239 protein-coding genes, 3 tRNA genes and 1 other RNA gene (1 of these 243 only partly in view) are annotated in these 215,414 nt (G+C 62.7%); 85 read left to right on the top strand and 158 right to left on the bottom strand.

What is annotated here, in order from left to right:
* The first annotated feature begins 120 nt into the window (after positions 1-120).
* The 3 genes from AC1Q6Z_RS03340 (at position 121) to AC1Q6Z_RS03330 (ending at position 691) form a co-directional block, all read left to right on the top strand.
* Positions 121-197 (top strand) — tRNA-Arg (locus AC1Q6Z_RS03340).
* A 75-nt stretch (positions 198-272) separates the two neighbouring features.
* The gene (locus AC1Q6Z_RS03335; RefSeq protein WP_492646734.1) at positions 273-512 is read left to right on the top strand and encodes a hypothetical protein; all 240 of its coding nucleotides are present in this window, start codon (positions 273-275) and stop codon (positions 510-512) included.
* Between the two features lie 8 nt (positions 513-520).
* Entirely contained in the window at positions 521-691 is a 171-nt protein-coding gene (locus tag AC1Q6Z_RS03330; RefSeq protein ID WP_492646733.1) for a hypothetical protein, read from the top strand.
* 144 nt (positions 692-835) lie between these two features.
* Here AC1Q6Z_RS03330 and AC1Q6Z_RS03325 read toward each other — a convergent pair whose 3' ends face one another.
* Positions 836-1,081: a response regulator gene (locus tag AC1Q6Z_RS03325; RefSeq protein ID WP_492646732.1), complete on the bottom strand. Its 246-nt coding sequence runs from the start codon at positions 1,079-1,081 to the stop codon at positions 836-838.
* Between the two features lie 405 nt (positions 1,082-1,486).
* On the opposite strand from AC1Q6Z_RS03325, the gene AC1Q6Z_RS03320 reads away from it, so the two are divergent.
* Positions 1,487-1,861, top strand: coding sequence for an agenet domain-containing protein (locus AC1Q6Z_RS03320; protein WP_492646731.1), 375 nt, complete (start codon positions 1,487-1,489; stop codon positions 1,859-1,861).
* On the opposite strand, the gene AC1Q6Z_RS03315 is transcribed toward AC1Q6Z_RS03320, so the two are convergent.
* Positions 1,858-2,079 (bottom strand): hypothetical protein, encoded by a 222-nt coding sequence (locus tag AC1Q6Z_RS03315; protein WP_492646730.1) that lies wholly within the window; start codon positions 2,077-2,079, stop codon positions 1,858-1,860. The two genes, AC1Q6Z_RS03320 and AC1Q6Z_RS03315, sit on opposite strands and share 4 nt — an antisense overlap.
* A 280-nt stretch (positions 2,080-2,359) precedes the next feature.
* Between AC1Q6Z_RS03315 and AC1Q6Z_RS03310 the strand changes: the two genes are divergently transcribed.
* Both AC1Q6Z_RS03310 and AC1Q6Z_RS03305 read left to right on the top strand, forming a co-directional pair.
* Positions 2,360-2,719: a nuclear transport factor 2 family protein gene (locus tag AC1Q6Z_RS03310; protein WP_492646729.1), complete on the top strand. Its 360-nt coding sequence runs from the start codon at positions 2,360-2,362 to the stop codon at positions 2,717-2,719.
* 734 nt (positions 2,720-3,453) lie between these two features.
* Complete coding sequence (locus tag AC1Q6Z_RS03305) at positions 3,454-3,696, top strand: hypothetical protein (protein WP_492646728.1); 243 nt, start codon at positions 3,454-3,456, stop codon at positions 3,694-3,696.
* Positions 3,697-4,312: 616 nt separating this feature from the next.
* Here AC1Q6Z_RS03305 and AC1Q6Z_RS03300 read toward each other — a convergent pair.
* Together AC1Q6Z_RS03300 and AC1Q6Z_RS03295 are read right to left on the bottom strand one after the other, a co-directional pair.
* Positions 4,313-4,753: a GNAT family N-acetyltransferase gene (locus AC1Q6Z_RS03300; protein WP_492646727.1), complete on the bottom strand. Its 441-nt coding sequence runs from the start codon at positions 4,751-4,753 to the stop codon at positions 4,313-4,315.
* A 526-nt stretch (positions 4,754-5,279) separates the two neighbouring features.
* Positions 5,280-6,206, bottom strand: coding sequence for an NmrA/HSCARG family protein (locus tag AC1Q6Z_RS03295; RefSeq protein WP_492646726.1), 927 nt, complete (start codon positions 6,204-6,206; stop codon positions 5,280-5,282).
* A 141-nt stretch (positions 6,207-6,347) separates the two neighbouring features.
* On the opposite strand from AC1Q6Z_RS03295, the gene AC1Q6Z_RS03290 reads away from it, so the two are divergent.
* From AC1Q6Z_RS03290 to AC1Q6Z_RS03240, 11 genes are all read left to right on the top strand, one after another.
* Positions 6,348-6,959: a TetR/AcrR family transcriptional regulator gene (locus AC1Q6Z_RS03290; RefSeq protein WP_492646725.1), complete on the top strand. Its 612-nt coding sequence runs from the start codon at positions 6,348-6,350 to the stop codon at positions 6,957-6,959.
* 504 nt (positions 6,960-7,463) lie between these two features.
* Complete coding sequence (locus AC1Q6Z_RS03285) at positions 7,464-7,685, top strand: dehydrogenase (RefSeq protein WP_492646724.1); 222 nt, start codon at positions 7,464-7,466, stop codon at positions 7,683-7,685.
* 1 nt (position 7,686) lies between these two features.
* Entirely contained in the window at positions 7,687-8,415 is a 729-nt protein-coding gene (locus AC1Q6Z_RS03280; RefSeq protein ID WP_492646723.1) for an ImuA family protein, read from the top strand.
* Positions 8,416-8,456: 41 nt separating this feature from the next.
* On the top strand, positions 8,457-8,654 hold the full coding sequence (locus AC1Q6Z_RS03275; RefSeq protein ID WP_492646722.1) for a hypothetical protein: 198 nt from the start codon (positions 8,457-8,459) through the stop codon (positions 8,652-8,654).
* A 70-nt stretch (positions 8,655-8,724) separates the two neighbouring features.
* The gene (locus tag AC1Q6Z_RS03270; RefSeq protein WP_492646721.1) at positions 8,725-9,090 is read left to right on the top strand and encodes a hypothetical protein; all 366 of its coding nucleotides are present in this window, start codon (positions 8,725-8,727) and stop codon (positions 9,088-9,090) included.
* 9 nt (positions 9,091-9,099) lie between these two features.
* Positions 9,100-9,771 carry an SOS response-associated peptidase gene (locus AC1Q6Z_RS03265; RefSeq protein ID WP_492646720.1) on the top strand — a complete coding sequence of 224 codons (672 nt, stop codon included), beginning with the start codon at positions 9,100-9,102 and terminating at the stop codon, positions 9,769-9,771.
* A gap of 105 nt (positions 9,772-9,876) precedes the next feature.
* The gene (locus AC1Q6Z_RS03260) at positions 9,877-10,185 is read left to right on the top strand and encodes a hypothetical protein (RefSeq protein ID WP_492646719.1); all 309 of its coding nucleotides are present in this window, start codon (positions 9,877-9,879) and stop codon (positions 10,183-10,185) included.
* A 248-nt stretch (positions 10,186-10,433) separates the two neighbouring features.
* Positions 10,434-10,799 carry a hypothetical protein gene (locus tag AC1Q6Z_RS03255; protein WP_256118282.1) on the top strand — a complete coding sequence of 122 codons (366 nt, stop codon included), beginning with the start codon at positions 10,434-10,436 and terminating at the stop codon, positions 10,797-10,799.
* Between the two features lie 26 nt (positions 10,800-10,825).
* Positions 10,826-10,987, top strand: coding sequence for a hypothetical protein (locus AC1Q6Z_RS03250; RefSeq protein WP_492646718.1), 162 nt, complete (start codon positions 10,826-10,828; stop codon positions 10,985-10,987).
* 268 nt (positions 10,988-11,255) lie between these two features.
* Positions 11,256-11,477, top strand: a complete 222-nt coding sequence (locus tag AC1Q6Z_RS03245; RefSeq protein ID WP_439618286.1) for a hypothetical protein — start codon at positions 11,256-11,258, stop codon at positions 11,475-11,477.
* A gap of 217 nt (positions 11,478-11,694) precedes the next feature.
* A complete protein-coding gene (locus tag AC1Q6Z_RS03240; protein ID WP_492646717.1) occupies positions 11,695-12,003 on the top strand; it encodes an ArsR/SmtB family transcription factor in 309 nt (102 codons plus the stop codon).
* A 17-nt stretch (positions 12,004-12,020) separates the two neighbouring features.
* Here the strand turns inward: AC1Q6Z_RS03240 and AC1Q6Z_RS03235 are convergent, their stop codons facing one another.
* A complete protein-coding gene (locus AC1Q6Z_RS03235) occupies positions 12,021-12,194 on the bottom strand; it encodes a hypothetical protein (protein WP_492646716.1) in 174 nt (57 codons plus the stop codon).
* Between the two features lie 775 nt (positions 12,195-12,969).
* On the opposite strand from AC1Q6Z_RS03235, the gene AC1Q6Z_RS03230 reads away from it, so the two are divergent.
* From AC1Q6Z_RS03230 to AC1Q6Z_RS03215, 4 genes are all read left to right on the top strand, one after another.
* Positions 12,970-13,341 (top strand): hypothetical protein, encoded by a 372-nt coding sequence (locus AC1Q6Z_RS03230; RefSeq protein WP_492646715.1) that lies wholly within the window; start codon positions 12,970-12,972, stop codon positions 13,339-13,341.
* 175 nt (positions 13,342-13,516) lie between these two features.
* Complete coding sequence (locus tag AC1Q6Z_RS03225; RefSeq protein ID WP_439618289.1) at positions 13,517-13,819, top strand: DUF982 domain-containing protein; 303 nt, start codon at positions 13,517-13,519, stop codon at positions 13,817-13,819.
* Between the two features lie 689 nt (positions 13,820-14,508).
* Positions 14,509-14,676, top strand: coding sequence for a hypothetical protein (locus AC1Q6Z_RS03220; RefSeq protein WP_492646714.1), 168 nt, complete (start codon positions 14,509-14,511; stop codon positions 14,674-14,676).
* Positions 14,677-14,778: 102 nt separating this feature from the next.
* Entirely contained in the window at positions 14,779-15,027 is a 249-nt protein-coding gene (locus tag AC1Q6Z_RS03215) for a DUF982 domain-containing protein (protein ID WP_492646713.1), read from the top strand.
* Between the two features lie 42 nt (positions 15,028-15,069).
* Here the strand turns inward: AC1Q6Z_RS03215 and AC1Q6Z_RS03210 are convergent, their stop codons facing one another.
* From AC1Q6Z_RS03210 to AC1Q6Z_RS03180, 7 genes are all read right to left on the bottom strand, one after another.
* Positions 15,070-16,209, bottom strand: a complete 1,140-nt coding sequence (locus AC1Q6Z_RS03210; RefSeq protein ID WP_492646712.1) for a hypothetical protein — start codon at positions 16,207-16,209, stop codon at positions 15,070-15,072.
* Positions 16,206-16,700: a DUF4365 domain-containing protein gene (locus tag AC1Q6Z_RS03205; protein WP_492646711.1), complete on the bottom strand. Its 495-nt coding sequence runs from the start codon at positions 16,698-16,700 to the stop codon at positions 16,206-16,208. The genes AC1Q6Z_RS03210 and AC1Q6Z_RS03205 overlap by 4 nt, the downstream gene beginning before the upstream one ends.
* Positions 16,701-16,851: 151 nt before the next feature.
* Entirely contained in the window at positions 16,852-17,205 is a 354-nt protein-coding gene (locus AC1Q6Z_RS03200; RefSeq protein ID WP_492646710.1) for a hypothetical protein, read from the bottom strand.
* Entirely contained in the window at positions 17,189-17,644 is a 456-nt protein-coding gene (locus tag AC1Q6Z_RS03195; protein ID WP_492646709.1) for a hypothetical protein, read from the bottom strand. Before AC1Q6Z_RS03195 ends, AC1Q6Z_RS03200 begins: the two co-directional genes overlap by 17 nt.
* 150 nt (positions 17,645-17,794) lie before the next feature.
* A complete protein-coding gene (locus AC1Q6Z_RS03190) occupies positions 17,795-18,070 on the bottom strand; it encodes a hypothetical protein (RefSeq protein ID WP_492646708.1) in 276 nt (91 codons plus the stop codon).
* Positions 18,067-18,498 carry a hypothetical protein gene (locus AC1Q6Z_RS03185; protein ID WP_492646707.1) on the bottom strand — a complete coding sequence of 144 codons (432 nt, stop codon included), beginning with the start codon at positions 18,496-18,498 and terminating at the stop codon, positions 18,067-18,069. Before AC1Q6Z_RS03185 ends, AC1Q6Z_RS03190 begins: the two co-directional genes overlap by 4 nt.
* Positions 18,499-18,782: 284 nt before the next feature.
* A complete protein-coding gene (locus AC1Q6Z_RS03180) occupies positions 18,783-19,091 on the bottom strand; it encodes a hypothetical protein (protein WP_492646706.1) in 309 nt (102 codons plus the stop codon).
* Positions 19,092-19,278: 187 nt separating this feature from the next.
* Here AC1Q6Z_RS03180 and AC1Q6Z_RS03175 point away from each other — a divergent pair, with 187 nt between their 5' ends.
* Positions 19,279-19,650, top strand: a complete 372-nt coding sequence (locus AC1Q6Z_RS03175) for a hypothetical protein (protein WP_492646705.1) — start codon at positions 19,279-19,281, stop codon at positions 19,648-19,650.
* 607 nt (positions 19,651-20,257) lie between these two features.
* Here AC1Q6Z_RS03175 and AC1Q6Z_RS03170 read toward each other — a convergent pair.
* The 9 genes from AC1Q6Z_RS03170 to AC1Q6Z_RS03130 form a co-directional block, all read right to left on the bottom strand.
* A complete protein-coding gene (locus tag AC1Q6Z_RS03170) occupies positions 20,258-20,584 on the bottom strand; it encodes a hypothetical protein (RefSeq protein WP_492646704.1) in 327 nt (108 codons plus the stop codon).
* Between the two features lie 142 nt (positions 20,585-20,726).
* Positions 20,727-21,398: a hypothetical protein gene (locus AC1Q6Z_RS03165; RefSeq protein WP_492646703.1), complete on the bottom strand. Its 672-nt coding sequence runs from the start codon at positions 21,396-21,398 to the stop codon at positions 20,727-20,729.
* Positions 21,398-21,721, bottom strand: coding sequence for a hypothetical protein (locus AC1Q6Z_RS03160; RefSeq protein WP_492646702.1), 324 nt, complete (start codon positions 21,719-21,721; stop codon positions 21,398-21,400). Before AC1Q6Z_RS03160 ends, AC1Q6Z_RS03165 begins: the two co-directional genes overlap by 1 nt.
* Positions 21,722-21,725: 4 nt before the next feature.
* Complete coding sequence (locus AC1Q6Z_RS03155; RefSeq protein ID WP_492646701.1) at positions 21,726-23,849, bottom strand: hypothetical protein; 2,124 nt, start codon at positions 23,847-23,849, stop codon at positions 21,726-21,728.
* Positions 23,850-24,710: a hypothetical protein gene (locus AC1Q6Z_RS03150; protein WP_492646700.1), complete on the bottom strand. Its 861-nt coding sequence runs from the start codon at positions 24,708-24,710 to the stop codon at positions 23,850-23,852.
* A gap of 15 nt (positions 24,711-24,725) precedes the next feature.
* A complete protein-coding gene (locus tag AC1Q6Z_RS03145) occupies positions 24,726-26,084 on the bottom strand; it encodes a hypothetical protein (protein WP_492646699.1) in 1,359 nt (452 codons plus the stop codon).
* A gap of 1 nt (position 26,085) precedes the next feature.
* Positions 26,086-27,627 carry a hypothetical protein gene (locus AC1Q6Z_RS03140; RefSeq protein WP_492646698.1) on the bottom strand — a complete coding sequence of 514 codons (1,542 nt, stop codon included), beginning with the start codon at positions 27,625-27,627 and terminating at the stop codon, positions 26,086-26,088.
* Between the two features lies 1 nt (position 27,628).
* Positions 27,629-28,138 carry a hypothetical protein gene (locus AC1Q6Z_RS03135; RefSeq protein ID WP_492646697.1) on the bottom strand — a complete coding sequence of 170 codons (510 nt, stop codon included), beginning with the start codon at positions 28,136-28,138 and terminating at the stop codon, positions 27,629-27,631.
* Positions 28,138-32,658, bottom strand: a complete 4,521-nt coding sequence (locus tag AC1Q6Z_RS03130; RefSeq protein WP_492646696.1) for a phage tail length tape measure family protein — start codon at positions 32,656-32,658, stop codon at positions 28,138-28,140. Before AC1Q6Z_RS03130 ends, AC1Q6Z_RS03135 begins: the two co-directional genes overlap by 1 nt.
* Before the next feature lie 64 nt (positions 32,659-32,722).
* On the opposite strand from AC1Q6Z_RS03130, the gene AC1Q6Z_RS03125 reads away from it, so the two are divergent.
* The gene (locus AC1Q6Z_RS03125) at positions 32,723-33,187 is read left to right on the top strand and encodes a hypothetical protein (protein WP_439618306.1); all 465 of its coding nucleotides are present in this window, start codon (positions 32,723-32,725) and stop codon (positions 33,185-33,187) included.
* A 43-nt stretch (positions 33,188-33,230) separates the two neighbouring features.
* On the opposite strand, the gene AC1Q6Z_RS03120 is transcribed toward AC1Q6Z_RS03125, so the two are convergent.
* From AC1Q6Z_RS03120 to AC1Q6Z_RS03045, 16 genes are all read right to left on the bottom strand, one after another.
* Positions 33,231-33,599: a phage tail assembly chaperone gene (locus tag AC1Q6Z_RS03120; RefSeq protein ID WP_492647234.1), complete on the bottom strand. Its 369-nt coding sequence runs from the start codon at positions 33,597-33,599 to the stop codon at positions 33,231-33,233.
* Positions 33,599-34,054, bottom strand: coding sequence for a hypothetical protein (locus AC1Q6Z_RS03115; RefSeq protein ID WP_492646695.1), 456 nt, complete (start codon positions 34,052-34,054; stop codon positions 33,599-33,601). The genes AC1Q6Z_RS03120 and AC1Q6Z_RS03115 overlap by 1 nt, the downstream gene beginning before the upstream one ends.
* A gap of 102 nt (positions 34,055-34,156) precedes the next feature.
* Positions 34,157-34,438, bottom strand: a complete 282-nt coding sequence (locus AC1Q6Z_RS03110) for a hypothetical protein (protein WP_492646694.1) — start codon at positions 34,436-34,438, stop codon at positions 34,157-34,159.
* Complete coding sequence (locus tag AC1Q6Z_RS03105) at positions 34,438-35,637, bottom strand: phage tail tube protein (protein ID WP_492646693.1); 1,200 nt, start codon at positions 35,635-35,637, stop codon at positions 34,438-34,440. Before AC1Q6Z_RS03105 ends, AC1Q6Z_RS03110 begins: the two co-directional genes overlap by 1 nt.
* Before the next feature lie 72 nt (positions 35,638-35,709).
* Positions 35,710-36,210 (bottom strand): hypothetical protein, encoded by a 501-nt coding sequence (locus AC1Q6Z_RS03100; protein WP_439618310.1) that lies wholly within the window; start codon positions 36,208-36,210, stop codon positions 35,710-35,712.
* Entirely contained in the window at positions 36,210-36,794 is a 585-nt protein-coding gene (locus AC1Q6Z_RS03095; RefSeq protein ID WP_492646692.1) for a hypothetical protein, read from the bottom strand. The genes AC1Q6Z_RS03100 and AC1Q6Z_RS03095 overlap by 1 nt, the downstream gene beginning before the upstream one ends.
* Positions 36,794-37,129 (bottom strand): hypothetical protein, encoded by a 336-nt coding sequence (locus AC1Q6Z_RS03090; protein ID WP_439618312.1) that lies wholly within the window; start codon positions 37,127-37,129, stop codon positions 36,794-36,796. The genes AC1Q6Z_RS03095 and AC1Q6Z_RS03090 overlap by 1 nt, the downstream gene beginning before the upstream one ends.
* Entirely contained in the window at positions 37,129-37,794 is a 666-nt protein-coding gene (locus AC1Q6Z_RS03085; RefSeq protein ID WP_492646691.1) for a hypothetical protein, read from the bottom strand. Before AC1Q6Z_RS03085 ends, AC1Q6Z_RS03090 begins: the two co-directional genes overlap by 1 nt.
* Positions 37,794-37,976 carry a hypothetical protein gene (locus tag AC1Q6Z_RS03080; protein ID WP_439618314.1) on the bottom strand — a complete coding sequence of 61 codons (183 nt, stop codon included), beginning with the start codon at positions 37,974-37,976 and terminating at the stop codon, positions 37,794-37,796. Before AC1Q6Z_RS03080 ends, AC1Q6Z_RS03085 begins: the two co-directional genes overlap by 1 nt.
* Before the next feature lie 64 nt (positions 37,977-38,040).
* On the bottom strand, positions 38,041-39,318 hold the full coding sequence (locus tag AC1Q6Z_RS03075; protein ID WP_439618315.1) for a phage major capsid protein: 1,278 nt from the start codon (positions 39,316-39,318) through the stop codon (positions 38,041-38,043).
* A gap of 50 nt (positions 39,319-39,368) precedes the next feature.
* Positions 39,369-39,974: an HK97 family phage prohead protease gene (locus tag AC1Q6Z_RS03070; RefSeq protein WP_439618316.1), complete on the bottom strand. Its 606-nt coding sequence runs from the start codon at positions 39,972-39,974 to the stop codon at positions 39,369-39,371.
* On the bottom strand, positions 39,961-41,214 hold the full coding sequence (locus AC1Q6Z_RS03065; RefSeq protein ID WP_492646690.1) for a phage portal protein: 1,254 nt from the start codon (positions 41,212-41,214) through the stop codon (positions 39,961-39,963). Before AC1Q6Z_RS03065 ends, AC1Q6Z_RS03070 begins: the two co-directional genes overlap by 14 nt.
* Positions 41,211-42,911 (bottom strand): terminase TerL endonuclease subunit, encoded by a 1,701-nt coding sequence (locus tag AC1Q6Z_RS03060; RefSeq protein ID WP_439618318.1) that lies wholly within the window; start codon positions 42,909-42,911, stop codon positions 41,211-41,213. The genes AC1Q6Z_RS03065 and AC1Q6Z_RS03060 overlap by 4 nt, the downstream gene beginning before the upstream one ends.
* 82 nt (positions 42,912-42,993) lie before the next feature.
* A complete protein-coding gene (locus tag AC1Q6Z_RS03055; RefSeq protein ID WP_439618319.1) occupies positions 42,994-43,467 on the bottom strand; it encodes a P27 family phage terminase small subunit in 474 nt (157 codons plus the stop codon).
* Positions 43,468-43,505: 38 nt separating this feature from the next.
* Positions 43,506-43,856, bottom strand: coding sequence for an SLOG family protein (locus AC1Q6Z_RS03050; RefSeq protein WP_439618320.1), 351 nt, complete (start codon positions 43,854-43,856; stop codon positions 43,506-43,508).
* On the bottom strand, positions 43,853-44,470 hold the full coding sequence (locus AC1Q6Z_RS03045) for a PIN domain-containing protein (protein WP_492646689.1): 618 nt from the start codon (positions 44,468-44,470) through the stop codon (positions 43,853-43,855). Before AC1Q6Z_RS03045 ends, AC1Q6Z_RS03050 begins: the two co-directional genes overlap by 4 nt.
* A gap of 1,012 nt (positions 44,471-45,482) precedes the next feature.
* Between AC1Q6Z_RS03045 and AC1Q6Z_RS03040 the strand changes: the two genes are divergently transcribed.
* Positions 45,483-46,028, top strand: coding sequence for a hypothetical protein (locus tag AC1Q6Z_RS03040; RefSeq protein WP_492646688.1), 546 nt, complete (start codon positions 45,483-45,485; stop codon positions 46,026-46,028).
* Between the two features lie 126 nt (positions 46,029-46,154).
* Here AC1Q6Z_RS03040 and AC1Q6Z_RS03035 read toward each other — a convergent pair whose 3' ends face one another.
* Both AC1Q6Z_RS03035 and AC1Q6Z_RS03030 read right to left on the bottom strand, forming a co-directional pair.
* Positions 46,155-46,643: a hypothetical protein gene (locus AC1Q6Z_RS03035; protein ID WP_492646687.1), complete on the bottom strand. Its 489-nt coding sequence runs from the start codon at positions 46,641-46,643 to the stop codon at positions 46,155-46,157.
* Positions 46,644-46,645: 2 nt separating this feature from the next.
* On the bottom strand, positions 46,646-47,545 hold the full coding sequence (locus AC1Q6Z_RS03030; RefSeq protein ID WP_492646686.1) for a hypothetical protein: 900 nt from the start codon (positions 47,543-47,545) through the stop codon (positions 46,646-46,648).
* Positions 47,546-47,886: 341 nt separating this feature from the next.
* Between AC1Q6Z_RS03030 and AC1Q6Z_RS03025 the strand changes: the two genes are divergently transcribed.
* Positions 47,887-48,201 carry a helix-turn-helix domain-containing protein gene (locus tag AC1Q6Z_RS03025; RefSeq protein WP_492646685.1) on the top strand — a complete coding sequence of 105 codons (315 nt, stop codon included), beginning with the start codon at positions 47,887-47,889 and terminating at the stop codon, positions 48,199-48,201.
* An 86-nt stretch (positions 48,202-48,287) separates the two neighbouring features.
* On the opposite strand, the gene AC1Q6Z_RS03020 is transcribed toward AC1Q6Z_RS03025, so the two are convergent.
* The 11 genes from AC1Q6Z_RS03020 to AC1Q6Z_RS02970 form a co-directional block, all read right to left on the bottom strand.
* A tRNA-Met gene (locus tag AC1Q6Z_RS03020) sits at positions 48,288-48,357 on the bottom strand.
* Between the two features lie 123 nt (positions 48,358-48,480).
* Positions 48,481-49,347: a transcription termination/antitermination NusG family protein gene (locus AC1Q6Z_RS03015; protein ID WP_492646684.1), complete on the bottom strand. Its 867-nt coding sequence runs from the start codon at positions 49,345-49,347 to the stop codon at positions 48,481-48,483.
* Positions 49,344-50,345, bottom strand: coding sequence for a hypothetical protein (locus AC1Q6Z_RS03010; RefSeq protein ID WP_492646683.1), 1,002 nt, complete (start codon positions 50,343-50,345; stop codon positions 49,344-49,346). Before AC1Q6Z_RS03010 ends, AC1Q6Z_RS03015 begins: the two co-directional genes overlap by 4 nt.
* Entirely contained in the window at positions 50,342-50,494 is a 153-nt protein-coding gene (locus tag AC1Q6Z_RS03005; protein WP_492646682.1) for a hypothetical protein, read from the bottom strand. Before AC1Q6Z_RS03005 ends, AC1Q6Z_RS03010 begins: the two co-directional genes overlap by 4 nt.
* Entirely contained in the window at positions 50,491-50,814 is a 324-nt protein-coding gene (locus AC1Q6Z_RS03000; protein ID WP_492646681.1) for a DUF6074 family protein, read from the bottom strand. Before AC1Q6Z_RS03000 ends, AC1Q6Z_RS03005 begins: the two co-directional genes overlap by 4 nt.
* Positions 50,804-51,364: a hypothetical protein gene (locus tag AC1Q6Z_RS02995; protein ID WP_492646680.1), complete on the bottom strand. Its 561-nt coding sequence runs from the start codon at positions 51,362-51,364 to the stop codon at positions 50,804-50,806. Before AC1Q6Z_RS02995 ends, AC1Q6Z_RS03000 begins: the two co-directional genes overlap by 11 nt.
* On the bottom strand, positions 51,361-52,275 hold the full coding sequence (locus AC1Q6Z_RS02990) for a toprim domain-containing protein (RefSeq protein ID WP_492646679.1): 915 nt from the start codon (positions 52,273-52,275) through the stop codon (positions 51,361-51,363). Before AC1Q6Z_RS02990 ends, AC1Q6Z_RS02995 begins: the two co-directional genes overlap by 4 nt.
* Positions 52,272-53,867, bottom strand: coding sequence for a DEAD/DEAH box helicase (locus AC1Q6Z_RS02985; RefSeq protein WP_492646678.1), 1,596 nt, complete (start codon positions 53,865-53,867; stop codon positions 52,272-52,274). Before AC1Q6Z_RS02985 ends, AC1Q6Z_RS02990 begins: the two co-directional genes overlap by 4 nt.
* 2 nt (positions 53,868-53,869) lie before the next feature.
* Complete coding sequence (locus AC1Q6Z_RS02980; RefSeq protein ID WP_492646677.1) at positions 53,870-54,979, bottom strand: ParB/RepB/Spo0J family partition protein; 1,110 nt, start codon at positions 54,977-54,979, stop codon at positions 53,870-53,872.
* On the bottom strand, positions 54,976-55,185 hold the full coding sequence (locus AC1Q6Z_RS02975; protein WP_492646676.1) for a hypothetical protein: 210 nt from the start codon (positions 55,183-55,185) through the stop codon (positions 54,976-54,978). The genes AC1Q6Z_RS02980 and AC1Q6Z_RS02975 overlap by 4 nt, the downstream gene beginning before the upstream one ends.
* Positions 55,182-55,394: a hypothetical protein gene (locus AC1Q6Z_RS02970; protein WP_492646675.1), complete on the bottom strand. Its 213-nt coding sequence runs from the start codon at positions 55,392-55,394 to the stop codon at positions 55,182-55,184. Before AC1Q6Z_RS02970 ends, AC1Q6Z_RS02975 begins: the two co-directional genes overlap by 4 nt.
* A gap of 88 nt (positions 55,395-55,482) precedes the next feature.
* Between AC1Q6Z_RS02970 and AC1Q6Z_RS02965 the strand changes: the two genes are divergently transcribed.
* The gene (locus tag AC1Q6Z_RS02965) at positions 55,483-56,091 is read left to right on the top strand and encodes a S24 family peptidase (protein ID WP_492646674.1); all 609 of its coding nucleotides are present in this window, start codon (positions 55,483-55,485) and stop codon (positions 56,089-56,091) included.
* 90 nt (positions 56,092-56,181) lie between these two features.
* On the top strand, positions 56,182-56,634 hold the full coding sequence (locus tag AC1Q6Z_RS02960) for a hypothetical protein (RefSeq protein ID WP_492646673.1): 453 nt from the start codon (positions 56,182-56,184) through the stop codon (positions 56,632-56,634).
* A gap of 2 nt (positions 56,635-56,636) precedes the next feature.
* Here AC1Q6Z_RS02960 and AC1Q6Z_RS02955 read toward each other — a convergent pair whose 3' ends face one another.
* A complete protein-coding gene (locus AC1Q6Z_RS02955; protein WP_492646672.1) occupies positions 56,637-57,116 on the bottom strand; it encodes an Arc family DNA-binding protein in 480 nt (159 codons plus the stop codon).
* Between the two features lie 107 nt (positions 57,117-57,223).
* Between AC1Q6Z_RS02955 and AC1Q6Z_RS02950 the strand changes: the two genes are divergently transcribed.
* The 6 genes from AC1Q6Z_RS02950 (at position 57,224) to AC1Q6Z_RS02925 (ending at position 59,362) form a co-directional block, all read left to right on the top strand.
* Positions 57,224-57,397: an Arc family DNA-binding protein gene (locus AC1Q6Z_RS02950; RefSeq protein ID WP_492646671.1), complete on the top strand. Its 174-nt coding sequence runs from the start codon at positions 57,224-57,226 to the stop codon at positions 57,395-57,397.
* Positions 57,398-57,473: 76 nt separating this feature from the next.
* Positions 57,474-58,277, top strand: coding sequence for a hypothetical protein (locus tag AC1Q6Z_RS02945; protein WP_492646670.1), 804 nt, complete (start codon positions 57,474-57,476; stop codon positions 58,275-58,277).
* Positions 58,274-58,627, top strand: coding sequence for a hypothetical protein (locus tag AC1Q6Z_RS02940; RefSeq protein WP_492646669.1), 354 nt, complete (start codon positions 58,274-58,276; stop codon positions 58,625-58,627). The genes AC1Q6Z_RS02945 and AC1Q6Z_RS02940 overlap by 4 nt, the downstream gene beginning before the upstream one ends.
* The gene (locus tag AC1Q6Z_RS02935; protein WP_492646668.1) at positions 58,624-58,917 is read left to right on the top strand and encodes a hypothetical protein; all 294 of its coding nucleotides are present in this window, start codon (positions 58,624-58,626) and stop codon (positions 58,915-58,917) included. The genes AC1Q6Z_RS02940 and AC1Q6Z_RS02935 overlap by 4 nt, the downstream gene beginning before the upstream one ends.
* Positions 58,914-59,111 (top strand): hypothetical protein, encoded by a 198-nt coding sequence (locus tag AC1Q6Z_RS02930; protein WP_492646667.1) that lies wholly within the window; start codon positions 58,914-58,916, stop codon positions 59,109-59,111. The genes AC1Q6Z_RS02935 and AC1Q6Z_RS02930 overlap by 4 nt, the downstream gene beginning before the upstream one ends.
* Positions 59,108-59,362, top strand: coding sequence for a hypothetical protein (locus AC1Q6Z_RS02925; RefSeq protein ID WP_492646666.1), 255 nt, complete (start codon positions 59,108-59,110; stop codon positions 59,360-59,362). Before AC1Q6Z_RS02930 ends, AC1Q6Z_RS02925 begins: the two co-directional genes overlap by 4 nt.
* A gap of 2 nt (positions 59,363-59,364) precedes the next feature.
* Here AC1Q6Z_RS02925 and AC1Q6Z_RS02920 read toward each other — a convergent pair whose 3' ends face one another.
* The 5 genes from AC1Q6Z_RS02920 to AC1Q6Z_RS02900 form a co-directional block, all read right to left on the bottom strand.
* The gene (locus AC1Q6Z_RS02920) at positions 59,365-60,630 is read right to left on the bottom strand and encodes a tyrosine-type recombinase/integrase (protein ID WP_492646665.1); all 1,266 of its coding nucleotides are present in this window, start codon (positions 60,628-60,630) and stop codon (positions 59,365-59,367) included.
* 222 nt (positions 60,631-60,852) lie between these two features.
* Positions 60,853-62,079 carry a GAF domain-containing sensor histidine kinase gene (locus AC1Q6Z_RS02915; protein WP_492646664.1) on the bottom strand — a complete coding sequence of 409 codons (1,227 nt, stop codon included), beginning with the start codon at positions 62,077-62,079 and terminating at the stop codon, positions 60,853-60,855.
* A gap of 120 nt (positions 62,080-62,199) precedes the next feature.
* Complete coding sequence (locus AC1Q6Z_RS02910) at positions 62,200-62,763, bottom strand: dual specificity protein phosphatase family protein (protein WP_492646663.1); 564 nt, start codon at positions 62,761-62,763, stop codon at positions 62,200-62,202.
* Positions 62,764-62,838: 75 nt separating this feature from the next.
* Complete coding sequence (locus AC1Q6Z_RS02905; protein ID WP_492646662.1) at positions 62,839-63,519, bottom strand: GNAT family N-acetyltransferase; 681 nt, start codon at positions 63,517-63,519, stop codon at positions 62,839-62,841.
* Positions 63,516-64,007, bottom strand: a complete 492-nt coding sequence (locus AC1Q6Z_RS02900) for a MarR family winged helix-turn-helix transcriptional regulator (RefSeq protein WP_492646661.1) — start codon at positions 64,005-64,007, stop codon at positions 63,516-63,518. The genes AC1Q6Z_RS02905 and AC1Q6Z_RS02900 overlap by 4 nt, the downstream gene beginning before the upstream one ends.
* Before the next feature lie 136 nt (positions 64,008-64,143).
* Here AC1Q6Z_RS02900 and arsC point away from each other — a divergent pair, with 136 nt between their 5' ends.
* Positions 64,144-64,566 (top strand): arsenate reductase (glutaredoxin), encoded by a 423-nt coding sequence (gene arsC / locus AC1Q6Z_RS02895; RefSeq protein ID WP_492646660.1) that lies wholly within the window; start codon positions 64,144-64,146, stop codon positions 64,564-64,566.
* Here the strand turns inward: arsC and AC1Q6Z_RS02890 are convergent, their stop codons facing one another.
* Positions 64,567-65,685, bottom strand: coding sequence for a glycosyltransferase family protein (locus AC1Q6Z_RS02890; protein ID WP_492646659.1), 1,119 nt, complete (start codon positions 65,683-65,685; stop codon positions 64,567-64,569).
* A gap of 308 nt (positions 65,686-65,993) precedes the next feature.
* Here AC1Q6Z_RS02890 and AC1Q6Z_RS02885 point away from each other — a divergent pair, with 308 nt between their 5' ends.
* A complete protein-coding gene (locus AC1Q6Z_RS02885; RefSeq protein ID WP_492646658.1) occupies positions 65,994-67,010 on the top strand; it encodes a LacI family DNA-binding transcriptional regulator in 1,017 nt (338 codons plus the stop codon).
* 3 nt (positions 67,011-67,013) lie between these two features.
* Here AC1Q6Z_RS02885 and AC1Q6Z_RS02880 read toward each other — a convergent pair whose 3' ends face one another.
* The 4 genes from AC1Q6Z_RS02880 to AC1Q6Z_RS02865 all read right to left on the bottom strand — a co-directional run bounded on the left by AC1Q6Z_RS02880 (position 67,014) and on the right by AC1Q6Z_RS02865 (position 69,919).
* Complete coding sequence (locus AC1Q6Z_RS02880; RefSeq protein WP_492646657.1) at positions 67,014-68,057, bottom strand: Gfo/Idh/MocA family protein; 1,044 nt, start codon at positions 68,055-68,057, stop codon at positions 67,014-67,016.
* Positions 68,058-68,065: 8 nt separating this feature from the next.
* Positions 68,066-68,851, bottom strand: a complete 786-nt coding sequence (locus AC1Q6Z_RS02875; RefSeq protein WP_492646656.1) for a ThuA domain-containing protein — start codon at positions 68,849-68,851, stop codon at positions 68,066-68,068.
* A 109-nt stretch (positions 68,852-68,960) separates the two neighbouring features.
* Positions 68,961-69,302, bottom strand: a complete 342-nt coding sequence (locus AC1Q6Z_RS02870; RefSeq protein WP_492646655.1) for a DMT family transporter — start codon at positions 69,300-69,302, stop codon at positions 68,961-68,963.
* A 56-nt stretch (positions 69,303-69,358) separates the two neighbouring features.
* The gene (locus AC1Q6Z_RS02865; protein ID WP_435266097.1) at positions 69,359-69,919 is read right to left on the bottom strand and encodes a TetR/AcrR family transcriptional regulator; all 561 of its coding nucleotides are present in this window, start codon (positions 69,917-69,919) and stop codon (positions 69,359-69,361) included.
* A 127-nt stretch (positions 69,920-70,046) separates the two neighbouring features.
* Between AC1Q6Z_RS02865 and AC1Q6Z_RS02860 the strand changes: the two genes are divergently transcribed.
* A complete protein-coding gene (locus AC1Q6Z_RS02860) occupies positions 70,047-70,463 on the top strand; it encodes a group II truncated hemoglobin (protein ID WP_492646654.1) in 417 nt (138 codons plus the stop codon).
* 8 nt (positions 70,464-70,471) lie between these two features.
* On the top strand, positions 70,472-70,837 hold the full coding sequence (locus AC1Q6Z_RS02855; RefSeq protein ID WP_435266099.1) for a DUF423 domain-containing protein: 366 nt from the start codon (positions 70,472-70,474) through the stop codon (positions 70,835-70,837).
* On the opposite strand, the gene AC1Q6Z_RS02850 is transcribed toward AC1Q6Z_RS02855, so the two are convergent.
* From AC1Q6Z_RS02850 to AC1Q6Z_RS02825, 6 genes are all read right to left on the bottom strand, one after another.
* Positions 70,838-71,212, bottom strand: a complete 375-nt coding sequence (locus tag AC1Q6Z_RS02850; RefSeq protein WP_492646653.1) for a bleomycin resistance protein — start codon at positions 71,210-71,212, stop codon at positions 70,838-70,840.
* Positions 71,209-71,523 carry a heme-degrading protein HmuQ gene (gene hmuQ / locus AC1Q6Z_RS02845; protein WP_439624258.1) on the bottom strand — a complete coding sequence of 105 codons (315 nt, stop codon included), beginning with the start codon at positions 71,521-71,523 and terminating at the stop codon, positions 71,209-71,211. Before hmuQ ends, AC1Q6Z_RS02850 begins: the two co-directional genes overlap by 4 nt.
* Positions 71,524-71,538: 15 nt before the next feature.
* Complete coding sequence (locus AC1Q6Z_RS02840; protein ID WP_435266102.1) at positions 71,539-71,808, bottom strand: hypothetical protein; 270 nt, start codon at positions 71,806-71,808, stop codon at positions 71,539-71,541.
* Positions 71,805-72,203: a DUF2325 domain-containing protein gene (locus AC1Q6Z_RS02835; RefSeq protein ID WP_256121128.1), complete on the bottom strand. Its 399-nt coding sequence runs from the start codon at positions 72,201-72,203 to the stop codon at positions 71,805-71,807. Before AC1Q6Z_RS02835 ends, AC1Q6Z_RS02840 begins: the two co-directional genes overlap by 4 nt.
* Positions 72,204-72,603: 400 nt before the next feature.
* On the bottom strand, positions 72,604-73,500 hold the full coding sequence (locus AC1Q6Z_RS02830) for an energy transducer TonB family protein (RefSeq protein WP_256121117.1): 897 nt from the start codon (positions 73,498-73,500) through the stop codon (positions 72,604-72,606).
* Positions 73,501-73,560: 60 nt separating this feature from the next.
* A complete protein-coding gene (locus AC1Q6Z_RS02825) occupies positions 73,561-73,986 on the bottom strand; it encodes a hypothetical protein (protein WP_435266103.1) in 426 nt (141 codons plus the stop codon).
* Positions 73,987-74,222: 236 nt separating this feature from the next.
* On the opposite strand from AC1Q6Z_RS02825, the gene AC1Q6Z_RS02820 reads away from it, so the two are divergent.
* The 6 genes from AC1Q6Z_RS02820 to AC1Q6Z_RS02795 all read left to right on the top strand — a co-directional run bounded on the left by AC1Q6Z_RS02820 (position 74,223) and on the right by AC1Q6Z_RS02795 (position 79,244).
* Positions 74,223-75,269: a hemin-degrading factor gene (locus AC1Q6Z_RS02820; protein ID WP_492646652.1), complete on the top strand. Its 1,047-nt coding sequence runs from the start codon at positions 74,223-74,225 to the stop codon at positions 75,267-75,269.
* Between the two features lie 123 nt (positions 75,270-75,392).
* Positions 75,393-76,334 (top strand): heme/hemin ABC transporter substrate-binding protein, encoded by a 942-nt coding sequence (locus AC1Q6Z_RS02815; protein WP_492646651.1) that lies wholly within the window; start codon positions 75,393-75,395, stop codon positions 76,332-76,334.
* A complete protein-coding gene (locus tag AC1Q6Z_RS02810; RefSeq protein WP_492646650.1) occupies positions 76,321-77,427 on the top strand; it encodes a FecCD family ABC transporter permease in 1,107 nt (368 codons plus the stop codon). The genes AC1Q6Z_RS02815 and AC1Q6Z_RS02810 overlap by 14 nt, the downstream gene beginning before the upstream one ends.
* A 4-nt stretch (positions 77,428-77,431) precedes the next feature.
* Positions 77,432-78,220: a heme ABC transporter ATP-binding protein gene (locus AC1Q6Z_RS02805; RefSeq protein WP_492646649.1), complete on the top strand. Its 789-nt coding sequence runs from the start codon at positions 77,432-77,434 to the stop codon at positions 78,218-78,220.
* A 128-nt stretch (positions 78,221-78,348) separates the two neighbouring features.
* Positions 78,349-78,750: a glycine zipper domain-containing protein gene (locus AC1Q6Z_RS02800; protein ID WP_492646648.1), complete on the top strand. Its 402-nt coding sequence runs from the start codon at positions 78,349-78,351 to the stop codon at positions 78,748-78,750.
* Between the two features lie 65 nt (positions 78,751-78,815).
* Positions 78,816-79,244, top strand: a complete 429-nt coding sequence (locus AC1Q6Z_RS02795) for a hypothetical protein (protein WP_492646647.1) — start codon at positions 78,816-78,818, stop codon at positions 79,242-79,244.
* A gap of 20 nt (positions 79,245-79,264) precedes the next feature.
* On the opposite strand, the gene AC1Q6Z_RS02790 is transcribed toward AC1Q6Z_RS02795, so the two are convergent.
* The 3 genes from AC1Q6Z_RS02790 to AC1Q6Z_RS02780 all read right to left on the bottom strand — a co-directional run bounded on the left by AC1Q6Z_RS02790 (position 79,265) and on the right by AC1Q6Z_RS02780 (position 81,635).
* Positions 79,265-80,770 (bottom strand): sensor histidine kinase, encoded by a 1,506-nt coding sequence (locus AC1Q6Z_RS02790; RefSeq protein ID WP_492646646.1) that lies wholly within the window; start codon positions 80,768-80,770, stop codon positions 79,265-79,267.
* 123 nt (positions 80,771-80,893) lie between these two features.
* A complete protein-coding gene (locus AC1Q6Z_RS02785) occupies positions 80,894-81,448 on the bottom strand; it encodes an RNA polymerase sigma factor (protein ID WP_256121108.1) in 555 nt (184 codons plus the stop codon).
* 7 nt (positions 81,449-81,455) lie between these two features.
* Complete coding sequence (locus tag AC1Q6Z_RS02780) at positions 81,456-81,635, bottom strand: NepR family anti-sigma factor (RefSeq protein ID WP_256121107.1); 180 nt, start codon at positions 81,633-81,635, stop codon at positions 81,456-81,458.
* Between the two features lie 164 nt (positions 81,636-81,799).
* On the opposite strand from AC1Q6Z_RS02780, the gene AC1Q6Z_RS02775 reads away from it, so the two are divergent.
* On the top strand, positions 81,800-82,594 hold the full coding sequence (locus AC1Q6Z_RS02775; protein WP_439624238.1) for a response regulator: 795 nt from the start codon (positions 81,800-81,802) through the stop codon (positions 82,592-82,594).
* A gap of 284 nt (positions 82,595-82,878) precedes the next feature.
* Here the strand turns inward: AC1Q6Z_RS02775 and AC1Q6Z_RS02770 are convergent, their stop codons facing one another.
* The 8 genes from AC1Q6Z_RS02770 to AC1Q6Z_RS02735 all read right to left on the bottom strand — a co-directional run bounded on the left by AC1Q6Z_RS02770 (position 82,879) and on the right by AC1Q6Z_RS02735 (position 92,144).
* Positions 82,879-84,456, bottom strand: a complete 1,578-nt coding sequence (locus tag AC1Q6Z_RS02770) for an FGGY-family carbohydrate kinase (protein WP_492646645.1) — start codon at positions 84,454-84,456, stop codon at positions 82,879-82,881.
* Entirely contained in the window at positions 84,456-85,148 is a 693-nt protein-coding gene (locus AC1Q6Z_RS02765) for an HAD family hydrolase (RefSeq protein WP_492646644.1), read from the bottom strand. The genes AC1Q6Z_RS02770 and AC1Q6Z_RS02765 overlap by 1 nt, the downstream gene beginning before the upstream one ends.
* Before the next feature lie 77 nt (positions 85,149-85,225).
* Positions 85,226-86,710 (bottom strand): mannitol dehydrogenase family protein, encoded by a 1,485-nt coding sequence (locus AC1Q6Z_RS02760; RefSeq protein WP_492646643.1) that lies wholly within the window; start codon positions 86,708-86,710, stop codon positions 85,226-85,228.
* An 84-nt stretch (positions 86,711-86,794) separates the two neighbouring features.
* Positions 86,795-87,796: an ABC transporter ATP-binding protein gene (locus AC1Q6Z_RS02755; RefSeq protein WP_256121102.1), complete on the bottom strand. Its 1,002-nt coding sequence runs from the start codon at positions 87,794-87,796 to the stop codon at positions 86,795-86,797.
* A gap of 25 nt (positions 87,797-87,821) precedes the next feature.
* Positions 87,822-88,646 carry a carbohydrate ABC transporter permease gene (locus AC1Q6Z_RS02750; RefSeq protein ID WP_256121101.1) on the bottom strand — a complete coding sequence of 275 codons (825 nt, stop codon included), beginning with the start codon at positions 88,644-88,646 and terminating at the stop codon, positions 87,822-87,824.
* An 11-nt stretch (positions 88,647-88,657) separates the two neighbouring features.
* Positions 88,658-89,530: a carbohydrate ABC transporter permease gene (locus AC1Q6Z_RS02745; RefSeq protein ID WP_492646642.1), complete on the bottom strand. Its 873-nt coding sequence runs from the start codon at positions 89,528-89,530 to the stop codon at positions 88,658-88,660.
* 188 nt (positions 89,531-89,718) lie between these two features.
* Positions 89,719-91,032: an ABC transporter substrate-binding protein gene (locus AC1Q6Z_RS02740; RefSeq protein ID WP_492646641.1), complete on the bottom strand. Its 1,314-nt coding sequence runs from the start codon at positions 91,030-91,032 to the stop codon at positions 89,719-89,721.
* A 158-nt stretch (positions 91,033-91,190) separates the two neighbouring features.
* Positions 91,191-92,144 (bottom strand): sugar-binding transcriptional regulator, encoded by a 954-nt coding sequence (locus AC1Q6Z_RS02735; protein ID WP_256121098.1) that lies wholly within the window; start codon positions 92,142-92,144, stop codon positions 91,191-91,193.
* Positions 92,145-92,400: 256 nt separating this feature from the next.
* Between AC1Q6Z_RS02735 and AC1Q6Z_RS02730 the strand changes: the two genes are divergently transcribed.
* Both AC1Q6Z_RS02730 and preA read left to right on the top strand, forming a co-directional pair.
* Positions 92,401-93,762, top strand: coding sequence for an NAD(P)-dependent oxidoreductase (locus tag AC1Q6Z_RS02730; protein WP_492646640.1), 1,362 nt, complete (start codon positions 92,401-92,403; stop codon positions 93,760-93,762).
* Positions 93,763-93,774: 12 nt separating this feature from the next.
* Positions 93,775-95,088: an NAD-dependent dihydropyrimidine dehydrogenase subunit PreA gene (gene preA, locus AC1Q6Z_RS02725; protein WP_256121096.1), complete on the top strand. Its 1,314-nt coding sequence runs from the start codon at positions 93,775-93,777 to the stop codon at positions 95,086-95,088.
* 62 nt (positions 95,089-95,150) lie between these two features.
* Here the strand turns inward: preA and AC1Q6Z_RS02720 are convergent, their stop codons facing one another.
* Positions 95,151-96,047, bottom strand: coding sequence for a DMT family transporter (locus AC1Q6Z_RS02720; RefSeq protein ID WP_492646639.1), 897 nt, complete (start codon positions 96,045-96,047; stop codon positions 95,151-95,153).
* Between the two features lie 129 nt (positions 96,048-96,176).
* Here AC1Q6Z_RS02720 and AC1Q6Z_RS02715 point away from each other — a divergent pair, with 129 nt between their 5' ends.
* On the top strand, positions 96,177-96,650 hold the full coding sequence (locus AC1Q6Z_RS02715) for an Lrp/AsnC family transcriptional regulator (protein WP_435266117.1): 474 nt from the start codon (positions 96,177-96,179) through the stop codon (positions 96,648-96,650).
* A gap of 13 nt (positions 96,651-96,663) precedes the next feature.
* Here AC1Q6Z_RS02715 and AC1Q6Z_RS02710 read toward each other — a convergent pair whose 3' ends face one another.
* The gene (locus AC1Q6Z_RS02710) at positions 96,664-97,302 is read right to left on the bottom strand and encodes an exopolysaccharide biosynthesis protein (protein WP_492646638.1); all 639 of its coding nucleotides are present in this window, start codon (positions 97,300-97,302) and stop codon (positions 96,664-96,666) included.
* A 120-nt stretch (positions 97,303-97,422) separates the two neighbouring features.
* On the opposite strand from AC1Q6Z_RS02710, the gene AC1Q6Z_RS02705 reads away from it, so the two are divergent.
* Both AC1Q6Z_RS02705 and AC1Q6Z_RS02700 read left to right on the top strand, forming a co-directional pair.
* On the top strand, positions 97,423-98,352 hold the full coding sequence (locus tag AC1Q6Z_RS02705; RefSeq protein ID WP_492646637.1) for a DMT family transporter: 930 nt from the start codon (positions 97,423-97,425) through the stop codon (positions 98,350-98,352).
* A 78-nt stretch (positions 98,353-98,430) separates the two neighbouring features.
* A complete protein-coding gene (locus tag AC1Q6Z_RS02700; RefSeq protein WP_492646636.1) occupies positions 98,431-99,651 on the top strand; it encodes an OpgC family protein in 1,221 nt (406 codons plus the stop codon).
* Here AC1Q6Z_RS02700 and AC1Q6Z_RS02695 read toward each other — a convergent pair.
* Complete coding sequence (locus AC1Q6Z_RS02695; protein ID WP_439616022.1) at positions 99,632-100,282, bottom strand: TetR family transcriptional regulator C-terminal domain-containing protein; 651 nt, start codon at positions 100,280-100,282, stop codon at positions 99,632-99,634. The two genes, AC1Q6Z_RS02700 and AC1Q6Z_RS02695, sit on opposite strands and share 20 nt — an antisense overlap.
* A gap of 275 nt (positions 100,283-100,557) precedes the next feature.
* Between AC1Q6Z_RS02695 and AC1Q6Z_RS02690 the strand changes: the two genes are divergently transcribed.
* The 3 genes from AC1Q6Z_RS02690 to AC1Q6Z_RS02680 all read left to right on the top strand — a co-directional run bounded on the left by AC1Q6Z_RS02690 (position 100,558) and on the right by AC1Q6Z_RS02680 (position 103,702).
* The gene (locus tag AC1Q6Z_RS02690; protein WP_492646635.1) at positions 100,558-101,808 is read left to right on the top strand and encodes a Zn-dependent hydrolase; all 1,251 of its coding nucleotides are present in this window, start codon (positions 100,558-100,560) and stop codon (positions 101,806-101,808) included.
* 62 nt (positions 101,809-101,870) lie between these two features.
* Complete coding sequence (gene hydA / locus AC1Q6Z_RS02685) at positions 101,871-103,325, top strand: dihydropyrimidinase (protein WP_492646634.1); 1,455 nt, start codon at positions 101,871-101,873, stop codon at positions 103,323-103,325.
* On the top strand, positions 103,325-103,702 hold the full coding sequence (locus AC1Q6Z_RS02680; protein ID WP_492646633.1) for a hypothetical protein: 378 nt from the start codon (positions 103,325-103,327) through the stop codon (positions 103,700-103,702). Before hydA ends, AC1Q6Z_RS02680 begins: the two co-directional genes overlap by 1 nt.
* Positions 103,703-103,830: 128 nt before the next feature.
* On the opposite strand, the gene AC1Q6Z_RS02675 is transcribed toward AC1Q6Z_RS02680, so the two are convergent.
* The gene (locus tag AC1Q6Z_RS02675) at positions 103,831-104,244 is read right to left on the bottom strand and encodes a cupin domain-containing protein (protein ID WP_492646632.1); all 414 of its coding nucleotides are present in this window, start codon (positions 104,242-104,244) and stop codon (positions 103,831-103,833) included.
* A 125-nt stretch (positions 104,245-104,369) separates the two neighbouring features.
* On the opposite strand from AC1Q6Z_RS02675, the gene AC1Q6Z_RS02670 reads away from it, so the two are divergent.
* The 8 genes from AC1Q6Z_RS02670 (at position 104,370) to AC1Q6Z_RS02635 (ending at position 114,140) form a co-directional block, all read left to right on the top strand.
* Positions 104,370-105,173 (top strand): ABC transporter ATP-binding protein, encoded by an 804-nt coding sequence (locus AC1Q6Z_RS02670; protein ID WP_492646631.1) that lies wholly within the window; start codon positions 104,370-104,372, stop codon positions 105,171-105,173.
* Complete coding sequence (locus AC1Q6Z_RS02665; protein WP_256121084.1) at positions 105,173-105,508, top strand: hypothetical protein; 336 nt, start codon at positions 105,173-105,175, stop codon at positions 105,506-105,508. The genes AC1Q6Z_RS02670 and AC1Q6Z_RS02665 overlap by 1 nt, the downstream gene beginning before the upstream one ends.
* Before the next feature lie 2 nt (positions 105,509-105,510).
* Positions 105,511-106,395: an ABC transporter permease gene (locus AC1Q6Z_RS02660; protein ID WP_492646630.1), complete on the top strand. Its 885-nt coding sequence runs from the start codon at positions 105,511-105,513 to the stop codon at positions 106,393-106,395.
* Positions 106,392-107,261 carry an ABC transporter permease gene (locus tag AC1Q6Z_RS02655; RefSeq protein ID WP_492646629.1) on the top strand — a complete coding sequence of 290 codons (870 nt, stop codon included), beginning with the start codon at positions 106,392-106,394 and terminating at the stop codon, positions 107,259-107,261. Before AC1Q6Z_RS02660 ends, AC1Q6Z_RS02655 begins: the two co-directional genes overlap by 4 nt.
* A 22-nt stretch (positions 107,262-107,283) precedes the next feature.
* Positions 107,284-108,276 (top strand): ABC transporter substrate-binding protein, encoded by a 993-nt coding sequence (locus tag AC1Q6Z_RS02650; protein ID WP_256121081.1) that lies wholly within the window; start codon positions 107,284-107,286, stop codon positions 108,274-108,276.
* A gap of 361 nt (positions 108,277-108,637) precedes the next feature.
* Positions 108,638-109,798, top strand: a complete 1,161-nt coding sequence (locus AC1Q6Z_RS02645; protein ID WP_492646628.1) for an efflux RND transporter periplasmic adaptor subunit — start codon at positions 108,638-108,640, stop codon at positions 109,796-109,798.
* A gap of 123 nt (positions 109,799-109,921) precedes the next feature.
* Complete coding sequence (locus AC1Q6Z_RS02640) at positions 109,922-113,233, top strand: efflux RND transporter permease subunit (RefSeq protein ID WP_492646627.1); 3,312 nt, start codon at positions 109,922-109,924, stop codon at positions 113,231-113,233.
* A 223-nt stretch (positions 113,234-113,456) separates the two neighbouring features.
* Positions 113,457-114,140 (top strand): Crp/Fnr family transcriptional regulator, encoded by a 684-nt coding sequence (locus AC1Q6Z_RS02635; protein ID WP_492646626.1) that lies wholly within the window; start codon positions 113,457-113,459, stop codon positions 114,138-114,140.
* On the opposite strand, the gene ureG is transcribed toward AC1Q6Z_RS02635, so the two are convergent.
* The 22 genes from ureG to AC1Q6Z_RS02525 form a co-directional block, all read right to left on the bottom strand.
* Positions 114,137-114,748: an urease accessory protein UreG gene (ureG, locus tag AC1Q6Z_RS02630; protein ID WP_492646625.1), complete on the bottom strand. Its 612-nt coding sequence runs from the start codon at positions 114,746-114,748 to the stop codon at positions 114,137-114,139. The genes AC1Q6Z_RS02635 and ureG overlap by 4 nt on opposite strands.
* A 31-nt stretch (positions 114,749-114,779) precedes the next feature.
* The gene (locus AC1Q6Z_RS02625) at positions 114,780-115,469 is read right to left on the bottom strand and encodes an urease accessory protein UreF (RefSeq protein WP_492646624.1); all 690 of its coding nucleotides are present in this window, start codon (positions 115,467-115,469) and stop codon (positions 114,780-114,782) included.
* Positions 115,441-115,911 (bottom strand): urease accessory protein UreE, encoded by a 471-nt coding sequence (gene ureE, locus AC1Q6Z_RS02620; protein WP_439616009.1) that lies wholly within the window; start codon positions 115,909-115,911, stop codon positions 115,441-115,443. Before ureE ends, AC1Q6Z_RS02625 begins: the two co-directional genes overlap by 29 nt.
* 157 nt (positions 115,912-116,068) lie before the next feature.
* Positions 116,069-116,902, bottom strand: a complete 834-nt coding sequence (locus AC1Q6Z_RS02615) for a GGDEF domain-containing protein (RefSeq protein WP_492646623.1) — start codon at positions 116,900-116,902, stop codon at positions 116,069-116,071.
* Positions 116,903-116,995: 93 nt separating this feature from the next.
* The gene (gene ureC / locus AC1Q6Z_RS02610; protein ID WP_492646622.1) at positions 116,996-118,702 is read right to left on the bottom strand and encodes an urease subunit alpha; all 1,707 of its coding nucleotides are present in this window, start codon (positions 118,700-118,702) and stop codon (positions 116,996-116,998) included.
* 3 nt (positions 118,703-118,705) lie between these two features.
* Positions 118,706-119,350 (bottom strand): glycosyltransferase family 29 protein, encoded by a 645-nt coding sequence (locus tag AC1Q6Z_RS02605; RefSeq protein WP_492646621.1) that lies wholly within the window; start codon positions 119,348-119,350, stop codon positions 118,706-118,708.
* A 9-nt stretch (positions 119,351-119,359) separates the two neighbouring features.
* Entirely contained in the window at positions 119,360-119,791 is a 432-nt protein-coding gene (locus AC1Q6Z_RS02600) for a lysozyme inhibitor LprI family protein (RefSeq protein WP_439616005.1), read from the bottom strand.
* A 1-nt stretch (position 119,792) separates the two neighbouring features.
* Complete coding sequence (locus AC1Q6Z_RS02595) at positions 119,793-120,098, bottom strand: urease subunit beta (RefSeq protein ID WP_327508573.1); 306 nt, start codon at positions 120,096-120,098, stop codon at positions 119,793-119,795.
* Between the two features lie 10 nt (positions 120,099-120,108).
* Positions 120,109-120,363: a DUF1272 domain-containing protein gene (locus tag AC1Q6Z_RS02590; RefSeq protein WP_492646620.1), complete on the bottom strand. Its 255-nt coding sequence runs from the start codon at positions 120,361-120,363 to the stop codon at positions 120,109-120,111.
* Positions 120,364-120,367: 4 nt separating this feature from the next.
* Positions 120,368-120,670, bottom strand: coding sequence for an urease subunit gamma (locus tag AC1Q6Z_RS02585; protein ID WP_256121068.1), 303 nt, complete (start codon positions 120,668-120,670; stop codon positions 120,368-120,370).
* A gap of 115 nt (positions 120,671-120,785) precedes the next feature.
* Complete coding sequence (locus AC1Q6Z_RS02580; protein WP_492646619.1) at positions 120,786-121,625, bottom strand: urease accessory protein UreD; 840 nt, start codon at positions 121,623-121,625, stop codon at positions 120,786-120,788.
* A gap of 152 nt (positions 121,626-121,777) precedes the next feature.
* Positions 121,778-122,896 (bottom strand): branched-chain amino acid ABC transporter substrate-binding protein, encoded by a 1,119-nt coding sequence (locus AC1Q6Z_RS02575; protein ID WP_256121066.1) that lies wholly within the window; start codon positions 122,894-122,896, stop codon positions 121,778-121,780.
* Between the two features lie 114 nt (positions 122,897-123,010).
* Positions 123,011-123,355, bottom strand: a complete 345-nt coding sequence (locus tag AC1Q6Z_RS02570) for a DUF6867 family protein (RefSeq protein ID WP_256121065.1) — start codon at positions 123,353-123,355, stop codon at positions 123,011-123,013.
* Positions 123,356-123,376: 21 nt separating this feature from the next.
* Positions 123,377-124,102, bottom strand: coding sequence for an ABC transporter ATP-binding protein (locus tag AC1Q6Z_RS02565; protein ID WP_256121064.1), 726 nt, complete (start codon positions 124,100-124,102; stop codon positions 123,377-123,379).
* A complete protein-coding gene (locus tag AC1Q6Z_RS02560; protein WP_439616003.1) occupies positions 124,099-125,019 on the bottom strand; it encodes an ABC transporter ATP-binding protein in 921 nt (306 codons plus the stop codon). Before AC1Q6Z_RS02560 ends, AC1Q6Z_RS02565 begins: the two co-directional genes overlap by 4 nt.
* Positions 125,019-126,407 carry a high-affinity branched-chain amino acid ABC transporter permease LivM gene (livM, locus tag AC1Q6Z_RS02555; protein WP_492646618.1) on the bottom strand — a complete coding sequence of 463 codons (1,389 nt, stop codon included), beginning with the start codon at positions 126,405-126,407 and terminating at the stop codon, positions 125,019-125,021. Before livM ends, AC1Q6Z_RS02560 begins: the two co-directional genes overlap by 1 nt.
* Positions 126,408-126,410: 3 nt before the next feature.
* Entirely contained in the window at positions 126,411-127,313 is a 903-nt protein-coding gene (locus tag AC1Q6Z_RS02550; RefSeq protein ID WP_256121061.1) for a branched-chain amino acid ABC transporter permease, read from the bottom strand.
* Between the two features lie 282 nt (positions 127,314-127,595).
* Positions 127,596-130,022: a GcvT family protein gene (locus AC1Q6Z_RS02545; RefSeq protein WP_492646617.1), complete on the bottom strand. Its 2,427-nt coding sequence runs from the start codon at positions 130,020-130,022 to the stop codon at positions 127,596-127,598.
* Positions 130,023-130,142: 120 nt separating this feature from the next.
* Entirely contained in the window at positions 130,143-130,697 is a 555-nt protein-coding gene (locus AC1Q6Z_RS02540; RefSeq protein ID WP_492646616.1) for a sarcosine oxidase subunit gamma, read from the bottom strand.
* Between the two features lie 10 nt (positions 130,698-130,707).
* Positions 130,708-133,665: a sarcosine oxidase subunit alpha family protein gene (locus AC1Q6Z_RS02535; RefSeq protein WP_492646615.1), complete on the bottom strand. Its 2,958-nt coding sequence runs from the start codon at positions 133,663-133,665 to the stop codon at positions 130,708-130,710.
* Positions 133,662-133,937: a sarcosine oxidase subunit delta gene (locus AC1Q6Z_RS02530; protein WP_492646614.1), complete on the bottom strand. Its 276-nt coding sequence runs from the start codon at positions 133,935-133,937 to the stop codon at positions 133,662-133,664. The genes AC1Q6Z_RS02535 and AC1Q6Z_RS02530 overlap by 4 nt, the downstream gene beginning before the upstream one ends.
* Before the next feature lie 7 nt (positions 133,938-133,944).
* Positions 133,945-135,195 (bottom strand): sarcosine oxidase subunit beta family protein, encoded by a 1,251-nt coding sequence (locus tag AC1Q6Z_RS02525; protein ID WP_492646613.1) that lies wholly within the window; start codon positions 135,193-135,195, stop codon positions 133,945-133,947.
* A gap of 188 nt (positions 135,196-135,383) precedes the next feature.
* On the opposite strand from AC1Q6Z_RS02525, the gene cysQ reads away from it, so the two are divergent.
* The 4 genes from cysQ to AC1Q6Z_RS02505 all read left to right on the top strand — a co-directional run bounded on the left by cysQ (position 135,384) and on the right by AC1Q6Z_RS02505 (position 139,306).
* Entirely contained in the window at positions 135,384-136,190 is an 807-nt protein-coding gene (cysQ, locus tag AC1Q6Z_RS02520; protein ID WP_492647233.1) for a 3'(2'),5'-bisphosphate nucleotidase CysQ, read from the top strand.
* A 206-nt stretch (positions 136,191-136,396) separates the two neighbouring features.
* Positions 136,397-137,803 (top strand): KpsE/RkpR family capsule polysaccharide export protein, encoded by a 1,407-nt coding sequence (locus tag AC1Q6Z_RS02515; protein WP_492646612.1) that lies wholly within the window; start codon positions 136,397-136,399, stop codon positions 137,801-137,803.
* Positions 137,804-137,828: 25 nt separating this feature from the next.
* Entirely contained in the window at positions 137,829-138,623 is a 795-nt protein-coding gene (locus tag AC1Q6Z_RS02510; RefSeq protein ID WP_256121054.1) for an ABC transporter permease, read from the top strand.
* Positions 138,620-139,306, top strand: coding sequence for an ABC transporter ATP-binding protein (locus AC1Q6Z_RS02505; protein ID WP_256121053.1), 687 nt, complete (start codon positions 138,620-138,622; stop codon positions 139,304-139,306). Before AC1Q6Z_RS02510 ends, AC1Q6Z_RS02505 begins: the two co-directional genes overlap by 4 nt.
* A gap of 87 nt (positions 139,307-139,393) precedes the next feature.
* Here the strand turns inward: AC1Q6Z_RS02505 and AC1Q6Z_RS02500 are convergent, their stop codons facing one another.
* The 7 genes from AC1Q6Z_RS02500 to AC1Q6Z_RS02470 form a co-directional block, all read right to left on the bottom strand.
* Positions 139,394-140,785 (bottom strand): capsule polysaccharide biogenesis protein, encoded by a 1,392-nt coding sequence (locus AC1Q6Z_RS02500; RefSeq protein ID WP_492646611.1) that lies wholly within the window; start codon positions 140,783-140,785, stop codon positions 139,394-139,396.
* Between the two features lie 194 nt (positions 140,786-140,979).
* Positions 140,980-143,007, bottom strand: a complete 2,028-nt coding sequence (locus AC1Q6Z_RS02495; RefSeq protein ID WP_492646610.1) for a capsule polysaccharide biogenesis protein — start codon at positions 143,005-143,007, stop codon at positions 140,980-140,982.
* Positions 143,008-143,162: 155 nt separating this feature from the next.
* On the bottom strand, positions 143,163-144,380 hold the full coding sequence (locus tag AC1Q6Z_RS02490; RefSeq protein ID WP_256121049.1) for a polysaccharide biosynthesis/export family protein: 1,218 nt from the start codon (positions 144,378-144,380) through the stop codon (positions 143,163-143,165).
* Positions 144,381-144,724: 344 nt separating this feature from the next.
* On the bottom strand, positions 144,725-147,814 hold the full coding sequence (locus tag AC1Q6Z_RS02485; protein WP_492646609.1) for an efflux RND transporter permease subunit: 3,090 nt from the start codon (positions 147,812-147,814) through the stop codon (positions 144,725-144,727).
* Complete coding sequence (locus AC1Q6Z_RS02480; protein WP_492646608.1) at positions 147,811-148,884, bottom strand: efflux RND transporter periplasmic adaptor subunit; 1,074 nt, start codon at positions 148,882-148,884, stop codon at positions 147,811-147,813. The genes AC1Q6Z_RS02485 and AC1Q6Z_RS02480 overlap by 4 nt, the downstream gene beginning before the upstream one ends.
* The gene (locus tag AC1Q6Z_RS02475; RefSeq protein ID WP_492646607.1) at positions 148,881-149,987 is read right to left on the bottom strand and encodes an efflux RND transporter periplasmic adaptor subunit; all 1,107 of its coding nucleotides are present in this window, start codon (positions 149,985-149,987) and stop codon (positions 148,881-148,883) included. Before AC1Q6Z_RS02475 ends, AC1Q6Z_RS02480 begins: the two co-directional genes overlap by 4 nt.
* Before the next feature lie 531 nt (positions 149,988-150,518).
* Entirely contained in the window at positions 150,519-152,831 is a 2,313-nt protein-coding gene (locus AC1Q6Z_RS02470; protein ID WP_492646606.1) for a methyl-accepting chemotaxis protein, read from the bottom strand.
* Positions 152,832-153,209: 378 nt separating this feature from the next.
* Here AC1Q6Z_RS02470 and AC1Q6Z_RS02465 point away from each other — a divergent pair, with 378 nt between their 5' ends.
* A complete protein-coding gene (locus tag AC1Q6Z_RS02465) occupies positions 153,210-154,163 on the top strand; it encodes a ring-cleaving dioxygenase (protein WP_492646605.1) in 954 nt (317 codons plus the stop codon).
* A 72-nt stretch (positions 154,164-154,235) separates the two neighbouring features.
* Positions 154,236-154,793: an NADPH-dependent FMN reductase gene (locus AC1Q6Z_RS02460; RefSeq protein ID WP_492646604.1), complete on the top strand. Its 558-nt coding sequence runs from the start codon at positions 154,236-154,238 to the stop codon at positions 154,791-154,793.
* A gap of 54 nt (positions 154,794-154,847) precedes the next feature.
* Here AC1Q6Z_RS02460 and AC1Q6Z_RS02455 read toward each other — a convergent pair whose 3' ends face one another.
* Together AC1Q6Z_RS02455 and AC1Q6Z_RS02450 are read right to left on the bottom strand one after the other, a co-directional pair.
* Entirely contained in the window at positions 154,848-156,404 is a 1,557-nt protein-coding gene (locus tag AC1Q6Z_RS02455) for a VOC family protein (protein WP_492646603.1), read from the bottom strand.
* A 158-nt stretch (positions 156,405-156,562) separates the two neighbouring features.
* Positions 156,563-156,781 carry a hypothetical protein gene (locus AC1Q6Z_RS02450; RefSeq protein ID WP_435266157.1) on the bottom strand — a complete coding sequence of 73 codons (219 nt, stop codon included), beginning with the start codon at positions 156,779-156,781 and terminating at the stop codon, positions 156,563-156,565.
* A 654-nt stretch (positions 156,782-157,435) separates the two neighbouring features.
* Between AC1Q6Z_RS02450 and AC1Q6Z_RS02445 the strand changes: the two genes are divergently transcribed.
* A complete protein-coding gene (locus tag AC1Q6Z_RS02445; RefSeq protein ID WP_492646602.1) occupies positions 157,436-158,863 on the top strand; it encodes an efflux transporter outer membrane subunit in 1,428 nt (475 codons plus the stop codon).
* 3 nt (positions 158,864-158,866) lie between these two features.
* Here AC1Q6Z_RS02445 and AC1Q6Z_RS02440 read toward each other — a convergent pair whose 3' ends face one another.
* Positions 158,867-159,541: a GntR family transcriptional regulator gene (locus AC1Q6Z_RS02440; protein ID WP_492646601.1), complete on the bottom strand. Its 675-nt coding sequence runs from the start codon at positions 159,539-159,541 to the stop codon at positions 158,867-158,869.
* A 118-nt stretch (positions 159,542-159,659) separates the two neighbouring features.
* On the opposite strand from AC1Q6Z_RS02440, the gene AC1Q6Z_RS02435 reads away from it, so the two are divergent.
* The gene (locus AC1Q6Z_RS02435) at positions 159,660-160,499 is read left to right on the top strand and encodes a fumarylacetoacetate hydrolase family protein (protein WP_492646600.1); all 840 of its coding nucleotides are present in this window, start codon (positions 159,660-159,662) and stop codon (positions 160,497-160,499) included.
* A 60-nt stretch (positions 160,500-160,559) separates the two neighbouring features.
* Here AC1Q6Z_RS02435 and AC1Q6Z_RS02430 read toward each other — a convergent pair whose 3' ends face one another.
* Both AC1Q6Z_RS02430 and AC1Q6Z_RS02425 read right to left on the bottom strand, forming a co-directional pair.
* Positions 160,560-160,721 carry a hypothetical protein gene (locus AC1Q6Z_RS02430; protein ID WP_256121037.1) on the bottom strand — a complete coding sequence of 54 codons (162 nt, stop codon included), beginning with the start codon at positions 160,719-160,721 and terminating at the stop codon, positions 160,560-160,562.
* 110 nt (positions 160,722-160,831) lie between these two features.
* Positions 160,832-161,473 (bottom strand): thermonuclease family protein, encoded by a 642-nt coding sequence (locus AC1Q6Z_RS02425; protein ID WP_492646599.1) that lies wholly within the window; start codon positions 161,471-161,473, stop codon positions 160,832-160,834.
* A 348-nt stretch (positions 161,474-161,821) separates the two neighbouring features.
* Here AC1Q6Z_RS02425 and AC1Q6Z_RS02420 point away from each other — a divergent pair, with 348 nt between their 5' ends.
* Positions 161,822-162,520, top strand: a complete 699-nt coding sequence (locus AC1Q6Z_RS02420) for a hypothetical protein (protein ID WP_492646598.1) — start codon at positions 161,822-161,824, stop codon at positions 162,518-162,520.
* Positions 162,521-163,188: 668 nt separating this feature from the next.
* Here the strand turns inward: AC1Q6Z_RS02420 and AC1Q6Z_RS02415 are convergent.
* From AC1Q6Z_RS02415 to AC1Q6Z_RS02400, 4 genes are all read right to left on the bottom strand, one after another.
* Complete coding sequence (locus AC1Q6Z_RS02415; protein ID WP_492646597.1) at positions 163,189-163,437, bottom strand: hypothetical protein; 249 nt, start codon at positions 163,435-163,437, stop codon at positions 163,189-163,191.
* Between the two features lie 164 nt (positions 163,438-163,601).
* A tRNA-Met gene (locus AC1Q6Z_RS02410) sits at positions 163,602-163,678 on the bottom strand.
* Between the two features lie 133 nt (positions 163,679-163,811).
* Entirely contained in the window at positions 163,812-165,008 is a 1,197-nt protein-coding gene (gene mnmA / locus AC1Q6Z_RS02405; protein ID WP_439615981.1) for a tRNA 2-thiouridine(34) synthase MnmA, read from the bottom strand.
* 237 nt (positions 165,009-165,245) lie between these two features.
* Complete coding sequence (locus tag AC1Q6Z_RS02400) at positions 165,246-165,995, bottom strand: helix-turn-helix transcriptional regulator (RefSeq protein ID WP_256121032.1); 750 nt, start codon at positions 165,993-165,995, stop codon at positions 165,246-165,248.
* Positions 165,996-166,433: 438 nt separating this feature from the next.
* Between AC1Q6Z_RS02400 and sciP the strand changes: the two genes are divergently transcribed.
* A complete protein-coding gene (gene sciP / locus AC1Q6Z_RS02395; protein ID WP_023515011.1) occupies positions 166,434-166,709 on the top strand; it encodes a CtrA inhibitor SciP in 276 nt (91 codons plus the stop codon).
* A 66-nt stretch (positions 166,710-166,775) separates the two neighbouring features.
* On the opposite strand, the gene AC1Q6Z_RS02390 is transcribed toward sciP, so the two are convergent.
* Positions 166,776-167,225: a paraquat-inducible protein A gene (locus tag AC1Q6Z_RS02390; RefSeq protein WP_256121031.1), complete on the bottom strand. Its 450-nt coding sequence runs from the start codon at positions 167,223-167,225 to the stop codon at positions 166,776-166,778.
* 143 nt (positions 167,226-167,368) lie between these two features.
* On the opposite strand from AC1Q6Z_RS02390, the gene AC1Q6Z_RS02385 reads away from it, so the two are divergent.
* Complete coding sequence (locus tag AC1Q6Z_RS02385; protein ID WP_256121030.1) at positions 167,369-167,650, top strand: GNAT family N-acetyltransferase; 282 nt, start codon at positions 167,369-167,371, stop codon at positions 167,648-167,650.
* A 78-nt stretch (positions 167,651-167,728) separates the two neighbouring features.
* On the opposite strand, the gene AC1Q6Z_RS02380 is transcribed toward AC1Q6Z_RS02385, so the two are convergent.
* Positions 167,729-168,079, bottom strand: coding sequence for a flagellar export protein FliJ (locus AC1Q6Z_RS02380; RefSeq protein ID WP_256121029.1), 351 nt, complete (start codon positions 168,077-168,079; stop codon positions 167,729-167,731).
* Between the two features lie 527 nt (positions 168,080-168,606).
* Here AC1Q6Z_RS02380 and ctrA point away from each other — a divergent pair.
* The gene (ctrA, locus tag AC1Q6Z_RS02375) at positions 168,607-169,305 is read left to right on the top strand and encodes a response regulator transcription factor CtrA (RefSeq protein WP_024270822.1); all 699 of its coding nucleotides are present in this window, start codon (positions 168,607-168,609) and stop codon (positions 169,303-169,305) included.
* A 147-nt stretch (positions 169,306-169,452) separates the two neighbouring features.
* Here the strand turns inward: ctrA and AC1Q6Z_RS02370 are convergent, their stop codons facing one another.
* Positions 169,453-169,815, bottom strand: a complete 363-nt coding sequence (locus tag AC1Q6Z_RS02370; protein ID WP_256121028.1) for a response regulator — start codon at positions 169,813-169,815, stop codon at positions 169,453-169,455.
* Between the two features lie 118 nt (positions 169,816-169,933).
* On the bottom strand, positions 169,934-170,587 hold the full coding sequence (gene chpT, locus AC1Q6Z_RS02365) for a histidine phosphotransferase ChpT (protein ID WP_256121027.1): 654 nt from the start codon (positions 170,585-170,587) through the stop codon (positions 169,934-169,936).
* Between the two features lie 217 nt (positions 170,588-170,804).
* Between chpT and AC1Q6Z_RS02360 the strand changes: the two genes are divergently transcribed.
* The 3 genes from AC1Q6Z_RS02360 to AC1Q6Z_RS02350 all read left to right on the top strand — a co-directional run bounded on the left by AC1Q6Z_RS02360 (position 170,805) and on the right by AC1Q6Z_RS02350 (position 173,086).
* The gene (locus tag AC1Q6Z_RS02360) at positions 170,805-171,386 is read left to right on the top strand and encodes a DUF1134 domain-containing protein (RefSeq protein WP_492646596.1); all 582 of its coding nucleotides are present in this window, start codon (positions 170,805-170,807) and stop codon (positions 171,384-171,386) included.
* Between the two features lie 148 nt (positions 171,387-171,534).
* On the top strand, positions 171,535-172,683 hold the full coding sequence (locus tag AC1Q6Z_RS02355) for a hypothetical protein (protein ID WP_492646595.1): 1,149 nt from the start codon (positions 171,535-171,537) through the stop codon (positions 172,681-172,683).
* Positions 172,684-172,702: 19 nt separating this feature from the next.
* On the top strand, positions 172,703-173,086 hold the full coding sequence (locus AC1Q6Z_RS02350; RefSeq protein ID WP_435266168.1) for a hypothetical protein: 384 nt from the start codon (positions 172,703-172,705) through the stop codon (positions 173,084-173,086).
* On the opposite strand, the gene AC1Q6Z_RS02345 is transcribed toward AC1Q6Z_RS02350, so the two are convergent.
* The gene (locus tag AC1Q6Z_RS02345; protein ID WP_492646594.1) at positions 173,083-173,907 is read right to left on the bottom strand and encodes a TrmH family RNA methyltransferase; all 825 of its coding nucleotides are present in this window, start codon (positions 173,905-173,907) and stop codon (positions 173,083-173,085) included. The genes AC1Q6Z_RS02350 and AC1Q6Z_RS02345 overlap by 4 nt on opposite strands.
* Before the next feature lie 6 nt (positions 173,908-173,913).
* Positions 173,914-174,300, bottom strand: a complete 387-nt coding sequence (locus tag AC1Q6Z_RS02340; protein WP_256121012.1) for a hypothetical protein — start codon at positions 174,298-174,300, stop codon at positions 173,914-173,916.
* Positions 174,301-174,337: 37 nt separating this feature from the next.
* Here AC1Q6Z_RS02340 and AC1Q6Z_RS02335 point away from each other — a divergent pair, with 37 nt between their 5' ends.
* Positions 174,338-175,381: an RluA family pseudouridine synthase gene (locus AC1Q6Z_RS02335; RefSeq protein ID WP_256121011.1), complete on the top strand. Its 1,044-nt coding sequence runs from the start codon at positions 174,338-174,340 to the stop codon at positions 175,379-175,381.
* A 241-nt stretch (positions 175,382-175,622) separates the two neighbouring features.
* Positions 175,623-176,528: an RNA polymerase sigma factor RpoH gene (gene rpoH / locus AC1Q6Z_RS02330; protein WP_435266172.1), complete on the top strand. Its 906-nt coding sequence runs from the start codon at positions 175,623-175,625 to the stop codon at positions 176,526-176,528.
* Positions 176,529-176,603: 75 nt separating this feature from the next.
* Here rpoH and AC1Q6Z_RS02325 read toward each other — a convergent pair whose 3' ends face one another.
* A complete protein-coding gene (locus AC1Q6Z_RS02325) occupies positions 176,604-178,775 on the bottom strand; it encodes a hypothetical protein (protein ID WP_492646593.1) in 2,172 nt (723 codons plus the stop codon).
* Between the two features lie 69 nt (positions 178,776-178,844).
* Complete coding sequence (locus tag AC1Q6Z_RS02320; protein ID WP_492646592.1) at positions 178,845-180,140, bottom strand: adenylosuccinate synthase; 1,296 nt, start codon at positions 180,138-180,140, stop codon at positions 178,845-178,847.
* Between the two features lie 202 nt (positions 180,141-180,342).
* Here AC1Q6Z_RS02320 and AC1Q6Z_RS02315 point away from each other — a divergent pair, with 202 nt between their 5' ends.
* The gene (locus AC1Q6Z_RS02315; protein ID WP_492646591.1) at positions 180,343-181,245 is read left to right on the top strand and encodes a DMT family transporter; all 903 of its coding nucleotides are present in this window, start codon (positions 180,343-180,345) and stop codon (positions 181,243-181,245) included.
* Positions 181,246-181,281: 36 nt separating this feature from the next.
* On the opposite strand, the gene serA is transcribed toward AC1Q6Z_RS02315, so the two are convergent.
* The 20 genes from serA to ruvC form a co-directional block, all read right to left on the bottom strand.
* Positions 181,282-182,877 carry a phosphoglycerate dehydrogenase gene (gene serA / locus AC1Q6Z_RS02310; protein WP_256121006.1) on the bottom strand — a complete coding sequence of 532 codons (1,596 nt, stop codon included), beginning with the start codon at positions 182,875-182,877 and terminating at the stop codon, positions 181,282-181,284.
* 134 nt (positions 182,878-183,011) lie between these two features.
* Positions 183,012-184,193 (bottom strand): phosphoserine transaminase, encoded by a 1,182-nt coding sequence (locus AC1Q6Z_RS02305; protein ID WP_492646590.1) that lies wholly within the window; start codon positions 184,191-184,193, stop codon positions 183,012-183,014.
* Between the two features lie 178 nt (positions 184,194-184,371).
* The gene (locus tag AC1Q6Z_RS02300) at positions 184,372-185,205 is read right to left on the bottom strand and encodes an outer membrane protein (RefSeq protein ID WP_492646589.1); all 834 of its coding nucleotides are present in this window, start codon (positions 185,203-185,205) and stop codon (positions 184,372-184,374) included.
* 200 nt (positions 185,206-185,405) lie between these two features.
* Positions 185,406-186,239 carry an outer membrane protein gene (locus AC1Q6Z_RS02295; RefSeq protein WP_439615967.1) on the bottom strand — a complete coding sequence of 278 codons (834 nt, stop codon included), beginning with the start codon at positions 186,237-186,239 and terminating at the stop codon, positions 185,406-185,408.
* A 255-nt stretch (positions 186,240-186,494) separates the two neighbouring features.
* Positions 186,495-187,847: a phosphoglucosamine mutase gene (gene glmM / locus AC1Q6Z_RS02290; RefSeq protein WP_319321071.1), complete on the bottom strand. Its 1,353-nt coding sequence runs from the start codon at positions 187,845-187,847 to the stop codon at positions 186,495-186,497.
* A 285-nt stretch (positions 187,848-188,132) separates the two neighbouring features.
* Positions 188,133-190,055 carry an ATP-dependent zinc metalloprotease FtsH gene (gene ftsH, locus AC1Q6Z_RS02285; protein WP_256121001.1) on the bottom strand — a complete coding sequence of 641 codons (1,923 nt, stop codon included), beginning with the start codon at positions 190,053-190,055 and terminating at the stop codon, positions 188,133-188,135.
* Positions 190,056-190,245: 190 nt separating this feature from the next.
* Positions 190,246-191,520: a tRNA lysidine(34) synthetase TilS gene (tilS, locus tag AC1Q6Z_RS02280; protein ID WP_492646588.1), complete on the bottom strand. Its 1,275-nt coding sequence runs from the start codon at positions 191,518-191,520 to the stop codon at positions 190,246-190,248.
* A gap of 20 nt (positions 191,521-191,540) precedes the next feature.
* Complete coding sequence (gene ybgF / locus AC1Q6Z_RS02275; protein ID WP_492646587.1) at positions 191,541-192,539, bottom strand: tol-pal system protein YbgF; 999 nt, start codon at positions 192,537-192,539, stop codon at positions 191,541-191,543.
* A 153-nt stretch (positions 192,540-192,692) separates the two neighbouring features.
* A complete protein-coding gene (pal, locus tag AC1Q6Z_RS02270) occupies positions 192,693-193,229 on the bottom strand; it encodes a peptidoglycan-associated lipoprotein Pal (protein ID WP_256120998.1) in 537 nt (178 codons plus the stop codon).
* Positions 193,230-193,468: 239 nt separating this feature from the next.
* Positions 193,469-194,773: a Tol-Pal system beta propeller repeat protein TolB gene (tolB, locus tag AC1Q6Z_RS02265; RefSeq protein ID WP_256120997.1), complete on the bottom strand. Its 1,305-nt coding sequence runs from the start codon at positions 194,771-194,773 to the stop codon at positions 193,469-193,471.
* 22 nt (positions 194,774-194,795) lie between these two features.
* Positions 194,796-195,908, bottom strand: coding sequence for a hypothetical protein (locus tag AC1Q6Z_RS02260; protein WP_492647232.1), 1,113 nt, complete (start codon positions 195,906-195,908; stop codon positions 194,796-194,798).
* A 9-nt stretch (positions 195,909-195,917) separates the two neighbouring features.
* Positions 195,918-196,370 carry a protein TolR gene (gene tolR / locus AC1Q6Z_RS02255; RefSeq protein WP_256120996.1) on the bottom strand — a complete coding sequence of 151 codons (453 nt, stop codon included), beginning with the start codon at positions 196,368-196,370 and terminating at the stop codon, positions 195,918-195,920.
* Positions 196,371-196,396: 26 nt separating this feature from the next.
* A complete protein-coding gene (tolQ, locus tag AC1Q6Z_RS02250) occupies positions 196,397-197,113 on the bottom strand; it encodes a protein TolQ (protein WP_256120995.1) in 717 nt (238 codons plus the stop codon).
* Between the two features lie 316 nt (positions 197,114-197,429).
* Positions 197,430-197,900, bottom strand: a complete 471-nt coding sequence (ybgC, locus tag AC1Q6Z_RS02245) for a tol-pal system-associated acyl-CoA thioesterase (RefSeq protein ID WP_492646586.1) — start codon at positions 197,898-197,900, stop codon at positions 197,430-197,432.
* Between the two features lie 46 nt (positions 197,901-197,946).
* Positions 197,947-198,849 carry a metallophosphoesterase gene (locus tag AC1Q6Z_RS02240; RefSeq protein WP_492646585.1) on the bottom strand — a complete coding sequence of 301 codons (903 nt, stop codon included), beginning with the start codon at positions 198,847-198,849 and terminating at the stop codon, positions 197,947-197,949.
* A 1-nt stretch (position 198,850) separates the two neighbouring features.
* A complete protein-coding gene (ruvB, locus tag AC1Q6Z_RS02235; protein ID WP_492646584.1) occupies positions 198,851-199,891 on the bottom strand; it encodes a Holliday junction branch migration DNA helicase RuvB in 1,041 nt (346 codons plus the stop codon).
* Positions 199,892-199,931: 40 nt separating this feature from the next.
* The gene (ruvA, locus tag AC1Q6Z_RS02230) at positions 199,932-200,549 is read right to left on the bottom strand and encodes a Holliday junction branch migration protein RuvA (protein ID WP_492646583.1); all 618 of its coding nucleotides are present in this window, start codon (positions 200,547-200,549) and stop codon (positions 199,932-199,934) included.
* Positions 200,550-200,561: 12 nt separating this feature from the next.
* A complete protein-coding gene (locus AC1Q6Z_RS02225) occupies positions 200,562-200,978 on the bottom strand; it encodes a type II toxin-antitoxin system VapC family toxin (protein ID WP_492646582.1) in 417 nt (138 codons plus the stop codon).
* Positions 200,959-201,222, bottom strand: coding sequence for an AbrB/MazE/SpoVT family DNA-binding domain-containing protein (locus tag AC1Q6Z_RS02220; RefSeq protein ID WP_256120989.1), 264 nt, complete (start codon positions 201,220-201,222; stop codon positions 200,959-200,961). The genes AC1Q6Z_RS02225 and AC1Q6Z_RS02220 overlap by 20 nt, the downstream gene beginning before the upstream one ends.
* A 55-nt stretch (positions 201,223-201,277) precedes the next feature.
* Positions 201,278-201,790: a crossover junction endodeoxyribonuclease RuvC gene (ruvC, locus tag AC1Q6Z_RS02215; protein ID WP_327508617.1), complete on the bottom strand. Its 513-nt coding sequence runs from the start codon at positions 201,788-201,790 to the stop codon at positions 201,278-201,280.
* Positions 201,791-201,961: 171 nt separating this feature from the next.
* Here ruvC and AC1Q6Z_RS02210 point away from each other — a divergent pair, with 171 nt between their 5' ends.
* A complete protein-coding gene (locus tag AC1Q6Z_RS02210; RefSeq protein ID WP_492646581.1) occupies positions 201,962-202,963 on the top strand; it encodes an LLM class flavin-dependent oxidoreductase in 1,002 nt (333 codons plus the stop codon).
* Positions 202,964-203,022: 59 nt separating this feature from the next.
* On the opposite strand, the gene AC1Q6Z_RS02205 is transcribed toward AC1Q6Z_RS02210, so the two are convergent.
* The 3 genes from AC1Q6Z_RS02205 to AC1Q6Z_RS02195 form a co-directional block, all read right to left on the bottom strand.
* Positions 203,023-203,769 carry a YebC/PmpR family DNA-binding transcriptional regulator gene (locus AC1Q6Z_RS02205; RefSeq protein WP_256120986.1) on the bottom strand — a complete coding sequence of 249 codons (747 nt, stop codon included), beginning with the start codon at positions 203,767-203,769 and terminating at the stop codon, positions 203,023-203,025.
* A 166-nt stretch (positions 203,770-203,935) separates the two neighbouring features.
* Positions 203,936-204,430 (bottom strand): hypothetical protein, encoded by a 495-nt coding sequence (locus tag AC1Q6Z_RS02200; protein WP_256120985.1) that lies wholly within the window; start codon positions 204,428-204,430, stop codon positions 203,936-203,938.
* A gap of 14 nt (positions 204,431-204,444) precedes the next feature.
* Positions 204,445-205,284, bottom strand: coding sequence for an MBL fold metallo-hydrolase (locus AC1Q6Z_RS02195; RefSeq protein ID WP_492647231.1), 840 nt, complete (start codon positions 205,282-205,284; stop codon positions 204,445-204,447).
* Positions 205,285-205,449: 165 nt separating this feature from the next.
* On the opposite strand from AC1Q6Z_RS02195, the gene AC1Q6Z_RS02190 reads away from it, so the two are divergent.
* On the top strand, positions 205,450-205,986 hold the full coding sequence (locus AC1Q6Z_RS02190; protein WP_492646580.1) for a pyridoxamine 5'-phosphate oxidase family protein: 537 nt from the start codon (positions 205,450-205,452) through the stop codon (positions 205,984-205,986).
* 60 nt (positions 205,987-206,046) lie between these two features.
* Here AC1Q6Z_RS02190 and AC1Q6Z_RS02185 read toward each other — a convergent pair whose 3' ends face one another.
* Positions 206,047-206,871 carry a TIGR00282 family metallophosphoesterase gene (locus AC1Q6Z_RS02185; protein WP_492646579.1) on the bottom strand — a complete coding sequence of 275 codons (825 nt, stop codon included), beginning with the start codon at positions 206,869-206,871 and terminating at the stop codon, positions 206,047-206,049.
* 10 nt (positions 206,872-206,881) lie between these two features.
* Positions 206,882-207,466 carry a 5-formyltetrahydrofolate cyclo-ligase gene (locus AC1Q6Z_RS02180; protein ID WP_492647230.1) on the bottom strand — a complete coding sequence of 195 codons (585 nt, stop codon included), beginning with the start codon at positions 207,464-207,466 and terminating at the stop codon, positions 206,882-206,884.
* A gap of 207 nt (positions 207,467-207,673) precedes the next feature.
* Between AC1Q6Z_RS02180 and AC1Q6Z_RS02175 the strand changes: the two genes are divergently transcribed.
* The gene (locus AC1Q6Z_RS02175) at positions 207,674-207,898 is read left to right on the top strand and encodes a helix-turn-helix transcriptional regulator (RefSeq protein WP_439624086.1); all 225 of its coding nucleotides are present in this window, start codon (positions 207,674-207,676) and stop codon (positions 207,896-207,898) included.
* Here AC1Q6Z_RS02175 and AC1Q6Z_RS02170 read toward each other — a convergent pair.
* The gene (locus AC1Q6Z_RS02170; RefSeq protein ID WP_492646578.1) at positions 207,895-208,881 is read right to left on the bottom strand and encodes a sugar-binding transcriptional regulator; all 987 of its coding nucleotides are present in this window, start codon (positions 208,879-208,881) and stop codon (positions 207,895-207,897) included. The genes AC1Q6Z_RS02175 and AC1Q6Z_RS02170 overlap by 4 nt on opposite strands.
* Positions 208,882-209,171: 290 nt before the next feature.
* Between AC1Q6Z_RS02170 and tal the strand changes: the two genes are divergently transcribed.
* Positions 209,172-210,134: a transaldolase gene (gene tal, locus AC1Q6Z_RS02165; protein ID WP_256120980.1), complete on the top strand. Its 963-nt coding sequence runs from the start codon at positions 209,172-209,174 to the stop codon at positions 210,132-210,134.
* Positions 210,135-210,257: 123 nt separating this feature from the next.
* Here the strand turns inward: tal and AC1Q6Z_RS02160 are convergent, their stop codons facing one another.
* The 4 genes from AC1Q6Z_RS02160 to AC1Q6Z_RS02145 all read right to left on the bottom strand — a co-directional run bounded on the left by AC1Q6Z_RS02160 (position 210,258) and on the right by AC1Q6Z_RS02145 (position 211,619).
* Positions 210,258-210,488 (bottom strand): hypothetical protein, encoded by a 231-nt coding sequence (locus AC1Q6Z_RS02160; RefSeq protein ID WP_492646577.1) that lies wholly within the window; start codon positions 210,486-210,488, stop codon positions 210,258-210,260.
* Between the two features lie 242 nt (positions 210,489-210,730).
* Positions 210,731-210,889: non-coding RNA, 6S RNA (ssrS, locus tag AC1Q6Z_RS02155), on the bottom strand.
* A 50-nt stretch (positions 210,890-210,939) separates the two neighbouring features.
* Positions 210,940-211,311, bottom strand: coding sequence for a cell division protein ZapA (locus AC1Q6Z_RS02150; protein WP_439615957.1), 372 nt, complete (start codon positions 211,309-211,311; stop codon positions 210,940-210,942).
* Positions 211,312-211,346: 35 nt separating this feature from the next.
* Positions 211,347-211,619, bottom strand: a complete 273-nt coding sequence (locus AC1Q6Z_RS02145; protein ID WP_256120977.1) for a DUF4164 domain-containing protein — start codon at positions 211,617-211,619, stop codon at positions 211,347-211,349.
* Positions 211,620-211,948: 329 nt separating this feature from the next.
* Between AC1Q6Z_RS02145 and tkt the strand changes: the two genes are divergently transcribed.
* The 3 genes from tkt to AC1Q6Z_RS02130 all read left to right on the top strand — a co-directional run.
* Positions 211,949-213,931 carry a transketolase gene (tkt, locus tag AC1Q6Z_RS02140; RefSeq protein ID WP_256120976.1) on the top strand — a complete coding sequence of 661 codons (1,983 nt, stop codon included), beginning with the start codon at positions 211,949-211,951 and terminating at the stop codon, positions 213,929-213,931.
* Positions 213,932-214,015: 84 nt separating this feature from the next.
* Positions 214,016-215,017, top strand: a complete 1,002-nt coding sequence (gap, locus tag AC1Q6Z_RS02135; protein ID WP_023514642.1) for a type I glyceraldehyde-3-phosphate dehydrogenase — start codon at positions 214,016-214,018, stop codon at positions 215,015-215,017.
* Positions 215,018-215,028: 11 nt separating this feature from the next.
* Positions 215,029-215,414, top strand: the 5' portion of a protein-coding gene (locus tag AC1Q6Z_RS02130) for a putative glycolipid-binding domain-containing protein (RefSeq protein WP_492646576.1). The gene runs 181 nt beyond the window's last position; only the first 386 of its 567 coding nucleotides appear in the window; it begins with the start codon at positions 215,029-215,031; the stop codon falls past the right edge of the window.

Here is a 215,414-nt window from a genome sequence, read left to right as displayed (position 1 = left end):
GGCGGGGTGGGCGCCCCACACCACGAAACAGATCGCCTTTCGACATTTTCCCGATTGAAGCCCGCCCTCACCTAGGCTAAGAACCCTCTCATCGGACAGGCGAGTCATCGCCTAGGGCAAGCACCCGTAGCTCAGCTGGATAGAGTGTTGGATTCCGATTCCAAAGGTCGCAGGTTCGAATCCTGCCGGGTGCGCCAAACAATTCAGTAGCTTAGCAGGCGTTAACCAAGCCCACAAAATCCTACAGGAAGCAAATAGGAAGCACGCGGGACATGACGACGGGCAAGCTGGTGGTAATCGCAGCATTCAACAAAACGAACGATAGGGAATTGGTGCAGGCCTTCGAGCCGCGTCAGGTCGACACGGAAGAGCGCGCGGTGCGCGAGGCGAAGCTGTTGGCGGGGAGCCATGCCGGCGTGATGGCCTGGAGCCGCGATGCCGACCCTGCTCTAGGCGAATACGGGCCGCCAACTATTCTTTTCAAGCACGGCGATTTGCCGGACTTAGAGTGAAAGGACGCATGATGTTTTCGCCGAACGTGGAAAGCGGGATCGAGCGATTTGCCGAGCAGGAAAAGCTATCTCGCGAGGAAGCGCTGGCTCTGCTGGTGCGCGATTGGCTCGTCGGGCAAGGCTTTATAGATCCGGCCGACGCCGTCGACGCCGTCGACGTCTACGAAATCAACAATTAAGCCAGATCGCGGAACATCTGTTCCAACTCATGGTTAGCTCATCGCGGCAATGCGTAACCTGTGACGCGCCGTTACGGGGGGCCGCTTTCGTCCATGGAGCGGCCCTTCGCCTTTAATGGGGTCGCACTGTGCATTCCAGGCAGCTCACTCTTTTGATGCTAGTAACGCATGAACAAGGTCGACAAGCGTCTTGAGGTTCGTCGGCTTGCCGAGATGTGGTGCGCCGGCCAAATCGTCATCCTGAGCCAATTCAGTTGCAGCGTGGGCGCTTGCTATCATGAAGGGGACCTTCATCGCCTTCAGGTGGACGGCAACCGGAGTAACCCTCTCTCTCCCCAGGTTGACGTCAAGCACGGCAGCATCCGGGCGCTCTTCCGCCATCAGATCCATGGCGTCTACCACCGACCCACTGGCCCCAGGACGTGAAACCCGGCCTTGTCGAACGCGGAGAGTCGAGATACCCCTAACACCACGGCCGGCGCTTGCCCGTCCACCCCCTTGCATGCCCCATGGTGATAAGCAGCTCGCCAACGTCGTGCCCGTCCACAAAGACTAGTCCGGGCGTGCGGCCAAACCGATGTACCTGGCGCTTAGACATCGGGTCTCACGCTTGTCGAGTGACAGCACCTTAGCCATCGCATGTCCGCAGATTATGGCCCCAAAATATTCAACGCTAGCGAGCGAATTATAAACCGCTCAAATGCGTTCTGATAATGCCGCCGCCCTGCTGAATGGCGCCGGCTCCCCAAGCCATCTCGGCTGGGGAAGGCGGGTGGGAACCCGAGGGAGTTTCTCTTGAAAAAATTGGTAATGTTGGCACTTGCCGCGGGTCTGTTCTCTGGCGGCAGCGTAGTCGCGCACGCGCAGACCGTTGGCGATTGGGTGCTTGGGAATTGGCAGGGTGCTGGCTATTGGTATCCAGGCGTGGTTTCCAAGATTGGCGGCGGTAAAATCACCATTCGCTACGACGACGGCGACAAAGAAACGGTCTCGATCGGCGACGTCCGGCCCTACGACTGGATGATCGGAATGAAGGTCGAGTGCAATTACAAGAACGCTGGTGAATGGTACCCGGGCACGATTGCTTCGCTGGCCGGCGAAAAGATTGGTATCGCCTATGATGACGGCGACAAGGAAACGACCCGCACGGGCCGCTGCCGCACTAATTAATTTTCCAACAGGGGCAGGTTTGGCGCCTGCCCCCCGCTCGCTTTGGCTGAGGACACTTCCTTGATCCGCCCTCGTATCCTCCAGAGAAACCATATCGGAGTGCCGAACTCGGCAACCAGAATGACGGCAAGGACAACCAGGTGGTGGAGATAGAACAGGGCAAGCAGCATCACGAAGGGAATAGCGGATGCCATCCCGGCGACGAGGATCCAGAGCACGCGACGGACTTCTGACGTAACTGTCACCAAGCGCCGGGGATGATAGGGTCTGTTTCGAACCAGGGATCCAAGTCCGTTTTCTGTTGCCATTTTAAGAAATTACCCATGTTCCTCCCCCTGGTGACGTCAAGACTATGAGCGCTGCCGAATCCTGGCGCACAATACACCCCGCCAGTAAGGGGCTACATCGAAGGCCGCAGTGCGGCTTTCGTGTTCTTGTAGCGTGTGCTAAAATTCCATCTGCATGTAAGTGCGGTTTCTTTAGCCGGAGGAGGCTACAATGCAACCAGGCAAAGCTGTAGATGGATTGGATATACAGAGGGCCATCGAGGGACGAGACAGGCATGCATTGGCGGGTTTCTACGCCGACGATGCGGTACTGCGAATAATCGACAAGCACAATCCTCCCAGCAATCCGCGAGAGTTGGTCGGAAAGGCTCAAATCGCAGACTTCTGGAACGATGTTTGCGGCAGAGAGATGCAGCACAAAGTAGATGCGTTGGTCTCAGAGGGCAGCCGGATCTCCCTTACAGAGACATGCGCCTATCCGGATGGGACTCATGTGTTCTGCGCCGCAATGATCGACATAGCTGGCGGCAAAATTGCACGGCAAATGATGATCCAGGCTTGGGATGAATGACTGAAGGATAGCCGCGGGAGTTCCAACTCCACGAGCAAATTAACGAGCGCCCCGTCCCCCTCGGGCGCTCGATTTTTATTTTCTTCCTCCAGGCCTGTGCCTTGCCCGACTATTCGTCTTCATCGCACTCGACAATTTCGCATACCGAGTCAGTCGATGTCCGGTTTGCGCATTCGTTTAGTGCTCGCTCTCGGGCAGCACCCTCGTTGTCATAGCTGTAGCTGTACCCGTAGGTTCCTTCCTCGGACACAGCGGCGCAGCCCCATGCGAGGGCAGACGTATTCGAAAGCGCAAAGGCAGTTACGAGGACAAGGGCGCTAAGGCCCGCCCGTGCGATAGGTTTCATGAATTTCCCCCAAGAATAACATGCGCGGCTGCGCACTCCCTAATTAAGACAAATCTCCGAAAGTCACGCAAGACGGTTGGGTAGGTCGGGACGGCCAAATTTGGGCGTTGAGTTAATTGCGAAACGCTCGCGGTTGACGGGACTTGGTTGTTGAGCGTTATCTTCAGAGCAGCCGGAGGGGACGAATGCTAATCGAACACGGGAGCGAGCTGGATCAGTACGACATCCGCAGGAGCCCCGCAGGCCAGTGGGAAGTGTATTACCTCTCGACGGGACTCGTTGTTGTCCTCAATGGCAGGCCACTCCGCGGATTGTATGTTGAGGAAGCTCATCAAGCTGCCGGATTGCTAAATGAAGAGCAAGCGAGACAGGCACGGAGAAGCACGCATTGAACAAGGATACAAAGGAACTGGTTGAAGCCGTTTCGGCTATACACGCAGCGCATACCAACGCACTTATGGTGCTGGTGAAAACTCTCAACGAGAACGGACATATCGATCCTGCGCATTATGCCTCAAACATCCGCATGACAATCGACGCCAATCGAACCACCATCGGGCCGGGTGCTCAGCGGCTGTTGCTGGATATTGCCAGTTTGCTGGATATCGAAGAGGGCTCGGGTAACCTCTAATTTCGCTAATACAAAACGCCTAACGCCGCGTGCGTTGCAACCCTCGACACCAGGGTGCCTCTTTCTCCATATGTTCCTAGAATGCGCGGTCAGCTAGCGGAACTTCGACCGCGCGGCGTGGTTGAGACATCGCGATCCATCAGTGCCCCCAACATCACTGCTGGCGCAGGAGGAGGCCGCCATACGTCCCTGGCCCGGTGGCCTCCTCTCTTCAAACATCAGAACTTAGTCGAGGTACCCATGGCGGCCGAGATCACCCAAAACCAACTGTTTGAGGCGATGGAAGGCATCCAAACCGAGTTCCCGTAAATCGCCTTCGCCGTTCAGGGTCGTCATTCCGGTCAAATTCTAGGCTTCGACCTTGCCCCCAAAACAGGTGATAATCTTGCAGTCGGTTGTGGACGTCGACGCGCAGCTGGAAACCACGGCTCATGATAGTCGCGGCAGTCGAGTGGGTCTTCTCTACTTGAAAAGATCACCAGACCCTCACAGGAACACCGTCGAGACTAGCCGCAATTCAGGCGTCTTTAATGACATTGTCTGGGGAAAAGCGGGATAGGAGCGGTTCAGACTGCCGCGACACTGACGCGGCTACCATTCCCCTTCAAAAACTCCCTCAACTCCGCGAGATGGTCAATACCTCATACTCGCCCTCGGGAGAACCTCCCGTCCCCGTCACCTTAAAACCATGCTTCAGGTAGAATCCCTTGGCACGCTTGTCCTGCACGAGGCACTTCAAACGATACGTGTTATTTAACCAGCCCGGAAGTGCTCGAAGCAGCGCGGTTCCAACACCCCTGCCCTGCCATTCCTTATCGATGTAGAGCATATGAATAAAGCAATCAGGCTCCCAAAGCGATATAAAGCCCGCTATCTCTCCTCCATGCGCTTCGGCGACCAATATTAACTCGCCTTCAGTTTGAGAGGCAAAGTCTTCGAGGCGGAATGAGGTCGAAGCTATCCAGTGAAATGTATCTCGTCGGCGAGCAAGATAAATGTCTGCGAGCGCATCATGATCTGCGTCAATGCAATTTCGGATAATCCAGTCGTTGCTCATGATGCGCTTTTGCTACGGGTTGATGATATAATGCTGGAGATTACAGATGGCCAATTCTTTAGAACCGGTGATTCAGTCGGCGAAAAGAGCGGGATACGGCCCCGCAACAAGTTGTAGCTGATTTCGCTCCTGGCTCGAATGGATGCCACGAAGGCCTCCTGTGGCACCTCTGCTCATGGATACCGTCGATCGTCATTTACCCCGACACCCTGCGATAATGGCGGTGCCAGAATGGTTTGAACTCGCAGAACAGCGAGCATAACCCTATGCAACGTTGTAAGGCCAATGGCGAAAGCTTGTAGTAAAGGCGGAGTAGCCAACACTGGGAACGACTGCATTGCGCCTCCATGTCGGCCGTCAGGGTCATAATAGCCCTCGCCTGAAAGCGGACATAGTGTCAGAGTAGCGCCACGTCGCCTTTGCGCCAAGAGCAGACGCAAGTAGGTCGGCGTACCCAACTCCTAAAAGAGGGCACGCCAAGCTCCGAAAGACGGTGTCGCGTCAGCTCTGCTATATTTGCAACCGATCAGCCGATGACGAACTTGTCGCGGTTCTGCTCGATAAACTGATCGAGCGTGGTAAGCGGCAAGCCCCAGCCACTGACGGCATCGAGATCGACCTTGTATCCCTCTACGTTGTTCCATGCCTCACTTCTTACCATCAATGGATGTACGCCCTTCGCCAGCAAATCTTCTTCTGACGAACTTACGGACGTAACCGGCTTTCCTGTAGCTTCAGTCAATTTTGCAGCAAGGTCAGGCAACGTGATGGTGTCGGCCGCGAGGTCAATTTCATGACCGTGGAAACGTTCCGGATTGGCGAAAGCGGCGGCTGCAAAAGTACCGATGTCCTGTGCCGCGATCCAGTCGAGCCGTGTATCGGGTGCAATCGCGGTGTTAAACTGGCCGCGTTCGGTAAGTGAGGGGTACATCATGGAAACCATGGGTGGAATTAGGTTTTCCATGATCAGCGCTGGCTTCAGGATTACCCAATGAGGGAAACCTGCCGCCTTGACCATCTCGATCACTGCCGCCTTATTGTTCCAATATAACGGCTCCCAGCGACCTTCATCCCAGCCGACGAAGTTATGCTGATCTCCGGCGCGAGCAACAGATGTATGGACGACGACCCGCACACCAGCGCGAATAGCAGCGTCCACCAACGCCTTGCCCGTAACGATCTCGGTTTCGGGGTCACCTGGGTGCGAACCCATTTGCATAGAGAAGACGCCATCCACACCGACCAATGCGGCATCGAGGCTAGCCGTGTCGTTGAAGTCACCCTTCACTACCTCGACGCCCTGCGCCGCCAACGCTTGTGCAGCATTCGATTGGGGATCACGCGTCATTGCGCGAACGGAACGGCCTGCGTGCAAGAGTGCGGCGACGACAGCACCGCCTTGTTTGCCTGTGGCACCCGTGACAAGGATAGGGGAGTGGTTTGTAGTGGACATAAGGAACCTTTCTTAAGTGGTCGGCGCGTTGTGTGCCGCAGACGTTCCGACCCAAGATAGGAGCGGTAATACGAAACGCAATAGTTTCGGAAACATTGTGTTTCGATTTTTATGTTCTATATGATGGCCATGAGCACACAATTGAACGAACATCAGCGCCGCCTGCCTCCGGCAGACCGGGGACGCTCGCAGGACAAAAGCCGTGACGACGCCATCATCGAGGCGGCGCTCGAACTCCTTACGGAAAAGGGTTATAACGGTCTGACGATGACCGATGTGGCCACTCGGGCGGGCGTATCGAAAGCGACGCTATATCGGCGATGGACAGCCAAAGCGGATGTCGTTGCCGACGCTGTCGCGACGCTCAGTCCAATGAAGCCACCTCGCTATACCGGCGCGTCGCTGCGGGACGACCTGGTTGCCTTGATGGAGCAGGCTGGTAACTGCGACGACCGTCCAGAGATCGTAACGGCGACGTTCGAAATGGCGAGGTCACACCCTGATCTGTACCGAACCATGTCCGACCGCTTCAGCATGTTCGTCCGGACCGAATTAGAGACGCTGGCCAAACGGGCGGCCGATGAGGGGCACCCGTATCTTTCGGACGTCTCGCTCGACGTCATCAGTGATACGATAATCGCGCTTCTTGCTCATAGTGCCGGACCCGCTGGCAAATCTATTCCACGCGAACGCATATACACGCTGGTCGATCAAGTGTTGATGGTGCTGATAGTGGGAAGACGGATTGCATAGGTCTGCGCAGTGCGCCCGAACTTGCTTAGAGCATGGAGCCTTCAGCCGCCGACCCGCATCAACGTTTTAGTAGTCATTTAAGTTGGTCTATTGGCCGCTTTGGGCCGAACTCGGACAAGGGTACCCGTCCCTTTGCTGTCCGCTTTCGCCTTTCTATGTCCCAACATCGCACAGTCCGCACACGGCCCCAAATCAGTCATATTTCGACGTGATTTATGGCCAGGTCGTATGTCGTAGTAGACGAAGAAACCATCGCCGAGTGTCGCCAACGGGCATGTAACAGCAAGTCTCTTCGCGGTGGAAATTTCTCGCCCTTCCCCGCGTCACATTAAGTCGATGCCCCTTTTCGATATCACCCTTCCCCATACTGGCCTCACCAATAAAAATTTGCCGTTGACTCTCCCTTCGCCGGGAACATAATAAGAACAAACCGGCGATGCGGACGCCAATCTGACAATCAGGGGACTTGATGCCTGCTGTGGCACGACACAGGAGAATGACGACTTGCGCCCGCTCGAACGAGGAAATGACACCGCAAATCCGATTGATGAGGCGCTCGCCTGGCACGACGGAGACGCCCGCGCCACGATAGAGACCCTATTGGCCGACTGCGGACACTTGCGCAAACAGGTCGAGCTTGCCGACAAGGCGATGAGCCGGGGCTTCACGAGGGGCTGGCGTCCCGAGACCGATCGGAATACGTTGCCTGACGATCAAGGCGCATAGGATGCGGCAGAACGCGGCCGTTATCGCCGAGCTTCAAGAGCAGATCGACAAGATTGCCGGCGGTCACTCTCGGAAACGTAAACGCTTGCCTTTTGGCATTCATGAGATCGATGACCGCTTGAACGGAGGCCTAGCTTTCGGCTCGACGCACGAGATAGCGGGCGGCGGCATCGACGCGGTAACTGGCGCGACCGCACCTCTGTTCGCTGCCGGGATAGCTGCACGCACAACGGGGCCGGTGCTGTGGTGCATGGTGCGAGATGATCTGTTCGTCCCTGCCATCGCGCAGGCAGGGCTCTGTATGGGCCGGGTCACGTTCGTGCACAGCGAGAACGAGGATGGCGTCCTCGACAGCGCGGAAGAGATACTGCGGTTCGGAGGCGTGGCGGTGATGGTTGCCGAGCTTGTGCGCCTCCCAATGGTGGCATCTCGCCGTCTCCAGTTGGCGGCGGAGAAGTCGGGCACGATGGGGCTTATCATCCGCCGATGGCGCCGGCAGGCAGAAGCTACGGATTATGGCCAGCCGACCGCCTCGGCCACACGGTGGCGCATATCCGTCATGCCCTCAGAACGTCTGCCGGCGGCCGGTGTTGGCAGGGCGAGGTGGTTGCTGGAATTGATGCGCGCGCGAGCCGGCGAATGCTTCGACATCGAGGTGGGCGCCTGTGATGAGCGTGGACGGCTGCAAGCGGTTCATGCTGGTCAGGATCAATGGAGAATGGCGCAATGACGCGGCCAAGACTGAAGGATTTCCGCGGAGAGACGATCGACATGGACTGCGTTCGTTGCGACCGGCACGGCGTCTACGACCGCAAGGCATTGGTGAAGAAGTTCGGCGCCCGAATTGAGTTCATGGAAATCCGTCGCCGGCTCGCCATCGGCTGCGACCTCTACGGGACCGACCGATGCGAAGCGAACTTTCCTTGTTTGCTTGCCGCTAACATTCTGATCGATAGGGGAAAGACGTGAGCGACGGCACCACAAGAACGACGCCGCCCGGCATATACGAACATTATTGCGAGCATCCAGGCTGTAACGAATGGGGCGGCTTCGGATTTGCATCCTCGAAGTCAATGCCTATGCATTGGTGGTGCTGGGAGCATTACCCATACAAGGAGCCGGGGAAGCCTACCGCAAATGGTTCCTTGTAGAGCTGACAGCACCGCCCTATCCTTCACCCATGGCTATCCGTGGACCGATCCCGACAGAGGAAGGCGAAAACCGGTTCGTTCGATGCGAACAGGAGCTGGAAGCCGAGTTTCAGGCGCTGGTCTGGAAGGCCGTTGCGGCAGGGTGGGATGAAGGCGAAGCCTGTGTGGCTATAGCCTCCTTGGCGGACCATCATATCCTGGCGATGCATTTCGGAGACCAGACCAGCGTCGCGATACGAAAGCTGAAGGGCTGAGGGGGAGATATGTGCGGACGGTTCACGCAAATGCTGTCCTGGCGCGAGTTGGTCGCGCTCTACCGCCTCACCGACAATATCAAAAGCCGAAACACTGAGGCCCGATACAACATCGCGCCGACGCAGACAGTGCCATTTATCCGGCACGATGAGAGCGGTGAACAGATTGTCGAAGACGGCCGGTGGTGGCTCGTCCCCCACTGGGCCAAGGAGATGCCCAAGGCGGCGATGTTCAATGCCCGCATCGAAACGGTCGACACCTCTCCGGCATTTCGGGACGCCTTTAAGGCGCGGCGTTGCCTTGTCCCTGCTGATGGCTTCTATGAATGGACTAAGGCCGAGGACGGCGGAAAGGACCCATGGCTCATACAGTTGCCGGGCGGAGCGCCTTACGCCTTCGCGGGCCTCTGGGCGCACAACAGCAAGCTCGACGTCACGAGCTGCACGATTGTGACAGCGCCGTCCGTCGCCCCCATCAGCCAGATCCACGACCGCATGCCTGTCATTCTCGATCCAGGCGCGTTTGACGCCTGGCTAAGCCCCACTACGCCCGTCGAGAACCTGAAGGGCATGCTGCTTGGTCGGAACATCGACGCTGATGTGCGGATGCATCGCGTAAGCCGAGAGGTCAACAGCTCCCGCTTCACCGGCCAGCCGGCGCCGATCGTAAACTCATTATAGGGAACAATTGTTGAGGCGCCGCGTTTAGTGTTGGCCAATCCACTTTCAGTTCAGCACTTGCCCCGCCCCGCGCGGGGCATTTTCTTCTCTCGAAGGCCAACTCGCTTGAAGGCAATTTCCGACGTCGTCGCAGAATTGGTGCATGCCGCTAACATCGCTGGACGACTCTCCGACTCCGAGAAGCTACTGCTGTTGACCCGAGCTTACATCACCATCCAGGAAGGTGGCGAAGCCCTGGGTAATGTTGAGGCAGCCGCCGACTCTGATGTCGCGATCGACATTATCACCTCAACTGGAATGGTCTGCCAGCTGACGGACGAAGAATTCAAAACTCTCCTGCTTGAGGCTGCCGACCAAATCCGCGACATCAAAATCGCTTTGGATCGCAAGAGAGCCCGGTTCTCGTCTTCGTAAAACGATCGGAAAAAAAGCACTCGCTGGAACCTAAGGGCAATGGTGCCGTTCAAACATTGCGGTCAAGCAGTCTGCACTCTGTCATGGTCCCCAACCAGTTGACCGCGAATTCCAGGCCGCTTCAGGAAACTGAGGCGGCCTCTTTGTAAAGAATGCTCAAACCTTGGGAAACGGCCTTCGCGATCACGTGTCGTGAACCTTTTCTTGGGCTTGGATGGTTCGGAACACGCCACAAAGGAGCTGCGTAGATGAGCCACCAGAAAGACGAACGCGGAGATCCGATCTCGCGTACCCACGACCCCGTTCGAAAAGATTTTTCCGCGGCGGAGACTCGTCAGGGTGGCCGCGGCTTTCCTGTGCTGGCGGTTCTCGGCACAAGCTTGGCGCTCGTCGTCGTTGTATGGGCGGTGGTTGAATTGTGGGGCAATTATATCGACCCATCCCCTGAGAACGCTCGGCAAACGACGACGACCTCCGGCGAACCGACCCAAGACACGATCGACAACTCAGTACCGGGCGCCACGCAGACCGTCCCCACTGATCGCGACCCCACCCCGGAGTCCGGCACTGGCGGTGAAAGCCAAACTGTCACGCCGGATGGCACGTCAAACTGAAGGTCGCTACGGCCTTAGATAGCAGCTTGAACCGGCGGAACGTCGAATGGCTCAAAATCAAGTGCGTGCAGTCGGAGGGGTTCGCCATCGTCGGCTACGAGCGCTTGGCAGACGGGAAGCTGCGACACCCGTCGTACAAGGCGCTGCGGGAGGCGGCAGACGCGGACGATATCTATGAAATAGACTGATCAGAGAAAACCCGGCGGGATGCTCCAGCAGCCCGACCGGGAGCGTGTCGACGTCGCAACTCATCAACACGCGTAGCCTACATCGCGACGCGCCAGTGTCAACGCCGCCTTTCCGCGGACGGATATGAGCAGTTTATGATGTTCGCGCCTGACGAGCGTACGAGTCGACTTCCCTCATAAATGGCGTATGGTTGTGTGCACGCGAGGAAGCGAAACAGGCACCATCGCTGGATTTCGAAGGGACTTGCTCAAAATAAGGAGGGACCAGATGAATGTCTCCCTACGCAGCCAGGCCTACGAACCGGGCGAACTAACCGAACTCAAGACAGTCTACGACGAGATCACTTCTCAGAATTGGTTTCGTCGAACCGAGGAGGCGAAAAAAGGTTTCGCCAAGTACCTCTTCTCGACCTTCGAGGCAGGCCAGTTCGATCGACAGCGGCATTACGACGAGGTCGTGGCAGTCGCCCGACGATGCTACGCGCGCTAACGATCTGAATTTCTCAAAATTGACTTTCCTTGCACGCGAGACATAATCGGGCTTCACCTGAGTGCATTGACTGTCTCCAACCCCGCTTCACCGCGGGGTTTCTTTTCGCTTCTGGTGGGACTCAGCGTCGTCTCCCTGAAGCAGGCCGAGGGCCTCTTAGGTTCATATCGCTGTCTGTGTGGACGGATGCACCATCGCTGAACTACAAGGCTGAGCCATGAAAGCCTTTTCGAATGAAGAGCTGCTGAAGGCCCAATTGCAAGCCGAGTTCCTCCGAGCGCTCGCAAACTCAACGCGATTTAAGATTCTCCTTTTACTGCGAGGTGGCGAGTGTTCCGCCAGCGCGCTCGTAGAAGCCACTGCTCTGACCCACGCTGGTGTAGCCCAGCACATGACACTCATGGCGCGTTGGGGAATTGTCACAAAGAGGAGGACAAGGACAAATACGTTCTACGCCTCCACCCTGGCCGAACCTGACATTCTCGATCACGCCACAACGCCCCTGCCTAAGCGGCAGAACCGGTAAAGCTCGGCTGCTTATCGCTATCGCGGCGGCATACCCCATCCCATACTCCGGCAAAGTTCCTCACCAGCTGCCAGGGCTTCCTTCTGGCCGGCATACGGGCCAGGCAAATAGTAAGACAGGCCTCGGAACTCTATAAAAACGCCCTTTTTCACGACATCGTAAAGAATGAGCATTCCATCTTCGTATTTCATTTTCGTCACCTCCGAAGAGGTATACCCACCGTCGCCGTTTCGGATCTCTCACTTGGGAGGGGCAACCTTACCGGCCAACATGTCGAACTCTGCGGCGGGATTTCTTGATCGATGACGTTAAGGTTGTAGCCAGAATGTTCTATCCCAGACCGAGACCCGCCCACACACCTCTTGAATTATTTCGCGCGCTCTTTTAGCGGCAGCCGGCGGAACACAGCCGCTAATGACGATTGCCTGAGGCTCGAAACCGATGCCGATTTTGTGGTGAGAGCAAAGCTCGTCATACGAGACTGCCGCTATGATTGAGGCATGCAGTCCATGTTCACTAGCGCCAAGGCCGTCACCAAGAGATGCCTGAAACATCCCGCCCTCCAATTTCAGCTATAAATGGACAACGGAAATGTGCCTTCGCGGTTCCATGACCATCTAAATCGAACATCCTTGATAACGGAGGCTCCGCCATTCCCGTTGAAGCGTGAGCGCGTCGAAGTGGCGCGACGATGGCTTAGGGCCTCGAGACCACTGCGGACAGCGCCATTCAAAGCACCCTTCTCGAGCTTTCTAGCGCGAAAAGCGAAATTGCCGGACTGATGGAAATTGCTCTCAAATTGATAGTTTTTAAGGCACCGGCGACTAACAGGTGGACCGGATAAATGAAGCGGCTACAATCCGAGAGCGTCAGGCTAACGAGCTTATGCAGGCGCTATCCAGGCCGCGGCACGATTATTCTAAGTGCTTCAGTGCCTCTTTCAGTAGCAATCAAGGGTGTGCATTGATGATCGAGCCAGAATGGGAGCTTAGTGAGGATCGGACAACAATAAGGATTACCTTTCCCACGCAGCCGCCAATTGCCCTGGAACTGGACGCTTCCGGCGTGGATATGTTCCTCGAAAGTCTCGGCACGTTCAGAAGCGTGATGACGCCCGGAATTCCCAAAGGGCTGCCGAACGGGCTTGTTGAGTCTGTGCCCGACCCCAGCTGGCATGTGGACAAAGATGCGCTAACCGGAAAGGTCGCCCTTCATGTTCGGGATTCGAGGTACGGTTGGCTGCACTATCTCATACCTTCATCAGAGGCTGGCTATCTAAGCACTCTGCTTAACCGAATTGCAGATGACGGCGCGCTTCCCACTAACAGCATAAATTAACATCCATGCGTGACGAGGGAATAGAGTCACCATGCAGCTGCGTGGATAGCTCGCCATTTCCGATAAGCAGAAAATTTTTCGTCCTCCTATTGGAACCCCTAGGGACCTCCGAAAGTTATGAGCGGCCAAACCAACAGGACTTCAACCCGTTGCCGCCGCGCGACTGAGGAATATAATGCCTGCCGAAATACTATTTGCCACCCCCGTCTATGTGCGCTTTTCCAGCGGCATGAGCCGCGCTTTTCAGGGTGTTTACGACGCGCTCGATTTTCTCGAAAACGAATGGCCTCTTCGAAACGGTGAGCGGTATAAGCGAGCCTGCGACAGGTGCCGCACAGCACTTCAATTGCGTTCTGGCGCCCAGCTGGCACGCGACGCGTTCGTATCTGCTTGCAGTGAAGCCAGGATGCCCGTTGAGGCCATGCCGCCCGTGTGGCAGCGCTCTCTGCCTTCAACTCCGGCAGCCATGAACACTTAAGGAACATGCGACTGGCTCGTGAGTTCGATAGTGCGGTCTAGCAAGACCCGTTCTCAGGAGCCTCCGTCTTGCTGCGCGCAAAGGCCGTACTGGGGGTCGTTTTCGGCACTCGGGGCCCCTCTTTCACCTCATGAGGAACCCGAGCACACAATGGAGAAGAAATCACGAGTTGTCATCGGCCGTCGCGTGTCCGTGGCCCTCGCGATCGCCGCGATTCTTTTCCTCGGTTTCATGGCAGTTCTTGGAGCGCTTACCCTCATTTGAACCGACTAAGAGGTGGTGAGGCTCTCAATGTGGCACGCTCATGACAAAACGGCACGATTTTGAAAGCGAGCCCGCGACCTAACTGCTACCGTTCTACCGCCTTGCCCAATTTTGCAAGCAAGGAAGGCTCTGCGCAGAAACAAGCGGGCGTCGCCTTCGAATTTGGAAATAGGAGGCGACGCTTGCCCGACATCGTGGGGAAGTATGAGAACATTTTGAAAAAACAGGCGATTTGACGCGAACGCCACCGTCTCGCCCATCTGGGCTGCCTCAGTCGTTCGCGCCGTAACGTCAGCGCTTATCGGCGACGGGCGATCTAGCGAACAAATTTGGGGCCAGACTGCATATTAAATTCTCCTTAATCACACGCGCGCACCCTCAGAGTTGCAAATCTCACCACTTTTGCAACGCTGGAGGTGACGCACATGAATAATGCAAAGCGGGAAATAAGCCATCTCCTGTTGATGGCGAAGCTGTTGGCGGCGCGGCAGGAGAACGCACTGCTCTGTTATTTCATCGACATGGCAATCGTTGAAAACCGGGCATCGACCAAACCAACGGAAGTGCCCGAGAGCAAGTCCGACGCGGCCTAACGGAACAAAACCGGACGAAGACAGTTCACGCTACGCCACTATTTGTTTCAGCTCCCCTTTGCCCCGCCTCGTGCGGGGCATTTTGTTTATCGTGAGGCGCAAATGGATGCAGGCAGATGGGACGAGTCAATCACGTTTGAGACCGCGAAGCTTGGTCAATATCGAACGATTTCGAGCACAGCGGAGGCGGCAGAAGTTCTCCTGGAGCAATGGCCGGCGAGCGACGGAAAACAGCTCCGGCGAGCGCGGCGAGCGTGCCTAGATGTATTCCAAGGCACGAAGGAACCAGCCGCCGCGCGTGTCGCATTTCTCAAGGCTGCCGAAGAGGCTGGCGTCTTCATCCGGTCTTGAATGGATCGACACCCAGATTTGCGTATAGACTATCCGTGATCGCTAATCGGAGATGTTCTCTTCAGCGACGACTTCCATGTTCCGGGGATTATCAAGCCTCCACCGCTGTCCGTCTCGCCTTAAGTCGCCCGTCAACGCCACGGAGTTTTTTTCGTCATGTGCCGCCAGCGCCACCGTATACAAATCGGCGGGAAGTCTCGTCTTCACAGAGACGGTGCGGCCATCGATGAACGTTTTGAGTGTGACTTGCCCATCATCGTCCTCAATCCGTCTTCCGGCCCCGACCACGTACCCCTCAAGACGCTCGTCCGGCCTTGGCTCCTGGAGACGGAGCATGCGGGCCGCCTCTCGTAGAACTTCGCCTTCAGATCGTTGAAAGATCACCTGCCGGCGCGCCTCTGGTGTGGGCCGCGTCCGCGACCATGTAACCGAAACGTCCAGTCCCTCGCCAACATCGATTAAGCTTGAAAGCGCCTCGCAGAGATTTGCGCTGACCCCCTTCTGCACAGCTTTAGTGAACGCAATGATGCCGTCGCCGCGCACTACCTCCTCAGCCGCCTTATGAGCGGCTTGCAAGCCGTCCGCTAGATAGCGGGTCACCAGGCGGTCGAACGGTTCCTCAGTGGGCGACGGCCAGAAATCTGATTGCCTTGGTTCTGCCAACGAAGGCGGCACAGGCGCGAAGAGCGTTACTACGAAGCTGCCATGCTCCGTTTGCCCAAGCCGAACCCGGCTCATATATGCCGTCGCTTCTTTGTTTTTGCCTGTGCGGTAGGCCGGGCGCGGCTCATTAGCTGAGCATGCGGCCGAAAGGAGAATTTCACGCGCTTGAGCGAAAATGTTCACGCCCGCATCCACCTGCACCGAACCATCGCCGTCGGCTTCTGGAGCGCGAACACGAACGACGTCTCGATCTGATCCTATAAGGTCTCTGAAAACCTGCAACTCGGATCGGCTCTCGTAGCGAGCAAGCTCGTTGATGACCTCTGCCACGATCTGTGAGTAGTCACCAAGTTGCGCGGTGCCCGGAATGATGAGTTCGGGAGCGCCGTTCCGTGCATACACATCAGAGTGCTCACCGTATTTGTCGGTTCTCGTCCACCCCTCTGTTGTGACGTACGAAATCATAGAGGAGGGCGTTACAGAGTTCAGGGTCTCGGGATCGACAATAAGGGCTCTCATTTCAACGTTCCTGTCCGGGACATCTCCAGCAAGGCCTTAAGACCCCCAACATCGAACTTATTGGCGACGGGCAGATCGACCGTAACGGAAGTTGAATTTTCGGTCTTGGCGGCCCCAGTCAAGCAAACCCAATAAGCGCAGTTTTTCAGGACCAGCGACTCAATATCTACTTTCACCCAACTGATCTGATCGGGCGGGAGGTGCATCACAATCAAGATGCGCGGCGTTTGCGTCGGAATAATGAGATGATCGTAATTGCGTCTGGGCAGAGGAAATCTGAACACCTCGCCCGATTGCGGCAAATTGATCGTCGCCTTCACTTGTGCATCGACTTTCGGCCGGAAGCCACCTCCAGCCTCAACAGTGACATCGATGCCATCCCTGTCGAAGTTCTTCAAAGCAATGACATATCCCGCGGCCGCAGCTACAGAATGCACATAGGCAATAGAAAGTGCCTCTTCGATGTCCGTCGGTGCAAGCAAAGAATCCATACGCGCCCCCAGCCGAGGATTGCTTACAAAGATTTCGAAAGGATTTCCATCGATGTCTTGGATGCCCTCATGGCGGAGGGTAACGCGGATTGGAAGTAAAAAAAGCGCCCCGGCCGCTCTGGAGGGGCGCTTTCGTCGATTGGCGATCTAATCAACGGCCCGACCGCCGTACCATCTCAAGGGTCAGTGCATTGATTGCCACTGTCTGCGCCTCAACCGCATCGGTGTGGGCCTCAAGGCGACGACATAGCATGTGGGCGTGATCGGCGCTGGCCTTCGTGCCGTCGCGGATTGCTGCAGCAACCCCCTCGCCCGCTGCTGACGCGCGGTTGAGCGCCGAAGGGTCGACGATGACGGCAGCAACCTGAGCCGCCGAAGAAGAGCCCATCGGCGACGCGGCCTGCCCCTGTGCAAGGCCAAGGTATCGGACGAACCACCCTATCCCGATGGCTATCCCGACACCAACAACGGCAAGCGGAGGAAGCGACTTAAACAACTCTTCCATTGGCCGACTCTCCCTGGTCATGCGCAGCGCGATAGATGTTTGAAAGCTCCGCAACTACGAGCCAGGTGTAGACGGCCGCCCAGGTGCTTATCGCGCCGGACGAATAGAAACCCACGACGACGCCGAACCATATGATGAGGCCAAAGAATGCGGCCACCTGCCGGATTTGCGGCGTGACCCGCTTGCGAGCGCCGTTGACGATCAGCGCGCCGAGGCGAAGCGCGCCCATCGCGAACATTATCCAGCCGAAAATGTCCTGCGATCCGAAGAACTGCGCGAAGCCTCTCCAGGCCGGCTGCTCGAACACCGGATCGCCCCAGAGCAGCACGCAACCAAACGAGAATGTCACGGCACCGCTGAACCATTCCATGTTCCGCGGGCCGAACCGATGCGAGATCCTGATCCACAGACCGGGCGACCCGGTTGCCGGCGCCGTCATTTCGTCGCCTCGTCGTGCCGGGCGCACTCGTCGACCGTCCATGTCCGGCTTCCGCAAAGGCCGGCGACCGTGTCGTCGATCTTATCTTGATCGACTGCCGTTTTGCCGCGCGCGCCAATCAAGGACGTTCCGGTGATGGAGCGCGCCGTGCTATTCAGCCGATCCTTGCTGGCACTTACCTGTTGCGTTGAGGTACACGCCGCCGCGCTCCCGGCACAGGCGACGAGCAACACGAGCTTTGTCAGCTTCATTGGTGAGTTCTCCGATTGCTTTGGTGGTGGCGGCGTCGAGGGCGGCGCGCTCCAGGTCGCGGCCTCGCTGCTCGGCGCGAGGGATGAGCCAAAGGCCCGTGACGGTAGCGCACACGAGGAACGCGACGAATGCGCCGGCCAGCACACCGGCGCCGATCGCCAGCTTGTTGATCATGTCTCGGCCACCCTCTTAATGGCCTGGACGCGGCGAACGCCCCACTCGCCGAAGAACAGCACGAGAAGCAGGACGACGAGGCCCATGCCGCCGATCAGCGCGAGGCCCTGCCAGTTAATGCCGGCGATCCACGCCGTACCGCCGCCGCCGATGAAGAACGAGGACAGCCAGCCGGTCAGCCAGTTCGAATTCTTCTGCACGGCCTTCTCGACCGCCACCGGCACGACGGGCTTTTCGACCTCGACCGCCACCGGCACCTCGACGGATACTTCCTCGACCACCGGCGCGGTTGCGACACCGTCGGAAAGGTGCTGCGGGGCAGTCAGCTTCAAGAGGGCGGCGTGCAGCGCCGCGCGCGTGAGAGGGCCGGACGTGCCGGACGTGTCGTCCAGCTTGGCGAGCTTCTGGAATTTCGGCAGGTCATTCACGCCATGTCCGAGGAACGCCAGCGCAAGGCGGTCGTAATATTTCAGGCGATCGGCATAGCCGTTGAGGCCGCCATTCCATTTCCGCGTGATGTTCTCGATATCGCCGCGGTCGGCGAGACGATTCAGGCTCTTGCCGTCCGGATTGCCGTTGTCCCAATACCAAATGGCCGAAAGGCCCTCCCACGGGTCGGTATTGACCTTCTCCGGGTTCGCCTCGAAATTCGGTGCGGCCGGGTTAATGGTCTTGGCCCACTTCGTATAGACGCGGTGATTGCGGCGGCCGGTTACTTGCCCTGGCCCGTGGCCGCGGAACTTCGACCCGTCGCCCTTCTGGACGTTGCCGAGATCCTTGCGCCCCTCGTAGCCCCTCTGTGCCTTTGTCGGACCCCAGACTTCGCGGTCGTAGATGAAGCCGCCGGACTATGCATGAGCTGCGCGAGGTATTGAACGGTGCGGTGCGGCTGGAGCAGGCCGAAGCGGTCGCCGTATTCGGTCAGGGCGTCGATGACGCTCAAGGCGTTGGTGTTCTGCGTTTTGTTGAAGGCACGGCCATAGGCGCGCTCCAGCAGCGCGAGCGAAAGCGTCGCGTTCATGGAATTTCCTTTCGAGTTGATAGTTGTCAAGGCGCCCCGCAGACAAAGGGGTGCACCGTCAGGGTGAATCGGACATACTCCGAAGGCGTCCGGCTAAGGGGACCACGCGGGACGTAGTCGAGGCCCGGTCGAGCTTTTCCAGGTGGCTCCCGGGTCTCGTTCAGCAGCGAATGAGGGGAATAAAACGATGATCGAACCGGAATGGGAGCTTAGCGAGGACCGGACAACGCTACGGATTACCTTCCCAACGCAGCCGCCAATTGCCTTGGAGCTGGATGCGGCCGGCGTCGACCAGTTCCTCGAAAGCCTAGGAACATTCCGGAATGTGATGATGCCGGGAATTCCCAATGGGATTCCAACGGGGCTTGTAAAGTCGGTGCCCGATCCACATTGGCATGTTGAACAGGATTCGCTTACAGGACGCGCAGCTCTTCATATTCGCGACACGAGGTATGGTTGGCTGCACTACCTCATACCTTCACCAGAAGCGCGCCACCTGAGCGCTCTGCTTGCTGGAATTGCGAACAAAAGCCCACTTCCCCCGAGAAGCATGAACTAGCCAATCCATGACGCGTCGACGGCGTTGGCGTAGCCCGCGTCGTCATGCCGCCCATCATGATGTCCTTTCGAGGGAGTGGCGCAGAAAATTCCACCGAAGTGATGGTTGCCAGTGTCGGAGAGCTCGCCTGCCGGGATATCAGGCTTCGGACATACTGCAGAGGCTTTCGGCCCTCAGACTATCCCCCACCGAAAGCAGTCGAGGCCCGGCGGTGTGCCCCATGCCGGGTCTCGGTTATCTAAAGGACGCTGCCAGATGCTTGAAATTTCTCCAGCCTCAGGCAAGTTTCGCATGGAAAGGCATACCGCCGGACGCTCTAGCGGATTCGGCAACCAGCGATGCATGAAGCACCTCGGAGGTTACCTATGGTCTATGAATGGGACCCTGCCCGCGCCGACCGCGCGCGGAAGATAAAACTTGCGTCGCACGTAGCGCTGACGATTTCGGTTTTCGCCATTCCTGCCGCCTTCATCCTGGCGACAATCGCAGCATAAGGCGTTTGCAAGGGTCCACTGCTGTGGCATGCTGAGTGACTGCCATCGCCCCGATTTTGGCAGTACTCTCCGGCCCGGCGAGCTTGAACACGGCTCGTCGGGTTTTTAATGCCTCAGTTCAAATAGATGACCCACGCGATGGCGTGGATGAGCGCCGGGCCGACCAAGTCGAGGATGTTTTTCCACCTGATCCACATAAGAAGCCATGCCCTCGGGGAGCCGGATGGAAGCTTCAGGCCGGTTTCGCAGTCGCGTTTTTCGCGGCCGATATACCAGGCGAACGCCAGCGCACTGCCGAGAAGGAAACCTTCAGCCGGCGTGTAGGACAGCCAGCCGATAGCGGTCAGTCCGGAGTACGCCGCCATGACGACTATGGAGATGACGAAGGCCTCCAGCGCATGGCCGACGATCGACCTGTCGAGTTTGAAGGTGCCAAGCATCAGCGCGTGTCCTGATTTTCGAGGATGGTTTGCAGCTCTCGCCATTGGCGATCCTCGCGGGAGGTGCAGGCGGTGGTGAGCAGGCAGCACAAGGCGACCGCGAGTATGCGGGTGGGCATAGGTGATCCTTTCTCTGGGGCGATTAGGTGACGAGCAGACCCACCGCCGTTTTCTGGGTGCTAGCGCTCGCCCACTCGACGAGCTTCTGGAGCGCATCGTCTTCCTTAACGTTCGGCTGTGCGAACAGTGCAGTCTTCGGCGTCGTCGCATTGCTGGCGATCAGGGTCATTCCGGCGACGGTCGGGATGGCCACGTTCGCAGCGACCATGGTTGGCATCAACAACAAACCGGGCTTCGATGCCTTGATGGTCGGCATCGTCACATTGGTGCCGGTCGTCACAGAGTCGTAGGTGATGTCATCCACCTGGATGCCGCTGACGTCGCCCCGCAGTGCCACGAGGAAGCCATAACGACCGTTGCTGGCGGATGTGGTGAATGAGTATGACGCCGGCGGCGATGCCGGGACGCGATTGGCAAAGACGTTTAGGGTGTTGATCCGGTTGTTTTGCGCGAAGATGCCCTTCCAGGTCAGCGGCAAGGCGTTGGGCGGATTGATGTTGATATTAACTGTCGCGCCGAAAATGATTGCCAGCAGCGTATCATGCTCGGCAGCGCCGGCCGGCAATGCCAGCGACAATGCCGTCGTCGAGGTTGCGGTCGCGTAGGTCGCGCCAACGACTGAAATCGGAACCTTCGGCTCCCCACCAGCCTTCGCGACGCTTTCGATCCCGGCGACCGATCGAACCCGCCTCATCACGCGACCTCGTCGTAATAGGTGATCGTGGCTTCGGCATCACCATTGGCGGAGCCATTCATTTGCAGCTTGTCGCCCCCCATGAGCGCAAAGGCGCCGACGGTGGCAGGCCGCGCGTCCTTCGGCTGCACGGTGAGCAAATAGACCAGCCGGGTGACTGCGTCGGCGTTGCTCGCATCGGTCCACTGCACGGTGACATCCACCGGCGCCGACCCGTCGACGTTCGATAGGTGGATCATCGTAATGTGACGCACGAAGCCGTCCGGCGCTTCGAAAACGTCCTGCATCGTCGTGGTGATGATAAATCCGATCGTGTTCGTCATGGGGTCAGTATCCTATCCAGATTGAAAATCGACGGGCGGCAGCAGCAACCGACGCCATGGCATCAGCAAGGGTGTCCGGCTGGACCGCGCTGTCAGCCAAGCCTCCCTGTTCGGCGTTGGCAAAATCACCCGTGGATGCCCCGGCTGCCGTGCCCAGCGTTGGGCGCCCCGACAGATCAGCGTATTGACCAGACGTTGCGACGACGGCCGGCGCGGCACCGGTCTTGACGAGCTTGCCGCTCGCGCCGTCGAACAGGACGAGCCCGCCATCCGTTGCGCCGTCAGGGCCGACGACGTCGCCAGCGCCTATGCCGTCCAGTCCCTTGTCACCCGACCGGGAGAACGCAAATGCGAAGACGTCGTCAGGCGAAAAGGCTCCGCTATGTCCGATGTAAGCCACCGGCACCTTGCGATAGCCCGTCTCGACGGTGACATTCCCTGTCACCCGGAACGACGCCTGAACGGACCGATCGCTCGCGCTCGTCAAAGTGATCTGTCCACGATTGTTCATCGTCGTGGAGTCATCCAGCGCATCCAAAAATGCTGCCTGGTCGGCGCCGGCGGCATCAGTCACCGAGACAAAGAGAACGGTAGTCGAGGCCGGGCTTGCATCGTTCATCCGAAAGACGCCAGCGCCGGGATTTGCGTCGGCCGTCGGGTCGTTGAAGGCATAGGGCCGGGCTGCGGCCTGCGCGGCAGCGGCATATTCCTCCGCGGAGATCACCGCGTCGATGTTTTCAGCAACGGAGTTCACATCCGCGATCGAGCTGGCGACGGTGTTAATGTTCGCCTCGTTGCCGGCCGCAAGGAAAACGTAGCCGGCGATGCCAGCCACTGTGCTGACATCCTCGTTGATGCCAGCCACCGTGTTGACAGCCCCGGCGATGCCGGCAACCGTCGCGATTTCATCGTCTGCTGCCGCGACGATTGCGATTGCCGCGTCCCGATTGGCGACGGTTCCGATGGCCGCATCGCGCGCAGCTACGGTGGAGACCTGTGCCTGGATGCCTGCCACTGTCGTCACGTCGTCGTCGATCGCCGCAACAGCAGACACCTGCGAGGCGATGCCGGCCACGGTTCCAATCGCGGCGTCTCGGTCTGCGACGATGCCGATGTCGGCGTCACGCGCCGCCACGATCGCAATATCTCCGTCGCGATCGGCCACTGTGCCGATATCCGCGTCGCGTGCGGCGACAGTGCTGACGGCCGCGGCGATGCCGCCAACGGTCGAGACGTCCTCGTCGATACCCGCGACCGTCGCCACACTGGCAGCGATGCCGGCAACCGTATCAATGTCGGCGTCGCGCGCGGCGACCGTCGTCACCTGCGCCTGGATGCTGGCGACGGTCGTCACATTCGAGCTTATCGCCGAGATCGCCTCGACGTCGGCGGCAATACCAGCAACGACACCGATCGCGATATCGCGGTCCGCGACCGTGGCGATATCCGTGTCGCGGGCGGAAACGATTACAATGTCGGCATCCCGGTCGGCGACCGTGCCGATATCGGCATCCCTGTTGGCAACGGTGCTCACGGCCGAGGAAATGGCGGCGACCGTCGACACGTCTTCGTCGATGCCGGCAACGGTGGAAACCGCCGTGGCAATTCCGGCGACCGTACCGATGGCGGCATCCCTGTCCGCGACAATACCGATGTCCGCGTCGCGGTTCGCAACCGTGCCGACGTCAGCATCGCGCGCGGCGACCGTCGTCACCTGAGTATGAATGCCGGCGACCGTCGTCACATGCGTGGACACTCCGGCCACAGTTGTGACGTTTGTGGAAATGCCGGCAACAGTCGTGATGTTGGAGGCAATCGCCGCCAGGGTCACAAGCTGCGCGGAAAGTGCGGCAAGCGTCACGATCTGGTCGTCAATCGCCGCAAGCGTGGTGATCTCGTCGACGATCGCCGTGAGGGCCTGGATCTCCGCGCTGATGTCGACGACCGGTGTCACGGTGGTGTCCAGCCAAACGCCGATCAGCGTCACGTCGGCGGTGAGCGCGTAGAGGTTGATGCGATGGCCGCCGTTGGAAAACCCGAGCGGATTGGTCGACGCGTTGTAATCCCCGTTGTTGTAGCCGCTGGACAGCCGGGTAAGCGCGGCCTGCACGTCTGTCGGAATTGCCATCTATATGATCTCCTCGATATTGAAGCCTGTGCCGACATGGCCGAAGAACGCCTGCGAAAGCGGGTCCATCTCTTGAACCGTGCCGAGAAACGACCGCTTCTGGATGTTGGCAGCATCGTCCGGATCAGGGATCACGAAGACCTCCCCGTCGAAGCCGACGCGCTGCATGAAGCGATAGGCCTCGCCATAGCCTTCGGTCTCCGGCAGGAGGTCGAGCGTGCAGCGGAACTGCCGGGGATTGATGCGCCGCCAGAACTGTTTCGATCCGGAGAGCGCCGAGCTCGACAGGGCGTTGTTGCGGAAACCAAGCCCATTGTTGGAAAACGAGTAATTGATGGACGGCGACCAGGCGGACGGCATGAACAAGCGGCCGATCTCGATGAAGCGGTCGGTATTGTACTGGTCGTCGATCTCGACCGACCACAGGCGCCCTTCGATCGGCCCGGGGAAGATATGGATCATCCAGATGCCGCGGTCGGGATCGTCGTAAGGCTCGATGCCGAGCCAGAAGAACGGGTCTTCCCATTCGCGATCGAGCGGCCCACCGCCAGAGCCTTCGAAGGGCTTGATCCAGTCGCTGTCATAGACGACGGTCGTGAAGCCGCCCTCGGCATAGGACCGGATACGATACTGGTACGCCGTCGTGACGTTCATCGGCCCCAGGGAAATCGCCCGAAAACTCTGCGTCGCCGGCAATGTGATCCGGAAGCGTGTGTCTTCCGGATCAGAGCTCGCCGAACGCGCGACCTTGCGCAAGCGCTGGTTTGCGAGGTTGGCGAGCGGCAGACCGGCCGTCCACTCCCCCCAGGAGAATGCAGCCGCGTCCGACTTCGGCTCATAGAGCAGAAGAAGTGTTCCCATCAAATGTCCTCGATTTCAGCCGCAGTGATAGATGCAGGCGACGCGTCGCCATTGGTCGGGATGGTCGAAGGTCACGTCCTCGCGAGCCTTGGCGACCGTGTAGGAGCACATGATCTTGTCGTCCTGCCGTTCCGCCTTGCCGCGCATGGAGGAAGCCACCAGAAGGTCGCCCCTTTTGATGTCTCCACCCCGGCCGCACGCGTTGATCTGGCCTTCGCCGAGCGAGTTCACGACCAGGAAGTCGTAACGCTTGGCAAGCTGCTGCATGACAAAGGTGGGCTCGCCAGAGGTCTCGTTTTCACTGCGAGGCAGCGCCGCAAACACCATGTAAGGGTCGAGATCCGAACGCCGGGACACAACGCCGAGCACCGCGGCTTGCTGGCATTCTTCGCTGACCGCGACTTCGGTCAACGTGTCGTCAATACTGCCCCTTGCGATAACTTTCACATCGAAGACGATGTCGCCGACGTTCACATCGGTGCCCTTCACGATCACGGCATCATGCTGACCTGTGAACGGTGCAAAGCCGCCGGCTTGCGAATAGAAGGCATAACCGCCGCTGGCGCTTGGCATGCCCACGTAGCCGTGGCCGCCGCCGGACTGCGCATTTCGCGCGCTCAATGCCCTGTTGCCGGCGCTCGTGCCCCCGGTCTGGATGACTTCGACGACGGCCGGATTGTTGCCGTTGCCCTGAAATCTGGCGGCAGGGCCGGTGCTGTTGTTCTGAAAAATCGACAGCGGTAGGCTTGGAATGCTCCAACTGACCGTTAGAGCCGTGTTGCCTGGGACCGCGCGCAGAACCATGGACGGCGTCAGTCCACCCGGCAGCAGCACCATTTGCGTGCCGCTCATCTCGATGCGCTCACCGGATGCGGCTGTCTTAATGACCGTGCCGGTGATCGTGCCGCCATTGATCGCGACGCCGTTGACGGTGCCAGCGTTGATGGTGCCGAGATTTGCCGAGATCGCCGAAAGATCGGTCACATTGATCTTGCTGGCGGTGATGGCATTTGGCTGTACTTGGTCGGGTCCGACCGAGCCAGCCGGCGGCACCTCGTCCCGCGTCGTGGCGGAGACACCGGCATTCGCCCCGGCCGGGAACCAGTCGCCAAGATTGCCGGATATGTCGCGCGGCCGGACCCAATAGAACCGGGTGACGTTCCGCGCCAGGCCGGTCCTTGCAATCTGCGTCCCGAAAACCTCTACAATCTTCGTCGCGGCCGCGCGGTTGTTCGTCGTGGCTTCCCAGACCTCAACCTTGTCCAGCCGAAGGTACGGAATGCAGCTCGCCTCCGTCACCGACCAGGTGACAACGGTCTGTCCTACGCCGCCGACCGCTGTGAGGCCGGAAAGCTGAATATCGCTGTCTGCCATCTCAGCCCCAAACCGTCAGCATTACGGTATAGTCTCGAAGGTTTTCCTCGCGCCCGATCACCACCATGTTGCGGCCGGCCTCATAGCCGAACCTCGGCTGGACAATCGTCACCGTTCGCCCGACGCGGTACGCATCTGCATCGAGGTGGTTCATGGAGAAAGTCAGGACGTCACGGCGCACGCCGTACAGGGCGAGCAGGCGCGCGGCTTCGACCACTGCGGCAGCCTGGTCGATGATCAGGGTTTGAATGCGCAATTCCGGCGCAAGCAGGTGCTTGGTCCGGACCGCTGCACTTTCCGCCTTTTCCTCGCGGATTTCCGCCGCCAGGAAGCCGCGTCGAACCATATCGACGCACCCGCCGAGCACAGCGTCATCCTGCACGGTCCAGTTCCGCGCATATTCGAGGATCACGCGCCATGCCGGCAGTCCGCCGTCCGTGTCGTCGGAAGCGATGATGCCGAGCGTTTCCTTCAGCATGTCGTCTTCATCGATGATGCCAACCGGCGCGCTTGGCGCCAGCAGCCGGCCGACCTCGAAAGCGCCCGTAGCGCTCGGCGCGATCCACCCACCGACGGACGCGAGCACGTCGCCCATGGCCGCAAGGCCGGTCGTTTGCCCGTCGATCCAGATGCCCACCTCAACTGGCGATGCCGCATCGAGCGCGGCGAAGCTCGCAGCATTCACGTCGGCCGGTCCGGATAGACCCATCTTCGCAAGCATCCGCTGCACGACCGCGCCGGGATACCGGGCCGCAACCGTCGCTCCCTCGGTGACATCCGCCGTGACGGCGAAGGCCGGCGCTCCACCAAGGCGGAAGAGGCCAAGGGCAAGACAGGTATCGAACCGTCCCGGCCGGATCGCCGCCGCCTGGAGCGCTGACAGGGTGGCATGGTTGACGCCAAAGGTGAGCGCGACCCCTCCGTCATAGACCGCGATTGCCGAAACCGCGCCGTCATGCACCTGGTAGATCAGGTTGAAGCTGTTGGCAGCCACGGGAGAGACATTCAAGCAGCGACCGAAACACAGCGGCTTGACGCTGTCCTTCAGGTCGAGATTGCCTTCTGCAGTAGGCCCGGCCGACGTCGTCGTGCCAGCATAGACGTTCTCCTGGAGCGGCTTGTCGAGCACCAGGCGCCGGTCATAAAAGCGCAGGCGAAGGCTCAGCCAGGCATTGTCGGCGTCGAGCCGCTGGATTGTCCCTCGCAGAACGACGACGGCGCTGGAAAACGGTGCGCTCCGATCGGCGAGCCGTTTCACGACAACCGTCCGGCCGTCAAAGCCATAGTCGATCCAGTCGTCGAGCTCGCCGTCGGCATTCGAAAGCAGGATCTCGCCATAGCTCACCTCTGAGCGACCCAGCGTTCGCGAAGGGCCGAAGAGATGCCGGACGAAACTGCCGGGGTCGGCGACGACGTCGAGGTAATTGGTGTTGGCGGGCGTGTCGGCCGGGCCGGTGTTGTAGCCGATGGTCGCTACACGCAACACCTCTTCGGCCCCGCCGGTGTAAGCCGCGATCTCGATCAGATACTCTGGAGCGTTCATGTCAGTCGATCTTGATCTGCACGGCGCCGGAGACGCGGACATCATCGGGCATGTCGACCCACCCGCCTGGAACGCTGGCGCGCACGAAACCAGTCACAGGCTCACCATCCAGGTACACGGTGGCCGTCTTGTTATTGGCCTTCAGCCAGTTGGCGACATGACCGCCGTACTCACCCAGGACGGTGGATAATTCAGCCAGTTCCAGCGGTGGCCGCACCACGGGAGCCGGCGGGGGCGCCTTCTGCACCGATTTCCGCCCCAGCACCTCGTCGGTATCGACGGCCGGCAGCGGCCACCAACCAGAGACCTCCTCGACGACCTCGAAATCGCCGGTGACATTGTCGCGCGCCGTCCAGACGCCGGTCTCGTTGCTGAACGTTCCCAGGTCCAGCCGCCGCCTCTGCACATAGTGAAAGGCGTCGTCATCAGCGAAGTCGAGCGCCCATTCGAGCCACAGGACAAGCACGACCGTTTCGTTCGGCGCGTCGGCGGGGGATCGCATGTCATCCATTATGCGGGCCTCCTGAGATCCTGTTTGCCGAACTTGCGGCCGACTTCTCTGGTCGCTTCAGCGCCACTGTTCACAGCGGCCGCGACGTGCTCGGCGCCGGCAGCAACCACCTTGCTCTGGCTTGTCTGCCCAGCGCGAAGCGCGGCCAACTCCGCCTTGACAGCGCGCAGTTCTGCAACCACCGCCGAGTTATCGTTGCTGGGCACCGTTCCCGTGCGGTTGACGTGCTCAAGGAAGGGCCTGGTCTCACCGGTGACGGACGTCGCCCGGATAATCTGCTCGCCGCCGGCAAGGGCGATATTGCCGCCGCCGGCATAGCGCGCGATCACGCTGTCCATATTGAACAGGCCGTTGCCCACAATCCCGCCTTGAGCGTAGGCGCCGACAATCCCGCCGAGCTGCATGCCGGATTTGGGCATGAGGCTCTTCAGGATCTCGGTATAGGCCCGCGCCAGCATGTCGTATTCCTTGCCGGACCCGGCCGACGCGAAGGCGCTCCAGACGCTGGCGATCTCGCTCGGCGCTACGTCAGTGCCGGCCTGCTTCTTGTAGGCCTGGAGCTGACCGTAAAAGTCCTTCAATGACTTCGACCAGTGCGTCGCCGGATCGAAACCCGAACCGTTGCCGCCTAGGCCGTCGAGCGCGGCCACCGCGGAGGTCAAGGCCGCAATGCCATCGGCGACGGAAAGGACGCTATCGTTGATATCGATCAGTTTCGAAACCTGCGCCTCAAGCGCAGAGAGCGACTTCTCCTCAAGGGATAGCTGGCCCTTGGCCGAGGAAAGCGCCTGATCAAGGATGGCTTCCACCTGCTCGAAGATGGCGAAATACTGCTCGCTGGAGGCGTAATAGGCGCGCGCCTCGGTCAGGTACTGCCGCGAAACGTCCTCAAGCTCGCCCATGGCGGCCTCGTCGCCGGCAAGCGCCTTCGTCGAAATCTCCTGGAACCGCTTCTGCGCCTCGATCAGCTTATCCGAAGGCGAAAGGGGCGAAAGCTGATTATCCAGTCGCAACGACGCCTTGAAGTCCTCGATGCTGGAAATGAAGCTCTCCAGGCGGCCGATCGTCGCCTCTATCGCGCGAGCCTCTTCGTCGTAGGCCGCACGCAGGTCCGCCTTGGCACGATCGACCGCCGCTTGAGCTTCTGCGACCCCGCCTGTTGGCGAGATACCTTTGAGGATCGATGCCAAATCGGGGAAAAGTTTGGCGAGATATTCGAGGTCCTTGCCAGAAAGCCCAGCTTCGGTGGAAATCTTCTTCAGCGCCAGGGTCAGCTCGGTGAAGGCCATGGAAGTGTCAAGGCCAAGCGCCTTACTTTCCTTCAGCCTCTGCTCGTAAAGCTTCATGGCGTCAGTGACGTCGTTGATGTAGCCGGCGCCGGAAAGTTCATTGAGCGAGCGCGATAGGTCTTTGACGTAGTCTTCGGTCAGTTCCTTCAGCGCTTCGGTCAGGTCCTCCTCGATTGCGTCCGCGGCCTCGTCGGCGGTCATGCCGAGCTTTTCAAGCGTGGTCTGGAGCCCGGCCGCCGTGCCTTCAAGGGTCTGAATTTTCAGCTCGATCGCCGTAAACTCTTCGGCACCGGTCAACTGGCGCCGCGCCAACTCCTGCGCGGCCTCCTGCGCTTCCTTGATGGACTTCTGCAGTTCCTTTTCCTTGTCGATCCGGTCCTTGATCTGGTCGCCCGTCAGGATGTTGCCGAGGTCGTCGAATACGACGCCCAGGTCTTCCATCTTCTTCTTGAGAGCATCGACCGAGTCGTACGCCGCGATTTCGCTGGTGTCCTTGCCGGTTCCGGTCGTGAGGATGGCATTGATATCGAGCTTCTTCAGCTCGCCCTTGTAGCGCTCGACCGCGATGCGGTATTCCGACGAAATGGGATCGTAATAGCGCTTCTGGTCGTCCTGCACCGTCTTGAAGACGCTGCCGGTCATGGAATTGTCCGTCGCGGCCTTCGTAAGCTTCGCCTTCTCGATGTCCCCGCCCGTTTCGGCAAAGAACTTCGCATCTTCGACGAAGCCGACAAGCGCATCCTGAAGCCCGATCACCTCTTGCTGCGCCTGCACGAACGCGCTGTCCATGCCGTGGCCGCTCTTCATGGCCTTGATCACGCCGTCGAGGCCGTTGCGCCAGTCCTTGACCAGGAAGTCGAAGAAATTCTGCGACGCCTCGTTGAGCTCTTTCACGAGCGCGCTGTCACCGGCCTTGGACGCAAGCTTCCGGGCCTTGGAAATCTCGTCGGACATCTGGCGCCAGGCGCTTTCGTAGTCGCCGCTCGACGTGCCGTTCGCGCTATCGATCAGTTCGCGGATGGCGCCCATGTTGTTTTCAAGTTCGCCCTGCGCCTGCTTCCGCTCCTGCCGCTTCTGCCGGCTCTTGCCGAAGATGCCACCGAGGAAACCGAGCACCGCGCCGCCGATCAGGCCGACCGGCCCCGCAATGCCGGCGAGCGCCGGGAACGCCGAGCCGATGGAGCCAGCGGCACCGAAGCCCGACAGGGCGCCACCAAGCGCGCCGGTGAGCGGCGATCCGGAAGACGCACCCATACCGAATGCGCCGAGGCCGGCGCCCATAACGGCACCCTTCGGACCCTTGAAGAGATCGCCGAGCGCACCAAGGCCGGAGAGCGTGCCGGTTGCCGAGCCGCTGAACGCGCCGTCGCGCGCCCCCACCTCGACGGCCTTCCGCATCCCTGCCCATTTGTCATTGTCATTGGCCGGCGCCGCGCCGCTCGAACCTGAGAAGAGACCGTCGAAAGCCCGCTCCAGATTTGCAGCACCAAGGCGTGCGAACCCATCGATTACGCCGTCGAGGAATTCGTCCAGGTCTTCCATCGGCTGGCTGAAGAGGTCGGACAGGACCGAGCCGAGCGTGTCCTGGAGGTCCTTCGCCATTTCCTCCGAAGCGTTCTTGGTGTCCTTTTCGAGTTCACGGACGCCGAGCCGAGCCGCCTCGAACTGATCGGCGATACGCATTTCCACTGCCAGCCGTTGCACATCGGTGAGTTTTTCACCGTATTTATCAAGGGCGGCAGTCAGTTCCTCCGCCTCTTTCTTCGCATATTGGCCAGGGAACAGTTTTTCGGCCAGGCGGTCAGCCGTCCGCACAAAGCTGTCGAACTCGCGCTGTGCTTCCCGCGCTGCGCGCCCCGCTCCTTTTGTGTTTTTTGCAGCCTCCGCCAGGCGCTCGACTGCATTCTTGCCCGCCTGACCGCCGATGGTCTCCATTAGCTTGCCGGCGTAGTCGCTGCGCGCAATTTCGGCGACGGTTTTCTGGTATTCGACCGCACGGTCCTGCAAGTTCTCCAGCGCGTCGGCTCCACCGATCTCAAGCGTCACGCCGTCCAGATTTTCCGGTATCCAGTTGCCAGCATCCCAACCGAGCTTTTCGCGAAGCGCCTCCCCGCCGTTCCGGTCGATGAACCCGTTCATGGCTTCAGCAATGCCGCGGAGCGCGTTCAGAACTTCGTTGACCATCCAAACGATTGCTTTCACAAAGCCATTTGCCGCCTCTTGGCCGGCATAGATGAAGAGGTCCGGAATGGACGAGATATGGAATTTGACGCTCTCGTAAGCGAAGGTGACGCCCTGCACCATCGAGTTGAACGCCTCGCCAGAGCCGTCCCTAATGGCGTCCCATGCATCTTCAGCCTCCGGTGCGATGGCACGTATTGCCGGCCGCAGCTCCTCTTCGATCTGGTCGATTAGAACCTGCCATGTAGCCTTCGCCACGTCACCGAAAGTGACCTGCACCTTCGCCGTCTCGTTGATTTCATCTTGGAAGCCCTTGATGACAAGTGCAGCGGCAGCGGCGGCGACGCCAATGGGCGCGAACCGCTTCGCAATACCGCCGAGGATCGCTGCGGTGTCCTGCAATGCGGCGTTGACCCCACCCTGCCCAGCATAGAGCTGCAAGATTTGCGGACCCTGCTGCATCAGGATCATTGCCGGGTTCATGCCGAGCGCGCCGGTCTGGGCTATGTCGAAAATCTGATAGCCAAGGTTCCCACGGCGATGATTGTCATTCGCCGCGCCAAGTCGTCGTGTCGCCACAGCAGCGGTGTCTGTAGCGACCGCAACCGAGTTGATCGCGGCGGCCGCTCGTGTGGCGTCAGTCGTCATCTCTGCGAGCTGCTGCGCGTGTCGAGCCTCCATCATGCCGAGGCGGCGCAGCGCTTCTTCCTGGGTCGTGTATCCGAACGCAACAGCATTGGCCGCCGCAACGGCAGCTTTTTCAGCATCCCGGCGTAGCCTGATTTCTAGCCCGACCGCGCGGTCAATTGATCCAGACCAAGCTTCATAGGCGCGCTGCTCTTTCGAAATGCGATCGACTCGTTGCGTGGTGATCGCAAGTCCCTTTTCTTGCGCTGCCGTAACCTTTGCGATGGCCGCTTGATACCGATCGATCGCGCCCGTCGACTTCTGGGTCGCAACTGCGGCGCCTTCCATGCCATCTTCGAACTGGCCCAGAACGCGAAGCGCTCCCGAACCGTCGACGATGAGTTCCGTCACGACTTGCGTCATCGAACTTACCTTTCAACTCTGCATGGTATATCGTCCCGCGCATATCCATGCGGAGGGGGCGACTGTGGCATTCGTTTCAGCGATTTTTCGAATTGTTATCGGCATCATATTTGGGCTTATCGCCGCGTTGGCGTTGTCGCCCGCAGCGGCAGCTTTCTCGGGTGATCCGGATAGCAAGGCACCGCTTGTTATCCCCGTCGTCGTCTTGATTTGTGCCGTTGCCGCGTTCTTTGCACCAACCATCCGCCGCGCGTTCGGGCGAGGATTCTTGCTTGCCGGCGCAAGCTTCCTAGCGTTGCCGCTGTCCGTGATGTTGCTGTCCGGGAAGGCTGCGACGGAGGTCGTCAACGCTTCCGACGGGGTTAATCAAGGCGCGGCGGCTCTCGGGGCCGGAATAGCGGGCGTCGCGATGACTGGAATTGCGACGGTCGTCGGTTTGATCGTCGGAGCCGTCCTGCTCATCATCGGGTTAGTGCTGGCGTTGGGCGGTCGGCGTGAAGTGGTAATCGTGAATGAGCGGTCCAGGTGAAGGACCGCTCCGCAGGCGCCGCTTGGGAAGCCTGTGGTGCTATTCACTCCTCCTCGCCTTGCTCCTTCTTCTCGACGTGAGAGGCCAACCAGGCGTCGTCGATATCCTCCAGGATATCGACCTCCCATGGCGCCAGCTTTAAACCTGAAAATTGAACGAAGGCGGCAATATCGCCCCAACCAAAGGGCGCGCGACCGAAGCCGCCGGAATTAACGCGGCGGCGTATCCGGAAATAGGCTTTCCAGAGGTAATCCAGTGCTTCCGGTCGCGGCGGAACCCGAAGTTGCTCTTCGAGTTCCGCTCGCCTTTTCTTTTTCCGGCACCGGTCGAGAAGACCCTGTAGGGTTTCCCGAAGCGGGTGACCGTCTTTGTCAGGTGCCGCAAGGGCAAATTCCCGCTCCGCGTGGTCGATCAGGTCCCGGCGGAGCGCGGCGTAAAAGACCCTTCGGCCGTCAGGAACTCGGTCGCCTGGACGAACAGGGAGGCGCGCTTCGGATCGATCAGAAGCTTGAAGGCATTCTCCGGGCTGAACGGGTAGGCCGTCCCGTCAATGATCACTGGCGTCCAGCCGAGCAGGCGATTGACAACCCAGCGAACGCTTTTCGCGCGGACGTCGTCGAGCTCTTCCTCTGGAAGGGTGACCTTTTTGCCGTTTAGCCGCCGCTGCTCGATCTGACGTTCTTCGTGCAAGCGCACTTTCGTCAGCCGGTTATTTTGCTCGATCGTTTTTTCGTGGCCTGGGCCGGCGAACGTCCACACCCAGTCCGTCGGACGACCGTGGATGGCCACAGTCATCGTGGCGGTATCGGCGTCCTCGAAATCGGTGAAAGAGAAGTTCGAAACGGCTGCTTCGGTGGTCTTGGTCATTTTCAATTATCCTTTGTCGGAAGGGGTGCGGCCTGCGCACCGACATGCCCAGGCCGCGTCACAGTGACCTCGCTTTCGCGAGCTGTTCCGCTTGTCGGGCGGTTAGGTGGTAGGTGCGGCCTTGGCGGTCGCCGAGATGACGATGCGGTCAAGATCCTCGATCCGGAACGGCATCTGGACGACGTAGCCCTCGGCGCGTGCCGCCTCGATCGCGCTTCGCAGGACACCCGCTTGCCAAAGGACCGCATCATCGGTCGACAAGAGTGGCGAGCCTTCTTCATAGGGACCGAGGCCGCCGCTCTTCGCGGGGAAGGACGCGGTCGACGGGCTGGTAACGACTATTTCGCCGGCCAGCACCGGCGGGTTCTTTGCGCGCCGGACCATCACGCAGCACTCGTCTGCCAGATCGCCATGCAGCGCTCATAGGCGCCGCCGCGCTCATCGATGCCCGGCATGAGGTCGAGCGTCTGCGTGCGCGGGCCATCTTGTCCGATCGCCGATTTCGACGAGGAGGCCAGCGAAAGGAAGGGGATAACCAGCGAGATGAATTCCGACGGCTCGCCTTCCCTTTCGGCGAACAGCAGATGCAGGCTGAGGGTGTCTTCCTCCAGGAACGACTTGGTGCGGCTGAAGTCCTTGCGGAGGCCCGTGATGGAACCGGCGACGGTCATGTTGTTGTCGAAGACGTCGGGCGTCAGGTCGGAGCCGACGACAGGCGTGCCAGCGGCGCGTCGGTCGAAGGTCAGCGACAGGGAGGTGAGATCGACGACTTCCGTGGTTCCCAGAACGATCTTCGCCTCGACCGCGGTAAGGCCCGTGCTGGTCGTATAGGACGGGTTGGTGAAGTAAGGGCTTTGCGCGCCCTCCAGAACTTCCATGTTCCGGCCGACGATGCTGAAGTTGACCGTCGCCATGCCGTTCGGCTGCATTTCGAGCGCCATGGAGCCGATACGGCACCATTCGAACACTTCCGAGCCGTCGATATCGATTTCACGCTCTTCGAAGCAGAAGGCACGGCGCGTCATGCCCTGCGTGACCTTTTTCGGGCGGACGAAGGAGTAGGTGGCGATCGGGCCGGCCTCGACGGTCAGGTCTTCGGCCAGCGTGATCACGGCACCGGTCAGGCCGATGATGCGCAGGTTGCGGTTGAGGTTTTCGTCATCCAGACCAGCGGTCGCGCGGATGACGTCACCGACGCGCAGCCCGGCCGTGATCCAGGAGCCAGCGGACGCCGTGATCGTATTGGCGCCGACGGCAAGGGTCGCGCTCGCGAGGCCGGCCGTATCCTCGTCGATCGTCAGGGCCGGCGAGAACGTGCCCCACCAGGCAGCTTCGACCAGTTCGTCGAACGTGCCGACGGAGAGGTCGCCGCTGTAGTTTCCGGACACATTGCGCGAACCGTGCCGGCCGCGCGTGGTCATGCCGTCGCGGCGGTTTTCGTTCGAGTTGATCGGTTCCTTCGTGAGATTGAGGCCGCCTTCATTGAGCCGGAAGGCCTTGGCAGCCGAGTTCGAGGGCTTTGTGCCTTCGACGGTCTGAAGTTTGTACGAAACCTCGACCTGACGTGCGGTCTGGTACACCATGGATTATTCTCCAGGATATGGTGACGCCTTGCCGAAGGGCGGGGAAACGGCGTTCCGGTCGAGGCCGGAAACTCAGCCGAGATGCCAGTATTCGAACGGGCAGCTCATCGTGACGCGGTGCCAGGAACCATCATTGGTCCACTCGATATCGGAAGCGGAGACGGCCGGGCCGCCCTCGTCGACGCGCGGCGCTAAGGTGCGGACGTAACAGCCGTCATCGCGTTCGTCGTAAAACTTCTTGCCCCGGAATATTTCACCAATCGTCTCGGCATATTCGGTTGCGATCTCGTCGCCGGTGTCGGCAGGGACGAAGACGTGAACCATCACGAAACCATAGACCGTCCAGACCTGCTGCCCCGGCTTGCCGGCGCCGCGCATTCCGCCGCCCGGCATGGTCGAAATCTCTAGGAACACCCATGGCGCTGGCATCTCGACGTCCGGCGCCTGCGGTGTCGTCACCGTCGGCGGCCAGGGCGCTTCAGGCACCTTGTTCTGAAAGGCGATTCGGGTCAGCGTCCAGTTGTCGACAAGGCGCTGCCTGATGGCGGCCTTTCCGCCGCTATAGCTTCCCATCAGCGTATCGCCTCGATTTCGAGCGCCGGGAACCGATTGGCCGATTTGTTGCCGGCCTTCCCCGGCACCGTGCTCCGATAGGTGAACTTGATGCGCGCCTGGTTGCCGAAGCGCTGGCGAAGCAGGAATTCGGCCTGCTCATAGACGTGATCCGTGCCGGGAACGCGCATCTTCATCTTGCCGGCCTCGATCTTGCGCGAATAGGGCAACGGGTTGGTGATGGCCACCTCGCCGGTTCCGTCCCATGCCGCCAGGTCGCTGACCGCGGCACCGCCGACGAGAATGGTGTGCCCCAGGCGGTAATCGCCGGACAGAACAGGCGAGAGCTCGAACAGCAACTCCATCGCCGCGCGGACCACCTCTTCGAGGCGCGGGTATCGGTAGACAATCTGGCCATTGACCTTGACCGCTTCCTCACGGGCGCCGGTGACGCCGTCGACGGTCCTCGTGAAGCGCGCCGGCTTCGGATCGGCTTTTATAATCCGCGAATGCTCACGCTTTGCCGTGTCAATGAGAGCGTGCCGCGTGGCATCGACTGTGGCGCGCGCCGCGACGTGGAAGGCCTGCACCGAGTTCCGGGCCATCAGCTTACCCGCACGCGCAGCTCGACCTTGACGAGCACATTGTTCATTCGGAAGCGACGAACCGCCTCAACAGAGCCCTGTTCGTCCGCCGAGGCAAAACGATCCTTCTTTTTCGGCACGCCATAGGCACCAAGGCTAGTCGGCGACAGCAGCACCTTTCGGTCCGTCTGGTCGACGAGCCCGACCAGTTCCTCTTTGCTGTACTCGATGACGCGCGCCCGCATTTCTTGCTGCGCGCCGGCACCGCGGGCGAAGAATACCTTTTCGCCGCGGCGGGCCAGCGCGGCGTCGAGCCTGGCGATCGAGCCGGCGGGCGTGTCGGAAAGATCAACCATCACGCCACCGGGTTGTAGAAGCGGGCGAGCCGCGGCATGAAATCGGCCGGCAAGCCGGTCGCATCGGCTCCAGGCGTCGCGCCCACCCACCTGTCAGTCTGGATAGTCTCGATATCCGGGATCTCGATGCGCGTTGCCTTCACCAAGGGGTCGACTTCGGCCTGAGAGAGCCGGAGCCGCACCAGATCGGTGACGACGCCGACCAGGCTGAACGGCACCATTTCGAAGCCTGCCTCATATTCGACGACTATCTCCTGCCCTGTCCAAAGCCACTGACGGCCATCGGTCCAGCGGTAGAGAAGGCCGCTTTCCGAGCGAACCGATCGCGGATCGAGCGTGACCGCAATGCCGTCCTGAGTGACGCTGGCGATCTTGACGGCGTGGCGACGCGAGAGGATCAGCACTTCGTTGCAGGAGGCGGAAAACGTCTCTCGTACAAGCTCGCGCCTGAGTGTCGGTTCAACTTCCTCCCCGTTTTCAGCCTCCCCGACCGCGATCCGGCAGGCCTCGACGATCTCCGCCGACGCGCGCTGGCCAATGACGGTCAATTCCGCGTCGCGGCTCCCGTCATTGCCCGCCAGGCCGGCAGCCGTGCGCAGCGCCGCGATCGGCGCGAGCAGCCGGTCCGTCGCTGGCGCCACAATTTGGAAGAAGGAATTCGCCATCAGCCGCGCTTCTCGGCGACACGGGGTTTCACAGCGCGCTCGACGACTTCTTCGGCGACTGGGGCGGCGTACCCCGCCTCAACAAGCCGTTTCGCCTCGGCATCGCCAAAGCGGTCAGTCTCCTCTTGAGGGGAAAGAGCAAAGTCTGCCCCGGCCAAGCCTACGAGCATCTTGATTTTCATCGTCTTCTCCTTCGGTTTTGAGAGCGGGCCGCTGGAGCAGCCCGCCTTACAAAGCAGACCGTTCCTAGGACGCGGCGGTGATCAGGTGCTTGACTGCTGCAGTATCGCCGAGCTCACCGTCGAAGCGGATCAGGCCGGCGATGCCGAGATCAGGCCAGAAGCGCTCTCGCAGCACGCCGATGACCGGAGAACCAACCTTGCGGACGAAGTACTTGCCGAAGTCGCCGAAGAGCATGACCTTCTTGCCGGCGGCGAGCGAATCCATGGCTTGGTTGATGCTGTAGCGATGACCGAGAAGCGTCCCGGGTTCGCCCTTTGTGACGTCGCCCATCTGCCAGAGGAAATTGCCCTGCCCATCCTTCAGCTTTCGGATCGCGGCCAAAGTCGTGTCATTGAACATGAACCGGACCTTCGGGGCCTGCCGGTAGGCGGGATCGACGGAATGCACCAGGTCAATGATTTCGTCGGCAGTGATGGCAGCGGTTGCGGTCGCGGTCTTGCCGAGCGAAGACGCCGTGACAACCCCGTTGGGGTCGCCGGTGCCGTCACCGATGCTGAGCTCGCGGTTGGCAATGCGGCCGAGACGCTCACCAAGAAGTTCGCCGAGAAGGGCTTCGACGTTAAAAATCGAGTCCTGAGCAAGCTCCATGGACCACTTCACGAATTCCGTGTCGTAGACGTAAGCGCCCAGTTCCTTCTGACCGAAGGTGACATCCTTGCCGCCGTCATCCGTCAGCGCGGTAGCTTCCGCATGCTTCTCGGCAGTTACGGCGGTGTCGTCGACCGTCGGAATCTTGATGATGTTGCCGCTGGACGTGGTGATGACCGTGCAGAGGTCCTCGTTGTACATCGGCCCCCATGCTTTCATGGACTTGACGATCTGGTCTGCAAGTTCGACCGGAACCGTAAAACCACCGGCCGTCGTTGTTCCGACGGTCTGAGCCCGGAATTCCTTTGCCGATTGAACGCCAGCTTTCAAGACAGCGCGCTCCTCCGGTTCGAGCTCGCCCATGTCGGCGCCAGAAGCGAGAAACTTGTAGAAAACCTGCCGATATTCGAGCTTTTCGCCGTCGTCCTGGCCACGGGCCTCATCGTCATCCCTGGAGATCGGGCGCTTCCTGCCGCGCTCCTCCTCGGCGCGAGTTTCGAGTCGAGCAACGTGCTCTTCGCGTTCGATCAGTTTCTCCAGGCGATCGTGTTCGGCCATGGCCGCATCGTGCTGGGTTTCCAGTTCCTTCGCGCGTGCCTCATCGGTCGCGGCATTGATCTGGTCGAGACGTTCGCGCGCTTCGGTGACGATGGTCGCCTGCTTCTCGCGCAGTTCCTTGATCCGATTGCTCATCGGTCATTCCTTTCTGGTGTTCAGGAGGGAATTGGGCTTTGGCGCTAAGCCTAAGCTTTACTCCTCGCCCGCACTTGCAGGTCGAGGGAAACTTTCATGCCGACGCGCCGGGCGGCGGCGTTGAAATTCTGTTGGCGCTTTTCCTTCCGCGCCTCGTCAAGCGAGCGCAGCGCGACGGACGTGCCGTCATATGCCGGTTCGGAAACAATCGAGACCTCGCGAAGCTCCACCTCAAAAATGGTCCGCGTCGGGATGTCCCCAGTCTCGTCCCACTCCTGCCGGGTGACGATGAAGCCGAATGACATGCCGGTAATGTCGCCGCGTTCAATCAGTGTCCGCACGTCGCGGCCATCGCTGGTATCTGGCAGGTCGATTTCGACGGCGAGCCCTTTAGCGTCTTCAGCAAGACGGAGCGTTCCCGCCGACGACCGGCCGAGCAACCTGGCGCGCTCGTGGCCGTAATACGCCCGAACGTCTGCCGTCTGTAGCGTCTTGGTGAAGGCGCCGCGGGCAATAACCTCACGGAAGAATCCGCCGATGTCGGTCGTCTCGCCGAACACGGCGGCGTACCCAACGACAGTGTTGCCGTCCGAAGCCGTCGCGCGATGTTCAACCGGCAGCGAGACCGTGCGCTTCTCAGCGTCAGGCTTTGTCATCGTTTTTCTCTCCGTCGATGTCGCCGGCCGCCTTCGCCGGATTGGCAGGTTGTTGTCCGAGCACTACCGTGGCGCCCTGCACCAGCAGCTCATTGGCTGCCGGGTTCATGTGTTTGGGCCTGTTCTCAAGTGCCCGTGCCTCGTTCGGCGTGAGCTGCGCGGTCTGGATACCGCGCGCGATACCCTCGATCCGGCTCTTGAAGTCGCCGCGCATCAGTGCGTCCAGATTGTGCTCGACATACTGGCGGCCACTAAAACGACCGAACAGCTTGAGGTTCATTTCGCCTTCATATGCCGCGATCCATTGCCCGATCAGGTGCTTGACCAGGTGCAAATCCTGCTGCTCGGAATTGTTGAGCGTCGCGTGCGTCAGATCCTGCAGAAATACCGGTGGGAGCTGCCAAACGCGGGCGAGCTCTTCCACCTGGAAGCGACGGGCATCCGTCATCTGTCCCTTCTCAGGGTCCAGGCCGACCGCCTTCAGCTCGTGGCCGACCGGCACCGGGAAGATCGGCTTGTTGGTCTTCTTCGCTTCCTGGATCGCCTCATGGACGTCGGCGAGCGCGCGCTGGACGTTATTGCCTTTCGCGCCAGGCCCCATGAGTGCAAGGGGCGGAACACCGCCGCCGGCAAAGAACGTGCTGCCATAGTCGTTCATAGCGATGGCAAGCTGTATCGCCTTCGTCGCCATGCTGATCGGGCCGCGGTGCGAAATCTGGTCCTCCTTGAGGAAGAAGGGGACGTCGATCACATCTTCGGCCGGGTATTCCTTGTTGTCGTACCGGTAGGCGAGCGAAAAGCCGTCGCGGCGGATCGTCGTCTTGCGCGGGTTCATAGGCCAGAGCGCTTCGATCTGGTTGCCGTTGCGCTCGATCCAGGCGAGGCCGCGGCCGCCGGTGAAGACCTGCTGCCAGAACCATTGATCGAACTTGAATTTGTCCATCAGCGGGTTCGGGTTCTCGTGCAGGACCATTGCCGTCCGGCCCGCCATGCGCTCCGAGCTATCTTTCGTGCGGCGGTAGGCGTGGCGCGGGATTGCCGCCAGCGTCCGCGACAGGAACGTGACCGCGGCCATCACAGCCGGCACGGTCAATGCGCTATCGATCGTCACCGTCGGCAACGTCGCGGACTGGATGCCAAAGAAGGCCAGGAAGTTGCTCTCGCTGACCGGGATCGTCGCGTTTTCCGGTGAATTCGCCGAGCGCGTCTCGCGCGTTAGGTTGAAGCCGAAAAGTTTCATCGTGCCACCAGGGAAAAATTCGGATCATCCCAGGGCGACACCGGCGCCTCATAGGTCTCGACGACTTCGCTCGCCCCCGCGAGCATCGCGAGCACGACCAGGCCATCAATTCGCCCGCGTTGAACTTTCTTGACGAAGAACCGGTTGTTCTGAGCGTCGGCTTGCACAGCAGCGTTGCCCGAGCACCACTTCGTCACTGGGCTTTCGTCGATTGCGATCTGCTCGGTGAGGATCATGTCCTCAAGTTGCTGGAGGCTACGCGGCATCCAGAGAGCCTTTTTCGACTGCATGCCCATCCGACCTTGGCCGTGGATCATGATCTTGAGTCCGGACCCATATTCCTCCTCCGGCGACCAGACCCATGTTTCGAGCCCGATGCGGTCGCAGGCCTGGCGGAAGTCGGTCAGGAAAGCCGGGTCGACGACCATCACGTCGACGTCGTAGTCGTTGCAAAGTTTCTGCACTTCGGTAGCGACGAAGTCGTATTCGATCGACCGGCCCGGCACCGCGTTGATCAGGTTCGCCGCAGCCCACTCGACATATTGCGCGTGATCCTCTTTCGCCCGCTCGGCCAGTTTGTATTCCGGTTTCCAGTACCGCACCGCGGCGTGAAGGACCTCGTCCTCGTCACGGAAGCCGACGCCCAGCGCGGTCAGGTCGTTCTTTTTCGACAAGTCGAGGGACAGGAACACCGTCCGCTTCTTCGCCTGCCGAAGGTCGACCTTTCGCTGAACTCGCTCCCATGCATCGAGGTCAATCCAGTATTCCGAGGAGCCCACCGGCACGCCGAAATATAGCCGCTCCGTCTGGAGCCTGGTGCCGACCGATAGCCGCGAGGAGTTTACCTCGATCCGGACGTTTTCGATCGGGAATGTGATACCGAGGCAGGGCATGGCCTTCGACCAGCAGCTTTCATCCTCGAAAGGCTTATCTTTCGGGTCGACACGGGCGATGAAGGCGAATGCCGAATCGTCTTCGGCCTCGCCGCGCAAGATGCGCTGGTGCATCTCGCTCCATTCGGTTGCGATAATCTGGTCGGCTGCCGGCGTGTTCGTTGACATCCAAAGCAGGAAGTCACCCGGCATCTTGGCGCCGGCCGATCGCCACGTCTTCAGTGCACCATCCGACTTCCATTCGTGGATCTCATCCGCGGCAACGAACGACGGCCTCGGCCCATTGACCTTCTCGTCGCCGGCAAGAGCTCGAAATTTCGAACCGCTCTCCGGATGTTCGAGCATCCACGTCATATCGCCGGTGCCGCGGGGAAGAAAAATGCCCCTGGAAACCAGCGTCTCGCCTTCATATTCGGCGTCCGGCAGGTCGGCATTCACCATCGCCACCGCATCGCCGAACAGCACATTCGCCTGGTTGCGGTCCTTCGCGATGGCATAACACTCGGCGCGTGGAATTCCGCGAAATGCCACGGTGTAGAGGCCGATCGCTGCCGCGACGGGCGATTTGATCTGTCCCTTGCCCGCTTCAACCCACGCCGTCCTGAAGCGGAGGCGACCGTCGTTTCGATGCCACCCAAAAAGCGAGCCGACGACGAAGGTCGTGTAGCTGGGAAGGTTGAATGGCTCCCCAGCCTTCGCGCCAGCCGTTACGCTCAGCATTGCCGGGAAGAAGCCGAGAGCGTGCGCGGCCTTCTCCGGCCGCCACACCAGGCCGCGCTTGGCACCGCGCTCCAGATCGTCCAAATGCCGGCGGCATGCCCTTATCGCGAATTCACCGGAGACGATCCTTCCGTCAACGACCGCCCTCGCCCAGGCCGTCGTCGGATCATCCGGCGCTCGGCTTGAGGTAGGTGTCCGATTTCCGGCTTTGCCTTTTGCCACTCTGCACCTTTACAGCGCGGCCACGCTCCACCGGCGGGATGCCGAGAGCGGTTTCAGCCGACTGCATGCGCTTGGCAGCAGCATCGGCGATGGCCTTATAGGGGTTGTGCATCGGCACGCTGGTTCTGGGCGCCGGTACGATAGGGCCGTGAATGGCGACATGCGCCTCGGCCAGTTTCCAGTCGGCATATGCGCCGGCGGCGATCTCGATCAGCGCGCCATTGTCCTTGTCGAGCGTCTGTTTCAACGTCATGGACTTCACGAGCTGCGCCCACCGCTCTTTCGCGATAGCCGCCCGCTGTTGCCCCCATTTCCCGTCCTCGAATTCGATCAGCCATTCGGGCTCATCGAGAATGACCGGCGTGCCGGGGAAGCCGCCGTCGATGACATTGGAGGGCGCCGGTTTACGGCCTCGCATGTGACCTCGCTATCGCGGCACCGTGCCGCGCACGACGCCTACATGAGTTCGATTGGCTTGCCGGCCTTCAGGCCCTGCTTGATGGTGTATTCCGTCCCGCCTTTGCGGGCGGCGCTGACGAAAGCAATGATGCGGTCGCAGTCCGCGACGACGGCGCGGTTCCGCGCGTAATATGCTTCGGTGTATTCGTGCCGCTTCTTGCAGCCGGTCAGATCCGGAAGGTGTTCAACGACCGCCAGGCCGCGCGCCCGGGCCGCGTGTGTTGCCCAGGTGTCCGGCCCTTCGCACCCACCCGAAACCACGATCGTGCCATCTGGCAGATTGCGCACGGCGGCGATGACCGCATCCTGGTCGGTCCGTTCCCGGCTACCGATGATTGCTACCTTCATTTCACGGTCCCGCTTATCCAGGCGATTGCCATGGCCGGCACACCGGACTGGCGCAGACGGGTCAGCGCTTCTTCCAGATGCCAGCCGCTTGTTGCGACGTCGTCAACCAATATCACAGGTTGCGTCGGGTGCACTAGCATATTCAATTGCGGGAGCTTCGAAAATTCCTTTGGATGCGAGACGCCATCAACGAACCTGTCGGCGAAGAGCTTCGAGAACGGCACGTCCAGCCGGCCCGCCACCGCCTCTGCCATCCGGACCGCGAAACTGTCCGGCCGCCGCGAGTGGCCAACGGCAACAGTCGAAACCATCCAGTCGACGGGCCGACCGATCAGCATGCCAGCGAAGTCGGCGATCTCAGCCGCGGCGCCATCTATCACGACCTGGTCGACTGATCGTTTAGCCGATCGCAGCGCCGCAACGTCTTCCTTCCTCGCCCTGCTGCTCCATGCCCGCACCGAAAGCCAGGCGATCCCGTTCCGGGTATAGATCGAGCGGCGGGAAACCAGTGAGCCGAGGGGACTTGCGACCGGAACACCGGGCTCCACCTCGTCAGTCTCTGCCGGCATGGTCCACCATGACGACGATAGGCGGCTGGTCCAATCCTCGCTCAAGGAAAGTCCCCCCTGCGAATTTCATCTCAATGCGAACGATGGCCCCGGTCGGTCAGAGGCCCCGAGCCCTCCCAGAGGCGGCCCACCCCCCCCTGTTGCACATCCGCTACACGTTTGAATATTGCTTGGACGCGTAATATTCTTTCGTCTCAGGCCTTGGCCTTCAGGCCCTGTTCCATGGGTGGTTCGGGTCAAGGGGTTGGCCTGTCACGTCGCACCCTGAGACAATTAGCTTCCCGTCGTGCCGCCTCTTACCCGATGCAAGCTCTTTCACCCTGCCATCGTGGTTGCCGCATAGGGTGCGGGTGTTCTCGATGACGTCATAGCTGGTCGGGTGGTCTACGTTTGGCCTACGCATGACGTGGTCGCATGTGAGCCGATGCGTCGGTGTCTGACATCCCGGCACGATGCATCGCCATCCATCTCGCTCGTGTGCTGCCCTCTATAGGGCGCGCCAGTGTGGAGAGCGGTAGTAGCGGTTGCGGGCCATGCCTATCGACTCCTGCACTGTTGCTCTGCAATATTCGCGGATTGCAATGTAGCGTTGGCCGCCGACATTCGGCCTAGCGGGGGAGTTATGAGTTCTGAAGCAGACACGAGCGGAGCACGCGACATCGACCAATGGCGAGGTATCTGGTACTGCACCGCGCCCAAATGTGGCGAGGTCAATGGACAGTGCAACGTGGGGGTGACACCGGAAGGCGACGGCCTTTATTTCACCAACGAACTTGGCGACACGGCCGCTGGCATCGCGGAAGGTGGTGGTTTTCGCCTACCTCAGTGGGGCGACCTGTCAGTGCATATGTCCGGGGCAGGCGATCATGCGAGGCTGACATTTTCGAACGATACTTGGTGGACGCGCCGTCGAGTTTAGCGATTGGATGCGCTGGTGCTGTCTGCCACCTAGCATGGGAGGATGATCAACTGGCGGGCGCGTGGCGTCTGCCTCTCGACTCCTTCGATCAGGCGTTGCAAGTTCACCGCGAATATGACCGTTGGGAGAACCTTGAATATGCCGACTGGCTTCGATCTGTGCGCTACACTCGAGCAGAACGTAAATCCGAGCAACCTCAACCAGAATTGCTATTTCTGTACGGTGGCCGCTCTCAAGAACATGAGTGTTAGTGACCTTGTGGCTCTTGCAGGAACGATGCAGCAGGACACCGCCAATCGGGGTGAGATCGAAGCGTTATTTCGAGATGCCGGCCTGTCAGCTAAACCGTATGTTCGCGCCGGCTTTAACATTCGAGTTGCAGGCGCGAACGAAGGATCTACGATCCACCAGGCCCATTACCTCATCGCTTCGACAGTCAGTTCAGGGCAGTATTTCGGGATCGACTTCCGCCGACCGGACGGCTCCGGGCACATGGTCGTGGGATACCGCGAGTACAATCAATTTGGCAGCATAGTTTATGCTGACTTCCAAGTCCCGCCTGCTCAAAGGCAGATCCTCTCATGGCCGCCTGAGGGGGGACAGAACTACGTCTACGGTATCTGGCTCAACACTGCGAACGACATCCCTGCGTCCAGTTCATCGGCCATGGACGTAGACGGGTGACCTCCAGCGACGGTTTCGCTGCTGCTGTCTGTCGCCACGCAGCGGAGGGCGATGGGCTGGCGGGCGTAACAACAGACGCCTATCGCGAGAGGCATACGATGTTGGAATGGCTTGTGCTTCTGAGCCTTACTTTCCGCGAATTTGCTCTATTGCCTTATCCAGCCGGGTTTTCTGGATGGCCCTGAGACTAAACGGCAGCGTTAGTGACGCGATAAATGCGAGCACGGTTAGGAAGAACGTCACACGCTGCATGTACCAATAGGCGCGGCTTGCCGGGTCGATGAGCATGAAGACAAACAGGCTGATCAACAGGAGGACATAGACGATAAAGATGTCTGTTTGCCTGTGAATCTTTCTTTGTGTTTCCGCCGCTGACAAATAGCTGTGGCGCCATGATTGGTCCAGCAGCATGCTCGGATCGCCCAAGATGGATATGACCGCAATCAGGACGCCCGCAAGGATGGAAAAAATTGTCGCAATGAAGCTCAAAACGTCAGCTTCGTTAGAAAGCCGGCTTCCAAAGAGAACAGTAGCACCCGCAGCGACCATCAGCGCCGCAATAGCAGCCCCGATACGACTCCTCGCAAGTTTCCTGTGTCCCGGCTTGTCGGTCATGATCACGCTATGCCGTTGAGGAATTCGGTTATCTCGTTCCAGGCCATTACGTAGTTTAACACAGCTACCTCGCCGGGTTGATGGTAAGAGGAGGTCAGAAGAAGCTGTTCACGCGAAATTTTCGCCTTGTTGAGCGTTCGGATGGTGAACTCCTCGTCGTCTTCCACCGCGTCTGTAGCCAGCGCCGTAAGCGTGTCGATCTCCCCTTCAAGTGCGCGACGGCGTGCATTGATTGTCAGGCTGACATTCATGCTTGCCAGGTCGTCGATGTTCGCGTCCGGATGATCTTCTTCAAGTCTCGTCGACAAGGCAGTTGCGATCGCGCGGGCGACTGAGGTCCCGATAGTCACGGGTTGCGCGGCCACGACAGCCTGCGCATTAACGTGAGGAAGGCTAAGCCCGAGCTCAAACCGATCAACGCCCTGTGCGAGAAGTTCACGTATCGCGGCTTGGTCCGCACGTGCGGAAAGGTGCAAGCGGTTACCAATACCGTCTCCGTGCCCGAGTTGTATCAAGCCAGCGAGAACGTTCCGAACAGTCGTCGTCCGCGCTCGGCCTCCGACAACAAAGCCCACAGCGTCGTGCCTTACCACGATGGCGATTTCGCGCTCTGTGAATTCCGCACCACGAGGAGCTGCAGCAACAGAGAGATCCCCTGCCGGAACCCCAATCGCGCGCGGGCTGATGGCCTTGCGACGACCCGGTACGTGCAGTGATACGTGCAGCCGCACCTCTCCCCGTCGCGACAAGTCGCGGTGCCGGACCTCGCAGATTTCTCCGCCGGTCGGGAACTCAGTGTCACTCACGTTCGGCCTAGCCTCTAATGTCTGGCTAATCAGAGCGCGAAGATTTTCACGGGCGCCGAACCACTCGACGCTACGGTAATGAATCGTTTTTTGCATGATGCCCCCAAGTACGGGGTATCAAATCACACCAATTGCAAAAGGCGAGTCATTTCTTCAAATACCCGACATGGTTATAATCAGCTTCAGCGTACATTTTAGGACAATTTAAGCCAAAGAAGGCTATACACAGCGTACATTGTACGCTATAGCAATCTCACCGAAGCAGTTGCGCTTCGGGTCTAGAAGGAGGTGAGACGATTGAAATTCCGGCTGACGCTCAGGTTTAAGGCTTGCAGGCTAACCCTGACCTTCAGCTTCCGAATAACGGGGATCGGGCATCGGCCCGGTCCCTCCGGAAAACATTTCGTCTCACCCCTTCCATCGAGAGGAACGATACCATGACACCAGACGATTTCAAGGCATGGCGCGCGGTAATGGGCTTCAACCAGATCAAGGCAGCGGAGAAGCTGGGCCTGTCTAAGTCGACGATCGAACTCTACGAGAAGGGCGCACGGCGTGACACTGGTGCCCCTGTCGAGATCCCGCTTACCGTGGCCTATGCCTGCACTGCGATCTACTCCAACATGAGAGCGTGGCATGACACACTCGATTGCAAGGAAGCGCTTGCCTCGCCAAAGCTGGCGAAGATGAGACGCCAAGAGCATGTCGCAGATGTCATCATGTCGCTGGAGGATAAGCCTGCACAAGGTTAGCTCAGCCATTTTATCGGCCGTAGGACGTTCCGGTCCCTACGGCCAGCCAGCGCTCGAACGGAGGAGACAAGCGCCGACTATCTGGTTGCGGGCTCGGGAGTTGAACCCGATGTTTCCGGATTATGAGACCGGCGACTTACCGTTTGTCCTGCCCGCTGAAGCTGAAAAAGGGTGCAACTTCCCCATCGCGCCGAATGCATTTTGTTCGGCAGTGGGACCGGCAGCCTGTCAGCGCGAAGCATGAGGGGCGCAAGGAATTCAGTCATCCCGCGCAGGAAACTATACCGGTTCGCGGAAATCATCAAGACTCTTGTCCTGCTCAAGCCCGTCCAGCGCGGAAGCTATTCCCATAATCCTCGCCTGCGTCACCGCCGGCAGCGAAGCCATGCACTCGTCGGCGTAGACACGCAGGGAAACAGTCCGGCCCCGGCCCTTCGGCAGATGCCGGCCTAGCTCCGTGTTGAGGATCTGCTTTCGCTTGAAGCGAGCCTCCTCGGTCTTCTGCGCCTTCTGGAAAATGAAGCCCTGATGGCGGTCGAACATCGCGATCATCAGGAAACGCACATCCTCCTCGCTCACCGGAACTGGCCTGCCACCGATCGAAACGATATCGACGACGCCGTCCACATCCCTCACCGCGTTAAAGCCGAGGCCGGGGTTTCGAAGAATGAACACATAGCCGACGAGGAAGGGAAGTCGCTGCTCGCGCAGCTTGCCGCCCCGATGCCGTCGGTACTCGCGCCAGAACGACGGCGAATAGACGTCGATGCCAGCGTGTCGGAGGTTACGCTCCACGATGCTCTCCCCAAGTCGGTGGGGCTCTTCATCCGGTATTGGCCTCGCCATCTTTTGGGAACCGGGAGCAACACGAACGGCATACCAGTTCTCGCCAGCCTGTCGCGCCACGTCGCCGCATGCGCTCCAGTCCACGTTGATGACGGTCTTACTGGCCGGCCGCCCTCCTACCGCCTCAAGGTGCAGGCGACGACGACGGGCTGGCAGCACTATTGCATTTTCCCGGCCGGCCGCTGCCAACGCGGCGAGCACCCGGTTCCGGTAGAGCTTGCCGTCGGCAATTGTCCAGCCTCGGTGATCGCGGTCCACCACGACGTAGCTCTTTCCGGTTTCAGTTTTCGTTTCTGTCAACGCGCTTGTCTCCTGAAGCAAACATCCGCCTTGCACGGCAGAATTCCGAATGTCGTCTTGGGTATCTCGAAGGTGAAGGCATACTGGCGCTGGAACGTGCTCGCCTTCACCGTGGCGGTGCCGCCCTCAATCGTCATGTCCAGCGTGCCGAACGGCGACTTGCCGGTGGCGAACCATTTCCGGAACGTCAGGAAGTTCGCCTCGGTCAGGAAGTCGCGCGCCGAGCGGACAGCATCGAGCAACGGCGGGAACGCCTTTAGTGCTGCTTGCAGGCGCTCGCCGCGTGCCACGATCTCGTCGGCGGCAGCGTCTGCGCCGTAGCCCATCTCCCACTCCGGCAACGGCAGACGGGCGTCCTCCAATGCGGCGCGGATCTCCTCCAGCTTGTCGCACGGCCGGAAGTCGGGAGTGAAGAAATCCATGCCGGCGAGTTGGCCGGTCTTCGCGAAGCGGTCAGCCGACAACGGCACCGTGTGCTGCCCGGCCTGCACCCGATTGAAGAACGGGGCGAAGTCCTGCTCCTCCCATCCGAAATGCGATCTGCATTCCTGCAGGGCCTTCGCAACGGGCTTCATTTGCGCGGCCGCGGTGATCAGCCAGTGCACATTCGGCCCGATATCGGCCCACAGCTCCTGCGCCTTGATCGCCTTGAGCTCCGTGCGGAAGCGGACCTCCGCCAGCTTGAAGTCCTCCTCGAAGTGCCTGGCGGCGCAATCGTGGCCGATGAAGCGGACTGCACTCTCGGCGGGGAACCAGGCCATACGGCCGATCGCGAACTTCGGGCTGTTCGGAGAGCACACCGGGCAAGGCACCATCGAGCCGCCCTCGCGCTTCTGCACCGGGACGCGGACGTCGTCGGACAGGAGAAACATGCCCTCGCTGTTAACCGGCCTATCGGTCGAGACGCCCTTAAAGCTCTCCGGCCGCCCGGTTGCGTCGATATGGCGATGCCAATCCCGGAGGTATTCGGCGGTGGGGCGTGTGGCGTGCGCGCTCATAGGCCCATCTCCGAGTGAACGACGGCAGCACCCAGCAGGGCGGCGATGCCGAGGAAGAAAAACAGCGAGGCCGCCTCGGACGGCATGGTGTGGTAGCCGCTTGAAATGAAGCCGCCCGCCAGCAGCGTGAGCGCGTAGGAGAATTTCATGCCGCACCTCCAGAATTATCGGACGCGGGCGACACGACCGGCCGCCACGAGGCGTTGACCTTGTTGCACTCGCTATCGATGGCCTTCAGGTATGCGACGCGTTCGCTCTCGACCTCAGCGGCCGGCACGTCGGCAGCCTCAAGATGACGGCAGAAGGTTTCCATGGCGCGAGACAGGACGTGGTCGGCTTCGCGGTTGGTTCGGGCTTTGGAAAGCTGGACGGCGACCTTCCGAGCGTGGCCTGTTCGAAGGCGAGCCGGGAACGGGATGATCTTGCGCGGCGGCGTCCATGCGAAGAGAGGGAGATCGTCATGCGACATCGGGCGTACCCCCCATGGTATATCTATATGTGTCCCCTGCATGGGACTGTGAAACGTCGGAAATCGGCTTCACAGTCCGCTGGGTGGGGCTGTGAGGGGCAGTTTTCACCGTTTTCGATGCGGTCGTGTCCCGTGGGTGGGACTGTGTGTCCCCTGCATGGGACTGTGTTTTTTTCGCAAGGCCCCACCGCGTGAAGTCTTTTGTCGGCAATTCACCGGTGACGTCGCAGGGATATTCGGTCAGTCGCCATTCCGTGACGGCGCGGTTTTTGACGTTGAAACCGCTGCTCTTGGCCTTGGCGATAAAGCCCTTTTCCTGGAGAGCATCGAGTGACCGATTAGCCGTGTTACGGCCCATATTCAGCTCGTCGGCCAGATCGCGGCACCCAAGACCTATGCGTCCATTATTGGACCCATCGTATCGCCATTTGACTTCGATGTAGGCGCAACGATCTATGGGCGTCAGCGCTTTCCATGCCTCGCTGCGCTTCACGTAGCCGTCGATCATGACGAACTTGCCCTTGCCTTTGCGTTTGTATTTGCTGCTCACGGCCGCGCACCTTTCAGGAAGTCACAAATCAGCCGCTGGACAGCAAAGAGCCCGTCGCGCTGGTGGATGTCGTTGAGATCGTCACCTACTGCCGGCGGCAGCAGGAAGGGCACACCTGAGCGGCGTGCGTAGAATTCGCCGGCACCGGCGCCGCCGAATTGCGGGATGGGCCTGTCGTGGTCCGTGGCAATGTAGGATCGGCCTTGGGCGCCGCGTGCCACCGTTTCGACGTTGGATGCGGAGAAGCACACAAGAACCGTCGCCGTGTGCCGGAGGGCCTTCAGGGCGGCCCGGAGCGTCAATCCGGTGGCAAACCCTTCGCAAAGCCATCTATCGCGCCCGGTGGCGATCCTGTGGCTGGCCCCGCCCATCTCGCCGTTCGCGAGGAACTTCTTTTCCCCGCTCTCCCAGATAAGCTGGACGCTGCGCACCACCGCGCCGATGCGGGCGGGGATGACGATCGCGGCGCCGCCCTCGTCCGGCACGAGATACTTGCCGCCGATCCTGACGACGACGGCCGCGTCGACAACCAGCGCCAACTCGTCGGGGAAGCCCTTAGCGACGAGATATGCGTGTGTCTGAAGTTGTGCAGCCGCGACGAGGCGCGCGGCGATGCCGGCTGCCTCCTGCGCGCGACGGACTCGCTCGGCTTGCTGCTTGTGAATGTCCTGCCGAACCTGCTTTCGCACTGTCGGCGACGTGGCGTCCTTCAGCCACACAGTCGAGCTCTGGCCCGTCTGCCAATTGAACCCGGTGACGCACGCGTCGTTGATCATCACGCGCCCGTCGCCCTTGCCGTTCTTTCCGGAAAGGGTCGACGTCTTCAGCCACCGGCCGAAGTCGAGCTTGCCCGTCGGTGGCAAGATGCCGACGTCAGCGCAGGCGCGGGAAACGGCATCGTCCACCGTCATGCCGCCACCTTGCGCTTATTGCCCTTGCGGTAACGGCTGATTTCCCGCTCAACGAGCGAGGCTTCGTGCTGCGTGACCGCGGAAGGATAGGCCGGCGCGTCGTAAAGCCCCATCGGCAATTTGCTATCGGGATAGATGCCTCGCCAGACACCAAAGGCCCATCGTCGCGCTGCATCCTCCCCGCCCCTGCTGGCGACGAGGCAATGCGACAACGCGGCGTTCCAGACGGCCTTCGGGTCCTTCAGGCAATCCGCGCGCAGGCCGGAACGCGGCCTGAAGGCCGTTGCGGCAGACAAGTCGAGGTCGACGAGTTCGCCCTGCACGAACTGGATGGTGCTCGCCGTGGGACGCTCCCATCCGCATGCGGGGCACGATATTGCCACCGGGGCAAGCTGGAGCCCGCAGCAACCGCAGAAGTGCTTCGCCTTTTCCTTCTCGGCCGGCTCGCGCGGTTCGCTGTCCTTCTTCTGCGCGGTCGACAGGCTAGCGACGCCGTATTCGTAGAGCCAGGCCGTGTCATCGGCGAACGAAATGCAGTTCCCGGAATGGTCGAGCCAAAGGCCGAACTGCTTTCCGGGGAATGTCCGCATGACGCGGCCCATCTCTTGTATGTGGCTGGAGAATGACTTTGCGTAGGGCCGGCAGGAGATGCCGCACAGCACGTCCGGCACGTCGAAGCCCTTGGTCAGTACCGCACACGAGACAAGGCCATGGATCGCGCTATCCGGCTTGCGGAACTCCTTGATTTTCTCCTTGCGATCGTCATCCGACTTGTCGAGGTAGGAAATCTGCTGAAAGTTGAAGCCGGCCTCGGCGAACTGGCGGCAAAGCTCTTCGCCATGCTTTACCGAAGGCGAGAAGACGATTGTCTTCACCGGTCTGCCGAATTGCGCGACGGTCTGCTCTATCCAAGTCCGGACCACGTCGCCGATGATGACGATACCGCGCTGGCCGGCCTCCTCATCCTCATATTCGCCGTCGAATTTCTTCTTCGCACCTTTCATGTCAGGGGACACGCAGGCCTTGATTTTCAGGGGCGCGAGATAGCCTTCGGCGAGGAGGCGGTTCACGGTGGTGACGTTGACGATGCCATCCCAATGATCGGCCATGCCAGCGGTGAAGGGGGTTGCTGTGAGGCCGATGACGCGGGCGTCCTGCGCCTCGTCGATAAGCTTCAACACCGACTTATATTCGCAGTGCGCTTCATCCCAGAGGATGAGATCCGGCAGCTTACGGATGCTGCGACGGCCGAGCGTCTGTGCGCTGGCGATCTGCACAGGCTTGGAGTAATCGGTCAGGCGGTTATCGCCCTGGATGATACCGTGATCGATACCGTGGGCGAAGAACCGCTCGCTGGTCTGGTCGATCAGCGTCACCCGGTCCACGATGAACCACGCGGTCGAGCCCTTCAATTGGCTCCGGAGAATGAAGGACATGCCGATCTCGGTCTTGCCAGACCCGGTCGGTGACGCCAGGACGATACGGCGCGCGCCAGCGGCCATCTGCCCCCGCACCGCCGTCACGGCGCCCTCCTGATAGGGCCGAAGATCGATCTCGCGCGGCTTGAAGGGCTCGTCGAAAAGCGAATGCATGTTCAATGCCCCCCGCCCTCCGCCCCATTGACCGCGGCAAGGAAAGCCTCGTCGTAGTCGGCGGGAACATCAGCCGGCGCACCGTCCTGGCGCGTATCTCGCCATCCGAGTTCGCGAGCTTGCTTTTCCCAGAACTTCGCCTTGCGCATCCATTCGGCTTTGCCGGCGCTCTCGCTGTAGACCCGCGTTTCGAGGCCGCGGATCACCTCGTCTTTGCCGGCGACGACCTTGTCGAAGCCGCCCTGCTCGAACTGGACTTTCATGTCGCGGAAGGTTTTCAGCTCGGCGACATAACCACGGATATCGCCCTCAAGAGCAGTGACGTGGTCCATGAGCTCGAAGATGCGCTGATCCGGCGTAAGCCCATTGTAGTCGGGCGTGGCGGGCGTAATCGTCCGCACAGCGAGCGGGTCGAAATGCGGTTCGGGGATCTCCTCAGTTTTGAGGGCATCCTTCTCCGCCGTCTTGATCGCCTTCCGATCTTTCAGCGCTTTCACCTGCGCGTCGGCGGTCTTGTGCTTTGCAGCTTCAAGCAGTGCGGTGCGATTGTCATCGAGGCCGACTTCGCGTGCTGCTTCCTTGGCCGCTTCGGAAAGTCCGGCGACTTTCACGGATCGGTGAGCACTGTCCTTGGAAAGGCCAAGCTCGCGAGCCGCTGCGTTCACACCGCCCTCAGGACGCCCGCGATCTATTTTCGTCGCAGGTTGAGACGAAAATCGCTCAGCATTCAACTTCACCCAGAGCGCCACCTGTTCGTCACGCTCCAACGCAGTCAGTTCTGCACGATGCAAGTTCTCGGCAATTTCCAGGAGCTGCGCGTCAATCTCGTCGCCGTCAAATAGAACGAAGCACTCGATTTCACTCCATCCGAGACGCTTGGCCGCCTCCAGACGATGCGCGCCGGCTATGAGCACAACGGCATCAACGAAGTCGCTCTTCGGGAAATGCTCCGGTCGCTCCTCATAATATCGGACGGTTATAGGTGTATTCAGGCCAAGCATGGCCATTGAGAGTTCCAAGCGCCCGACCGCATCCTCCGAGATCGGCCGTAGCCGTCGGTGAACCTCAACGCTGTCAACATCAAAACGAGTGATCTCACGCTTTTGCATCATGCACTCCTCGCCGGCCGGTCGGCGGCGCGCTGGTAATCGTCAGCAGCCTGCTGCAACACGGTCAGGTGATTTCGCTGGATTTCGATTTCGTGGTCGGGCCGCTTCTTCGAGCCGGAAGAGAACGTCGCCAGCCAATCGGCCTTGGACGTGATCATCTTGCCGAGGCCTTCAACCATCTCGACATGGGTCAGGCGTTCGCCGTTCATGCACGCGCCTTCTTGTGCGTTTGGCGGTGGTCTTTCGCGGCCTGCTTCATGTAAGAGCGGACTCGGCCCATCGTTTCGGGCCAACAGCGGCGTCCGGCCCGCAGTTTCTTGACGAACTTTCCGTCGTTCAGGGCCGCGACGCCGAAAGCCGTCTCCTTCATGCCTGTCAGCGCCATGAAGCGGTCGATCTCATCGATGAAATCATTCATGCTCAACCTCAATATGGGAAATAGCCCATTAACCATTAGGCTATTTCCCAGATGACCGCAAGCGCTGAAATGGGCTATAAGCCCCCTCATGGAACAGATTTGGAAAACTCGACTGGCTAAAGCCCTTGAGGATGCTGGTATCAACATGCTCACGGCGTCGCGCCTTGCAGGCAAAGGCGATACCTATGTCCGCGATCTATTGAAGCGTGACAAAGAGCCGACCATTGAGAACTTCATCGCTCTCGCAAAGGTCGTTGGCAAACCTGTCGCCTACCTCATCGGCGAGAAGGATGTCGGCGACGCGATCGTTCCGCTGATGGGCTTCATCGGGGCCGGCGCCGAAATCATGCCGGAGTTCGAGCAAGTTCCACCCGAAGGCCTGGATCAAATCCATGTACCCTTCCTGCTTCCCGCAGACATGATCGCCTTGCAGGTTCGAGGGGATTCTATGCTGCCAGTCTACAAGGACGGCCACATCGTCGTCGTCTACAAGGACCAAAAGCGTCCGACCCACGCATTCTTTGGCGAAGACGCAGCGGTCCGCACAAGCGACGGCAGACGGTTCCTGAAAACCATCGTTCGCGGTGCAGGAAACGCCGTGACATTAATGTCGTTCAACGCCGCGCCAATCGAGAACGTTCAGCTTGATTGGGTAGGTGAAATTTTCGCTACACTTCCGAAGCAGTCCCCCCGCTGAGGAACTCACACAGCAAATATGGGCTATAGGCCATTGACAATATGGTTTATAGCCCATTAATAATCGGGCCAGTGAACGACTGGAGCCGATATGGTCACGCACCCCTCCCCCGTCCAAGCATATATTGACGCGCACCGTTTCACCGTCCTCGTCGACGAAGGGTCCTTCGACGCCAACGGCCTTGCTATCGACGCCTTACTGGCTAAGGCGACTGGCGCAATCGAGCGCGAAGCGTTTCTTGAGTTCGTCTCGGCACCGTGCAGATCGGCGGAAGACGTGCAAGAGAAGGTGGCATACCTCCTCGCCGGCACGGTCGGAGACCGGGACGCGCTTCTCGATTGCCTGCTCGAATACGGCGACGACCTCGGGGAACGATTCCTGCGGTCGCTGCTCATGGAAGAACTTAGGTTTCCCTTTAACCTAAGTGGCGTCGAAACCGGGTCCGTTTGCGACCCGGTTGGCGGGTCCGCTTTGCACCCGCCAATGATTTGCGCGTCGAGCGCTATGCGTGCATACGCACGCGCATGCGAGGGGAAGGCGTGATGTTATGGCACTTCACTCTCAGGCGAACGCGACAAAGCTTGATGCTCATCGATCCTGTCGAGGCCCGACCTGATAAAAAAGTCGGCCGCCGAATCTCTGTTGCCGTGTCGGGTGCTTGCAACGAATTCATCAAGCCGGTTCAGGGTTTCCTTGGGAACCCAAATAAAAGGCTCTTGGCGAAGGGATGCGCCATCGAACGGCGTCAGCCGGTCGGCCAATTCCTCGAGAGCTGCACGAAGATTGTACCTGTCGATCCCTCTCGTCAGGGCTGGGTCAATCGAGAGAATTCCCTTAATATCGTGGATAAGCTCTTCATCGGTCGGCGCTCGTGGAAAGAATTCTTCCAGTGCGGTGATGATCTCTTGGTTCATCGACCGGCCATTCTCCTCCGCAGATGCCTTGATGGTATCGCGGAGACCGTCAGGCATACGCAGCAGGAATTTATCAAGTTCTTCGTTCGGTGTCTTCGGTGGTCTGCCCATGCCCATCTCCATAATATCAATCCGATATAAAATAAATGATATCGGAACGATATAGCCGATTGACGAAACATGATATCGAAGCGATATTAGGGTTAACGGAGGGTTAAATGAAAAAGGAAACGACCGGACTGATGGTTCGCCTGCCGGCAGATGTACGGACCTTTTTGCGGGATCAGGCGGCTCATAACTTAAGTTCCCAGAACAGCGAAATCATACGCGCCGTGCGCGAACGGATGGAACGGGTTCAGCGGGAGGAAATGCCGGCTCCGGCCGGTCAGTAGCAGCAGGCGGGGAGAAGTTTCTGAGGCCGATCCCCGCTCTGCTGAAAGCCCACTCAAACACATAGGGATGCCTGAAATGGACAAGCAGTCCAATAGCACAACTGTGCCCGAAATTTCAACAGCGGAGCACCCGTGGATCAAGGCCCGCCGCTTGTCCAAGGAGCTGTCAGCAGCCCTCAAGGATTGTGACAATGCGGACTGGTATGCCCATGTCCTCCCGGCAGAACTGTCGGCGAACGTCTTTTTCGGTGCCCTTCCAATGGGCCTCAAGTTGGACGAGTTGCCTGTTGATCACGTCAACCGGCTTGCATGGGAGCTTTCCGACGCCCTGAACAATTGGCACGGCGGCGGCTATCAGGCGCTGGTTCTCCCATCGGAAAAGGCAGGGAACACGGTCATGTTCAGCAACATGACCGCTTGGGACCGGCGATCCGGCGAAGCTGCGGAGAGCCCGCAGGATGAACTGCGGCGCTTGTCGTCGCGCGTCATGGAGCTTCTGAAGGCGATCGACCACCGCACCGAAGTCGCAACGCTCACCGCTGTAGGGAGCGGCCTCACGCTGATGACCGGTTTCAATCTGCCGGTCCCTGGGTTCGATGAAATCGAAACCCTTTTTCAGCTCTGGAAGGACGCTGAAGCGCGAGAGGACGCTGCCGATACTGACGAAGACGCGGACAAGATCCACGTCGAATACAACGCCTTGCAAAATACGTTGGTCGAGCGCGTCCCGACGACAGCGCGCGAACTGGCAATGATCCTCGTCGCGGGCACAGATCGGTGGGCCTCAGTTCCAAGTTCAGAACTGATGGATGCAGTTCGAGTGTTGGCCGGCGACCTTATTCTCCCTGTCGATGTAGTCGATGGGAGGGCAACAGCATGAAAACGACCCGTCGCACCTTACTTGGCTGGATTGCCGCTACGGGATCTAGCGGCGCAATCGCTGCAGACGCGCCCCGTGAGCCGAGCGTCGATGCGTTTCTCGCCGTGGCGATGCCTGCCGAAAAAGCTCGTTACCACGCCAACGCTTTGGCCGAGGTTATGGCCGAAATGCACCCGGATTATTCTTGGCGTAGCGAGATCGACCACACGCACCATTTCGTGCTCACAGTCGGCGATCCGACTAACCGCAAGTCTCCCCGTGTTGCCAAGGTCCATGTCGATGACGGGCCGCTGCTCACCGATGATGTGACCGGCACGACGGCCTTCGCGAATTGGGAGGCGGGAAGATGAGAAGTCTCGCCATCGAAAACTTCCGCCGCGCCGAGCTGGAGCGCTGGATAGACGCCGCGATCGATCTACTGAACACCATGGACGGGGACGCTGACGTCGAGGAAGGCGGCGATGCCGACTGGTCCGGCTACGCTGAGGAACTTCCGACACGCCGTTCGTCGGGCGATGGCGTTCCTATAGCGCTGCGTATGATCGCGGCCTCTCCCGCGGCATCCAAGAAGGCTGATGAATATGCCGACAGCCCGCGGCTACCGCTGATCTACGATTTCCGGAGAGGTGCCGGCCGATGACCAAGACCGCGGCAACCAAGCTCGAAGATGCGTTCGGAGCAGTCCGAAGCTACCTCCACGCGATCCGCCTTGCCGCCGCCGGCATGCAAAACCAACGCGACATGTGCGCCTTCGGCCTGCTGGTCGAGCGCGCCGAGAACGAAATCAACACAGCACAGGCGGTCGCGGACACGCTGCTGGAGGATCGCCGATGAAACTCGTTACCGACAACACGACCACGTCACCGACGCGCCCCCGTCTCCGTCGCGCGGATGTTCCGGCTTACCTGCTGGAACACCACGGCTTGGAGATCGCCTATTCCACGCTGGAGAAGATGGCCACCAACGGCGGCGGCCCTCCGATGCAGTACAATGGACGCATCCCCCTGTATCCCGTCGACGGGCTCGATGCCTGGGTGGAGCAGCGGCTTTCGCGGCCGGTTCGCTCCACCTCCGAACAGCGTTGAAATCAGGCCCGGCGCGGGAGCTTCTTTACCTCCGCCGGGTCCGTCGTCATCATCTTCCAGACATGACTTGAAACCTTGTCGGCCGCGGCAACCAGAACGCTGTCGAGGTGATGGACATACCGTTGCGTGACATTGCCGGCGGAGTGGCCCAACAGCGCAGCGATGGTGATCTCGGTGAAGCCGAGGTCGCCGGCCACGCTGGCATAGGAATGCCGCAAGGTGTGCGAAGTCACGCCTTTCAGCCCTGCCCGCTTTGTCAGCCTGCCGATTGCATCGTCGAGCGCCGTGTAAAAACCTTCATCGCTTCGCGGGCCGGGCAGCACGTATTTGTTGTCGGCCTCCCGCTTCGCAGTGGCCAGCACATCGAATACGGCCCGGCCGATCGGGCGGGTTGACGCGCCGGTCTTGGAGTCGTCGAGCCGGATGCAGTTCCCGTCGTCATCGACCTCCGACCACATCAGGCCGGCAATCTCGCTCAGCCGGAAGCCCGTCAAGAGGAACAGCTTCGTTCCGACAATACCCTGCCAGATTTCGTCGTCCGCTTCCTCCAGGGCCTTGCCGAGCGCGCGGTACTCTTTCGGATCCAGCCGACGGTTCCGCTTGCCCACCGCGGGCTTCTTGATGCCGCGCAGCGGATTGTAGGCGATAACACCCTCTGAAACAGCGAACGTGAACATGCCGCTCAGCAGCGTGAGAGCCTGGGACGCGGTTCCGGCACCGCCCCGCACATTGGCCCGGCCGCGCAGCTTTTCCGTCTTTTCGACGATCGCCGTCTTCCCAGCCGTGATGTCGCGCATCATCTTGGTGCCTTCGGCGGCCGTAAAGTCCTTCACGATCCTCTTCCCGACGAGCGGCACGATATGCCGCTTGGCCCGGCCCCGATCGACGTAGATGGTGTGGTCCTTCTTCGGCATGTTCCGCTTGCCGAGGATGAGGCCCTTTTCAGCAGCGGCGAAGTAGTCGTCCACAAGCTCCTCGATCGTCAGAGACTTCCGGCGGGTGGCGCGATCCAGTTGCGGGTCGTCGCCGCGCGCGACGTCACCGAGGACGCCCTTCGCTTCTCGGCGCGCCTCCTCTACCGTCAGCGGACCATGCACGCCAATTTTGAAGCGGCGCGTCTGGCCACCGGCGCGGTACTGCGCGACGTAGGTCTTTCGACCGGAGGGCCATACTCGAATTCCGAACCCCGGCAGCTCGTCGTCCCATTCGAAATAGTCCTTGTCCCGGGGCTCAAAACCATCAACCAGTCTCTTCGTTAATTTGGCCATTCCAACACTCAAGCCCATTTTTACAGGAAGCAAATAGGAAGCAACAGGAAGCAGATTACGGGAAATTTGAGGAAGGACCGTTGGACTTCCCGGCAGTTGCTACTCCTTGATATCGGTAGCAAAATCTGGTTCAGTCTGGCAACAGGAAGCAGCCGGAAACAGCCGAGAATTGTATTCCGATTCCAAAGGTCACAGGTTCGAATCCTGTCGGGTGCGCCAATCTTATTTGCCCGGGACAAAACCGGGCACTGTCAGCGTGAAGCGTGTGCGCTCATCGTCCGACACGACGGTCAATGTTCCCCCGTGCGCCTTGGCTATCTCCGAGGCGATGAACAGGCCGAGCCCTAAGCCCTGAAGACTATCGCGTACTTTGCCCCTTCGAAACGGCTGGAAAAGTTGCTCCAGGGTTTCGGGCGGGATTTTTGTGCCGCCGTTTTCGACTACCAGCGTGAAACCGGCCGGATTGGTTGTCACTTCAACGCGGACGGGGCTGTCTTCCGAGCCGTGCGCGATCGCGTTTCCGAGAAGGTTCGAGAAGAGCTGCCCGAGACGGGCGTGATCGCCATGAACGTCATGGGCGAGCGCAAGACTGATTTCGATCTGTCGATGCGGAAAAGCGGCTTTGATCTCGTCCATAACGGTAACGAGCATCGGCTCCAGCGATTTGGTCGTTGTGGTCAACGTCAAACCGCCACCGAGGCGGCCCCGTGCGAAATCCATGACATTGTCGATGAGCCCCGCCATTCGCTGAACGCTGGCGGCCATCTTCTGCAGGACCGATCTCGACTGATCATCGTCGATCCTGCGCAAGAGGAAGTTCGTCCCTCCGCTGATTGCGGCCAGTGGATTGCGAAGGTCGTGGCCAAGAACGGCGATGAACTGTTCGCGGAGTTCCGAGGCAGCTTGCGCATCCAGCAATTTGCCCTGAAACGCGGCAAGTCTCTCATTCTCAAGGACGAGACTTTCTCGCGAGGCAATGAGGGCAGACCGGGCATCGACATGCACGGCGATCAGTTCGGCGAACAGCTTGAACATGCCGATGGTTTCCGGCGTGTTCAAGCGCATGGGTCGCGGATCGATGGCGCATAGCGTACCGAAAAAACTTCCATCCGCTAGAATGATCGGCATCGATATATAGCTTTGGAAGCCATACAGCGCCGGCGTATGATGGCTGGAAAACGTTTTGTCTTCAGACACGTGGTCGATGATCACGGCCTGCCGGCTATCGCGGATTTCGTTGCATATCGTGGTTTCGATGCGCAGCTCGCCGCCGGATTTCAAGCCAAAATCGATATTGTCCAGGACCTCGCAGGCGATCCATCGATCTTCGGTCACCCGTGCCACGGCCGCGAAGCCCATCCCTGTGACCTTGCAAACCACATCCAGGATCGATGGCACCGCCGGAATTTGGCGAACCATCTCGACATCACCCTCGTAATTCTGACCCATCAACCCAAAACACTCGGTACGTTATTGCTTGAAAGCACATTATCAAATGCCGCCCCTCCGTGCGAGGAACATCATGGGCTGATCTCGTTCGAAGCCTCGCGTGCTCACGTTATCAATAGGCTAGCTGGCTGAACCTGCCGCCCGTTCAAGATCTTCCCAGCTTTCATCCATCGCATAGGTCGGCGACAAAAATGGGACACCGATGTGACCGTAGCGGAGAGAGAGCTGGCGCTCGGCGGTTTCCTCGTCGATCTTTGCGATGCGGGCGAGGTAGATGACGGAAGCCAGGCCCGTGCGGTCGGCGCCGGAGCGACAATGGATCAGGATGGGGCGTGGGGCGTCGCGCAGGACAGTGAGGAGTTTTGCGGCGGTCGCGGAGTCGAGGCGGCGGTCGGCCTGCAGGGGGAAATCGATGAGGTTCAGGCCGAGGCTCGTGGCTGCCGCGGCCTCGTCCTTGTACCACCTGGCCGTTTCATGGCGGCCGCGGAGGTTGATGATGGTGCGGATGTTGTAGCGGGCGGCGTAGGTCGTGATGTCGGCGCTGGTGGGCTGGTTAGAACGGTAGACTTCACCGGGGACGACCGTGGCGAAATTGCCGGTCAGCTGGATGAAGGTGAGATATAGGCCGAGCGCGGCGGCTGCGGTGCCGAGAAAGAGGCCCGCCCTTTTCAAATGTCGGTTCATGAGGTCCTGTCCTGCCAATCGTGACGGCAGGATCACGCAAGCGGCTGACAGGGCGCTGAACGTTACAAGGAAGGCTCAGACGGGTTTGCGCAGGGCGGCGACATGCATCGGGCTGCGCAGCGTGAAACCGATCGCCTCGTAGAGGCTTATGGCGGCAGCGTTGCCGGCATAGGCGTGCAGGTACGGCTGGTCGCCGGCCTGCGTGATTTGGGCGGCGACATGCAGGGATAGCCGCCGGGCATAGCCTTTGCCCCGGTGATCCGGGTGGGTGCAGACGCCGCTGAGCTCGGTGAAACCGGGCTGCTTCATGCGCTCGCCGGCCATGGCGACGAGGGTCCTGCCCTCCCGCACACCCCAGAATCGGCCGAGCGCCTGGGACTTCAGCGAAAACGGGCCGGGCTTCGTCAGCGTCGCCAGCGCCAGCATGTCTTCGGCGTCGCTTTCGTTGAGCGGCACAATGGCCTCGTCCGGGGTAGCGGTCGGCACGTTCCGGGCGATCATCTGGACCGCGGGCGCGGCTGTCAGTACTTCGAAACCGGCCGGCGGCACGATGGGGTCGGCCATCAGGAAAATGAGCGTCTCGCCCGGTAGCGTCAGCGCCGCCAGATCCGCCAGCGCCTGCGGGTCATCAGATTCAGTCGCGGCGAGCGGCAGGATACCGGGCCGGTAGCGACGGGCGAGGCCTGCGCCCTCGCCGAGCTCTCTATGGCGGGTGGCGAGCGCGCTCCAGATCGGTCTGTCGAGCAGGGCTTTCATGATGGGCGTCCTTCGTTTTCAAGCGCGTGGCGATGGAGGGGTTTTTCCTGGAGCGCATCCTCCAGCCGGTCGAGCTGGGCGATGAAGTTGCCTTCGAGCCCGTCGCAGATGTCGCGCACCGCCGCCTCGATGGCCGGCCAGATGTCCTGTTTCGAACGGTCGATGAGCGCCTGGCCCTTCTGCGTCAGCGAGAGGCGCCGGATGCGCTGGTCATCCTTCTCCTTGCGCGCGGTGAGGTATCCTGCTTCGGCCAGCAGGCCCGCCGCCCGCGTCACGCCCGGCTGCGTGACGCCGAGCGCTTCGGCCAGCTCGCCGATCGAAAGGGGGCCGAGCCGGTCGATGGCAGCAAGGAGCGGGTATTGACCTGCCTGCAAGGGCACGTCCAGCCGCTCCATGATGCGCTGCGTATCCGACTGCACCTGCTCGCCGATGCGCTTGAGCCGGCTGCCGAGGCAGAGGTAGCCGAGGGCGCGAACGATATCTTCCATACCATATCCATTTCAAGTTATATAACGCGTTATATTTTTATCTGGAGATGGCGTCAAGGGCTCAGGCAGGCTTGACGATCGGCCGGCATCGCGTAAGCCATCCCCGTACGAACGCCGCTCTCGAAAGGCCGGAACCATGGACGCGATCATCTACCACAATGCGAAATGCGGCACCTCGCGCAACACGCTCGCCCTCATCCGCAATGCCGGTATCGAGCCGACGGTCATCGACTATCTCGCCACGCCACCCTCGAAAGACGATCTGAAGGCGATGATCGCGGCGGCGGGGCTCAGCGTGCGTGCAGCACTTCGCGAGAAGGACACGCCCTATACGACGCTCGGTCTCGACAATCCGTCGCTTTCCGACGACGCCCTGCTCGACCACATGCTTGCCGAGCCGATCCTGATCAACCGGCCCTTCGTGAAGACGCCGCTCGGCACGCGGCTCTGCCGGCCGTCCGAGCTGGTGCTCGACATCCTGCCGGATACGCACAAGGGCGCCTTCGCGAAGGAGGATGGCGAGAAGGTGATCGGCGAGGACGGCAAGCGCCTCGCCTGATTAGCCGTCCAACGGCGCCCGCCTCGCCGCAAGACCCAGGGCGGCACGCAGCGTCGCCTCGCTCTGCCGGGCGAAGCGGTTTGCGGCGAGACGCCCGCGGGCCTCGTCGCGCGGCGGCAGCGGCCCGGCAAGCCGTTCCGCTACACCATCCGCCGTTGCGGGCACATGCGTGAGGTTCTCGACAATACAGAGGCGATGCGCGAGCGACCCCTGCCGCACGACGACGGGTATGCCGAGCTGGGCTGCCCGCCCGAGCACGCCGGAAGCATGGTCGCCGACCGGCGGATAGAGACACCAGACCGCATCGCTCGCCGCATAGGCGCCGAGCAGTTCGGCATCCGAGACCGCGCGATCGACCGTGACGCCACCCGCCTCGCAGAAGGCCGCGGCATAGTCGGCGACATCAGACGCGAGCTTTCCGCATGCGATGAACTGGAAGCGCGTGCGCAGGCTGGCAATCCGGGCGTAGATATCGGCAAAGAGATCGAAACCCTTGTGCGGGCTCTGCGTGCCGATCGCCGTCAGCACCAGCCGGTCGCCCGGCCGCCGCTCGCTGCGCAGCAGCTCCACCGCCTCGCGCTCCGCATCCGTCAGGTCCCAGAGCTGGAAATCGTAGATCCAGCCTTTGGCGATGGCGGAAGACGCCGGCAGCACGCTGAAGGGCAGGATGGTCAGCGTCTCGATGGCGTGAAAGCGTTTCAGCCAGCCGAGCACCCGTCGTTTCCACCGGTAGCGTCGGCGTGGCGACACGGTGATGGGCATCGGCCGGAGCAGCAGGCCCGCCGTGCGCCGCCCGGTGAGCGCCCGCAGCAGGCTGACCGCCACATAGAGCAGGAAGACCTCCTCCACCATCAGGAACAGCACGGGCGCGCGGGAAAACACGAGCGCGCGCAGACCCGCCCGGCGGGCGCCGAACAGACGTTCCAGATGACGCAAATAGGCGGGACGGCGGCCACACTCCCGCCGCGAATAAAGCAGCGGCGCGTCGGGACGGATCGTCCCCTTTGCCTTGCGTGTCCGCCACAGCCATCGGCCTGCCGATGTGCCACGATGGTCCGGCCGCAGGTCCGATCGCGCAGATGGACCCGTTGCAGCCGGCAGCTCCGAGCCCGCCTGCATGATATTCCCCCGAAAATGGTCGCCAAACGCCTTCCGGGCCGTCCCTGCGCGGAAGGAAGGGGGCGGTGCGCCAGGTTCGCGTCCTTGGCCCACCACCCATTTAACGTCAATCTTTCGCGGATGTTTTTCACCCGCGAAATACAACCTTATCGCTAATATTTAGACTTTAACTTGCTATTATCAAAATTCAAGGCGGATTATACAACCTCCGCTAATTGTCCGGATGTGCCATTCTGGCCATCGCTTGCTGCCCCGCGCCCGGACGTTCATAAAGGCTGGAGCCTATCGAACAGCCGCAGGGAGGCAGGATGAACCTCAAGGAATTTGCCGCCCGCATCGGCCTTTCCCCCACGACGGTAAGCCGGGCGATGAGCGGTTATCCGGAGGTGAAGCCGCAGACACGGGCGCGTGTGCTGGAGGCGGCTGAACGGCTCGGCTACCGCCCGAACATCAGCGCGCAACGGCTCGCCACCGGCCGGGCGGGCGCGATCGGCATCGTTTTCCAGGGCGGCGGGCGCTTCGGGCCGCATTCCAGCGAGTTCATGGGCGGGCTTTCCACCCGCCTGCAGGAGGATGGCATCGACATTCTCGTGTCGACCGTCGAGACGGAGGCAGACGAGGAAGCTGCCTATCGCCGGCTTGCTGCCAGCAAGCGGGTGGATGCGGTAATCCTGCACATGCCCGCCTGCACGGACGCCCGTATTACGCTTCTGCAAGCGCTGGACCTGCCCTTCATCGTGCATGGGCGAAGCGCGGCGCAAAAACCCTTCGCCTTTCTCGACATCGACAATTTCGGGGCGATCGAGACGGCGACGAAGCATCTCGCCGGGCTAGGCCACCGGCGCATCGCCCTCATCAACGGCGACACGGTGAGCACCTATGCGCGCGACCGCGACGACGGATTTCGCGCAGCACTCGCGGTCCACGGCATCGCCGTCGATCCGGCGCTGATCGGCCATGGCGAATTCACCGACGAGACCGGTTTTCGCCTCATGCAGTCTTTCCTGGCGCAGCGCCCTGCCCCGACCGCCGTCATTGCCGGGTCGATGATGTCGGCGCTTGGCGCCATGCGGGCGATCCGCATTGCGGGGTTGACGGTCGGGCAGGACGTCTCCCTCATCGCCCATGACGACGTCTTCCCCTATCTGAGCCCGGACAATCTCATGCCGGCCGTCACCACGACGCAATCGCCGATCCGCGCGGCAGGCGCGCGGATCGGCGACATGGTCTTGCAGTTGTTGCAGGGCGAAGCGCCGGAGCGGTTGCAGGAGGTCTGGCCGGTCGATTTCCTCGTGCGCGGATCGACAGGCTCTGCCCCGGGCTGAACCTCAGACCTTCCGTTCGCAGCGGTCCTTTTCGGTCTCGATGGCAAGGTCGAGCACCTTCTGGAGCTCGGCGGCGTGGCGGAAGCCGGGCTCGATCCTTTTGCCGGCGGTCACGGCGGCGGCGAAGCGCTGGTAGTTGGTCGGCACCGTGCCGGCATCTAGCTCCCGCCAGACCGCCTGTTCGACATCCTCGCCGAGGCAGCCGCGCAGGCGCGAGCCCTCGGTGGAGTGGAGGACTTCGAGGGCACCCCTGTCGCCATGCATGCGCAGGCGCAGCTCGTTCAGATGCCCGGTCGCCCAGCGGCTGGAATGGATGACACCGAGCGCGCCATTGGCGAAATCGACGGTCATGGTGAAGCTGTCATTGGCATCGAGGTCGTATTCGCCGATGCGGTTTTCCGGCGCTTTGTCGAAGGCCTTCAGCCGCGCGAAGACGTGCTCCACCTCGCTTGCCGCGCCATAGCTCGCAAAGTCGAGGATGTGGATGCCGACATCGCCGAGCACGCCATTCGAGCCGTGCCGGGTGGACAGCCGCCAGAGCCACTGGCTTTCCGTCGCCCAGTTGCCCCAGGCCTTCGAGACGAGCCAGCTTTGCAGATAGGAGGCCTCGACATGACGCACATGGCCGATCTCGCCGGCGAGCACCATCTCGCGCGCCTTCTGCAAGGGGGCGACGTTGCGATAGGTGAGGTTCACCATGGTGACGAGGCCGGAGGCGTCGGCGGCGCGCGCCATCTCATCCGCCTTGGCGTAGTTTTCCGCGAGCGGCTTTTCGCACATGACGTGTTTTCCCGCCGCCAGCAGCGCCAGCGTCGTCGGGTGATGCGCACGGTCGGGCGTCACATTGGTGGCGGCGTCAAAGCCGTTCCAGGCGATCGCGTCCTCCAGCGAGGTGAAGACATTGGGAATGCCATGCGTGTCGGCGAAGGCTTTGGCCCGCAACGGATCGACATCGACCGCGCCGACCAGCTCGACGCCCTCGATTGCGGAAAAATGCTGGGCATGGCTGTTCGCCATGCCGCCGGTTCCAAGGATGAGAAGACGCATAATAGGCCTCAGCGGTAACCGGCTTCGCCGGCTTCATGCAGCTTGGGGCCGCGCTCGACGATCGGCTCCAGCGCGTTTTCCACCGGCACGTTCGGCGCATCGTGGATCGCCGCGTAGGTGCCCTGCGGGTTGAAGGCCCATTTCACGCCGTTGCCGAGCACCTTCTGCACGGTAGCATCGTGATAGGTCGGATAGGTCTCGTGGCCGGGGCGGAAGTAGAAAATGTTGCCGGCACCGCGGCGCCAAGTCATGCCGGAGCGGAACACCTCGCCGCCGGCGAACCAGGAGATGAAGACCGTTTCCAGCGGCTCCGGCACGGAGAACTGCTCGCCGTACATTTCCTCGTTTTCCAGCACGAAGTTTTCGCCAAGGCCTTCGGCGATCGGGTGGCGCGGGTTGATGACCCACAGGCGCTCGCGCTCGCCGGCCTCCCGCCATTTCAGCGCGCAGGGCGTGCCCATCAGGCGCTTGAAGATTTTCGAGAAATGGCCGGAATGCAGCACGAGCAGGCCCATCCCCTCCCAGACGCGCTTGGCGACGCGCTCGACCACCGCATCGTCCACGGCACCGTGGTCCTTGTGGCCCCACCAGACGAGCACGTCCGTCTCGGCAAGCCGCGCCTCGCTCAGGCCGTGCTCCGGCTCCTGCAAGGTCGCCGTCGTGGCACTGATCGCCGGATCGCTGTTGAGCGCCTCGGCGATCGTGTTGTGCATGCCGTTCGGATAGATCGAGCGCACGATCTCGTTCGTCTGCTCGTGGATGTTTTCACCCCATACGATGGTGCGTATAGCCATGTGCCATTCCTCTTAAGCCGGAAATTGAAACCGCTTTCAATTTGCCGGAATCGATTAAGACCAGACCCGCTTCTTGGCAAGCGGGGGGCCTGTCGATTCCGGCTGCCTTTCAGTGGAATGTCGATTTGGAGAAAAGGTTCAGCACAAGCACGCCGGCAATGATGAGGCCGAGGCCGAAAAGTGCTGCCGGATCGAGCTTCTGGCCGAAGGCGAAATAGCCGACGGCCGAGATCAGCACGATGCCGAGACCGCTCCAGATGGCGTAAGCAATGCCGACCGGCACGTAGCGCAGGCTCCAGGACAGGAAGAAGAAGGCGATGGCATAGCAGACGATCATCGCGGCCGTCGGCACGACGCGGGTAAAATGCTGCGCGGCCTGCATGGCCGAGGTGCCGAGCACTTCGAAGATGATGGCGACGACGAGGGCGGCATAGACGAGGGGCAGGCTCATGACGTGTCTCCGGCGCGCATCGCGCCAATGGGCGCCTGCGGGCGCGAAGTGTTGGATCAGGAGCGCGAAAGCGCGAGCAGCCGGCCCAGCATGGCGGTGCGCGTTTCGGCGTCCAGTGTCGGCGCGCCGAGCAGGTCGGCGAGCCAAAGGCCGTCCACGGCATAGCGGACGAGCACGGCATCCGGCGAAGAATCCGTGCCGATGTTTTCCGCGAGATGCCGCTCGACCCATTGTCGCCAGCGTTCCCGCAGGTGCGGCTCGGAAATCAGCGCGATGGTCAGCACCTTCCATTGCTCGCTGTCGTCCATGCCTTCCGGCACGAAGAACACCGCGACATAGGCCCGGGTAAAGCGCCCTTTCGGCTCCGGGTCGGACTGCATCTTTTCCGCCAGCACCCGGTCGAGCTTTTCTGTCAGGTCGCTGAACAGGCCGTCGAGCAGCGACAGCTTGTTCGGGAAATGGTGCAGCAGGCCACCCTTGCTGACGCCGGCAGCCTGCGAGACTGCATCGAGCGTCACGCTTCCCGGCCCCTTCTCCAGCGACAGCCGCGCGGCGACCTCCAGCAATTGCTGGCGGACGGCTTCCGGGTGCTTCTTGCGGTGATGTGCCTTGCTCATGCTAAAAACATACCGTCTGGACGGTTTCTTGTCAATCCGTCAGAAACGCGCGCTTCGTCGCAGGCAAAAGGCCGCCATTGCCTGCCGGATGGCCGGGCGCTAAGACCGGAGAAACGGGAAAGCGGCGATGGCGGATACGACCGGCGGCGAGGAACGGCAGGGCGAGACGATCACCCTCTATGAGGCGATCGGCGGCGATGCGGGCGTGCGAGCGCTGACGCACCGTTTCTACGAGTTGATGGACACGCTCCCGGAAGCGGCACGCTGTCGCGCGATCCATCCGCCGGATCTCTCCGGAAGCGAAGAGAAGTTCTACGAATACCTGACCGGCTGGCTCGGCGGACCGCCGCTCTATACGGACAAGCGCGGCCACCCCATGCTGCGACGCCGGCATTTCGTAGCATCGATCGGGCCGGCGGAGCGGGACGAATGGCTGCTCTGCTTCGGGCGCGCGCTGGAGGAGACCGTGCCGAGCGAGGGCTTGCGCACCATCATCCTCGAGCCGGTGACCCGCCTCGCCCACCACATGCAGAACCAGGAATAGGAACCCCGATGTCGTTTTCGCTTCGTTCGACGACGCTGCTCGTCGCCGGTCTGATGGGTATCACGGGCGTCGTCACCGCGGCTGCCGCGTCGCACGGCAGCGACCCGCGCCTGATGGCCGGCGCCTCCGCCATGTGCCTCGCGCACGCCCCGGCACTAATCGCGCTTTATGCCGCGTGGCCGACCATGCGGATCGCCCCGCTTGCCGCCCTGCTGCTCGCCGTCGGAACCGCGCTCTTTGCGGGCGACCTCGTCTTCCGCCATACGGCCGGCCACGGGCTCTTCCCGATGTCGGCGCCGACCGGCGGCGTGGTCATGATGGCGGGCTGGCTGGCGGTGGCGCTTGGTGCGTTCCTGCCGCGCAAGGAAACCTGATCAGCTCTTCGGAATACGGCCGAAACGCAGTAGGTTGCCGTGCGGATCATGGATGTAGAACTCTTCCATGTTCCAAGGCCGCACCGCCATCGGCGTCAGGCTGGGCACCGCGCGTGCAGTGAATTCGCGGTGCAGGTCTTCAATGCCGCCACCGCGAAGGTAGACGGTCGTGTTCTCGCAGAGCGACCGGTCATCGACGAGCGCGAAATGCAGCTCCATGCCGGCCACGCGGCGCAGGATGAGGTAGTTGTTCGCCTCGTAGACGACCTCTTCGAAGCCGAGCTGCTTCGTATAGAAGGCCTTGGTTTCCTGGACGTCGAGCGACGGCAGGACGGGCAGGACCTCGACGCGGTCGGGATCGTCGAGCACGCTCATGCGCCCTCGACCACGCTGAAACCCTCGAATTTCGGCGGACCGAGATAGATGCCCTTGTCGGCCGCCGCATTCTTGTGCGCCTGCCGGAAGTTTTCCGATTTCGTCCAGGCGATGAAATCGTCCTTGCTCGCCCAGATCGAATGGGAGGCGAAGAGGGTGAAGCCCTCTTCCGCATTGGTATCGCCACGAAGCAGGTGGAAGGACTGGAAGCCGGGGGTGCCCGCCAGGCTGGAATCCCGCCCCTTCCAGATATTCTCAAAGGCCTCTTCGTGGCCGATTGCGATCCGGAAACGGTTCATGGCGAAGAACATGAGAACACCTTGATGTCAGAGCGAATCCCGCCGCACGCGGCGCGGCACGGGGAAGGCTACGACATTGTCATTGCGTGCTTCAAGGGCGGATGTGCCCTCGAAGCTCGCCGTGCGCGACGGCGGGCGGGCGTTCTGGACCGGGAATTCCGTGACATTCTCGGTTTCGAGCACCTCCGCACGACGCGTCAGCAGGGCGTAAAGTTCCGGCACAAGGCCGTCGCCGTTCTGGGCGGCCAGCTTGTGCAAGCCGATCATCATGAAGGCTTCGGGTCTTTCGTCATTCACTGCGCAGTCTCTCCCTGGCTCATGCTCTGCAGGGCACGCTCGAAGGAGGATTTGCTGCCGTTGCGCAGCGGCACGAAGGCCTTTTCCCACTTCTTGCAGCCCGTCTTCACGCGGATGCAGGCATCATGGCTGATACAGTCGATGGGGCAGAAGACGCAGTCGACCGAGGGCAGCACATTGTCGATGCGCGATACCGCTTCGCGCAGGCCGCCATCGTGATGGATGAGGTTGGCCCCGTAGGAACTGGCGATCTGGCGCAGGTGCGCCACCTGGCAGTCCCGGCCGCCGACATAGAGGAAGCTGCGCCCTTCGAGCGTCGCCTTGCTGTCCGCCTTCTGGGCCGCGTCGTCCTGGTGGCCGCGGGCCTGCTGCTGCTGCCTGTGCTTCTCGCGCATCGCCTTCCTCTCCGCTTCGCCGGTCCGGCGCTTGATCTTGGTGACTTCCACGCTGCGTGGCGCCTGCGGCACCCGCATTTCGACGCGCGGGGCAACGGCGGGCACGTCCGCCACCGTGGTTTCCGGCGCGGCCGCGACCTGCTTCCTGAGTGTGGCGACCTGGCGTTCCAGGTCCGAGATGCGCCGGTCGCGCTCGGCGATCATCGATTTCAAGACCGCTTCCGCGCGGCCTGCAGTCACGTAATTCATGCAAGTTCCCCTTTGGCACTCCGCATCGCGAAGCCTCAGTCACGGGCAACCTACAAAACCTGAGTTTGAGAGTAAAGTATAAACATGACTACGAAAGTCATATTTTCGTGCAAAAATTCCCGCCATCGCGCTCATGGCGGGAATGCGCGTCTCAGTTGAAGACGATCGGCACGTTGAAGGCCCAGGACGAGCGCCCGGCAGCCTCGGGAATCTTGGCAAAGGGTGCGGCGCGCTGCACCGAATCGACTGCCGCCTTGTCGAGGGCCGCGCTGCCGGAGCTGCGCGCCACGCGGATGCCGCTCGCCTGGCCGCTGGAGCCGACCGTGAAGCTCACGACCACACTGCCGCGATCGCCGCCGGAGACGCGGCGCTTGGCGCGGTTGATCTTGTTGCGCACCTTGCCCGGATAGTTGCTGACGGCGGCATTGCCGGCCGCGGACGAATTGCCCTTCTTCTGGCCGCCGACCGCCGCGGTCTTCACATCCGCCGAGCCGTCGACCTCGCCCTTGGTGGCGTTCTGCTTGGCCTTGCCCTTCTCGCCGGCCTTCTTGACCGGCTTCTGCTTGGGCTTCTTGCGCTCGACCTTCTTGACCGGCTCTTCCTTCTTCACTTCCGGAACGGGCTCGATCGCTTCTTCCGGCACGATTTCCGGCTTGATCTCCGGAACCGGGATGGCGGCGATCTCCACCTCGGCGGATGGCACGAGCAGTTCCTCGACCGGCTCGGAAACGATCGGGTCGGTGGGCTGCACCATCTCCGTCACTTCGGGCTCGATTTCGGTCGGCTGGATTTCCGCCACTTCCTGCGGCACCGGCTCGGTGATGTCGGGCTGGATCGTCTCGGGCGTGATCGTATCTTCGGGATTGCCGGATTCCACCGCCTCGAAGGCGCCGTTGCCGAGCATCGCCACTTCCGCGACGACGCCGCCGGCGATCAGCGCCTGCTCTTCTTCAGGCGCCGGCGCCATGGTGAGGATTGCGGCGGCCGTGGCGTGCGCCAGCAGGGAAAGGACGCCTCCGCCAACCCAGAGCCACTTGCTTCCAGACATGATATCACCCGTCATTCCGTTTCATGCACCGCAGCGCCTCATGCGCCGCGAACGCGATACTCATCCTTCAAGGCTGGCCGTCGCCTTGCTGCGCGTGACGATGCCGTCCATGCAGCGGCCCTTCTCCAGGCCCTCGCCTTCGCAGACCGGCGCATCGTTGATCAGCAGGTTCTTCACCGTCTCGCACTTGATGCCCGGCACGTCGAACTGGCGCACCTTGGACTTGCCGGCCGGCAGGTCGCGGAAATCCAGCAGCGCCAGGCGCTCGACCGTGCCCTTGTCGTTGAAGATGACGAATTCGAAGGAGACCTTCGAGACGTTCTGCGCAAAGCCGTTGGCCGCCACGAAGGTGAAGAGGCAGCCCTTCTGCGAGCTTGCGAGCGCGTTGAGCTCGACGTCCAGCCCCTTGGGCGCATCCTGCGCTGCGGCATGCGTGATGGCGGCAGCAGAAAGCATCGCCGAAAGAAGAATGGTGCGTACGGTCATTGGCCCGCCTGTTTCATACCGGTTTTAAGGTCGGCCGAGAGCGCCGGCCGCGGTCGTTCCTGCCGGCTGCCTCACACAAGAATTAACATCCCATTGTGGCGCCGGTATTGCGTGCATAGATAAATATGAGTAATGAAGTCAAGATAGTAAACGCAAAATCCCCGTCAAACCCCTGTTCCGGCAACTGAATTTACCGTGAAGGGCCGGCGTGGCAGACATTCGATCAAGGCCGAGCAATGAGCAACACGACCCGACCGACCCCCGCCGAAATCCGCGCCTTCCGCGCCGAGAACCCCAAAATGCGCGAGCGCGACATCGCCGCCCAGCTCGGCATTTCGGAAGCCGCGCTCGTTGCGGCCGAAGTCGGCCTGACGGCGGTGCGCATCGACGGCGACGCCAACCGTTTCCTCGAGCGCTCGGAAGCGCTTGGCGAGGTCATGGCGCTGACGCGCAACGAGAGCGTGGTGCACGAAAAGATCGGCGTCTTCGAGAAGATCACCACCGGCAAACATGCCTCGATCGTGCTCGGCGAAAACATCGACCTGCGCATCTTCCCGGGCACCTGGGCGCATGGCTTCGCGGTCACCAAGACGGATGGCGACCAGGTGCGCCGCAGCCTTCAATTCTTCGACAAGGCCGGCGTCGCCGTGCACAAAGTGCACCTGCGCCCCGCCTCCGATCTCGAAGCCTATGAGGCCATCGTCGCCGACTTCCGCCTGGAAGACCAGTCGCAGGATTTCGTCGAGGTGGTGTCCCAGAAGGTCGACGACACCGGCCCGGTCGACGTCGCAGTCCTGCGGGAAGGCTGGGCGGCGATGACCGATACCCACCAGTTCTTCAGCCTGCTGAAGAAGCTGAAGATCGGCCGCCAGGATGCCGTGCGCAGCGTGGGCGAGGATTTCGCCCATGAGGTGCGCGCCGATGCCGTCGGCGACCTGATGCGCGCCGCCGCCGAGCGGGATGCCGACATCATGTGCTTCGTCGGCAACAACGGCACGATCCAGATTCACACCGGTCCGGTGAAGAACATCCAGCCGATGGGGCCGTGGCTCAACGTCATGGACCCGACCTTCCACATGCACCTGCGCATGGACCACATCGCCGAGTGCTGGGTGGTACGCAAGCCGACCGTCGACGGCCATGTCACCTCGCTGGAGGCCTATGACGCCAGCGGCGAGATGATCATCCAGTTCTTCGGCAAGCGCAAGGAAGGCATGGTGGAACGCACCGACTGGCGCGAGATCCTCGACGGCCTGCCGCGCCCCGACAGCGTCGCCGCCTGAGGAACAAGCAATTCCAGCAAAAGTGTGAAGCGGTTTTGCTTGCCGAGAATTGCGTCAAAACAAAGAGACAGAGTGTTTTCGCGTTTCGTGAAAACACTCTTGCGACCCGTTAAGGAACCGACCATGAGCAAGAGCTTCGATTTCCGCCGCGCCCGCCCATGGGAAGTGGCCCTCACCGTGTTTGCCCTGTCCGCCCCCCTTCTGCTGCCGCTGGCGGGCACCGGCTCGAACGGCTTCATCCGCAAGGCCGTTGCGCAGGAAATGCAGCAGGTCGACAGCTCGAAACTGGTGGCGATCGGCGGCGCGGTGACGGAAATCGTCTATGCGCTCGGCGAAGGCGGCCGTCTCGTCGCCCGTGATTCCACCAGCACCTTCCCGGAAGACGCGCTGAAGCTGCCGGATGTCGGCTATATGCGCCAGCTCTCGCCGGAGGGTGTCATCGCCGTCAACCCGACCGCCATCCTCGCCGTCGAAGGCAGCGGCCCGCCGGATGCGCTGGCCGTGCTGAAGAGCGCCGGCATTCCCTTCGAGACCGTGCCGGAAGGCTATGACCGCGCGGCGATCCTGAAGAAGATCGACGTCGTCGGCAAATTCCTCGGCGTCGCCGACAAGGCCAAGGAACTGGAAGCCACGGTCGCGGCCGATCTCGACGCGGCGATTGCCGACGCCGCCAAGCTGCCGGAAAACGAGCGCAAGCGCGTGCTCTTCATCCTCTCCTTCCAGAACGGCAAGGTCATGGCCGCGGGCGGCCACACGGCGGCCGACGGCATCATCGGGCTTGCTGGTGCGATCAACGCGACCGAAGGCGCCTTCGAGGGCTACAAGCCGCTCACCGACGAGGCGATCATCAAGGCCAAGCCCGATGTCGTCATGATCATGACGCGCCCCGGTGCCGGCAGCAGCGACGAAGAGATCCTCGCGCATCCGGCGATCTCGGTGACGCCGGCCGCCGCCAACAAGGCGATCCTGCGCATGAACAGCCTGCACCTGCTCGGCTTCGGCCCGCGCACCGCCTCCGCCATCCGCGACCTCAACAAAGAACTCTACGGCAATGTCTCTCAATGATGTCGTGCGCGGCTCCGTGCTGACGCGCTCCGTCCAGTCCCGGCATGCCGGCGACCGGACGGCGATCGCGCGACTGACGCTCGCGGCCCTCGTCCTCGTCTCGATTGTCGCGCTCGCCTTGTCGATCACGACCGGCGCCTCGGATGCCTCCGCGATCAACGTCATCGGCGCGCTGTTCAGCGGCGCGGAAGACACGGCGCTCAGCATGCGCGACCGCATCATCGTCTTCGACATCCGCATGCCCCGCGCGCTGCTCGGCTTCCTGATCGGCGCCGCACTCGCGATGTCCGGCGCGGTCATGCAGGGCCTGTTCCGCAATCCTCTCGCCGATCCCGCCCTCGTCGGCATCTCGTCCGGCTCGGCACTCGGCGCGGTGCTGATGATCGTGCTCGGCGCCAGCCTGCCGGCCGGGGTGATGATCGCGCTCGGCGCTTTCGCCCTGCCGCTTGCCGCGTTTGCCGGCGGCCTGCTCACGACGCTGCTGCTCTATCGCATCGCAACGCGCGGCGGCCAGACCTCCGTCGCCACCATGCTGCTGGCCGGCATCGCGATTTCCGCACTTGCCGCCGCCATCACCGGCATCCTCATCTACATGGCCGACGACAAGCAGCTGCGCGATATTACCTTCTGGAGCCTCGGCTCGCTCTCCGGCATGACCTGGGCAAAACTCTTTGCCGCAGGCCCCATCATGCTGGTGGCCCTTCTCGTCGTGCCCTTCCTGTCGCGCGGCCTCAATGCCATCACGCTCGGCGAGGCCGCCGCCTTCCACATGGGTGTGAAGGTGCAGCGGCTGAAATATATCGCGGTCGTCGCCGTTGCCGGCGCGGTCGGCGCCTCGGTCGCCGTTAGCGGCGGCATCGGCTTCGTCGGCATCGTCGTGCCGCATCTGCTGCGCATCGTCATCGGCCCGGACCACCGCTACCTGCTGCCGGCCTCAGCGCTGTTCGGCGGCGTGCTGATGCTCGGCGCCGACATGCTGGCGCGCACCATCGTCGCCCCCGCCGAATTGCCGATCGGCATCATCACGGCGCTGGCCGGCGCGCCCTTCTTCCTCTGGGTGCTGCTGCGCGACCGCACGCGCAACGGCTGGTAGGACAATGATCACCGCAAAGAACCTCACGGTCAGCCTGTCCGGCAAGACCATCGTGCATGGCGTGGCGCTCGAAGCTAAGGCCGGGCAGCTTACCGCCATCGTTGGCCCGAACGGCTCCGGCAAGACGACGACGATGAAGGCGATTGCCGGCGAACTGCCGAGCAAGGGCGAGATCACCATCAACGGCCATGCGCTGGGGGCACTCGAACCCTGGCAGCTCGCCGTGAAGCGCGCCGTGCTACCGCAGGCCGCCACCATCGCCTTCCCCTTCACGGTGCGCGAGATCGTCCGCCTCGGCCTTACCGTCGGCCCGAACCGCCATGCGGAGCGCATCGACGCCATTACCACGGAGGCGCTCGCCGCCGTCGATCTTTCCGGTTTCGCCGGTCGCTTCTACCAGGAGCTTTCGGGCGGCGAGCAGCAGCGCGTGCAGCTCGCCCGCGTGCTCTCGCAGATCTGGGAACCGGTGCTCGACGGCGAACCCTGCTTCCTGATGCTCGACGAGCCCGTCTCCGCACTCGACATCCGCCACCAGCTGACCATCATGCAGCTTGCGCGGCGTTACTGCGAGGGCGGCGGCGGGGTGATCGCGGTCATGCACGACCTCAACCTCACCGCCATGTTCGCCGACCACATGGTGATGATGCGCGCCGGCCGCATCGAGCGCGCCGGCCGGCCCGCCGACGTCATGACCGACGATGCGATGGAAGCCGTGTTCGGTTGCCGCATGCGCATCAACGGCGTGCCCGCCACCGGCGTGCCCTTCGTGCTGCCGCACACCGCTTCGGCCTGATTCTCCAGCGCCTTACGGAACTTTTTGCCCCGCCCCACGTTTCCTGCCCCGGAAAGACCGTTCCGCCAAGGGGGTGGAGCGCTGTTCGGCCCGCGCACCGCGCGGGCGACCGCAAAAGGAGAAACGGCATGGCCACCGGATTGTTTTCATCGCGCAGCAAGAGCCTGCGCAACGGCCTTCATCACGACGACGCACAGGCCGTCGAGGAGCAGATCGCGGAACTGCGCGACGAGATCGCGTCTCTCGCCAAGCTGCTCGCCAGCGACGCATCGGACGGCGCAAGCGGCATTCGCAAGAAGGCTCGCGCGGTCAAGGCGCAGGCGAGCGACGCCGCGCATGACCTGAAGGACCGCGCACAGGGCGACATCCGCGACATGATCGCCGCCGGCGAGGACATTCTGGCAGAGTTCCAGACGCGCTACCAGGATTCCGGCCGCCGCGCCCGCAAGGCCGTGAAGGAGCATCCGCTCGCCACGCTCGGCGTCGCGGCTGCCGCGGGCTTCCTGCTCGCCGCACTTCTGCGTCGCTGATTCCATCCTCGCACGTTTCAGGGACGCCATCCGGCGTCCCTTCCTGATTTCCGGAGCGCCATAGCATGCTGTCACTGGGGGCCATTCTCATGCAGAACCTCGTTACCCGCGTCACGGACCGGGTGGACGAGACGATGGACATTGCCAAGCGCAATGCGATCGCCGGCCTGATTATCGGCCTCCTGCTGATCACCGCCTATGTGCTCGGCGTGGTCGCGACCGCCGTGCTGCTTGCGCAGCACTACGGCACCGTGCCGGCCCTTTTCGGCCTTGCCGGCGGCTTCCTGGTGCTTGCGCTGATCGTGCTTGCGGTTGTCGCCATGCGCAACAAGCGCGAGCGTGAACTGCGCCGCATCCGCCGCGATCAACTGGCGGCGCGCCGGGACCTGATGGCTGCCGCCGCCACCGTCGCCGTGCGAAAACCCTTCGCAGCAACGGCCGTGGCCCTCGCGCTTGGCTTCCTGCTCGCGCCCAAATCCCGCCGCGACGACTGATTTTCCTGACTTCTTAGAGCTTAGAGCGGCATGCGGATGACGGCCGTGACGCCCTTCGGCAGATACTCGACATGCACGCTGCTGCCGAGGATCTTATCGAGGCTGCGCTCGATCAGCACCGAGCCGAAGCCGCGGCGGCCTTCCGGCTTGACCGGCGGCCCGCCGACCTCGTGCCACGTCATGTTGAGCACGCGCTGGCCGTCCTCGTTCAGGACACGCGCGGTGATCACCACCTTTCCGCTGCGTAGCGACAGGCCGCCATATTTGCGGGCATTGGTAGCAAGCTCATGCAGCACGAGGCCAAGCCCGACAGCCTGGTCCGGCCCGAGCTCCACCTCGTCCTTGTGGATCTCCACCTGGCTTTCATAATCCATCGCATAGGGCATGATCTGCTTCTGCAGCAGCATTTTCAGATGGATGACACCCCACTCGTGGTCGCTGAGCAGGCCGTGCGCCTCGGAGAGCGATTGCAGCCGGCCGGCAAAGGCATCCATGAACTCGACCGGGTCGCTCGTCTGCCGCAGCGTCTGGCGCGCCAGCGATTGCAGCATGGCGAGCGTGTTCTTGACCCGGTGGTTGAGCTCGCGCAGCAGGAGGCGCGTGCGCTCGGAGGCGAGCTGCCCGTCGGTCACGTCGACATTGATGCCGAGAAACACCGTCGGCTTGCCATCCGCGTCCCATTCATGCACGCGGCCGCGCCCGAGCAACCAGCGCCCGGATTTCGCGGCCCGGAACAGGCCGTCATATTCCTTGCCGGAGGCGAGCGCATTGCGCAGGCGGCCGATGGTGACCTTGCGGTCCGCCGGATGCACTGCGGTGAAGAATTTGCGCGCGCTCATCGGCTGTGCCGGCTTAACGCCGAGCATGCGGTAGAAGGTCTCGTTGCCGGAGACGATGCCCGTCGAGATATCCCACAGCCAGCTTGCGACATTGGCCGCATCGAGCGCCAGCGCATGGCGCTTTTCGTCGCGCGAGAGAACTTCGGCCGCCAGCGCACGCCGCCGCGCCTCCTCCTTTAGCCCGAGCAGCGAGGTGGCGAGTGACGCCAGTTGCTTCAGGCGCGGCAGGAGATCGGGGGAGACGCGCGGATGCGGCTTCACGTCGAAGACGCAGACCGTACCGATCGGCTGCCCGCTGACGACGATCGGCACGCCGGCATAAAAACGCAGATGCGGCTCGCCGGTCACGCTCGACAGGCCGGCAAAACGCGGGTCCTTGGTGGCATCGGCGACGACCAGCGGTTCGTCGAAATTTTCGGTGATCAATCGCACACAGAAAGAATCCGCCGAGGGCGCTCGGATCTCCCGCGTGCCCTCGCGCGCCAGGAACCACTGGTCCGTACGGCCGAGAATGGTGACGAGGGCGATCGGCGCGGAAAACAGCCCCGCGGCAAGTCCAGCGATGTCGTCGAAATCGGGATCGGGGCCGAGAAAGACCGGCATCACAGCCTCAAGCGCCGCCAAACGGTCTGGCGCGCCCAGAACCGCTTCAAAATCGGACGGTAGTGGCTGAACGTTATCCTTCATACACTTTCGGTAAGCGATTCCACGTCCCATTTCACCAGCCAGTCATGCCGGCAGACGCAGATTCGTCCCAATCCCCTCAATCTTTCCGCCGCCCGTCATCATGACAGGCGGCGTTTGGTAGAATTACGATGCGAAGGCGCGCGACGTGATCGGCGCCGAAATGGCATCCGGCCCGTAGTCACCCTCGCCGCTGACTTGCAAAAGCTCCTGCAAGCGCTGGCGGGCCCGGTTCACGCGGCTCTTGATTGTGCCGAGCGCGCAGCCGCAGATTTCGGCCGCCTCCTCGTAGGAGAAGCCGGAAGCGCCGACGAGGATGATCGCCTCGCGCTGCTCGTCCGGCAGCTTTTCGAGCGCCTTCTTGAAATCCTGCATGTCGAGCGAACCATATTGCGAGGGATGCTGCGCGAGGTTCTCGGTGAAGATGCCGTCGCTGTCCTGCACTTCGCGGCCGCGCTTGCGCAGCTTGCTGTAGAGTTCGTTGCGCAGGATCGTGAAGAGCCAGGCCTTCATGTTCGTGCCCATCTCGAACTGTTCCTGCTTGGCCCAGGCCTTCATGATCGTGTCCTGCACGAGGTCGTCCGCCTGGTCGTGGCGGCCGATCAGCGAAATGGCGAAGGCGCGCAGGCTGGGAAGAACTGCGAGGAGTTCACGCTTGAAAGTCGTCTGTCGCTGTTCCATCTCGTCCTCACTCGGCCCGTTGAACGCTGTTTTCGACAGCATCCAGCTTTTCGAGAAGATCCAAGAACCGTTGGGGAAGCGTCTCGTCCTGTACCGAATGGTAGAATGCACGAAGTTTTGTCGCGATCTGTGCATTGGGATCATCCGGCCTCTTTCGAGGCTTGGCGGCATTCGTTTTATGTTCCACGCTATTCACTCTTGGCCACTTTCATTGTTCATCGCGCCCTAGTGACGAATTCGGCTTGGAAATGCCCCGCAGCAAAAAAGGTTCCATGCTTTGGAACTTAAATTTGGTTCCCGCGTTCAAACCGTCAACTGCAATTGCAGCAATTTAAGAACAGGGGACCAATCATGCCGATTTCCGACCGCATCGGACCGCACCTGCCGGCGCTGCGCCGTTACGCACGCGCCCTCACGGGCACCCAATCCTCCGGCGACGCCTATGTGGCCGCCACGCTCGAAACGATCCTCATCGATCCTTCCGTCATGCCGGAGGGCGAGGACGACAAGGCGAAGCTCTTCGGGCTCCTGAGCCGCATCATTTCTTCCCTCCCCGTTTCGATGAGCCGCCGCGCCGGCGCCATCGCGCCCGGCCGGGAAGCGCCCTTCGACCTCTCCGGCGTTCCGCCGCTCGGCCGCCAGGCGCTGCTGCTCGCGACCGTCGAAGGCTTCTCGGTGGAACGGACCGCGGAAATCCTCGAAGCGGAAACGACCGCCATCCGCGCCCTGCTCGACGCCGCCTTCGCGGAAATCGCCGCCCAGGCACAGACCGGCATCATGATCATCGAGGACGAGCCGCTGATCGCACTCGACCTCGCCCACATGGTCAATGGCATGGGCCATCGCGTCACCGGCATCGCCCGCACGCAGGCCGAAGCCGAGACGCTGTGGAGCGACAGCCGCCCCGGCCTGGTCCTTGCCGACGTGCGGTTGGCCGATGGCAGTTCCGGCATCGACGCGGTCAACACCATCCTGTCGCGGACCGACATTCCCGTCATCTTCATCACCGCCTATCCCGAACGGCTCCTGACCGGCGAGCGGCCGGAACCGGCCTTCCTCGTCTCGAAACCGTTCAATCCGGAGCAGGTGAAGGTCCTGATCAACCAGGCCCTTCTCTTTACCCCGCAAGCGCGCGCCGCGGCTTGATCTAGCTCCCGGATGGCCGCAGCGGCGGCGCGGCCGGCGGCGGTGGGAGGCACGCCCACCGCCGCCTTCGCTTTTTCTAGTGTTCGTCACCCGCACAAAAGAAAACAGCCAGCGCCTGGGAGGCACTGGCTGCTTGAGTATCCACGGACCGGAGGGGGACACGGTATCGTGGTCGATCACCAGTCGAGGGCCTCGCATTTGGGGGATATGCGCAGACCGGTGACGACACAAAAACACGCGACAACGGATTTGGTTCCGCCGGGCTGCAAATTTTTTTGATCTTTTTATTCGATCGTTTCGAGCTCTGCCCGGTGCCGGTAAAGCGCGAGGAAACGGCGGTAATCCCGGTCGTAGCGACCCTTCACATCCGCCCTATATTCGCTGCCGCCCGGATACATGCCGGCACCCGCCGCCGGAAGATCGGCATAAAGCCCGCCCGCCACCGCCGCGACCATCGCCGTTCCGAGCAGCACGGCATCGTTGGTATCCGCCACGACGACGCGGCAGCCGGTGACGTCGCGGTAAAGCTCCATCAGCAGGGGATTGCGCACATGGCCGCCGGTGACATGCAGCGTATCGAGCACGTAGCCGCAGGCACCGAGCTTGTCGAGAATGTGCCGGATGCCGAGCGCGATGGCGACGCACGTGCGCCAGTAGAGCCGGCAGAGCCCGTCGAAGGAGGCATCGAGCGCCAGCCCGCTGATAACGCCCAGCGCATGCGGATCGGCGAGCGGCGAGCGGTTGCCGTGAAAATCCGGCAGCACATGCAGCCGGTCGGCGAAAGCCTCGCCCTCCTCCTGCTGCATTTCACGGATGCGGGCGACGATGCGCGCATGGTTTGCCGCCGAAGGCTCGCCGCCGGCGCTGTGCAGGCGCACGATATGATCGAGCAGCGCCCCCGTCGCCGATTGCCCGCCCTCGACCAGCCACCAGCCCGGCAGCACCGCCTCGTAATAAGGCCCCCACATGCCGAAGCCGAATTTCTTCTCGCGCGAGAAGGCGACGATGCAGCTCGACGTGCCGCCGATCAGCGCCAACTGTCGCTCCAGCTTCTCCGGCTGGCTGGCGAAGGGGCCAAGCACGCCGAACGTGCCGGCATAGGCGTCGATCAGGCCGGTCGCGACAACGCAGTCCGTGTCAAGCCCGAGGTCGCGTGCCGCCTCTGCCGTCAGCCGCCCGATCGCCTCGCCCACCGCCAGCGTCTCTTCGGGCAGCGAGCCGCGCTCGCGCAGGTCCTCCAGCCCGATCGCCTGCAGGAAACTTTCGCTCCAGGGCTTCTCCTCATGGGCGAGGTAGTTCCATTTGCCCGTCATCGTGCAGCGCGACCGCGCATTCGAGCCGGTCGCCCGCCAGGTGATGAAATCGGCAAGATCGAAGAAGAAGCCGGTTTTCGCCCATTGCTCCGGCCGGTGGCGCTTCAGCCACATCAGCTTCGGCATCTCCATTTCCGGCGACATGACGCTGCCGGAATGGGCGAGCACCGGATGTTTGGTCGCGGTGCAGATGTCGGCTTCCTTCAGCGCGCGATGGTCGAGCCAGACGATGGTGTCCCAGCGCGCCTCCTCGCCACCAGAAACGGCAAGCGGCTGGCCCTGCCTGTCGCGCACCACCAGCGAGCAGGTCGCGTCGATGCCGAGTGCTGCGATGCGCGACGCCGCGACGCCCGCAACCGCAAGTGCTGCCTTCAGCGAAATGCAGACCGCCTGCCAGATGTTTTCCGAATCGTGCTCGGCGTGGTCGGGGCTGGGCCGGCGCATGGCGATCGGGTGTTCGGACCGCCCCAGGAGCGTGCCGCTTCGGTCGAACACGCCGGCGCGGGCACTGCCGGTGCCGATGTCCACCGCAACGATCAAATCGCGCATCAATGCTCTTTCCCGTCGGCCTCTTCCGTGCGGACAAACTGTAACAATTCCCGCATGTCGTCAAACAGGGCGTCGGGGTTCAGGCTGAGAAGCGTATCGCGATGGCGCGGCGTGCGGGCATGGGAGCCGCCGGTGAAGGCGACGACGCGCATGCCAGCGGATTTCGCCGCCGAAATGCCGGCCGGGCTGTCTTCCACCACGACGCAGTGTCCGGGCGCGACACCCATCGCGGCGCTCGCATGGAGAAAAAGGTCGGGCGCCGGCTTGCCGCGCGCCACCATGCTGGCACTGAAAATGTTCGGCTCGAAACGGTCGATCAGGCCGGTGACGGTGAGCGACAGGCGGATGCGTTCCGGCTGGCTCGACGAGGCGACGCAATGGGCGATGCCGAGCCCGTCCACCGTCTCGGCAATGCCCTCGATCGGCTGGAGTTCGGCGCGAAACCGATCGTAAAGCACCTTGCGCATGGCTTCGAGAAAGGCCGCGTCGATCGCCAGGCCGTATTCGTCATGCAGGATTTCCGACATGCTCTTGAGGCTGCGGCCGAGGAAGCGGTCGTGCGCCTCCTCCTCGCTCATCGCAACGCCGGCCGCCGCCAATGCCTCGACCAGCACCGTAAGCGATATCGGCTCGCTGTCGACGAGCACGCCGTCGCAATCGAAGATGACCAGTTCTGTCTTGGTGGCGGCCATGGTTTTCGTTCCGTTTCTGGCCCCCGTGGTAACGTCTGCCCCCGCCGATGGAAAGCCCCGTCTTTTGTGGGGTTTTCTCAGTTGGAGAGCGAATTTCCGAGATAGCGCTTCAAGGTTTTGCGCGTGCCGTCGCGCTGGAGAGATGTCAGGGCGTTGGCGAAGCGCTTCTGGAACAGGTCCGACTGCGCGACGGCGCCGAAAATGTCGTCAAGCGCGAGGAAGGCCTGGGGGTTGTCCTTCGCGGCACTTGCGGCGGCCTGGATGCGGTCGGCATTGGGATCGTTGAGGGGGATCGGCTTGCCGCTGTCCGTGGTGCCGGCGAGATAATGGCACCAGAGCGCGGAGACCAGCGCAAGGCCGGTAACGTCCTCGCCGCGGGCAAGGCGGTCGGCGGTGGACGGCAGGATAAACTTCGGCTGGCGGTTGGAGCCGTCCTGCGCGAGGCGCGGGATCGTGTCGGCGATCTTCGGGTTCGAGAAGCGGCGTTCGATCAGCGCGAAATAGTCGTTGAGGTCGGTGTCGGGCACCGGCGGGATGACGGGGATGATTTCCTCGCGCTCCAGCTTGGCGAGGAAGGCGCGGATATCCGCATCCTCCATCGCCTCGTGCACGAAGTGGATGTCGAGCAGGGCGGCGGGATAGGCGATCGCCGCATGGCCGCCGTTGAGGATGCGGATCTTCATGTGCTCGTAGGGCGCGACGTCGGGCACGAACTGCACGCCGACCTTTTCCAGCTCCGGGCGGCCTTCCGGGAAATTGTCCTCCAGCACCCATTGCTTGAACTCTTCGCAGAACACCGGCCATTGGTCGTCGATTTCGTAGTCGTCGGCGACAATGGAGATTTCGCGTGCACCCGTCGCCGGCGTAATGCGGTCGACCATGCCGTTCGGGAAGGCGACATTGCCGTCGATCCAGTCGGCCAGATCAGGATCGGAAAGGCGCGCAAGGCCGGAGACGGCGGCATGCGTCACCTCGCCATTGCCGGGAATGTTGTCGCAGGACATCACGGTATAGGGGGGGATGTCCTTGTCGCGACGGGCCTTGAGGCCGGCGAGGATGAGGCCGAAGACAGTCTTCGGATCGGCCGGATTTGCGGCATCGGCGGCGATGGCCGGATGGCTCGGGTCGAAATGGCCGGAGGCCGGATTGATGAAATAGCCGCCTTCGGTGATGGTGAGCGACACGATGCGGATCGCAGGATCGGTGAGCTGGGCAATGGTCGCCGCCGCATTGCCGGGGGCGAGGTAGCCGGTCATCGCGCCGGTGACGCGGGCACCGGAGCGGTTGTTGTCCTGCTCGACGACGGTCGTCAGGAAGTCCTGGCCTTCGAGCTTTGCCCGCATCGCCGCGTCGGACGGCAGGACACCGGCGCCGATGATCGCCCAGTCATGGTCGAGGCCGAGGTTGAACAGGTCGTCGAGATAGACCGCCTGGTGCGCCCGGTGGAAGTTGCCGACGCCGAAGTGCACGATGCCCGCCTTGAGGTCTTCGCGCCCGTAGGCCGGCACGCCCGCGGTCTTTGCGACATCCGTCAGGGTGGCGAGCGACAGTTTCGTGGTCATGGTCCATTCCTTCCGGTTGTCCGGTCTCTGCTTCGTGCCGGGGCCTCGCGATGCGCGTGCGGCCCCGGCTCGTTCTGGTGTGCCTCAGCGGATGGCCAGGCCCTTGTCGTCGAAACGATGGATGCGGCCCTCTTCCGGCGTCAGGTAGACGGTGTCGCCATGGGTGACGGGGAAGTCGCCGCCGGCGCGCACCGTCATCATGCCGATGCCCTCGGCATTGACGTGCAGGAAGGTGTCGGAACCGAGATGTTCGGCGACGCCGACGAGACCCTTCCAGGTGCCGCTCTCCTTGGAGAGCTTCAGGTGTTCCGGGCGGATGCCGACGGTGGGGGCGTTCCACGGCTTGGCCGCCTCGCCCTTGACAAAGTTCATGCGCGGCGAACCGATGAAGCCGGCGACGAAGAGGTTGTCGGGCTTGTTGTAGAGGTCGAGCGGCGAGCCGACCTGCTCGATATTGCCGGCGTTGAGCACCACGATCTTGTCGGCCATGGTCATGGCTTCCACCTGGTCGTGGGTGACGTAGATCATCGTGGTCTTCAGCTGGTGGTGCAGCTCGCTGATCTCAAGCCGCATCGTGCCGCGCAGTGCCGCATCGAGGTTCGACAGCGGTTCGTCGAAAAGAAAGGCCGACGGTTCGCGCACGATCGCCCGGCCGATGGCCACGCGCTGGCGCTGACCGCCGGAAAGTTGACCCGGACGACGGTCGAGGTAGTTGGTGAGGTTCAGGACGCGTGCGGCGTCCGTCACCTTCTTGTCGATCGCTGCCTGGTCCATCTTCGCCATCTTCAGCGGGAAGGCGATGTTGTTGCGCACGCTCATATGCGGATAGAGCGCGTAGGACTGGAACACCATGGCAAGCCCGCGCCGTGCGGGCGCCTCGCCGGTGACGTCGCGCCCGTCGATCTCGATCGAGCCGCTGGTGGTGTCTTCAAGCCCAGCGATGAGGCGCAGCAGCGTGGACTTGCCGCAGCCGGACGGGCCGACGAAGACCACGAACTCGCCGTCCTCGATGGTGAGGTCGATGCCCGGAATGACCTGCGTCGCGCCGAAGCTCTTGTTGACTTTCTTCAGAATGATCTTGCCCATGATGGCTCCTCCCCGATCCTGGTCTTTACTTCACGGCGCCGAAGGTCAGGCCGCGGACAAGCTGCTTTTGCGAAAACCATCCCATGATGAGGATGGGGGCGATGGCGAGCGTGGAGGCTGCCGAGAGTTTCGCCCAGAACAGGCCCTGCGGGCTGGAGAACGATGCGATGAAGGCGGTCAGCGGCGCAGCGTTGGTCGTCGTCAGGCGGATCGTCCAGAAGGCCTCGTTCCAGGCGAGGATGATGTTGAGCAGCATGGTCGACGCGATGCCCGGCACCGCCATCGGCGTCAGCACGTAGACGATCTCGCCCCAGAGCGATGCGCCATCCATGCGGGCCGCCTCCAGGATCTCGCCCGGAATTTCGCGGAAGTAGGTGTAGAGCATCCAGATCACGATCGGCAGGTTAATCATGGTCAGCATGACGGTAAGGCCGATGCGGCTGTCGAGCAGGCCGAAGTCGCGGAACAGCAGGTAGATCGGCACCAGTACGGCGACGGCCGGCATCATCTTGGTGGAGAGCATCCACATCAGGATGTCCTTGGTCTTGGCGGTCGGCGAGAACGCCATCGACCAGGCGGCCGGCACGGCGATCAAAAGCGCCAGCAGCGTCGAGCCGAGCGACAGGATCACCGAGTTCAGGAAGAACTTGAAGTAGTTGCTCTGCGCCTGAACGGCCTGGTAGCTCTCGACCGTGCCGGACGGAACGATGTTGAAGCCCTGGATCGCCTCGGTTTCGGATTTGAACGAGGTGATGATCGTGTAGAGGATCGGGAAGAAGATGATCAGCGCGATGATCCAGGCGGCGATCGTGAAGACGACGGTTCTTCTCGTTGAAACGGCTCTAGCCATGATCTTGCTCCCTACTTGTCCAGGTTCTTGCCGACGGCGCGCATCAGGAAGAAGGCGACGATATTGGCGAGGATGACGGCGATGATGCCACCGGCGGAGGCGTCGCCGACGTCGTAGCCGAGAAGGGCCGTGCGGTAGATCAGGAACGGCAGGTTGGTGGACGCATAACCCGGTCCGCCATTCGTCGTGACGAGGATTTCCGCATAGACGCCGAGCAGGAAGATCGTCTGGATGAGGATGACGACCGTGATCGAGCGCGAGAGATGCGGCACCGTCAGGTAGATGAAGCGGGAAACGAAGCCGGCACCATCCATCTCGGCCGCTTCCTTCTGCTCGCCGTCGAGCGATTGCAGCGCGGTCAGCAGGATGAGCGTGGCGAAGGGCAGCCATTGCCAGGCGACGATGATGATGATCGAGAACAGCGGGTATTGCGCAAACCAGTCGACCGGCTGGAGACCAAGGGACCGGTTGATATCCGCAAGCACCCCGTATCCCGGATGCATGATCATGTTCTTCCAGACGAGGGCCGCCACCGGCGGCATGACGAAGAACGGCGAGATGATCATGATGCGCACGATCCCCTGCCCCCACATCGGCTGGTCGAGCAGCAGCGCAATCCCGATCCCGCCGATCACCGTGATCAGCAGCACCCCGCCGACGATCAGCAGCGTGTTCCAGATCGACTGGAAGAAGGCCGGATCGGTATAGAAATACTGATAGTTGAACAGCCCCGCCCAGCTGACATTCGCCGGGTTCAGGAGGTTGTAGTTCTGGAACGAAAACCACAGCGTCATCGCCAATGGCACGATCATCCAGATCAACAGCAACCCCACCGAGGGCGCCAACATCATCCGCGCTAAACCGCGCGTGTTCTCCGTCGCCATTGTCGTGACCTCCCTTTTCGCCGGCCGCTCCCCGCGCCGGACAGGCATCGCATCCATATTGGATAGAGCCCGAGTGCCGTTGTCACACGTTTTTTACAGTTCCGGCGCGGAATGGCCGCGCCGGATGCAAAGACCCCGTTTTCGGCTGCCCGGAACGCATCCGGGCAGCCTGTCCTTGGGGAGGAGGTTTACTTGATGTAGCCGGCGCGGGTCATTTCGCGGGTGGTGACCTGCTGTGCCTGGGCGAGCGCATCGTCGACCGTCATCTGGCCGGCAAGGGCTGCCGAGAAGAGCTGGCCGACCGTCGTGCCGAGACCCTGGAATTCAGGGATGGCCACGAACTGCACGCCGACATAGGGCACCGGCTTGACGGCCGGGTTCTTCGGATCGGCGGCGTCGATCGAGTCGAGCGTCATCTTGGCGAACGGAGCCGCCTTCTGGTACTCGGCGTTTTCATAGAGCGACTTGCGCGTGCCCGGAGGCACGTTTGCCCAGCCTTCCTTCTCGGCGACAAGAGCGGCATATTCCTTGCTGGTTGCCCAGGCGATGAACTTTTCTGCCGCTTCGGTCTTCTGCGAACCTGCCGGGATGGCGAGGTTCCAGGCCCAGAGCCAGTTGCCGCGCTTGCCGAGGCCCGTGTCGGGAGCAAGAGCGAAACCGACCTTGTCGGCGACCGTCGATTCCTTCGGGTTCGTTACGAAGGATGCGGCGACCGTGGCGTCGATCCACATGCCGCACTTGCCCTGCTGGAAGAGCGCAAGGTTCTCATTGAAGCCGTTGGAGGACGCGCCCTGCGGGCCGGCGTCGGTCATCAGCTTGACGTACATGTCGAGCGTGTTCTTCCATTCCGGCTGGTCGAACTGCGGCACCCACTTTTCGTCGAACCAGCGGGCGCCGAAGGCGTTGGACGTGGCGGTCAGGAACGCCATGTTCTCGCCCCAGCCGGCCTTGCCGCGAAGGCAGATGCCGTTGATGCCGGCCGCGCGGTCGGTCATCTTGCGGGCCGCGTCACCGATGAACTCCCAGGTGGGAGCGTCGGGCATGGTGAGCCCGGCCTTCTCGATCAGGTCCTTGCGGTACATGACCATCGAGCTTTCGCCGTAGAAGGGTGCTGCATAGAGCTTGCCGTCGTCGCCCGTCAGACCGGCGCGAATGGCCGGCAGCAGGTCGTCGACGTCATATTCGGCACCGAGATTGTCGAGCGGCACCAGCCAGCCCTGCTTGGCCCAGATCGGAACCTCGTAGGTGCCGATCGTCATGATGTCGTACTGACCGCCCTTGGTCGCGACATCGGTCGTGACGCGCTCACGCAGCACGTTTTCCTCGAGCGTGACCCACTCGAGCTGAATGTCCGGGTTTTTCGTCGTGAAGGCTTCCGTCAGGCCCTGCATGCGCACCATGTCGCCATTGTTGACGGTGGCGATGGTCAGCGTTTCGGCGTTGGCGAAACCGCACAGGAGAGCAGCCGAGCTGACGCCCAGCAGAAGGGTTCTCAAATTCATCATCTTCCTCCCAGAAGGGTTTTGAGCATTTGCTTCGCTCATGAGCAATTACCCATAAATTGCCATGATAAGTCAACGCGAATCGTTGCTGCACCGCACAAAGCGGAGCAATGCTCATTGAATTTCATGGGAAATTTCTGTGTGGAGACCCGCTCGGCTCAAGCCGAAAGCAGGTGGCGCGCGGTCGACTCATCGGTGATGACGCCGTTGATCATGCCGCCGCGCAGCGCCGAAAGCAGGGCGAGATGCTTGCGCTTGCCCTTGGCCAGCCCGATCACCGTCGTCGTCTCACGCGGCGGCAGCGGCACGGAGGCGACACGCTCGTTGATGCTGCCTTCGAGCAGCTTGCCGTCCCGGTCGAACATCCAGCCGCAGATCTCGCCCGCGGCGCCCTCCTCCATCAGCCGCGCCATCTCCTCCGGATCGAGGAAACCATCGAGGCAAAGCGGCGCATCCGCGCCGAGCTCGCCGATACCGACGAAGGCGACGTCCGCCTCGCGGCCGAGCCGCAAGGTGGACTGCACGAGGCTCTGCTTGTGCAGCAGGTCGCGCTCCTCGGTGGAGGAGACGAGCACCGGCAACGGCATCGGATAGTGCCGCGCCTTCACCGCATCGGCCATGGAGAAGATGACGTTGTAATAGGCAGCCGACCCGTCCGGCCCGATATTGCCGGTCAGCGACATGATGCGATGCTGCGGACATTCCATGGTCGGCAGCTGGTCGATCGCCGCCTTCAGCGTGCGCCCCGTACCAACCGCCAGCACGATCGGATCGGTCTTCTTCAGCCAGCGCTCGATTTCCGCCGCACCCGCCTCCGCAATGCCGATCGTCGTGGACGAGGAACCCGGATCGCTCGGCACGATATCGACATGCACCAGCCCGAATTTCTTGCGCAGCGCTTCGCCGAGTTCCAGGCATTCGGCGATCGGATGATCGAGCCGCACCTTGATCAGGCGCTCGGCGACGGCGAGCGACACGAGGCGCTGCGCCGACTGGCGGGAAATGCCCATGGCGGACGCGATCTCGTCCTGCGTGCGGCCCGCGACGTAATAGAGCCAGCCAGCCCTCGCCGCATCGTCCAGCCGCCCGGCTGTCTCCGTCCGCTTCGCCATGGTTTTCCCCGATTGTTTCAAACGATTTGCTGCATCTTTTCACGCCCTCTGTCAAACGTCACATGATGCCGCAGCAGGGACAGCCTCCGGCATGCGTTACCAGCAATGCGCTGAAAACATAACTTAAAATCTCATGTTTTTGCGCGCTGGACCGCCTGAGAAACCGGCATTTCTCCGTAAATTTTACCGTTTGATAAAAAAATAAACCTGAGTTACCGTTCTGTCATTCAAAAGCCCACGCGAATGGGAGAATAACATGGGAACGACGCAATCTGGGATCCATCGGGGGCGACTTGCGCCCGCCGAATACGAGACGAATTTTTCCGACCTCCATCCGCGCCTCGACGACCATGAGGCGCTGGTCGCGGCAGACCGCTGCTACTTCTGTCATGACGCGCCGTGCATGACGGCCTGTCCCACCTCCATCGACATTCCGCTGTTCATCCGCCAGATCTCGACCGGCAACCCGATCGGCTCGGCGAAGACGATCTTCGACCAGAACATCCTCGGCGGCATGTGCGCCCGCGTCTGTCCCACCGAGACGCTGTGCGAACAGGCCTGCGTGCGCAACACCGCCGAACACCGCCCCGTCGAGATCGGCCGCCTGCAACGCTACGCGACCGACGTGGCGATGACGGAGAACAAGCACTTTTACGAGCGTGCCGCGCGCACCGGCAAGGCGATCGCCGTCGTCGGCGCCGGCCCGGCCGGCCTCGCCGCAGCCCACCGCCTCGCCATGAACGGCCATGACGTCGTCGTCTTCGATGCGCGCGAAAAGGCCGGCGGCCTCAACGAATACGGCATCGCCACCTACAAGGCGGTCGACGATTTCGCGCAGAAGGAAGTCGATTATGTGCTGGCGATCGGCGGCATCGAGGTGAAGAACGGCCTGAAGCTCGGCCGCGATTTCTCGCTCGCCGACCTCACCGCCAATTTCGACGCCGTCTTCCTCGGCATGGGCCTTGCCGGCGTCAACGCCTTGCGCGCCGAGGGCGAAACGCTGCCGGGCGTCGTCGACGCCGTTGATTTCATCGCGGAGCTGCGCCAGGCCGAGGACAAGGCCGCCATTCCGATCGGCCGCCGCGTCGTCGTCATCGGTGGCGGCATGACGGCGGTGGATGCCGCCGTACAGGCGAAGCTGCTCGGCGCGGAGGAAGTGACCATCTGCTACCGCCGCGGCAAGGAGCACATGAACGCCTCCGAATTCGAGCAGGACCTCGCGGCCTCCAAAGGCGTGATGATCCGCCACTGGCTCCAGCCGAAGCGGGTCATCGCCAAGGACGGCCATGTCGCCGGCATCGAGGTGGAATATACCGAGATGCGCGACGGCACGCTCACCGGCACCGGCGAGACCGGCGTTCTCGCCGCCGACCAGATCTTCAAGGCGATCGGCCAGACCTTCGAAGCCTCCGGCCTCGGCTCGCTGGCGATGAGCGGCGGACGTATCGTCGTGGATTCCGAAGGCCGCACCTCCACCGCCAATGTCTGGGCAGGCGGCGACTGCGTGAAGGCCGGCGAAGACCTGACGGTCACCTCGGTGGCGCAAGGCCGCGATGCCGCCGATTCGATGAACCGCATGCTGGCCGCCGGTGCGCAGCCCGCCTTTGCCGTCGCTTGAGGGAGATGAGACATGGCTGATCTTCGCAACAACTTCGTCGGCATCAAATCGCCCAACCCATTCTGGCTCGCCTCCGCGCCGCCGACCGACAAGGCCTACAATGTCGAGCGCGCCTTCAAGGCGGGGTGGGGCGGCGTGGTCTGGAAGACGCTCGGCGAGGAAGGCCCGCCGGTCGTCAACGTCAACGGCCCGCGCTATGGCGCAATCTGGGGCGCCGACCGCCGGCTGCTCGGCCTGAACAACATCGAGCTCATCACCGACCGCGACCTCTACACCAACCTGCGCGAGATGAAGCAGGTCAAGATGAACTGGCCGGACCGGGCGCTGATCGCGTCCATCATGGTGCCCTGCGAGGAGGAGAGCTGGAAAGCGATCCTGCCGCTGGTGGAAGAGACCGGCGCCGACGGCATCGAGCTCAACTTCGGCTGTCCGCACGGTATGTCCGAGCGCGGCATGGGCGCCGCCGTCGGCCAGGTGCCGGAATATATCGAGATGGTCGTGCGCTGGTGCAAGCAGTACACGCGCATGCCCGTCATCACCAAGCTGACGCCGAATATCACCGACATCCGCAAGCCCGCCCGCGCCGCCAAGGCCGGCGGCACAGACGCCGTGTCGCTGATCAACACGATCAACTCGATCGTCTCCGTCGACCTCGACAATTTCGCGCCGAACCCGACGGTCGGCGGCAAGGGCACCCACGGCGGCTATTGCGGCCCGGCGGTAAAACCCATTGCCCTCAACATGGTGGCCGAGATCGCCCGCGATCCGGAAACCTACGGCATGCCGATCTCCGGCATCGGCGGCATCACGACCTGGCGCGACGCGGCGGAATTCCTCGTTCTCGGCAGCGGCAACGTGCAGGTCTGCACGGCGGCCATGACCTACGGCTTCAAGATCGTGCAGGAAATGATCACCGGCCTGTCCTCCTGGATGGACGCCAAGGGCCACCGCGACCTGGACGACATCTGCGGCCGCGCCGTGCCCAATGTCACCGACTGGCAGTATCTCAACCTCAACTACATCGCCAAGGCCAAGATCGACCAGGACGCCTGCATCAAATGCGGCCGCTGCCACATCGCCTGCGAGGACACCTCGCACCAGGCGATCACGCAGTTCGTCAACGGTGTCAGGCACTTCGAGGTGATGGAAGACGAGTGCGTCGGCTGCAATCTCTGCGTCAACGTCTGCCCGGTGGAAAACTGCATCACCATGGTCGGCCTCGAACCCGGCGTCCTCGACCAGCGCACCGGCAAGCCCGTCGATCCCAACTACGCCAACTGGACGACCCACCCGAACAACCCGATGGCCAAGCAGGCCGCGGAGTAACCTTCTGCCACAGATCGATCGCAGGACTTCGCGTTCTGCGATCGATGCTTGTGGTAGGGACGTCAGCGTTTTCTCAAGATCGGGAAGACCATTCCGAATGTTATGCTGGCGATTGCGATCATCTGGAAAGGCGTCAGTGTTTCACCGAGCACCGCCATGCCGGCCACCGCCGTCGCCACCGGAATGCACGGCATGAACAGCGAAGCCTGTTGCGGGCCAAGTTGACGAACCACGTAGGTGTAGAGCACCACCGCAACCGCACCGGCAAGAAAACCCTGGATCACCAGTTGCGTGGCGATCTCGGCCACGGATGCCGATGCCAGCCCGCTCGGCGCCAGGGCGTGCAGCAAGGGAAGCGGCAGGCAGGAAAACAGGACGACAGCGATCGTCGTGGTCACCGCTTCGAGCGACCAGAGCCTCACCAGCACCGCATAGACCGCAAACATGATCCCCGATCCCGCAAACAGCAGATCGCCGCGCAACGTGTCGCCTGCGACGGCGCCTGCGTGGAAAACGAACAGCAGCAAGCCGACGATGACCGCGACAATGCCGACCATGCGCGCGCCGGAAACCTTGTCCTTGAACACGATGCGCGAGAACAGGAAGGAGAAGAACAGAATGGAGGCGGGCGACAGGGCGGCGGCGTGGCTCGCCGGTGCATATGCAAGCCCCTGATTGATGATCAGCGGATAAGGCAACCCGGTCAAAATGGCCAAGGGAACGGCCTTCCGCCAGCCGAGCGCCCTCAGTTTTCCGGTGCCAGTCATCCATAACACCGGCAAAAAGACGAAAGCGGCACCGAGAAATCGCAGGCCCACAATATCGGCCGCCGTCAGGTGTTCGCGCAGGCTGAAACGGGCGGCAACGAACTGGATGGTGGTGATTGCAACGAACACAATGCCCGCCAGAATGGCCAGCCGCTTGCTGCCGGCATTGTCTCCGATCGTCGCGATATGCACGTTTGCCTCCCTCGTGGCGGGACGGGCCTTGGCCCGTGACAATCACATGCTATTGCTCACTCGTGCGCGGCTAAATATACTGAATTCCTGCGTTTGAAGTGAAAATCACCATCTACCGGATGATATAGCGTGAATCATGAACTTGCCGATCTCGACACGATCGACCGCAGCCTGCTGAGGCTGCTTCAGGAAGACGGCCGCCGCACCACGCTCGAACTGGCGAACCGGGTCGGCCTGTCGCCGACTGGCGCCAGCCAGCGTGTCAAGCGGCTGTTTCGCGAGGGTTATATCAAAGCCGTCAGGGCGATCCTCGACCCAAAGAAGATCGGCCGCGGCACGGTGGTGTTCATACAGGTCCGCCTCGACCACACGGCACCGCATATTTTCGAGCGGTTTTCCGATGCGATCTCGAAGGCGCCGGAAGTGCTGGAATGCCACATGGTCATCGGCGGCTTCGACTATCTCGTGAAAGCGAGAATTGCCGACATGTCGCTGTTTCAGGATTTTCTGGAGCGGGTGATCCTGCCTTTGCCCGGTGTCAGGGAGACCCACACCTACGCATCGGTGGGGGATGTAAAGCCCGACGCCGTGCTGCCGATTTAGTCATAGCCGGAACTCACCCGAAGAGGCTGAAACTCTGCCCCGCGCTGTACGCCAAAAGCGCCAGCCCGGCAAAATACACGATCGTCAGCACCACCATCACGTAGCCGCCCAGCACCACCAACCCGTCGCGCTGCGAAATGCCGGCGGCGAGCAGCAGGATGGCGACGCCGGGCAGCGTGTTGGAGAAGGGAATGAGACCGAGCGGCGCCATGAGCAGGAGACCCGCCCCCATGAGCACCAGACCGTTGACGCGGTTCATCACCGCGCCGGAGGTAAGCCCGATCAGACGCGGCTTGAAGAACCGGTCGATCTTGCGCAGGAACTTGACGCCGCGCTCCAGCACCGGGCGCAGCTTGCCGCTTTCCAGCCGGCGGTCGGCGACCTTTTGCGGCAGCCAGGGCAGCCGGTTCAGCGTGATCGCGGCGCTGATCAGCACGATGCCGGCGCCGAACACCGTCGAAACGCCGGGAATGGAGACCGGAAACAGGAACGGCAGCGACAGGAAGGCGCAGAGCAGCAGCAGGCCGCTTTCGCCCATCATCGACAGCAGGTCGCGCAGCGTGATGTGCTCGCCCTTGATCGCGTGGATGATGTCTTCGAGCAACTCGCTCGTCTTACGGTCCGTGTCCTTGAAGCCGATGGCTGACGTCATTGCATGTCCTCTTCTGTGCCGTCGGATTTGGGCGAGAATTGCGGCAATCCTGTGTGGAGTGGCGCAGAACGGCAACGCGGTCTATGACCGTGCCGCAGGCGAGACCATAGGATCATTTTCTTGACGAAGCGTATGCCGGCCCGGGCGGGCCTCAGTGTTCATGCCACAGGCCGCGAAAAGCTCAAAGGCCATATCGCCATGCTGCTCTTCGCGGTGCTGATCGCCGGGTCCTTCTCCTTCGGCGGGCTCGCGGCGCGCACCATGGAGGCCGAGCCGCTGACGCTCTGGCGCTACCTCATGACGATCGTCGTCATGGCCGCCCTCGCCTTCGGTGTCTTCAAGGTTCCGCTCGCCTTGCCGAAACAGGCCTGGCGTTTCCTTCTTCTCGGCGGCCTGATCGCGCTCTACATGCTGACCATGTTCTGGGCGCTGGAATTTACGAGCCCCATCGCCACCGGTGCCGTCTTCACCCTGATGCCGCTGATGAGCGCCGGCTTTGCGCTGCCGGTGCTGGGCCAGCGGACACGGCCGGGCGTTCTCGCCGGCCTGCTCATTGCCGCCGCGGGTGCGGTCTGGGTCATCTTCCGCGGCAATGTCGACGCCATCCTCGCCTTCGACGTGGGCACCGGCGAGATGATCTTCTTTGCCGGCGTCATCTGCCACGCGCTCTACGTGCCGCTGATCCGCCGCTTCGACCGCGGCGAACCCGCCGTCGCCTTCGGTTTCTGGGTCACTGTGGGTGCCGCTCTCTGGCTGATACCGCCGGGCATACGCGGCCTTGTCGAGACGGATTTTTCCGCGCTGCCGCTCGCCGTCTATGCCGCCGTCACCTATCTCGCGGTCGTCACAACAGCCGGCACCTTCCTGCTCCTGCAATATGCCTCAATGCGCTTGCCGGCCTCGAAAGTGCTCGGCTACGGTTACCTTACGCCGAGCTTCATCATCCTGCTCGAAGGCCTTCTTGGCCACGGCTGGGCGAGCCCGCAGGTCGCCCTCGGCGCGCTCATCACGGCCTGCGGCCTCGCCTTGATGGCCTTCCTGCCCGACTGATTTTTCTGGGAACGATCTTCCGTCTCGTGCGTTCGGGCCCCGTTGGGGCGCACGGAAAATAATGACGGAGCGCATATTTTGAAGCGGTTTGACATCATAGATGGCATGCGGGGCTACTTCCTCGTCTTCATGCTCATCAACCACCTGATCTTCGTCGGCGGCTACTGGATGATGGAGGTCAACCACCGTCAGTTCGCCTTTGTCGAGGATGCCCAGGGCTTCGTCTTCCTCTCCGGCCTGCTGATCGGCATGGTCTATGCCCGCAAGATGCTGAAATACGGCTATGACGTCGGGCGCCAGCTCATCCGCAACCGCGCCTTCGAACTCTACCGCTACGCCATGGGCACGGTGATGGTCATTCTCGTCGTCCAGATGGTGCTGCCCGATGCCTACCGGCTCTGGTACAACTGGCTCGGCACGACGAATTTCGACGAGCCCCTGAGGCTGGTGGCAATCGCCACCTTCCTGTTCCAGCCGACCTTCATGGATATCCTGCCGCAATATATCGTCTACATGCTCTTCGCGCCGCCGCTCGTCTGGCTATGCCTGCGCGGGAAATGGGCGCATGTGCTGGCGGGCTCGCTGATCGTCTGGATGGCCGCACAGCTCGGCCTGCAACGCTTCGTCACCGATCCGCTGCACACCTTCTTCACGGGCTCGGATGGCCAGGGCATCCGCACGAGCTTCAATCTGCTCGGCTGGCAGATCGTCTTCTTCTCCGCTCTGGTGATCGGCGCGCTGACGGCGCAGAACAAGATCGACTGGGAGCGCATCTTCTCGCCGGAAAAGACGCTGCTGCCGAAGGCCGCACTTGCCATCTGCCTGTTCTTCCTGCCGTTGCGCATCGTCACGGCCTGGGACCTGCTGCCGCAATCCGTGCTCGACAAGTTCGCGACGATGGAAATCCGCGCGGATTTCGGCCCGGTCTACCTCATCAACTTCGCGGCCGTCGCAATCGGCCTCACCTGGCTGCTGATCGCCGGCCCGAAACACCACAATCTATGGGTCCGCAAGCTGGCGGGCGGCGTCACCGCCGTGTTCACGCTCCGCTTCCTGCGCCTGCTCGGCCGCCATTCGCTGCAGGTCTATGTCTGGCATGTCGCCATCGTCTACGCGGTCTATTACGCTGATGGCCGCTCGCCCGAATTGTCGCAGCTCACAAAGACTATGATCGCCGTCACCGGCATTGCGCTTCTCGCCCTGCCCGCCCTCTGGCGCGAACGCGAGGAGATCGCCGCCAGCCTGTTCGGCCCGCCGAAAGCGGAGCCTGCAAAAGAAACTAGGCCGGCTGCTCGCTGACATGCAGTCCGGTCAGGAAGAGCTGTTCGAGGAAGCGTGCCGCATCCTCGAACCGCCCGTCGCCGGCATGACCTTGCCCCAGCACCGCGCGCACCTGCACGTCGAAGTCGGCATAATGCTGGGTGGTCGACCAGATCGAGAAGATCAGGTGGTAGGGATCGCATTTGGCGATCTTGCCCGCCTTCGCCCAGACGCGGATGACCTCCGCCTTCTCGTCGACGAGAGACTTTAGCGGCCCCTTCAGCTCGTCCTCGATGTTCGGCGCGCCCTGTAGGATTTCATTGGCGAAAAGCCGGCTTTCGCGCGGGAAATCCCGCGCCATTTCCAGCTTGCGGCGAATGTAGCTGCGGATTTCCGACACCGGATTGCCCTCTGCATCGAATTCGCGCAGCGGATCGAGCCAGGTATCGAGCACGCGGGTGATCAGCGCCCGATGCATGGCCTCCTTGGTGCGGAAATAATAGAGCAGGTTCGGCTTCGACATGCCGGCCACTTCGGCGATCTGGTCGACGGTCGCACCGCGAAAGCCGTGGAGCGAAAACACCTCCAGCGCCGCCTCGAGGATCTGCTCCTCCTTCGCCTCCTGGATGCGTGTGCGCCGTTGTGTCCTGGCCGCCCTCGGTAATGCCATCGTGCTCCCCCCGGCCTTGACCGTCGATCCGGAAAAGTGCCGCCAAATTCACCAGTTTAACCAGCCGCCATTTTCTTGGGCGCACCCATATGCTTTTTGGTTTTTCGGCTTGAGTGCCACAACGGAAGCTGTAATGTTTACCAACCGGTCAAATTATCAGACAGTTATCAAGTAAAGGCAACTGCTGATCGGAAGGCGCGAAAACAACAAGGGCGCCGCCAGCCGGTGGGAACGAAATGGGGCTGCAAAAGCCCGAAGACGTGGGAGCATAGGACATGGCCGCACCCGGCGAGAACATGCGTGTCAACGCGGACCGCCTGTGGGATTCCCTCATGGACATGGCGAAGATCGGCCCCGGCATTGCCGGCGGCAACAACCGCCAGACGCTGACCGATTCCGACGCCGAAGGCCGCCGCCTGTTCCAGGCCTGGTGCGATGGCGCCGGCCTCGCCATGGGCGTCGACACGATGGGCAACATGTTCATGACGCGCGAGGGCACGGACCCGGACGCGCTGCCTGTCTATATCGGCTCGCATCTCGATACCCAGCCGACCGGCGGCAAATATGACGGCGTGCTCGGGGTGCTGGCCGGCCTCGAAGTCGTGCGCTCGCTGAACGATCTCGGCATCAGGACGAAGCACCCGATCGTCGTCACCAACTGGACGAACGAGGAAGGCGCACGCTTCGCTCCCGCCATGCTCGCCTCCGGCGTCTTCGCCGGCGTGCACAGCCAGGATTACGCCTATGCCCGCAAGGACCCGGACGGAAAGACCTTCGGCGACGAGCTGAAGCGCATCGGCTGGGTCGGTGATGAAGAGGTCGGTGCCCGCAAGATGCACGCCTATTTCGAATATCACATCGAGCAAGGCCCGATCCTCGAAGCGGAAAACAAGGATATCGGCGTCGTCACCCACTGTCAGGGCCTGTGGTGGCTGGAATTCACGCTGACCGGCCGCGAGGCGCATACCGGCTCGACGCCGATGACCATGCGCGTCAATGCCGGGCTTGCCATGTCGCGCATCCTCGAAATGGTGCAGACCGTCGCCATGGAAAACCAGCCGGGCGCCGTCGGTGGCGTCGGCCAGGTGTTCTTCTCGCCGAATTCGCGCAACGTGCTGCCCGGCAAGGTGGTCTTCACCGTCGACATCCGCTCGCCCGACCAGGCGAAACTGGACGGCATGCGCGCCCGCATCGAGGCTGAGGCGCCGAAGATCTGCGATGCGCTCGGCGTCGGCTGTTCCGTCGAGGCCGTCGGCCATTTCGACCCCGTCACCTTCGACCCCACACTGGTCGCAACCGTGCGCAAGGCCGCCGAAGACCTCGGCTACAGCCACATGAACCTCATCTCCGGCGCCGGCCACGACGCCTGCTGGACCGCCCGAGTGGCCCCCTCCACGATGATCATGTGCCCCTGCGTCGGCGGTCTCTCGCACAACGAGGCGGAAGACATCTCGAAGGAGTGGGCCGCCGCGGGTGCCGACGTGCTGCTCCACGCGGTGATCGAGACGGCGGGGATTGCGGAGTAATCCGTGACGGGCGGCCTCACGCTTTGCGTGCACAAACGATTCAAGACAGGGAACGAACCAAAATGAGCACAGTCATCAAGGGCGGAACCGTTGTCACCGCCGACCTCACCTACAAGGCGGACGTCAAGGTCGAGGGTGGGAAGATCGTCGAGATCGGGCCGGACCTTTCCGGCGACGAGGTGCTGGATGCGGCGGGCTGTTATGTCATGCCGGGCGGCATCGATCCGCATGTGCATCTCGAAATGCCCTTCATGGGCACCTATTCGGCGGATGATTTCGAGAGCGGCACACGGGCGGGCCTTGCCGGCGGCACGACCATGGTGGTCGATTTCTGCCTGCCCGATCCCGGCCAGTCGCTGCTCGATGCGCTGAAGCGCTGGGACAACAAGTCGACCCGCGCCAACTGCGACTATTCCTTCCACATGTCCGTGACCTGGTGGGGCGAGCAGGTCTTCGACGAGATGAAGGCCATCGTCGAGGAAAAGGGCATCAACACCTTCAAGCACTTCATGGCCTATAAGGGCGCCCTGATGGTGAACGACGACGAGATGTTCGCCTCGTTCCAGCGCTGCGCCGCCTTGGGCGCGCTCCCTCTCGTCCATGCGGAAAACGGCGACGTCGTCGCCGCCATGCAGGCCAAGCTGATGGATGAGGGCAACAATGGACCGGAAGGCCATGCCTATTCGCGCCCGCCGTCGGTCGAAGGCGAGGCGACGAACCGCGCCATCATCATCGCCGACATGGCGGGCGCGCCGCTCTATGTCGTGCACACCTCCTGCGAACAGGCGCACGAGGCCATCCGTCGCGCTCGGCAGAACGGCATGCGGGTCTATGGCGAGCCGCTGATCCAGCACCTGACGCTCGACGAGAGCGAATATTTCAACAAGGACTGGGACCATTCGGCGCGCCGCGTCATGAGCCCGCCCTTCCGCAACAAGCAGCACCAGGATTCGCTCTGGGCGGGCCTTGCGAGTGGTTCGTTGCAAGTGGTCGCGACCGACCATTGTGCCTTCACCACCGACCAGAAGCGCACCGGCGCCGGCGATTTCCGCAAGATCCCCAACGGCACCGGCGGCCTGGAAGACCGCATGCCGATGCTCTGGACCAACGGCGTCAATACCGGCCGCCTCACCATGAACGAGTTCGTCGCCGTCACCTCGACCAACATCGCCAAGATCCTCAACGTCTACCCGAGGAAAGGCGCAATCCTCGTCGGCGCCGATGCGGATATCGTCGTGTGGGACCCGAAGCGCTCGAAAACCATCTCCGCCAGGAGCCAGCAATCCTCGATCGACTATAACGTCTTCGAAGGCGAGGAGGTCGTGGGCCTGCCGCGCTACACGCTGACGCGCGGCGTCGTGGCAATCGAGGAAAGCACCGTAAAAACCCGCGAGGGCCACGGCCAGTTCGTCAAGCGCGAACCCTTCACGGCGGTCAACAAGGCATTGTCGACTTGGAAGGAAATCACCGCGCCGCGCAAGGTCGAGCGCAGCGGCATTCCGGCGAGCGGCGTCTGATGCGCGCCGGCCGCCTGCTCCCCGTCCTCCTTCTCGGCACCGCTCTCGCCGGCCCGGCGGTGGCGGCGGCCGACATCGTCGACGGTTCCTACGGCAACAAGGAAGGCTGCCAATATGCGGCGACCGGCGATTCGTCCGGCGCCGATTTCTTCTTCCTCTTGAACAAGGACGGCGTCACCACGGCGGCCTCCTATTGCGAATTCAAGGGCGAGGCAAAACAGGTGGGCGGTGCCACGGTGGTGCCTGCGGAGTGCCATGAAGAAGGCTACGAGGAGACGACGCCCTACGATCTGACACTGACGCCGGAGAATGGCGGCTACACGATCAGCTTTCCGGACGGCACGCGCTGGGGGCCGATCATGCGGTGCGAAAAGTGACGGTCGGAGGGCGTAGATATACCCCTCTCTGTCCTGTCGGACATCTCCCCCTCAAGGGGGGAGATCGGCTGGCTGCACCGCCTCGTCAGATCGCAGGCAAACCGTCAGGGGGCTGCAAGCCCCACCGCCTAAACCGCAACGAGCGCCTCCAAATGCGGCAGAAGCACCACGCTCTCCTGCTCGTGGGGATCTGTCCGGGCGATAACCGCCGAGGCCGGCTGGTCGGAGAGATTGGCAGGAAGGTGCGGCACGCCGGCGGGGATGTAGAACATCTCGCCCGCCTTCACGATGACATGGTTCTCCAGCCGCTCGCCATACCAGGTATGCGCCTCGCCGGAGAGCATGTAGATCGCCGTCTCGTGGCTTTCATGCATGTGCGCCTTCGCCCGGCCGCCCGGCGGGATCGTCAGCAGATGCATGCAGATGCCGGACGCGCCGACGCTCTCGCGGGCGATGCCCTCGAAATAGCTGAACCCCTGCTTCCCGTCATAGGTGCTGCCCGGGCGCACCACCCGGCATTCGGCCTTCGTTTCCCCCGCCATCGTTTCATCCCCCGTGAGATTTCCGTGCCCAAAGTGATAATGAAGACAATGCCGATTGCAATGCTGGAAATGGACATGCAGTCTGCCGGAAACCGCGCCGTGAGGGGCGCCGAAAGATGACCAGCATGTCCGATCGATCCCTGTCCGATACCGTCGTTTCCGCCAAGGAGCTCGGTCTCACCTTCCAGACCGCCGACGGCCCGGTGACCGCGCTGACCGGCGTCAACCTCACGGTCGAAAAGGGCGATTTCGTTTCCTTCATCGGCCCGTCCGGCTGCGGCAAGACGACGTTCCTGCGCGTTATCGCGGATCTCGAAAAGCCGACCTCCGGCACCATCACCATCAACGGAATGTCGCCCGAGGAAGCCCGCAGGCGCCGCGCTTATGGCTATGTTTTTCAGGCGGCAGCACTTTATCCTTGGCGCACCATCGAGAAGAACATCGCGCTTCCGCTGGAAATCATGGGCCATTCCCGCGACGAGCAGAAGGCGCGGGTCGCGCGCACGCTCGATCTCGTCAACCTGTCCGGTTTCGAGAAAAAATATCCCTGGCAGCTTTCCGGTGGCATGCAGCAGCGCGCCTCGATCGCCCGCGCGCTCGCCTTCGACGCCGACCTGCTGCTGATGGACGAGCCCTTCGGCGCGCTCGACGAGATCGTGCGCGATCACCTCAACGAACAGCTCCTGGAACTCTGGGCCGCTACCCACAAGACGATCTGCTTCGTCACCCACTCCATTCCCGAGGCCGTCTATCTCTCGACGAAGATCGTCGTGATGAGCCCCCGCCCCGGCCGCGTCACGGACATCATCGAATCGCCGCTGCCGAAGGAGCGGCCGCTCGACATTCGCGAGACGCCGGAATTCCTTGAAATCGCCCACCGCGTGCGAGAGGGCCTGCGCGCCGGCCACAGCTACGAGGAGCACGCCTGATGAAGCTGCCCTACGTGCTCTGGCTCTTCGCCGCGACCGCCGTTTTCATCGGCGCTGCCACCTCGTCGCGCGCCTATATCGGCACGACGAACCTCCTCTACCTGCTGCTCTCCATGACGCTCTACATCGTCGGCAACCTGATGATGCTGAAGCTGATGCGCGAGGGCGGGCTTGGCCTTGCGGTGTCGCTGTCGGCCATCACCCAGCTTTTCCTCATCAACATCATCGCCTTCCTGTTCTTCGGCGAACGGCTGAGCGGCACCCAGCTTGCAGGCGTCGCTCTCGGCATCGTCGCCATGGGCCTCATGCTGATGCCCTCCCCGGCCAGGAGCTGAGCATGGAACAGGCCAGCTTCCTCCGCGACCGCCTGCTTCCCATCGGCACCGTGCTGCTTGCCCTTCTGGCACTCTGGTATGCCTTCGCCGTCGTGCTGAACGCGCCCTTCGAGCGCGACCAGGCGGCGCGCGCCGGCGGGACGATCGGCTTCATGGAACTGCTGCCTAAAACGATGGCGCAGGAGCGGCCGGTGCTGCCGGCACCGCACCAGGTCTTTGCCGAGCTGTGGGACACGACCGTCAACAAGGCGATCACCTCCAAGCGCAGCCTCGTTTATCATTCGTGGATCACGCTCTCGGCGACGCTGCTCGGCTTCTCGATGGGCGCCGTGCTTGGAATATTGCTGGCCATCGGTATCGTGCACAACCGCGCCATGGACCGCTCGCTGATGCCCTGGGTCATCGCCAGCCAGACGATCCCAATCCTCGCCATCGCGCCCATGATCATCGTGGTGCTGAATGCTGTGGGCATTTCCGGCCTGATGCCGAAGGCGCTGATCTCGACATATCTCTCCTTCTTCCCTGTCGTGGTCGGCATGGTGAAGGGGCTGCGCAGCCCCGAGCAGATCCAGCTCGACCTGATGCACACCTACAATGCCTCGCCCGCGCAAACCTTCTGGAAACTGCGCTGGCCAGCTTCGATGCCCTACCTCTTCACCTCGCTGAAGGTGGCCGTCGCCATTTCGCTGGTCGGCGCCATCGTCGGCGAACTGCCGACCGGCGCCGTCGCCGGCCTCGGCGCACGCCTGCTGGCGGGCTCCTATTACGGCCAGACGGTGCAGATCTGGGCGGCGCTCTTCATGGCGGCGGCTGTCGCGGCGCTGCTCGTCATCATCGTCGGCATTGCCCACACGCGCGTCCTCAAGCGCATGGGGGCACGGACATGAACCTCTCCGTCCTCCTCGCTGCCATCGTCTTCTGGCTCGCCGCCTGGGTCTTCAATGAATGGCTGGTGCGCCGGAAATTCGTGAACCCCGCCGCCGATCGCGCCGCGCGCATCGCCGTGCCGCTGATCTTCGGCGCCACCATCCTCGTGCTGTGGGAAGGCATCGTCCGCGGCTTCAACGTGCCCTCGGTGCTGCTGCCGCCACCGAGCATGATCTGGGTGCGGCTGATCAATTCCGTGCCGACGCTCTGGGCGGATTTCCGCCAGACCTTTCTGAAGTCCGTGCTCGTCGGCTACGCGCTCGGCTGCGGCCTCGGCTTCCTCGTCGCGATCCTCATCGATCGCTCGCCCTTCCTGCAGAAGGGCCTGCTGCCACTCGGCAATTTCGTCTCGGCGCTGCCGGTCATCGGCGTGGCCCCCATCATGGTCATGTGGTTCGGCTTCGACTGGCAGTCGAAGGTGGCGGTCGTCGTCATCATGACCTTCTTCCCCATGCTGGTGAACACCGTCTCCGGCCTTGCCGCGACGAGCCACATGGAGCGCGACCTGATGCGCACCTATGCGGCAGACTGGTTCCAGACGCTGGTGAAGCTGCGTCTTCCCGCCGCCTGGCCGTTCATCTTCAATGCGCTCAAGATCAACTCCACGCTCGCGCTGATCGGCGCGATCGTCGCCGAATTCTTCGGAACGCCCATCGTCGGCATGGGTTTTCGCATCTCCACGGAAGTGGGCCGCATGAATGTCGACATGGTTTGGGCCGAAATCGCGGTCGCCGCGGTGGCTGGCTCCGCCTTCTACGGGGTGGTCGCGCTCATCGAGCGGATCGTCACGTTCTGGCACCCGTCTGTCCGTGGTGGGCAGGCGTAACAAAAAGAAAGAGGGAACTGACATGAAAACGAAGATCGCATCGCTGCTGCTGGCAAGCGCCTTCTCGCTTGCCGCGTTCCAGGCGCACGCCGCAGACAAGGTGACGCTCCAGCTGAAATGGGTCACCCAGGCCCAGTTCGCCGGCTATTACGTCGCCAAGGACAAGGGTTTTTATGAGGAAGAAGGCCTCGACGTCGAAATCAAGCCGGGCGGCCCGGATATCGCGCCTGCGCAGGTGATTGCCGGCGGCGGCGCCGACGTCGTCGTCGACTGGATGCCCTCCGCGCTCGCCACGCGCGAAAAGGGTGTACCGCTCGTCAACATCGCCCAGCCGTTCAAGTCTTCCGGCATGATGCTGACATGTCTCAAGGAATCCGGCGTCACCGGCCCGGAAAACTTCAAGGGCAAGACGCTCGGCGTCTGGTTCTTCGGCAACGAATATCCATTCCTCTCCTGGATGGCGCACCTGAAAATCCCGACCGATGGCGGCCCGGACGGCGTGACCGTGCTCAAGCAGGGTTTCAACGTCGACCCGCTGATCCAGAAGCAGGCGGCCTGCATCTCCACCATGACCTACAACGAGTATGGTCAGGTGCTCGACGCCGGCATCAAGCCGGAGGACCTGATCACCTTCAAATATGAGGACCAGGGCGTCGCGACGCTGGAAGACGGCCTCTACGTGCTGGAAGACAAGCTCGCCGACCCGGCCTTCAAGGAGAAGATGGTCAAGTTCGTGCGCGCCTCCATGAAGGGCTGGAAATACGCCGAAGCGAACCCGGACGAGGCCGCCGACATCGTGCTCGAAAACGACTCGACCGGCGCCCAGACCGAGGCGCACCAGAAGCGCATGATGGGCGAAGTCGCCAAGCTGACGGCCGGCTCGAACGGCGCGCTCGACGAAGCGGACTACAAGCGCACCGTCGCCTCGCTGCTCGCCGGCGGTTCCGACCCGGTCATCTCCAAGGAGCCGGAAGGCGCCTGGACGCATGCCGTGACGGACGAAGCCCTGAAGTAGAACCGACCTTCCGAAGGTTTTTCGCGTGCGGGGCTTCGGCTCCGCACGTTTCGTTTGAGGGGATGAAACCTGCGACAGTGCGTCACGATTGCCATGGAAATGCCAAACGCATAAAATAATGAGGCACCATTCCGTTACCTCTTGTAAGGGTGACGGACGCCGATTACATACACCCATCAGTTGGAACCTGGAGAGGCCGCCAAGCCGTTTCCGTGTCCGCCAATCTGCTCGGGAACAGCATAAGTCCGGCAAGAACTTAAAAAGAACGCCCGGACCTTGATCGTAAAGTCATGCTTTTGGGAAAGTTCGGCCTATGGCTTCTGGACACAGGAAAGTCCTCTTTTTATCCGTCGCCGCTTTCATGACGGTCCATCCGATTGTTCTATTCGCCGCCGATGCGGCAACGACCGACGCCGCCGCCACCACGCAGGTGCAGAACTTGCCCGCGATCGTCGTCACCGCCGCTGAAACGCGCGAGGTCATCGACCGCGTCATCGCGACCGGCTCGGTGCAGGCGGTCGAGGAAGTCTATGTGACGCCGCTCGTCGACGGCCTTTCCATCCGCACGCTCGCCGCCGATGTCGGCGATACGATCGCAGCCGACGGCACGCTCGCAACCCTGAACGACGATGCGCTGGTGCTGGAAAAGAGCCAGACCGAAGCCTCGCTCGCCAAGGCGAAGGCCGCGCTGGCGCAGATCAAGGCGCAGCTCGTCGAGGCCCAGGCCAATTCCGACGAGGCCATCCGCGTGCGCGAGCGCGCCCAGAAACTCGTGAAGTCCGGCTCGCAGTCGCAGGCCGCCGCCGACCAGGCGCTGGCTGCGGCAGACGCGGCACTTGCCCGCGTCAACTCCGCCGAACAGGCGATCGCGGTCTCCGAAGCCGACATCACCGTGGCCCAGTCCCAGATCGACGACATCGACCTGCGGCTTGCCCGCACGGCGGTGAAGTCGCCGGTTGCCGGCGTCGTCTCCGTTCGCACGGCAAAGATCGGCGCCATTGCCACCGGCGGCGCCTCGCCGCTCTTTACGGTCATTCGTGATGGCGAGATCGAGCTGAAGGCCGATGTCTCCGAAGACGGCATCCTCAAGCTGGCGCTTGGCCAGAAGGCGACGGTGACGCTCGCCGGCGGTGCTGCCAAGCTCACCGGCACGATCCGCCTCATCGAGCCGACGCTCAACCCGGACAGCCGTCTCGGTCGCGTCTATATCCGCTTCGACGAGCCCGGCAAGGCACGCGCCGGCATGTTCGCCAGCGCAGAAATCGTCGTCGAGCAGCGTGAGGGCGTCGTCCTGCCACTCTCGGCCATCACGACGGCCGATGGCAAGACGGTGGCCCGCAAGGTCGAGGACGGCGTCGTCAAGCTGGTGCCGGTCGAGACCGGCATCCAGGACGGCCAGGTGATCGAGATCGTCAGCGGCCTTGCCGCCGGCGACGAGGTGGTTGCCAAGGCGGGCGCCTATGTTCGCGATGGCGACCGGGTCAATCCGGTGCAAGCCGAACAGGCTTCGGCCACGAAATGACGTGAAGGCCCCGCGGATAGCGGGGGCAATGCCGGGCGTGGGGCGCCTGGTCATATACGGGTCAGCCGGAGTGGGGCCGGCAGACTGAACAACGTCTGGTCTCTTATCGAGGACTTTGGGGACATGAACTTTTCAGCTTGGTCCATTCGCAATCCGATTGCGCCGCTGCTCGCCTTTTTCCTGCTGATGTTCGTCGGCATCCAATCCTTTTATGCGCTGCCCATCACGCGCTTCCCCAATATCGACGTGCCCGTCGTCGCCATCACCGTGAACCAGAGCGGTGCGGCCCCTGCGGAACTCGAATTGCAGGTCACCAAGGAGATCGAGGACGCGGTCGCCGGCATCGAAGGCGTCGATGACATTACCTCGACGGTCACCGACGGCAGCTCAGTCACCTCCGTGCTCTTCGAGATCGAAAAGCCGACGGACCAGGCACTTCAGGACGTCAAGGACGCGATCGACCGCATCCGCAGCGACCTGCCGGCCTCGATCGAAGAGCCGGTCGTCACCAAGATCGACGTGGAAGGCCAGGCGATTCAGACCTTCGCCGTCTCCTCGCCCAACATGACGCTGGAAGAGCTCTCCTGGTTCGTCGACGACAAGGTGAAGCGCGCATTGCAGGGCCAGGCCGGCATCGGCAAGATCGACCGCTATGGCGGCGCCGATCGCGAGGTGCGCGTCGACCTCAACCCGGACAAGCTCGAATCCTTCGGCATCACCGCCGCCGATGTCAGCCGCCAGATCCGCAACATGAATGCCGACGTCGGCTCGGGCCGGGGCCAGATCGCCGGCGCCGAACAGGCGATCCGCGTGCTCGGCGATGCCCGCTCCGTCGAAAAGCTCAACAACACGATGGTGGCGCTGGCGAACGGCCGCTTCGTGCGGCTTTCGGAACTCGGCACCGTCACCGATACCTATGAGGAGCCGCGCTCCTTCTCGCGCTTCAACGGCAATCCGGTCGTGACCTTCGCCGTCTTCCGCTCCAAGGGCGCCAGCGAAGTGACGGTCGCCGAATCCGTCGCGAAGTCGCTGGAGAAGGTGCGCACGCAATTCCCGGACGTCTCGATCCAGCTGGTCGACGACGCCGTCTACTTCACCTACGGCAACTATGAAGCCGCCCTCCACACGCTGATGGAAGGCGCGCTGCTCGCCGTCATCGTGGTGCTGCTCTTCCTGCGCAACTGGCGGGCAACGCTGATTTCCGCCGTGGCGCTACCGCTGTCGGCGATCCCCACCTTCTTCGTCATGGACCTGATGGGCTTCTCGCTGAACCTCGTTTCGTTCCTGGCGCTGACGCTCGCGACCGGCATTCTCGTCGACGACGCGATCGTGGAGATCGAGAACATCGCGCGCCACATCCGCATGGGCAAGACGCCCTACCGCGCCGCGATCGAAGCCGCCGACGAAATCGGCCTCGCCGTCATCGCGACGACCTTCACCATCATCGCCGTCTTCGTGCCGGTCTCCTTCATGCCGGGCATTCCAGGCCAGTATTTCATCCAGTTCGGCCTGACGGTGGCCGTCGCGGTGTTCTTCTCGCTCGTGGTCGCGCGCCTGATAACACCGGTCATGGCGGCCTATCTCATGCGCTCGGGTGATGCCGATGGCCATGGCGAGGAGAAGGAAGGCGTCTTCATGCGCGGCTATACCTGGCTCGTCAGCAAGACGACGGGCAAGTGGTACGCCCGCTATGCGACGCTGCTTGCCGCCATCGCCTTCCTCATCGGCTCGGTCATGCTGCTCGCTACCGTTCCCGGCAGTTTCCTGCCGCCGGAAGACGCCTCGCGCGTCGTGCTCTCCGTCGAATTGCCCCCGGATGCGATGCTGGAGGATACCGACCGCACGACCACGCAGATCTTCCAACGGGTCAAGGGCATCAACGGCGTGGAAAGCGTCTTCGTGCTCGGCGGTTCGTCGCCGAAAGGCGACCTCGAACTGCGCCGCGCCTCGGTGACGGTCATCCTCCACAAGCTCGAACATTCGCTCGTCCATAAGCTGGTGAACGATGTTGCCGGCCGCATTCCGGTGATTGGTCCTTACCTGCCGAAGGTCGAGACGACAGGCCGCATCCGTCCGCAATGGGACATTGAGAAGGAACTCTTCGCGACGCTGCGCGAAATCCCGGACGTGCGCATCATCAAGCTCAATGACCGCGGCGAGCGCGACCTGGCGTTCAACCTGCTCTCCAACAACGAGGCGGACCTCAACAACACCGTCGCCGTACTGGAATCCAAGCTGCGCGCCGATCCGGTTCTGTCTAATGTCAGCTCGGAAGGCTCGCTGCCGCGGCCGGAACTGCAGATCCGCCCGCGCGACGACCAGATGGCCCGCCTCGGCATCACGACGGCGCAGATCTCCGAAGTGGTGCGCGTCGCGACCATCGGCGATATCGACGCGCAGCTGAGCAAGGTCTCGCTCGACGACCGGCTGATCCCGATCCGCGTGCAGGTCGACCGCAGCTTCCGCACCGACCTCGCCGCCATCCGCAACCTGAAGGTCCAGGCGGCGAACGGCCAGGTCGTGCCGCTCTCCACCGTGGCGGACATCGATTATTCCGAAGGCCCGAGCTCGGTGAAGCGGCATAACCGCAATCGCGTCGTGCAGATCGGGTCCGACCTTCAGCAAGGGGTAGCACTCGATACGGCCAGCGCCCGGTTCAAGGAGATCGCCGCCAGCACCGACATGCCATCCACCGTGCAGTTCGCGGAAAGCGGCGACGCAGAAGTTCAGGCGGAAATGCAGCAGTCCTTCGGCAATGCCATGCTGCTCGGCGTGCTGCTCGTGCTGATGGTGCTGATCCTGCTGTTCAAGGACGTCATCCAGCCCTTCACCATCCTGTTCTCGCTGCCGCTCGCCATCGGCGGCGTGGCGGCGGGCCTGATCCTCACGCAGAACGCGCTCTCCATGCCCGTCCTCATCGGCATCCTGATGCTGATGGGCATCGTGACGAAGAACGCCATCCTGCTCGTGGATTTCGCGATCGAGATGATGCACCACGGCATGGACCGCGTGGAGGCAATGATCGAGGCTGGCCGCAAGCGCGCCCGCCCGATCGTGATGACCTCCATTGCCATGTCGGCCGGCATGCTGCCCTCGGCCCTCGGCGTTGGCGAAGGCGGCTCGTTCCGCTCGCCGATGGCGATCGCGGTGATCGGCGGCATCATCGTCTCGACGGTGCTGTCGCTCGTCGTCGTGCCGTCCTTCTTCCTGATCATGGACGACGTCTCGCGCTTCCTCGGCTGGCTCTTCGGCCGCTTCGTCGGCAAGAAGGACGATGAGTTGCTGGCCATGGAGCCGGAGGCGCTGACCCGCCTTGCCGACCAGACCGCCCGCGACGTCTCGGACCTCGAAAAGCGCATCGAGACGCTGGAGAAGAAGAACGGCGATCGAAAGCCGTTCAGCGTGGTACACCACTCGGCGCTCGCCGCGGAATGAAACAAACGGCCGGTGCGAAACCGGCCGTTTTTGTTTTGATTGATCGAAATCAAGTCGGACTTGCCTGCCCTCGCCTATCGTCTTGTCATCGAAGACCGAAGACACTACAGCGCCGCGCGTCATTCATGACGCGCAAAGGTCGCTGTAGCATGTTGAATCTGCTTCATAATTTTATCCTTTCAGGATGAAATTATGAAGCGGCGAGGAGCATGGAGTGAGATCGATGAACAGGCTGATGAAACCCGGTGCACGGGAACGGGAAACCCTGCTGAATTCCGGCCTCCTGTCCGTGCTCGGCGTGGAAAGCGTTGCGGCGATGATGGAGATCGCGGCCATCGGCAACCTGCCCGCCCGCCAGATGCTGTTTCGCGAGGGCGAGCCCGCCGACATGCTGCATTGCGTGCTTTCGGGCTATATGCGCGTCTACAAGCTCGATCCGGACGGACGCGAAGCCGATGTCGAACTCTACGGCCCGGGCGACCTCATCGGCGCCAGCGTCGTGCTCGATGGCGGCCGTTATGCCGCAACCGCCCAGGCCGCCGAACCCTCGCTGATCGCCCGCTTCGACCTGAGACGCGTGCGCGATATCGCGAGCCGCCGGCCGGACCTCGCCATCGCGCTCGCCAGCGCGCTTTCGGCGCAGCTTTCCCGCGCCTTCGCCAGCCTCGCCGACGACCGGCTGCACACCGCCCCGCAGCGCGTGGCGCGCTACCTGCTTGCCCATTGCCCGGTGGAGGGCAAGCCGACGAGCTTCCGCCTGCCCTACCAGAAAAGCCTGCTCGCCGGAAAACTCGGGCTGGCACCCGAAGCGCTGTCGCGCGCGTTCTCCATGCTGCGCAGCCACGGCGTCAACGTGCGCGGCCGCCTCGTCCATATCGGCGATCCGGAAGCGCTGCGGCGGATCTAGAGCCCGCCCTGCACCTTGAGAAAGTCGACGATGCGCTCGACGCCCTCGCCCCGCTTCATGTCGGAAAAGACGAAGGGGCGCGCGACGCGCATGCGCCCCGCGTCCCGCTCCATCACGTCGAGATCGGCGCCGACATGCGGGGCGAGATCCTTCTTGTTGATGACGAGCAGGTCCGAGCGGGTGATGCCCGGCCCGCCCTTGCGCGGGATTTCCTCACCCTGGCAGACGGAAATCACATAGATCGTCAGGTCCGCCAGGTCCGGCGAGAAGGTGGCCGCCAGGTTGTCGCCGCCGGATTCGATGAAGACCACGTCGAGATCGGGAAAGCGTCGGTTGAGATCGGCGATGGCCTGGAGGTTGATCGAGGCGTCTTCGCGGATCGCCGTGTGCGGGCAGCCGCCCGTCTCCACGCCGACGATGCGGTCTGACGGCAACGCCTGCATGCGCACCAGCGCCTCCGCATCCTCCTTCGTGTAAATGTCGTTGGTGACGACGGCAACGGAATAGTGTTCGCGCATCGCCTTGCAGAGCTTTTCGGTGAGCGCCGTCTTGCCCGAGCCGACGGGGCCGCCGATGCCGACACGCAGGGGACCGTTCTTCGATGTCATTCCAAATCTCCGTCCTGAAAAATCTGCCGGCTCATGAGCGGAACAGCCGGACCGATAATGTCTCGTGCCGAAGGCTCGTGATATCGGCGCGGATGGTCGACGAGCCGAGGTCGTCGAGCGTCGATGCCGACGCCGTTGCTGCAAGCGCGACGATGCGCGCCTCCAGCCCCGCCAGCGTCGCCACCCCGTCCCGCTGGCCGATGACGCCGCAGCGGATGGCGACCGAGACGAGGTTCGAGACGACCGCATGCAGATAGGCTGCAAGCGCCGCCTCGGCCGTTATGCCATGCGCACCGGAAACGGCGCCGACGGCCACCGGATAGGCCGCCTTGTCCAGCACCTCCAGCACCGGATGCGGCCAGCTCGATGCCGCGGCGAGAAAAGCCTCACCCTGCAACATCGTCTCGCGGTGCCGCTCCGCCGAGCCCGAAAGCGCCTCCGCCAGGGCCGCAACTTCCGCCAGCCGCTCCCGGTCGTCGGCGATACGGTGCGCCTCGGCGAACAGCACGGCGTCGTTCCAGAGATTGCCATGCGCCAGAAGGCTCGCGAGCCAGTCGCGCAGCGCCTCGGCATCTACAATATCGCCGTCGCTCACCGCCTGTTCCAGGCCGCCGGAATAGGAGAAGGCGCCGACCGGGAAGGCCGGCGACAGCCAGGTCATCAGCCGCACCAGTGCGACGGGCGATGCCGTCTCAGCCATGGTCGTGGTGGTGATGGCCATGTCCCGTGCCGTGATAGGCGCCGCGCAGCGGATGGAAAGGTTCCGACACCTCGCGCACCGACGCACCGAGCCCGATCAGCATGTCGCGAATGACGTGGTCGCGCAGGATGAGGATGCGGCCCTCCTCGAACTCCGCCGGCAGGTGTCGATTGCCGAGATGCCAGGCGAGCTCGACGAGGTGCAGGCGGTCCTTCGGCGTCACCTCGTAGAGCGCCTCCTCCGCCGCGATCACCTCGATCACCTCGCCTGACTCGGCAAGCAGCAGGTCACCATGGGAAAGCTGCACCGGCTCCTTCAGGTCGAGCATCACGACGTCGTCATGCTGCATGTGCAAGAGCTTGCGGCGCACATGGCGCTGGTCGTGCGACAGCACGACGATATCGATGGGCGTGCGGTTTCCGCCGGTTCCGTGTGGCAGGATTTCCGTGGAGCGATAGGGCAAAGGGCGACCTCGGGCGTCGATGCATAGGACGGCGAGAAAAGCATGTTTGCCCGGCCAAGGAAACCATCGAAACAGCGACCTACGTCATTTGCCGTAGGTGGCGACTTGCCTTCGCATTTCCGAACGCAAAACCGTTTCACACTTTTGCTGGAAATGCTTAACGCCTGCGCCCGCCCGCCGCGACCCGGCGGCTCGGCTCCAGCAAGCCCTCGCCCTCGTCCTCATGGATCGCCCGGTCGCGGCCAAGCGACTTGGCGAGGTAGAGTGCATGGTCCGCCGCCTCGAAGACGGCGTCGAACGGTCGGTTCGCCGGCCGGTCGGCAATGCCGGCCGACATGGTGACGGCGACCGTGCCATGGGCGGTCTCGACCCGGCGCGCGGCGACGGAGCGGCGCGCCTCCTCGACCAGCAGGCTGCAATCGCCGCGATCCTCGCCATGGATGAAGACGGCAAACTCCTCGCCGCCGAAACGGCCGACGAGATGAGTGGGCGCAAAAACCCGTTGCAGCTCCTCGGCGATGGCGACGATGACCTCATCGCCCGCCGCATGGCCATAAACGTCGTTGACCGCCTTGAAGCGATCGACGTCGAACAGCACGAAGAAACCGTTAACGTTCGCCGCCACCATCTCCTCGGCGAAGGCGCGCCGGTTGAACAGGCCCGACAGCGGATCGAGCCGGCTCAGCCGCTCGAATTCCGCGCGCGACAGCGCCATTTCATGGACGGCGGTGCCCAGCAGCCAGGCGAGCAGCGCGGACACGCTCGCCGCGATCATCACCGTCGTGGAGGTGTTGAAACCCAGCGCTTCACTGAAAGGATAGGGGAAAAAGCTGAAATTCGTGAGGATTGCCGCAACCATGAGGTAGGTCGCGGTGGCAAGCGTGATCGCCACCAGAACGGTGTTCAGCACGAAAGTCGAAATGTCGGCCCGTGTCCGGAAGACACCGACCTCCCACTGGGCCCTCAGCCAAAGGGCCAGCCTGCCACGCATAAATCTCTCCATCTTGAACGGAAGGATATTACGCGACTTCCTTTCAGATTCGTCTAAAGCAGTCGGTACAAGTTTAACTGTCCCGTTTTGAGGCTAGAACAGGAAATAGCGCTGCGCCATCGGCAGCACGGTCGCGGGCTCGCAGGTGAGCAATTCGCCGTCCGCGCGCACCTCGTAGGTCTCCGGATCCACCTCGATATGCGGCGTCAGGTCGTTGAGGATCATCGAGGCCTTGGAGATTTTTCGCGTGTTGCGCACCGGCAGGAGCTGCTTGGCGACGCCGAGACGATCGCGCAGGCCAAGATCGATCGCCGCCTGCGAGACGAAGGTGACGGAGGAATTGGTGCGCATCTTGCCGAAGGCGCCGAACATCGGCCGGTAATGCACCGGCTGCGGCGTCGGGATCGAGGCATTCGGATCGCCCATCGGCGCCATGGTGATCGTGCCGCCCAGGAGCACCATGTCGGGCTTTACACCGAAGAAGGCCGGGTTCCACAAAACGAGGTCCGCCCGCTTGCCGACCTCGATGGAGCCGATCTCGTGGCTGAGGCCCTGGGCGATGGCCGGGTTGATCGTGTATTTCGCGATGTAGCGGCGAATGCGCAGGTTGTCGTTTTCACCCGTCTCGCCGGTAAGCCTGCCGCGCTGGCGCTTCATCTTGTCGGCGGTCTGCCAGGTGCGGATCGCCACTTCCCCGACGCGGCCCATCGCCTGGCTGTCGGAAGAGATGATCGAGAAGGCGCCGATATCGTGCAGGATGTCCTCGGCCGCGATGGTCTCCTTGCGGATGCGGCTTTCGGCAAAGGCGATATCCTCCGGGATCGACGACGACAGGTGATGGCAGACCATCAGCATATCGAGATGCTCGGCGATCGTGTTGACCGTGTAGGGCCGCGTCGGATTGGTCGAGGACGGGATGACGTTGGCGTGGCCGCAGACCTTGATGATGTCCGGCGCATGGCCGCCGCCCGCCCCCTCCGTGTGGAAGGCGTGGATGGTGCGGCCCTTGATGGCGTCGATCGTGTCCTCGACGAAGCCGCTTTCGTTGAGCGTGTCGGTGTGGATCATCACCTGCACGTCGTATTCGTCGGCAACGGACAGGCAGCAGTCGATCGCCGCCGGCGTCGTGCCCCAGTCCTCGTGCAGCTTCAGCGACGAAGCGCCGGCCTTCACCATCTCCTCGATGGGTGCTGGAAGCGAGGCATTGCCCTTGCCGGCAAGCGCGAGGTTCATCGGGAAGGCGTCGAAACTCTCGATCATGCGCTCGATATGCCACGCGCCCGTGCAGGTCGTCGCGAGCGTGCCATGCGCCGGGCCGGAGCCGCCGCCGAGCATGGTGGTGATGCCGCTTGCCAGCGCCTCGTCGATCTGCTGCGGGCAGATATAGTGGATGTGGGCGTCCATGCCGCCCGCCGTCAGGATCTTTCCCTCGCCGGCGATCACCTCCGTCGAGGGGCCGACGATGATGGTGACGCCCGGCTGCGTATCCGGATTGCCGGCCTTGCCGAGCCCGGCGATGCGGCCGTTCTTCAGGCCGACATCGGCCTTGAAGATGCCGCTGTGGTCGATGATCAGCGCGTTGGTGATGACGGTATCGACGGCGCCCTCGGCGCGCGTCGCCTGGCTCTGGCCCATGCCGTCGCGAATGACTTTGCCGCCGCCGAACTTCACCTCGTCGCCATAGGTGGTGAAATCCTTCTCCACCTCGGCGAAGAGCTCGGTATCGGCAAGCCGCACCTTGTCGCCCGTGGTCGGGCCGAACATGTTGGCATAGGCGGCGCGGGACATTCTGTAGGACATGGTTCAGGTTCCCCGGGAGGCAGGTGTCGTGTTCTGGTGGTCGAGACGTTCGAGGCGGCCGGCGGCGATTTGCGCATCCGCCCAGCGCCGCTCCGCGGCGAAGGGATGCCATTCCCAGCCCTCATGGCCGAAGCCGGCGATCGAGACGCGGTCGCCCTCCCCGGCGATCGCGTCGAGCACGTGGGCGATGACGATCAGGCCGGAACTCGGCACCACATAGGGCGGCGGATCGAAGGCCGAAAGTGCGGCGTCGAGCGCCTGGTGGGTCGCGGCCGGAACGACGCTCAGCCGCCGGCCGGTGGCGCGGGCGAAGGTTTCGAAGCCGATCGTGTAGTCGTCGCAGAAATCATCGAGATCGGGATGGCTTGTGGCAAGCGGCGCGCGCATGGCGGCAAACGTTTCCGAAGCCCGCACGCACCAGAATTCCCCCGCTTGTTGCACCGGTTCGCTCGCCTTCCAGCGCCCGCCGCCGAGCATGCCGAGCGCCGGGCGGCCGGTGTTGCAGACGGCGACGACATCGGTCCTCTGCCCGCCGCGGCCCGCCGAGCGGCAATCGTTGAAGCGGATCACCAGGTCGGCGGCATCGATCGCCCCCGCCACGCCTTCGGGGATGCTGCCGTTTCCGACGATGGCGATGCTGCGCGACACCGGCGGCCCTCAGTTTTCCGATTCGTAGACGGTTTTCAGTTCCGCCGTGCGCTTCTGCGTGAGATCGGCGAGGCAGCCGGAAACCAGCATCGGCTCCATCGAGCCGCCACGCGCCGCAAAACCGGCCAATTCGCACTGGCCGTCGCGATAGCCGATCCAGGCCCGCTGCGCGCGCTTCAGCGCATCGACGGCGCCGACATAGTGCTCGCCCATGTCCTTGGCCTGCACGTCCATCTCGCGCGCCGCATCCATCGCCTTCTTGTAGACGGCGTTCAGCTCCGTATCGGCGGTCTCGTAGTCGCGGTGGGCGCAGATGTTCATGTCCATCTGCGTCATGGCGTTATCGCAGTCGACCTCCGGCTCGTTGTCCTGGGCGGCCGCGAAGGTGGCCGGGACGAGAAGGAAGGCGGCGGCAAGAAGGGTCCGGAAATGCAACGCCATGTCAGAGTTTTCCCATCACGCTCTGGCGGAAACCGTAGATCTCGCGCTTGCCGGTGAAGGGAATGAGACGAACCGTGCGCGTCTGCCCCGGCTCGAAGCGCACCGCCGTGCCCGCCGGGATGTCGAGGCGCAGGCCGCGGGTCGTCTCGCGGTCGAAGGCGAGCCCGGCATTGGTTTCGTAGAAATGGTAGTGGCTGCCCACCTGGATCGGCCGGTCGCCGGTATTGGCGACGTCCAGCGTGGTCACCGGCAGGCCGGCATTGAGTTCGATGTCGCCGCTCGCGGCGATGATTTCACCCGGGATCATGGTCTTCCTCTCACGCGGCCTTTGCCGGCCCGCAGCCTTCGGCTTTCAGGACCCGCTTGGTGGATGCCGGATATTTTGCAAGCAGCGCCGCCGGCCGCACCGGCCGGCGCGTGAAGTCGCCGCCGCAATTCGGGCAGGCGCCGCCAAGAACGCCCGTCACGCAATCGGCGCAGAAGGTGCATTCGAAGGTGCAGATCATCGCGTCCAGGCTTTCCGGCGAAAGATCGCGGTCGCAGCATTCGCAGTTGGGCCTGAGGTCGAGCATGGTCCTACCGTATCGGTTCGTGCACGGTCACGAGCTTCGTGCCGTCGGGAAAGGTCGCTTCCACCTGGATGTCGTGGATCATCTCGGGGATGCCCTCCATCACCTGGTCGCGCGTCAGCACATGGGCGCCCGCCTCCATGAGGTCGGCGACGGAGCGGCCGTCGCGCGCGCCCTCGACGACGAAATCGCTGATCAGCGCGATCGCCTCGGGATGGTTGAGCTTCACGCCGCGCTCCAGCCGCCTGCGCGCCACGATCGCCGCCATGGCAATCAGCAGTTTGTCCTTTTCGCGGGGAGTGAGATTCATAGGCAGTCCATCGCTTGATTCCGATCGCGCCTACTATGCAAAGGTTTTGCGCGCGCGACATACGCAAAACAGGAAGGTGGCGCGCGGAGGCAAATCCATAGGATTGCTTAGCGCGCTATAGAGTCCAGACTTTCGGCACGCTCGCGCCGTTACGCAAGTGCGAAATAAGCGGCAGCAGTTTTTTTCTCAGGGCGAAACCGTCGTCCGCCACCAGGCGCGCGACGAGCTTGTCCTGCCAATGGCTGACGCCGCCATCGGTTTCGCTGAGAAGCCGGCGCAGCGGCTCCAGATGGGCTTCCGCCTCCGGCCCGCAAAAGAGCACGGTGGCGAAGGCACGCGCGCCGGCCAGCACAGCGCGCTCGCCCGTCAGCGCCGCCACGTCACCCGAAAGGCACGCCTCCTCCGCATGGATCAGCCTGCCGGCGCGGCGGATGCGCCAGCGGTCACGGAAGAGCCCCGTCTCCATCTGCTCGCCCATCGCCTTGCGGCCGAGCAGGATGGCCTCGACCGCCAGGAAGCGCGCGTCTTCCGCAAGGTCGACCTCCAGCCGGCGGGTGAGCGAGGAGCGATCGAAGAGAATGGTTTCCTGCGGCAGCCAGTCCACCCGCGCGCCGGCGCCGACCTCGATGCGCGTCTCGACCGTCGCGGTGGAGGCGCTCGCCTTGTAGATCCGCTCGCAGGCCTGCGTCGTTGCCGTCAGCCGCGTGCCGGCGGCCGCCGAAAGATACCAGTCGATGCGGTCGCCGCCCGTCAGCCCGCCGGCTGTGTTGATGAGCACGGCCTCCATCGTTCCGTCGAAGGTCTTTGGCAGGCGGATTTTGGCGCAACCATCCTGATAGAGCACGTCGAGGCGCGTGCCGGCGGCGGACGCTTTCGCGGCAAGCCGCCCCTGCCCGCGCGCCCGTTGCGGCCGCGGCAAAGCGCCTTCCCCTTGCTGAACGGGTGGTTGTTCCATGGATGCTGTCATGCCGGCAGGTTCCCCGATGCGGCCCTCCGGCGCAAGCGCTTGCGCGTGCGGGCGGCCATAAAAAAGCCCGGCGCGAAGGCCGGGCTCGAAGCTGAGACGGTCGGGCGGCGTGCATGCGCCGCCCGTCCCGCGTGAGACGATTATTCGTTCTCGACGTAGGTGTACTTGCCGTCTTCACCCTTCTTCCAGGTGTAGAGGACGTAGTCCGGGCGGGTGATGTCGCCCTTTTCGTCGAAGCCGAGTTCGCCGATGGCGGTCTGGAACGGACCCTTCGACTTGATGGCTTCAGCAACAGCCTGCGGATCGATGCCACCGGCAGCCTTGGCGCCTTCAGCGATGACCTGGACGGCAGCATAAGCGTAGAGCGTGTAGGCTTCCGGCTCGAAGCCGGCTGCGCGGAACTTCTCGACGAGGTCCTTGGCAGCTGCGTTCTTGCGCGGATCCGGAGCGAAGGTCATCAGCGTGCCGTCAACGGCGTCGCCAGCGATGGAAGCCAGTTCGTTCGAGACGATACCGTCGCCCGAGATGAACTGAGCCTTCAGGCCCTGGTCGGCAGCCTGGCGCTCGATGAGGCCGAACTCGGTGTGCAGGCCGCCCCAATAGACGACGTTGACGCCGGCTTCCTTCATCTTGGCGATGAGAGCGGAGAAGTCCTTGTCGCCGACGTTGACGCCTTCATAGATCACTTCCGTGATGCCGGCTTCGTTCGTCGCCTTCTTGGTTTCGTCTGCGAGACCCTGGCCGTAAGGCGTCTTGTCGTGCAGAACGGCAACCTTGCCATCCTTGAAGTTTGCAGCGATGAAGGCACCGGCTACCGCGCCCTGCTGGTCGTCACGGCCGCAGGTACGGAAGGTGTTCCACAGACCGCGTTCCGTGTAGGTCGGGTTGGTGGAAGCCGGCGAGATCTGCAGGACGCCGTTTTCAGCGTAGATTTCCGAAGCCGGGATGGAAACGCCCGAGTTGAAGTGGCCGACAACGAACTTCACGCCGTCAGCAACGAACTTGTTGGCAACGGAAACGCCCTGCTTCGGGTCGGAGACGTCGTCGCCGAGCACGATCTTGACCTGCTCGCCGTTGATGCCGCCAGCAGCGTTGATGTCGGCAGCAGCCTGCTCGGCACCCTTCTGGAGCTGTGCGCCGAAGGCAGCGTTCGGGCCGGTCAGCGGGCCGCCGACGCCGATCAGGATGTCGGCCCATGCGTTGCCGCTGAATGCGACCATTGCAGCCAAAGCAACAGCCGACAGGAGAGACTTCTTCATTGTGTTACTCCCAAAATTAAACGCGGGCTCGTTTTCAACCGGTCGCAACACCCGCATCATTGCGCCGATATGCTTTATCCCGCGACCAGGAGGCGGTCGCGGAGTTCCCTCTGGTTATTTAGACTTCCATGAAAAAAGCGACGCCTTTTCATAGAGCCAGTAGTAGTTGTTGGTCATTTGCCGCGTGCGATAGTAGCGGTAACCGAGCGTAGCAAACAACAAAAGCACGGCGGTGTCCACGACATAGTACTGCACCGTCAGCATGCTGCCGTGGAACAAAGCGTGGTGGATGAAGCGGATGGCGACGCCGAGCAGAGCCACGTAGATCAGCAGCGTCGTATAGTTCTGCCAGTTCTCCGCAACGCTCTTGCCGGTGCGCCAGGCAGTCCAGCCGCCCATGATGACGGTGATGAACAGGAACTGCCAGATGGACGGTTCTTCGTAGAGAATTCCCTGCATTTTTTTCTCCTCTCGACCGCCCTAGTGGCGCCCGCCTTCAAGATAGGCGGCGCGCACTTCCGGATTGGCCAGAAGTTCCTTGCCCGAACCGCTCATCGTCACCTGGCCGTTGACCATCACATAGGCCCGGTTGGAGAGCTTGAGGGCGGCGAAGGCGTTCTGCTCGACGAGGAACACGGTCAGACCCTGCTCCTGGTTCAAGACCTTGATGGCGTCGAAGATCTGCTTGATGATCAGCGGTGCCAGACCGAGCGACGGTTCGTCGAGAAGCAGGAGCTTCGGACGCGCCATCAGCGCACGGCCGATGGACAGCATCTGCTGCTCGCCGCCCGAAAGCGTGCCGCCGCGCTGGGCCTGGCGTTCCTTGAGGCGCGGGAAGAGCGTGAAGATCTTCTCCACGTCCTCGTTGAAGAACTTCAGATTGTCGAGGCTCGCGCCCATCTGAAGGTTTTCATAGACCGTCATGCGCGGGAAGATGCGGCGCCCTTCCGGCGATTGCGCAATGCGGCGGCGCGCGATCAGATGCGTCGGCACGCGCGTGATGTCTTCGCCGTCGAAGGTGACCGTGCCGGTGCGCGCCTGCGGGCTGCCGCAGATCGTCATCATCAGCGTCGACTTGCCGGCGCCGTTCGCACCGATCAGGCTGACGATCTCGCCCCTCTTCACCTCGACATTGACACCGGCGAGCGCGCGGATGTTGCCGTAGTAGGTTTCCACGCCCTGGACGCTGAGAAGCGTATCACTCATGCGTGCGACCCTCCCTGCGGGCCTTCGCTCTCGGCGATAACCTCGATCTCTTCAATCACCTCTTCGACCTCATCGTCTTCCACACCGAGATAGGCCGCGATAACCTTCGGATCGTTCTTCACATGGTCCGGCGTGCCGTCGGAAATCTTCTGGCCATATTCGAGCACGACGACGTGGTCGGAGATTTCCATGACCACCGACATGTCGTGCTCGATGAGCAGGATCGACGTGCCGCTGTCTTTGCGGATCGAGCGCAGCAGCTCGTTGAGCGTCAGCGATTCCCGCGGGTTGAGGCCCGCCGCCGGTTCGTCGAGGCATAGGAATTCCGGCCCCGTGCACATGGCGCGGGCGATTTCCAGGCGACGCTGCGCACCGTAGGGAAGGTCGCCGGCCGGATCGTCGGCGCGATCGATGAGGTTCGCCTTCTCCAGCCAGTATTTGGCGATATCGACCGATTCGCCCGCAGCCTTCTTGTAGGTCGGGAAACCGAGCAGGCCGAGGATCGTATAGCCGGACGCCTTCATCAGCATGTTGTGCTGGGCGACGAGCAGGTTTTCCAGCACGGTCAGGCCCGAGAAGAGCCGGATGTTCTGGAAGGTGCGTGCCACCTTCGCATCGCGATTGACCTCGAAGTCGGTCATGCGTTCCAGCAGGAACTCCCGGCCGCCCTTCTGGCGCATGGTGATCATGCCCATGGTCGGCTTGTAGAAGCCGGTCACGCAGTTGAAGACCGTGGTCTTGCCCGCACCGTTCGGGCCGATCAGCGCGGTGATATCGCCGCGATGCGCCTCGAAGGAGAGGTCGTTGATGGCCATGAGGCCACCGAAGCGCATCGAGAGATGCTCGACTTTCAGGATGGGATCGTTCGTCATGGTCTTTGTCGCTGTGTTCGTCGCCACGTTGGTCAGGGTCGCCATCAGCCGTGCCCTTCCTTGGTGAAGCTGCCGGAGACCGCCTTGCGTTCCTTGAGGAACGCGGTCGGCTCACGGCTTCCGACGAAGCCACGCGGCTTCCAGACCATGACCACCACCATCGCGATGCCGAAGATCAGCATGCGGTAGAGTTCCGGCGTGAAGTCCGGGCCGAAGACCGCCTTCAGGAAGGTCATCTCGCGCAGGAGCTCCGTGCCGCCGACCATCACCGCCGCAGCGATCGCGATGCCGACGAGCGAACCCATGCCGCCGAGAACCACGATGGCGAGGATGATCGCCGATTCGAGGAAGACGAAGCTTTCCGGCGAGACGAAGCCCTGGCGCACGGCGAAGAAGGAGCCGGCAAAACCGCCGAACATCGCGCCTATGGAGAAGGCCGTCAGCTTGGTCGTCACCGTGTTGATGCCGAGCGAGCGGCAGGCGATCTCGTCTTCACGCAGCGCTTCCCAGGCCCGGCCGATCGGCATGCGGCGCAGCTTGATCGTCACATAGGCGGTCAACAGCGCGAGCGCGAGGATGAGATAGAACAGGAAGATCTTGTAGTAGGCCGACGACATCGGCAGGTCGAAGGCCTTGGCGAAGTTGTTCGGCGCGCTGACATCGAAGGACCAGATGCCGAAGACCGAGGCTTTCGGAATGCCGGAGACGCCGAAGGTGCCCTTGGTCACTTCCGTCCAGTTGATGAGCACCAGGCGGATGATCTCCCCGAAGGCGAGCGTCACGATGGCGAGATAGTCGCCCTTGAGGCGCAGCACCGGGAAGCCGAGGATCATGCCCCAGAAGGCGGCCAGAATGCCGGCGAGCGGCAGGAGCACCCAGAAGGAGAAGCCGAACTGCTGCGACAGCAGCGCGTAGGAATAGGCGCCCACCGCATAGAAGGCGACATAGCCGAGGTCGAGCAGACCGGCGAGGCCGACCACGATGTTCAGGCCCCAGGCGAGCATCACGTAGATGAGGATCTGGATGCCGAAGTTGTCGACCCACTTCAGCGAGCCCTGCACGCCGAACAGCATGACCATCAGCGGCGGATAGACGAGCAGCGCGACGATCGCGATCTTCGAGAAGTTGCGCTTGAAGAAGCTGACGTCCTCGTCCACCGGCCTGGCCGCGGCGCTCGCCTTGCGGGCTGCCGCCCAGGGCCGCAGATAGGCGACCGAGAGGAAGCGGCCGACGGCGGCGACGATCACGAAGATCGCCAGCAGCCCCCAGCGCTGGTTGATGACCAGCTCGTTGCGGATGTTCTGCGTGGTCTCGAGACCGACGAAGAGGACGAAGAGGCCGAGCGAGATGACGCCGGCATAAAAGCCCTCGCGCAGAGCCTGCGCCGTCAGGTTACCGCCGGCGCGCTCAGACGTGTTTGCAATGTTGGTCATGGATCAAACCTTCTCGACTTCCGGTCGTCCGAGAATACCGGACGGCTTGAAGATCAGGACGATGGCGAGGATGGAGAACGTCGCGACGTCCTTGTAGTCGATGGTGAAGTAGGCGGACCAAAGGCTCTCGATGAGACCGATGAGCAGGCCGCCCAGAACCGCGCCCGGAAGCGAGCCGATGCCGCCCAGAACCGCGGCCGTGAAGGCCTTGACGCCCGGAATGAAGCCGTCGGTGAAGACGGTCACGCCGTAATACATCAGGTACATCGTGCCGGCGACGGCCGCGAGCGAGGCGCCCATGATGAAGGTCACGGAGATCGTCCGGTCGACGTCGATGCCGAGCAGCGCCGCCATCTTGCGGTCCTGTTCGGTCGCCCGTTGCGCTCTACCCAGCGAGGTCTTGTTGACGATGTACCAGAAGGTCGTCAGCAGGATGACCGTCAGCACCATGATGATAAGCTGTTTCAGCGAGATCGAGATGCCGAAGACATTGTAGACCGACGACACCAGCGGCGGGATCGGCTTGTTGCGCGGACCCTGCGTGACCTGGATGAAGTTCGACAGCGCGATCGACATGCCGATGGCGGTGATCAGCGGCGCCAGGCGGAACGAACCGCGCAGCGGCCGGTAGGCCACCTTTTCGATCGTCCAGTTCCACAAAGACGCCGTCAGCATGGCCGCGGCGATCATCACCAGCAGCAGCAAAACGACCGGAAGGCCGGCAAACACGCTGGTGAGGAGAAGGAAGACGATGAGAGCGGCGAACCCGCCCAGCATGAAGATATCGCCATGGGCGAAATTGATCATGCCGATGATGCCGTAAACCATGGTGTAGCCGATGGCTATCAATCCATAGATAGATCCAAGCGTCAGCCCATTGACGAGCTGCTGGACAAAATATTCCATTTGCAATCCCCCGGATGCGGTTCCTGATCGGCCACATCTCTTGTTCTTAACGCTCTTTTTTGAGCTTGTTAGACGAAGGGGATTCCATACCGCTTTCGATACAAAAGGGAAGCCCAAAAAGCCGGGATCGACAATTTCTTTAGCAAGAACGGTTAAATGACGCATTTAACGCCAGGGAAACCAAAAAATCGGCAGGAAAAGCCACGCCCTTGCCCGAAAAGATGCATGAAAGCAGCAGGCGGCGCTGTCCCGTTTTGAGACAGCGCCGCCTGAACGGAACACTCAGCCGCGCATTTTCGCGCCGGAGGCGTCGAACATCGGTTCCGGCTGCGGGCGCGCCGCCAGGATCTCGCCAAGAAGCTCGATCGACCAGCCGCTTTCGACGTCGGCGATCTCCTTCGGCACGTAGCCGACCGCGACGGAAACGCCGGCTGCATGGGCATAACCGCCGGACGTCACCCAGCCGCGCACTTCGCCATTCAGGTAGATCGGTTCATCGCCGATGACATCGGCATCCTTCGCGTCGAGGATGAAGGTGCGCAGGCGCAGCGCGCCGCCTGATTCGCGCTCGGCCTTCGCCGCCGCCTTGCCGATGAAGTCGGCGTCCTTCTTGACCGCCACGAAACGCTCCAGCCCCGCTTCGAGCGGCCCATAGAGCGGGCGGTATTCGCGCGACCAGCTTCCGTAGGATTTTTCGAGGCGGAGCGCGTTGAGCGCGCGCAACCCGAAGAGCTTGATGCCGAATTCGGCGCCGGCCTCAAGAATCAGATCGTAGAGGTAGCGCTGGTATTGCGGCTTCATCCAGATTTCGTAGCCGAGATCGCCGGTATAGCTGACGCGCCCGACGATCGCCGGCGCCATGCCGAGATCCATGCGGCGCACCGCCATGAAGGGGAAGGCCGGGGTCGAAAGGTCCTGGTGCGTCAGATTCTGCATGACGTCACGCGCCTTCGGCCCGGCAATCGCGAGGCCGACGAGCGCGAGGTTGAGCGCTTCGAGCGTCACCGAGCCGTCCTTCGGCAGGTGCGTCTCGAACCACCGCATATGATAGTCCTCGGCGATGCCGGAGCCGATGAGCAGGAAATCCCCCTCGCCGAGCTTTGCCAGCGTGAAATCGCCGATCAGCTTGCCATCGTCCTTCAGCATAGGCGCCAGCGTCATGCGGCCGGTCGCGGGAATGCGGCAGGTGAGCAGCCGGTCGAGCCAGGCTTCTGCGCCCTCCCCCTTCACCGCATATTTGGCGAAGCCCGATGTCTCCATCAGGCCGACGCTCTCGCGCACTGCTTTCGCTTCCGCGCCGACGGTGTCGAAGTCCGTCGAACGGCGCCACGAGAAATGATCCTCGACGCCTTTTGGCGCAAACCACAGCGGCTGTTCAAGGCCATAGGAGGCGCCGAAGACGGCACCGGCCTCCTTCAGCTTGTCGTAGATCGGCGTCGTCAGCAGAGGCCGGCCGGCCGGCAGCTCCTCGTTCGGATAGCGGATCGAGAAGCGGCGCGAATAGTTTTCGCGCACCTTGGCATTGGTATAGGCGAGCGTCGCGAAGTCGCCGTAGCGGGAAACGTCCATGGCGAAGACATCGAAGCCCGGATCGCCGTGGATCATCCAGTTGGCGAGCGCCAGCCCCACGCCGCCGCCCTGGCTGAAGCCCGCCATGACGGCGCAGGCCGACCAGTAATTCGTCATGCCGCGCACCGGGCCGACCAGCGGATTGCCATCCGGCGAGAAGGTGAAGGGGCCGTTGATGATCTTCTTGATGCCCGCCTTGTTGAAGGCTGGGAAATGGCGGAAGCCGACTTCCAGTTCCGGCGTGATTCGCTCGATATCCTCTGCCAGAAGCTCGTGGCCGAAATTCCAGGGCGTGGTGAGCGGCGACCACGGGCGGCAGGCCTTTTCATAGGTGCCCATCAGCATGCCGTTGCGCTCCTGGCGGAGATAGATTTCCCCGTCGAAGTCGACGCAGTGCATCAGCTCCTTGCCGCGCGTCTGGTTGAACTCGATGACCTCGGGCATGTCCTCGGTGATGAGATACATGTGCTCCATGGCGAGCACCGGCAGCTCCAGCCCCACCATGCGGCCCACCTCGCGCGCCCAGAGGCCACCGCAATTGACGACATGTTCGGCGATGATTTCGCCCTTGTCGGTGATGACGCGCCAGGTGCCGTCCTCTCGCTGCACGAGGTCTTCCACCTTGGTGTGCAGGTAGATGTCGGCGCCGTTCTTCTTGGCCGATTTCGCATAGGCATGCGTCGTGCCGTAGGGGTCGAGATGGCCTTCGACGGGATCGAACACCGCGCCGACGAACTGGTCGGGATCGAGCAGCGGCATCAGGTCATGCGCTTCCTTCGGCGTCAGCAGATGGGCGTCGAGGCCCATGTAGCGGCCCTTGGCGAGGATCGACTTCATCCAGTCGAACCGGTCCTTGGTGGACGCCAGCATCATGCCGGAGGTCATGTGCAGGCCGATATCCTGGCCGGAATAGTCCTGGATCTCCTTGTAGAGCTCCACCGTATATTTCTGCAGCTTGGCGACGTTCGGGTCGCCATTGATCGTGTGCATGCCGCCGGCCGCATGCCAGGTCGAGCCGGAGGTCAGCTCCGAGCGCTCGACGAGCACGACATCGGTCCAGCCGAATTTGGTGAGATGATAGAGGACGGAACAGCCGACGACGCCGCCCCCGATGACGACGACCCTTGCATGGCTCTTCATGAAAAACTCCGGCTTTCGGCGGGTTGAAGGGAATTGCTGCGAACGAAGCGCAGCCTATTTTGTCCCGCGGATGCCCGACAAGCCCGTGGTGCGAAACCTCATGTCGCTTTGCCGATTTTGTCAGCGCGTGGCGAAATCCACCGACAGGTCGAAGCTCCGCGCCATCACCTTCAGGTCGCCCACCAGCGCCTCGGCGAAGCTGCGCATCACGATGAGATCGAAGCTCGCCTCACCCGTGCGGGCGAGGTTGACCGAGAGATGGTTGCACAGGACGTTCGCCGCGCGGCCGACCGGAAAGGCCTCGGGATGCAGATCGACAGCGATGCCGTTCGCCAGGATGCGCGCGGCATCCGGGCCGGAAAGCGTCAGCGCGACGCGGCCATGGCTCTGGTCGGCGACGAAGGCGAAATGGCCGAGGCGCAGGCCGAGTTCGGCGGCGAGCGTTTCCGGCGCGTGCACCTCGGACAGCACGAGCCATTCGCCGGGGCCGGAAAAGCGGGCCTCGAACTCGCCGTTCGCAACCAGGATGCCCGCCGCCTCCGCCGTCTGGCCGGGCGCCGCCAGCACCGTGGCGATCGCCGTCGTGCGGTGGGCAGCGAGGTGATTGAGCCGCCGCTCGGAAATCGCACCAATCATGCCATCCAGCGCATGCACCGCCTGATAATCGTAAGCCATCGCCCTCACCTCACGCCATCAGCTTGCGGTTTTCCGGATCGACGAAGACCGGATCGCAGACCTCCGCCATCGCCTCGACGCCGCGCAACTGGTCCCAAACCACGATTTTCTCGCCGTAACGCTCACGGCCGGACTTGAGGAAGCCAAGCGCAATGTGGCTGCCGAGCGTCGGCGAAAAGCAGGCGGAACTCACCCAGCCTTGGTCGTTCAGCGTCGAAGGCTTCGCGCCGTCCTTCAGCAGGTGCGCGCCGGCGCGCATGTCCTTGTCCGCCTCCAGCGCCCGAAGGCCGACGAGCTGGGCGCGGTCCGCCGCCGTCAGGCCGAATCGCGTCGACAGCCGCTTGCCGATGAAATCCGGCTTGGCCGAACCCATCATGCGGCCAAGGCCCGCATCGTCGGGCGTCACGCGGCCGTCGAGTTCGGCATGGGTGACATGCCCCTTCTCGATGCGCAGCACGTTTAGCGCCTCGACACCATAGGCGCAAAGCCCGTGCGGCTGACCCGCCCGCATCAGCGCATCCGCCACCGCCTCGCCATAGCCCGCCGGCACCGCCAGCTCATAGGCAAGCTCGCCGGAGAAAGAAATGCGGAAGAGCCGCGCCTTCAGATTGCCCTTCAGCCGCACCTCGCGGGCGGCGAGGAACGGGAAAGCGGCAGGCGACAGGTCGTCCTCGACAACGGCTTGCAGGATGGCGCGCGCCTTCGGCCCGGCAATCGACATCTGCGCCCATTGGTCGGAGACGGAGAGGAAGCGCACGCGCAGTTCCGGCCACAGCACCTGCGCGGCGAACTCCATATGCGAGAGCACGCCGCCCGCAAGGGCCGTCGTGGTCGTGACGAGGAAATGCTCCTCCGCCAGCCGGCTCACCGTGCCGTCATCATAGACCATGCCGTCCTCACGCAGCATCAGGCCATAGCGGGCCTTGCCGACGGGCAGTTTCAGCACGGGATTGCAATAGAGCCGGTTCAGGAACTCGGCCGCATCCGGCCCGAAAACCTCGATTTTTCCGAGCGTCGAGACATCGCAGAGGCCGGCATTTTCGCGAACATTCCTGACTTCCCGGTCGATGCTGTCGCGCCAGGTCTTTTCGCCCGCTTTCGGGAACCAGGAGGAACGATACCAAAGCCCGGCATCGATGAAGACCGCGCCGTTGCGCGCCGCCCAGCCATGCAGCGGCGAGCGGCGGGTCGGCATGTTGTGTTCGCCGACCGATGTGCCGGCGAGCGCGCCGAAGGAGACGGGCGTGTAGAACGGCCGGAAGGTGGTGGTGCCGACCTCGGCGGGGCTGACGCCGCGCATGGTCGCGAGAATGCCGATGGCATTGATGTTGCCGAGCTTGCCCTGGTCCGTCGCCATGCCGCCCGTCGTGTAGCGCTTGGCGTGTTCGACATGGCCGAACCCTTCGCGCACGGCAAGGCCGAGATCCTTGGTGTGAACGTCGTTCTGGAAATCGACAAAGGCCTTGGATTTCGCCCCCGGCACATGCCAGAGCGCCGTGAAAGACGGATCGATCTCCTCGCCGATGGAAGGGCGCTCGAAGCCGGCGACCGGCCGCCCGAGGCTCTCCACGATGGCCGACGCCTTGCGCGCGCCATCCTCGAAACATTCCGACAGGCGATAATGCCCTGCCGCTGCACCGGCCATCACCAGCCCCGCACCCGCTTCCGGCGCGAGAAACGCTTGCAAGGCCTCCGACCAGGCCGCCTTGCCGCCGCGCTGGCAGGCGAGGTGGATCACGGGGCTCCAGCCGCCGGACATCGCCACGGCATCGCAGGCGATCAACTCTTCGAAGCCGCCGCGATCGGTGACGACCGCGCGGACACGCTGGCGCCCCTTCGTATCGATGATGGAGCCGCCGCGAACCAGCCGCACGCCAGCCGGCGCGCTGTCGGCGGCATCCGCGCGGCTATCGATGAGGGCCGCGACCTCGATGCCATGAGCGACGAGATCCTGCGCCGTGCGATAACCGGACGCGCCGTTGGTGAACACCGCGACGGACTTGCCGGCAGCCACGCCAAAGCGGTTGGCATAGGTGCTGACAGCGCTCGCCGTCATGATGCCCGGCCTGTCGTTGCCGCCGAAGACCAGCGGCCGTTCTTCCGCGCCGGTGGCGAGGATCGCGTGCTTCGCCACGATGCGCCACAGGCGCTCGACGGGCTTGCCGGGATCGATGGTCACGCCGTGCTTCTGCACCCGCTCGACCGCGCCGAAGACATTGTCGTCGTACCAGCCGAACACCGTGGTGCGCGGCAGGAGGGTGACATTCGCATGGTTCTGGAGCTCGTCGATGGCGCGCCGGGCAAAGACATAGGGCGCCTCGCCATCCAGCTTCGTCGCCTCGGAGAGCAACGCGCCGCCGAGAACGAAATCCTGCTCGGCGAGAAGGACGCGCAAGCCGGACCGGGCGGCCGTGAGCGCCGCGGCAAGGCCGGCCGGGCCGGAGCCGACGACGAGCAGGTCGCAATGCGCCCAGCTTTTCTCATAGCTATCCGGATCACGCGGCAGGCTCGTGCGGCCGAGCCCGGCGGCGCGGCGGATCAGCGGCTCATAGACCTTTTCCCAGAAGGCGGCGGGCCACATGAAGGTCTTGTAGTAGAAGCCGGCCGAAAGGAAGCGCGACATCAGGTTGTTCACCGCGCCGATATCATAGGTGAGGCTAGGCCAGCGGTTCTGGCTCACGGCTTCGACGCCATCGTAGAGTTCGGCGCCGGTCGCTTTGGTGTTCGGATCGCGCCGCTCGCCCGTGCCGATGGTCACCAGCGCATTCGGTTCGGACGGCCCGGCCGTCACGATGCCGCGCGGGCGGTGGTACTTGAAGCTGCGGGCAACGAGCAGGCGGTCATTGGCGATGAGCGCCGAGGCGAGCGTATCGCCGGCATGGCCGGTGAGCGCGGTGCCATCGAAGGAGAAGCGCACGGCATGGCTGCGGTCGACGAGGCCGCCGGTGGCGAGGCGATAGGCGGTCATCGTTCGCCTCCCCTTGCCGCCGCGGCATCGCTGACGGAAAACACCTCATGGGTAAAATTGTCCCGCTCCACCACCAGCCAGCGCCGGCAGCCGGCGACATGCTGCCAATGTTCGCGGACGCGGCCGCGCGGATTGGCGCGCACATGCACATAATCGTTCCACACGTCGTCGCCAGCCATCGGCGCGGGACGAACCGGCGTCGCATCCCCGCGGATGAAAAACTCTTCCTTGGCGCGGGTGCCGCAATGCGGACAGGAAATCAGGCTTGCCATCACTCACTCAATGCAGGTTCGGCTGGGTGCCCACACCCGCCTCGTCGATTGGGAAGCCGCGCTCGAAACGATCGAGCCTGAGCGCGCGCGCCACATGATGGCTCTCGCCCTTGGCGATCAGGTGGGCGAAGCAGAAACCGGAAGCCGGCGTCGCCTTGAAGCCGCCGTAACACCAGCCGCAGTTCAGGTAGAGGTTTTCGATCGGCGTGCGGTCGATGATCGGCGAACCGTCCATCGACATGTCCATGACACCGCCCCATGCGCGCAGCACCCGCACACGCGAAAGACCGGGGATCATCGTCACCCCCTCCTCCATCACATGCTCGGCCGTCGCGAGGTTGCCGCGTTGCGCATAGGAGGAATAGCCGTCGATCTCCGCGCCGAAGACCAGGCCGCCCTTGTCGGACTGCGAGATATAGAAGTGCCCGGCGCCATAGGTAATGACGTGGTCGATGCAGGGCTTCAGGCCCTCGGTGACGAAAGCCTGCAGCACATGGCTCTCGATCGGCAGCTTCAGCCCCGCCATCTCGCCGACACACGAGGTGTTGCCGGCAGCGGCGAGCGCCAGCTTGTTGCAGCCGATGAAACCCCTCGTCGTCTCGACGCCCGTGACGGCACCGTTTTCCCGGCGGATGCCGGTGACCTCGCAGTTCTGGATGAGATCGACGCCGAGCCGGTCCGCGCCGCGCGCAAAACCCCAGGCGACGGCATCGTGGCGCGCCGTGCCGGCGCGCTTTTGCAGCAAGCCACCCATGATGGGGAAACGCGCATGCTCGAAATTGAGGAAGGGCAGCATCTTCTTCAGCGACTCGCGGTCGAGAAGTTCGGCCGCCACACCTTCCATCATCATGGCGTTGCCGCGGCGGATATACTGATCGCGCTGGCCGTCATTGTGATAAAGGTTGATGATGCCGCGCTGCGAGAACATCACATTGTAATTGAGCTCCTGCTCCAGCCCTTCCCAGAGCTTCAGCGAAAACTCGTAGAACGGCTCGTTGCCGGGCAGCATATAGTTGGAACGCACGATGGTGGTGTTGCGCCCGACATTGCCGGAGCCGAGATAACCCTTCTCGACCACCGCGATGTTGCGGATACCGAATTCCCGGGCGAGGTAATAGGCCGTCGCCAGCCCATGCCCGCCGCCACCGACGATGATCACGTCGTAATGCGGCTTCGGCGCCGGCTCCCGCCAGGCGGGCGTCCAGCCTAGGTTTCCGGCAAAGGCTTGCTTGAAGATCGAAAGGGCGGAATAGCGCATGCAGAATCCTGGATCAGTCGCCCCACATTCGCATATGCAGCACAAACAGCAAGGCCGGCGGCGTCTTGCCGCACCGGAAACTTTCCGCGTGCAATGGCGAGGCGCGGCATTTGCTTTCGCGCGGCACCGCGTCTAAGGCATGGGCAAGAAACGGCAGGACGAGACGCATGCAGCCAGACAGGACAGAGCTGAAGCAGGTGATGGAAAGCGCAGCCCTTGCCGCCGGGCGCGCCATCATGGCCATCCATAGCGCCGGGGCGGACGTGCACTACAAGTCGGACCGCTCGCCGGTGACCGCCGCGGACGAGGAAGCCGAACGGCTCATTCTGGAGGCGCTCGCGCTGCATTTTCCGACAATCCCGGTGGTTGCCGAAGAGGCCGTCGCCGCCGGCAGCGTGCCGGATATTTCCGGCGGCACCTTCTTCCTCGTCGATCCGCTCGACGGCACGAAGGAATTCATTGCCGGCCGCAGCGAATTCACTGTGAATATCGCACTGATCCGCGATGGCGCGCCGATTGCCGGCATCGTCTATGCGCCTGCGCTGTCGGTGGGTTTCGTCGCCGAGGAGGATCGGGCGGAGCGTTTCGAGGTGGCCGACGAAACCACGATTTCCCGGCGTCAGGCCATCGGCTGCCGCAGCCGCGGCAATGCGCTGACGGCGGTCGCAAGCCGCTCGCACGCCACGCCGGAAACCGCGCGTTTTCTCGACGACCACGGCATCGATGCCTGCACGGCGATCGGCTCTTCGCTGAAATTCTGCCTTGTCGCGGAAGGGCTTGCCGACGTCTATCCGCGCTTCGGCCGCACCATGGAATGGGACACTGCGGCGGGCGACGCCGTGCTGCGCGCCGCTGGCGGCATGACCCACACGCTGGACGGCAGCCCCCTCCTCTACGGCAAGACCAACCAGGCCAGCGACGCAGACTTCGCCAACCCGAATTTCATCGCCGCCAGCGCGGATTGGCGCACGGACCCGGCGGCGAACACAAAATAACCAGATTGCTCGACGAGGAATGCGCGCCGATCGCAAAGGCACCGGTTGAAGGAGGCTTATCCCCTTCTTTCCCGGCGGATGCACGGTATTTCCCGCCACCGGTCGAATGCGGCATTTTTATTGTCTGTAAAGGCAAATTCGAATAAGTTGCGGCGACAAGCATCGAGGCGACAAACCAGTTTGCTGTTGGAAAAGAGTGAGCCGACGTGAAAGATGAAAACGCGCCCGTCGCGGCGGAAACCCCGACCCACGTCGACGACCAGACGAGCAGCCTGCTCGATCTCGCCAAGAAGCGCGCGCAACAGCGCCTTGCCGACCAGAAAATAGTGAAGATGAAGCAGGCGCCGAGGCGCAGGGCAGAGCCCGCGATCGACGACGAGGAAACCCTCCGGTCTCGCGTGGAACCGCGGGTTCGCAAGCCCGTCGACATTACCAAGAGCGTCCTGACCCTGCCCGATATGCCCAAGCAGAAGAAGGAGCGTCCTTGGGCGCTCATTTCCTTCGTGCTGGCGGTCATCGTTCCGACGATCCTGAGCGGGCTCTATTACGTCTTTGTTGCGACCCCGCAATATGTGGTCGAGACGCAGTTTGCCGTTCGCGGCGCGCAGCAGGCGTCCCTCAATGCGCTCGGGCTGACCGGGCTCGTCGGCTCTGCCGCCCAGGCGGGCGATTCCTACATCGTCTCCGACTACATCCATTCCTCGCAGATCCTGCCGGATATCAAGGAGCAGACGGGCCTCGACATCCGCACGATCTATTCGCGCCCCGCAATCGATTTTCTCTATCGCGAAAGCGATACGAGGCCCCTCGACGAGTTCCGCGATTACTGGCGGGACATGGTCGAGATCAGCTACAATTCGACCACCGGCAACGTGACGATGCGCGTCTTCGCCTTCTCGCCGACGGACGCAAAGCAGGTGGCGGATTCGGTCCTCACCGTTGCTGAAAACCTGGTCAACACGCTTTCCGACAAGTCCCGCAGGCAGTTCATCGAGGTTGCCAACCATCAGGTTGCGCGCTCGGAAGAACGTCTGCGCAACATCCGCAACCAGATCACTGACCTGCGCATCACCGAGCAGGCCGTCGACCCGACGGCCGTCGCGACGATGGAAGCAACCATCATCAGCTCGCTGGAGCAGGAACTGGCCTCGCTTCGCACCCGCTACAAGGCCCTGGTCGATTCGATCAGCAAGGATGCGCCCTCCGCCCGCGTCATCGAGCGACAGATCAGCGCGCTCGAGGCACAGCTCGTCGAACAGCGCAACCGGATCAGCGGCGAGAACGAGAGCGACGATCCCACCAGCAAGACGACGCGCAGCGGCCTGGATGGCGGCCGCGCACTGCCGGCGATGATCGACCGCTTCACCGAACTCGGCGTCGAGCAGGAATTCGCCGTCAAGGCCTATACGACCTCACTCGCCGCGCTGGAAACGGCTATGCAGGAGGCCCAGAAGCAGGAGCGTTATTTCGCGGTCTACGTGCCGCCGCGGGAGCCGGAAATCGCGCTCTATCCGCTCGGCGCCGTGAACACGGCCATCGTCCTTGCGGCTGCGGCGTGCCTGTGGCTCATCGGCTACTTCGCCTTCCGATCCGTGAAGGATCACGCGATCTGATCGCGCTGCAGAAACGAGTGGCGTCATGGCCCTGCTAGCAGAAAAACCCCTGAGCTACGCCCTGCGCGAGAACGCGCGGGTGATCTCCGCCCTCGTCGTGCGCAGCGCTGTGACGCGATTCGGCGAAAGTCGCCTGGGTTTCGTCTGGATTCTCATCGAGCCCGCCGCCTATATCGGCATCTTCCTGCTGATCCATGCCGGCATGAAGGCGCAGATTCCCTTTGGCGACAACGCGCTGCTGTTCATCCTCGCCGGCGTGTTCGGCTTTCGCATGACGCGCGGCATTTCGCGCAAGACGGAGCGCGCGATCTCCAACAATCAGCCGATGCTGACTTATCCGCTCGTGCGTCCCCTCGATACGATCATAGCGACCTTCCTGCTGGAATCGACGATCTGGCTGATCATCTGCGCCCTGTTCATGTGGGGGCTTGCGATTTCGCTCGACCGCGACGTCATCGTCTATCCCGGCGAATTCACGGAATGCATGTTCGCGATCCTCTATTTCGCCTTTTCCTATGCTGCCTTCAACGCGATGGCGGGGTCGCTCATACCGCGTTACGACACGTTCATGAGCATGGTGAGCATGCCCCTGATGCTGCTGTCCGGCGTCTTCTTCATGCCCGCTGAAATGCCGCCGAGTTTTCAGGCCGTCCTGTGGTGGAACCCTTTCATGCATTGCGTGGAATGGTTCCGCACCTCCACATATCTCGATTACAACGCCCTTCTCAGCAAGTCCTACCTGCTTGGTCTGTCGACCGCACTGCTGACCTCAGCGCTCATCTTGGAACGGGTTTTCCGCAGCAGGATTATAAGCGCATGATCATCTTCGACAATGTCAGCAAGGCCTACCCTCGCCCCGGCGGCGGCAAGAAGATTATCCTCGACCGGTTCACCGCGGCCTTCCGTCCCGGCACCAATGTCGGCATCCTCGGGCGCAACGGCGCCGGCAAGTCCACGCTGATGAGCCTGATCTCCGGCGGCGAAATGCCGGATTCCGGGCGCATCCTGCGCGAGGGCAAGATTTCCTGGCCGCTCGGCTTCAATGGCGGCGTGCACAGCAAGCTGACCGGCGCCCAGAACACGCGCTTCATCGCCGATATCTACGGCAAGAACCGCAACCACGTGCTGGATTTCGTTGCCGACTTTTCCGAGCTTGGCGCCTATCTCGACATGCCGGTCAAGACCTATTCCGCCGGCATGAAGGCGCGGCTCTCGTTCGGCATCTGCATGGCGATCGGGTTTGAATATTACCTGATCGACGAGGTGATTGCGGTCGGCGATTCCACCTTCAAGCAGAAGTGCAAGGACGTCTTCGACGAACGGCGCGAGAACGCCACCCTGCTCTTGGTCTCGCATTCTTCCGGCCTGCTGCGGTCGTTCTGCGACATCGGCGGCGTCATGAACAACGGCCAGCTCACCTTCTACAATGACATTGAAGAAGCAATCGAGGTCCACGAAGAAATCCTTCGCACCTCTTCGGCCAACCAGCGCCGTTCCGCCTGAGTTTTTCTAAGAAATGCAAACGCCACAGCCGTCGGGGAGCAAACCCCGAGGTTCTGAATAGGCGTGTCTATGAAGGATCAGCCGGCTTTATTGCGATTGCGCGAGCAGGGGCAGGACATTGCTGGCCCGGGGAAGCTGGCCGGCGGCCCGCGCCTCCTCGTCCATGGCGCGAAGCTTTTCTAGAAGCGAATTGGTCGCGACCTCGATGCCCTCATAGGCGTAATAATCGCCAGGATGCAGGCATTGCTGGGCAATCCAGTTGAGGTAATCGCGCCGCAACGCCGCCGAGCCGACATGGCCGGACGACCAGAAACTATCGAGCTCGATGCCCTTGTTGACGCAGAAGGCGAGCGAGGGATGGCGGTAGAAGGCCTGCCCGAGAACGGCAAGCGGAATGCCGTGCTGAAGCGCCGATAGGCCGGACGTGCTGTTGATCGTCACCATGCCCGCCGCGTGCCGCGTCATCAGGCCGAGCGAACCGCTATCGAGAATGTGGATTCGGTCGGAGACATTGTTCAGCACGCCCACCTGACGGATGAACTGCTTGTCCTGGCTGTGTCCACGCTCCATGGGGTGGATCTTGAACACCAGCTGATGGGTCGGCGGCGCATTTCGCGCGAAGGACACGATCGTCTTGAGGATGAGCTTCTGGTTGTTCCAGCCGCTCGCGGCAGCACCAAGTTGGCTGTCATCGTGCACCTGCAGCGGCACAAGGTAATATTTCTTGTCGTGATGCTCCAGCAACCGTTCCATGCTGCGATAATTGCTGCCGAGGTTGCGGAACTTCCGGTAATAATTCTTGACCCAGTAGAAGGCCTCGGGCGCCAACGACCGCTTGTGCTTGTGGAACAGCTTGCGCTCGCTCAGCGTCGAAAAGATGCCGCGCACGGAGAAATAGGTGAAGGCATAGGTCGCCATCGCGCCGAAGGACGAGGGATAATTCGTCGTCCGCGGGCGCTCCCGGCGCTTTTCCTCATCCTTTTCGGAGGGCAGCAGGCCGGCGATCGGCGAACGCCAATTGTTGCCGCCGGTCTCCATGGTCACGAAGCCGGGACGGATGTAACCTTCTTCCAGGCTGAGAACGGGGATGTTCGCAGCAGCGCATTGCTCGATCGCGATCTTGTGGATATCGCGTTCGCAGCCGAAGAGAACCACATAGTCGAAGCCATGCTCGCCGACGATTTCGGTGAACCAGTCGCGCCAGACGTCCGCGGTGCCGGAAAAATGCAGGATCTTGTTGCCGCGGGCAAAAAGCCTGTCGCCGGCATTGAAACAGATGCGCCAAGTGTCGAAGCCACTATCGTTGAGCAGCGCCTGGGCCTTGCGGAAGAACGGGCCGACCGGACCCTGCAACAGGAGCACGCGCGGCGCACTCTTGGAGGGAAAGCGCTTGGAAAGTTTGCGACGCAGCGACAGATTGATCAGCCGGGATCCACGCGCAGCACCATTGGCTTCGGCGTCGGAGCGGCCAACCTTCATATCGTTATCATGCTGTACGCTCATGACAGGTCGGCTCTACTCAAAATGTGATGCTGGGTAGAATGGTATTCGCACAAAGGCGCCGTTTTAGCAACCACATCTACTCTATTCCCCGATTTTTGCCGCCAGCCCCTCGACTGGCAGATACCCGCATCCTGAGGCGACTCGGACCGTCCCACGGTTTCGAGCCAAGTTTACCGCAACCGCGAGTCGCGAAGCAACACCCCGACACGGTTGATTTGTTGCGCCGCACACAAAAAGAGCTTCTGCGCCAGTCCGGGCGATTTCAAGGCGCCGGCGGAAATTTCTTCCACCAGGTCCTCCGGCCGGCATGGCAAACCGCTCAGCGGGTGCACATAGAGCGGGTAGAGAATCAGGCTCGCGGCGACGAGCGTCTCCAGGTCAATGTGGCGCGTCCGGCGAGGAATGGGTAGACGATCGTCGGTAAGCCCCCAGCCCGCATAGAACGGCGCGCCATGAACGCCGACGGCCTTGCCGCGCAGCAACGCCTCGAAGCCGGCAAGCGAGGTCATGGTCTCGACCCGGTCCGCCCAGCCGATCCATTGCAGGATATCCCCGCTGCCGACGGTGAGATCGGCTTCCTGCGGCTCGTGGCCGCCGTCACGCACCCCGGAAACCACATCCGGATGCGCCTTGTAGACGATGAAGGCTTGGGGAAAGAATGCGCGCACGGCAGCCACCAGCGCGGCATTGGAACGAACCTCGGGGGAACCGTAGCGGATGGAGGCGTCCTTCTCCACCTGCCCCGGCACGAGAATTTTGGTCCGCCCTTCGGCCACGACCGGCAGCTCGGCGTCCGTCCCGAGATTGTATTTGGAAACGCCGCGCTGGATCAGCAGGCGGACGAGATCGCGCGCCCGGACCTTGAGGCTTTCATCGAAGTCATTATGGGCGATCAGCGCTTCCAGCCGGCTTTCGCCGCGCGCATCGTAATAGACATGCTCGCCATCGAGCGCGACAGAGGACGGCATCGTCAGGTTGACACCGAGACCCCGCGAACGAATGAAGCCGTCTTCGAGCCGGATGGCCGGCACGTCGGCGGGCAAAGCCGCATCGCTGCCCCAGACGGCGACTATCCCCTCGGCCGCCCGCGCGGCTGCCGAGGCGGCGTCCAGCGAGCGTGCATGCACCGGCCCACCGGCCATACCCTTCAGGAAGGGCGTCATGGCCCTACGCTTCCAGGGAGAAAATCCGGCGGTGAAAACCTTGCGCTCGATGCGCGCACGCTGGTCCCGCACCATGATTGCCTGCTGCACGGCATGTTCCGGCGTGCAAGGCTGGCGCGTGTGCAGGTCAAGATAGAGCGAATAGTCGATATAGGCGGCGTGAAAGACCTGCTCCAGCGAGGCCGGCGACCGCCCAGCGGACAGACCATTGTGATCGACGGTGAGGCCGCGGCCGGAATAATAGGTGGTGCCGAAACAATGGACCTCGCGGTCCGCCATCAGCGCCTCGAAGCCGAGCTGGCTCGACACGGTGTAGACACTGTCGGCCGCTTCCAGCAGCGGCCAGGGGTTCATGCGGCCGGGCACAGTGATCTCGATGCCCATGGCAGTCGCCGCCTGCTGCAGCAGGCTGCGGTTACCCGCCGCCGGATGCATGCGCACAACCAGCGTCTTGCCCGGATTGTTGGCGGCCGCATGCTCCAGCATGGCGCGGAAACTCGCAGCACTCGCCCCCGCCCCGGCAATCGAGGCATCGCCCGCCACCTGGTCGACGAGCAGCACGAACGGCCGGCCCACCGGCACGCCTGCGGCCGCGGGCGTGAGCAACGGGCTGTTGTTGTATTTCGACAGGCGCTCACGACGCAGCAGCGCCATCAGCCGGCGCGCCCGGTCGAGCGCTGCGGCATCGGTGACCGGCCGGGAGAGCAGCCGGTCGAGGCCGCTTGGATGGAGCGCATCGAAATAGATGCCGTCCCGGTCCACCACAAAGGAATGGCTCGGCTCTCCCTGCCCCGGCGAGAAACCGCGCAGAAAACCGTCTTCGAGGGTGATCACTTCCTTGCCCGAGCGCGCTGCAAGCCACGCGGCCCTGCGGCCGGAAGCCTTGCGTCCCCAGCCGATAAAACCGTCGATCCGGCCCGGCAGCGCGAAAGGCCACGCGACGATCTCGGAGTCGAGCAAGCGGGAAATATCGTTCCGCTGCTGCCAGAGACCGAAGGAAAGAAGCGCGTAGGTTTTGCGTGCCCGACCGGCCATGCAGCCCTCTAGAGTTTGTCAGGGAAAAGCGGGGATCGGTTTTCCCGAAAGGACAAAGAAAATAAAGAAACCTGGAGTCTGTCTGATTCAGAATGAACCAGACAGACTCCAGGGTCAAAACTCGATCAACCGACATTGAACGCGGTGGACGCTGGTTAAAGCAGATCCGCCGTACGCTGGATATTGTAGGCCGCGGTCGAGCCGCTGGAGACGATCGTCAGGAACTTCGCGAGGTCCGTGGCGACATGGCGCGCCAGATAGACGACGTCCTTGTTCCGCACGGGGAAGTTCTGCGCGACGATGTAGCTCTGCGTCGCGCCCAGATCGAGGCGATAGACGATCGGATAACGGCCTTCCGAATCCGGCATCATGCCGCGCGAGATCAGGTCGCGGAACCGGTCGTCGCCGACGACGCTGCGGTAGACGCTTTCATCCTCGTAACGGAAGACGAAATAGCCCTTCGGGTCCGCCGTCGCGACATTGCCGCCGCCGGCAAGTGCTGCCGCCTCGACGAGGCTGAGCTTGGCCGCATCGAACGGGATCTTGCCGCTCTTCTTCGTCTGGCCGAGGGCTGCGAAGGTCTGCGGATCATAGGTCAGGTAGATTTGGTCGTCCGGCTTGACGTAGATGTCGTCCTTCGGACTGTCGATGACCGACTGGAGCAGCACGCTGCGCGACTTGCCGCCGCGCTTGAGGGTCACATAGGTGTCATAGGACGGTTTGGCCGCACCGCCCGCCATGGCGATCACTTCGCTGAGACGCTGGCCGCTGAGGCCAAGCGGCACGATGGCCGACTTGTTCACATCGCCCTGGATGGACACGGTGCGCGAGGCATTGCCGGCAAGCGTGACGATCACGTCTGGCTCGACGGCCTTGGCCTTCAGCGCATCGACGATCGTCGCGCGCGCCGAATCGATCGTCATGCCGGCAAACCGGACAGACCCGACATAGGGGATCTGGCCGTGGCCATCCGGCTGTACGATGACAGGAATGGTCGTCGACTTGCGCTCAGCCGTGGAGAACAGGCCGTCCGGTCCCGCTTCGAAGATCGTAACATCCACGCGGTCGCCGATACCGATGACCGGCGTGCCGCCACCGCCGCCGAAGCCGAACGTGCTGGACAGGCCGAGGCGCGTGGCCGCGCTGACGCTATTGGCAACGCGCTGGTCGACGCTCACCACGTCGAAGATCAGCTTCGTCTGGGGAATTTCGTAAGACTTGCCACCGGCGCCGGCGGACAGGACCTCGTGGGTCAACGGACCATCGCTGGGAACGACACATCCGGCCAGCGTCAACAGGCAACCCGCCGCGAGAACACGCACGAATGCGTTCAAACCCTTGCGCGGCCTGTTCACGTCTTCAATTACGATCATCACACTGCATTTCCCTTCGACCGTGCCACACAAGGCACGGGGCAAGAGCCAGCCGCTTGCCACGACAGGGCGCCATAGACATGCAGTTCCAACGTCTCGTCAAGTCCCATGACCAAACCTTGTCCCACCCATGCGGCCCCCGCCGATACCATGGAGCAAATCCCTTGCACATTCGTTACGGCCTGAAAAGACGCTTCCCCCTTTGGCGTTGAAAATCAACTTTTTCCACGGGCTTTTTCACAGCGGGTGCGGCAAAAAAAACGCAATCTCCCTTGCCTGCCCATGCGTCAAAACATCGCCGCGAAAAGCCATGACGGTGGAGATGGGCGAAAATATGAGGCGACTCATGCCGCCTCCTGGGGTTCGGCTTCGGGCGGCGGGGCGGCCTCTGCCTTTTCCGACGGCTTGATGCGGAACCAGGCGATGTAGAGGGCGGGCAGGAAGAGCAGCGTCAGCACGGTGCCGACGATGATGCCGCCCATCATGGCATAGGCCATCGGCCCCCAGAACACCTCGCGCGAGATGGGGATGAGTGCAAGGCTCGCCGCCGCCGCCGTCAAAAGGATCGGCCGCATGCGATGTTCCGTCGCCTCGCGCACCGCATCCCACGCATGCATGCCCTCCCGCCTCAGTTCCTCGATCTGCACGACGAGGATGACGGAGTTTCGGATGAGGATGCCGATCAGCGCCAGCACACCCAGGATGGCGACGAAGCCGAGCGGTGCGCCGCTGCTGAGAAGGGCCACGACCACCCCGATGAGCGCCAGCGGCGCCACCGCGAAGACGAGGAACAGCCGCGAGAAACTCTGGAGCTGCACCATCAGGATCGTCGCCATGGCAAACAGCATCAGGGGCACCACGGCCACGATGGGCGCCTGGCTGTCCGCGCTCTCCTCGACCGTGCCGCCCACTTCCACATGGTAGCCGGTCGGCAGGTTTTCGCTGAAGGCAGACACGTCCTTGTCGAGTTGCGCGACGATCGTCGCCGGCTGCACGCCACCGGTGATGCTGGCCTTGACGGTGATGGTGGGCTCGCGCGAGCGGCGCCAGACGACGGGCTGCTCCATCTCGTAGCGGAAGTTCGCGACCGCCGCGAGCGGCACTGAAGTGCCGTTTGCCGTCGGAAGCTGGAGCTGGCGCAGCGTCTCGATGGATTCGCGCTCGCCCGCCCGCGCCCGGCCGATGATGTCGATCAGGTAGACGTCGTCGCGGACCTGGGTGACGGTCGTACCGCCGACGACGCCGTTCAGCGCCGAGGCGATGTCCTGCGAGGTGACGCCCAGCTGCCGGGCCTTGTCCTGCAGCACATCGACCTTCACCACGCGGGCCGGCTCGTTCCAGTCGTAGACGATATCGCCGAGCCGGTCGTCCTTGCCGATGAGTTCGCCGAAGGCGAGCGCATGTTTGCGCACCTCTTCGATATCCGGGCCGCTGACGCGATACTGGATCGGCCGGCCGACCGGCGGGCCGATGTCGAGCAGCTTGACCAGCGCATCCGTGCCGACGAAGGTTTCGCGCAGATAGGCCTGGAGATCGGCCCTGAGGCGATCGCGCGCCTCCAGGTCCTTGGCGACGATGACCGTCTGGCCGAAGGCCGGCGACGGCGGCTGCACGTCGAAGGAGAGCAGGAAGCGCACCGCGCCCTGGCCGACATAGGACGACCAGCGCTCGATATCGGGATTGCCCTTGAGCTTCTCCTCCTCGAACTTGGCGATCTGCGCGTTGGTCTCGGCAATCGAGGCGTTCTGCGGCAGCGACCAGTCGACGATGAGTTCCGGCCGGTCGGAAGACGGGAAGAACTGCTCCTGCACGAAGCGCATGGCGAAGACCGACAGGCCGAAGACCAGAACGGTCGCGACGATGGTCGTCCATTTCCAGTGCATGCAGGTATCGAGCAGGCGCGCGAAGGTGCGGGCGAACCAGCCCTTCTGCCCATGGAGGTTCTTCATGGTCTTCGGCAGGATCGCGACGCCAAGCAGCGGCGCGAAGACCACCGCGACCACCCAGGACACGACGAGCGAAATGGCGATGACGACGAAGAGGCTGAAGGTGAATTCGCCGGCCGCACTGTTGTTGAGGCCGATCGGGATGAAGCCCGCCACCGTCACCAGCGTGCCGGTGAGCATGGGAAAGGCGGTGGACGTATAGACATAGGTGGCGGCCTTGCGCAGCGTATCGCCCGCCTCCAGCCGCGCCACCATCATTTCCACCGCGATCATCGCGTCGTCGACGAGCAGGCCGAGCGCGATGATGAGGGCGCCCAGCGAAATGCGCTGCAAGGATATGCCGTCGTAATACATGAAGACGAAGGTGATCGCGAGCGTCAGCGGAATGGAGAGCGCGACGACGAGGCCGGCGCGGATGCCCAGGCTGACGAAGCTGACGGCGAGCACGATGATGACCGCCTCGAACAACGCCCGCGTGAAGCCGGACACCGCCTCCTCGACCACCTTGGGCTGATCGGAAACGAGATGCACGTCGACGCCGATCGGCAGATCGTGCGAGAGAAGCTCGATTTCCTTCTCCACGGCCGCGCCGAATTCCAGCAGGTTCGAGCCCTGCTTCATGCCGATGGCAAGCCCGATCGCCGCCTCGCCGTTGAACCGGAACAGCGCCGATGGCGGGTCTTCGTAACCGCGGGTGATGGTCGCGATGTCGCTCAGCCGGAAGAAGCGGTTGTTGACGCGCAGATTGACGTCGCGAAGGCTGGCCTCTGAGGAGAACTGCCCGCCGACGCGCACGCTGACGCGCTCGCCGCCGGCCTCTACCACGCCGGAGGGCGCGATGGCGTTCTGCGCCTGGAGCGTCGAGACGACCTGCTGCGTGGAGATGCCGAGGGCCGCGAGCTGGCGCGTCGAGAATTCGAGGTAGATCACCTCGTCCTGCGCACCCACAAGATCGACCTTGCCGACATTGGGAACGGTGAGGATTTGCCGGCGGGCGTCTTCCACATAGTCGCGCAGCTGGCGCGAGGTCAGGCCATCGGAGGTGAAGGCGTAGATATTGCCGAAGACGTCACCGAATCGATCGTTGAAGGCGGGGCCGACGACGCCGGACGGGAAGTCGCCGCGGATGTCGTTGATCATGTTGCGCACCGTCACCCAGGTCGGCCCCACGTCCCGCGCACGCGTCGTCGGCTTCAGGTTGACGAAGATCAGCGTCTGGCCGGGCGTGGTGATGGAGCGCGTGAAATCGAGCGATTCCAGCTCTTCCAGCTTGCGCTCGATGCGCTCCGTCACCTGCAACGTCGTTTCTTCCACCGAGGCGCCGGGCCAGGCGGCGCTGATCGTCATGATCTTGATGGTGAAGGAGGGGTCCTCCTCGCGGCCGAGATTCTGGTAGGTGAAGAAACCGAGCAGCGCGAAGACGATCATGAAGTACCAGACGAGCGACGAGTGATCGAGCGCCCAGTCCGAAAGGTTGAATTTCTTCATAGGCTTGCCCCGTCTTCGATTCTGACTTTCTGGCCTTCTTCGAGGCTGTTCACCCCGGCGGTGACGACACGGTCGCCATCCTTCAGCCCGCTCGCCACCTGGAGATAGCGGTTGGCGGCAGCACCCGTCTCGATGGGCGCGAGATGAACTTCGCCCTTGCCGGCATCGACGAGCCAGACATGCGGCTTGCCGTCCTTCAGGAGCACCGCCGTCTCGGGGATCATGATGGCCGTCAGGTCCGGCCCCTCCAGCTCGGCGGTGATCGTGGTGCCGAGCCGCACCGTCTCCGGCGGGTTCTCCAGCGCGATCTTGACGCGGCGCGTGCGGGTTACGGCATCTGCGGAGGGTGCGACTTCGCGCACCGTGCCCATGACCTTCACCGCCGGATTGATCTGCAACGACACCGCAAACCGGCTGCCGATCGCAATTTTTTCCGCCGTCTCCGGAATGTCGACCACGGCATCCCGCTCATCCGGCCGCGCGACCGTGACGATCGCCTCGCCGGGCGAAACGGTCTGGCCGACCTCGGCGCCCGTGGCGACCACGACGCCATCGAATTCCGCCAGGATGCGGGTGTAGGACAGCTGTTCCTCCGCCTTCACCAGTGCGGTGCGCGCCCTGACCAGCCCGGCATCCGCCGCCTCGCGCGACTGTTCAGCGCTTTCGACGGCGGCCTGTGCGGCGGCATTCGACTGGAGCAGCGTCTTCTGCCGCTCCTCGGTCGCCACAGCACTGGAAAGCGTGGCTTCGGCGCTGGAAAGCTCGGCGCGCGCCGAGCGCACCGCAAGCTCATAAGCCGTCGCGTCGAGCACGGCGAGCGCGTCGCCCTTCTTCACGAGATCGCCGACATGCACCGTGCGCGAGACGAGACGCCCGGCGACGCGCGAGCCGAGGGCGGCCTGTACCTTCGCCTGCACCACGCCGGCAAACCGCGTGCCCGGCAGCGCGGTGGGCGTGACGACCAGCGACAGGACCGGCCGCGGCGGTGCGGCGGCCTCCTCTTCCTTTTGGCAGCCGGCAAGCGCCGTCGCGGCAAGCACGACGGTCGTCAGCAGGATGGATGTCCTCATGGCGCGGCTCCTTCGGTCGCGGTGATGGTCTGGCCGGGCCGGAGCAGCTTCGTCCCATCGGACACGTAGGTCTCGCCCTCCTCGATGCCGCCCGAAATCAGCGCCGCGCCGGTCTCGAAGGACATGACCTCGACCGGGCGCAGATCGACCGTGTTGTTCGCCTTGTCGACGATCCATAGCGCCGGCTTGCCATCGGTGCCCGAAAGCGCCTGCCAGGGCACGACCGCGACCCGCCGCGGCGCCAGCGACCCGACGCCGACGACGGAGGCCCCGAGCGTCATTTCCGGTGGCGTCTCGGCCATGGCGATCTTGACGCGCACCGTGCCGGTCTCCGCGTCGATCGTCGGCGAAACCTCGCGCACCCTGCCCTCCGTGCGCACGCGGTCGTCGCTGAGCAACGTGATGACCACGCCGTCCTCGGAGGGCTGCGAGAAGAACAGCGATTCGTAGACCTCGAAGACCGCGTCGCGCGGGCCGTTGTCGGCGATGGTGAACATGGTCTGCGCCGCCTGCGCCACCTGGCCGCTTTCGGCAAGCCGCCCGGTGACGATGCCGTCTGCCGGTGCGCGCAGCTCCGTATAGGACAGCACTTCCTTCGCCGTATCGCGCTGGGCGATCGATGCCTCGCGCGCGCTTTCCGCCGTGCGCAGCGCCGTTTCGGCATCGTCGAAATCGCGCTGCGTGCTGATGCCGTCATTCAGAAGGGATTTCTGGCGGTCGAAATTGGTGCGGGCGAGCTTGAGCTGCGCGTCTGCGGCGCGCACGCCGGCCTCCGCCGCTTCGACATCTGCCCTCTGCTCCTCGGGGTCGAGCCGCGCGAGCACCTGGCCTTCCTTCACCGCGGCGCCGACATCGACGAACCAGCCGGTGATGCGCCCGCCGACGCGGAAGGACAGATCGGTTTCCACCCGCGCGACGACTTCGCCCGTAATGGTGATCGTCTGCTCGCGCTCCTGGAATTTGACCGGCGCGACATGCACCGGCCGTGCGGCGCTATCGGCAAACGCCGGCCCGGCAGTGGCGGAGAACGCCAGCATCGCCAGCATCATCCCGCCTGACAGGACCAGCGATCGCGGCCCCGAGACAATCGGCGATCTCAGCATTGTCGTCCCCACCCTTGCAGATAACCCATTTAATATGGGTCCTCATTATATCGCGAAGATCAGACTGACAAGCCGCAGCACCACCAGATGTTGAACTTGTCGCAGCCGAGTGTGGCGGAACCTTTGAAAAAAGCCAATCGGCAAGGCGCTAAGACAGAAAAATATAATAAATCATATTTTTCAGCACCCTAAGGGCAGAGACAAGAAAGCCGCCGGCAGCTTCGAAACCATACGGTTTTCATCAAGCTGCACGGCGGCTTTACCGGAGCGCCATTCGTTGGACGCTTCTATCTCGGTCCCCTCTGGACCTGCCTAAGAGAAGCAGGAAGCGTGCCAAGTCAGTGAGATGCAAAATAGAAAAATGATTTCATATTACTAAAGGCGCAGCTAACAAACACCGGTGCCGGCCGCCTGTTCCGATCCTGGCCAATTCTTGTGCATCGCACAAAACTTGGGCGTATTTCACCGCCCAACAAAAAAGCGGCCCGGTTCAACCGGGCCGCCTTCGTTTTGTCCGCCGAACGGGAAGGCTCAGAATTCTTCCCAGTCCTGCGCCGCCGTTGCCGTGGCGGCTTGCCCGCCGCCGAAGGCGCGGGTGAGCTTGTTGCCGAGCGCCCGTGCGCCGGATGCGGCCGGTCGGTGCGCGGCGGGGGCGACCGGACGGGCCGCGACAGCACCCGTTGCCAGGCGGAACTGCGAGATGAGGCTGTTGAGGGCGGCGGCTTCCGTCGCCAGCGCATGGCTTGCGGCCGTCTGCTCTTCCACCATGGCGGCGTTCTTCTGCGTGCCCTGGTCGATGGAGTTCACCGCCGCGCTGATCTCGTTGAGGCCGGTCGACTGTTCGCGCGCCGAGCGCACGATCGCTGCAACGTTCTGGTCGATCTCCTGCACCTGGTTGACGATTTCGGACAGCGACGAGCCGGTCTCGCCGACCAGCGCCACGCCGAGATTGACCTGCTCGCCGGACTTGGTGATGAGCGCCTTGATCTCTTTCGCCGCATTCGCCGAGCGCTGGGCTAGTTCGCGCACCTCCTGTGCGACGACGGCAAAGCCCTTGCCTGCCTCGCCTGCGCGCGCCGCCTCGACGCCGGCATTCAGCGCCAGCAGGTTGGTCTGGAAAGCGATCTCGTCGATCACGCCGATGATGTTGGAGATTTCGCGCGACGAGTTTTCGATTCCGCTCATGGCGCTTACCGCCCGGCGCACGACGTCGCCCGACTTTTCGGCACCGGCACGGGTGCGCTCGACGAGCTGGCCGACATCTTCTGCCCGCTTGGTCGCGTCCTTCAGCGAGGTCGTGGTCTCTTCCAGCGCCGCCGCGGTCTCTTCGACCGAGGCCGCCTGCTGTTCGGTGCGCTTGGCGAGATCGTCGGAGGCCGCGCGGATTTCCGCGGAGCCGGCCTGGATGGCATTGGCATTGCTGCCGACCGAGCGAAGCGCCGATTGCAGCTTTTCGACCGAAGCGTTGAAATCGTGGCGGACCTCGTCGAGCGAACCGGCAAAGGCCTGCTCGATGCGATGCGTCATGTCGCCATCGGCGAGCTTCTGCAGGCCTTCGGCCAACGCCTCGACGGCGATGCGCGTCTCCTGTTCGCGCAAGGCGGCTTCTTCGGCGCGGTGGCGGCGCTCCTCTTCCGAGAGCGCACGGTTCTGCGCGGCCTCGCCTTCGAGGCGGACCTTGGCAAGCGTCGCATCGCGCAGCACGGCGAGCGAGCGGGCCATTTCGCCGATTTCGTCCTTGCGCTCGGATTCCGAGAGATCGACATCGGTACGGCCAGCGGCGATTTCGCTCGTCGCGGTAATGACGGTGGCGAGCCGCTTGCGGAAGCGGGCGGCCAACGCCCAGCCGATCGCGATCATCAGGCCCGCCGCAATGGCGATGACCATGATGGAGGTGAGAGCAAGGTTCGACAAACTGGCGAACAGAACGGATTTCGGCACAGAGACGACGACGAACCAGATTGACCCGGGGTTCAAGTTGACAGGAACGGCAACCTTCATGGAGGCGACGCCAGTCTCATCCGTGACCTCAAAGGCCTTGCTGGGGTTGTCGATCAGCTGCTGCCAGGCAACAGCGTCAAGACCGGAATCCTTCAACGGCTTCCCGAGCGCTGCGCTGTCCGGATGGCTGACGATACTGCCGCCGCTGCTCAAGAGTGCGACGTAGCCCTCACCCAGCGGCTTCAGCTTGGCGATATCGGTCGCCAGCGCATCGAGTGCAATGTCGGTACCGGCCATCCCCTTGAAGGCGCCATCGAGCATGAGCGGCGCCACGAACGACGTCATCAGCGTGTCCTTGCCGCCGACATTGTACATATAGGGCTCTGAGAGGTAATCCTTGCCGGTCTTCTTTGGCACCTGGTAATAGTCGCCCGGTCCCGGCTTGTCGTAGTCGACCAGCGCCTCGATTACCGTGCCGCCGTTCGACCGAATGGCGTATGGAATATAGCGGCCGGTAGCGTCGTGGCCGGGTTTGCTCGTATACTCGGCGTCCTTGCCGTCGAAGGCCTCTGGTTCCCAGGCCGTATAGACACCCACAGCCATCGGGTTGTCCAGCAGCAGCCGCTTCAACATTCCATCGAAAACTTCACGGCTCGCTCCACCGCCCTCTTTCATCGCGACGAGCGTAGAGCGCATGTTCCAGCTCAGCGTCTTGACCTGCGCGAAGGTGGTTTCCACCTTGCCGGCGCTCGCCTCCGCGGCATTTACCATTTCGGAAATCGAGCGTTCCTCGACGGCGCGGTAGGAGAGGAAGAGCAGCACGCCCGCCGTCGCGACGGTCGTGGCAACACCGGCCGCCACGATGGCGAACATGTTTCGGGCAGTCGCAGTCTTGGGCAGCATCAATCGTCTCCTCGCAACCGTGCGGAAAATCCGGACCGGCAATCATCGGAACTGGCGGAACATGCCGGCGGACGCGGCGGAGCAGAAGACGAAGTCATTTCGCAGGGCGGCAGCGTAAGCGACCCTTGGTTTATGAAACGATAAAATTCGAATGAACTGATAATGGAACAGAAAGGGAGGAAGAACGCTCTATAGAAAAGGGCACTTCGGCCCGTTGGCGCTGCGAACGAAAAGCGCGTTCAGGAAAAGTGAACAATCCGTTCGCCCGGCCCGGTCTTCCGACAGCCCATGCGAGAGGCGATATTCACCTCGACGCAAGGCCCCGATAGCGGGGTACGCACCAGAACGCCCCGGACGTTTCCGAGGAGGAGTTTCATCATGGCTCTACAGCTCACAGGCATCCACCACCTGACCGCGATCACCGCGAACGCGCCGGAGAACCTGCGCTTCTACACGCACGTGCTGGGCCTGCGCCTCGTCAAGAAGACCGTCAACCAGGACGATACGAGCGCCTACCATCTCTTCTATGCCGACGGGCTCGCCTCGCCCGGCACCGACCTCACCTTTTTCGATTGGCCGGTGGGCCACGAGCGGCGCGGCACGCACAGCATCGCGCGCACCGGCCTGCGCATCGCAAGCCTCGCCACGCTCGAATGGTGGAAGGCCCGCTTTGCCGAATTGAAGGTCCGCGCCGGCGAAATCCGCGATGTCGGCGGCCGCGCCACGCTCGATTTCGAGGACGGCGAAGGCCAGCGCTTCCGCTTCGTCGTGGACGATGCCGGCGCTCCGTCACACCCGTGGGACAAGAGCCCCGTGCCGGCCGAACACCAGATCAAGGGCCTCGGCCCCATCACGCTCAGCGTGCCGGATATCCGCAACACGCAGACCGTGCTGGTGCAGGTCATGAACATGACGGAGACCTCGACCTATCCGAACCCGGAAGGTGCCGGTGACGTGCATGTCTTCTCGATGGGTGAAGGCGGCCCGGCGGCCGAACTGCATGTCGCCGTCGAGCCGGACCTGCCGGCCGCCCACCAGGGTGCCGGCGCCGTGCACCATGTCGCCTTCCGCGCACCGGACGAAGAGGCCCTGCATGCCTGGACGGAGCGTCTGCGCGGCTTCCGCCTGCCCTCCAGCGGCGAGGTCGAGCGTTTCTACTTCCGCTCGCTCTATTTCCGCGAGCCGAACGGCATCCTGTTCGAGATCGCCACCGACGGCCCGGGCTTTGCCGTCGATGAGCCGCTCGAAACGCTCGGCGAAAGCCTGTCGCTGCCGCCCTTCCTCGAGCCGCGCCGCGCACAGATCGAGGCCCGGCTGAAGCCGCTCGCCTAACTCAGATGAAACCCCGGCGTGACAAACGGTCCGCCGGGGTTTTTTATGCCCGTTATCAAGAGGAGAAGTCGGATGACGAAACTGGTGGCCATCTCGGGAAGCCTGCGCAAGGGCTCCTTCAACACGGCGCTGCTGCGCGCGGCGCTGACCATGGCGCCCGACGGCGTGGACATCGTCGAAGGCTCCATCCACGGCATTCCACTCTATGACGGCGACGTCGAGGCGGCCGACGGCATCCCCGAAGCGGTCACGCGGCTGAAGGACCAGGTCGCGGCGGCCGATGGCGTGCTGCTCTTCACCCCGGAATACAACAACGGCATTCCCGGCGTCTTCAAGAACGCCATCGACTGGATGAGCCGCCCCTCCGCCGATATCGGCCGCGTCTTCGGCGGGAAACCCTTTGCCATTACCGGCGCCTCGCCCGGCAATTTCGGCACGCTGCTCTCGCAGGAAGCCTGGCTGCCGGTGATGCGCACGCTCGGCACCGTGCCGTGGTTCGGCGCCAAGCTGATGGTGTCGCGCGCCGGGATGGTCATCCAGGACGGTAAAATCGCCGACGAGGCGACAGAAAAGAAGCTCCGCGATTTCGTCGCCGGCTTTTCAGCCTTCGTCGCGGATTACAAGCGATAGGCGGAACGGCACGAATCAGAAGGGCGCGCCGGTCTCCCGGCGCGCCCTTTTTTGTCAGCCGATGATTCGCTCCTTGTAGGCCTTGGCCAGTTCCGCATCGGCGGCGCCGATATCGTGGCCGGCGGCGAGCAGAGTGTTTTCGACCGAGGCACCGGCCGCCTTCAGACGCGCTTCGAGTTCGGTGGCATGGGTGCCGTAGGGGTCCGACTCGCCGGTGAGCATCAGCACATTCGTGCCCGAAAGGTCGATCTCGGGCCGGCTCTCCAGCACGTTCATGCCCCGCAGCAGCACGGCGTTGCGGATGATGCCCGGATAGAGCTGCATGACCGCGCCGATCATGTTCGCCCCGTTCGAATAGCCGATGAACAGCGTTTTCGCCGGATCGAGCCCGTAAGCCGCATTCGCCTCCTCCACGAAGGCCGCGAAGGCTTCCGCTTCACCGGCAATGTCCTTCTGGTCGAAGGTGAGAGCGGTCAGCCGGCGGAAGAACCGCGGAACGCCCTCATCGAAACTGCGCCCGCGCGGGCTGAGCAACGCCGCACGCGGCGCCAGCCGTGCGCCGAAGGGCAGCAGGCTCGTCTCGTTGCCGCCGGTGCCATGCAGCAGCACGATGGTCGTGCCGTCCGGATCGTCCGGGCGGTGCAGCCGGTGCACGAACGGCAGGTCGCGCTCGCGCATGCGCTCCTCCCCCGGCAGCGAAAACTGCGGAAGCCGCGCCCGGACGTCATCCGGATCGGCCCGGAAATGCCGGGGCACGAACAGCGCGCTGCCAAGCGTCTCCAACGGCTCGTCCACCGTCATGCCGGGGCCGTCCGTCGCATATTCGACCAGCGACCCGCCGGGCTCGCGCGCATAGAGCGAGTGGAAATATTTCCGGTCGTGCATGTTGGTATCGCCCACGTCTTCCGCGGCAAGCCGGGCGGCGACCGCTTCCACGGCGGCCAAATCCGGTGCCCTCAGCGCGATATGATCGATCGTGCCGGTGCCGGGCGCCGAGGTCCAGAAGCCGCTGGCATTGCGGATGTCGAGCACGTCGCCCGCCTCCCCCGCAAGCCGGGTGATGCCGTTCGCCTCGGCAACCGTGCGAAAGCCGAAATGCCCGGCGATGAAGGCCGCCGTCTCCGCCGGCTTTTCCGACAGAATCGTCGCACCGCGGATGCGCTGGACGGCGTCGGCGGCCACAATGTCCTTCGTGACATACGGCGCCGGCCCTTCGACATCCGCCTCGCCGACGAGCTTGACGATGATGCCGTCCGGATCCTTCAGCCGCAGCACGGGTTCGCCGAATTCCTGCGACGGTCCGGTGAGCGCGATATTGTATGTCAGCGCACGCGTCAGCCAGAAGCCGATCGCTTCCGGGCGGATGGAAAGCGCAATCTCCGACGGCTGGCCGAGCCCGACGCGGCCAGGGGAGCCATCTTCCCAGGCCAGGAAGGTGACCAGCGAGCCAGGGCTCGCGGCCGCATCGCCGTAAATCAGGTGGAGCTGGTCGGCGTCTTCGTAACCCGCCGTGCGCTTGACGAGCCGGAGGCCGAGAAAACCCACGTAGAAATCGACATTCGCCTGGATTTTCCGGGTGATCGCCGTGATGTGATGGATGCCGCTTGTCATGGAGCACCTCCTTTCGGTAGGTACACAAGCAGGATTTGGCAACGCGCGCCAGCGGATGGCCGGTGAATGGACTGTCTACAAAACAAGACCGGCCCCGCTGTCGAGCGAGGCCGGCCGATGATCGGCGCGAATGGCGCCAGATTGTTCAGAATCCGGGTTCAGGCGGCCGCAATATTGGCCGGGGACCGCGCCCGCGCCGAGGCGGACGGATCATTGAGGAGACGGCGGATCGCCACGCGCACTTCGTCTGCCGACGAGAAGCGCTGGGAATCCAGATCCCACACGGAATATTTGACCGCGACGAACTTCAGTCGATCCTCATCGGGAACGACAACGCCGACGGCCTCACCACCGATTTCGATAACCTGCTTTTGCATAACAACTCCTGCCGTACCGAGGGCACAGCCAATTCTCATTTGCGCTTAATTCGAAGAGGGAAACCAACTCACATTCGGCGGAGGGCCGTATGCGCTTTCCCTGTAATCGTTTCACGACAGGAGTACGCCACACGCACGGAGGCGATGCAGTTGATATTGTACATGACACACTCCCTCTTGTTGGCGCTGGAGCCTTGAAATGAAGGCTCCAGAGTGTGGACCGGGGGAAACGCATGCGGTCCTCATGCGATGCTCAAACACATAATCAGCTCTCCCTTCTTTGTCAATGGAATCGGCATAATTTTGGAAAAAATTGCTGCCGAATTTGTGTGACAATTCGAATCGCAAAATAATGTTCGCGCTTGCAGCATTTTTCAGGAAAATATGTCGCGAAGACGGATATTCCGGGGAAATGCCGTGGCGCAACCTGGCGGGGCGTTCAAAATCGGAATCTTCCGCTAAACGGGCAAAGGTGCGACATCGGAGCAATTGCCCCAGTTGCACGGCGGACACACCCCTTCAGGGAAGCGGGGAAAAAACGTTGTGGGACCATTCTTTTTTGGACGGGGGCTCGATCTTCCGTCCAAACATGAATAAAGAGTGAATCTCGATTTTGTTCAGTTAATATGCCGCGACGGCCGACAAGGTATGACCATGAATTTCACCAGGACGCTTTTTCCTCTGAGCATGCTCCTCCTGTCGGGCTGCGTCGTAGGCCCCGATTATCAGAAGCCCGACACCGCGCTGCCGGCGAAGTTTTCGGAAAGCAAGGCAACGAGCGGCGAGAGCGTTTCGCTCAATCCGTGGTGGGAATCGTTCCGCGACCGGCGCCTCAATGATCTCGTGCACCAGGGTCTCGGCGAAAACCTCACCGTGCTCCAGGCGCTGGAACGCATTACGGCGGCCGAGGCCAATGTCATCGTCGCCGGCGCCGGCGCGCTGCCGAGCATCGGCGCTTCTGCGGACGCAAATGCCAGCGGCCAGGACGGCAACTACCTGCGCCGCACCTCGGGCCGCGATTCCTCGTCGTCGAAGCAGCTCAATGCCGGCTTGAGCGCCTCGTGGCTGCTCGACTTCTTCGGCCAGTACCGCCGCTCGAAGGAAGCCGCGAATGCCTCGCTCGACGCCGCCTATGACGATGTCAGCGTTGCCCGCCTCGCCTATCTCTCGGATCTCGTGTCGAGCTATGTCAATGCGCGCTACTTCCAGGAAGCGCTGGCGCTCAACCGCAAGAACCTGGTATCGCGCCGCGAAACGCTGAAGCTCACCAACGAGATCAAGGAAGCGGGCGCCGCTTCCAGCCTCGACGTGCTGCAGGCCGAAGGCCTCGTCAACCAGACGCTCGCCGACCTGCCGGCGCTCGAAACCGGCTTCCATCAGGCGGCCAACCACATCGCGACGCTGCTCGGCGTGCCGGCCAGCACGATCACGTCCAGCCTGATCAAGGGCTCCGCCCAGCCGATGCCGCGTTATGCGACGCGCACCGGCGTGCCGGCCGATCTAATCCGCAACCGTCCGGACATCCGCGCGGCCGAGCGCCGCCTGCAGGCGGCAACGGCCAGCATCGGTGTCGCGGAAGCCGATCTCTACCCGAGCATCGAGCTCGGCGGCTCGATCGGCGCAACGCGCAACTTCACCAATGCGGCAACCGGCAACCTGACGAGCTGGTCCTTCGGCCCGACGCTCAGCCTGCCGATCTTCAATGGCGGCGCGCTGAAGGCGCAGGTCAAGATCGCCCGCTCTGAAGCCGAGCAGCAGTACCTGACCTGGAAGTCGACGGTGCTGCAGGCGGTCGAGGAAGTGGAAAACGCCCAGACGGCGCTGATCCGCGACGGCCAGACGGTCGCAGCCCTGCGCAAGGTCGTCAGCACCTTCGAGCAGACCCTGAACCTCGCGCGCGAAAGCTATCGCGGCGGCGCCAGCACCATCCTCGACGTGCTCGATGCCGAACGCAACGTCGCTGATGCCCGCCTCGCGCTCGCTTCGGCAATTCGCCAGCTTGCCCGCGACTACGTGGCCCTTAACGTGGCGATCGGCGGCGGTGCCGAGATCGGCGCGCCGACGGCCGTCGCCAGCAAGTAAGCGTCAAACCTTGAAAAAACCCTCGAGCGCTGCGGCCGTCCGGCCGTAGTGCTCGCGGAGCGCCGCCGCCGCCCCCTCGGCATCGCGCGCCAGCGCAAGCTCCATCAGCCTGCGGTGCTCGCCCGTCACGTCCCGCGCGCCGCCGGTGAGGCTGACCGACAGGCGCCGGTAACGATCGGCGCGCGAAAACAGCTTCTCACAGATCTCCAGCAGGGTCGGCGAACCACAGGCCGCAATCAGCGCCGCGTGAAACGTCGCATGCCGCGCTTCCCAATCCTCCCGCATGGCCGACGGAATGTCTTCGCGCGCCTGCGGAATGCGCGCCATCAGGTGATGCGCGGCAATGAGGCCCGCCTCCCAATCCCCATCCCCCTTCGTCACCGACAGCCGCAGCGCCTCGCCCTCGCAAAGCTGCCGCGCGGCGGTGATGTCGCGCAGTTCCGCAAGCGAGAGGCTGGCGACGCTATAGCCGCGATGATCGTCCAGCACGGTGAACCCTTCCGCCGTGAGCCGCGCCAAAGCCTCGCGCACCGGCGTGACGCTCATGCCGCACAGCGCCTGGAGGTCGGCGAAGCGCAGCCGGTCGCCCGGCTTCACCGCGCCCGTGCGGATCGATTGGCGGATCGCCTCGTAGGCATCGCCCGCGAGCGTGCGCCCGCCCGGCTTCTTCTGGTCCATCGCCCCTCACCATCTTATAAAATCACATGGATTTTCGAAAATCGTTGACTCGATGTAAAACCGGATGGAAGGTGCGCGCAACCGAAATCGGTGAAACGGACAGTTTACGGAGAATCTCATGAAGCTGGTGCGCTTTGGCGCGGCGGGCGCGGAAAAGCCCGGAATGATCGATGCAGACGGCAAGGTGCGCGACCTTTCCGGCTTGGTGGCGGATATTGCCGGCGACGTGCTCGGCCGCGAGGGCCTGAAGCGCCTCGCCGCGATCGATCCGAAGAGCCTGCCACTTGCCCCGGACGACAGCCGCTTCGGCGCCTGCGTCGGCCGCGTCGGCAATTTCATCGCCGTCGGCCTCAACTATGCCGACCACGCGGCGGAAAGCGGCATGGCCGTGCCGAGCGAACCGGTGCTGTTCAACAAGGCCCCCTCCTGCATCGTCGGCCCGGACGATACGATCCTCATTCCGCGCGGCTCGGAAAAGACCGACTGGGAAGTAGAACTCGCGGTCGTCATCGGCGAGCGCGCGTCCTACGTCTCGGAAGCCGACGCGCTCGACTATGTGGCAGGCTATTGCGTGTGCAACGACGTCTCCGAGCGCGCCTACCAGATCGAGCGCGGTGGCCAGTGGACCAAGGGCAAGGGCTGCCCGACCTTCGGCCCGATCGGCCCCTGGCTGGTGACGACGGACGAGGTGGAAACCGGCGACCTCGCCATGACGCTCAGCGTCAACGGCGAACTGGTGCAGAACGGCTCCTCCAGCACCATGGTTTTCAAGGTGCCCTTCCTCGTTCACTACATCTCGCAGTTCATGGTGCTAGAACCCGGCGATGTCATCACCACCGGCACGCCGCCCGGCGTCGGCATGGGCATGAAGCCGCCGCGTTACCTGAAGCCCGGCGACCGCATGGAAGTCTCCATCGCCGGCCTCGGCACGCAGCGTCAGGTCGTGGCCGCAAGCTGATTCGCTTAGCGATCCTCAAAAAGCGAGAGGGGCCTCAAGGGCCCCTCTTCGTCTTGGCAATCAGTGGAAAGTCGCAGGCGACGCTTCGTCGTCGAGAATGCGGAAGGCCTCGTCCAGCGCGGCCACCAGGATGTCCGTCAGTTCGTCCGCATCGTTTTCGAGGAGGAAGAGCGCGACCGTTGCATTGTCCGGATCGCTATAGCGCTCGAGGTCTTTCGACATATCATTGTCCCTTTCCAGCCGGCACCATCCCGGTTAACGGAAAGCATAGGACCGCAGGCTTGCGCATGGCTTGTGCCGGAAAGGCACAGGTTGTGCAAGCGTCAAAGCCATCAACCGCACCAGGATTGATGACGCCCCGTCCACGGTTTCGCGAGGCCTTCCCGCACCATGCGGTGACCAATCGACTGCCCGCCGCGCAGCACCAGATGCGGGGCCGCCTTCGTCTTTCCCTCCGCGCCGCTTTTGGCCGAAACCAGCGTCACGTCGCCCTCGTTCAGGATTTCGCGCAGCCGCAGCTTGGCATCGCCGCCGCGCGAACGCTCCGCATCGCAGCGTGCCTCGGCGATCGCCGGCGCATCGATATCGGCCAGCCGAACCTTGCGACCGGCATAGAGGATCGTGCTGCCGTCGAGCACGCAATAATCGGTCTGCGTCGTGCAGATGAACCATTTTCCAGAAAAGGCGGGCAGCTTTTCTGCCGCAGGCAATGCCTGCTCCAACTCTTCGGCCGGCCGCTGCTTCGGCCGCGGCAAAACGGCCTCCCGCTCCACCGTCTTCGCCTTGCGCTCGATCGAGGCCGTGCGGATCCCGGTCGCCGCCGTTTCCGGCCCCGGCACCCAATTGTCCATATAGACAATCCCGCCCACGACGGCCGCGCCCAGCACATACCAATGCGCCATGCCGCCCCGCCGCGTCGCCGTAGAACGCTTCGTCCCCGACGTCTTCTTCCGCCTGGTCGTCTTCTTCACCATCGCCTGTCTCCTGCGCGAGACAGTGCTACGATCTCTTGAAGATATGGTTACCGGGATGTGGATGCGGCAGGCAAAGAGGCCGACAACACCTCGGTGGACGCTGGCCATTGCCACTCTCGGTCCCGTGCTCTTGCATGCACCCTGCCAAGCATGACATCAAAATCCTGTGCCTCCTGTAGGTGCCGATTTCCCGTCTGGCGGACACTGAGGATAAGGGCGATGCGATTTTTCCATTCCTCGCCCCGTCGGTGCCTCGCCCAAGGAGCCATCGTTCCCCATCCGTGGCGGGTGCATTTCCGGACGCGTCGGATATGATCCGGACTCTGGCGACAAAAGAGTCTGGATAACATGTTGCGCAACCTCGATTTCAGCTCCTGGTACAACCTTCTGGCAACGCTGATCGGGCTCGCCCTGTTCACCCTGATCAGCATCGGCATCCGCCTGATCATGATGTTCACGATCCAGCAGCGCCGGGAGCGCACGAACCGCCAGATCAACGAACGCCTGAAAACCCTCATCGCCGCCTACAAGACCTTGGGCGGTTCCTTCACCGGCAATCTCGCCGTCGATCCCACGCATCTTCGCGATCTGCGACGACGCGCAGAACCATCCGCCGAGCCGGCAGATGAAGACGCGGACGGCATCGTCGCGAGCTCCGAGCGTCGCAGGCGCATACGCGACGACGTCGAGGCCGCACTTTCCGATATCATGCTGCTGGGTACGGAGGCGCAGGTCCGCCTGGCGGAGAAAGCGGCCCGGGAGCTCATCGCGGGCCGTCCCGTCCACACCCACGAACTCGTCGTCTCCCTCCGCGCCTTCATCCGGGAAGCGCTCGATCTCGACCCCGTTCCATCCGACCTGGCAATCCCGATGCAAGGCCCGACCCGCCCGGCAAGCAGCGGCGGCCGCACCAAGGGTGAGCGCGGAAAAGAGGGCTCACGGGGTGGAGGTGAAGGTGGAGGTGGCGGCGGTGGCGGCATGGGAATGGGCGGCGGCCTAGGCCCTGCCGGCGGAGGCGAAGATCCCACACCGGCGGACCGGAACTGACAGCGAGATTTGAGAAGGTGACGTCTTAGGCGGCGGCGGTGGTAATGACGAACTGTCTGGCGACATGGGTGGCGACACGCTATCCGGCGGTCCGAGAATGGATATCCTGGACGGCGGCCTGGGCAGCGATGTACTCTCAGTTGGGCTCGGCATAGACACGTTCATCTTCGAGAAGAGTAGCCGCCTACCTCAAATTGGCAAACGCGCGGCATCTCCCAATCCCGCGACGGAAGGTCGTGACTCGCGCGTGACATCCGGCGCCGAACACTACCGGTCTGGCACAACCGCCCTTCCCGATACGTAGATCAAATCAACAAGCCGGGTATATGCTTACCCCTAATTGGGGAAGCGACCATGCAGGATGTTATCATCAGAGCCTATACGAATGGAGGCGTCCGTGAACTATTGGCTCTCATCCCTGTCCCTGACGACGGCTGCGCTACCGATAGCCAACTGATTGCCTTGGCGATGATAGCGCTTCGAGAGCAGGGACGGTTTGCAGATACCGAGATCGAGACCTTCCAGTATCGGCTGGACCGCCCAAGGGCATCAACGCTCCAGTCCCCATTCCCGCGACGCCTCCAGGCGCTGTAGCCGAACGGTTCCGCGGCCGGAAGCGACTGTGGGCGGAACACTCGACCAACGGCAAGGCGGCCCTGACGAAGCGATCAATTGATGAGGGTCGGCTGCGAATACGCTCGTTTCGTCACAGGGCAACCCTCTTGGATCTTGGTCCAGGACGAGACGTTGAGCTTCATCTCACAGCGCGCGAGGTAAGAGCCTCCATCAACCCTCAGGCAGGAGGTCTGGCCAAGCTCGAACATGACACCACGATTTCGGCATTTGCAATTGTGGGCATCCGCCAAGGTGGGGATCGAGGCAATTGCCAAACCAGCGACGAGCACTCCAACACGCATGGCTGATGCTCCCAATGATATGCAGGCAGATTACACCTGTCCGCCAGCATCGTCAAAGCGAGCGACCGATCAGCCGAGCGGCATCGCCGGCGGTAACCTACGAAATCAAAATCAAGGGACCATGTGGCCAGCTTAATCGATGCGGAACTACCAGTGGTTCCGGCTGGTAGCGGAGGAGGGATTCGAACCCCCGACACAAGGATTATGATTCCTCTGCTCTAACCTACTGAGCTACTCCGCCGACCGAAGGGACGATGGAAACGAGGTCCGTTTTCCGTCCGGTGGGCGGCTTATAAGGTGCTGTTCCCGCGGGTGTCAAGCGACGTTCGCACAAAAATCGCTTTGTCCGCAAAGGCCTTGGCGGGCGTGGCTTTTCACGCGGCCACGGGGGTGGAGAGAATGCGCTTGAGGGCGTCTTCCGCTGCCGTTTCGCGTTCCGAGCGCTGGATGAAGCCGCCGCCGTAGATGCGGGCGTCCTCGCCTTCGCCGGAATAGAGCGCGCAGGCCTGGCCCGGAGCGACGCCGGCTTCGCCTTCCGCAAGCTCGACATAGATGCCGCCAGGGCCGGACTGCAGGCGCGCGGGGCGCGGCGGACGCGTCGAGCGCACCTTGGCGTAACAATCGAAACCGGCCGCAGCGACGGTTTCGAGATCGCCGTCGCCAAGCCAGTTGATATCGCGCAGATAGAGGCGGCGCGTTTCCAGCGCTTCCTTCGGGCCGACGATGACGCGGCGCGAGCGGGCGTCGAGATAGACGACGTAGAGCGGCTCGCCGGTGGCGATGCCGATGCCGCGGCGCTGGCCGATCGTATAGTGCAGGATGCCGTCATGCTGGCCGAGCACGCGGCCGTCGATATGCACGATATCGCCGGCAAGCGCCGCGTTCGGCTTCAGCTTGTTGACGATATCGGTGTACTTGCCCTGCGGCACGAAACAGATGTCCTGGCTGTCGGCCTTCTTGGCGACGACGAGGCCCATCTCTTCCGCAAGCGCCCGGGTTTCGGCCTTCGAGAGATGGCCGAGCGGGAAGCGCAGATAATCGATCTGCTCCTGGGTGGTCGCGAAGAGGAAATAGCTCTGGTCGCGCTCCGCATCGACCGGACGGTAGAGCGCGCGGCGTTCCGGCGCTGCAGCGGTCGGGTTCGGGCGCGAGCGGATATAATGGCCGGTCGCCAGCGCATCCGCGCCAAGCTCCTTGGCTGTCGCCAGGAGATCGGCGAACTTGACGGTCTGGTTGCAGGCGACGCAGGGGATCGGCGTTTCGCCGGCGATGTAGCTTTCGGCGAAGGGGTTGATCACAGTCTCGCGAAAGCGCTTTTCATAATCCAGCACATAGTGCGGGATGCCGATCGTTTCGCAGACGCGGCGCGCATCGTCGATGTCCTGGCCGGCACAGCAGGAGCCCGCACGGTGCACGGCGGCGCCATGATCGTAAAGCTGCAAGGTGATGCCGAGGACGTCATAACCCTCGCGTTTCAGGATTCCGGCCACCACGGAACTGTCGACGCCGCCGGACATGGCGACGACGACACGCGTATCTTCTGGCTTCCGGTCGAAATCGAGACTGTTCACGCGAGGTCCGTTCCGATGTTGCGGCGGCCGCCTTCGGGGCTTGCCGCAGACACCTTTGACTGAAACGCCGGAAACCGGCCATTGCGGCGCCCCGTCACTATCGGGACGCCTCTGGGGCGACATATAGAAACTTGCCGCCCCGAGGGCAAGAGAAGGCCGGAAACCTCGTCTTTCCGGCCACGCACGGGATCGTCCCTCCCGGTCCGCAGAGAGGGGTTGTCGCGCGCGAACGAAAAGTCAGATGAGCCGCAGGCGCAAGGCGATCGCGATCGCCTGCATGCGGTTGACGGCCTGGAGCTTTCGGGTGGCGCTCTTGAAATAGCTGCTCACCGTATAGACCGAGATGCCGAGGATGATGGCGATCTCGTCGCTGCTCTTGCCGGCGGCCGCCCAGCGCAGGCACTCGACCTCGCGGCTCGACAGCTTTTCCCGCCCCGCCGTCGCCGCGACAAAGGTCTTTTCCAGACATTCGAACAGTTGGAGGGCGGCGAAATGCAGCTCCGTCAGCTCCGGCCGGGCAAGCGGCGTGCGCGTGCCGGAAAAGACCATCAGATAGGGATCTGAGGTCGTGGAATGCATGAGCAGCGCCGTGGAGCCGGAAAGGCCGTAGCTTTCGGCGAGCGTGATCGCCTCGCCGGCCTGCCCGCTTTCCCAGTCCGATGGCGCCAGAAGCGAGCTGTCGCCCTGGACGGGCAGCTTCGTCATACCGGTCTCGATCGCGAGACGGCTTACGTGGAACAGATTCATCGCATCATATTTGCGCACGAGATCGGCCGGCCAGTTGCTGACGAGCAGGCGCTCGGCAAAACGCTGCTGGCCGTTGGCCGGAAAACGCGACACCAGGAAATGGCTGAAGCGAAAATGGTTGGCGCACTGGCGCATGAGGTGCAGCACCTCATATTCGGTCTGCACGGATTCAATATTGGCCGTCGACAGGAATTCGGGCGACCAACCCTGCTGCAGGAGCATGTTGTCTGGATCTCTCATTTTCCGTTTCCAACAGCCGGCGCGGACGCGCGCCGGGCTCGTGTGCATTCTCGGTCCGGAAAATTACAGGAGCACCATCGCTTACAAACACGACGAAAAACGCCGCGTCAGCCATGTCCCAAAGGGAAACAGCTCGCGGATAGAATTCATTTGGATGCATCCTGGGGGCTTCCGGTGACATCAACGATGCCGCCCCCAAATTTTGGGGCTTATTAGCAGTATTTGAATAAAAGAGAAACGTTTTATTTGCATGGCTCCCATGCAGGCTCTGCGCGAGCGCGCATAGACAAACGTAACGGAAACCAGCGCTTACAGAGCCCCGCACGATCGGCGAAGCCGCTCAAATGATTAGAAAATTGTTAGCATGCGTTTAGGCAAATCTTAAATGTGGCAAGCTACAGTCCGGGGATATGGTCTTGAGTTTATGTAGAGAGTCCAATGACCGATCTGATACGACCACGCGTTAAATACGTCATCGGCCCCGATGGCAGCCCTCTGACAATTGCCGATCTGCCGCCGGCTAATACGCGGCGCTGGGTGATTCGCCGGAAGGCAGAAGTCGTCGCCGCGGTGCGCGGCGGGCTCTTGAGCCTCGAAGAAGCCTGTGAACGTTATACGCTGACGGTCGAAGAATTCCTCTCCTGGCAGTCCTCCATCAACGACCATGGCCTTGCTGGCCTGCGCACCACGCGCATCCAGCAATACCGCCACTAGCGTCCCATTTTTGATCAAGACCCCTACGGCTGCGCCTTGCGCAGCCGTAGTTCTTTTTATCAATATTCAGCGCGGTTGCAGCTTCATCTGCAGGAGCCCGGTCATGATGGCCGAGGCGGCGTAGAACCACAGGCCGGGCTGGGTGAAGGCCGAGGCCATGCCGCTCGTCTTCGCCGCGACGATGACCAGCGCCACCAGCATCACATCCATCATCGACCATTTGCCGAGCAGCGGAAGCAGCCGGGCGATCCAGTTCGCCTTGCCGTCAGCCGGCGTCGGCGCGGTCGCCTCCAGCGCTATGGCGAAGAGCTTGATGACCGGGAAGACGATGGAAAACAGGCCGACCAGCACGGCCAGCGCGCCGCTGCCCTGCACCCAGAGCGAGACGACGATATCGATCAGCGAGGGCGTCTCGTTGAAGAAATACAGTTTTTCGAAGCGCACGAGCGGCAGGACGAGACCGAAGGCCAGGAACAGCGCGGAGAGCACGAGAAGAGCGGGTACGGCGAGAATCATGGGCACACGTCGGAGGTTTCGATGCGTCCTGCATAGCATTCGCCAGGCTCTGACGCAGCACACTCCGTTCACATCCGGATGGCTTGCCGGATCCGCCGGGACAGGAAAGGATGGCGCCAACGCAACCGCAAGCGAGGACCATCATGGATATCAAGGACGAAGAAACCGGCTCGAAGGGCCGCTATTCCACCATCGTCGAAGGGCACGAAGCGGAGGTGACTTATTCGCGCACCTCGCCGAAGCTCGTCATCGTCGATCATACCGGCGTGCCGGATGCGCTGCGCGGCAAGGGCGTCGGCCAGGCGCTGGCGGCCCATGCGGTGGAGGCGGCGCGGGCGGGTGGCTGGAAGATCATGCCGCTCTGCCCCTTCTTCCGGGCGCAGGCCATGCGCCACAAAGACTGGCAGGACGTCGTCAATCTCTAAACGGAAATTGACGCAACGCGAAGAACCCTCGTGAGCGGTCTTCCGGCCGCTCGCGAAGGTCCTTCGAATTGAAACGGATCAGGCGCGAAGCCGAACCGCGTTGTCGCGCTCTTCCAGCGCCGAAGCCTTGGCGAACTCCGCCTCCGCCTCTTCCAGTGCCAGTTCCGCCGCATCCTGCTGCACCTTCAGTTCCCGAATGGAGACCTGAAGATTGTCGGAGCGCTGACGCGCTGCCTTGGCGAAGGTGGGATAAGCGAAGTGGTTGGGATCGGTGATCCCGGACTTCTTTTCCTCGATGGCGATCTGGGTTTCCAGTTCCTTCGACATCCGTTCGAATTCGGACATCATCAACTGAAGCTGGGCCAGCTGCCGTCTCTTGTCTTTCACCTGAAATTCCTTCAGGCGAACTAGGCTCTCACGCGACTTCATACGCAATACTCCCGTGGATAGCGAGACCCCGGCATTGGAGCGAATGGCGGCCTGATTCTCTCGGCAACCACGCACTCCGCATTCCAAATCAGCCCCCGAAGCGCGGTGTTTTCCACACGCCGGAAGCCGTCTTGCGCCCGAAACCCGGCAAAACGCACCAGGCCCCGAAAAAAATTCAGCGATATTAATAAAACCCTACCGCTGGTAACCTTTCGTTTACGGGCATCGTTAATCATAGGTGCGAGGATTTAAGGCTCAGTAAATGCGGTTCGCAAAAAAGAGGTGGGGCGCATTGATGAGTCGAAAGAGTCGGTTAGCTGTGTTTCTTGAAGGAACATATTAAGAGACACAATTCTGATTCATCCATAAAATCAGGAGCCTGCCTAAAATAATTAACAGATCGATGCATCTTGCCAAAGTGAATCAGGATTTGTTAACCATTTCGTGGCAGCCTCCAAATCAGGCAACGACTGGATCCGTATCGCGTAGGGGGCCAGAAACCTTGAGCGGCGGAAAAGGGGACAGATATGCGGGTTCTACTCATTGAGGACGACAGCGCGACGGCGCAGAGCATCGAATTGATGCTGAAGTCCGAAAGTTTTAATGTGTATACCACCGACCTCGGCGAGGAAGGTGTCGATCTGGGCAAGTTGTACGATTACGACATCATCCTGCTCGATCTGAACCTCCCCGACATGTCGGGTTACGAGGTTCTGCGCACGCTTCGCCTGTCCAAGGTCAAGACGCCGATCCTCATCCTCTCCGGCATGGCCGGCATCGAGGACAAGGTGCGCGGCCTTGGCTTCGGTGCCGACGACTACATGACCAAGCCCTTCCACAAGGACGAGCTCGTCGCCCGCATTCACGCCATCGTGCGCCGTTCCAAGGGCCATGCCCAGTCGGTCATCTCGACGGGCGAACTCATCGTCAACCTCGATGCCAAGACGGTCGAGGTCGGTGGCCAGCGCGTCCACCTGACGGGCAAGGAATACCAGATGCTGGAGCTGCTTTCGCTCCGCAAGGGCACCACGCTCACCAAGGAAATGTTCCTGAACCACCTTTATGGCGGCATGGACGAGCCGGAACTGAAGATCATCGACGTCTTCATCTGCAAGCTGCGCAAGAAGCTTGCGAACGCCGCCGGCGGCGCGAACTATATCGAGACGGTCTGGGGCCGCGGCTACGTGCTGCGCGAGCCCGATGGCGACTTCGCCGAAAGCGCCTGATACCACCCTCCCCGCTCCAAAATTCCAACCCGCCGCTTTGCCGGCGGGTTTTTTCGTTGTGTGTCAGGGAGATAAGCCCGGAACGAAAAACGCGGCCGGCTCTTCACGAGCGGCCGCGTTGATGTCGTCAGATTAAGGTCGGTCGTTTCAGGCGGCGATCGAAAGATTGCCGAAGACCTGGGTCAGGATCTTGCGGTCGAACGGCTTCAGCAGGAAGTCGTCGGCACCGGCGCGCTTGCCCATCATCATCTTCTTGAGGTCCGCCTCGACCACGCAATAGTAGATGCGCACCGACTTGCCCTGCGGCAGGTTGCGGATATTGCCGATCAGCTCGATCGCACCGTCCATCGTCGCATCGACGATGATGATGTTCGGCAGCTCCGCCTCGCAACGCACCAGCGCTTCGAGCGAGCTCGACGCTTCCAGCACGAGGAAATTGAAACCGGAGAGAATACGCTTGCCGACCTTACGGACGACGTCGGAACCATCGGCGATCATCAACCGCTGCATTAGCTGCTCCTAGGGTCTCCCGCTCTTGAGCTGCGGGAAGATTACAGGTTGCAACTGTACCGGCGGCTGGCAAACAAAGCGTTAGCGGCCATGGTTAACAAACCCTGGCCGCATTGTTTTACGCCTCGGCGGCGACCACGCGGGCGGAAAAGACGATCTCTTCGGGCGAAGCCGCCACGTCGAGCTGCATGCCCGCCTCATCCGCCAGCAGCACCGTGTAATAGGGCTGGATGGAATGGGCGTCGACCGACTCTTCCGGCGTGCCGGAGAGGATCTCCATGAATTTCGGCGGCACGCGCAGCATACGGCCCTTGGCGGTGAGCTTGAAGACAGCGTCCGTTTCCGGGTTCTCCAGCGTCACGTCGATCGAGCCGCCGCGCGGGATGGCGCCGTAGGCGACGAGAAACAGGTTGAGCAGCAGCTTGACCCGGTTCTTCGCGACGATGGCGCGCGGCCCCGTCCAGGTGATCTCGGTCTTCTTCTCGGCGACGGCGAAATCGCGCGCCGCCTTTTCCGCCTCGCCCGTATCGATGGATGCGCCAACCGAGCCGGAGGCGCCGAAAGCGAGCCGTGCGAACTTCAGCCGGACGGAGGCATTCAGCGCGCTGGTGCGGATGAGGTCCATCGCCTCCGAATCAGCGCCGCCCTCGTCGAGCAGTTCCAGCCCGTTGTTGATCGCGCCGACGGGCGAGATGACGTCATGGCAGACGCGGCTGCAAAGAAGCGCTGCCAGATCGGGACCGGTCAGCGTAAGGTTCGGATTTTTCGCCATAAATTTCTCCCAGGTCCACGTATTCTTGCAACGCGGCGGCCTCACAGGGCACTGTCGCGGGCATCCTGCGCGACGCATAACACGTCGGAATTGCGCGAGGCGTACCCGAATTGAAGACAGCCATAATGACACCACATTTGGTAAACCGATTGTTAAGACGATCGGATCAAATTGCTGCATGGAACGGGGCCGAGACATGAAGGAAGGCGAACGGGACATGCGTGTTTCAAAAACGGTCACGACGGCGTTCAGGATCGTCACAACGGCGCTGCTGGCGCTCTTCTGGATTTTGCCGGCTCAGGCACAGCAGAGCAACGGCCAATATTCCATGCAGGAAATCGTCGATGCCGGCCACGGCTTCTTCGGCTCCACCTCGGGTGGCCTTGCCAAGGTGGTCGAACGTGCTTTCGAATCCCACGGCCTGCCCAACGGCTACATTCTCGGCCAGGAAGGGTCCGGCGCCTTCGTCGCGGGCCTGACCTATGGCGAGGGCACGCTGAACACCAAGAATGCCGGCCAGCATTCGGTGTTCTGGCAAGGCCCGTCGCTCGGCCTCGACTGGGGCGGCCAGGGCAGCCGCACCATGATGCTCGTCTACAATCTGCCCGACGTCAATGCGCTCTATGAGCGCTACGGTGGCGTTTCCGGCTCGGCCTATGTCATTGCAGGCGTCGGCATGCAGGTCAATGTCAACCGCGACGTCGTGCTCGTGCCGATCCGCACGGGCGTCGGCGCCCGCATCGGCATCAATGCCGGCTACCTGAAGCTCACCCGCGAGCCGACCTGGAATCCCTTCTGATCGCCCCCTTGGTCGAATGAACGGCGGCCCTCGCCCGTCAGGTTAACCGAGAGTTGATTTCGCCGGGCATCCCCCTGTGAAAGTTCGGGTGAGCCGCTATAGTGCGCTTGCTTGAACCGTTTTGGGCCGTTTTGGAACGAGTGGACCTGTGATCGAGTATGCCCTTCTCTTCGCGCTCGGCTTTCTCGCCGCCACGCTGACCGGTCTGCTCGTCGCGCCGGCCATCCAGAAACGCGTCGTCAAGTTCACCGAAGAGCGCATGCGCGCCACGATGCCGCTGAGCCCGCAGGAAGTACGGGCGCAAAAAGACATGGCCCGCGCCGCCTATGCGGCGGAAAACGCCCGCCTGTCGCAGAGCGTGCGCCGCGAGCGCGAAAAACACACGCTGGAAATGGTGCGCAACGAGAAACTGCTGGCGCAGGCGGCGGCGATCGGCACGGAAAACGCCGAACTGCACGCCCAGATCGCCGACATGAACATCGAGGCCGGCGACATGCGCTCGGCGCTGCGCCGCGAGGAAATGAAGACCGAGCAGTTGAAGACCGCGCTGTCGACCGCCGACCGCGAGATCCGCGGCAAGGAAGCCGACATCGAGAGCCTGCACGGCCGCATCGACCATCTCGAAGCGGACCTCGACAATATGAAGATCGACCTCGCCACCCGCGACACGGCGATGGAAAACCTGAAGAGCCGCATCGGCAATCTCAAGGACGAGCGCGACAAGCTGCGCGAGGACATCAAGACGGCGAGCCAGGCGGCAAAATCGCTGGAAATTCGCCTTTCGCGCGAAGAGGGCCGCGTGCGCCAGCTGGAAACGCGGCTGACGCGCGAGCTCGCCGGCAGCGCCGACAAGGACAATGCAATCGAACGGCGCATCGCGGAAATCAACCGCCTGCGCGACAAGGTGAAGACGTTGACAGCGGAAAACAAGGACACGGTGAAAGCGATGCGGTCCACCGGACTTGCCCGCACCATCGCAACGAGCCGCATTTCCGCCCGCCGCACAGAAAAGCTGGTACCGCCGCCGATCGACATCGGCGCGCTGGAAGAGGACGTGCGCAACCAGGGCACGGCGCTTTCGGAACGGCTGCTCGCCGCGAAAACCGGCGACAACGACGCCGCACTGCGCGAGGAAATGGCCGATCTCGCCAGCAAGATGATCGTGCTGACGGCGGCACGCGAGGGTGCCGGCTCGCCGGTGCACGATCTCATCGCCACGATCGACCCGGCGCTCGACGGCGACGAACGCAGCCTCGCCCAGCGCGTGCGCGAGCAGATCAGCGGCGACGAAGCTTGAAACGTCCCCGGAGGGCGGCATGAAGGCAGCAATCCTGGCATTGGTGATCGGCATTTCCGGCGCGACCGCCCCCTCGCCCAAGCAGGCGATGAGCATCGACGGGCGCTATTGCGGCCGGCTGTGGAGTAATGGCGACCTGGTCGAGGCGATCACCGTGCTATCGCTGACAGGCGACGGCCGGCTGACCGGCACCTACGAATTCGCCGACGGCGACGGCCGGAGCACCGGCACGCTGACGGAAGACCCACCCGGCAAAGGCCTCGACCGCCGGCTCGACTGGCGCGACATGTATGGCACCGGCAAGCTCTTCATCACCATCAGGCCGGATTACAGCGGCTTCACCGGCAAATGGCAGGATCAGACCGGCTCGCCGAACGAATTGTGGGACGGCGTGCGCTGCTAGGCGACACGCCCCATGGTGAGCGCGATCTGGTAGAGCGCGATGCCGCTCGCCGTCGCGACATTGAGGCTGTCCAGTCCCGGCCGTTGCGGAATACGCGCCGTGCGGAAGGAGGACAGGATGGTTTCCGGCAGCCCCTCGCCTTCCGTGCCGAGCACGAGCGCGATCTTTCGCGCTGACGGGATTTCCCCTACCGGAACCGCACCGCGTGGCGAAAGACCCCAGATCTCGTAGCCTGCTTCGGCGAGGCCCCGCAGCATCGCCTCGGCAGCGAGCCCGCGCGAAAACGGCACCGTCAGCACGGAGCCGACGGAAACCCGGATCGCCTTGCGGTAAAGCGGATCGCAGCTCGTCTCGTCGAGAAACACCGCATCCGCGCCGAAGGCCGCAGCATTGCGGAAGATCGAACCGACATTGTCATGGTTGGAGAGGCCGCAGCCGGCGAGCACGAGGCTCTTTTCCTGCAGCGATGGCAGCAGTGGCGTCGCCTGCGCCGGCTTGCGGCCGAGCGCCAGCACGCCGCGATGCATGTTGAAGCCGGCAATCGCATCGAAGACGGGCGCCGCAGCGACATAGACCGGCACGGTCTCCGGAAAGGCGGCAAGCACCTCGGCGACGCCGGCGACACGGCTTTCAAGAAGCAGGATCGCCTCGGCGGCAAAGCCGTTTTGCCGCGCCCGCGCGCTGCCGAGCATGCGCAGCACCACCGTGCCCTCGGCGATGAACAGGCCGTCGCGGCCCGTGAGATCGCGCTCGCGGATCGAGACGAAGCCGGCAATGCGCGGATCGGCTGGATCTTCTATGCGGAGCGGTTCGGCCGCCATGGCGGATCAGTTGCCCTTGACGTCGATCTCCGCGACGATGCGGCTTGCCGCGATGTCGAAGAGGAAGGCCTTGCGCACGCCGTCCGCCATCACGCCGTAGAACAGGATCTGGCCGGCCGACTGCGACACGGCCGAGACGGCGAAACCATCGGGCAGCGTCGCGGTCGCCTTGACCGGTGCATCGCTCGGCACGGCAACGCCGCCAGCGACGGCGGCTTCCGGCTTGCTTTCGCGCGTGTTGATCTTGTAGACAATGGCCGCAAGCACCGCCATGAACATCAAAAGCATGATGCCGCCCGAGACCAGTTGCAGGCGCATCATCTTGCGACGAACGTTTTCCATCACCGGGTCGAGCGGCTTGTCTTCCTGATCGTCGTTTTCGATGTTGGACATGGCAAGGCGACCTTCCGGCAATGAGCTGAGTTGAACGATGACCGACCCCTTTAAAGAAGCCGAGGCGACAAGAAAAGTCCTGACGGTGCCGGAAGACGCCGAAGGACGCATCGACGCCTGGCTCGCGGCCACACTCGCCGGTGATTTTTCGCGCAACCGCATCAAGGCGCTGATCGAGGAAGGGGCCGTGCTGGTCAACGGAACGGCGGTCGGCGAGCCGAAGCGCAAGGTCCACCCCGGCGACCGCGTCGAGATCGCCCTGCCAGAGCCGCGCGATCCCGAGCCACAGGCCGAAGACATCCCGATCGACGTGCTCTACGAGGATGACGACCTGATCGTGCTGGTGAAGCCGGCGGGCCTCGTCGTGCATCCCGGCGCCGGCAACTGGACGGGCACGCTGGTCAACGCGCTCATCCACCATTGCGGCAAAACCCTTTCCGGCATCGGCGGCGTGCGCCGTCCCGGCATCGTGCATCGGCTCGACAAGGAGACAAGCGGCGTCATGGTCGTCGCCAAGAACGACGCCGCGCACCGCCACCTCTCCGACCAGTTCGCCGACCACGGCCGCACCGGCCCGCTGGAGCGCGCCTACCAGGCGGTCGTCTGGGGCCGCCCGCGTCAGCTGAAAGGCACCATCGACGCGCCGCTCGGCCGCGGCAACGATCGCACCAAACGCGCGGTGAAGCGCGAGGACGCCGACGATGCCCGCGAGGCGATCACCCACTACGAAGTGGTCGAGCGCTACGGGGAGACTCCCGACGCCACCAGCCTCGCCTCCCTCGTGGAATGCCATCTCGAAACCGGCCGCACGCACCAGATCCGCGTGCACATGGCCCATATCGGCCACCCGCTGGTCGGCGACCCGGAATATGGCGCCGCCTTCAAGACCAAGGCGAACCGCCTGCCGGACGAGGCGCGCAACGTCGTCAACGGTTTCCGCCGGCAGGCGCTGCACGCCTTCATGCTGCAGTTCGAGCATCCCGCCACCGGCGAGACCATGCATTTCGAAGCGCCGCCGCCGGAGGATCTCGAACGACTGATTTTGGCGCTGCGCGCAGTGGAAAATACCACCAAGCCTTGATTTCCGGGTACAAAACCCCACCTTGGGAATGTATCGAAAAATCCGTTTCGCCCGGCCCGCTTTCACGTATCCGTGAAACTCGCGGACGCTTGAACCATTGTTTCGCCATACCTATCTGTACACTCAGTGGGGTCGCCATGACCCACTGGGGAGCATGGTTGCTGACGGGGATCCGGTTTCAGAGGATCGTGCTCCGTACCAAGGCTTGCCGAATGGAAGCCGCTTCAGAAAGGGGTGCTGAATGGCCCGCAATACGCTGCCGTCGATCACGGCCGGAGAAGGTGGTCTCAACCGCTATCTCGATGAAATCCGCAAGTTTCCAATGCTTGAGCCGCAGCAGGAATACATGCTCGCCAAGCGTTACCAGGAGCACGGCGACCGCACGGCGGCGCATGAGCTCGTCACCAGCCATCTTCGGCTCGTGGCCAAGATCGCCATGGGCTATCGCGGCTACGGCCTGCCGATCGGCGAAGTCGTTTCCGAGGGCAATGTCGGCCTGATGCAGGCCGTCAAGAAGTTCGACCCGGAACGCGGCTTCCGTCTGGCGACCTATGCCATGTGGTGGATCAAGGCCTCGATCCAGGAATATATCCTGCGCTCGTGGTCGCTGGTGAAGATGGGCACGACTGCCAACCAGAAGCGCCTGTTCTTCAACCTGCGCCGCATGAAAAGCAAGATCCAGGCGATCAACGACGGCGACCTGAAGCCCGACCAGGTCAAGGAAATCGCGACCAAGCTGAAGGTTTCGGAAGACGAAGTCGTCTCGATGAACCAGCGCCTCACCGGCGATGCCTCACTCAACGCGCCCATCAAGGCCGGCGAAGGCGAATCCGGCCAGTGGCAGGATTGGCTCGTCGACGACCACGACAGCCAGGAACAGACGCTGATCGAGCAGGACGAGCTGGACACCCGCCGCGCCATGCTGGCGCGCGCCATGGGCGTGCTGAACGACCGCGAACGCCGCATCTTCGAGGCCCGCCGCCTCGCCGAAGATCCGGTGACGCTGGAAGAGCTGTCGTCCGAGTTCGACATCAGCCGCGAGCGCGTGCGCCAGATCGAGGTCCGCGCCTTCGAGAAGGTGCAGGAAGCCGTGCAGAAATATGCGGCCGAACAGGCCCGCGCGGTGCGCGTCATCGAAGACGCCTGAAGCGCGAAGCGATAATCCAAACGAAAAGGCCCGGCAGCGATGCCGGGCCTTTTTTGTTGTGAGAAGCGAGCGGCCTTACTGGCTGCCGGCCGCGCCGAGCGTCGTCCAGGCTTTCATCACCGTGTCGAAGGCTTCCGTGCCCGCCGTGCCCTTGTCGAGCGTCATCAGCGCGCGCCGGCCGTTGCGGTAGGTGATCGGAATATCGATCCAGCTGCGCGTGCGCAGGAGTTCGGTATTCTTGGCGATCGCCTCCGGGAAGTCGTTGAGGGCGATCATGTGGAAGTCGTCGGTGATCTTCGCCGGCACCGCGATCAGCGCATCGCCCCGGTCCTGCTCGGTCCGCTTCATCGCCACGCGCTGCACGCTCTCGATGCCGCCGCCTTCGAAATTCTCCGGCAGCGAGAAGACGAGCTCGACGAGATGGCTTGCCGGCAGGGATCGGTCGCCGTTGCGGCGGAAGGTGATCAGCGCGGTCAGGCCCTTGGAGGGCACGTTGATCTGCGCGCGCACCACCGGCTCGGCCTTGGCCTCGCCACCCGGCGATTCTTCCGCGCTCGACCAGGCGACCGTGCCTTCGATCGCCGTCGGCGCCGTCTGGCCGAGGCGCTCCTCATAGAGGAACATTTTCTGCGTGACGCCGATGGCGGCCGGCTGCTCGCCGGTGGTTGCGGGTGTCTGCGTATCCGTCGTGGTCGCGGTGCCGGTGCCAGTGGTGCCGGCCGGCGTCTGCGTCGTGCCGTCCGTCGTGGTCGTGCCCGCGCCGGTGGTGCCCGCGGCGGCCGCGCCGTCCTCGGTTACCACGCCCGCGGTTTCCGTCGACTGGGCGGCAACCGACTTGCCCTCTTCCGGCGTTGCGCCGTCCAGCGCTGCCGCCGGGCCTTCGTCCACTTCGGTGCCATCCGTCAGCAGGCGCTGGGTGAACTTGCCGTTGCCGGTCGGCGTGGCAGAGGCCACCTCGGTGTTCGCTGTGGTCGTGCCGGCGGCATTGTCCGTCGTCTCGGCCGTGTCGGCCGGCGTGGTGTTGGCCGGCAGGTTGCGGCCGCCTTCGGCGGTGTCGGTGGTCTGCTGCTGGGTCTCGGCCGGCGTCTCGGTCGACGGCGCGGTGAACGAGGCGATGCGCTCGTTGACCCAGCCGTTGACGGTATCGCGGTTGAACCAGTAGCCGGCACCCACGCCGCCAACGATGGCGATGAGCGCGATCACGGCGGCAAGCGCGCCAAGATTGATGCGCGACTTGCGCGGCTCGGCGCGGAAGGAGCGCTGCGGCGCACGAGCCGGCTCGAAAGCGGGCGTGGATGGTGTGGCCTCGGCAGTGGTGGCCGCCGCCACGGTGGATGCGGCGGCGACGCCGGCCTTCGGCGTATGGCCGAGAAGGTCGTCGAGATCGCCCCATTCCTGGGTCTTGGCGGTTTTTTCCCGCTCGGCGTCCGGCTGGGCAGCCTTGTCGTCCGGCCAGTCCCAGGCGAGCGGATCGCTGGCCACCGCCGGCGTCGGCTCGTGTTTTTCAACATCGACCGCGACGGGTGCGGCCTCGTTCCAGTTCCACTGGGCTTCCGCCGAGGGCATGCGGGCATCCGCGACCGGCTCGGCTTCGGGTAGCTTCTCGTCGTGAACCGGGTAGACCCGGGCCTCCGGCTCCACGGCCGCGACGGTCTCCACCGCTTCGGCTTCCACGGGGCGATCCGGCTCCGGCTCCTGCCAGGAGGGCACGTAGTCGTCGGCGGGCGCGGCCTCGACATGCCAGGACGGCTCGCTATGCGCCTCGGCAGCAACCGGCTGCGGCTCGTCCGCGACGCGCTCTTCCTCGACAACCGGCTCGGGTTCGGGCTCGATGGTGGTTTCGGCAACCGGCTCGTCTTCGATCACCGGCTCGACCGGCGCCTCGTGGACATGCTCCACCGGCTCGTCGTGCTGCTCCGGTTCCGCTTCCGCGACCGCCTCTTCCGGCTCGTTGACGGCAACGGGTTCTTCCGCCACCGGCTCCGGCTGGAGGATATCCTCGACGGGTTCCGGTGCGACATCGTCGGCGGGAAGCGCCTCGGCATGGTCTATCTCGACGCTGTCGATCGCCGCTTCGAGCTTGTCGAGCTGACGTTTCACCAGGTCATCGGAAGGGCGCGGGTTCATGGATTCGAGTTGCCGGCGCACGGCACCGCGCGCCTTCTCGTAAACCTTCTGCCGCATCTCGGCATTATTGTCCGAGAGGCCGTCCACGGCCCTCCGAATGACTGCTACAAAATCCGCCATCAGAACTTTCCGTCGTGTCCGCTCGCTATCTCATTGGAATACGTCACGGAACTGGTGTTGAGCTTGAGATTAGTCCTCAAACGGGTCGGTCACAAGTATCGTGTCCTCCCGCTCCGGACTGGTCGAAAGCAGGGCGACGGGGGCGCCGATCAACTCTTCGACCTGTCGTACATATTTGATCGCCTGGGCCGGCAGGTCCGCCCAGCTGCGCGCGCCGACCGTCGATTCCTTCCAGCCTTCGAGCGTGATATAGACCGGCTCGACGCGGGCCTGCTGGCCCTGGCTTGCCGGAAGATAGTCGATTTCCTTGCCGTCAAGCTTGTAGGCGACGCAGATCTTCAACTCGTCGAGACCATCCAGAACGTCGAGCTTGGTGAGCGCGATGCCCGTGATGCCCGAAGTCTTCACGGTCTGGCGCACGAGAACCGAATCGAACCAGCCGCAGCGGCGCGGACGGCCGGTATTCACGCCGACTTCGCGGCCGACGGTCGAAAGGTGCTTGCCGATCTCGTCATCGAGTTCGCACGGGAACGGCCCCTCGCCGACGCGGGTCGTGTAGGCCTTGGTGATGCCGAGAACGTAACCGATCGCCGTCGGGCCGAGGCCGGAACCGGCGGCAGCCTGTCCGGCAACCGTGTTCGACGAGGTCACGAAGGGATAGGTGCCGTGGTCGTTGTCGAGCAGCGCGCCCTGCGCCCCTTCGAAAAGGATGCGGGAACCGGCCTTGCGGTGGTCATCGAGAATACGCCAGACCTGGTCGACATAGGGCAGCACCCGGTCGGCGACTTCCATCAGTTCCTTCTCGATCGATTCCACCGAGATTTCCGGCAAGCCGAGGCCGCGCCGCAGCGCATTGTGATGGGTCAGCAGCCGGTCGATCTTCGCCGGCAGCGCTTGCCTGTCGGCCAGATCGATGGCGCGGATGGCGCGACGGCCGACCTTGTCTTCATAGGCCGGGCCAATGCCGCGCCGTGTCGTGCCGATCTTCGTGCCGCTGTTGGAGGCGGCATCTTCGCGGAAACCGTCCAGGTCACGGTGCAGCGACAGGATGAGCGGGGCATTGTCGGCGATGCGCAGGATCTCCGGCGTGATGTTCACGCCCTGGGCGCGCAACTTCTCGATTTCGGCGACGAAGTGGTGGGGATCGACGACGACGCCGTTGCCGATGACGCTGAGCTTGCCGCGCACGAGGCCGGACGGCAGCAGAGCCAGCTTGTAGCTCACGCCATCGATAACCAGGGTATGACCCGCATTGTGGCCGCCCTGATAGCGGACGATGACATCCGCGCGTTCGGAAAGCCAGTCGACAATCTTGCCCTTGCCTTCGTCACCCCATTGCGATCCGACCACCACGACGTTCGTCATTTCATCTTTCCCGTATTCGCAAGCGGATAGCCGCGTGCCTGACACAAACCCGCGCATCTATACTGTGTTGTCTTTGGGAATGCGACCCTGTTATGACGGCCACAATCCGCTTTTTACATGACATTCCGCGCTTTTTCGCCTTATGTGGGCCGCCTGCCGACGCACCCCGCGCCCTTCCCTCCACCGTCCGGATCACCCCGCCTTGAACAGCAGAGCCTATTTCTATCTCAGCGTCACCGCCCTTTTCTGGGGCGCGAACTCGGTGGCGGGCAAACTGGCGGTCGGCCATGTCAGCCCGATGGTGCTGACGACCTATCGCTGGATCGTCGCGCTCATCATCATCCTCGCCTTCATGATGCCGCAGGTGAAGCGCGACTGGCCGATGATCCGCAAGCACTGGCTCCAGCTTCTGCTCTACGGCATTTTCGGCTTCACGGCCTTCAATGCCCTGCTCTATACCGCGCTGGGCTATACCAGCGCCATCAATGCCGTCATCGAGCAGGCCGGCATTCCCATGCTGATCTTCGTCTTCAACTTCGTGCTGTTCCGCATCCAGGCCTCCATCGCCCAGATCGTCGGCTTCAGCGTCACGCTCATCGGCGTGCTTGTAACAGCCGCTCATGGCGAATTCTCGGCACTGGCGGAGCTGGAATTCAACTTCGGCGATGCGCTGATGCTCTGCGCGGCCATCGTCTACGCGGCCTATACCGTGTCGCTGCGCTGGAAGCCGGAGTTGCACTGGCAGAGTTTCATTGCCGCCCCCGCCTTCGGCGCGCTCTTGAGCGCCATCCCGCTGTTCTTCTGGGAACTGTCGCGTGGTGCTGCGATCTTCCCGGATACGACCGGCTGGGCGATCGTGCTCTATGCCGGCATTTTCCCGTCGCTGCTCTCGCAGGTTCTCTACGTGCGCGGCGTCGAGATGATCGGCGCCAACCGGGCCGGCCTCTTCATCAACGCCATCCCCGTCTTCGGCACCATTCTCTCCGTGCTGCTGATCGGCGAGACGCTCTACTCCTTCCACGTCGTCGCCCTCCTCCTCGTGCTCGGCGGCATCGCCATTGCCGAGTGGGGCCGGCCGAAGGACAACAAAAAACCCGCCGGATGAGCCGGCGGGTTTCTTTTCGTCTTGGGAGGACGAAGTTTAGTCGACGTTGAAGACCAGCGACTTGACCTGGCGGATCGCGTCGTTGGTGCGCAGCTTGTTCAGCACATCGTCGGAGAGGGCGGCATCGACATAGAGCAGCGCGATCGCATCGCCGCCCTGCTTGTCGCGGCCAAGCTGGAAGTTCGCAATGTTGACGCCGGCCGCACCGAGCGTCGTGCCGATGAAGCCGATCATGCCGGGAACGTCCGTGTTGGTGATGTAGACCATGTGGTTGCCCACATCAGCGTCGAGGTTGATGCCCTTGATCTGGATGAACCGCGGCTTGCCATCGGAGAAGACGGTGCCGGCGATCGACCGCGTCTGGTTCTCCGTCTTGACGGTCAGGCGGATGTAGCCGTCGAAGACGCCCGACTTGTCGCGCTTGACCTCGGACAGGATGACGCCCTTTTCCTTGATCATGACCGGCGCCGAAACCATGTTGACGTCGGAAACCTGGGTGCGGATGAGACCGGCAAGTGCAGCACTAGTCAGCGCCTTGGTGTTCATCGTCGCGGTCGCGCCGTCGTAGAGGATCTCGATTTCCTTGATCGCGCTTTCCGTGACCTGGCCGACGAAGGCGCCGAGCACGTCGGCAAGCCGGATGAACGGCTTCAGGATCGGCGCTTCCTCGGCGGTGATCGATGGCATGTTGATGGCGTTGGAAACGGCACCACGCACCAGGTAATCCGACATCTGTTCGGCGACCTGCAGGGCGACATTCTCCTGCGCTTCCGTGGTCGAGGCGCCGAGATGCGGCGTGCAGACGACGTTCGGCAGGCCGAAGAGCGGGCTTTCCTTGGCGGGTTCGACTTCGAAGACGTCGAAGCCGGCGCCGGCGACCTTGCCGGACTTCAGCGCTTCGGCGAGATCCGCCTCGACGACGAGGCCGCCGCGGGCGCAGTTCACGATGCGCACGCCGTCCTTCATCTTGGCGATCGCCGCCGCATCGATGATGTTGCGGGTCTTGTCCGTCAGCGGCACGTGCATGGTGATGAAATCGGCCTCGGCGAACAGTTCGTCGAGCTCGACCTTCTTCACGCCCATTTCCTCGGCGCGCTCCTTTGAGAGGAACGGGTCATAGGCGATGACGTGCATCTTGAGGCCAATGGCGCGCGAGCAGACGATCGAGCCGATATTGCCGGCGCCGATGACGCCGAGCGTCTTGCCGGTGATCTCGACGCCCATGAATTTCGACTTCTCCCACTTGCCGGCCTGCGTGGAGGTGTCGGCGGCGGGAAGCTGGCGGGCGACGGCGAACATCAGGGCGATCGCGTGTTCCGCCGTGGTGATCGAATTGCCGAAGGGCGTGTTCATGACGATGATGCCGCGGCGCGAGGCGGCCGGGATATCGACGTTGTCGACGCCGATGCCGGCGCGGCCGATGACCTTGAGGTTGGTCGCCGCCGCGATCAGCTTTTCCGTCGCCTTGGTGGCGGAGCGGATGGCGAGGCCGTCATAGTTGCCGATGATCTCGGCGAGCTTGTCCTTGTCCTTGCCGAGCTGCGGCTGGAAATCGACATCGACGCCGCGATCGCGAAAGATCTGGACGGCGGTTTCCGACAGTTCATCGGATACGAGTACGCGAGGTGCCATGGGAGGCCTCCTTCAATTGGGTGAAGCAATTCCAGGAAAAGTGTGAAGCGGTTTTCCGTCCGGAATTGCGGTAAATAAAGGGAGATGAGATCAAAGGTGGCTTCGCCCGAAGGACGAAGCCGGTCGCGAAAAAATCAGGCCGCAGCCTTGGCAAGCGTCGCCTTCTGGGTCTCGAAAGCCCACGTCAGCCACGGCATCAGCGCTTCGAGGTCCGCGGTATCGATGGTCGCACCGGCCCAGATGCGCAGGCCCGACGGGGCATCGCGGTAAGCGCCGATGTCATAGGCGACACCCTGCTTTTCGAGCAGGGCGACGAGACCCTTGGCAAAGGCGGCCTGTGCATCGGCGTCGAGCGCTGCCACGTCCTTGTCGGCGATGGTCAGGCAGACCGAGGTGTTGGAGCGCGTTTCCGGCTTTTTCGCCAGGTTGGCAATCCAGTCGTTGGCCTCGACGAAGTCGAAGATCACCTTGGCATTCGCATCAGCGCGCGCCATCAGCGCCTTGAGGCCGCCGATCTCCTTGGCCCAGAGGAGTGCATCGATATAGTCTTCGACGCAGAGCATGGAGGGCGTGTTGATCGTCTCGCCCTGGAAGATACCCTCGATGATCTTGCCGCCCTTGGTCATGCGGAAGATCTTCGGCATCGGCCAGGAAGGCGTGTAGCTTTCGAGACGCTCGACGGCCCGCGGCGACAGGATGATGACGCCATGCGCGCCCTCGCCGCCCAGCACCTTCTGCCAGGAGAAGGTGACGACGTCGAGCTTGGCGAAATCGAGGTTCTGGGCAAACGCGGCCGAAGTCGCGTCGCAGATGGTCAGACCCTTACGGTCCGCGGGAATGAAGTTCGCATTGGCGACGCGCACGCCAGAGGTGGTGCCGTTCCAGGTGAAGACCACGTCACGGTCGAAATCGATCGTGGAAAGGTCGGGCAGCAGGCCGTAATCGGCCGTGATCTTGCGGGTATCGGGGAGCTTCAGCTCCTTTACCACGTCGGAAACCCAGCCCGAGCCGAAGCTTTCCCAGGCGACCATGTCGACGCCGCGCGGGCCGAGCAGCGACCACAGCGCCATCTCGACGGCGCCGGTATCGGAGGCCGGCACGATGCCGATGCGGTAATCCGCCGGCACTTCCAGGATTTCACGGGTGAGGTCGATGGCCTGCTTGAGCTTGGTCTTGCCGACCTTGGCGCGGTGCGAACGACCGAGCGCGGCATCGGAAAGCGCTTCGAGCGACCAGTTGGGGCGCTTCGAGCAAGGGCCAGAAGAAAAATGGGTGTTGTTCGGACGCACGTCCGGAGCGGCGACGGTCTTCGTCATGATTGCTATCCTTCCAGATAGATAGCTCCTCGTTGGGGAGGAGTGTCCCGCCGCCGTGAATATGGAAGAGACCTTTTGAAGTCAAGCGGATTATGTCGCGAACGAAAAATAATCCGGCGCAATGGAAACGGCGCGCCGGTTGCCCGACGCGCCGCTCCAGAAACCAATGGGATGGATATTACCAGGTGGTAACGCGAATGCCGGCGCGGATCTCGTGCTTCTGGAAGCCGTCGTCACGCCCGCGGGCGCTCACCGTGCCGACGCCCGGCACGTCGGTGCTGCCGCCAAACATCTTGCCGCCCGCCATGTCGGTGAAGCGGTAGCCGAGGTCGAGCTTCACGCGGTTGGTGAGATCGACCGAGGCGCCCGCCATCAGCGCATAGGTGAAGCGCCAGCTGTCGCCGCCCTTCACCCGGAGCTCTTCGAAGGTCTGCCCGCCGCAGGAACCCGTGCCGTTTTCGCAGTTTGCCTTGGCCCGGAAGCTGTCCCAGTTCATGTAGGTCACGCCCGCGCCGGCGCCGACATAGGGCGTGATGCCGGCATAGGTGCCGAGGTCCACATAGCCGTTGGCGAGGAGATGCGCAGCGTTGTAGTCCGCCTTCTGGCCGAGGCGGCAGGTCGTGCCGGCCGGCGCCGTGATGCAGGGCGAATCGATGTCCGAACCGCCGCGCAGCGAACCGCTGAAGAAATCCGTCGTCAGATCGGCGCGCAGGAAATTGTTGAACTGGTAGCCCATACCGACGCCGTAGGAGACCGGCTTGGAGAAGCGCGCATCGTCGAAGTCGCCCTCGGCAAAGGTCGATCCGAACGCCTCGATCCGGTAGTCCGGCTTGTCATGGTTGACCCAGCCGGCATAACCGAGATCGCCGCGGATATACCAGCCTTCCGCCACGCCACTCTCGGACACGTCGATTTCCGGCGCGTTGATGATGTCGAGGTCGCTCGCCGGCGCGCTCGTCGCGATGAGGCCGGCAAGAACGGCGATGCCAAGCGGTGCAATACGACGAAACATGGTCTCATCCCTTGAGGCCGGCACGGCCGGCGGTTGCGTGGAGGGTGCTAGGCCACGCATCGGGGGCCGCCTTACACCGTTGGTTAACCATAAATCTTAAGGAATGAAGAAACGGTTAAGTGGCCGGTTTTCCAGGCGATCGGCAAAACAAAAGGCCGCCCCGAAGGGCGGCCTTTAGAAGAGGTTTGGCGTGATGCCGCTTATTTGTAGACCGGCTGCTCGACCGGGATGTCGACCGGCGGAATATAGGCCTGCTGTTCGCAGCCGTTGAAGGAGTAACGCAGGCCAGCGCGCGCCTCGTGGCTGTAGAAGCCCTTGTCGCGGCCCGGACCGCCGCCGACATTGTAGCCGAACATGTTGCCCTTGGTGACATGGCGGAAGCGGTAACCGAGGTCGGCCTTCAGGTTGCAGGTCAGGTCGACGGAGGCGCCGGCCATCAGCGCATAGGTGAAGCGCCAGCTCTTCTTGCCGCGGTGGTGGAAGGTCGGGTCGCAGTTCGTCGGATCGCCGTCGTCGCACGAGGTGTTGTCGAGGCCCTTCCAGTTCACGTAGGTGCCGCCGATGCCGGCGCCGACATAGGGCGTGATCGAACCGTAGGTGCCGATATCCACATAGGCGTTGGCGAGCAGGCTGAGCGCGGTGAGCGACGAGACGTCCCGCGACGTGCAGTTCGGCGAAACGCCGCAGCCGCCCGAGGTCGAGCCCTTGAACTTCGACTTGAACATGTAGTCGAGCGTCACGTCCGTGCGGAAGTGCTCGTTGATCTGGTAACCAACACCGCCGCCGAGCGTGAAGCCGCTCTTCAGGTCCGTGGAGTCGAATTCACGCACGCGGTCGTTGGAGCCCTGGAAGTATTTCGCGCCGCGCAGCTTGTTGTAGGACCAGCCCGTGTCGCCGCGCAGATACCACCCGCCCGTCTCGATGATGGTTTCCTGAACCGGCGCCTCGACGACCTCCGGCTGGTAGATATCGGCTGCGTAGCCGGTCGTGCCCGTCAGCAGGACCGCAACGACGCCACTCAAAACTTTCCTCATGGCCTTGCTCCAATAGGCTTTTGCTTGGCATGCCCGGCACACCGGATTCCAAGTCCCTCGATCAGGAGTGGATAATGGCGAGGAAAGGTTAAGGGCCGATTAACTACAAACATTTACCGTCTTTGTTAACGAGCGTTCACGAATTCGGTAAACAACACCTAAAATTCGAGTAATCTTCCAAAGAACTTCATCGGCAAAAAAGAAAAAGGCCGGCGCATCGGCACCGGCCCTTAAGAATAGATGAATCGAACAGGATCAGGCGGCGTTGCGCACGGAGCCGATCACGGCGACCAGGTCGTCGACGATGCGTTCCACCTTCGCCCGGTCGTCGCCCTCCGCCATGACGCGGATCAGCGGTTCGGTGCCGGAGGGGCGGATGAGCAGGCGGCCGCTCTTGGCGAGCTCGCTTTCGGCATCGGCGATCGCCTGGCGCACCGCGGCATCCTCCAGCGGCTGGCCCGCCTGGATGCGCACGTTCTTTAGCACCTGCGGCACCGGCTCGAAGCGGTTGCACACCTCGCTCACCGTCTTGCCGTTGCGCTTGACGCAGGCGAGCACCTGAAGGGCCGCGACGAGACCGTCGCCGGTCGTGCCGAAATCCGACAGCACGATATGGCCGGACTGTTCGCCACCGACATTGTAATCGTGCTGGCGCATATGCTCGACGACATAGCGGTCGCCGACCTTGGTGCGCTCAAGGCCAAGACCCTTGCCGGTGAGGAACCGTTCAAGCCCGAGGTTCGACATGACGGTGGCGACGATGCCGCCGCCGCGCAGCATTCCATCGGCCGCCCAGCTTTCCGCGATGACGGCCATCAGCTGGTCGCCGTCGATGATCTTGCCGTTCTCGTCGATGATCTGCACGCGGTCGGCGTCGCCATCGAGCGCAATGCCGATATCGGCGCGCACCTCGTGCACCTTGCGCTGCAGGGCATCCGGATGCGTCGAGCCGCATTCGAGGTTGATGTTGAGGCCGTCCGGCTCATTGCCGATCGTCACGACGTCGGCACCCAGTTCCCAGAGTGCCGCCGGCGCCACACGGTAGGCGGCGCCATTGGCGCAGTCGATCGCGACGCGCAGGCCCTTCAGCGTCACGTCGCGCGGCAGGGTGCGCTTGGCATGTTCGATATAGCGATCATGCACGCCGTCGATGCGCTTGGCGCGGCCGATCTCGGCGGACTTGGCGAGCTGCGCCGTGATGTCCTTGTCGAGCAGATCCTCGATTTCCATCTCGATCTCGTCGGAAAGCTTGTAACCATCCGGGCCGAAGAGCTTGATGCCGTTGTCATAGAACGGGTTGTGCGAGGCGGAGATCATCACGCCGATATCGGCGCGCAGCGAGCGCGTCAGCATGGCGACGGCGGGCGTGGGGATCGGGCCGAGGATGAAGGCATCGATGCCGGCGGCGGTGAAACCCGCCACCATGGCGTTTTCCAGCATGTAGCCGGAGAGGCGCGTGTCCTTGCCGATCACCACGCGGTGGCGGTGCGCGCCGCGGCGGAAGAGCGTGCCCACGGCAATGCCGACCCGCATGGCAAGGTCCGGCGTCATCGGGAAGATGTTGGATTGTCCCCGGATACCGTCCGTGCCGAAATAACGACGTTTCATGTTCTCTCCTGAAAATCGCCGGCCTGGGCTGCGCTTATAGCGCTGCGCCCGGCTCTCAAGCGTCCATTCTGCCGCCCGCGCGCCCATCTCAGGGCAGAAGGCCGAAATACAATAATTCCGCCCTGTAATCTAATCCTTAAAACGGCGTAGAGCTGTCATACTTCTTTGCCACAAAAGCCGGCAAAGAGCATCCACCGCCCTATCAGAATTCATTACAGCCCGTTACCTAAAGAAAACGGCCGGAAAAGGATTTCCGGCCGTTTTCAATTCGGTCGATGGGATCGCTTATTGCGGCTGCGGTTCGAGACCGCCTTCCGCCTCGCCACCCTTCTTGTGGCCGGCCTTCGGCACGGCCGAACCGCGGTGCGGCGGCGTGTCGTCGCCGAGGTCGCGCGCGGGCTTTTCGCCACGGATCAGCGCCTTGATCTCTTCACCCGTCAGCGTCTCATATTCGAGCAGGCCTTCGGCCAGCGCCACGAATTCATGGTTCTGTTCGGTGATGATACGCTTGGCCTCGGAATAGGCCTCGTCGATCAGGCGGCGGATCTCGTTGTCGATCTTCTGCGCGGTCGCTTCAGAAACGTTCTTCTGCTGCGCGACCGAATGGCCGAGGAAGACTTCCTGCTGGTTTTCACCATAGGCGACCTGGCCGAGCTGGTCGGAGAAGCCCCACTGGGTCACCATCGCGCGGGCGAGCTTGGTCGCCTGCTCAATGTCCGAGGATGCGCCGGAGGTAATGTTGTCCTTGCCGAAGGTGATTTCCTCGGCAACGCGACCGCCCATCATGATGGCGAGGCGCGAGACCATCCACTTGTAGCTCATCGAGTAGCGGTCGCCTTCCGGCAACTGCATGACCATGCCGAGTGCACGGCCGCGCGGAATGATCGTCGCCTTGTGCAACGGATCGGCGAGCGGAACCTTGAGCGCGACGATGGCATGGCCGGCCTCGTGATAGGCCGTCAGCTTCTTCTCCGCCTCGGTCATCGCGGAGGAGCGGCGCTCTGCGCCCATCATGATCTTGTCCTTGGCGTCCTCGAACTCCTGCATGGTGACGAGGCGCTTGTTGCGACGCGCGGCCATCAGGGCAGATTCGTTGACGAGGTTCATCAGGTCGGCACCGGAGAAGCCGGGCGTACCGCGGGCAAGGATCTTGAGGTCGACGTTCGGCGCGAGCGGCACGTTGCGCACATGCACCTTGAGGATGCGCTCGCGGCCGACGATATCCGGGTTCGGCACGACGACCTGGCGGTCGAAACGGCCCGGACGCAGCAGCGCCGGGTCGAGAACGTCCGGACGGTTGGTCGCAGCGATCAGGATGATGCCTTCGTTCGCTTCAAAGCCGTCCATCTCGACAAGGAGCTGGTTCAGCGTCTGCTCGCGTTCGTCATTGCCGCCGCCGAGACCGGCGCCGCGATGACGGCCGACGGCATCGATTTCGTCGATGAAGATGATGCAGGGTGCGTTCTTCTTCGCCTGCTCGAACATGTCGCGCACACGGGATGCACCGACACCGACGAACATTTCGACGAAGTCCGAACCGGAAATGGTGAAGAAGGGCACGTTCGCCTCGCCCGCGACGGAACGTGCGAGCAGCGTCTTACCGGTACCGGGCGGGCCGACGAGCAGCACGCCGCGCGGAATGCGGCCACCGAGGCGCTGGAATTTCTGCGGGTCGCGCAGGAATTCGACGATTTCCTCGAGGTCCTGCTTGGCTTCATCGACGCCGGCGACATCAGCAAAGGTGACGCGGCCATGCGCTTCGGTCAAAAGCTTGGCCTTCGACTTGCCGAAACCCATGGCGCCACGCGAGCCACCCTGCATCTGGCGCATGAAGAACAGCCAGACGCCGAGGATCAGAAGCATCGGCAGCAATGTGCCGATATAGCTCAGGAACCCGGACGAACCGTCCGTCTCCGGCCGTGCGCTGACGACGACGTTCTTCGCCTCCAGGCGCTGGACGAGCGAGTTGTCGCCGGTCGGCGCATAGGTCTGGAAGGTCGCGCCGGTCTCGACATAGCTGCCGACAATCTTCTCGCCGGTGATGACGACTTCCTTCACCCGGCTCGAGTCGACCTCTTTGAGGAACTGCGAATAGGGGATTTCCCGCGAGCCGGTCTGCGCCGGGCTCGTCTGGAACATGCTGAACAGCGCGATCAGCAGGAGGGCGATGATCGCCCACAGGGCGAAGTTTCGGAAATTGGGATTCATCGAACTTTCCGGGCACTTTCCCGGCCGGGGTCTCCCGGCCGCTTCTTTGATGCCTAACATAGGGTCGCCGTGCGGCCTTGCCAAGGCAAAGCGCGCGCCCCCGGGGCTTTTCTCATAATATCGTCAACGCCGGAGAAGCTTCGGCATCGACAGTCATCGATACTTTAGCACAACGCTTTCGCCCGCGCCTTCATTCGTTAGGCGGAGACGAAAACGCCGGGCGCCCGAAAATTGCCGCGAGCGCATTGGCAAGCGGCAGATCGAAACGCGGCAGGAAACGGGCATAGGGCGCGATCTGCCGCTCGATTACCGCTTCCTCCGCAGGCACCACCCCGCCCTGCTCGAAATTCAGGCATAGCATGGCACGGCTGGCGCGCAGAGCCGGTCCGCGAAGGCCGGTGCCATCGGTTTCACCGGCCGGCGACACCACGATCGTCTGGCCGCTCCGGTTGGTCACGCGGAACCTGCCGTCCCACATGGCAGCCTCCCCTGCCGGGAGCACGGCGCGCTCGATTCCGCGATATTCGCGATAGAGGAACAAATCCTCGCGGCGGCGGTCGAAGACCACGCGGCCGGCGGTCAGCCGCGACAGTGTGCCGCTGGCGAGAAAGGCCCGCAAGCGCTCGGCCGACGCTGCCTCCAGCGCATGCACCCGACCTCCCACCGTCGCCGCCAATAGCAGCAGGCCGCGCCATGCCGACGGATCGGCCAGGACGATATCGATCGCGGCCGATTCCATCGCGACGAAGGCCTCGCCGGCTCGAACATTTCCGGCGAGAAAGCCCGCCGCGCGCTCAGAATGCAACGCCCTGTCATCGTTGGCCTGTTCTGGCGCCTCGCCCCTTTGGCGCAGGCGCACCCGTTCGAAACGGGGATTGTCGTTGCTCGGGTCGTCGAGCCAACTCTCGCCATGAGCGACGAGAAACGCCCTGATAACGGCCCGTTCCACCAAGAGGAACGGCCGCAACAGCCATACAGAGCCGTTCAGCAAAACGGCATCCGCCATGCCGGAAAGGCCGATGCCCTCAGGCGCACGCGCGGCGCGCATCGCAACCGTTTCGTTCTGGTCATCGCTGTTATGGGCGGCGAGGATTGCGTCCGCGCCCATTTCGATGGCGGCCTCGGTGAGCAGGTCGTATCGTTTTTCACGGGCGGCGGCTTGCAGGCCGGCAGCGGGTTTGTCGCCGTGCCAGCGGCGGGTGACATGCGCGATGCCGTGTCGTGCGCAAAGCGCTTCGACCCACCTTGCCTCCTCGGCCGAGCCGGCGCGAAGATCGTGGTCGATGGTGCAGGCGGAAAGGGTGATGTCCGGATAGCGCCCGGTGGCGCAAAGCGTGGCAAGCGCCACGAGGAGCCCGGTCGAATCGCTGCCACCGGAAACGGCGATCAGCAGCCGCGCGGGGCGCTTGAAACTTTGCAGCAAACGGCCGGCTGCCTCTGCGAGGGGATTTCCCGCGCGGGCCACGGCGTTTGCCCGGTCGGCAATCAGCAGGACAGGCGGCCCTGTTCGGACGTGACCTTGCTCTTCACGGCCTTGGAGGCGTTCGGGTAACGCTTGTTCACTTCGCGCAGCGTCGCGCAGGCGGTCTCGCGGTTGTCGAGAGCGGCAAGCGACATGCCGAGCTTCAACAGCATTTCCGGCGCCTTCTTCGACTTGCTGAACGTCTGGTGCGCGTTCAGGAAGGTCTTTGCGGCATCGTTGAAATTGCCCTGCGAATATTGCGCCTCGCCGAGCCAGAAATTGGCGTCCGCCGCCTTCTCACCGCTCGGGAAGATGTCGAGATAGTCGCGGAACTCGCGCTCGGCGAGCTGGTAGTCGCCGGAAAGCACATGGCCGTAGGCGACCTGGTAGAGGTCGTCCGGATTGTCGAGCGAAGCCGTCGACGACTGCGAGGCCGCCGGCAGGCCGCCATCGACGCCCGGCAGCGAATTGTCGTTGCCGATCGAGGCGCTCTGGTTGTCGAGGTCCGGGTTCGTCGCGGCACCGATCGGGTTGCCGTTCTCGTCGAACTTGATCGAGCCGAGCTCCTGCGGCCCGGCGCCGCCGTTGCCGTTTTCGGCGCCCAGCGTGTCGGTCCCGGCGGTATCATCCGCCGGCACCCTGTTCGAAGCGATCTGCTGGTCGGCAGTGCCGCCGTTCACCGGCTTGTCGAGCGCGCCGCTCTTGCCGGAGCCGCCGCTCTTTTCGATTTCCTGGAAGCGGTACTCGTTGTCTTCCTGCGTCTTGCGGAGCTGTTCCTGCATCTGGAGGAGCTGGTAGCTCATTTCCTCGATGCGGCCGTTGAGGCTGCGGATCTGCTCTTCGAGCTGGCCGACGCGCGGATCCATGGCCTGCGCCAGGATCACGTTGCCCTCACCCGACCGTTCGCTGTGGGCCGGCAGGAAGCCGTTCGCCAGCGCCGACAGCGGCGAAGCGCTGATCGGCCCGACCATGCCTGCTACCGCTGCGAGACTGAGAACGCCTGCCGCGACAAGTTTCTTCATCTATCTTCGTCCTGTTGGTCCCATGATGCGCCGAAGCGCCGCCGAAGAGTTTTCCCATATGCACTCAAAAAGCAACGGAGTTCGGCCAAAGTGTGTTGAAAAAAGAAAGGCGGCCTCTCGGCCGCCTTTCGCACCATCCTTCCGAAGAAGGAATTACATGCCGGCGCCGCCGAGAACGGTGACAGCGCGGCGGTTCTGCGACCAGCAGGAAATGTCGTCGCAGACGGCGACCGGCTTTTCCTTGCCGTAGGAGATGGTCTTCATGCGGTTTGCCGGAATGCCGCGCGATGCGAGATACTGGCGGGTCGCGGCAGCGCGGCGTGCGCCGAGCGCAAGGTTGTATTCACGCGTGCCGCGTTCGTCGGCATGGCCTTCGACCGTGATCGCGTAGTTCGGGTAGCGCTGCAGCCACTGGGCCTGGCGATCGAGCGTCGCTGCGGCATCGGCGCGAACCGACGAGGAGTCGGTGTCGAAGAAGATGCGGTCGCCGACATTGACCGTGAAGTCCTGCTGCGAGCCCGGCGTCGCGGCACCGGCGCCGCCGTTGAGGCCGAGGTCGCCGGCATTGTTCGGCATGTTCTTCTTGGAGGCGCAGCCTGCAAGGGCGAGCGTCATGAACAGGGCGATCATCACCGGGTTGCGGGCGATGGTCTGCATGCGGCCAGCGGCCGGGGAATGAATGCGGCTCATGAGCCGGTCTCCTTGCGTCAGTTCTTGCGTCAAGTTCATTGAAGCAGCGGTTTCAATCAGGGTTGCCAGACTGTAACCGCGAGCGGTTAATCCGCATTCAACGATTATGGTTAACGATTGCTTGTAAGACCGTCCCCGGCCCCTTGCCTAAAACGGAAACGGGCCTGCCCGTCTCGCCTTGCGCCCTGATTTACAGGACTTTGCGGCAAGAACGCGGCAGGCCCGCCACATATATGGTGCTACTCCAGAAGCGGCGACCAGGCCGGGTCGGAGGCGAAGCCCTTGGTCTGCACGGCCTGCTCGTTATAGCCGGAAAGGTCGATCGAATAGATCTGCGGACCACCAGCGCCGGCCGCCTGGCGGAAGAACATCAGCACGCGGCCGTTCGGCGCCCAGGTCGGGCCTTCATTGTGGAAGCCGGAGGTGAGGATGCGCTCGCCCGAACCGTCCGTCTTCATCACGCCGATCGAGAACTTTCCGCCCGACTGCTTGGTGAAAGCGATGAGGTCGCCGCGCGGAGACCAGACCGGCGTGGAATAGGAGCCGTCGCCGAAGGAGATGCGACGCTGGTTGGAGCCGTCGGCGCCCATCACGTAGAGCTGCGGCTTTCCGCCGCGGTCGCTTTCGAAGACGACCTGCGTGCCGTCCGGCGAATAGGAGGGCGAGGTATCGATCGCCGCCGTCGAGGTGAGCCGCGTCGTGGTGCGCGAGCGCAGGTCCATCGTGTAGATGTTGGAATTGCCTTCCTGCTGCAAGCTCATGATGACCTTCTGACCATCCGGCGAGAAGCGCGGCGAGAAGGTCATGCCCGGGAAGTTGCCGACCACTTCGCGCTGCCCCGTCTCAAGCTGGAGCAGATAGACGCGCGGCTGGTTGCCCTCGAAGGACATGTAGGTGATTTCCTGGCGGTTCGGCGAGAAGCGCGGCGTCAACACCAGTTCGTTGGCGTTGGTCAGCGCGCGGGCGTTGAAACCGTCCTGGTCCATGATGGCGAGCTGGCGCTTGCGGGCCGTCTTCGGGCCGCTTTCGGCGACATAGACGACGCGGGTATCGAAGTAGCCCTTCTCACCGGTCAGGCGCTCATAGATCGCATCCGCGATGATATGCGCGACGCGGCGCCAGTTTTCCGGCTGGGTGTAGAACTGCTGGCCGGTCAACTGCTGGCCGGCAAAGGTGTCCCAGAGGCGGAACTCGGCGCGCAGGCGCCCGTCGCCCTCCTGCGTCACGCGGCCCGTGACGAGCGCCTGCGCATTGATGACCTTCCAGTCGTCGAAGCGCGGCGGCTGGTCGGGGTTGGAAATCTTCTCGATGAAGGCCTGCTTGTTGACCGGTGCGAAGAGACCGGACCGCTTCAGGTCGGCCGCGATCACGTCGGTGATGCGCTGGCCGAGATCGCCGGCTGCGACGAAATCCGTCACCGCGATCGGCAGCGGTTCGACGTTACCCTTGTTGATGTTGATTTCCACGAGCGCCCAGGCCTGCGGCAGGCTAGCCACAAGGCCGGTCAGCACGACCAGGAATCGGAGGAGGTTGCGTCTGAACATCTATCTAGGCCTTCCTAGGTTCTTACATCATCTGGCTGGGGTCGAAGTTCACGATGACTTCGCTCCAGGCGTCATATTTTTCAGGTGGCAGGCCCTTGAAGGGCCGCGATTTCATGATGGCTCGGCGGGCACCGCCGGCAAGCGCGCGGCGTGCGGAATCCGAACCGCCCGTCGCCACAACTTCCGGCTCGCCGATAATGTCGCCGTTCTGGTCGAGCTGCATCTTGACCTGGATGCGCACGTCGGCAGCATCGGCAAGGCCGGGGATGATCGACCAGTTGTTCTGGATCTGGCCGCGTAGCGCGTCCATTTCGCTCAAGGAGAGCTTGGTGCCGCTTGTCGTCTTCTTGCCGCCGAGGGCTGCTTGCTCCTGCGAGCGCTTGGCGCCGCCGCCAGCCGCTTTTTCCTTGTTGAGAAGGGCTGCAACCTCGTCGGCGTTGAAGTCGCTGTCGTTCAGCGAACTCGCCTTTTCCTGCTTCTTCTTCTGGTCCTTCTTGCGGTCCGGCGTCTTGGCGGTCTCGGCCTTTGCCGTTTCCACCTTCTTTTCCTCGGGCTTTTCCGCGGTTTCCGTTTTCTTCGGCTCGATCTTCGGCTTCATCTCGGGGAGCGGGATCTTGTCGGGAAGCGCTTCGGCTTCCTCGGCTTCGGCCGGCTTTTCCTCCGAGGGCGTCGCCTCGGGCTTCGGGTCCGGCTTAACCTCCTGCTTGGTCTCGGGAAGTGCCGCGACCTCGGTCGAAGGCTCGCTGGCGGTCTCTTCCTGCTTGACGTCCTCGACGGGCTTGGTGTCCGGCGTCTGGACGACCTTTTCGGCCTTTTCCGGTGCTGCCGCGGTCTCGATATCGCTCGGCTTTTCCTCCGGCGTCGGCAGGTTCTTCAGGTCGACATCGTTTTCGCCGGCATTTTCCGCATTCTCGACCGGCGTTTCTTTCTTGGTCGGGACGGGCGCCGCCTTTTCCTTCATTTCGGCTTTCTTGTCGCCCTGCTGGATCTGCGTCAGCTCCTCGATCGACACGATGTCGACCGGCATGGCCTCGACGTTGGCGACGTCGAAGCTCTCAGGACTGCCGAGCGAAACCAGCGCCCAGGTCAGAACCAGGGTGTGGAGCACGGCGGATGTGGCGAGACTGCCCTTCATGGCGCGCAATCAATTGTCCGGTTTCTGATCGGTGACGAGGCCGATATTGGTGAACCCGCCCGCCTGGATGCGCGACATCACGTCGGCGACGATGCCATAGGGCGCATTGCCGTCGCCGCGCACGAAGACGCGCTCGGTGTAACCCGTCGTCGCCACGGCCTGAAGTTTAGCAGCGACTTCGTCGATCGGGATCGGCGTTTCCTGCAGGAAGACCTGGCCGTCTGCCTTGACCGAAACGGTGATGGGCTGCGTATCGGCATTCAGCGCGCTCGCCTTCGTCTTCGGCAGGTCGATCGGCACGCCAACCGTCATCAGGGGTGCTGCCACCATGAAGATGATGAGCAACACCAGCATGACGTCGACGAACGGCGTCACGTTGATCTCGCTCATGGGAGCCTTCTTGCCCCCGCCGCGACGACGGCGGCCACCGCCCGAATTTTTTGTACCGACTGACATGCCCATGGCGTTGTCTCCGTCTCAGGACAGGATTACTGCGCCGCGGCGCGCGGCTGCAGCTTCTCGTCGATCTGGCGCGAGAGGATGGCGGAGAACTCGTCCGCAAAGCCCTCCATGCGCGCCGTCAGCTTGCCGGCATCTGCAGAGAACTTGTTGTAGGCAATAACCGCCGGAATTGCGGCAAGAAGGCCGATGGCGGTCGCAAGAAGCGCTTCGGCGATACCGGGTGCCACGACCGCAAGGCTCGTCTGCTTGGAACCGGCGATCGCCTGGAACGAGGTCATGATGCCGACGACCGTGCCGAACAGGCCGACGAAGGGCGCCGAGGAGCCGATGGTCGCCAGCGACCCGAGCCGCGCTTCGAGCGTTTCGGATTCGCGCGACAGCGTCACGTCCATCGCCCGGTCGATACGCATCTGAAGCCCGATCGGCGATCGTGCGCCGCGCTCGAAACTCTTCTTCCATTCCCGCATCGCCGCCACGAAGATGGCGCTCATGCCGGAGGTCTGGCGGTCGGAGAGGGTGCGATAGAGCTCCTCCAGCGACTGCCCGGACCAGAAGACCTGCTCGAAACTATCGAGCTGGCGACGGGCCTTGCCGTAGCTCACCGTCTTGTCGACGACGATCGCCCACGTCCACACGGACGCGGCGATGAGGCCGAGCATGACCAGCTTGACGACGAACCCGGCTTGCATGAAGAGCGCCCAAAGGGTCACGCTGCCTGCCGCTTCCAAACCCACTTGTTCCATAGACCTATGTCCCCGAATCCAAACACCCGGCACGGGCCTTTGCGGCCACGACCGGGTAACATTCACGCCCTCGCGGTCTCCTGGGAGGTGGAACCCGCAATCGGCATTCACAAACACGACGTCGCAGCCAAGGATTTTCACCCGCACCCGCTTCGCATGTCCGTCAAGAATGTCCGGTTGATGCCGCCGGCCGCCATGCCGGTCAAACGCTTACAACCTGCCTTCTTGACGGCAAATTTGGTTAAAGGATGACGTGCAGTGCACAAAATCCTCACCACCTGAGTAAGACATCATTATGGTTAAGGGAGCGTTACTGCTAATGCGCGCCGGACGCTTCCTGCGCTTTGGCAAGAAAACGCGCCGCCAGACCTTCCGGCAGACGGCGTGGCCGACCGGCAGCATTGATGACGGCGATGATGACGCGCGCGGCGATCAGCAATTGCTCGCCGCGACGGATCTCCTGGTTCAGGATCAACTTCGCGCCGCCCGCCTTTTCGGTCGAGGTGACGATGGTCAGGATGTCGTCCATGCGCGCCGGCGATTTGAAGTCGATCTCCATGCGATGCACGACGAAGACGAGCCCTTCGCGGTCCTCTTCCAGCACGAGGCTGCCCTGCTCGACGCCGAGCAGCCGCAGGTAATCCGTCCGCCCGCGCTCCAGGAAATGCAGGTAGCGGGCGTGATAGACCACGCCGGAAAAATCCGTGTCCTCGTAATAGACCCGCTGCGCGAGCCGGTGACCCGTTTCGGTCAGTTCGCCTGAGAGGTGATGGTTCAAGTCGCTCATGGCGCTTCTCTCCCCCAAAGCGCCCGGAAATGCAAGGTTGCGGCGCTCACCCGAGTTCGACGACCATGATCTCCGGCGGCGAGCCGAAGCGCACCGGCGCAATCGAGCAGCCGAGCCCGCCGGAAACGCAGAGATGCCGGCCATCCTCGACGACGTGACCATAGGCGTAGCGGTTGCCGAAGGCGGAGGGCACCATGGGCGAATAGCCGAACAACCGCACCTGACCGCCATGGGTGTGGCCGGACAAGGTCAGCGAGACCCGCGCCGGCACCTGCGGAAAGATATCCGGCTCATGCGCCAGGAGGATGACCGGCGCGTCGTCCGTCACATGCGCCAGCGTGCCCGGCAGGTCATCGAGCCCGACATAACCGTAGCGGTTCCATTGCCGGCCGGGGCGCAACGCGATCTGGTCTTCCAGCCCAGCGAGCCAGAAGGCACCAGTCGTCGTCTCGATCCGCGCGGCGCTGTTCGAATAAACGGCAATGCCGGCATCGCGCAGTGCCCGGTGGCTGAAGGTCTCCCCGCCGCCGATCGCCTGCGCATCGGGATCGTCCCACCAGTCATGGTTTCCGAGCACCGCATGAACGCCAAGCGGTGCCTGAAGCGTCGAAAGCGAGGTCGCCCACGCCGCCGGCGGCACCGTGCCCCAGACGGCGCGCATGCTGGAGAGATAATCGCCCAGCAGCACGATGATATCGCCGCCGAGATCGTTGGCATGGCGGCAGATGTCGCCGATGCGGCGCGCGCTCATCCAGGGCTCGCAGGCATGGATATCGGCAAGCGCGACGATCCGCAGCTTCTGCCCCTCCGGCCAGCCGGGTGGCGAAATCCGGTAGGTCGTCGTGCGCAACCGCAGCAGCGGTTCGACGCCCACGGCATAGGCGGAGGACGAAAGGCCCGCGGCAAACAGTCCACCGAAGGCCTTCAGCATCCCGCGCCGCGTCAGCACATCAATCGTCCTCGGAAAACAATCTGAACTGCGTCGCCTCGAGATCCTTGGGCGGCGTCAGGCCCATATGTTTCCAGGCATTTACGGTCAAAACACGGCCGCGCGGCGTGCGCTGGATGAAACCCTGCTGGATCATGTAGGGCTCGATGATGTCCTCGATCGCATCGCGCGGCTCGGACAGACCCGCCGCGATGGTCTCGATCCCGACCGGCCCGCCGCTGAAATTGTGCGCGATCATCGACAGATAACGTCGGTCGAGCTGGTCGAGCCCCATATTGTCGACGAGCAGCCGCGTCAGCGCGTCGTCGGCGATGACCCGGGTTACCGCCTCGGCCCGCGCCACTTCGGCAAAATCGCGCACCCGGCGCAGCAGACGGCCGGCGATGCGCGGCGTGCCGCGCGCCCGACGCGCGATCTCGTGGGCACCGTCTTCGGTGATGCCGAGCCCCATCAGCCGCGCGCCGCGGCGCACGATCGATTCCAGCTCCTCGACAGTGTAGAAATTCAGCCGGACCGGAATGCCGAAACGGTCGCGCAGCGGCGTCGTGAGGAGGCCAAGCCGGGTCGTCGCGGCAACGAGGGTGAATTTCGACAGGTCGATCTTCACCGAGCGCGCCGCCGGGCCTTCGCCGATGATCAGGTCGAGCTGGAAATCCTCCATGGCCGGGTAGAGGATTTCCTCGACGGCCGGGTTGAGGCGGTGAATTTCGTCGATGAAGAGCACGTCGCGCTCTTCGAGATTGGTCAGCAGCGCCGCAAGGTCGCCCGCCTTCGCGATGACCGGGCCGGAGGTCGAGCGGAAATTGACGCCGAGTTCCTTCGCCATGATCTGCGCGAGTGTCGTTTTGCCGAGGCCGGGCGGGCCGACGAACAGCACATGGTCCAGCGCCTCGCCGCGGTTCTTCGCCGCCTCGATGAAGATCTTGAGATTGGCGCGCGCCTCCGCCTGGCCGGTGAAATCGTCCAGCGTCTGCGGCCGCAAGGCGGTATCGATGTCCTCGCCGCGCTTTTCCGGCGCCAGCAGTCTGTCCTCTTCGCTCATGAGCGCCTAATCCCATTGTCCACGGCGGAAGGCAACCGCATCACCGCGACAATTCCTTGAGGCCGAGGCGGATGAGCTTGGCGCTGTCCGCCCCCTCCCCGCCATTCTTCAGCGCGGCGGCGACGGCATTGGCCGCCTGGTCACGCGAATAACCGAGATTGGTCAGCGCCGAGACCGCATCGGAAACCGGCGCCGAAGCCACGCCCTCGCCCAGTTCCTGCTTCAACCCGATCGAGGCCGATGCCTCCCCCGCAAAGGCCGGCGCCTTGTTGCGCAGTTCGGTGACGATGCGCACCGCCACCTTCGGCCCCACACCCGGTGCCCGCGAGACTGCCGTCTTGTCCTGCAACGCGATGGCATTCGCCAGTTCGCCCGGTGTCAACGTCGAAAGCACCCCGAGCGCCACCTTCGAGCCGACGCCCTGCACGCTCTGCAACAGCCGGAACCACTCCCGCTCCAGCGCCGTCAGAAACCCGAACAGCCGGAACTGGTCCTCCCGCACATAGGTCTCGATGAACAGCACCGCCGCCTCGCCGGCTGACCCGATCTTGCCGAGCGTGCGCGCCGAACAATGGGCGACATAGCCGACCCCATGCACGTCGATGACCACATGGTCGTCGCCGATCTCATCGATTGTGCCTTTGAGTTTGCCGATCATGAAAGGGGTCCGTCAGGGATAGGTTTCGGGAGAGATGATGTCGAGCGCGGGAAAGTAGGTACGATAGCGCCCGGTGTCGCGCGTGAGCAGGCGATGTCCCCGGGCTTCCGCATGCGCGCCGATCAGAAAATCCGGCAAGGTGCGCTCCCGCTGCCCGCCCGCCTTCCGATAGTGCTGGTGCACAAGCCCAGCCCGATAGGCTGCAGAAAAGGGCAGAGCCTCACGCTGCAGGTTGAGCCTCGATAGCGCGAGCGCCAGCTCGTCTTCGCTCGGCAGCAGCCCGGCCAGCTCAGACCAGACGACCGGCGTCATGATGAACTGCGCCTGCGGCTTGAGCGCCAGGATGATTTGGGAAGACCAGATCTTGAACGGCGTCTCCGGTCCAAACACATCAATGAAGATGTTCGTGTCAACCAGGACCGAGGTCATCGCGCGGCCCCCTCAGCCATTCCATATATTCGTCCGTCGTCATGCCGCCGGTATCGAACGTGCCGCTCACGCTTTTAAGCCAACTCTCGAAATCTTCAGGCTCCTGTGCCTTGCCGCCCGAGACGACAATCAGCCGCGCCCCCCTGTCGTCGGCGACAAAATCCACCTCCGATCCCGGACCGATATTCAAACGGTCGCGGATATCCTTCGGGATCGTCACCTGGCCTTTTTCCGTCACACGCATGGTAATACCTCTGCGGTATTACTTATCGCCCCACCCGGAACAAGTCAAGAACAAATCAGCCGACGAGCTTGGCGAGGCGGCCGGAGAGGCCCTGGCGGTTGTGGGCGTGGCAGATGGCGATGGCCAATGCATCGGCGGCGTCGTTGCCGGTGAAGGTCGCCTTCGGCATCAGCACCTTCAGCATCATGTGGATCTGCTGCTTTTCGCCATGGCCGACGCCGATGACGGCCTTCTTGACGGCATTCGGCGCATATTCTGCCACGCGCAGGCCGGCCCGCGCCGGCACCAGCATGGCGATGCCGCGCGCCTGGCCGAGCTTCAGCGTCGCCACCGCATCCTTGTTGACGAAGGTCTGCTCGACGGCGGCTTCATGCGGCTGGTGGCTGTGGATGATCTCGGCAAGACCGTCGTGCAGCTGGCAGAGGCGGGAGGCGAGATCGGCGTCGCCATCGGAGGTCACGGTGCCGGAGGCGACGAAGCGCAGCGAATTGCCCAGTGTCTCGATGATGCCCCAGCCGGTGCGGCGAAGCCCCGGATCGATGCCGATGATGCGAATCGTTTCCTGCATGCGAAAACCCTAATCCTGTCCACCGGACCCTGCCAGCGAAATGTGAACAAAACAAAAACAAATGGCCGTTTGCAGAAGCGCTCGCGAAAAGCTGGCGCGGATCGCTTGGATTTCACAAAACTGAACCTACATGGGAGCACAATCAAATCTACTCATAGCGAGGCCGCTCCCATGGTGCCCTTCTCCATCCTCGACCTTTCCCCGGTCATCGAAGGCGGCACAGTCGCCCAGTCGCTCGAAAATTCGCGCCGTCTCGCGCAGGAGGCCGAAGCCTACGGCTACAAGCGCTTCTGGCTCGCCGAACATCACGGCATGCGCGGCATCGCCAGCGCGGCCACCTCTCTCGTCATCCAGCATGTCGCGGCGGGCACGCAGAAGATCCGCGTCGGCTCGGGCGGCATCATGCTGCCGAACCATTCGCCACTGGTCATCGCCGAACAGTTCGGCACGCTCGCTGCGCTCTTCCCGGACCGCATCGACCTCGGCCTCGGCCGCGCGCCCGGCACCGACATGCGCACGGCCCAGGCGCTACGCCGAAACCTCGACAGCGCCGCCAACAATTTCCCGCAGGATGTCGTCGAACTGATGCAACTAATGGGGCCGACAAGCCCGCAGCAGCAGGTCATCGCCATTCCCGGCGCAGGCACCAATGTGCCCGTCTGGCTGCTTGGCTCCAGCCATTATTCGGCGCATCTCGCCGGCATGCTCGGCCTGCCCTTCGCCTTTGCTTCGCATTTCGCGCCGGACATGCTGCTGACGGCGCTGGAAATCTACCGCGAGCGCTTCGAGCCCTCGCAATATCTCGACAAGCCGCATGCCATGGTGGGCGTGATGGGTGCGGCGGCCGATACGGATGCGGAAGCCGATTACCTGTTCACCTCAATGCAGCAATCCTTCGTGCGCCTGCGCCGCGGCACGCCCAGCGCCTTCCCGGCACCGGTTGACGACATGGATCCGCACTGGAGCGATGGTGAGCGCATCAATGTCGAGCACACGCTGCAATATGCGGTGGTCGGCGGGCCGGACAAGATCCGCCGCCGCATCGCCGATTTCCTGTCGATCACCAAGGCCGACGAGTTCATCGTCTCCATGCCGATCTACGACATAGACGCCCGGCTGAAATCGGTCCGGCTCTTCGCCGAGGCGCAGCAGGGGCTCGCGCTCGCCGCCTGAACGAAAAAGGCCGGGGCCTCGCGGGCACCCGGCCTTTTCTTTGACTGCGACCTAGCGGATCAAGCCGAAAGCTTGGCCATGACTTCGTCGGAGACTTCGAAGTTCGAGTAGACGTTCTGCACGTCGTCGTCGTCTTCCAGCGTGTCGATGAGCTTCATCAGCGACTGCGCCTTTTCCTCGTCGACCGGCACGGTGTTCTGCGCCTTCCAGATCGCCTTGACGGTCTCGGCTTCGCCGAGCTTGTCTTCCAGCGCCTTGGAAACGTCGCCGATATCCTCGAAGCCGCAGATAATCGTGTGGCCGTCCTCGTCGGTCGTCACGTCTTCGGCACCGGCATCGATGGCAGCTTCCATGACGGCGTCAGCACTGCCGACGGCCAGTTTGTAGGTGATTTCGCCGACGCGATCGAAGGAGAAGGACACCGAGCCGGTTTCGCCGAGCGCGCCGCCGGCCTTCGAGAAGGTCGAGCGGACGGAGGAGGCGGTGCGGTTGCGGTTGTCGGTCAGCGCTTCCACGATGACGGCGACGCCGCCGGGGCCATAACCCTCGTAGCGGACTTCCTCGTAGTTCTCGCCATCGACGCCGGAGGCCTTCTTGACGGCACGCTCGATATTGTCCTTCGGCATGGACTGCGCCTTGGCGTTCTGGATCGCCAGGCGCAGGCGGGCGTTCATCGACGGGTCGGGCAGACCGGTCTTCGCCGCCACCGTGATTTCACGGGCAAGCTTGGAGAACATTTTCGACCGCACGGAATCCTGCTTGCCCTTGCGGTGCATGATATTCTTGAACTGTGAATGGCCAGCCATGGCACCCCTGTCTCGTTTTTTGGCACCCGTCTCCGGTCGCCGATCACTGTGCCGGAGCCCCTGCCGCGGTGACGCGCCAGCCTGCTGCCCCGATTTTCGAAATGCCGCCTTATAATTTCATTGCCGCCGGACGTCCAGCAGTCCCGCAAACAAAGCGGCGACCGCCTCAATCGGCCCGGACGCGGGCGCGGCTGAGCAGGAAGGAATGGCCGTCATTGCGCTCGCAGGTCAGCCCCGTGCGCTCCGAATAGCAGGTGAAAGGACCGGCAGACCAGGTTTCGCCATAGTCAAGCGTGTTCGCGCTGCCGCAGCAGCCCTGATCGCCGACATTGCTTTTCACGGAGGCCTTGCCGCTGCGCCCGAGCGTCGCGCGCAGGTATTTCGGCTCGACGCGGTCGCAGGACAGTTCCGGTCCGCCATCGGCCGGTTGATAGACCGCCGTGCCGCCTTCGGGAATGTAGATGCAGCCAATATTGCCGGACGGCAGGATAAAATCCTCCGCCACGCCGAGGGTGCGCGTCGGGAGCTTTTCCACCGGCTGGGTGGCGAGCCCGCGCGGCTGGCCGGATTCGCCGCCGGGGCCTTCTGGCGTCGGCGCACCGCTCGCCAAGGCAAGCGTGCAGGAAAGCAGAAAGGCGGGCACGGCAATGAGAAAGCGCATCAAAAACTCCGGAATCAGACGCCGGAGAGAATATGGATCGTCGGCCGCTTGGGCAAGCTGCGGATGGAAACGGTCATCGTCGCATCGTCGTCGGTCACCGCGTCGAAGCCCGTGCCGAACATCGAGAGGAACTGGCTGATCGGCGGCCCGCGGCGGTGCATGGGCAGGATTAACGACGAGCGCAGGCGCTGCACGACGCGGCTCATGCTCTCCGCCCCCATCGTCAGGCCGCCGTCGACCGGCACCATCAGCACGTCGAGCCGGCCGATCTCGGCATATTGTTTTTCGGTCAGTTCATGATGCAGGTGGCCGAGATGGCCGATGCAGAGGCCCGCGACCTCGAAGATGAAGATGGAATTGCCGTTCGCCTCCATCGATCCGCCCCAGTTGCGGATGTCGGTCGGTACGTTGCGGATATAGGTGTCGCCCACCACGACATCATGGTCCGCGCCCTTCGGCGAGCCATCCTGCCAGCCATGCAGCACATATTCGATGCCCGGTTCCGGGTTCGTCGTGTAGTGGCTGGAATGCGCCTTGTTCATCGTCACCACGGTCGGCAGCGCCGGCGGCTTGTACCAGCCGTTATAATCGGTGGCGATCTTCACGCCTGCGGGCGTTTCGATGAAGAAGGTCGAGTGGCCGATATAGGTGATCTTCACCTCCTCGTTCGCCTTGGCCTGCACCTTGAGGGCGGGTTCAGCGGAAAAACTGGCGAAGGTGACGTAGGGAAGCGAGCGCGCGATCATCTGGCACTGGCTGACGGGCGTTTCCGCCTGCGCCGATGCTGGCCGCGGTGCCGCGAACACGGCGAAGGCTGCAACGATCAACGGAATGAGCAGGAGATGCGGCATCAGCGGCTCCGTTCATTGGGTCGGCGGGACTATGCGCCCGCAAGCATCGCGGGTCGAGATTTGCCGGCCGGCGCGGCGATCACAATCCGTTGACCGGCCGCTGGCCGGAACCTTGGCCGCCCGCTCACGTTTCCTTGCCATCAACGCCAACAGACGAGAGGAATATCCATGTCCAATCTCACCCGTGCCCGCGAAAACCCGAAGGAACAGCTCTTCGACGAAATCGACAAGATCCATGCCGGGATGCTCGGCGTCGAGGGCAGCCACATGCATATGCAGCCGATGGCGCCGCAGCTCGACCGCCAGACGGCGACGATCTGGTTCTTCACTCGGACGGATGCGGAAATCGTCGACGCCATCACGCCCGGCTCGCGCGCGCATTTCTGCGTCGTCGGCAAGGATCATGACTACCATGCCTGCCTTGCCGGCCGCCTGTCCGTGCGCAAGGACCCTGCCAAGATCGACGAGTACTGGAGCTCGATCGTCGAGGCCTGGTTCGACCATGGCAAGGACGACCCCCGGCTCACCATGCTGGCGCTGGAAATCGAGGACGCCGAAGTCTGGGCCTCGACCGGCAGCAAGCTGAAATTCGGCTGGGAAATCGCCAAGGCGAACTTCAATCCGGACGAGGAGCCGGATGTCGGCGTGAAGGCGCACCTGACCTTCAACGGCGGCTCGGCCGATCACCTGCGCCACATGATCTGAGACTTTTGTTTTTCCCGCATTATCCGACGTCGAAGCGATCTCGCTTCGACTGGGAATGCTCTAGCGCCAGAACTCCGGCACCGCTTCGGCCAGCCGCGGGCCGAGTCGGAGCGGCGCGATCTTCTCGGCAAGGCCCGTGCGGTCGGAAATTTCGACCGCAAGGCCGCAGATCGTTGCCGGGCCGGAAGCCGCCTCGAAGCGGCTTTTCGGCATTTTCGAGATGAAGCGGTTGAGCGGCTCTTCCTTCTCCATGCCGAGCGACGAATCGTAATCGCCGCACATGCCGGCATCCGACATATAGGCCGTGCCGCCGTTCAAAATCTGGCAATCGGCGGTCGGCACATGGGTATGCGTGCCGACGACGACGCTGGCGCGGCCATCGACGAAATGGCCGAAGCACTGCTTCTCGCTCGTCGCCTCCGCATGAAAATCGAAGATCACGGCATCCGCCTGCTCGCCCAGCGGGCAAGAGGCCAGAATGGCCTCGCCCGACTTGAAGGGGTCGTCGAGCTCGGGGTGCATGAAGACGCGGCCCATGATGTTGGCGACGAGCACCCGCGCGCCATTCTTCGCGATGAAGAGATTGGCACCGCGGCCGGGCGTGCCGGCGGGATAGTTGGCCGGGCGCAGGAACTGGTCGTGGCGGCCGGCGAAGGTCACAGCCTCCTTCTGGTCCCAGACATGGTTGCCGGTCGTCACCACGTCGGCGCCGGCATTGATGGTTTCGAGAAAGATTTCTTCCGTGATCCCAAAGCCGCCGGCCGCGTTCTCCCCGTTGACGACGACGAAATCCAGCTTGAAATCGCTGATCAGCCCCGGCAGGCGCTGCCAGACGGCCGTCCGTCCGGTCTTGCCCACCATATCGCCCAGAAAGAGAAAACGCATCGAAACTGCCTTACGAAACCTGTTGGAACGAACGGAAACCGCTTTCGGTGAGGATCGCGTCCAGCGCGACGTCATGCGGTTCCGCGGGTACTGATGCCACTTCCTGGCAGTCGAACGCAATGCCGATCAGTTTTGGCACATGGCCCTTTGCCTTCAAACGGTCGATTGCGCGGTCGTAATGGCCGGCGCCGTAGCCGATGCGGTGGCCGGCCTTATCGAAGGCAGAGAGCGGCACGAGCAGGATATCCGGATCGAGCACGGCCGCCTCCGGCCCCGGCCCGGTCGTGCCGAAGCCGGTCTTCACCACCGGCGCGCCGACGACGAGTTCGCGGAAGACGATCGTCTCGCGGTCGAGCACGACGGGCAGGCAGAGCCGCGCGCCGCGCGTGCGCAGATGGGCGAGCAGCGGCCGGATATCGGCCTCCGAGCGGATCGGCCAGAAGCCGGAAATCACCATGCCCGGCTCAAAGTCGATGCGGTCGCCCGCATGCTCCACCATGGCGAGGCTGCCCTCGATGCGCGCTTCCGGCGTCATCGCATCGCGCAATGCCAGCCGCTCGTTACGGATCGCCGCCTTCAGTTCCTTGGATGTCACGGGGGATGTCACGGATCTCTCCAGCCTTTTGCGCGTGGCTTACCAGCTAGCAGCGCCGAAAGGCAAATCCCCGTGTTTTTGCGACGGGTCGAAGTCGCAGAAATGCGTCCCGCAACGGGACGAAAAAGTCCAAAACGGCGCGCTCCCGTTAAGCATTAGAACAGCTTCTGCTTTGCGCGGCGCCACCCAGCCATTAAGCGGAGCCGCATGACGTCCTCGGAAAATGACCCTTCCCGCCTTCCCGAGCTGACCGAAATCGAAAAACGGTGTCTTGAACTTGCCGCCAACGGCAGGACGCCGGCCGATATCGTGCTCGAGACCGACATTGCGATGCCGCGCGTGACCGAGGCCATGCGCAGCGCGATAGACAAGCTCGGCACGCGCAACATCACCGCCGCAATCATCCGCGCCGCCCGTCTCAACCTGATTTAGGCAGCCGCAGACGTCTCGGCGAGCCGCAGCATGGCGAGCGCCGCACCCTCGTCGGTGATCAGCGTGTTGCAGCCGACGCGGCGGATGGTGGCGCGGATCGCGAGCGCCCGGTGCTCGCCGCCCGAGACGAGCACGATATGGCGTGCCTTCTTCACCGTATCGAGGTCGATCGACATGACCCGGTGGCGGATCGGATGGTCGATCGTGTGGCCGTCGGCATCGAGGAAATTGCACATCGTATCGCAGACGCAGCCGGCGGCGATCAGCTCGTCCAGCTCGTGCCGGGCGATGAAATCGCGCGACAGTGAGGAGGAGCGCGGGCCGATATCGCCGCAGCTCACCACCGCAATGTCCATGTTTTCCGCCAGCTCGAACAGCGTCTTGAGACCGCACTTTTCGATCAGGCTGCGCTTGGTCTCCCGCGAATCGACCAGCAACGGTGCGAGGAAAAGATAACATTCCGCGCCGAGCTGGCTCGCCAGCCGCCAGGTATATTCGATCGGGTTGATGTGGTGCGCCTCGACCACGCCGCCGAGCAGCGAGACGACCTTCACCCGCTCGCGCCGCGCCGGGCGGAAGCTGGCGAGCGAGGCGGTCAGCGTGCGCCCCCAGCCGACACCGATCGTGCAATCATCCGGGATCGCCTCGGTCAGGAACTGGCCGAGCGCCAGGCCGACGCCCCTGGCATTGGCCTCGGCACTCTCGGCCGCCGGGACCACCACGGCCTCGTCGAGCCCGTAGGCCTTCTCCAGCCGCACGGCGAGCTCGACGCAATCGGCCACGCCCTCATTGATCCAGATCTGCACCTCGGAGCGCTTCAGCGCCTCATCGAGCATGCGGATGACGGTGGTGCGGCTGACGCCGATCTTCTCCGCCACGTCCTTCTGGGTGAGGCCCTGGTTGTAATAGAGCCAGGCGGCCCGCAGCCTCAGCGCCGCCGATTCCGAATAGGCCGTGTGTGTGTCGCGCCGGAGCCTTGCCACGGTGCCTCCATCTCTTTGCAATCGTTCCGGAACACCTTAACACAGGAAACGAAAAATGCGACATATGTTCAGAAGATTGATCAAAAGTGCTTGACTTTTGCCGCCGGAAACGACGATAGTCCGCCTCATATCGGCTGGCGCATTCCGTCGGCGGATTGGTTGTGCCGGCACGCGCGACGACTGAAACAGGAAGCACAGTCGTCGAGCGCGCCATCACGAGCAACTGGAGGAGGGCCTGGCGTTTCCGTGCAAGGAAAGCGGCCCAGCAACAACCATTTCGGGATATCGATATGACGTCCAAGCTTGAACAACTCCGCGCGATGACGACCGTCGTGGCAGACACCGGCGACATCGAAGCCGTGCGCCGCCTGAAGCCGGTCGATTGCACCACCAACCCGACGATCGTGCTCAAGGCACTCGGCACGCCGATGTTTGCCGACACCGTCTCCGAAGCCATCCGCTGGGGCCAGTCCCAGGGCGGCAACCGCGAAGGCGTCGTCTCGGCGGTCGCCGATCGCCTGGCCATCTCCGTCGGCGCAGCGCTGTCCGAACTCGTGCCCGGCCGCGTCTCGACGGAAGTCGACGCCGACCTCTCCTTCGACACGGAAGCCTCCATCGCCAAGGGCCGCGAGATCATCAAGGCCTATGAGGCGCGCGGCATCACCCGCGACCGCATCCTCATCAAGCTCGCCTCCACCTGGGAAGGCATCCGCGCCGCGGAAGTCCTCCAGAAGGACGGCATCGACTGCAACCTGACGCTGCTCTTCAACAAGGCCCAGGCGATCGCCTGCGCCGATGCCGGCGCCTTCCTCATCTCGCCCTTCGTCGGCCGCATCCTCGACTGGCACGTCAAGGCTTCGGGCAAGACGTTTTCGGCGGAAGAAGATCCGGGCGTCGTCTCGGTCCGCGCGATCTATGACTACTACAAGTCCAACGGCATCAACACGATCGTCATGGGCGCCTCGTTCCGCAATACCGGCGAAATCGAAGCCCTTGCCGGCTGCGACCGCCTGACGATCAGCCCGGCGCTTCTCGAAGAGCTCGACGCTGCCGAAGGCACGCTGGAACGCAAGCTCTCGCCGGAAAAGGCCGCCAAGGTTTCGCCGATCAAGATCGACGAAAAGACCTTCCGCTGGATGCTGAACGAAGACGCCATGGCCACCGAAAAGCTCTCCGAAGGCATCCGCGCCTTCGCCAAGGATCTCGGCAGCCTGCGCGCGATGATCGACAAGGAACTGAAGGCCGCCGCTTAAACCCGGGACCTCGACAAAAAGCCACCCGAAAGGGTGGCTTTTTTGCATCGTGGCCTACGGCAAAAGAGAAAGGACCCGGCTCCTTTGCGAACCAGGCCCCCTCACCCCCGGATAACTGGAATTTTACGCAGCCGAGGATTCCCGGCAGTAGAACATCCGCGCGGACGCGGCGGCGACGGACCGATATCGCAGCGCATCGAATGCCTCAGCCGGAAACGTCTCGATCAGATATTTTGCGAATGACACTTTCGCGTCCGGATCGAACCATGGCTGGGCCGTGATATCGTCGAAGATCGACTTCAGCTCGGCAAGCTCTTCTGGCTGATATGACGATTTAACGAAGAGGTGGTCCACTAAGGCCTCCTGACCTGCGGATAAATCGGCAAATCGCTTTGTTTGACGTAATTTTATGGGGCGCTTTGCCTATCGCATGTGCGGAAATTCTAAGCCGAACGGCAAAGTTGTCTATTAAGTTTGACATAGCCAAACCCACATTCACCGTCGGGAATTCACGGCAAAGCTCGACAGGAAGCGACTTGCACGCCGCTACAGTGGCGAGGCGGCAGCCAGTCAAGAATACTGTAATGAAAGGCGAAGTGCGATCCACGGCGACCGATGGATGTTTACGATCCTGGGTGCCTACAAACGTAGGTGGGCGCCATGTGACCAAGCCCACGGGCCGGGTCAGGGACAGCTCCCTTTGGATCGAGTATGGCCCCAGGGATTGTGGTTCCTGTCGGGAAGCGCAGACCGCATCCGATATATAGGCGCAAAGCGGCCTCTTCGCCAGTGGCAATCGTAAGCGTCAGTTGACCGGCGGCTTACCCGAGAGTTTTGCTGCCATGCCCTGGATCTGGCTGGTCAGGTCGCCGAGTGCCTGCGCGATCGCGTCCTCGCTCTTGGAGACCTCGCTCATCACGCCTTCGCGGCCCTTGCGCAGCTCCTCGGCTTCCTTTTCGAGCTTGGTGAGACGGCGGGTGACCTCGTTCAGCTCGTCCATCACCATGATGCCGGCCATGACGGTGAGGCGCAGGTCGCCGATCTCGCCGAACTGTTCCTTGAGGTGGCCGACATACCGATCGAAGCCGGCGGCAAGCTCTTCGAGATGCCCCTCCTGGCCCTCTTCGCAGGCCATGCGATAGGCCTTGCCATCGATCTGTACGGTTACCTGTGCCATGCGGAATTTGTCCTGATTGCTGGGAAGGCGGGCGGCTAGCGGTCGAGCACGGCCCGGATCGTTTCCATGGCGGTGACGAGCCGCCGGGAGACCTCGCGGTTGACCTCCTCCAGGCGGTTGGCGCGGAATTCGGACTGGTCCAATTCCTGGGCGAGCCGCGAGCGGTCGGTGTTCACACGCCGCACCTCGCCCTCGACCTCGCCGTGATCCCGTTCGCGGTCGAAGCGCATGTCGAGCGCATTGTCGAGGGAGGAAATCGCCCTGCGCAACTCCTCGATCGCTGCCCTGACTGTTTCCCCGTTCGTCATAAAGCCTTCACCGGCACTCTCAAAAAACGCGAATCGCCGCCGCCAGCGCCGGTTCTCTCGGCCTGACAGTATTCAACAGCGGGCGGCAGCGTCAACAGCGCGGCAATCCGCGGCGCAAACACCCTGTGGATCAGATAGCGGGACCGCGGCCTCGGCCGCTGTTCAATCGATTTAAAAAACGCTAAGAAATGCGGCGGAATTGGTCGTGGAAACCCGCAAAAGCAGCCGAATTCGTTGACTCCGACGGCGCACCTGCTATGTGTCTCCCGCTTCCTAACCGATGCCCGAAACGGCATCGGCCCTGACACCCCGAAGAATACGGAACAGTCATGATCTCTCGCGAAAAACACGACCGGATGGCGAACGCAATTCGCTTCCTTTCCATGGATGCCGTGGAAAAGGCGAACTCGGGTCATCCCGGCCTGCCCATGGGCGCAGCAGACATCGCAACGGTTCTTTTCACCCGCTTCCTCTCCTTCGATCCGAAGACACCGTCCTGGCCGAACCGTGACCGCTTCGTGCTGTCGGCCGGCCACGGCTCGATGCTCCTCTATTCGCTGCTCTATTTGACCGGCTACGAGGACATCACGATCGACGAGATCAAGAATTTCCGCCAGCTCGGCGCGCGCACCGCCGGTCACCCGGAATACGGCCACGCCGCCGGCATCGAGACGACCACCGGCCCGCTCGGCCAGGGTATTGCCAATGCAGTCGGCATGGCGATCGCCGAGCGCAAGCTGCGCGACGAGTTCGGCGCCGACCTTATCGAGCACTACACCTACGCCATCGTGGGTGACGGCTGCCTCATGGAGGGTATCAGCCAGGAAGCACTCTCGCTCGCCGGCCACCTGAAGCTCAACAAGCTGATCGTGTTCTGGGACGACAACAACATCTCGATCGACGGCCCAATCTCGATTGCCGACTCGACCGACCAGCACGCCCGCTTCCGCGCCTCGCACTGGCACACGATCGCCGTCGACGGCCACGATCCGGACGCAATCGCTGCCGCCATCGAGGAAGCACAGAAGTCCGACAAGCCGACCCTGATCGCCTGCAAGACGACGATCGGTTTTGGCGCGCCGAACAAGGCCGGCACGCACAAGGTGCATGGTTCGCCGCTCGGTGCGGAAGAAATCGCCGCCACCCGCAAGGCGCTGAACTGGGAATCGGAAGCCTTCGTCGTTCCCTCCGACGTGCTCGACGCCTGGCGTCTGGCCGGCCTTCGCTCTGCCAAGACCCACAAGGAATGGGACACCCGCCTCGAAAAGACCGAAGGCGAGAAGAAGGCCCAGTTCGTGCGCCGCTTCGCCGGCGAACTCGAAAGCGGTCTCGACTCGGCGATTGCCGCCTACAAGAAGAAGCTCGCCGAAACCAAACCGAACCCGGCGACCCGCAAGGCCTCCGAGGACGCGCTGGAAGTCATCAACGGCGTGCTCGCCGAAACGATCGGCGGCTCGGCCGACCTGACCGGCTCGAACAACACCAAGACCAGCCAGACCAAGTCGATCACGCCGACCGACTTCTCCGGCCGCTACCTCCACTACGGCGTGCGCGAGCACGGCATGGCGGCCGCCATGAACGGTATCGCGCTGCACGGCGGCCTGATCCCGTATTCCGGCGGCTTCCTGATCTTCTCGGACTATTGCCGTCCGTCGATCCGCCTTGCCGCGCTGATGGGCATCCGCGTCATCCACGTCCTGACCCATGATTCCATCGGTCTCGGCGAAGACGGCCCGACGCACCAGCCTGTCGAGCACATGGCCGCACTGCGCGCCATCCCGAACCTGCTCGTCTTCCGCCCGGCCGATGCCACGGAAACGGCAGAGGTCTGGCAGCTGGCGCTCGAAAGCCACAACCGCCCGTCGGCGATTGCGCTGACCCGCCAGAACCTGATGCCGGTGCGCCTGGAATACGAAGAGGAAAACCTCTCCGCCCGCGGCGCCTACGACCTCGTTTCGGCAAGCGATGCACAGGTCACGATCTTCGCCTCCGGCTCGGAAATCGAGATCGCCGTGAAGGCCCAGCAGACGCTGTCGGCCAAGGGCATCTCGACCCGCGTCGTTTCCGTGCCCTGCGTCGAGCTCTTCGCCGAGCAGCCGGAAGCCTACCAGCAGGCGGTCATCGGCAATTCGCCGGTCAAGATCGCCGTCGAAGCCGGCATCCGCCAGGGCTGGGATCACTTCATCGGCTCCGACGGCATCTTCATCGGCATGTCCTCCTTCGGCGCCTCGGGTCCCTACAAGGAACTCTACAAGCACTTCGGCATCACGCCGGAGGCTGTCGTCGCCGCTGCGGAAGCCAAGCTCGCCTGAGTGTCGCCTGAGTGTCCTGGGGGCGCGGCCACCCGCCGCGCCCGCTCAGACTGCCATTAGATTTTTGATAGGGAGAGACCCCAAATGACTGTGAAAGTTGCCATCAACGGATTCGGCCGCATCGGCCGCAACGTGCTCCGCGCCATCGTCGAATCCGGCCGCACCGACATCGAAGTCGTCGCCGTCAACGATCTCGGCCCGGTCGAGACCAACGCGCATCTCGTTCGCTACGATTCCGTCCACGGCAAGTTCCCGGGTACCGTCACGGTTTCCGGCGACACGATCGACGTCGGCCGCGGCCCGATCCGCGTCACCGCCATCCGTGACCCGAAGGAACTGCCCTGGGGCGACGTCGACATCGCGCTGGAATGCACCGGCCTGTTCACGACGAAGGAAAAGGCCGGCGCGCATCTCGCCAACGGCTCCAAGCGCGTCATCGTCTCCGCACCGTGCGACAATGCCGACAAGACCATCGTCTACGGCGTCAACCACAACACGCTGACCAAGGACGACCTCGTCATCTCGAACGCGTCCTGCACGACGAACTGCCTGGCGCCCGTCGCCTACATTCTCGACAAGGCCTTCGGCATCGAGAAGGGCTACATGACGACGATCCACTCCTACACGGGTGACCAGCCGACGCTCGACACCATGCACAAGGACCTGTACCGCGCCCGCGCTGCAGCCCTGTCCATGATCCCGACCTCGACGGGTGCCGCCAAGGCCGTCGGCCTCGTGCTGCCGCAGCTTGCAGGCAAGCTCGACGGTTCGGCGATCCGCGTGCCGACCCCGAACGTCTCGGTCGTCGACCTGAAGTTCGTGCCGTCGCGCAATGTCACGGCTGACGAAGTCAACGCCGCCATCAAGGCCGCCGCCGAAGGCGAGCTGAAGGGCATCCTGGACTACGTCACCGGCCCGCTCGTCTCCATCGACTTCAACCATGACAGCCATTCCTCGAACTTCGCTGCCGACCAGACCAAGGTGCTGGACGGCAACCTCGTTCGCATCCTGTCCTGGTACGACAACGAGTGGGGCTTCTCGAACCGCATGTCCGACACGGCTGTTGCCCTCGGCAAGCTGATCTAAGGACGCCGATCATGTTCCCGCCCCTCACCCTCAAGACGGTCCGCTGGCGCCCGTTGGAGGGCGAGGGGCTGGAACACCTCACCGTGCGCGCCCTCGACGGCGGCATTCGTGTGGAAAGCGCCGTCATCGGCGAGCGCGAGCCCAGCATTCCCTATGGCGTTCACTACCGGGTCGATCTCGACGCGGCCTGGCATGTCCGGTCCTTCCTGGTGGAGGTCACTACGGGTCAGCGCATCGCGATGACATCGGATGGACAGGGGCACTGGCGATCGGAAGACGGAACGCCGCTTCCCGCCTTCGACGGCTGCATCGACATCGATCTTGCCGGCTCGCCCTTCACCAACACGCTGCCGATCCGCCGCCTAAACCTCGCAAAAGGCGAAAAGAGCCCGCTGCT

Source organism: Shinella sp. GW835-FHT14H05, assembly GCF_058793575.1.
This window is presented reverse-complemented; position numbering and strand designations above follow the sequence as displayed.

What these genes read in the sequence shown, in the direction of transcription:
- AC1Q6Z_RS03335 (WP_492646734.1), top strand. Translation starts at nt 273, where the DNA reads ATGACGACGGGCAAGCTGGTGGTAATCGCAGCATTCAACAAAACGAAC.
- AC1Q6Z_RS03330 (WP_492646733.1), top strand. Translation starts at nt 521, where the DNA reads ATGATGTTTTCGCCGAACGTGGAAAGCGGGATCGAGCGATTTGCCGAG.
- AC1Q6Z_RS03325 (WP_492646732.1), bottom strand. Translation starts at nt 1,081, where the DNA reads ATGGATCTGATGGCGGAAGAGCGCCCGGATGCTGCCGTGCTTGACGTC.
- AC1Q6Z_RS03310 (WP_492646729.1), top strand. Translation starts at nt 2,360, where the DNA reads ATGCAACCAGGCAAAGCTGTAGATGGATTGGATATACAGAGGGCCATC.
- AC1Q6Z_RS03300 (WP_492646727.1), bottom strand. Translation starts at nt 4,753, where the DNA reads ATGAGCAACGACTGGATTATCCGAAATTGCATTGACGCAGATCATGAT.
- AC1Q6Z_RS03295 (WP_492646726.1), bottom strand. Translation starts at nt 6,206, where the DNA reads ATGTCCACTACAAACCACTCCCCTATCCTTGTCACGGGTGCCACAGGC.
- AC1Q6Z_RS03280 (WP_492646723.1), top strand. Translation starts at nt 7,687, where the DNA reads ATGCGGCAGAACGCGGCCGTTATCGCCGAGCTTCAAGAGCAGATCGAC.
- AC1Q6Z_RS03275 (WP_492646722.1), top strand. Translation starts at nt 8,457, where the DNA reads ATGGACTGCGTTCGTTGCGACCGGCACGGCGTCTACGACCGCAAGGCA.
- AC1Q6Z_RS03270 (WP_492646721.1), top strand. Translation starts at nt 8,725, where the DNA reads ATGGGGCGGCTTCGGATTTGCATCCTCGAAGTCAATGCCTATGCATTG.
- AC1Q6Z_RS03265 (WP_492646720.1), top strand. Translation starts at nt 9,100, where the DNA reads ATGTGCGGACGGTTCACGCAAATGCTGTCCTGGCGCGAGTTGGTCGCG.
- AC1Q6Z_RS03255 (WP_256118282.1), top strand. Translation starts at nt 10,434, where the DNA reads ATGAGCCACCAGAAAGACGAACGCGGAGATCCGATCTCGCGTACCCAC.
- AC1Q6Z_RS03245 (WP_439618286.1), top strand. Translation starts at nt 11,256, where the DNA reads ATGAATGTCTCCCTACGCAGCCAGGCCTACGAACCGGGCGAACTAACC.
- AC1Q6Z_RS03240 (WP_492646717.1), top strand. Translation starts at nt 11,695, where the DNA reads ATGAAAGCCTTTTCGAATGAAGAGCTGCTGAAGGCCCAATTGCAAGCC.
- AC1Q6Z_RS03235 (WP_492646716.1), bottom strand. Translation starts at nt 12,194, where the DNA reads ATGAAATACGAAGATGGAATGCTCATTCTTTACGATGTCGTGAAAAAG.
- AC1Q6Z_RS03230 (WP_492646715.1), top strand. Translation starts at nt 12,970, where the DNA reads ATGATCGAGCCAGAATGGGAGCTTAGTGAGGATCGGACAACAATAAGG.
- AC1Q6Z_RS03225 (WP_439618289.1), top strand. Translation starts at nt 13,517, where the DNA reads ATGCCTGCCGAAATACTATTTGCCACCCCCGTCTATGTGCGCTTTTCC.
- AC1Q6Z_RS03220 (WP_492646714.1), top strand. Translation starts at nt 14,509, where the DNA reads ATGAATAATGCAAAGCGGGAAATAAGCCATCTCCTGTTGATGGCGAAG.
- AC1Q6Z_RS03215 (WP_492646713.1), top strand. Translation starts at nt 14,779, where the DNA reads ATGGATGCAGGCAGATGGGACGAGTCAATCACGTTTGAGACCGCGAAG.
- AC1Q6Z_RS03210 (WP_492646712.1), bottom strand. Translation starts at nt 16,209, where the DNA reads ATGAGAGCCCTTATTGTCGATCCCGAGACCCTGAACTCTGTAACGCCC.
- AC1Q6Z_RS03205 (WP_492646711.1), bottom strand. Translation starts at nt 16,700, where the DNA reads ATGGATTCTTTGCTTGCACCGACGGACATCGAAGAGGCACTTTCTATT.
- AC1Q6Z_RS03200 (WP_492646710.1), bottom strand. Translation starts at nt 17,205, where the DNA reads ATGGAAGAGTTGTTTAAGTCGCTTCCTCCGCTTGCCGTTGTTGGTGTC.
- AC1Q6Z_RS03195 (WP_492646709.1), bottom strand. Translation starts at nt 17,644, where the DNA reads ATGACGGCGCCGGCAACCGGGTCGCCCGGTCTGTGGATCAGGATCTCG.
- AC1Q6Z_RS03190 (WP_492646708.1), bottom strand. Translation starts at nt 18,070, where the DNA reads ATGATCAACAAGCTGGCGATCGGCGCCGGTGTGCTGGCCGGCGCATTC.
- AC1Q6Z_RS03180 (WP_492646706.1), bottom strand. Translation starts at nt 19,091, where the DNA reads ATGAACGCGACGCTTTCGCTCGCGCTGCTGGAGCGCGCCTATGGCCGT.
- AC1Q6Z_RS03175 (WP_492646705.1), top strand. Translation starts at nt 19,279, where the DNA reads ATGATCGAACCGGAATGGGAGCTTAGCGAGGACCGGACAACGCTACGG.
- AC1Q6Z_RS03170 (WP_492646704.1), bottom strand. Translation starts at nt 20,584, where the DNA reads ATGCTTGGCACCTTCAAACTCGACAGGTCGATCGTCGGCCATGCGCTG.
- AC1Q6Z_RS03165 (WP_492646703.1), bottom strand. Translation starts at nt 21,398, where the DNA reads ATGAGGCGGGTTCGATCGGTCGCCGGGATCGAAAGCGTCGCGAAGGCT.
- AC1Q6Z_RS03160 (WP_492646702.1), bottom strand. Translation starts at nt 21,721, where the DNA reads ATGACGAACACGATCGGATTTATCATCACCACGACGATGCAGGACGTT.
- AC1Q6Z_RS03155 (WP_492646701.1), bottom strand. Translation starts at nt 23,849, where the DNA reads ATGGCAATTCCGACAGACGTGCAGGCCGCGCTTACCCGGCTGTCCAGC.
- AC1Q6Z_RS03150 (WP_492646700.1), bottom strand. Translation starts at nt 24,710, where the DNA reads ATGGGAACACTTCTTCTGCTCTATGAGCCGAAGTCGGACGCGGCTGCA.
- AC1Q6Z_RS03145 (WP_492646699.1), bottom strand. Translation starts at nt 26,084, where the DNA reads ATGGCAGACAGCGATATTCAGCTTTCCGGCCTCACAGCGGTCGGCGGC.
- AC1Q6Z_RS03140 (WP_492646698.1), bottom strand. Translation starts at nt 27,627, where the DNA reads ATGAACGCTCCAGAGTATCTGATCGAGATCGCGGCTTACACCGGCGGG.
- AC1Q6Z_RS03135 (WP_492646697.1), bottom strand. Translation starts at nt 28,138, where the DNA reads ATGGATGACATGCGATCCCCCGCCGACGCGCCGAACGAAACGGTCGTG.
- AC1Q6Z_RS03130 (WP_492646696.1), bottom strand. Translation starts at nt 32,658, where the DNA reads ATGACGCAAGTCGTGACGGAACTCATCGTCGACGGTTCGGGAGCGCTT.
- AC1Q6Z_RS03115 (WP_492646695.1), bottom strand. Translation starts at nt 34,054, where the DNA reads ATGACCAAGACCACCGAAGCAGCCGTTTCGAACTTCTCTTTCACCGAT.
- AC1Q6Z_RS03110 (WP_492646694.1), bottom strand. Translation starts at nt 34,438, where the DNA reads ATGGTCCGGCGCGCAAAGAACCCGCCGGTGCTGGCCGGCGAAATAGTC.
- AC1Q6Z_RS03105 (WP_492646693.1), bottom strand. Translation starts at nt 35,637, where the DNA reads ATGGTGTACCAGACCGCACGTCAGGTCGAGGTTTCGTACAAACTTCAG.
- AC1Q6Z_RS03100 (WP_439618310.1), bottom strand. Translation starts at nt 36,210, where the DNA reads ATGGGAAGCTATAGCGGCGGAAAGGCCGCCATCAGGCAGCGCCTTGTC.
- AC1Q6Z_RS03095 (WP_492646692.1), bottom strand. Translation starts at nt 36,794, where the DNA reads ATGGCCCGGAACTCGGTGCAGGCCTTCCACGTCGCGGCGCGCGCCACA.
- AC1Q6Z_RS03090 (WP_439618312.1), bottom strand. Translation starts at nt 37,129, where the DNA reads ATGGTTGATCTTTCCGACACGCCCGCCGGCTCGATCGCCAGGCTCGAC.
- AC1Q6Z_RS03085 (WP_492646691.1), bottom strand. Translation starts at nt 37,794, where the DNA reads ATGGCGAATTCCTTCTTCCAAATTGTGGCGCCAGCGACGGACCGGCTG.
- AC1Q6Z_RS03080 (WP_439618314.1), bottom strand. Translation starts at nt 37,976, where the DNA reads ATGAAAATCAAGATGCTCGTAGGCTTGGCCGGGGCAGACTTTGCTCTT.
- AC1Q6Z_RS03075 (WP_439618315.1), bottom strand. Translation starts at nt 39,318, where the DNA reads ATGAGCAATCGGATCAAGGAACTGCGCGAGAAGCAGGCGACCATCGTC.
- AC1Q6Z_RS03070 (WP_439618316.1), bottom strand. Translation starts at nt 39,974, where the DNA reads ATGACAAAGCCTGACGCTGAGAAGCGCACGGTCTCGCTGCCGGTTGAA.
- AC1Q6Z_RS03065 (WP_492646690.1), bottom strand. Translation starts at nt 41,214, where the DNA reads ATGAAACTTTTCGGCTTCAACCTAACGCGCGAGACGCGCTCGGCGAAT.
- AC1Q6Z_RS03055 (WP_439618319.1), bottom strand. Translation starts at nt 43,467, where the DNA reads ATGCGAGGCCGTAAACCGGCGCCCTCCAATGTCATCGACGGCGGCTTC.
- AC1Q6Z_RS03050 (WP_439618320.1), bottom strand. Translation starts at nt 43,856, where the DNA reads ATGAAGGTAGCAATCATCGGTAGCCGGGAACGGACCGACCAGGATGCG.
- AC1Q6Z_RS03040 (WP_492646688.1), top strand. Translation starts at nt 45,483, where the DNA reads ATGCCGACTGGCTTCGATCTGTGCGCTACACTCGAGCAGAACGTAAAT.
- AC1Q6Z_RS03035 (WP_492646687.1), bottom strand. Translation starts at nt 46,643, where the DNA reads ATGACCGACAAGCCGGGACACAGGAAACTTGCGAGGAGTCGTATCGGG.
- AC1Q6Z_RS03030 (WP_492646686.1), bottom strand. Translation starts at nt 47,545, where the DNA reads ATGCAAAAAACGATTCATTACCGTAGCGTCGAGTGGTTCGGCGCCCGT.
- AC1Q6Z_RS03025 (WP_492646685.1), top strand. Translation starts at nt 47,887, where the DNA reads ATGACACCAGACGATTTCAAGGCATGGCGCGCGGTAATGGGCTTCAAC.
- AC1Q6Z_RS03010 (WP_492646683.1), bottom strand. Translation starts at nt 50,345, where the DNA reads ATGAGCGCGCACGCCACACGCCCCACCGCCGAATACCTCCGGGATTGG.
- AC1Q6Z_RS03005 (WP_492646682.1), bottom strand. Translation starts at nt 50,494, where the DNA reads ATGAAATTCTCCTACGCGCTCACGCTGCTGGCGGGCGGCTTCATTTCA.
- AC1Q6Z_RS03000 (WP_492646681.1), bottom strand. Translation starts at nt 50,814, where the DNA reads ATGTCGCATGACGATCTCCCTCTCTTCGCATGGACGCCGCCGCGCAAG.
- AC1Q6Z_RS02990 (WP_492646679.1), bottom strand. Translation starts at nt 52,275, where the DNA reads ATGACGGTGGACGATGCCGTTTCCCGCGCCTGCGCTGACGTCGGCATC.
- AC1Q6Z_RS02985 (WP_492646678.1), bottom strand. Translation starts at nt 53,867, where the DNA reads ATGCATTCGCTTTTCGACGAGCCCTTCAAGCCGCGCGAGATCGATCTT.
- AC1Q6Z_RS02980 (WP_492646677.1), bottom strand. Translation starts at nt 54,979, where the DNA reads ATGATGCAAAAGCGTGAGATCACTCGTTTTGATGTTGACAGCGTTGAG.
- AC1Q6Z_RS02975 (WP_492646676.1), bottom strand. Translation starts at nt 55,185, where the DNA reads ATGAACGGCGAACGCCTGACCCATGTCGAGATGGTTGAAGGCCTCGGC.
- AC1Q6Z_RS02970 (WP_492646675.1), bottom strand. Translation starts at nt 55,394, where the DNA reads ATGAATGATTTCATCGATGAGATCGACCGCTTCATGGCGCTGACAGGC.
- AC1Q6Z_RS02965 (WP_492646674.1), top strand. Translation starts at nt 55,483, where the DNA reads ATGGAACAGATTTGGAAAACTCGACTGGCTAAAGCCCTTGAGGATGCT.
- AC1Q6Z_RS02960 (WP_492646673.1), top strand. Translation starts at nt 56,182, where the DNA reads ATGGTCACGCACCCCTCCCCCGTCCAAGCATATATTGACGCGCACCGT.
- AC1Q6Z_RS02955 (WP_492646672.1), bottom strand. Translation starts at nt 57,116, where the DNA reads ATGGGCAGACCACCGAAGACACCGAACGAAGAACTTGATAAATTCCTG.
- AC1Q6Z_RS02950 (WP_492646671.1), top strand. Translation starts at nt 57,224, where the DNA reads ATGAAAAAGGAAACGACCGGACTGATGGTTCGCCTGCCGGCAGATGTA.
- AC1Q6Z_RS02945 (WP_492646670.1), top strand. Translation starts at nt 57,474, where the DNA reads ATGGACAAGCAGTCCAATAGCACAACTGTGCCCGAAATTTCAACAGCG.
- AC1Q6Z_RS02940 (WP_492646669.1), top strand. Translation starts at nt 58,274, where the DNA reads ATGAAAACGACCCGTCGCACCTTACTTGGCTGGATTGCCGCTACGGGA.
- AC1Q6Z_RS02935 (WP_492646668.1), top strand. Translation starts at nt 58,624, where the DNA reads ATGAGAAGTCTCGCCATCGAAAACTTCCGCCGCGCCGAGCTGGAGCGC.
- AC1Q6Z_RS02930 (WP_492646667.1), top strand. Translation starts at nt 58,914, where the DNA reads ATGACCAAGACCGCGGCAACCAAGCTCGAAGATGCGTTCGGAGCAGTC.
- AC1Q6Z_RS02925 (WP_492646666.1), top strand. Translation starts at nt 59,108, where the DNA reads ATGAAACTCGTTACCGACAACACGACCACGTCACCGACGCGCCCCCGT.
- AC1Q6Z_RS02920 (WP_492646665.1), bottom strand. Translation starts at nt 60,630, where the DNA reads ATGGCCAAATTAACGAAGAGACTGGTTGATGGTTTTGAGCCCCGGGAC.
- AC1Q6Z_RS02915 (WP_492646664.1), bottom strand. Translation starts at nt 62,079, where the DNA reads ATGGGTCAGAATTACGAGGGTGATGTCGAGATGGTTCGCCAAATTCCG.
- AC1Q6Z_RS02910 (WP_492646663.1), bottom strand. Translation starts at nt 62,763, where the DNA reads ATGAACCGACATTTGAAAAGGGCGGGCCTCTTTCTCGGCACCGCAGCC.
- AC1Q6Z_RS02905 (WP_492646662.1), bottom strand. Translation starts at nt 63,519, where the DNA reads ATGAAAGCCCTGCTCGACAGACCGATCTGGAGCGCGCTCGCCACCCGC.
- AC1Q6Z_RS02900 (WP_492646661.1), bottom strand. Translation starts at nt 64,007, where the DNA reads ATGGAAGATATCGTTCGCGCCCTCGGCTACCTCTGCCTCGGCAGCCGG.
- arsC (WP_492646660.1), top strand. Translation starts at nt 64,144, where the DNA reads ATGGACGCGATCATCTACCACAATGCGAAATGCGGCACCTCGCGCAAC.
- AC1Q6Z_RS02890 (WP_492646659.1), bottom strand. Translation starts at nt 65,685, where the DNA reads ATGCAGGCGGGCTCGGAGCTGCCGGCTGCAACGGGTCCATCTGCGCGA.
- AC1Q6Z_RS02885 (WP_492646658.1), top strand. Translation starts at nt 65,994, where the DNA reads ATGAACCTCAAGGAATTTGCCGCCCGCATCGGCCTTTCCCCCACGACG.
- AC1Q6Z_RS02880 (WP_492646657.1), bottom strand. Translation starts at nt 68,057, where the DNA reads ATGCGTCTTCTCATCCTTGGAACCGGCGGCATGGCGAACAGCCATGCC.
- AC1Q6Z_RS02875 (WP_492646656.1), bottom strand. Translation starts at nt 68,851, where the DNA reads ATGGCTATACGCACCATCGTATGGGGTGAAAACATCCACGAGCAGACG.
- AC1Q6Z_RS02870 (WP_492646655.1), bottom strand. Translation starts at nt 69,302, where the DNA reads ATGAGCCTGCCCCTCGTCTATGCCGCCCTCGTCGTCGCCATCATCTTC.
- AC1Q6Z_RS02865 (WP_435266097.1), bottom strand. Translation starts at nt 69,919, where the DNA reads ATGAGCAAGGCACATCACCGCAAGAAGCACCCGGAAGCCGTCCGCCAG.
- AC1Q6Z_RS02860 (WP_492646654.1), top strand. Translation starts at nt 70,047, where the DNA reads ATGGCGGATACGACCGGCGGCGAGGAACGGCAGGGCGAGACGATCACC.
- AC1Q6Z_RS02855 (WP_435266099.1), top strand. Translation starts at nt 70,472, where the DNA reads ATGTCGTTTTCGCTTCGTTCGACGACGCTGCTCGTCGCCGGTCTGATG.
- AC1Q6Z_RS02850 (WP_492646653.1), bottom strand. Translation starts at nt 71,212, where the DNA reads ATGAGCGTGCTCGACGATCCCGACCGCGTCGAGGTCCTGCCCGTCCTG.
- hmuQ (WP_439624258.1), bottom strand. Translation starts at nt 71,523, where the DNA reads ATGTTCTTCGCCATGAACCGTTTCCGGATCGCAATCGGCCACGAAGAG.
- AC1Q6Z_RS02835 (WP_256121128.1), bottom strand. Translation starts at nt 72,203, where the DNA reads ATGCGCGAGAAGCACAGGCAGCAGCAGCAGGCCCGCGGCCACCAGGAC.
- AC1Q6Z_RS02830 (WP_256121117.1), bottom strand. Translation starts at nt 73,500, where the DNA reads ATGTCTGGAAGCAAGTGGCTCTGGGTTGGCGGAGGCGTCCTTTCCCTG.
- AC1Q6Z_RS02825 (WP_435266103.1), bottom strand. Translation starts at nt 73,986, where the DNA reads ATGACCGTACGCACCATTCTTCTTTCGGCGATGCTTTCTGCTGCCGCC.
- AC1Q6Z_RS02820 (WP_492646652.1), top strand. Translation starts at nt 74,223, where the DNA reads ATGAGCAACACGACCCGACCGACCCCCGCCGAAATCCGCGCCTTCCGC.
- AC1Q6Z_RS02815 (WP_492646651.1), top strand. Translation starts at nt 75,393, where the DNA reads ATGAGCAAGAGCTTCGATTTCCGCCGCGCCCGCCCATGGGAAGTGGCC.
- AC1Q6Z_RS02810 (WP_492646650.1), top strand. Translation starts at nt 76,321, where the DNA reads ATGTCTCTCAATGATGTCGTGCGCGGCTCCGTGCTGACGCGCTCCGTC.
- AC1Q6Z_RS02805 (WP_492646649.1), top strand. Translation starts at nt 77,432, where the DNA reads ATGATCACCGCAAAGAACCTCACGGTCAGCCTGTCCGGCAAGACCATC.
- AC1Q6Z_RS02800 (WP_492646648.1), top strand. Translation starts at nt 78,349, where the DNA reads ATGGCCACCGGATTGTTTTCATCGCGCAGCAAGAGCCTGCGCAACGGC.
- AC1Q6Z_RS02795 (WP_492646647.1), top strand. Translation starts at nt 78,816, where the DNA reads ATGCTGTCACTGGGGGCCATTCTCATGCAGAACCTCGTTACCCGCGTC.
- AC1Q6Z_RS02790 (WP_492646646.1), bottom strand. Translation starts at nt 80,770, where the DNA reads ATGAAGGATAACGTTCAGCCACTACCGTCCGATTTTGAAGCGGTTCTG.
- AC1Q6Z_RS02785 (WP_256121108.1), bottom strand. Translation starts at nt 81,448, where the DNA reads ATGGAACAGCGACAGACGACTTTCAAGCGTGAACTCCTCGCAGTTCTT.
- AC1Q6Z_RS02775 (WP_439624238.1), top strand. Translation starts at nt 81,800, where the DNA reads ATGCCGATTTCCGACCGCATCGGACCGCACCTGCCGGCGCTGCGCCGT.
- AC1Q6Z_RS02770 (WP_492646645.1), bottom strand. Translation starts at nt 84,456, where the DNA reads ATGCGCGATTTGATCGTTGCGGTGGACATCGGCACCGGCAGTGCCCGC.
- AC1Q6Z_RS02765 (WP_492646644.1), bottom strand. Translation starts at nt 85,148, where the DNA reads ATGGCCGCCACCAAGACAGAACTGGTCATCTTCGATTGCGACGGCGTG.
- AC1Q6Z_RS02760 (WP_492646643.1), bottom strand. Translation starts at nt 86,710, where the DNA reads ATGACCACGAAACTGTCGCTCGCCACCCTGACGGATGTCGCAAAGACC.
- AC1Q6Z_RS02755 (WP_256121102.1), bottom strand. Translation starts at nt 87,796, where the DNA reads ATGGGCAAGATCATTCTGAAGAAAGTCAACAAGAGCTTCGGCGCGACG.
- AC1Q6Z_RS02750 (WP_256121101.1), bottom strand. Translation starts at nt 88,646, where the DNA reads ATGGCTAGAGCCGTTTCAACGAGAAGAACCGTCGTCTTCACGATCGCC.
- AC1Q6Z_RS02745 (WP_492646642.1), bottom strand. Translation starts at nt 89,530, where the DNA reads ATGGCGACGGAGAACACGCGCGGTTTAGCGCGGATGATGTTGGCGCCC.
- AC1Q6Z_RS02740 (WP_492646641.1), bottom strand. Translation starts at nt 91,032, where the DNA reads ATGAATTTGAGAACCCTTCTGCTGGGCGTCAGCTCGGCTGCTCTCCTG.
- AC1Q6Z_RS02735 (WP_256121098.1), bottom strand. Translation starts at nt 92,144, where the DNA reads ATGGCGAAGCGGACGGAGACAGCCGGGCGGCTGGACGATGCGGCGAGG.
- AC1Q6Z_RS02730 (WP_492646640.1), top strand. Translation starts at nt 92,401, where the DNA reads ATGGGAACGACGCAATCTGGGATCCATCGGGGGCGACTTGCGCCCGCC.
- preA (WP_256121096.1), top strand. Translation starts at nt 93,775, where the DNA reads ATGGCTGATCTTCGCAACAACTTCGTCGGCATCAAATCGCCCAACCCA.
- AC1Q6Z_RS02710 (WP_492646638.1), bottom strand. Translation starts at nt 97,302, where the DNA reads ATGACGTCAGCCATCGGCTTCAAGGACACGGACCGTAAGACGAGCGAG.
- AC1Q6Z_RS02695 (WP_439616022.1), bottom strand. Translation starts at nt 100,282, where the DNA reads ATGGCATTACCGAGGGCGGCCAGGACACAACGGCGCACACGCATCCAG.
- AC1Q6Z_RS02690 (WP_492646635.1), top strand. Translation starts at nt 100,558, where the DNA reads ATGGCCGCACCCGGCGAGAACATGCGTGTCAACGCGGACCGCCTGTGG.
- hydA (WP_492646634.1), top strand. Translation starts at nt 101,871, where the DNA reads ATGAGCACAGTCATCAAGGGCGGAACCGTTGTCACCGCCGACCTCACC.
- AC1Q6Z_RS02680 (WP_492646633.1), top strand. Translation starts at nt 103,325, where the DNA reads ATGCGCGCCGGCCGCCTGCTCCCCGTCCTCCTTCTCGGCACCGCTCTC.
- AC1Q6Z_RS02675 (WP_492646632.1), bottom strand. Translation starts at nt 104,244, where the DNA reads ATGGCGGGGGAAACGAAGGCCGAATGCCGGGTGGTGCGCCCGGGCAGC.
- AC1Q6Z_RS02670 (WP_492646631.1), top strand. Translation starts at nt 104,370, where the DNA reads ATGTCCGATCGATCCCTGTCCGATACCGTCGTTTCCGCCAAGGAGCTC.
- AC1Q6Z_RS02665 (WP_256121084.1), top strand. Translation starts at nt 105,173, where the DNA reads ATGAAGCTGCCCTACGTGCTCTGGCTCTTCGCCGCGACCGCCGTTTTC.
- AC1Q6Z_RS02660 (WP_492646630.1), top strand. Translation starts at nt 105,511, where the DNA reads ATGGAACAGGCCAGCTTCCTCCGCGACCGCCTGCTTCCCATCGGCACC.
- AC1Q6Z_RS02655 (WP_492646629.1), top strand. Translation starts at nt 106,392, where the DNA reads ATGAACCTCTCCGTCCTCCTCGCTGCCATCGTCTTCTGGCTCGCCGCC.
- AC1Q6Z_RS02650 (WP_256121081.1), top strand. Translation starts at nt 107,284, where the DNA reads ATGAAAACGAAGATCGCATCGCTGCTGCTGGCAAGCGCCTTCTCGCTT.
- AC1Q6Z_RS02645 (WP_492646628.1), top strand. Translation starts at nt 108,638, where the DNA reads ATGACGGTCCATCCGATTGTTCTATTCGCCGCCGATGCGGCAACGACC.
- AC1Q6Z_RS02640 (WP_492646627.1), top strand. Translation starts at nt 109,922, where the DNA reads ATGAACTTTTCAGCTTGGTCCATTCGCAATCCGATTGCGCCGCTGCTC.
- AC1Q6Z_RS02635 (WP_492646626.1), top strand. Translation starts at nt 113,457, where the DNA reads ATGAACAGGCTGATGAAACCCGGTGCACGGGAACGGGAAACCCTGCTG.
- ureG (WP_492646625.1), bottom strand. Translation starts at nt 114,748, where the DNA reads ATGACATCGAAGAACGGTCCCCTGCGTGTCGGCATCGGCGGCCCCGTC.
- AC1Q6Z_RS02625 (WP_492646624.1), bottom strand. Translation starts at nt 115,469, where the DNA reads ATGGCCATCACCACCACGACCATGGCTGAGACGGCATCGCCCGTCGCA.
- AC1Q6Z_RS02615 (WP_492646623.1), bottom strand. Translation starts at nt 116,902, where the DNA reads ATGCGTGGCAGGCTGGCCCTTTGGCTGAGGGCCCAGTGGGAGGTCGGT.
- ureC (WP_492646622.1), bottom strand. Translation starts at nt 118,702, where the DNA reads ATGTCCTACAGAATGTCCCGCGCCGCCTATGCCAACATGTTCGGCCCG.
- AC1Q6Z_RS02600 (WP_439616005.1), bottom strand. Translation starts at nt 119,791, where the DNA reads ATGGCGTTGCATTTCCGGACCCTTCTTGCCGCCGCCTTCCTTCTCGTC.
- AC1Q6Z_RS02595 (WP_327508573.1), bottom strand. Translation starts at nt 120,098, where the DNA reads ATGATCCCGGGTGAAATCATCGCCGCGAGCGGCGACATCGAACTCAAT.
- AC1Q6Z_RS02590 (WP_492646620.1), bottom strand. Translation starts at nt 120,363, where the DNA reads ATGCTCGACCTCAGGCCCAACTGCGAATGCTGCGACCGCGATCTTTCG.
- AC1Q6Z_RS02585 (WP_256121068.1), bottom strand. Translation starts at nt 120,670, where the DNA reads ATGAATCTCACTCCCCGCGAAAAGGACAAACTGCTGATTGCCATGGCG.
- AC1Q6Z_RS02580 (WP_492646619.1), bottom strand. Translation starts at nt 121,625, where the DNA reads ATGGAACAACCACCCGTTCAGCAAGGGGAAGGCGCTTTGCCGCGGCCG.
- AC1Q6Z_RS02575 (WP_256121066.1), bottom strand. Translation starts at nt 122,896, where the DNA reads ATGAAGAAGTCTCTCCTGTCGGCTGTTGCTTTGGCTGCAATGGTCGCA.
- AC1Q6Z_RS02570 (WP_256121065.1), bottom strand. Translation starts at nt 123,355, where the DNA reads ATGCAGGGAATTCTCTACGAAGAACCGTCCATCTGGCAGTTCCTGTTC.
- AC1Q6Z_RS02565 (WP_256121064.1), bottom strand. Translation starts at nt 124,102, where the DNA reads ATGAGTGATACGCTTCTCAGCGTCCAGGGCGTGGAAACCTACTACGGC.
- AC1Q6Z_RS02560 (WP_439616003.1), bottom strand. Translation starts at nt 125,019, where the DNA reads ATGGCGACCCTGACCAACGTGGCGACGAACACAGCGACAAAGACCATG.
- livM (WP_492646618.1), bottom strand. Translation starts at nt 126,407, where the DNA reads ATGACCAACATTGCAAACACGTCTGAGCGCGCCGGCGGTAACCTGACG.
- AC1Q6Z_RS02550 (WP_256121061.1), bottom strand. Translation starts at nt 127,313, where the DNA reads ATGGAATATTTTGTCCAGCAGCTCGTCAATGGGCTGACGCTTGGATCT.
- AC1Q6Z_RS02545 (WP_492646617.1), bottom strand. Translation starts at nt 130,022, where the DNA reads ATGAAGAGCCATGCAAGGGTCGTCGTCATCGGGGGCGGCGTCGTCGGC.
- AC1Q6Z_RS02540 (WP_492646616.1), bottom strand. Translation starts at nt 130,697, where the DNA reads ATGGCTTACGATTATCAGGCGGTGCATGCGCTGGATGGCATGATTGGT.
- AC1Q6Z_RS02535 (WP_492646615.1), bottom strand. Translation starts at nt 133,665, where the DNA reads ATGACCGCCTATCGCCTCGCCACCGGCGGCCTCGTCGACCGCAGCCAT.
- AC1Q6Z_RS02530 (WP_492646614.1), bottom strand. Translation starts at nt 133,937, where the DNA reads ATGGCAAGCCTGATTTCCTGTCCGCATTGCGGCACCCGCGCCAAGGAA.
- AC1Q6Z_RS02525 (WP_492646613.1), bottom strand. Translation starts at nt 135,195, where the DNA reads ATGCGCTATTCCGCCCTTTCGATCTTCAAGCAAGCCTTTGCCGGAAAC.
- AC1Q6Z_RS02510 (WP_256121054.1), top strand. Translation starts at nt 137,829, where the DNA reads ATGGCCCTGCTAGCAGAAAAACCCCTGAGCTACGCCCTGCGCGAGAAC.
- AC1Q6Z_RS02505 (WP_256121053.1), top strand. Translation starts at nt 138,620, where the DNA reads ATGATCATCTTCGACAATGTCAGCAAGGCCTACCCTCGCCCCGGCGGC.
- AC1Q6Z_RS02500 (WP_492646611.1), bottom strand. Translation starts at nt 140,785, where the DNA reads ATGAAGGTTGGCCGCTCCGACGCCGAAGCCAATGGTGCTGCGCGTGGA.
- AC1Q6Z_RS02495 (WP_492646610.1), bottom strand. Translation starts at nt 143,007, where the DNA reads ATGGCCGGTCGGGCACGCAAAACCTACGCGCTTCTTTCCTTCGGTCTC.
- AC1Q6Z_RS02490 (WP_256121049.1), bottom strand. Translation starts at nt 144,380, where the DNA reads ATGATCGTAATTGAAGACGTGAACAGGCCGCGCAAGGGTTTGAACGCA.
- AC1Q6Z_RS02485 (WP_492646609.1), bottom strand. Translation starts at nt 147,814, where the DNA reads ATGAAGAAATTCAACCTTTCGGACTGGGCGCTCGATCACTCGTCGCTC.
- AC1Q6Z_RS02480 (WP_492646608.1), bottom strand. Translation starts at nt 148,884, where the DNA reads ATGAGGACATCCATCCTGCTGACGACCGTCGTGCTTGCCGCGACGGCG.
- AC1Q6Z_RS02475 (WP_492646607.1), bottom strand. Translation starts at nt 149,987, where the DNA reads ATGCTGAGATCGCCGATTGTCTCGGGGCCGCGATCGCTGGTCCTGTCA.
- AC1Q6Z_RS02470 (WP_492646606.1), bottom strand. Translation starts at nt 152,831, where the DNA reads ATGCTGCCCAAGACTGCGACTGCCCGAAACATGTTCGCCATCGTGGCG.
- AC1Q6Z_RS02465 (WP_492646605.1), top strand. Translation starts at nt 153,210, where the DNA reads ATGGCTCTACAGCTCACAGGCATCCACCACCTGACCGCGATCACCGCG.
- AC1Q6Z_RS02460 (WP_492646604.1), top strand. Translation starts at nt 154,236, where the DNA reads ATGACGAAACTGGTGGCCATCTCGGGAAGCCTGCGCAAGGGCTCCTTC.
- AC1Q6Z_RS02455 (WP_492646603.1), bottom strand. Translation starts at nt 156,404, where the DNA reads ATGACAAGCGGCATCCATCACATCACGGCGATCACCCGGAAAATCCAG.
- AC1Q6Z_RS02450 (WP_435266157.1), bottom strand. Translation starts at nt 156,781, where the DNA reads ATGCAAAAGCAGGTTATCGAAATCGGTGGTGAGGCCGTCGGCGTTGTC.
- AC1Q6Z_RS02445 (WP_492646602.1), top strand. Translation starts at nt 157,436, where the DNA reads ATGAATTTCACCAGGACGCTTTTTCCTCTGAGCATGCTCCTCCTGTCG.
- AC1Q6Z_RS02440 (WP_492646601.1), bottom strand. Translation starts at nt 159,541, where the DNA reads ATGGACCAGAAGAAGCCGGGCGGGCGCACGCTCGCGGGCGATGCCTAC.
- AC1Q6Z_RS02435 (WP_492646600.1), top strand. Translation starts at nt 159,660, where the DNA reads ATGAAGCTGGTGCGCTTTGGCGCGGCGGGCGCGGAAAAGCCCGGAATG.
- AC1Q6Z_RS02430 (WP_256121037.1), bottom strand. Translation starts at nt 160,721, where the DNA reads ATGTCGAAAGACCTCGAGCGCTATAGCGATCCGGACAATGCAACGGTC.
- AC1Q6Z_RS02425 (WP_492646599.1), bottom strand. Translation starts at nt 161,473, where the DNA reads ATGGTGAAGAAGACGACCAGGCGGAAGAAGACGTCGGGGACGAAGCGT.
- AC1Q6Z_RS02420 (WP_492646598.1), top strand. Translation starts at nt 161,822, where the DNA reads ATGTTGCGCAACCTCGATTTCAGCTCCTGGTACAACCTTCTGGCAACG.
- AC1Q6Z_RS02415 (WP_492646597.1), bottom strand. Translation starts at nt 163,437, where the DNA reads ATGCGTGTTGGAGTGCTCGTCGCTGGTTTGGCAATTGCCTCGATCCCC.
- AC1Q6Z_RS02400 (WP_256121032.1), bottom strand. Translation starts at nt 165,995, where the DNA reads ATGAGAGATCCAGACAACATGCTCCTGCAGCAGGGTTGGTCGCCCGAA.
- sciP (WP_023515011.1), top strand. Translation starts at nt 166,434, where the DNA reads ATGACCGATCTGATACGACCACGCGTTAAATACGTCATCGGCCCCGAT.
- AC1Q6Z_RS02390 (WP_256121031.1), bottom strand. Translation starts at nt 167,225, where the DNA reads ATGATTCTCGCCGTACCCGCTCTTCTCGTGCTCTCCGCGCTGTTCCTG.
- AC1Q6Z_RS02385 (WP_256121030.1), top strand. Translation starts at nt 167,369, where the DNA reads ATGGATATCAAGGACGAAGAAACCGGCTCGAAGGGCCGCTATTCCACC.
- AC1Q6Z_RS02380 (WP_256121029.1), bottom strand. Translation starts at nt 168,079, where the DNA reads ATGAAGTCGCGTGAGAGCCTAGTTCGCCTGAAGGAATTTCAGGTGAAA.
- ctrA (WP_024270822.1), top strand. Translation starts at nt 168,607, where the DNA reads ATGCGGGTTCTACTCATTGAGGACGACAGCGCGACGGCGCAGAGCATC.
- AC1Q6Z_RS02370 (WP_256121028.1), bottom strand. Translation starts at nt 169,815, where the DNA reads ATGCAGCGGTTGATGATCGCCGATGGTTCCGACGTCGTCCGTAAGGTC.
- chpT (WP_256121027.1), bottom strand. Translation starts at nt 170,587, where the DNA reads ATGGCGAAAAATCCGAACCTTACGCTGACCGGTCCCGATCTGGCAGCG.
- AC1Q6Z_RS02360 (WP_492646596.1), top strand. Translation starts at nt 170,805, where the DNA reads ATGCGTGTTTCAAAAACGGTCACGACGGCGTTCAGGATCGTCACAACG.
- AC1Q6Z_RS02350 (WP_435266168.1), top strand. Translation starts at nt 172,703, where the DNA reads ATGAAGGCAGCAATCCTGGCATTGGTGATCGGCATTTCCGGCGCGACC.
- AC1Q6Z_RS02345 (WP_492646594.1), bottom strand. Translation starts at nt 173,907, where the DNA reads ATGGCGGCCGAACCGCTCCGCATAGAAGATCCAGCCGATCCGCGCATT.
- AC1Q6Z_RS02340 (WP_256121012.1), bottom strand. Translation starts at nt 174,300, where the DNA reads ATGTCCAACATCGAAAACGACGATCAGGAAGACAAGCCGCTCGACCCG.
- AC1Q6Z_RS02335 (WP_256121011.1), top strand. Translation starts at nt 174,338, where the DNA reads ATGACCGACCCCTTTAAAGAAGCCGAGGCGACAAGAAAAGTCCTGACG.
- rpoH (WP_435266172.1), top strand. Translation starts at nt 175,623, where the DNA reads ATGGCCCGCAATACGCTGCCGTCGATCACGGCCGGAGAAGGTGGTCTC.
- AC1Q6Z_RS02325 (WP_492646593.1), bottom strand. Translation starts at nt 178,775, where the DNA reads ATGGCGGATTTTGTAGCAGTCATTCGGAGGGCCGTGGACGGCCTCTCG.
- AC1Q6Z_RS02320 (WP_492646592.1), bottom strand. Translation starts at nt 180,140, where the DNA reads ATGACGAACGTCGTGGTGGTCGGATCGCAATGGGGTGACGAAGGCAAG.
- serA (WP_256121006.1), bottom strand. Translation starts at nt 182,877, where the DNA reads ATGGCACCTCGCGTACTCGTATCCGATGAACTGTCGGAAACCGCCGTC.
- AC1Q6Z_RS02305 (WP_492646590.1), bottom strand. Translation starts at nt 184,193, where the DNA reads ATGACGAAGACCGTCGCCGCTCCGGACGTGCGTCCGAACAACACCCAT.
- AC1Q6Z_RS02300 (WP_492646589.1), bottom strand. Translation starts at nt 185,205, where the DNA reads ATGTTTCGTCGTATTGCACCGCTTGGCATCGCCGTTCTTGCCGGCCTC.
- AC1Q6Z_RS02295 (WP_439615967.1), bottom strand. Translation starts at nt 186,239, where the DNA reads ATGAGGAAAGTTTTGAGTGGCGTCGTTGCGGTCCTGCTGACGGGCACG.
- glmM (WP_319321071.1), bottom strand. Translation starts at nt 187,847, where the DNA reads ATGAAACGTCGTTATTTCGGCACGGACGGTATCCGGGGACAATCCAAC.
- ftsH (WP_256121001.1), bottom strand. Translation starts at nt 190,055, where the DNA reads ATGAATCCCAATTTCCGAAACTTCGCCCTGTGGGCGATCATCGCCCTC.
- ybgF (WP_492646587.1), bottom strand. Translation starts at nt 192,539, where the DNA reads ATGAAGAAACTTGTCGCGGCAGGCGTTCTCAGTCTCGCAGCGGTAGCA.
- pal (WP_256120998.1), bottom strand. Translation starts at nt 193,229, where the DNA reads ATGAGCCGCATTCATTCCCCGGCCGCTGGCCGCATGCAGACCATCGCC.
- tolB (WP_256120997.1), bottom strand. Translation starts at nt 194,773, where the DNA reads ATGTTCAGACGCAACCTCCTCCGATTCCTGGTCGTGCTGACCGGCCTT.
- AC1Q6Z_RS02260 (WP_492647232.1), bottom strand. Translation starts at nt 195,908, where the DNA reads ATGAAGGGCAGTCTCGCCACATCCGCCGTGCTCCACACCCTGGTTCTG.
- tolR (WP_256120996.1), bottom strand. Translation starts at nt 196,370, where the DNA reads ATGGGCATGTCAGTCGGTACAAAAAATTCGGGCGGTGGCCGCCGTCGT.
- tolQ (WP_256120995.1), bottom strand. Translation starts at nt 197,113, where the DNA reads ATGGAACAAGTGGGTTTGGAAGCGGCAGGCAGCGTGACCCTTTGGGCG.
- ybgC (WP_492646586.1), bottom strand. Translation starts at nt 197,900, where the DNA reads ATGAGCGACTTGAACCATCACCTCTCAGGCGAACTGACCGAAACGGGT.
- ruvB (WP_492646584.1), bottom strand. Translation starts at nt 199,891, where the DNA reads ATGAGCGAAGAGGACAGACTGCTGGCGCCGGAAAAGCGCGGCGAGGAC.
- ruvA (WP_492646583.1), bottom strand. Translation starts at nt 200,549, where the DNA reads ATGATCGGCAAACTCAAAGGCACAATCGATGAGATCGGCGACGACCAT.
- AC1Q6Z_RS02225 (WP_492646582.1), bottom strand. Translation starts at nt 200,978, where the DNA reads ATGACCTCGGTCCTGGTTGACACGAACATCTTCATTGATGTGTTTGGA.
- AC1Q6Z_RS02220 (WP_256120989.1), bottom strand. Translation starts at nt 201,222, where the DNA reads ATGCGTGTGACGGAAAAAGGCCAGGTGACGATCCCGAAGGATATCCGC.
- ruvC (WP_327508617.1), bottom strand. Translation starts at nt 201,790, where the DNA reads ATGCAGGAAACGATTCGCATCATCGGCATCGATCCGGGGCTTCGCCGC.
- AC1Q6Z_RS02210 (WP_492646581.1), top strand. Translation starts at nt 201,962, where the DNA reads ATGGTGCCCTTCTCCATCCTCGACCTTTCCCCGGTCATCGAAGGCGGC.
- AC1Q6Z_RS02205 (WP_256120986.1), bottom strand. Translation starts at nt 203,769, where the DNA reads ATGGCTGGCCATTCACAGTTCAAGAATATCATGCACCGCAAGGGCAAG.
- AC1Q6Z_RS02200 (WP_256120985.1), bottom strand. Translation starts at nt 204,430, where the DNA reads ATGCGCTTTCTCATTGCCGTGCCCGCCTTTCTGCTTTCCTGCACGCTT.
- AC1Q6Z_RS02190 (WP_492646580.1), top strand. Translation starts at nt 205,450, where the DNA reads ATGTCCAATCTCACCCGTGCCCGCGAAAACCCGAAGGAACAGCTCTTC.
- AC1Q6Z_RS02185 (WP_492646579.1), bottom strand. Translation starts at nt 206,871, where the DNA reads ATGCGTTTTCTCTTTCTGGGCGATATGGTGGGCAAGACCGGACGGACG.
- AC1Q6Z_RS02175 (WP_439624086.1), top strand. Translation starts at nt 207,674, where the DNA reads ATGACGTCCTCGGAAAATGACCCTTCCCGCCTTCCCGAGCTGACCGAA.
- tal (WP_256120980.1), top strand. Translation starts at nt 209,172, where the DNA reads ATGACGTCCAAGCTTGAACAACTCCGCGCGATGACGACCGTCGTGGCA.
- AC1Q6Z_RS02150 (WP_439615957.1), bottom strand. Translation starts at nt 211,311, where the DNA reads ATGGCACAGGTAACCGTACAGATCGATGGCAAGGCCTATCGCATGGCC.
- AC1Q6Z_RS02145 (WP_256120977.1), bottom strand. Translation starts at nt 211,619, where the DNA reads ATGACGAACGGGGAAACAGTCAGGGCAGCGATCGAGGAGTTGCGCAGG.
- tkt (WP_256120976.1), top strand. Translation starts at nt 211,949, where the DNA reads ATGATCTCTCGCGAAAAACACGACCGGATGGCGAACGCAATTCGCTTC.
- gap (WP_023514642.1), top strand. Translation starts at nt 214,016, where the DNA reads ATGACTGTGAAAGTTGCCATCAACGGATTCGGCCGCATCGGCCGCAAC.